Annotated in this window: 191 protein-coding genes, 1 tRNA gene, 4 pseudogenes and 1 CRISPR repeat array (1 of these 197 cut by a window edge); of the genes and pseudogenes, 117 read left to right on the forward strand and 79 right to left on the reverse strand. The window is 63.3% G+C overall.

Features of this window, described 5'->3' with window-relative positions:
• The 8 genes from NKT35_RS24265 to NKT35_RS24285 form a co-directional block, all read right to left on the reverse strand.
• A partial coding sequence (locus tag NKT35_RS24265; protein ID WP_505190891.1) for a ClbS/DfsB family four-helix bundle protein occupies nt 1–553 on the reverse strand: 553 nt, incomplete at its 3' end.
• Between the two features lie 35 nt (nt 554–588).
• Entirely contained in the window at nt 589–897 is a 309-nt protein-coding gene (locus tag NKT35_RS24135) for a DMT family transporter (RefSeq protein WP_371926416.1), read from the reverse strand.
• Nucleotides 842–1432: a DMT family transporter gene (locus NKT35_RS24140; protein ID WP_371926417.1), complete on the reverse strand. Its 591-nt coding sequence runs from the start codon at nt 1430–1432 to the stop codon at nt 842–844. The genes NKT35_RS24135 and NKT35_RS24140 overlap by 56 nt, the downstream gene beginning before the upstream one ends.
• Nucleotides 1433–1480: 48 nt before the next feature.
• On the reverse strand, nt 1481–1855 hold the full coding sequence (locus tag NKT35_RS00015; protein WP_254297767.1) for a hypothetical protein: 375 nt from the start codon (nt 1853–1855) through the stop codon (nt 1481–1483).
• A 226-nt stretch (nt 1856–2081) separates the two neighbouring features.
• Nucleotides 2082–2210: a hypothetical protein gene (locus NKT35_RS24270; protein WP_505190892.1), complete on the reverse strand. Its 129-nt coding sequence runs from the start codon at nt 2208–2210 to the stop codon at nt 2082–2084.
• A gap of 77 nt (nt 2211–2287) precedes the next feature.
• Complete coding sequence (locus NKT35_RS24275) at nt 2288–2419, reverse strand: SRPBCC family protein (RefSeq protein WP_505190893.1); 132 nt, start codon at nt 2417–2419, stop codon at nt 2288–2290.
• Between the two features lie 144 nt (nt 2420–2563).
• The gene (locus tag NKT35_RS24280; RefSeq protein WP_505190894.1) at nt 2564–2845 is read right to left on the reverse strand and encodes a hypothetical protein; all 282 of its coding nucleotides are present in this window, start codon (nt 2843–2845) and stop codon (nt 2564–2566) included.
• A complete protein-coding gene (locus tag NKT35_RS24285) occupies nt 2809–3039 on the reverse strand; it encodes a Rieske (2Fe-2S) protein (RefSeq protein ID WP_505190895.1) in 231 nt (76 codons plus the stop codon). Before NKT35_RS24285 ends, NKT35_RS24280 begins: the two co-directional genes overlap by 37 nt.
• Before the next feature lie 754 nt (nt 3040–3793).
• Here NKT35_RS24285 and NKT35_RS00025 point away from each other — a divergent pair.
• From NKT35_RS00025 to NKT35_RS00045, 5 genes and pseudogenes are all read left to right on the forward strand, one after another.
• Nucleotides 3794–5036, forward strand: a pseudogene (locus tag NKT35_RS00025) (acetate kinase).
• Complete coding sequence (locus NKT35_RS00030; RefSeq protein ID WP_254297768.1) at nt 4991–5584, forward strand: AAA family ATPase; 594 nt, start codon at nt 4991–4993, stop codon at nt 5582–5584. The pseudogene NKT35_RS00025 and the gene NKT35_RS00030 overlap by 46 nt, the downstream one beginning before the upstream one ends.
• Nucleotides 5585–5682: 98 nt before the next feature.
• Nucleotides 5683–5901 (forward strand): annotated as a pseudogene (locus tag NKT35_RS00035) (DRTGG domain-containing protein); the annotation flags it as partial.
• Between the two features lie 174 nt (nt 5902–6075).
• A pseudogene (gene pta / locus NKT35_RS00040) lies at nt 6076–7069 on the forward strand (phosphate acetyltransferase); the annotation flags it as partial.
• A 141-nt stretch (nt 7070–7210) separates the two neighbouring features.
• Nucleotides 7211–8026, forward strand: a complete 816-nt coding sequence (locus tag NKT35_RS00045; RefSeq protein WP_256493423.1) for an alpha/beta fold hydrolase — start codon at nt 7211–7213, stop codon at nt 8024–8026.
• 83 nt (nt 8027–8109) lie between these two features.
• On the opposite strand, the gene NKT35_RS00050 is transcribed toward NKT35_RS00045, so the two are convergent.
• Nucleotides 8110–8889 carry an HAD family hydrolase gene (locus tag NKT35_RS00050; protein WP_254297769.1) on the reverse strand — a complete coding sequence of 260 codons (780 nt, stop codon included), beginning with the start codon at nt 8887–8889 and terminating at the stop codon, nt 8110–8112.
• 123 nt (nt 8890–9012) lie between these two features.
• Between NKT35_RS00050 and NKT35_RS00055 the strand changes: the two genes are divergently transcribed.
• From NKT35_RS00055 to NKT35_RS00070, 4 genes are all read left to right on the forward strand, one after another.
• The gene (locus NKT35_RS00055; RefSeq protein WP_254297762.1) at nt 9013–9798 is read left to right on the forward strand and encodes a DeoR/GlpR family DNA-binding transcription regulator; all 786 of its coding nucleotides are present in this window, start codon (nt 9013–9015) and stop codon (nt 9796–9798) included.
• 128 nt (nt 9799–9926) lie between these two features.
• Nucleotides 9927–11435, forward strand: a complete 1509-nt coding sequence (locus NKT35_RS00060; protein ID WP_254297770.1) for a methyl-accepting chemotaxis protein — start codon at nt 9927–9929, stop codon at nt 11433–11435.
• Between the two features lie 282 nt (nt 11436–11717).
• Nucleotides 11718–12563, forward strand: coding sequence for a hypothetical protein (locus NKT35_RS00065; RefSeq protein ID WP_254297771.1), 846 nt, complete (start codon nt 11718–11720; stop codon nt 12561–12563).
• 97 nt (nt 12564–12660) lie between these two features.
• A complete protein-coding gene (locus tag NKT35_RS00070) occupies nt 12661–13650 on the forward strand; it encodes a hypothetical protein (protein WP_254297772.1) in 990 nt (329 codons plus the stop codon).
• 24 nt (nt 13651–13674) lie between these two features.
• Here NKT35_RS00070 and NKT35_RS00075 read toward each other — a convergent pair whose 3' ends face one another.
• Nucleotides 13675–15012: an XAC2610-related protein gene (locus NKT35_RS00075; RefSeq protein WP_254297773.1), complete on the reverse strand. Its 1338-nt coding sequence runs from the start codon at nt 15010–15012 to the stop codon at nt 13675–13677.
• 384 nt (nt 15013–15396) lie between these two features.
• On the opposite strand from NKT35_RS00075, the gene NKT35_RS00080 reads away from it, so the two are divergent.
• The 7 genes from NKT35_RS00080 to NKT35_RS00110 all read left to right on the forward strand — a co-directional run bounded on the left by NKT35_RS00080 (nt 15397) and on the right by NKT35_RS00110 (nt 26159).
• Nucleotides 15397–16035, forward strand: coding sequence for a DUF1826 domain-containing protein (locus tag NKT35_RS00080; protein ID WP_254297774.1), 639 nt, complete (start codon nt 15397–15399; stop codon nt 16033–16035).
• A gap of 28 nt (nt 16036–16063) precedes the next feature.
• Nucleotides 16064–17275, forward strand: a complete 1212-nt coding sequence (gene zigA / locus NKT35_RS00085; RefSeq protein ID WP_254297775.1) for a zinc metallochaperone GTPase ZigA — start codon at nt 16064–16066, stop codon at nt 17273–17275.
• A gap of 75 nt (nt 17276–17350) precedes the next feature.
• Nucleotides 17351–21286, forward strand: coding sequence for an ATP-dependent RNA helicase HrpA (gene hrpA, locus NKT35_RS00090; protein WP_254297776.1), 3936 nt, complete (start codon nt 17351–17353; stop codon nt 21284–21286).
• A 74-nt stretch (nt 21287–21360) separates the two neighbouring features.
• On the forward strand, nt 21361–22500 hold the full coding sequence (locus tag NKT35_RS00095; protein WP_254297777.1) for an HD-GYP domain-containing protein: 1140 nt from the start codon (nt 21361–21363) through the stop codon (nt 22498–22500).
• 111 nt (nt 22501–22611) lie between these two features.
• Complete coding sequence (locus tag NKT35_RS00100) at nt 22612–24075, forward strand: alkaline phosphatase (protein WP_254297778.1); 1464 nt, start codon at nt 22612–22614, stop codon at nt 24073–24075.
• 20 nt (nt 24076–24095) lie between these two features.
• Nucleotides 24096–25454, forward strand: a complete 1359-nt coding sequence (locus NKT35_RS00105; protein ID WP_254297779.1) for an alkaline phosphatase — start codon at nt 24096–24098, stop codon at nt 25452–25454.
• A gap of 60 nt (nt 25455–25514) precedes the next feature.
• A complete protein-coding gene (locus tag NKT35_RS00110; RefSeq protein WP_254297780.1) occupies nt 25515–26159 on the forward strand; it encodes a hypothetical protein in 645 nt (214 codons plus the stop codon).
• Here the strand turns inward: NKT35_RS00110 and NKT35_RS00115 are convergent.
• Nucleotides 26138–26929: an AraC family transcriptional regulator gene (locus NKT35_RS00115; RefSeq protein WP_254297781.1), complete on the reverse strand. Its 792-nt coding sequence runs from the start codon at nt 26927–26929 to the stop codon at nt 26138–26140. The genes NKT35_RS00110 and NKT35_RS00115 overlap by 22 nt on opposite strands.
• 97 nt (nt 26930–27026) lie before the next feature.
• On the opposite strand from NKT35_RS00115, the gene NKT35_RS00120 reads away from it, so the two are divergent.
• Together NKT35_RS00120 and NKT35_RS00125 are read left to right on the forward strand one after the other, a co-directional pair.
• Nucleotides 27027–28175 (forward strand): MFS transporter, encoded by a 1149-nt coding sequence (locus NKT35_RS00120; protein ID WP_254297782.1) that lies wholly within the window; start codon nt 27027–27029, stop codon nt 28173–28175.
• Nucleotides 28176–28375: 200 nt separating this feature from the next.
• On the forward strand, nt 28376–28594 hold the full coding sequence (locus NKT35_RS00125) for a hypothetical protein (RefSeq protein ID WP_254297783.1): 219 nt from the start codon (nt 28376–28378) through the stop codon (nt 28592–28594).
• Between the two features lie 53 nt (nt 28595–28647).
• Here the strand turns inward: NKT35_RS00125 and NKT35_RS00130 are convergent, their stop codons facing one another.
• The 12 genes from NKT35_RS00130 to NKT35_RS00185 all read right to left on the reverse strand — a co-directional run bounded on the left by NKT35_RS00130 (nt 28648) and on the right by NKT35_RS00185 (nt 45234).
• A complete protein-coding gene (locus NKT35_RS00130) occupies nt 28648–29412 on the reverse strand; it encodes a YdcF family protein (protein ID WP_254297784.1) in 765 nt (254 codons plus the stop codon).
• A 466-nt stretch (nt 29413–29878) separates the two neighbouring features.
• The gene (locus tag NKT35_RS00135) at nt 29879–31216 is read right to left on the reverse strand and encodes a GlnX family signal transduction membrane protein (protein ID WP_254297785.1); all 1338 of its coding nucleotides are present in this window, start codon (nt 31214–31216) and stop codon (nt 29879–29881) included.
• A gap of 256 nt (nt 31217–31472) precedes the next feature.
• Nucleotides 31473–32183, reverse strand: a complete 711-nt coding sequence (locus NKT35_RS00140) for an ABC transporter ATP-binding protein (RefSeq protein ID WP_254297786.1) — start codon at nt 32181–32183, stop codon at nt 31473–31475.
• Nucleotides 32180–32950 carry an ABC transporter ATP-binding protein gene (locus tag NKT35_RS00145; RefSeq protein WP_254297787.1) on the reverse strand — a complete coding sequence of 257 codons (771 nt, stop codon included), beginning with the start codon at nt 32948–32950 and terminating at the stop codon, nt 32180–32182. Before NKT35_RS00145 ends, NKT35_RS00140 begins: the two co-directional genes overlap by 4 nt.
• A 2-nt stretch (nt 32951–32952) precedes the next feature.
• Nucleotides 32953–34044 carry an ABC transporter permease subunit gene (locus NKT35_RS00150; protein WP_254297788.1) on the reverse strand — a complete coding sequence of 364 codons (1092 nt, stop codon included), beginning with the start codon at nt 34042–34044 and terminating at the stop codon, nt 32953–32955.
• 17 nt (nt 34045–34061) lie between these two features.
• Nucleotides 34062–34991, reverse strand: a complete 930-nt coding sequence (locus NKT35_RS00155; RefSeq protein WP_254297789.1) for a branched-chain amino acid ABC transporter permease — start codon at nt 34989–34991, stop codon at nt 34062–34064.
• Nucleotides 34992–35642: 651 nt separating this feature from the next.
• Nucleotides 35643–36989, reverse strand: coding sequence for an N-succinylarginine dihydrolase (astB, locus tag NKT35_RS00160; RefSeq protein ID WP_254297790.1), 1347 nt, complete (start codon nt 36987–36989; stop codon nt 35643–35645).
• A 320-nt stretch (nt 36990–37309) separates the two neighbouring features.
• Nucleotides 37310–38770, reverse strand: a complete 1461-nt coding sequence (astD, locus tag NKT35_RS00165; RefSeq protein ID WP_254297791.1) for a succinylglutamate-semialdehyde dehydrogenase — start codon at nt 38768–38770, stop codon at nt 37310–37312.
• A complete protein-coding gene (astA, locus tag NKT35_RS00170) occupies nt 38770–39813 on the reverse strand; it encodes an arginine N-succinyltransferase (RefSeq protein WP_254297792.1) in 1044 nt (347 codons plus the stop codon). Before astA ends, astD begins: the two co-directional genes overlap by 1 nt.
• Nucleotides 39814–39825: 12 nt before the next feature.
• Nucleotides 39826–40845, reverse strand: a complete 1020-nt coding sequence (aruF, locus tag NKT35_RS00175; RefSeq protein ID WP_254297793.1) for an arginine/ornithine succinyltransferase subunit alpha — start codon at nt 40843–40845, stop codon at nt 39826–39828.
• A 137-nt stretch (nt 40846–40982) separates the two neighbouring features.
• On the reverse strand, nt 40983–42197 hold the full coding sequence (locus NKT35_RS00180) for an aspartate aminotransferase family protein (protein WP_254297794.1): 1215 nt from the start codon (nt 42195–42197) through the stop codon (nt 40983–40985).
• Between the two features lie 394 nt (nt 42198–42591).
• Nucleotides 42592–45234 carry a family 20 glycosylhydrolase gene (locus NKT35_RS00185; RefSeq protein ID WP_254297795.1) on the reverse strand — a complete coding sequence of 881 codons (2643 nt, stop codon included), beginning with the start codon at nt 45232–45234 and terminating at the stop codon, nt 42592–42594.
• Nucleotides 45235–45759: 525 nt separating this feature from the next.
• Here NKT35_RS00185 and NKT35_RS00190 point away from each other — a divergent pair.
• Nucleotides 45760–45833, forward strand: a tRNA-Gly gene (locus NKT35_RS00190).
• A gap of 58 nt (nt 45834–45891) precedes the next feature.
• Entirely contained in the window at nt 45892–48045 is a 2154-nt protein-coding gene (locus tag NKT35_RS00195) for an AsmA family protein (protein WP_254297796.1), read from the forward strand.
• An 84-nt stretch (nt 48046–48129) separates the two neighbouring features.
• Here NKT35_RS00195 and NKT35_RS00200 read toward each other — a convergent pair whose 3' ends face one another.
• Nucleotides 48130–50100 carry a monovalent cation:proton antiporter family protein gene (locus NKT35_RS00200; RefSeq protein WP_254297797.1) on the reverse strand — a complete coding sequence of 657 codons (1971 nt, stop codon included), beginning with the start codon at nt 50098–50100 and terminating at the stop codon, nt 48130–48132.
• Between the two features lie 112 nt (nt 50101–50212).
• Between NKT35_RS00200 and NKT35_RS00205 the strand changes: the two genes are divergently transcribed.
• The 15 genes from NKT35_RS00205 to NKT35_RS00275 all read left to right on the forward strand — a co-directional run bounded on the left by NKT35_RS00205 (nt 50213) and on the right by NKT35_RS00275 (nt 64126).
• The gene (locus NKT35_RS00205) at nt 50213–51193 is read left to right on the forward strand and encodes a KpsF/GutQ family sugar-phosphate isomerase (RefSeq protein WP_254297798.1); all 981 of its coding nucleotides are present in this window, start codon (nt 50213–50215) and stop codon (nt 51191–51193) included.
• Between the two features lie 42 nt (nt 51194–51235).
• Nucleotides 51236–51760: a KdsC family phosphatase gene (locus NKT35_RS00210; protein ID WP_254297799.1), complete on the forward strand. Its 525-nt coding sequence runs from the start codon at nt 51236–51238 to the stop codon at nt 51758–51760.
• A complete protein-coding gene (gene lptC / locus NKT35_RS00215) occupies nt 51757–52326 on the forward strand; it encodes an LPS export ABC transporter periplasmic protein LptC (protein WP_254297800.1) in 570 nt (189 codons plus the stop codon). Before NKT35_RS00210 ends, lptC begins: the two co-directional genes overlap by 4 nt.
• Nucleotides 52316–52876 carry a lipopolysaccharide transport periplasmic protein LptA gene (lptA, locus tag NKT35_RS00220; protein ID WP_254297801.1) on the forward strand — a complete coding sequence of 187 codons (561 nt, stop codon included), beginning with the start codon at nt 52316–52318 and terminating at the stop codon, nt 52874–52876. The genes lptC and lptA overlap by 11 nt, the downstream gene beginning before the upstream one ends.
• A 2-nt stretch (nt 52877–52878) precedes the next feature.
• The gene (lptB, locus tag NKT35_RS00225; RefSeq protein ID WP_371926518.1) at nt 52879–53607 is read left to right on the forward strand and encodes an LPS export ABC transporter ATP-binding protein; all 729 of its coding nucleotides are present in this window, start codon (nt 52879–52881) and stop codon (nt 53605–53607) included.
• 3 nt (nt 53608–53610) lie between these two features.
• The gene (locus NKT35_RS00230; protein WP_254297803.1) at nt 53611–55005 is read left to right on the forward strand and encodes an RNA polymerase factor sigma-54; all 1395 of its coding nucleotides are present in this window, start codon (nt 53611–53613) and stop codon (nt 55003–55005) included.
• 69 nt (nt 55006–55074) lie between these two features.
• Nucleotides 55075–55407 carry a ribosome hibernation-promoting factor, HPF/YfiA family gene (hpf, locus tag NKT35_RS00235; protein WP_254297804.1) on the forward strand — a complete coding sequence of 111 codons (333 nt, stop codon included), beginning with the start codon at nt 55075–55077 and terminating at the stop codon, nt 55405–55407.
• Nucleotides 55408–55531: 124 nt separating this feature from the next.
• Entirely contained in the window at nt 55532–55993 is a 462-nt protein-coding gene (ptsN, locus tag NKT35_RS00240) for a PTS IIA-like nitrogen regulatory protein PtsN (RefSeq protein WP_254297805.1), read from the forward strand.
• Nucleotides 55986–56942, forward strand: a complete 957-nt coding sequence (gene hprK / locus NKT35_RS00245) for an HPr(Ser) kinase/phosphatase (protein WP_254297806.1) — start codon at nt 55986–55988, stop codon at nt 56940–56942. Before ptsN ends, hprK begins: the two co-directional genes overlap by 8 nt.
• Nucleotides 56923–57765 (forward strand): RNase adapter RapZ, encoded by an 843-nt coding sequence (rapZ, locus tag NKT35_RS00250; protein ID WP_254297807.1) that lies wholly within the window; start codon nt 56923–56925, stop codon nt 57763–57765. The genes hprK and rapZ overlap by 20 nt, the downstream gene beginning before the upstream one ends.
• 51 nt (nt 57766–57816) lie before the next feature.
• The gene (locus NKT35_RS00255; protein ID WP_254297808.1) at nt 57817–58428 is read left to right on the forward strand and encodes a flavin prenyltransferase UbiX; all 612 of its coding nucleotides are present in this window, start codon (nt 57817–57819) and stop codon (nt 58426–58428) included.
• A gap of 2 nt (nt 58429–58430) precedes the next feature.
• Nucleotides 58431–59897, forward strand: a complete 1467-nt coding sequence (locus tag NKT35_RS00260) for an NAD(P)H-hydrate dehydratase (RefSeq protein ID WP_254297809.1) — start codon at nt 58431–58433, stop codon at nt 59895–59897.
• 70 nt (nt 59898–59967) lie between these two features.
• Entirely contained in the window at nt 59968–60903 is a 936-nt protein-coding gene (locus NKT35_RS00265) for a DMT family transporter (RefSeq protein ID WP_254297810.1), read from the forward strand.
• A 122-nt stretch (nt 60904–61025) separates the two neighbouring features.
• On the forward strand, nt 61026–62537 hold the full coding sequence (locus tag NKT35_RS00270; protein ID WP_254297811.1) for a sensor histidine kinase: 1512 nt from the start codon (nt 61026–61028) through the stop codon (nt 62535–62537).
• Nucleotides 62534–64126, forward strand: coding sequence for a DUF3369 domain-containing protein (locus NKT35_RS00275; protein WP_254297812.1), 1593 nt, complete (start codon nt 62534–62536; stop codon nt 64124–64126). Before NKT35_RS00270 ends, NKT35_RS00275 begins: the two co-directional genes overlap by 4 nt.
• A gap of 77 nt (nt 64127–64203) precedes the next feature.
• On the opposite strand, the gene bcaP is transcribed toward NKT35_RS00275, so the two are convergent.
• The 5 genes from bcaP to treP all read right to left on the reverse strand — a co-directional run bounded on the left by bcaP (nt 64204) and on the right by treP (nt 70923).
• On the reverse strand, nt 64204–65592 hold the full coding sequence (gene bcaP, locus NKT35_RS00280) for a branched-chain amino acid transporter BcaP (RefSeq protein WP_305883453.1): 1389 nt from the start codon (nt 65590–65592) through the stop codon (nt 64204–64206).
• A 281-nt stretch (nt 65593–65873) separates the two neighbouring features.
• Nucleotides 65874–66329: a hypothetical protein gene (locus NKT35_RS00285; protein WP_254297814.1), complete on the reverse strand. Its 456-nt coding sequence runs from the start codon at nt 66327–66329 to the stop codon at nt 65874–65876.
• 117 nt (nt 66330–66446) lie between these two features.
• Complete coding sequence (locus tag NKT35_RS00290) at nt 66447–67718, reverse strand: carbohydrate porin (protein ID WP_254297815.1); 1272 nt, start codon at nt 67716–67718, stop codon at nt 66447–66449.
• 108 nt (nt 67719–67826) lie between these two features.
• Complete coding sequence (gene treC, locus NKT35_RS00295; RefSeq protein ID WP_254297816.1) at nt 67827–69476, reverse strand: alpha,alpha-phosphotrehalase; 1650 nt, start codon at nt 69474–69476, stop codon at nt 67827–67829.
• Nucleotides 69469–70923, reverse strand: a complete 1455-nt coding sequence (treP, locus tag NKT35_RS00300) for a PTS system trehalose-specific EIIBC component (RefSeq protein ID WP_254297817.1) — start codon at nt 70921–70923, stop codon at nt 69469–69471. Before treP ends, treC begins: the two co-directional genes overlap by 8 nt.
• A 596-nt stretch (nt 70924–71519) precedes the next feature.
• On the opposite strand from treP, the gene NKT35_RS00305 reads away from it, so the two are divergent.
• Nucleotides 71520–72077 (forward strand): hypothetical protein, encoded by a 558-nt coding sequence (locus NKT35_RS00305; RefSeq protein ID WP_254297818.1) that lies wholly within the window; start codon nt 71520–71522, stop codon nt 72075–72077.
• Nucleotides 72078–72221: 144 nt separating this feature from the next.
• Here the strand turns inward: NKT35_RS00305 and treR are convergent, their stop codons facing one another.
• Together treR and NKT35_RS00315 are read right to left on the reverse strand one after the other, a co-directional pair.
• Entirely contained in the window at nt 72222–72935 is a 714-nt protein-coding gene (gene treR, locus NKT35_RS00310) for a trehalose operon repressor (RefSeq protein ID WP_254297819.1), read from the reverse strand.
• Nucleotides 72936–73004: 69 nt separating this feature from the next.
• A complete protein-coding gene (locus NKT35_RS00315) occupies nt 73005–73901 on the reverse strand; it encodes a LysR family transcriptional regulator (RefSeq protein WP_254297820.1) in 897 nt (298 codons plus the stop codon).
• Between the two features lie 126 nt (nt 73902–74027).
• On the opposite strand from NKT35_RS00315, the gene aceB reads away from it, so the two are divergent.
• From aceB to NKT35_RS00330, 3 genes are all read left to right on the forward strand, one after another.
• The gene (aceB, locus tag NKT35_RS00320) at nt 74028–75623 is read left to right on the forward strand and encodes a malate synthase A (RefSeq protein WP_254297821.1); all 1596 of its coding nucleotides are present in this window, start codon (nt 74028–74030) and stop codon (nt 75621–75623) included.
• Between the two features lie 139 nt (nt 75624–75762).
• Nucleotides 75763–76440, forward strand: coding sequence for an SIMPL domain-containing protein (locus tag NKT35_RS00325; RefSeq protein WP_254297822.1), 678 nt, complete (start codon nt 75763–75765; stop codon nt 76438–76440).
• Between the two features lie 99 nt (nt 76441–76539).
• On the forward strand, nt 76540–77151 hold the full coding sequence (locus NKT35_RS00330) for a glutathione S-transferase (protein ID WP_254297823.1): 612 nt from the start codon (nt 76540–76542) through the stop codon (nt 77149–77151).
• A gap of 68 nt (nt 77152–77219) precedes the next feature.
• Here NKT35_RS00330 and NKT35_RS00335 read toward each other — a convergent pair whose 3' ends face one another.
• Nucleotides 77220–77780 carry a DUF1345 domain-containing protein gene (locus NKT35_RS00335; RefSeq protein WP_505190896.1) on the reverse strand — a complete coding sequence of 187 codons (561 nt, stop codon included), beginning with the start codon at nt 77778–77780 and terminating at the stop codon, nt 77220–77222.
• Nucleotides 77781–77805: 25 nt separating this feature from the next.
• On the opposite strand from NKT35_RS00335, the gene NKT35_RS24290 reads away from it, so the two are divergent.
• From NKT35_RS24290 to NKT35_RS00345, 3 genes are all read left to right on the forward strand, one after another.
• Nucleotides 77806–78018: a hypothetical protein gene (locus NKT35_RS24290; RefSeq protein ID WP_505190897.1), complete on the forward strand. Its 213-nt coding sequence runs from the start codon at nt 77806–77808 to the stop codon at nt 78016–78018.
• 71 nt (nt 78019–78089) lie between these two features.
• A complete protein-coding gene (locus NKT35_RS00340) occupies nt 78090–78860 on the forward strand; it encodes a 2OG-Fe dioxygenase family protein (RefSeq protein ID WP_254297825.1) in 771 nt (256 codons plus the stop codon).
• Between the two features lie 55 nt (nt 78861–78915).
• Nucleotides 78916–79653: a substrate-binding periplasmic protein gene (locus NKT35_RS00345; RefSeq protein WP_254297826.1), complete on the forward strand. Its 738-nt coding sequence runs from the start codon at nt 78916–78918 to the stop codon at nt 79651–79653.
• Here NKT35_RS00345 and NKT35_RS00350 read toward each other — a convergent pair.
• From NKT35_RS00350 to NKT35_RS00365, 4 genes are all read right to left on the reverse strand, one after another.
• Nucleotides 79650–80783 carry an MFS transporter gene (locus NKT35_RS00350; RefSeq protein WP_254297827.1) on the reverse strand — a complete coding sequence of 378 codons (1134 nt, stop codon included), beginning with the start codon at nt 80781–80783 and terminating at the stop codon, nt 79650–79652. The genes NKT35_RS00345 and NKT35_RS00350 overlap by 4 nt on opposite strands.
• A gap of 312 nt (nt 80784–81095) precedes the next feature.
• The gene (locus tag NKT35_RS00355) at nt 81096–81377 is read right to left on the reverse strand and encodes a hypothetical protein (RefSeq protein ID WP_254297828.1); all 282 of its coding nucleotides are present in this window, start codon (nt 81375–81377) and stop codon (nt 81096–81098) included.
• 125 nt (nt 81378–81502) lie between these two features.
• On the reverse strand, nt 81503–81718 hold the full coding sequence (locus NKT35_RS00360) for an HP1242/YdcH family protein (protein WP_254297829.1): 216 nt from the start codon (nt 81716–81718) through the stop codon (nt 81503–81505).
• Between the two features lie 90 nt (nt 81719–81808).
• Nucleotides 81809–82708, reverse strand: coding sequence for a prohibitin family protein (locus tag NKT35_RS00365; protein ID WP_254297830.1), 900 nt, complete (start codon nt 82706–82708; stop codon nt 81809–81811).
• Nucleotides 82709–82918: 210 nt separating this feature from the next.
• Here NKT35_RS00365 and hflK point away from each other — a divergent pair, with 210 nt between their 5' ends.
• The 9 genes from hflK (at nt 82919) to NKT35_RS00415 (ending at nt 94683) form a co-directional block, all read left to right on the forward strand.
• Nucleotides 82919–83959 carry an FtsH protease activity modulator HflK gene (hflK, locus tag NKT35_RS00370; RefSeq protein ID WP_254297831.1) on the forward strand — a complete coding sequence of 347 codons (1041 nt, stop codon included), beginning with the start codon at nt 82919–82921 and terminating at the stop codon, nt 83957–83959.
• A complete protein-coding gene (hflC, locus tag NKT35_RS00375; RefSeq protein WP_254297832.1) occupies nt 83956–84837 on the forward strand; it encodes a protease modulator HflC in 882 nt (293 codons plus the stop codon). Before hflK ends, hflC begins: the two co-directional genes overlap by 4 nt.
• Nucleotides 84834–86087 (forward strand): NRAMP family divalent metal transporter, encoded by a 1254-nt coding sequence (locus tag NKT35_RS00380; protein WP_254297833.1) that lies wholly within the window; start codon nt 84834–84836, stop codon nt 86085–86087. The genes hflC and NKT35_RS00380 overlap by 4 nt, the downstream gene beginning before the upstream one ends.
• Before the next feature lie 15 nt (nt 86088–86102).
• A complete protein-coding gene (locus tag NKT35_RS00385; protein WP_254297834.1) occupies nt 86103–87188 on the forward strand; it encodes a YjbE family putative metal transport protein in 1086 nt (361 codons plus the stop codon).
• Between the two features lie 341 nt (nt 87189–87529).
• Nucleotides 87530–89920, forward strand: coding sequence for a glycosyl hydrolase family 18 protein (locus NKT35_RS00395; RefSeq protein ID WP_305883454.1), 2391 nt, complete (start codon nt 87530–87532; stop codon nt 89918–89920).
• A 186-nt stretch (nt 89921–90106) separates the two neighbouring features.
• On the forward strand, nt 90107–90670 hold the full coding sequence (locus NKT35_RS00400) for an OsmC family protein (RefSeq protein ID WP_254297835.1): 564 nt from the start codon (nt 90107–90109) through the stop codon (nt 90668–90670).
• Nucleotides 90671–90672: 2 nt separating this feature from the next.
• Complete coding sequence (locus NKT35_RS00405; protein WP_254297836.1) at nt 90673–91875, forward strand: FIST N-terminal domain-containing protein; 1203 nt, start codon at nt 90673–90675, stop codon at nt 91873–91875.
• On the forward strand, nt 91859–93034 hold the full coding sequence (locus NKT35_RS00410; protein WP_254297837.1) for a GGDEF domain-containing protein: 1176 nt from the start codon (nt 91859–91861) through the stop codon (nt 93032–93034). The genes NKT35_RS00405 and NKT35_RS00410 overlap by 17 nt, the downstream gene beginning before the upstream one ends.
• The gene (locus NKT35_RS00415; RefSeq protein WP_254297838.1) at nt 93031–94683 is read left to right on the forward strand and encodes an FAD-binding oxidoreductase; all 1653 of its coding nucleotides are present in this window, start codon (nt 93031–93033) and stop codon (nt 94681–94683) included. The genes NKT35_RS00410 and NKT35_RS00415 overlap by 4 nt, the downstream gene beginning before the upstream one ends.
• 35 nt (nt 94684–94718) lie before the next feature.
• On the opposite strand, the gene NKT35_RS00420 is transcribed toward NKT35_RS00415, so the two are convergent.
• Nucleotides 94719–94886: a hypothetical protein gene (locus NKT35_RS00420; RefSeq protein WP_254297839.1), complete on the reverse strand. Its 168-nt coding sequence runs from the start codon at nt 94884–94886 to the stop codon at nt 94719–94721.
• 87 nt (nt 94887–94973) lie between these two features.
• Here NKT35_RS00420 and sgrR point away from each other — a divergent pair, with 87 nt between their 5' ends.
• The 5 genes from sgrR (at nt 94974) to NKT35_RS00445 (ending at nt 99409) form a co-directional block, all read left to right on the forward strand.
• Nucleotides 94974–96656 (forward strand): HTH-type transcriptional regulator SgrR, encoded by a 1683-nt coding sequence (sgrR, locus tag NKT35_RS00425; RefSeq protein WP_254297840.1) that lies wholly within the window; start codon nt 94974–94976, stop codon nt 96654–96656.
• 68 nt (nt 96657–96724) lie between these two features.
• Nucleotides 96725–97459 (forward strand): dienelactone hydrolase family protein, encoded by a 735-nt coding sequence (locus NKT35_RS00430; protein ID WP_254297841.1) that lies wholly within the window; start codon nt 96725–96727, stop codon nt 97457–97459.
• Nucleotides 97460–97513: 54 nt separating this feature from the next.
• Entirely contained in the window at nt 97514–98305 is a 792-nt protein-coding gene (locus tag NKT35_RS00435; protein WP_254297842.1) for an SAM-dependent methyltransferase, read from the forward strand.
• Between the two features lie 156 nt (nt 98306–98461).
• On the forward strand, nt 98462–98671 hold the full coding sequence (locus tag NKT35_RS00440) for a hypothetical protein (protein ID WP_254297843.1): 210 nt from the start codon (nt 98462–98464) through the stop codon (nt 98669–98671).
• 63 nt (nt 98672–98734) lie between these two features.
• Nucleotides 98735–99409: a transaldolase family protein gene (locus NKT35_RS00445; RefSeq protein WP_254297844.1), complete on the forward strand. Its 675-nt coding sequence runs from the start codon at nt 98735–98737 to the stop codon at nt 99407–99409.
• Between the two features lie 18 nt (nt 99410–99427).
• Here the strand turns inward: NKT35_RS00445 and NKT35_RS00450 are convergent, their stop codons facing one another.
• On the reverse strand, nt 99428–100540 hold the full coding sequence (locus NKT35_RS00450) for a response regulator (protein WP_254297845.1): 1113 nt from the start codon (nt 100538–100540) through the stop codon (nt 99428–99430).
• A 25-nt stretch (nt 100541–100565) separates the two neighbouring features.
• On the reverse strand, nt 100566–104705 hold the full coding sequence (locus NKT35_RS00455) for a response regulator (protein WP_254297846.1): 4140 nt from the start codon (nt 104703–104705) through the stop codon (nt 100566–100568).
• A gap of 148 nt (nt 104706–104853) precedes the next feature.
• On the opposite strand from NKT35_RS00455, the gene NKT35_RS00460 reads away from it, so the two are divergent.
• A complete protein-coding gene (locus tag NKT35_RS00460; RefSeq protein ID WP_254297847.1) occupies nt 104854–105222 on the forward strand; it encodes a nuclear transport factor 2 family protein in 369 nt (122 codons plus the stop codon).
• Nucleotides 105223–105842: 620 nt separating this feature from the next.
• Here NKT35_RS00460 and NKT35_RS00465 read toward each other — a convergent pair.
• The 10 genes from NKT35_RS00465 to rimP all read right to left on the reverse strand — a co-directional run bounded on the left by NKT35_RS00465 (nt 105843) and on the right by rimP (nt 116427).
• On the reverse strand, nt 105843–106064 hold the full coding sequence (locus NKT35_RS00465; protein WP_254297848.1) for a hypothetical protein: 222 nt from the start codon (nt 106062–106064) through the stop codon (nt 105843–105845).
• A gap of 182 nt (nt 106065–106246) precedes the next feature.
• Nucleotides 106247–106726: a hypothetical protein gene (locus tag NKT35_RS00470; protein WP_254297849.1), complete on the reverse strand. Its 480-nt coding sequence runs from the start codon at nt 106724–106726 to the stop codon at nt 106247–106249.
• A gap of 10 nt (nt 106727–106736) precedes the next feature.
• Entirely contained in the window at nt 106737–107207 is a 471-nt protein-coding gene (locus NKT35_RS00475; RefSeq protein WP_254297850.1) for a hypothetical protein, read from the reverse strand.
• 78 nt (nt 107208–107285) lie between these two features.
• Nucleotides 107286–109430, reverse strand: coding sequence for a polyribonucleotide nucleotidyltransferase (gene pnp, locus NKT35_RS00480; protein WP_254297851.1), 2145 nt, complete (start codon nt 109428–109430; stop codon nt 107286–107288).
• 196 nt (nt 109431–109626) lie between these two features.
• On the reverse strand, nt 109627–109896 hold the full coding sequence (gene rpsO / locus NKT35_RS00485; RefSeq protein ID WP_103902444.1) for a 30S ribosomal protein S15: 270 nt from the start codon (nt 109894–109896) through the stop codon (nt 109627–109629).
• A gap of 92 nt (nt 109897–109988) precedes the next feature.
• Nucleotides 109989–110909 (reverse strand): tRNA pseudouridine(55) synthase TruB, encoded by a 921-nt coding sequence (truB, locus tag NKT35_RS00490; protein WP_254297852.1) that lies wholly within the window; start codon nt 110907–110909, stop codon nt 109989–109991.
• On the reverse strand, nt 110906–111325 hold the full coding sequence (rbfA, locus tag NKT35_RS00495; protein WP_254297853.1) for a 30S ribosome-binding factor RbfA: 420 nt from the start codon (nt 111323–111325) through the stop codon (nt 110906–110908). Before rbfA ends, truB begins: the two co-directional genes overlap by 4 nt.
• Nucleotides 111326–111493: 168 nt before the next feature.
• Complete coding sequence (gene infB / locus NKT35_RS00500) at nt 111494–114433, reverse strand: translation initiation factor IF-2 (RefSeq protein WP_254297854.1); 2940 nt, start codon at nt 114431–114433, stop codon at nt 111494–111496.
• Between the two features lie 39 nt (nt 114434–114472).
• The gene (gene nusA / locus NKT35_RS00505; RefSeq protein ID WP_254297855.1) at nt 114473–115951 is read right to left on the reverse strand and encodes a transcription termination factor NusA; all 1479 of its coding nucleotides are present in this window, start codon (nt 115949–115951) and stop codon (nt 114473–114475) included.
• Nucleotides 115952–116001: 50 nt separating this feature from the next.
• Nucleotides 116002–116427, reverse strand: a complete 426-nt coding sequence (gene rimP, locus NKT35_RS00510) for a ribosome maturation factor RimP (RefSeq protein WP_254297856.1) — start codon at nt 116425–116427, stop codon at nt 116002–116004.
• A gap of 307 nt (nt 116428–116734) precedes the next feature.
• Here rimP and NKT35_RS00515 point away from each other — a divergent pair, with 307 nt between their 5' ends.
• From NKT35_RS00515 to NKT35_RS24080, 10 genes are all read left to right on the forward strand, one after another.
• Nucleotides 116735–118414, forward strand: a complete 1680-nt coding sequence (locus NKT35_RS00515; protein WP_254297857.1) for a long-chain-fatty-acid--CoA ligase — start codon at nt 116735–116737, stop codon at nt 118412–118414.
• A 111-nt stretch (nt 118415–118525) separates the two neighbouring features.
• Nucleotides 118526–119656 carry a PilT/PilU family type 4a pilus ATPase gene (locus tag NKT35_RS00520; RefSeq protein ID WP_254297858.1) on the forward strand — a complete coding sequence of 377 codons (1131 nt, stop codon included), beginning with the start codon at nt 118526–118528 and terminating at the stop codon, nt 119654–119656.
• Between the two features lie 8 nt (nt 119657–119664).
• A complete protein-coding gene (locus tag NKT35_RS00525; protein WP_254297859.1) occupies nt 119665–120015 on the forward strand; it encodes an arsenate reductase in 351 nt (116 codons plus the stop codon).
• Nucleotides 120012–121142, forward strand: a complete 1131-nt coding sequence (gene dapE / locus NKT35_RS00530) for a succinyl-diaminopimelate desuccinylase (protein WP_254297860.1) — start codon at nt 120012–120014, stop codon at nt 121140–121142. The genes NKT35_RS00525 and dapE overlap by 4 nt, the downstream gene beginning before the upstream one ends.
• A 266-nt stretch (nt 121143–121408) precedes the next feature.
• Complete coding sequence (locus tag NKT35_RS00535; RefSeq protein ID WP_254297861.1) at nt 121409–123295, forward strand: SPFH domain-containing protein; 1887 nt, start codon at nt 121409–121411, stop codon at nt 123293–123295.
• Between the two features lie 10 nt (nt 123296–123305).
• A complete protein-coding gene (locus tag NKT35_RS00540) occupies nt 123306–124298 on the forward strand; it encodes an SPFH domain-containing protein (RefSeq protein ID WP_254297862.1) in 993 nt (330 codons plus the stop codon).
• Nucleotides 124295–125335 carry an SPFH domain-containing protein gene (locus NKT35_RS00545; protein WP_254297863.1) on the forward strand — a complete coding sequence of 347 codons (1041 nt, stop codon included), beginning with the start codon at nt 124295–124297 and terminating at the stop codon, nt 125333–125335. The genes NKT35_RS00540 and NKT35_RS00545 overlap by 4 nt, the downstream gene beginning before the upstream one ends.
• Nucleotides 125332–127224 (forward strand): heavy metal translocating P-type ATPase, encoded by a 1893-nt coding sequence (locus NKT35_RS00550; protein WP_254297864.1) that lies wholly within the window; start codon nt 125332–125334, stop codon nt 127222–127224. The genes NKT35_RS00545 and NKT35_RS00550 overlap by 4 nt, the downstream gene beginning before the upstream one ends.
• 103 nt (nt 127225–127327) lie before the next feature.
• The gene (locus NKT35_RS00555; protein ID WP_254297865.1) at nt 127328–127957 is read left to right on the forward strand and encodes a MarC family protein; all 630 of its coding nucleotides are present in this window, start codon (nt 127328–127330) and stop codon (nt 127955–127957) included.
• Nucleotides 127958–128290: 333 nt separating this feature from the next.
• Complete coding sequence (locus NKT35_RS24080) at nt 128291–129619, forward strand: methyl-accepting chemotaxis protein (protein WP_305883455.1); 1329 nt, start codon at nt 128291–128293, stop codon at nt 129617–129619.
• A gap of 22 nt (nt 129620–129641) precedes the next feature.
• Here NKT35_RS24080 and NKT35_RS00570 read toward each other — a convergent pair whose 3' ends face one another.
• Nucleotides 129642–130289 carry a LysE family translocator gene (locus NKT35_RS00570; protein ID WP_254297866.1) on the reverse strand — a complete coding sequence of 216 codons (648 nt, stop codon included), beginning with the start codon at nt 130287–130289 and terminating at the stop codon, nt 129642–129644.
• Between the two features lie 408 nt (nt 130290–130697).
• Here NKT35_RS00570 and ccoG point away from each other — a divergent pair, with 408 nt between their 5' ends.
• The 3 genes from ccoG to NKT35_RS00585 all read left to right on the forward strand — a co-directional run bounded on the left by ccoG (nt 130698) and on the right by NKT35_RS00585 (nt 134675).
• Nucleotides 130698–132044, forward strand: coding sequence for a cytochrome c oxidase accessory protein CcoG (gene ccoG / locus NKT35_RS00575; RefSeq protein WP_254297867.1), 1347 nt, complete (start codon nt 130698–130700; stop codon nt 132042–132044).
• Between the two features lie 18 nt (nt 132045–132062).
• Entirely contained in the window at nt 132063–133439 is a 1377-nt protein-coding gene (locus NKT35_RS00580; protein ID WP_254297868.1) for an aminotransferase-like domain-containing protein, read from the forward strand.
• An 84-nt stretch (nt 133440–133523) separates the two neighbouring features.
• Nucleotides 133524–134675, forward strand: a complete 1152-nt coding sequence (locus NKT35_RS00585) for an agmatine deiminase family protein (protein WP_254297869.1) — start codon at nt 133524–133526, stop codon at nt 134673–134675.
• Between the two features lie 93 nt (nt 134676–134768).
• Here the strand turns inward: NKT35_RS00585 and NKT35_RS00590 are convergent, their stop codons facing one another.
• The 3 genes from NKT35_RS00590 to NKT35_RS00600 all read right to left on the reverse strand — a co-directional run bounded on the left by NKT35_RS00590 (nt 134769) and on the right by NKT35_RS00600 (nt 137703).
• On the reverse strand, nt 134769–135224 hold the full coding sequence (locus NKT35_RS00590; RefSeq protein WP_254297870.1) for a GNAT family N-acetyltransferase: 456 nt from the start codon (nt 135222–135224) through the stop codon (nt 134769–134771).
• 230 nt (nt 135225–135454) lie between these two features.
• Nucleotides 135455–135841, reverse strand: a complete 387-nt coding sequence (locus NKT35_RS00595) for a hypothetical protein (protein ID WP_254297871.1) — start codon at nt 135839–135841, stop codon at nt 135455–135457.
• A 521-nt stretch (nt 135842–136362) separates the two neighbouring features.
• Nucleotides 136363–137703 (reverse strand): glutamine synthetase family protein, encoded by a 1341-nt coding sequence (locus tag NKT35_RS00600; protein WP_254297872.1) that lies wholly within the window; start codon nt 137701–137703, stop codon nt 136363–136365.
• Between the two features lie 306 nt (nt 137704–138009).
• Between NKT35_RS00600 and NKT35_RS00605 the strand changes: the two genes are divergently transcribed.
• The 3 genes from NKT35_RS00605 to NKT35_RS00615 all read left to right on the forward strand — a co-directional run bounded on the left by NKT35_RS00605 (nt 138010) and on the right by NKT35_RS00615 (nt 144780).
• The gene (locus NKT35_RS00605; protein WP_254297873.1) at nt 138010–141306 is read left to right on the forward strand and encodes a DUF748 domain-containing protein; all 3297 of its coding nucleotides are present in this window, start codon (nt 138010–138012) and stop codon (nt 141304–141306) included.
• A 278-nt stretch (nt 141307–141584) separates the two neighbouring features.
• Nucleotides 141585–144443 carry an adenosylcobalamin-dependent ribonucleoside-diphosphate reductase gene (locus NKT35_RS00610; RefSeq protein ID WP_254297874.1) on the forward strand — a complete coding sequence of 953 codons (2859 nt, stop codon included), beginning with the start codon at nt 141585–141587 and terminating at the stop codon, nt 144441–144443.
• Nucleotides 144444–144633: 190 nt separating this feature from the next.
• Complete coding sequence (locus NKT35_RS00615) at nt 144634–144780, forward strand: hypothetical protein (protein WP_254297875.1); 147 nt, start codon at nt 144634–144636, stop codon at nt 144778–144780.
• Nucleotides 144781–144951: 171 nt separating this feature from the next.
• Here NKT35_RS00615 and NKT35_RS00620 read toward each other — a convergent pair.
• A pseudogene (locus NKT35_RS00620) lies at nt 144952–145350 on the reverse strand (IS481 family transposase); the annotation flags it as partial.
• Nucleotides 145351–146032: 682 nt separating this feature from the next.
• Between NKT35_RS00620 and NKT35_RS00625 the strand changes: the two are divergent.
• Nucleotides 146033–146428, forward strand: a complete 396-nt coding sequence (locus NKT35_RS00625; protein WP_254297876.1) for a hypothetical protein — start codon at nt 146033–146035, stop codon at nt 146426–146428.
• A gap of 539 nt (nt 146429–146967) precedes the next feature.
• Here the strand turns inward: NKT35_RS00625 and NKT35_RS00630 are convergent.
• Nucleotides 146968–147117 (reverse strand): hypothetical protein, encoded by a 150-nt coding sequence (locus NKT35_RS00630; RefSeq protein ID WP_254297877.1) that lies wholly within the window; start codon nt 147115–147117, stop codon nt 146968–146970.
• A gap of 488 nt (nt 147118–147605) precedes the next feature.
• On the opposite strand from NKT35_RS00630, the gene NKT35_RS00635 reads away from it, so the two are divergent.
• Nucleotides 147606–150038: a hypothetical protein gene (locus NKT35_RS00635; RefSeq protein WP_254297878.1), complete on the forward strand. Its 2433-nt coding sequence runs from the start codon at nt 147606–147608 to the stop codon at nt 150036–150038.
• A gap of 127 nt (nt 150039–150165) precedes the next feature.
• Here NKT35_RS00635 and NKT35_RS00640 read toward each other — a convergent pair whose 3' ends face one another.
• A complete protein-coding gene (locus NKT35_RS00640; protein WP_254297879.1) occupies nt 150166–151080 on the reverse strand; it encodes a LysR family transcriptional regulator in 915 nt (304 codons plus the stop codon).
• A gap of 96 nt (nt 151081–151176) precedes the next feature.
• On the opposite strand from NKT35_RS00640, the gene NKT35_RS00645 reads away from it, so the two are divergent.
• The 7 genes from NKT35_RS00645 to NKT35_RS00675 all read left to right on the forward strand — a co-directional run bounded on the left by NKT35_RS00645 (nt 151177) and on the right by NKT35_RS00675 (nt 161221).
• Nucleotides 151177–152175: an MBL fold metallo-hydrolase gene (locus NKT35_RS00645; protein WP_254297880.1), complete on the forward strand. Its 999-nt coding sequence runs from the start codon at nt 151177–151179 to the stop codon at nt 152173–152175.
• 228 nt (nt 152176–152403) lie between these two features.
• Nucleotides 152404–154749, forward strand: coding sequence for a hypothetical protein (locus NKT35_RS00650; protein WP_254297881.1), 2346 nt, complete (start codon nt 152404–152406; stop codon nt 154747–154749).
• Nucleotides 154750–154936: 187 nt separating this feature from the next.
• Nucleotides 154937–155839 carry a sensor domain-containing diguanylate cyclase gene (locus NKT35_RS00655; RefSeq protein WP_254297882.1) on the forward strand — a complete coding sequence of 301 codons (903 nt, stop codon included), beginning with the start codon at nt 154937–154939 and terminating at the stop codon, nt 155837–155839.
• Nucleotides 155840–155888: 49 nt separating this feature from the next.
• The gene (locus NKT35_RS00660; RefSeq protein WP_254297883.1) at nt 155889–156260 is read left to right on the forward strand and encodes a response regulator; all 372 of its coding nucleotides are present in this window, start codon (nt 155889–155891) and stop codon (nt 156258–156260) included.
• 54 nt (nt 156261–156314) lie between these two features.
• Nucleotides 156315–157217, forward strand: coding sequence for a transglycosylase SLT domain-containing protein (locus tag NKT35_RS00665; protein ID WP_254297884.1), 903 nt, complete (start codon nt 156315–156317; stop codon nt 157215–157217).
• A 56-nt stretch (nt 157218–157273) separates the two neighbouring features.
• Nucleotides 157274–158134 (forward strand): transglycosylase SLT domain-containing protein, encoded by an 861-nt coding sequence (locus NKT35_RS00670; RefSeq protein WP_254297885.1) that lies wholly within the window; start codon nt 157274–157276, stop codon nt 158132–158134.
• A gap of 3 nt (nt 158135–158137) precedes the next feature.
• Nucleotides 158138–161221, forward strand: coding sequence for an ATP-binding protein (locus NKT35_RS00675; protein WP_254297886.1), 3084 nt, complete (start codon nt 158138–158140; stop codon nt 161219–161221).
• Between the two features lie 27 nt (nt 161222–161248).
• On the opposite strand, the gene NKT35_RS00680 is transcribed toward NKT35_RS00675, so the two are convergent.
• Nucleotides 161249–163393: a putative bifunctional diguanylate cyclase/phosphodiesterase gene (locus NKT35_RS00680; RefSeq protein WP_254297887.1), complete on the reverse strand. Its 2145-nt coding sequence runs from the start codon at nt 163391–163393 to the stop codon at nt 161249–161251.
• A gap of 115 nt (nt 163394–163508) precedes the next feature.
• Between NKT35_RS00680 and NKT35_RS00685 the strand changes: the two genes are divergently transcribed.
• Genes NKT35_RS00685 through NKT35_RS00695 form a run of 3 tightly spaced genes read left to right on the forward strand, consistent with a single transcriptional unit; the run spans nt 163509 to nt 171267 of the window.
• Nucleotides 163509–167195: a response regulator gene (locus NKT35_RS00685; protein ID WP_254297888.1), complete on the forward strand. Its 3687-nt coding sequence runs from the start codon at nt 163509–163511 to the stop codon at nt 167193–167195.
• A complete protein-coding gene (locus NKT35_RS00690; RefSeq protein WP_254297889.1) occupies nt 167192–168892 on the forward strand; it encodes a chemotaxis protein CheB in 1701 nt (566 codons plus the stop codon). Before NKT35_RS00685 ends, NKT35_RS00690 begins: the two co-directional genes overlap by 4 nt.
• Nucleotides 168889–171267, forward strand: a complete 2379-nt coding sequence (locus NKT35_RS00695) for a response regulator (protein ID WP_254297890.1) — start codon at nt 168889–168891, stop codon at nt 171265–171267. Before NKT35_RS00690 ends, NKT35_RS00695 begins: the two co-directional genes overlap by 4 nt.
• A gap of 1 nt (nt 171268) precedes the next feature.
• On the opposite strand, the gene NKT35_RS00700 is transcribed toward NKT35_RS00695, so the two are convergent.
• Nucleotides 171269–171832 (reverse strand): murein L,D-transpeptidase catalytic domain-containing protein, encoded by a 564-nt coding sequence (locus tag NKT35_RS00700; protein WP_254297891.1) that lies wholly within the window; start codon nt 171830–171832, stop codon nt 171269–171271.
• Between the two features lie 133 nt (nt 171833–171965).
• Between NKT35_RS00700 and NKT35_RS00705 the strand changes: the two genes are divergently transcribed.
• Together NKT35_RS00705 and NKT35_RS00710 are read left to right on the forward strand one after the other, a co-directional pair.
• Nucleotides 171966–173087: an MBL fold metallo-hydrolase gene (locus NKT35_RS00705; protein ID WP_254297892.1), complete on the forward strand. Its 1122-nt coding sequence runs from the start codon at nt 171966–171968 to the stop codon at nt 173085–173087.
• A 175-nt stretch (nt 173088–173262) separates the two neighbouring features.
• Entirely contained in the window at nt 173263–174612 is a 1350-nt protein-coding gene (locus NKT35_RS00710; RefSeq protein WP_305883456.1) for a chitinase, read from the forward strand.
• A gap of 65 nt (nt 174613–174677) precedes the next feature.
• Here the strand turns inward: NKT35_RS00710 and NKT35_RS00715 are convergent, their stop codons facing one another.
• From NKT35_RS00715 to aptA, 3 genes are all read right to left on the reverse strand, one after another.
• Nucleotides 174678–175121, reverse strand: coding sequence for an SRPBCC family protein (locus NKT35_RS00715; protein ID WP_254297893.1), 444 nt, complete (start codon nt 175119–175121; stop codon nt 174678–174680).
• Between the two features lie 406 nt (nt 175122–175527).
• Nucleotides 175528–177021, reverse strand: coding sequence for a CoA-acylating methylmalonate-semialdehyde dehydrogenase (locus tag NKT35_RS00720; RefSeq protein ID WP_254297894.1), 1494 nt, complete (start codon nt 177019–177021; stop codon nt 175528–175530).
• Between the two features lie 33 nt (nt 177022–177054).
• Nucleotides 177055–178392 carry an omega-aminotransferase AptA gene (gene aptA / locus NKT35_RS00725; protein ID WP_254297895.1) on the reverse strand — a complete coding sequence of 446 codons (1338 nt, stop codon included), beginning with the start codon at nt 178390–178392 and terminating at the stop codon, nt 177055–177057.
• Between the two features lie 100 nt (nt 178393–178492).
• Here aptA and NKT35_RS00730 point away from each other — a divergent pair, with 100 nt between their 5' ends.
• Entirely contained in the window at nt 178493–179401 is a 909-nt protein-coding gene (locus tag NKT35_RS00730; protein WP_254297896.1) for a LysR family transcriptional regulator, read from the forward strand.
• Here NKT35_RS00730 and NKT35_RS00735 read toward each other — a convergent pair.
• From NKT35_RS00735 to NKT35_RS00745, 3 genes are all read right to left on the reverse strand, one after another.
• Nucleotides 179394–179714, reverse strand: a complete 321-nt coding sequence (locus NKT35_RS00735; protein ID WP_254297897.1) for a hypothetical protein — start codon at nt 179712–179714, stop codon at nt 179394–179396. The two genes, NKT35_RS00730 and NKT35_RS00735, sit on opposite strands and share 8 nt — an antisense overlap.
• Nucleotides 179715–179742: 28 nt before the next feature.
• Nucleotides 179743–180099 carry a DUF1304 domain-containing protein gene (locus NKT35_RS00740; RefSeq protein WP_254297898.1) on the reverse strand — a complete coding sequence of 119 codons (357 nt, stop codon included), beginning with the start codon at nt 180097–180099 and terminating at the stop codon, nt 179743–179745.
• A 105-nt stretch (nt 180100–180204) separates the two neighbouring features.
• Nucleotides 180205–181626: an MFS transporter gene (locus tag NKT35_RS00745; protein WP_254297899.1), complete on the reverse strand. Its 1422-nt coding sequence runs from the start codon at nt 181624–181626 to the stop codon at nt 180205–180207.
• A 123-nt stretch (nt 181627–181749) separates the two neighbouring features.
• Here NKT35_RS00745 and NKT35_RS00750 point away from each other — a divergent pair, with 123 nt between their 5' ends.
• The 7 genes from NKT35_RS00750 (at nt 181750) to NKT35_RS00780 (ending at nt 188436) form a co-directional block, all read left to right on the forward strand.
• Nucleotides 181750–182664 carry a LysR family transcriptional regulator gene (locus NKT35_RS00750; RefSeq protein WP_254297900.1) on the forward strand — a complete coding sequence of 305 codons (915 nt, stop codon included), beginning with the start codon at nt 181750–181752 and terminating at the stop codon, nt 182662–182664.
• Nucleotides 182665–182678: 14 nt separating this feature from the next.
• A complete protein-coding gene (locus NKT35_RS00755; RefSeq protein ID WP_305883457.1) occupies nt 182679–183197 on the forward strand; it encodes a methylated-DNA--[protein]-cysteine S-methyltransferase in 519 nt (172 codons plus the stop codon).
• 65 nt (nt 183198–183262) lie between these two features.
• Nucleotides 183263–184261: a DUF1176 domain-containing protein gene (locus NKT35_RS00760; protein WP_254297901.1), complete on the forward strand. Its 999-nt coding sequence runs from the start codon at nt 183263–183265 to the stop codon at nt 184259–184261.
• A gap of 277 nt (nt 184262–184538) precedes the next feature.
• Nucleotides 184539–186278, forward strand: coding sequence for an ABC-F family ATP-binding cassette domain-containing protein (locus NKT35_RS00765; protein ID WP_254297902.1), 1740 nt, complete (start codon nt 184539–184541; stop codon nt 186276–186278).
• A 229-nt stretch (nt 186279–186507) separates the two neighbouring features.
• On the forward strand, nt 186508–186780 hold the full coding sequence (locus NKT35_RS00770; RefSeq protein WP_254297903.1) for a hypothetical protein: 273 nt from the start codon (nt 186508–186510) through the stop codon (nt 186778–186780).
• Nucleotides 186773–187681: a sensor histidine kinase gene (locus NKT35_RS00775; protein WP_254297904.1), complete on the forward strand. Its 909-nt coding sequence runs from the start codon at nt 186773–186775 to the stop codon at nt 187679–187681. The genes NKT35_RS00770 and NKT35_RS00775 overlap by 8 nt, the downstream gene beginning before the upstream one ends.
• An 8-nt stretch (nt 187682–187689) precedes the next feature.
• Nucleotides 187690–188436, forward strand: coding sequence for a LytR/AlgR family response regulator transcription factor (locus NKT35_RS00780; RefSeq protein ID WP_254297905.1), 747 nt, complete (start codon nt 187690–187692; stop codon nt 188434–188436).
• Nucleotides 188437–188439: 3 nt separating this feature from the next.
• Here the strand turns inward: NKT35_RS00780 and NKT35_RS00785 are convergent, their stop codons facing one another.
• The 3 genes from NKT35_RS00785 to ggt all read right to left on the reverse strand — a co-directional run bounded on the left by NKT35_RS00785 (nt 188440) and on the right by ggt (nt 192890).
• Complete coding sequence (locus NKT35_RS00785) at nt 188440–190089, reverse strand: methyl-accepting chemotaxis protein (protein ID WP_254297906.1); 1650 nt, start codon at nt 190087–190089, stop codon at nt 188440–188442.
• 108 nt (nt 190090–190197) lie between these two features.
• On the reverse strand, nt 190198–191163 hold the full coding sequence (locus NKT35_RS00790; RefSeq protein ID WP_254297907.1) for a GNAT family N-acetyltransferase: 966 nt from the start codon (nt 191161–191163) through the stop codon (nt 190198–190200).
• Nucleotides 191164–191222: 59 nt separating this feature from the next.
• Entirely contained in the window at nt 191223–192890 is a 1668-nt protein-coding gene (gene ggt / locus NKT35_RS00795) for a gamma-glutamyltransferase (protein ID WP_254297908.1), read from the reverse strand.
• 212 nt (nt 192891–193102) lie between these two features.
• Here ggt and NKT35_RS00800 point away from each other — a divergent pair, with 212 nt between their 5' ends.
• Entirely contained in the window at nt 193103–194293 is a 1191-nt protein-coding gene (locus tag NKT35_RS00800) for an EAL domain-containing response regulator (protein ID WP_254297909.1), read from the forward strand.
• Between the two features lie 90 nt (nt 194294–194383).
• Here the strand turns inward: NKT35_RS00800 and NKT35_RS00805 are convergent, their stop codons facing one another.
• The 6 genes from NKT35_RS00805 to NKT35_RS00830 all read right to left on the reverse strand — a co-directional run bounded on the left by NKT35_RS00805 (nt 194384) and on the right by NKT35_RS00830 (nt 201499).
• Nucleotides 194384–195127 carry a copper homeostasis protein CutC gene (locus NKT35_RS00805; RefSeq protein WP_254297910.1) on the reverse strand — a complete coding sequence of 248 codons (744 nt, stop codon included), beginning with the start codon at nt 195125–195127 and terminating at the stop codon, nt 194384–194386.
• A 316-nt stretch (nt 195128–195443) separates the two neighbouring features.
• On the reverse strand, nt 195444–196586 hold the full coding sequence (locus NKT35_RS00810) for a hypothetical protein (protein WP_254297911.1): 1143 nt from the start codon (nt 196584–196586) through the stop codon (nt 195444–195446).
• Nucleotide 196587: 1 nt separating this feature from the next.
• Nucleotides 196588–197028, reverse strand: coding sequence for an InvB/SpaK family type III secretion system chaperone (locus NKT35_RS00815; RefSeq protein WP_254297912.1), 441 nt, complete (start codon nt 197026–197028; stop codon nt 196588–196590).
• A 226-nt stretch (nt 197029–197254) separates the two neighbouring features.
• Nucleotides 197255–198034, reverse strand: a complete 780-nt coding sequence (gene pflA / locus NKT35_RS00820) for a pyruvate formate-lyase-activating protein (RefSeq protein WP_254297913.1) — start codon at nt 198032–198034, stop codon at nt 197255–197257.
• 83 nt (nt 198035–198117) lie between these two features.
• Nucleotides 198118–200445, reverse strand: a complete 2328-nt coding sequence (gene pflB, locus NKT35_RS00825) for a formate C-acetyltransferase (protein WP_254297914.1) — start codon at nt 200443–200445, stop codon at nt 198118–198120.
• A 271-nt stretch (nt 200446–200716) separates the two neighbouring features.
• Nucleotides 200717–201499 carry a formate transporter FocA gene (locus NKT35_RS00830; protein ID WP_254297915.1) on the reverse strand — a complete coding sequence of 261 codons (783 nt, stop codon included), beginning with the start codon at nt 201497–201499 and terminating at the stop codon, nt 200717–200719.
• Between the two features lie 1095 nt (nt 201500–202594).
• Between NKT35_RS00830 and NKT35_RS00835 the strand changes: the two genes are divergently transcribed.
• The 3 genes from NKT35_RS00835 (at nt 202595) to NKT35_RS00845 (ending at nt 206302) form a co-directional block, all read left to right on the forward strand.
• A complete protein-coding gene (locus NKT35_RS00835) occupies nt 202595–203893 on the forward strand; it encodes an HAAAP family serine/threonine permease (protein ID WP_305883459.1) in 1299 nt (432 codons plus the stop codon).
• A 186-nt stretch (nt 203894–204079) separates the two neighbouring features.
• The gene (locus tag NKT35_RS00840) at nt 204080–205480 is read left to right on the forward strand and encodes an L-serine ammonia-lyase (RefSeq protein WP_254297916.1); all 1401 of its coding nucleotides are present in this window, start codon (nt 204080–204082) and stop codon (nt 205478–205480) included.
• A gap of 138 nt (nt 205481–205618) precedes the next feature.
• On the forward strand, nt 205619–206302 hold the full coding sequence (locus NKT35_RS00845; RefSeq protein ID WP_254297917.1) for an HAD family hydrolase: 684 nt from the start codon (nt 205619–205621) through the stop codon (nt 206300–206302).
• 2 nt (nt 206303–206304) lie between these two features.
• Here the strand turns inward: NKT35_RS00845 and NKT35_RS00850 are convergent, their stop codons facing one another.
• Both NKT35_RS00850 and NKT35_RS00855 read right to left on the reverse strand, forming a co-directional pair.
• Entirely contained in the window at nt 206305–206889 is a 585-nt protein-coding gene (locus NKT35_RS00850; protein ID WP_254297918.1) for a LysE family translocator, read from the reverse strand.
• Between the two features lie 12 nt (nt 206890–206901).
• Nucleotides 206902–207309: a DUF2000 domain-containing protein gene (locus tag NKT35_RS00855; protein WP_254297919.1), complete on the reverse strand. Its 408-nt coding sequence runs from the start codon at nt 207307–207309 to the stop codon at nt 206902–206904.
• 100 nt (nt 207310–207409) lie between these two features.
• Here NKT35_RS00855 and NKT35_RS00860 point away from each other — a divergent pair, with 100 nt between their 5' ends.
• Together NKT35_RS00860 and NKT35_RS00865 are read left to right on the forward strand one after the other, a co-directional pair.
• Nucleotides 207410–208297 carry a LysR family transcriptional regulator gene (locus tag NKT35_RS00860; RefSeq protein ID WP_254297920.1) on the forward strand — a complete coding sequence of 296 codons (888 nt, stop codon included), beginning with the start codon at nt 207410–207412 and terminating at the stop codon, nt 208295–208297.
• A 39-nt stretch (nt 208298–208336) separates the two neighbouring features.
• Nucleotides 208337–208675: a DnaJ family domain-containing protein gene (locus tag NKT35_RS00865; RefSeq protein ID WP_254297921.1), complete on the forward strand. Its 339-nt coding sequence runs from the start codon at nt 208337–208339 to the stop codon at nt 208673–208675.
• Nucleotides 208676–208760: 85 nt separating this feature from the next.
• Here the strand turns inward: NKT35_RS00865 and NKT35_RS24295 are convergent, their stop codons facing one another.
• Together NKT35_RS24295 and NKT35_RS24085 are read right to left on the reverse strand one after the other, a co-directional pair.
• Nucleotides 208761–208889: a hypothetical protein gene (locus NKT35_RS24295; protein ID WP_505190898.1), complete on the reverse strand. Its 129-nt coding sequence runs from the start codon at nt 208887–208889 to the stop codon at nt 208761–208763.
• Nucleotides 208889–210106, reverse strand: coding sequence for an MFS transporter (locus tag NKT35_RS24085; protein WP_305883460.1), 1218 nt, complete (start codon nt 210104–210106; stop codon nt 208889–208891). Before NKT35_RS24085 ends, NKT35_RS24295 begins: the two co-directional genes overlap by 1 nt.
• 225 nt (nt 210107–210331) lie before the next feature.
• Here NKT35_RS24085 and NKT35_RS00880 point away from each other — a divergent pair, with 225 nt between their 5' ends.
• On the forward strand, nt 210332–211213 hold the full coding sequence (locus NKT35_RS00880) for a LysR family transcriptional regulator (protein ID WP_254297922.1): 882 nt from the start codon (nt 210332–210334) through the stop codon (nt 211211–211213).
• A gap of 3 nt (nt 211214–211216) precedes the next feature.
• Nucleotides 211217–213502: a CRISPR direct-repeat array (repeat unit 29 nt; unit sequence CGGTTCATCCCCGCAGGCGCGGGGAACAC).
• 165 nt (nt 213503–213667) lie between these two features.
• On the opposite strand, the gene NKT35_RS00885 is transcribed toward NKT35_RS00880, so the two are convergent.
• Entirely contained in the window at nt 213668–215905 is a 2238-nt protein-coding gene (locus tag NKT35_RS00885; protein ID WP_254297923.1) for a glycoside hydrolase, read from the reverse strand.
• 210 nt (nt 215906–216115) lie between these two features.
• Here NKT35_RS00885 and earP point away from each other — a divergent pair, with 210 nt between their 5' ends.
• From earP to NKT35_RS00960, 15 genes are all read left to right on the forward strand, one after another.
• Nucleotides 216116–217270: an elongation factor P maturation arginine rhamnosyltransferase EarP gene (earP, locus tag NKT35_RS00890; protein WP_254297924.1), complete on the forward strand. Its 1155-nt coding sequence runs from the start codon at nt 216116–216118 to the stop codon at nt 217268–217270.
• A 71-nt stretch (nt 217271–217341) separates the two neighbouring features.
• The gene (efp, locus tag NKT35_RS00895; protein ID WP_254297925.1) at nt 217342–217905 is read left to right on the forward strand and encodes an elongation factor P; all 564 of its coding nucleotides are present in this window, start codon (nt 217342–217344) and stop codon (nt 217903–217905) included.
• A gap of 706 nt (nt 217906–218611) precedes the next feature.
• Nucleotides 218612–218800, forward strand: a complete 189-nt coding sequence (locus NKT35_RS24145; RefSeq protein WP_371926486.1) for a GNAT family N-acetyltransferase — start codon at nt 218612–218614, stop codon at nt 218798–218800.
• 178 nt (nt 218801–218978) lie between these two features.
• On the forward strand, nt 218979–219311 hold the full coding sequence (locus NKT35_RS00905; RefSeq protein ID WP_254297927.1) for a hypothetical protein: 333 nt from the start codon (nt 218979–218981) through the stop codon (nt 219309–219311).
• A 20-nt stretch (nt 219312–219331) separates the two neighbouring features.
• Nucleotides 219332–219694 carry an SFCGS family glycine-rich protein gene (locus NKT35_RS00910; protein ID WP_254297928.1) on the forward strand — a complete coding sequence of 121 codons (363 nt, stop codon included), beginning with the start codon at nt 219332–219334 and terminating at the stop codon, nt 219692–219694.
• A 1-nt stretch (nt 219695) separates the two neighbouring features.
• Entirely contained in the window at nt 219696–220028 is a 333-nt protein-coding gene (locus NKT35_RS00915; RefSeq protein WP_254297929.1) for a DUF4312 family protein, read from the forward strand.
• Nucleotides 220019–220792, forward strand: coding sequence for a DUF4311 domain-containing protein (locus tag NKT35_RS00920; protein WP_254297930.1), 774 nt, complete (start codon nt 220019–220021; stop codon nt 220790–220792). The genes NKT35_RS00915 and NKT35_RS00920 overlap by 10 nt, the downstream gene beginning before the upstream one ends.
• 17 nt (nt 220793–220809) lie before the next feature.
• Nucleotides 220810–221472 (forward strand): DUF4310 family protein, encoded by a 663-nt coding sequence (locus tag NKT35_RS00925; RefSeq protein ID WP_254297931.1) that lies wholly within the window; start codon nt 220810–220812, stop codon nt 221470–221472.
• A gap of 10 nt (nt 221473–221482) precedes the next feature.
• The gene (locus NKT35_RS00930; protein ID WP_254297932.1) at nt 221483–222616 is read left to right on the forward strand and encodes an amidohydrolase/deacetylase family metallohydrolase; all 1134 of its coding nucleotides are present in this window, start codon (nt 221483–221485) and stop codon (nt 222614–222616) included.
• The gene (locus NKT35_RS00935) at nt 222600–223712 is read left to right on the forward strand and encodes a DgaE family pyridoxal phosphate-dependent ammonia lyase (RefSeq protein WP_254297933.1); all 1113 of its coding nucleotides are present in this window, start codon (nt 222600–222602) and stop codon (nt 223710–223712) included. The genes NKT35_RS00930 and NKT35_RS00935 overlap by 17 nt, the downstream gene beginning before the upstream one ends.
• A gap of 2 nt (nt 223713–223714) precedes the next feature.
• Nucleotides 223715–224455, forward strand: coding sequence for a 2-dehydro-3-deoxy-phosphogluconate aldolase (dagF, locus tag NKT35_RS00940; RefSeq protein ID WP_254297934.1), 741 nt, complete (start codon nt 223715–223717; stop codon nt 224453–224455).
• A gap of 29 nt (nt 224456–224484) precedes the next feature.
• Nucleotides 224485–226413, forward strand: coding sequence for a BglG family transcription antiterminator (locus NKT35_RS00945; RefSeq protein WP_254297935.1), 1929 nt, complete (start codon nt 224485–224487; stop codon nt 226411–226413).
• Between the two features lie 49 nt (nt 226414–226462).
• Nucleotides 226463–227794, forward strand: coding sequence for a replication-associated recombination protein A (locus NKT35_RS00950; protein WP_254297936.1), 1332 nt, complete (start codon nt 226463–226465; stop codon nt 227792–227794).
• A gap of 2 nt (nt 227795–227796) precedes the next feature.
• Nucleotides 227797–229080, forward strand: coding sequence for a serine--tRNA ligase (gene serS, locus NKT35_RS00955; RefSeq protein ID WP_254297937.1), 1284 nt, complete (start codon nt 227797–227799; stop codon nt 229078–229080).
• A 347-nt stretch (nt 229081–229427) separates the two neighbouring features.
• On the forward strand, nt 229428–230177 hold the full coding sequence (locus NKT35_RS00960) for a CsgG/HfaB family protein (RefSeq protein WP_254297938.1): 750 nt from the start codon (nt 229428–229430) through the stop codon (nt 230175–230177).
• Nucleotides 230178–230198: 21 nt separating this feature from the next.
• Here NKT35_RS00960 and NKT35_RS00965 read toward each other — a convergent pair whose 3' ends face one another.
• A protein-coding gene (locus NKT35_RS00965) for an EAL domain-containing protein (protein WP_254297939.1) crosses the window boundary here: on the reverse strand, nt 230199–230686 show its 3' portion. The gene runs 2029 nt beyond the window's last position; 488 of the gene's 2517 nt are visible here — the last part of the coding sequence; the start codon falls outside the window, past its right edge — the gene reads right to left on this strand; it ends in the stop codon at nt 230199–230201.

The raw sequence follows: 230686 nt of genomic DNA on the forward strand, positions 1-230686 counted from the left end.
CCCGGATCGAAATCATCGCTTTCTCCTCTTCTTTGACCTGCAGCCTACGCCGGACGCGACGCAGCCAGCCCACTATGCGTCCGCGCGCATTGCGATACGGCGATGCGCTATTGAACTGTATCATTCTGCCGCGGGTCCACTTCCCATACCAGCATGCGCCATACAATTCGGCATCGGACAAACCCTCCACCAAGCGCGCCAAGGCCTGAAAGCCGTCATCCAAACGCGTCGACAACTCTTTCGCGCTCAGGCCGCGATAATCACGATAAAACTTTCCCGCCAATAAACCAAGCTGGTTCCAAGCATAGCCGGTCTCCGGAAAATCTATCGCCAGTCCCGCGGACTCTCGCTCATGCCATTTGAGCACCAACGCGTTCCAGCCTATCAAATAGGCCAATAAATCCGCCACGCTCATCAGCGTGCCTTTGGCATGCCCCTCCAGCGATGGCTCAAATAATCGCTCCTCTGGCACACGCTCGAGCGCTTTGCGCAAGGAAGCATAAGAACTACGCATCGCACCCAGCAATTCATCCTTGCTTTGCGGCACAGCCATAGCGCCCTCGCCAACATTATACCAACGACATCATCCTAGCGTCTTCCAGCCAGCATGCCACTGATCATGATCAAGCCCATGGCCAACAGCGAATCCATCGTCAATATATCGCCCCACACCAAAGCGCCCAACAAGCAAGAGACACAAACGGTCAAATACGATAGATTGGCCGCGGTCAGCTTGCGCCCCACCTTGTAAGCGCGGGTCATCGCCAGTTGAGCCAGCGTAGCAGTGACACCCACGCCCAATAGCAGCGAAACGTTTTCCAGCGTGACCGGGTGCCAGCGCTCAAAACACATCAACAGCAAGCCGCCCACGCTGGAAATCAGCGCGAAATAAAACACAACCCGCCATTCCGCCTCGCCTTGCCTGCCCAGCTCGCGCACATGCAGATAAGACCAACCGGCCAGAAAACCCGACGCCAGCCCCATCAGACCGGCAAACCAACACCTCGCCCGACAAAGTCGGCCGCAGCAGCAATACCACGCCGACAAAGCCCAGCGCCAAACCCATCATGGCGCGCGCGGGCAGCTTCTCCCGCAACAAAACCACGGACAGCAAGGCCAGGAACATCGGCGAGGTGTAAGTCAGCGTGGACGCCGTCGCCAAAGGCAGATGGGCGATGGCGTAAAAAGACATCAACAGCGAGGCATAACCTATCACCCCGCGCTGCAGATGGTAGCGCAGCAAGGGCGTGGCGAAACGCTCGCGCCGCCACAAGGCCGCGCAGCCCAAGGCCAGCACGCCGATCAGCGTGCGCCAGAACACCAGTTCCGTGGACGAGAAATACTCCGCGCCCAGCTTGACGAACAAACCCATCAGCGCGAAAAACAGCGCCGCCACCACCATCCAGCCCGAACCCAGGCGAAAATTCGCCAACCTGCTGCTGCTACCGCCAATTGATCTTCCTCTGCTAACTGCTGAAAACTATTTCTTGCCAACCGCCACGCTGAGGCAGATCGCCTCCATCTGCCGCCTATAGGTGCGAAACTCCGACGCATTGGCCGTGCAGCGCGCCTCCAGCAGCCGGCTCTTGTCCACCAGCTGCATCACATGCAGATTATGGCGCACGATCCACAAGCGATTGGAAACGAAGCGGCCGTCCCGATACTCGGTGACCAGCCTGCCCGTCTTTTGATTGAGCCTGACGAAGTTTGCCGCCTCCCTGTCGCCGTCTTCCGAACGGAGTTGCGCGGCAAGCTTGGCCAGGGTTTCCTTTCTCGCCAGCTTGCGCAGACCGATCTGCACCTCGATGGCGGCGCGCTCGCGCTGATCCGCCTTGGGCGGAATCACCCGCAACATCCGCGCCGTTCATAGTGGCCGGCCGCACCTTCCAGCCAGGCGGCACCGTGAAATGGATTTTGCTGACTGGATCGTTATAACTGGCCGCCCAAGCCGACGCGGCCGCCAGGGCGAGCGCCAATACAGTGATAAAACGGAAAATTGCCGACATCTGGGGACACGAAGAGTGGAAAATAAAAAAGGCGCGTATTCCGCGCCTTTTCATTATGGCATTCAAATGCCTGTCTCAGCCAGCCAATGCCGAGCCCATCATCCACCGATAGTACTCGTGGAAGTGCAGCATGCCTTCCTCGGTCGGCGACTGGTACGGCCCCACCTCGCTGACGCCCGCCATCCACAAGCCTTGCGCCCTCATGCATGCGATAGCAGATTTCGTCGTCTTCCTTGGCGGTTTCAAAGTAAGCCGCTTGCTCGGCCTCGATGAATTCCGGCTCAACCACACGCGTCTTCCGGATAGTAAAACTCGGTGATCACCGTGCACTTTTCCGGACCGCGCGGAATCACCACGCTCACCACCAGCACATGCGGATACCACTCCACCATGATGTTGGGGTAGTAGGTCAACCAGATGCGCCGAACTCCGGCTGCTGTTCGGCATAGCGGCGCAGCACTTCCTCGTGCCACTTGCCGTATACCTTGGACCGGCGCGCGCCAGGCGGTTTTTCACGCCCACCGTTTGCACGTGGTATTGCTCGCCCCACTCCCACTTCAGATCCGCACAATCGACGAAATTGCCGAGGCCGGGGTGGAAGGGGTCGACTGATAGTCTTCCGAATACACTTCAATAAAGGTCTTCCAGTTGAAGTCGTATTCAGTGGACTGCGTCGAATGAAAGGCATAGCCATCGAAGGTCATGTGCTTGGCGACGCCCAGCTTGGCCAGATCGGCGGCGATATCGCGGCGCGCGTCGAACAACAAGCCGTTCCAGCGGGTCAGCGCGGTCTGATTCAGATTCAGGCATGGCGTTTCCGGGAAGTGCGGCGCGCCCACCAGCTGCCTGCGGCGTCGTAGTCCAGCCGTGCAAGTTGCAGACGATATGATTGCCGTTGCCGCGCCTTTATAAATGATGCCTGTCGATGGCGGCAGACGTTGGAGATCAGCTTGATCTCGCCATCGACGTTTTTAAGCATTTTGCCATGGCCCAGCCAATCCAGCGTGTGATAGTCGCCCGGATTGGGCGTCATCAACTCATGGCCATAGTACTGGGCGCGTCTGCGAACAGCAGCTCCTGCTCCTTGGCGTAGAACGCGGGATCGAAATAGGTATAAACGGGTAGCTGGGCTGCAGATGCTTGAAGCAGTTGAGCAGAAGCCAGATCAACATTATTCCCACACCTCCGTGTAGAAGATATAAGACCAGCCGAATCTCGCTCGGGACGAGTTTGCGGGACTATCAAAAACAATCAATCAAACAAGGCGAAAGCCTCGCTTCACAAGGCCGAATTATGCCTTCGCCCCTCCCCGGGGCAAGCGTTAATTCTTTATGACAATCCCTCGTCAAGCCCGTTTACCGCAAGTTATCGCCTCTCACCCCGATTCCAACAAGCATTCGACACGATAGTTAATCAAAATCAAATACTGCCACTTTTAGTGCGGCGCAACATTAGAAGCCGTTAATTTATAGTGATATACTAGCTCGATATCGTTGCCACACCGACTGTCAGATTTCCGCCCTCGCCCTGCCGCCGCAGGGGGAGCGTCCAGCTCGCCACGCTGCAAAGCCCTGATATGGCAAGACTGCGCTTTATTTCTTCCCCCATGCGGCGCGGCGTAAGGTAAGGCTAGCCAAAAGGCTGCGCATGCCTACCACACGGTAAGGACGCAGGCGCCGAGCCACCGGGCAGAGACGCGCGCGCTGACAGCAAACCGGTGATAACAGCATCGCACTGGATTTTTTCATCGATTTAGTCCGTTTTTTTCAAATTACATGTTCAAAGCTATGAATTCCAGCATCCTCGTCATCAATTGCGCAGCTCCTCCCTGAAATTCGCGCTGATCGACAGCGCCAGCCACGAAGCGGTCATGACCGGCCTGGCTGAGAAACTGGGCCTGGCCGACGCCTGCATCACCTTCAAACACGACGGCGGCAAGCAAACCGCCCTGCTTCCGTCCGGACCACGCCGCGCCATGCACGCCATCATCGAGAAACTGCAGCAAGTGTCGCTGCTGGACAGCGTGAAAGCCATCGCCACCGCGTGGTCATGGCGCGAACACTTCAAGCAATCGGCGCTGCTGGACGAAAACGCCATCAACGAAATCGAACGCTGCATCAAGCTGGCGCCGCTGCACAATCCGGCCCACATTCTGGGCATCCGCACCGCGATCAAGGAATTCCCGAGCCTGCCGCAAGTGGCCGTGTTCGACACTTCCTTCCATCAGACCATGCCGGAAAAGGCTTATCTGTACGCCGTGCCGATGAAGCTGTACCGCGAAAACAGCCTGCGCCGCTACGGCATGCACGCACCAGCTACCGCTTCGTGGCCGAAGAAGCCGCCAAGATGCTGGGCAAGCCGGCCGATGAGACCAGCCTGGTGATCGCCCACCTGGGCAACGGCGCGTCCATCTCCGCCATCCGCAACGGCAAGTGCGCCGACACCTCGATGGCCTGACCCCGCTGGAAGGCCTGGTCATGGGCACCCGCTCCGGCGACATCGACCCCAGCGTATTCGCTACCTGGCCACCGAGCGCGGCATGGACGTGCAGGCCACCACCAATATGCTGAACAAGGAATCGGGCCTGCTGGGCCTGTCCGAGCTGTCCAATGACTGCCGCGAGCTGGAAGAAGCCGCAGCCAAGGCCATGAAGGCGCCAAGCGCGCGCTGGAAGTGTTCGCCTACCGCCTGGCCAAGTACGTCGCCTCGATGAGCGTGGGCGCGGGCCGTCTGGACGCCGTGGTATTCACCGGCGGCATCGGCGAGAACTCGTCCTTCCTGCGCGCCGAAGTGATCAACCAGCTGGGCTTCCTGGGCCTGAAGCTGGACACCGCCGCCAACGAAGCCTGCATCCGCGGCAACGCCGGCCGCATCACCTCCGCAGACTCCGTGCCGGCGCTGGTGATCAACACCAATGAAGAGCTGATGATCGCCATGGACACCGCGAACTGGCCGGTCTGGCCAAGTAAGGAAGGCGCGCGATCATGCAGACATTCTTTCTCGCCCCCACCGGCTTCAACGCCGGACTGACCTCGGTCACCCTGGGCGCCATCCGTTCGCTGGAGCAGGCTGGCCTGCGCGTGGGCTTCGTCAAGCCCATCGCCCAGGACACCAAGGACGGCGAAGCCGAGCGCTCCACCCACTTCGCCCACGCCATCTGCCGCCTGAACCCGCCGCAGCCTATCAGCATGGAGCGCGTCGAGCACCTGCTGTCGCAAGGCCAGGTGGACCAGTTGATGGAAGAGGTCGTCAGCCTGTTCCAGCAAGCCTCGCAAAATGTGGACGTGGTGATCGTGGAAGGCCTGGTGCCGGACCAGAAACAGGTGTTCTCCACCTTCCTCAACACCAAGATCGCCCGCAACCTGCAGGCGCAGACCATCCTGGTCAGCTCTGTGAAGGATCTGGGCGCGGCTGAAATCGGCCGAACAACTGGAAATGAACATCCAGGCCTTCGGCGCGCAAACCGTGTCGGCTACATCCTCAACCACGTGCTGCCTAGCGCCGATCGCGCCGAACTGGCGCGCCGAGGTGCAGCAATCCGGCAATCTGAAAAAGGCCGGCCTGCGCTCTTGGCGTGATTCCGTATCAGCCGGAGCTGCTGGCCCCGCGCACGGAAGACGTGGCTCGCTACCTGAACGCCAATGTGGTGCATGCCGGCCAACAAGCCAGCCGCCGCGTGCGCAATATGGTGGTGGCCGCCCGCACCGCGCCGAACATCGTCAACCTGCTGAAGCCGGGCGCGCTGATCATCACCCCGGGCGAACGCGAAGACGTGGTGATGGCCACCTCGATGGCCGCCATGAACGGCGTGCCGCTGGCCGGCCTGCTGCTGACCTGCGACTCCCAGCCGGACCCGCGCATCCAGCAGCTGTGCCAGCAAGCCTTCACCGGCGGCCTGCCGGTGCTGGCCACCTCGCTGAACTCGATGGAAACCGCCAGCGCGCTGAACGCAATGAGCCATCAGGTGCCGTCCGACGACTTGGAGCGCATGGGCAAGGTGATCGAGCACGTCGCCGAGTTCCTGGACGTGTCCACGCTGAAGCAAAGCGTGGGCGAGCCGCGCGAACTGCGCCTGCCGCCGCCGGCCTTCCGCTTCCAGCTGATGGAAAAGGCCCGCAAGGCCAACAAGCGCATCGTGCTGCCGGAAGGCAATGAGCCGCGCACCATCCAGGCCGCCGCATCTGCCAGAAAAAAGGCATCGCCCGCTGCGTGCTGCTGGGCAACCGCGCCGAAATCCTGCAAGTGGCCGAGACCCAGGGCGTGACGCTGCCGGAGTCGGTGGAAATCCTGGATCCGAACGAAATCCGCGGCCAGTACGTGGCGCCTATGGTCGAGCTGCGCAAGGGCAAGGGCCTGAACGAGCCGATGGCCCTGGCGCAACTGGAAGACACCGTGGTGCTGGGCACCATGATGCTGGCGATGAACGAAGTGGACGGCCTGGTTTCCGGCGCCGTGCACACCACCGCCAACACTATCCGTCCGGCGCTGCAGCTGATCAAGACCGCCCCGGCTCCAGCATCGTGTCCTCGGTGTTCTTCATGCTGATGCCGGAACAGGTCTACGTGTACGGCGACTGCGCCGTAAACCCGGACCCGACCGCTGAACAGCTGGCCGACATCGCCATCCAGTCCGCCGATTCGGCCGTCGCCTTCGGCATCACCCCGCGCGTGGCGATGATCTCCTACTCCACCGGTTCTTCCGGCAGCGGCAGCGACGTGGAAAAAGTGCGCGAAGCCACCCGCATCGCCCAGGAGAAGCGCCCGGATCTGCTGATCGACGGCCCGATGCAGTACGACGCCGCCTCGGTGGAATCCGTCGGCCGCCAAAAGGCCCCGGACAGCCAGGTAGCCGGCCGCGCCACCGTATTCGTGTTCCCGGACCTGAACACCGGCAACACCACCTACAAGGCGGTGCAGCGCTCCGCCAACGTGGTGTCGGTGGGCCCGATGCTGCAAGGCCTGCGCAAGCCGGTCAACGACCTGTCGCGCGGCGCGCTGGTGGACGACATCGTCTACACCATCGCCCTGACCGCGCTGCAAGCGGAACAGACTCCGGCTCGCTAAGACCAATGCTGGAACGCATCGAAACGGCTCCCCTGCGGAGCCGTTTTTTTTGCAAGTTCCTACTATGAATCGACAAACCAACAAGCCTTCTTCGCTGCCGCTACGCGCAGCATGGCCAAAATCTTCAATCGAGGTTTGAAAATGGAAAACCGCTCAACCCTCCACACAGAATCAGGCGTGCGTCTGCGCCGCGTTTCCAATCGCCCAGGCCGACACAACTGGCTGTTGCTGCCAGGAGGCCCTGGATTAGGCTCTGAGAGCTTGGCTTCGCTGGCCTCTTGCCTGGACGTTGACGGCGCGGTCTGGCTGGTGGACCTGCCCGGAGACGGCAACAACACCGGCCAGCCGGAAGATTATCAGCGCTGGCCAGGCGTCATCAGAGAAGCGGCCCGCGCCCTTCCCCACTGCGTATTCGTGGGCCATTCCACCGGCGGGATGTATTTGCTGTCGACGCCTGAGCTTGAGCCCCTGCTGCAAGGCATGGTGCTGATCAGCTCCGCGCCCGATGCCCGCTGGCAAGCGCGCTTCGCCCGCACCAGCGAGCAGCATCCGCTTCCCGAGGTTGGCCAGGCTTTCGAGGCCTACTCGCAAAATCCTAGCGCCGAAACGCTTAAGCGGCTGACACTAGCCGCCGCGCCCTGGAACTTCTCTCCGGCGTCGCTCGCCAGCGGGCGCGCCATGCTGGAAACCTTGTCATACAATGTGGCAGCCATGAAGTGGTCCGGCCAACATTTCGATGCGGAATACCAAGCCCGCTGGTGGCCGTCCCAGCTGCCGGTGCTGATTCTTTCCGGAAGCGAGGACCGGATCGTCGATCAGTCGCTATGGCAAGACAGCGCCTACCAAGGCGCCAATGTGCGCCACGCGCTAATCGAGGGCGCAGAGCACTTCCCGTGGTTTGAAGCGCCAGGCCAAGTCGCGGCGGAGTTTACCCAGTTCGCGCAGCGATTGACTTAATCCCTCCACCCCCTCCAAAAAAAGAAACCCCGCCTTGCAAGCAAGAGCGGGGCAACCATTGGGCGCAAAGCGTCGAAATGCGCCTATGCCAACATCTCCAACAACCGCTTGGCCACGCCGCCCGCGGCGTGATGGCCGATAACCGTCGCGCTCGGCACCCGCTGAAGCAAGCCCGGATGGGCATTGGCCATGATGTGGGGCATGCCGGCCAGGCTCAGCATCTCGGCGTCGTTCAGGTTGTCGCCGAAGGCGGCGCAGTCCTCGGCCTTCACGCCCAGATGCTTGAGCAGCAGAGCCAGCGCGCTGCCCTTGTTGACGCCCGGCGCCATCACCTCCAGATAGCAGATGTGGGAATAGGTCATGGACACCTCGTCGCCGAAATCGCGCGCGATGTCCCGCTCCACCTCTTTGAGCTGCTCGGGCGTGCCGCAATAAATCACCTTGGACACGTCATCGGCGGCGAAACTGGCCAGATCATCTATCTCCGTCACCTGGCCGGTGTAATGGCTATATTCGCGCTTGCTGTGGTAAGCCATGATGCAGTCGTCGCGATACACGCCCAACTCCGTATCCCTCACCAGCTCAGGCCGCAGCAAACGGCTGATCAGATCCTGGGACAGACGCGATTGAAACAACAGGCTGCCGTCGGCCAGATGCACGCGCGCGCCGTTGGCGCTGATCACCGGCACCGCCGGCAAATCGTCCGGCCACAGTTTGCGCACCTGACGCTCGTGCCGACCGGTCGCCACCGCCATGGCGATGCCCTTGGCCGCCACTTGCCGCAAGGCGGCGTACGTTTCCGGCGCCAATTGCGAGTTTTCGTTCAACAGCGTGCCATCCAGATCGGAAACCATCAGTTTCATTGCGTCCACTCCTATTGCAGAACAAGCATCATTATGCACAACCATGCAAGAACATGCACGAAATCTTTGACCAACCAGGCATAATCGTGCAACATCCGCGCATTCCCGCTTAGAGCCCACATCATGCGCAAAGAACGCCAACCCGCCTCCGGCCTGCCCTCGGACCGCCATCAATACATCCGCCAGCAACTGCTGCAGCATGGCCGGGTGCTGGCCGGCGAATTGGCCGCTACCCTGGGCGTGTCAGAGGATTCGATCCGCCGCGATCTGCGCGAACTGGCCGCCAACGGCGTATGCCAACGGGTATACGGCGGCGCCATCGCGCTGCGCCCCATCGACACCAGCTTTGAGCAGCGCCGCCACGAACACCCTGTCCGCAAGGCCCGCCTGGCCGCCACCGCGGTGCGCCAGCTGCGGCCCGGCCAATTCGTGTTCCTTGACGGCGGCACCACCAATCTGGAAATCGCCCGCGCCCTGCCCGCCGACCTGCCGCTGACCGTGGCCACCAACGCCATTCCCATCGCTGCGGAGCTGTTCGGCAAGAAACAACTGGAAGTGCTGGTGCTGGGCGGCAGCCTCAACCACAAAAGCGGCGACACCGCCGGCACCATAGCCACCCGCATGCTGCAATCCATGCATCCCGACATTTGCTTCCTCGGCACTTGCTCGGTGGACCGCGAGCTGGGCGTCGGCACCGTCATGGCGGAAGAGGCGGCCTTCAAGCGCATGCTGGTGGAGCAGTGCGGCCAAACCATCCTGGCCGTCACCAATGAAAAGCTGGATACCGCCTCCCCTTTCGCTGTGGCGCCGCTGGGCGACATCGGCCTGTTGATCGCCGAGCCGGACGCCGATCCGGTCAGACTGTCGCATTTAAGCGCCGGCGGCGTGCCCGTCCTGCTCGCCGACTGAGTTTTTATTCCAATGGCAATATTGCCTAGAATCAAACAATTGTTTTAAAGTGCGCTTGGAGCGCGCTTACGATAAAACCTTACAAATCAGCGTGCTTTTCCATCTGGAACATCCTTGGAGGGGAAACCATGTCGATACAGGCCATCACAGAATGGTTCATACCGGACACCGTCCGACAGGCGCCGGAGCAAGCCATCCGCGCCCGAACCGTGGTGGGCGTCGGTCTTTTGGCCGGCCTGATGGCGCCGTTGTTCGCCGTCGAATACCTGATGCTGGGCCATTATCCGATGGCCGAAGGCATCGCCCTTGGCGGCCTGGGCCTGCTGTGCGGCCCTTTTCTATTGCGCCTGAGCGGCGCGGTGCGCCTCACCGCCGAATTCATCACCAGTTGCATGTACGCCATGGTGTGCTGGATGGTGTTCGTCAACGGCGGCATCCTGTCCACCAGCCTGATGTGGTTCGCGGCCATCCCGTTTACCGCCGTCTTCATCGGCACCCGCCGCTCCGGCATGTTCTGGCTGGCGATGTCTCTGGCCGCGGTCGGCGCGGTGATGTGGCTGTCCGGCATAGCCGCCATCCCGCCCACCCCGCTGCCGCGCGAGGAACTGCCCAAGCTGCAGGCCAAATCTCTGGCCGGCTTGTCCTTGGTGGTGCTGGTGCTGGCCCTGGCCTTCGACAAGGCCAAGGCCAAGAGCTTTGAAAAACTGGAAACCGCCCGCCAGGACGCCGAGCGCGCCAGCCAGGCGCTGGCGCAGATGATGGAGCAGATCAGCCTGTCCATCCGCGACGCCTCCGGCGCCAGCCGCCAGATCGCCGCCAGCACCGGCAGCATGGCCAAGACCATGGCCGAGCAGCAGGAACGCTCGGAAGACATGGTGGTGGTGGCGCAGCAGATGGCGGTGGTGACCAGCCAAAACGCCGAGCAGTCCACCACCGCCACCCAACTGGCGCAAACCGCCGGCGGCGCTGCGCAGGAAGGCGGCAAGGCGATGGACCAGGCGGTCGGCCAATTGGGCCGCGCCGGCGAAGTGATAGGCCACGCGGCCGGCAAGCTGGAAGAGCTGGGCCAGCGCAGCGCCGAGGTGAGCGGCATCGTGCAGCTGATCCGCGACATCGCCGACCAGACCAATCTCTTGGCGCTCAACGCCGCCATCGAGGCGGCGCGCGCCGGCGAAATGGGCCGCGGCTTCGCCGTGGTGGCGGACGAGGTGCGCAAGCTGGCCGAGCGCACCCAGAACGCCACCCAGGACATCGAAACCAAGATCAAGCTGATCGTCGACGGCACCAATCTGGCCATCGTGGCGATGCGCGACGGCAACCAGCAAATGCAGGCGGGACGCGACCACGCGCAAAACGCCCAAAGCAAGCTGTCCGGCATCATCCGCGAAACCAGCCAACTGGCCGGCCTGCTTGATCAGGTTTCGCAAGCGGAAAGCAATCAGAACCAGGGCTTCGCGCAATTCGCCGGGGACATCGTGGCGGTGGGCGAATCCACGCGCAGCCTGTCCGGCGAAACCCGCAACATCGCCGAGGCGATCCGCCAACTGGACGAACAGATGGACAAACTGCACCAAGCCGTAAGTCGTCAAGACGCCTTGTCATCTTCATCCGCGATTCCCCGGCCCGCATACCATTGAAACCGCACGCGGCTTGGCGGTGGACATCACGCCGCCAAGCCGCGCACGGCCATCACTCAGGCAACCGGCCGTGGTTGCGCTCGGCTTTATAACAAAGTCCAGTGTATTGACAGAATATGGCTCCCGCCCTAGCCTGCACTTCCATCCACATCCCGCCTCGCCACAATGCCTTCCTCGAAGCGCCAGCGCTCAGCCGCCGAAAGCGACCAGTTGCTGCCCCTCCCCCTTCAACACATCCAAGCGCTGTCCGGCGAAATACGCGGCCAACCCAATATTGCCTGCTTGCGCGCCTATCATCTGGCCGTCGGCTTGACCTTCGCATTGATCGGCCTGGGCATCTGGTCCCTACTCTTGCTCCCGGAAATGCAAGGCAAACCCGCCATCGGGATTTTTCTCTTGCTCCTCATCGGCGCGCTGCTTTTAGGATCTGCTTACGCCATCCTCAGGCGCTTGCGCCGTCCTCTGCACCATGAACTCAGCGTGAGCGACAGCGGATTGCATATCCGCACGCCTTGCTCGTGGATGCTTGCTGGCGCGCGCCAGGATACGTCTATCGCCTGGTCTGAAATCGTTCCATCTCCTGACGGCGGATGCGATGTGGAAACCCTGTTCTCCACCAGCAAATCCATCGCGCGGGATCTGGTTTTCTGGCGCCGGAACGCCCAGGGCGAAATCAAAATGCAACGCATCCCGTGGCAGAGATTCTCCCGCCTGACCTTTGCCAATGGCGAGGAGCTTAAACGCGCCTTGCTGTTGCGCCTGGCCTCGAAACCCGGTTTTCGCTTCGCGGCCGATGTCTTTGTCGCCGCGCGAGTCAATCCGGTCGATTGGCGTCCCATGCGCGCCCCCATGCGCATGCAATCGCTATCTTTGCTGGCATCGGGGGCCCTGCTGACTGCGGTTTGCCTGTCTATGGATACACATCAGCCCTTGCTGCAAAGATCGTGGCCCTTGCTTGCCGTTTTGCTGGCTTGCGCGCTTGGCAGCATGCTGCTTTGGTGCTGCTTGTTCCCCGACTTGCGCCAATCCATTCGCTTTCTCCCAGAGGGGGATAGCGCTCTGGCGAAGCCCTGCCAAGACGAAAAAACAGCCGACACCGCGCTCAAACATCCGCGCGAAAAACGCTAAAGCGCTTCCCATCATCGATCTGAAAAAACAAATCATGCCCAGCTCCAGCTCACAGCCCTCGCCAAACCCGTCAGTCCTATCGCCCAAAGAGCTGTTATTGCGCTACGCGCTTATCTCTTTGATTGTGACAGGCATATTCTTTTTCCAATTCAAAATGGATGCGCCCAATCACGGCTCCGGCGATGGCATCGGCCTTGGCGTCTTCATCCTGAATCTGATCCATCACGCAGCCATAGCCGCTCTCGCGCTGTTGGCATTGACCTGGATCGGCATCCCTAAAGGCAAGCGACTTGTTTTTATTCTCTTATCGCCGCTGCTAACGGCCCTCAGCCTCACGCTGCTTCCAATCATCGATGCGATTCAAGAACCCGCGCCATCCACCGACTGGCAACGCAGCGCTAAAGCTTTCAATGCTTTTGGCGCCCATTTTCCCGCAGGCAGCCTCGTGCGCACCAGCGGATATTGGTTCTGGAAAAAGGCAAGCGATGGCTCAAGCGAGCACCCAATCCAATGGGGTTCGCTTTCCATCCTGAAATTGGAACAAACGTTATACCCGGGCCTGGACAAGAAAAATCTCGAGGCCACCCTGGCAAAACCACAAGCCATCGCGGGCTGGGCATGCTCGACCAACGCGACATTCGAGCTGCCGCTGAAACAGCGCGATAACGAGCCTTACTATTGGCCCTTTACCGGTTGCAATCTGGATCTGCCTGCGCTGCAAACCATGCTGGGCGGGCATTGGAGCCTGCCCACCGAACTCTCCCGCAATGATGGCGACGACGAACCGTGGACGCTGTCGCAACGCGAGCCTGAAATCCGCTGTCAAAAGCCACAAATAGTCGATGGCTTCAAACTGAACTACATTCAGAGCGCGCGGCTGAATGGCCAGCGCCGCATGGTTTTCCTGCTGGCGCAAACCTGCGGCGACATAACCATCGGCCGCTATCGCTTCCCCGATGACAGCTATCTGCAGCAAAGGGAAATAAACGAATACTGGCTATCCGGCTCCGGCAAAAACTTGGCCACTGGAGAAAGCGTCAGCTGCGTGAAACTGAAATCTACGACAGAAGCCCTTTCCCCATGCTGACAGCCGCAGCGGCGATCCATCGCCTCACATTCTTTCGCGATGAATCTTGGTCCGCCATTTGCCTTTGACCAGCCGCCGCTCCGTCGTGACCATCACCGAGCCGCCATCGTCGTAGCTCAGAGACTCATCCCAAGAAGACACCAGGGTGAGGCGGCCCTGGAAATAACGATAGGTTTCGCTGCTATGGCTGCAACAGCCTCCCCGCGAAGCGGACAAGATGCGCTTGCGTTTAGCGTCTATCTGCAATTGCGGCAACTCTGACAGTTTGGCGTTGCGCTCAAACCGCCCCGTCCGCTTTTTGAAAACATAAACGTTATGCGTGTCGTTCGGCCCCGCGCCTCCCGCTTGCTCCAACACCAGCAGATCGAGCTCGCCATCAAAGTTGACATCGACCAGCTGAACGACATCCTCATCGGCGCTGCGCGACTCCATCGCGCTGATGTCGTAGAGCGTCTGGGCCACCTTGCCGCTGCGCCTGTCGCGCGCTTCGATAGCCAAGGGCAGGCGGTCCAAGCCGTTCTCGTCTCCTTCGCTCAACAAAACGCGGAAACGAAAGCGAGGATGGCGCGCCGCCTGTTCCACCCACTGGCCGCCCAAGGCGTCCGCTCGCAAAATCCAGCCTGACTTGGCCCGCCCCTCATGATCAAAAGCATCCACTTTCAGCCAGTCGCCGTCCACGGCCAGCACCGCGGCAAAACTGTCTTGCGGCAACGATTCGGTAAAACCTGAGGCGTCGGCGCTGTGATGCAAAGCCGTGGAGCCCGACAGATAAAGGATGTCGCGGTAGTCCCGCGACTGCAGCAAAGAAAAGTCGGAATGACGGCGCGTCACCTTTTCATGGCGAATCCACCGCCCAAAAGCCTCAGGATTGCAATTGTCGAGCATGCAAGCGATCTGCTCATCGCCAGTCGGCTTGCGGGTAGGTTGAATGCGCTCGCCCTGTTCGCTGTCATTGAGCTCGGGCCAGTCCAGGGACAATAAGTCTCCCTGCCGACTCACGCTAGGCTCGCCTCGGCCTGGGTCGCCGCTGCAGATAGGCCGATCGGATGCATAGTCATGCCAATCCGGAAAACCATAGGCCCGGCAAATTCTCTCTGCGGACTCTCTCCCGTCCCACCCAGGGGCCGCCAGAAAGAACACCGTATTCTGTTTCTCTCCCTTGGCCACCACCGCGTAACGGATTTTGGCCGATGGCGGCAGCGCCGGCATATCGACAAAGCGCCGTTTCAGCTCCGTTTCATCCGGAGTGCGCGGCGCGCTCCACGCGGCCGGCTCATTAAGGCGGTAGATGCCAGGCGCCAGCAAACCCTCGGCATGAGCCAGCCCCATCGCCAGAGCAAGTCCAAACAACAGCGCGCGCATACACTCTCCAATCGATATTTCAGCCACGCGCACTATACCGTTTGCCACGCGGCATTGCATAAAAGCCGCATATCGCATAGCCGGCCACGCCCCAGCTAGCGTGGGGAAAACAGTCCAGAAAACTGCGCGCTCAAACGATTTTCAGCCCCGCATGCGCGCGCCAGCGGCTGCAGGATGCATAAGAAGGCCGTGTGATATCGCCGCAAGCAGGCCTATCCCCTGCCGCGCCGTCAGCCTTTCCAAGGCTATAGCCAGGCGGGGAGCCCTTGCATCCTTGCGCGCCATCACCGGAAACGGTCTGGCGCTACCTATTTGTTATGTTATAACTTTACTTTGATTTTATGTAATGATATAACATTTCCAAAATCATTCTCACCTCCCCTCATGACAGCCACCCACGCAACGGCAACGCAGCACGCCTCCGACAACCTGGCCGTGCTCGCCGCCATCTTCGAAACCGAGGCCGAACTGTGTCTGTACCGCCGGCCGCCCGACGCCGACATCGCCGGCTACCTGAGCCGCGCCGGACTCGAAGGCCGGCTGGGCCTGGGCTGGCGGCGGGTGCTGACGCCAGGCGAAACCCACGACTTGCCACTGGCCGAGCTGCCGGGCCGCGCGGCGCTGCAAGCCGACATCGCCTGGCTTTGCGAACTGTACGCCACCCTGACCGGCTGTCCGCGCGTCGGCGCGCGGCTGGAAGTGCTGCGGCAGGCGATGTGCCCACGCTTCCACGCAGACCGGGTGGGGCTGCGCCTGCTGTGCTGCTACCAGGGCCCCGGCACCGAATGGCTGCCCGACGCCGCCGCCGATCGCTCGCAACTGGGCGCCGCTGCCCAGGGCCTGGCCGACGAGCAGTCGGGCCTGATTCTCGATGCCGCGGCCATCGGCCGCGCGCCGCCGTTCTCGGTGCTGCTGCTGAAAGGCTCGCAATGGCCGGGCGCGCGCGGCGGCGCCATCCATCGCTCCCCGCCGCCGGCGCCGGACCAGCCCCGCGTGCTGCTGGCGCTGGACGCCATCTGGTAACCCCTTCCCCCCTTCCCAAGGAGCAAACATGAACAAGCTGCCGGTAACGGTGCTGTCCGGCTTTCTAGGCGCCGGCAAGACCACGCTGCTGAACCACATCCTGGCCAACCGCGAAGGCAAGCGCGTGGCGGTGATCGTCAACGACATGTCCGAGGTCAATATCGACGCCCGGCTGGTGCGCGAAGGCGGCGCCCAGCTGTCGCGCGCCGAGGAAAAGCTGGTGGAGATGAGCAACGGCTGCATCTGCTGCACACTGCGCGAGGACCTGTTGCTGGAAATCCGCCGGCTGGCCGCGGAAGGCCGCTTCGACTACCTGCTGATCGAATCCACCGGCATCTCCGAGCCGCTGCCGGTGGCCGAAACCTTCACCTTCCGCGACGAGGAAGGCCGCAGCCTGGACGATCTGGCGCGGCTGGACACCATGGTGACCGTGGTGGACGCCTGCAATTTCCTGCGCGACTACGCCTCGCGCGACAGCCTGGGGGACCGGCAGGCCAGCCTGGGCAACGAGGACGAGCGCACGGTGGTGGATCTGCTGATCGAGCAGGTGGAATTCTGCGACGTCATCGTGCTGAACAAGACCGATCTGGCGAACGCCGAACAGCTGGCCGAGCTGCAGGCAATCCTGCGCTCGCTGAACCCGCGTGCCGACATCGTCTGCAGCGAATTCGGCCGCGTACCGCTGGATCGCGTGCTCGACACCGGCCGCTTCGACTTCGAAGCCGCCGCCGAAGCGCCGGGCTGGCTGGCGGAGCTGCGCGGCGAACACCAGCCGGAAACCGAAGCCTACGGCATCGACAGCTTCGTCTACCGCGCGCGGCGGCCGTTCCACCCGCAAAGGCTGTGGCAATGGATGGGCCGGGAATGGCCGGGCGTGGTGCGATCCAAGGGCTATTTCTGGCTGGCCAGCCGGCCGCAGTTCGCTGGTCTGTGGTCGCAGGCCGGCGCGGTGGCGCGCCATTCCTGCGCCGGCTTGTGGTGGGCGGCGCTGGACCGCGAGGAATGGCCGGCCGACGAGGATAGCCTGGCGCTGATCCGCTCGCGCTGGCAGGAGCCCTTCGGCGACCGCCAGCAGGAACTGGTGCTGATAGGCATGGCCATGGACCGGCAGGCGCTGGTCGCCGCCTTCGACGCCTGTCTGCTCAGCGACGCCGAGATGGCGCGCGGCATGGCTGCCTGGCAAACGCTGGACGACCCCTTCCCGCAGTGGGCGGTTGACGCGGAAGAAGCCGGCGTTTGAGCAGCCAAGCGGACGGCCTCATGCCGCCCGCTCTGTTATAATCGGCGGTTTACGCAATCCTCCGTTCTTTAGCCGATGACACCTGCCGCCCGCCTCGCCGAACTGAAATCCGCCCTGTCCTCCTGCCTGATCCGCGACCGCCACATCCTGCGCCGCAAACTGGCCGACGCCGCAGACCGGCTGAAGAAAAACCAGCCCGCCGACAAGCTCTTGGCCGACATCGCCAGCCAGGCGGAACGCTCGCGCAGCCGCGCCGACGCGCGCCGCGCCCATCTGCCCAAGCCCAGCTTCGACGACGCGCTGCCGGTCAACCAGAAGCTGGCCGACATCAAGGGCGCGATAGACAAGAACCAGGTGGTGATCATCTGCGGCGAGACCGGCTCCGGCAAAACCACCCAGCTGCCCAAGATCTGCCTGGAGCTGGGCCGCGGCGTGTTCGGCCTGATCGGCCATACCCAGCCGCGCCGGCTGGCCGCGCGCTCGGTGGCGACGCGGATCGCGCAGGAACTGGGCTCGACGCTTGGCGAACACGTCGGCTTCAAAGTGCGCTTCACCGACAAACTGTCGGAAAAATCGGTGATCAAGCTGATGACCGACGGCATCATGCTGGCGGAAACGCAAACCGACCGCTACCTGGAAGCCTACGACACCATCATCATCGACGAGGCGCACGAACGCAGCCTGAACATCGACTTCCTGCTCGGCTATCTGAAGCAGCTGCTGCCGCGCCGCCCGGACCTGAAGATCATCATCACTTCCGCCACCATCGACGCCGACCGCTTCTCCAAACACTTCGACGGCGCGCCGGTAATCGAGGTGTCCGGCCGCACCTACCCGGTGGAAGTGCGCTACCGGCCGCTGAAGCAGCGCGACGAGGACGAGCGCGAGATGGAGATGGAAGACGCCATCGTCGACGCCGCCGACGAATTGTCGCGCCAGGGCTCCGGCGACATGCTGGTCTTCCTGCCCGGCGAGCGCGAAATCCGCGAGACGGCTGAGAAACTGCGCAAGTCCGGCATCCGCGGCTACGAGATCCTGCCGCTGTTCGCGCGGCTGTCCAACGAGGACCAGCAGAAGATCTTCAAACCGTCGGGCGGCCGCCGCATCGTGCTGGCCACCAACGTGGCGGAAACATCCTTGACCGTACCGGGCATCAAATACGTGATCGACACCGGCCTCGCCCGCATCAACCGCTACAGCCCGCGCGCCAAGGTGGAGCAGCTGCAGGTGGAGAAGGTCTCGCAGGCGGCGGCCCGCCAGCGCGCCGGCCGTTGCGGCCGCGTCGAGTCCGGCATCTGCGTGCGCCTGTACGCCGAGGATGACTTCAACGCCCGCCCGGCCTTCACCGATCCGGAAATCGTCCGCTCCAACCTGGCGGCGGTGATCCTGCGCATGGCGGCGCTGCGGCTGGGCAAGGTGGATGAATTCCCCTTCCTGGAGGCGCCGTCCAGCCGCCTGATCGCCGACGGCTATCAGGTGCTGACCGAGCTGGGCGCGGTGAATGAGCAAGGCGAGCTGACGCCGGTGGGCAAGGAGCTGGCGCGCATTCCGGTGGACCCGAAGGTGGGCCGCCTGCTCTTGGCCGGCCGCGACTACCACTGCGCGCGCGAAGTGCTGATCATCGCCGCCGCGCTGTCCATTCAAGACCCTCGCGAGCGGCCGTTCGAGGCGCGCGATGCGGCAGAGAAAGCGCAGGCGCGCTTCAACGACGAGAAGTCGGACTTCCTGTCCTTCCTGCATCTGTGGGACTTCTTCGCCGACGCGCTCAAGCACAAGAAAACCAATCGCCAGCTGGTCAATACCTGCCACGAGCACTTCCTGTCTTACCTGCGCATGCGCGAATGGCGCGAATTGCATGGACAGCTGGCCGAAATCGCCAGCGAGCTGGGCCTGATCACCCGCGACGAGGCCCATGCCGACGCCGGGCAGCCGGACGCGCAAATGTCGGCCAAGAAGCGCCAGCAAATCGACGCCGTCGCTTACGAAAACCTGCACAAGGCGCTGATCACCGGCCTGATCGGCAATATCGGCATGAAAAACCAGGAAGGCGACGACTACCAGGGCGCGCGCGGCGTCAACTTCCTGGTATTCCCCGGCTCCGGCCTGAAAAAGGCCAAGCCGAAATGGCTGGTGGCATCCGAACTGGTGGAAACCACCCGCCTCTACGCGCGCTGCGTCGCCAAGATCGAGCCGGAATGGGTGGAGAAGCTGGCGCAGCATCTGGTGAAATACCACTATTTCGAACCGCACTGGGAAAAGAGCCGCGGCGAGGTGGTGGCCAGCGAGCGCGTCACGCTGTACGGCCTGACGCTGATCCCGCGCCGTCCGGTCAGCTACGGCCGCATCGCGCCGGAAGAAGCGCGCGAGCTGTTCATCCGCGGCGCGCTGGTGAATATGGAATACGTCAGCAACGCGCCTTTCTTCCAGCGCAACCAGCAGCTGATCCGCGAGGTGGAGCAACTGGAACACAAGGCTCGCCGCCAGGACGTGCTGGTAGACGAAGAAGCGCTGTTCGCCTTCTACAGCGAACGCATCCCGGCCGAGGTGGTGGACGCGGCCAGCTTCGAAGCCTGGCGCAAGGAGGCGGAAAAAACCGAGCCCAAGCTCTTGCACCTGACCCGCGAAGAGCTGATGCGCCACGCAGCCCAACACGTGACGGAAAACCAGTTCCCGGAATGGCTGGAGCTGGAAGACGGCAAGCTGAAGCTGCGCTATCGTTTCGAACCCAAGCACCCGCTGGACGGCGTCACCCTGGACGTGCCGCTGGCCATCCTGAACCGCCTGACGCCCGCTCCATTCGAATGGCTGGTTCCGGGCATGCTGCGCGACAAGCTGCAACAGCTGATCAAGGGCCTGCCCAAGCAAATTCGCCGCTGCTGCGTGCCGGTGCCGGACTTCATCACCCGCTTCCTGAGCACCAATCCCGACCTGCAGCAGCCGATCGCCGCGCAGCTGGCGCGCTTCATCCTGCGCGAGACCGGCGGCGTCAAGGTGGACATCGACGAATTCAACAAGCAGGAACTGCCGGAGCACATGCTGTTCAACTTCCGCGTCATCGACGACGGCAAGCAGGAAATCGGCATGGGCCGCGATTTGATCGCGCTGCAGAAGCAGTTTGGCCAGGCGGCGCAGTTGACCTTCCGCGACACCAGCGCCGAGTTCGAGCGCGACGACGTCAAGACCTGGGACTTCGGCGAATTGCCGGAGAGCATACAGTTCGCCCGCGGCCGCCAGCAGCTGACCGGCTACCCGGCGCTGACGCTGGAGGAGGACCGCGTCGCCATCCGCCTGTTCGATACCCAGGACGTGGCGGAAAAGCACCATCGCCAGGGCGTGGTGAAGCTGCTGCAGCTGCAGTTGAAGGAGCAGATGAAGCAGCTGGGCAAGGGCCTGCCCGGCATGACCCAGATCGCGCTGCAGCTGCGCGCGGTGGCCAATGCCGACGACCTGCTGGCCGACGCCATCGCCGCCATCTGCGACCGCGCCTTCATCGGCGAGGACGCGCTGCCGCGCAATGAAAAAGCCTTCAACGATCAGAAAAACCGCGCCCGCACCCGCTTGCCGGCCGTCATCCAGGCTGTTTCGCAGTATTTGCAACAGATCGCGGCGGAATACGTCCCGCTGTGCAACAAAATGCAGAAACATAAATTGGGATTTGAGCTAAAACAACAATTGGAAAGCTTGGTTTACCGGGGTTTCCTGGCCGCGACGCCTTGGTCCCATCTGCCGCAGATTCCGCGCTATATGAAGGCGATGAGCCTGCGGATGGACAAGCAGCCGGCCAATCCACAGCGAGATGGCCAAAGGGCGGCGGAAATCCGTGAACTGTGGCAGCAATGGCAGCAAAGAGTGGCGGAGCAGCAAGAGCAAGGCGAACCCGCCGAGGCGGTGCTAGCCTTCCGCTGGATGATAGAGGAATTGCGTGTCAGCCTGTTCGCGCAGGAATTGAAAACGCCTTATCCCGTATCTGTTAAAAGACTATTAAAAGTTTGGAGCGAGCTGCCAAGATAGTTTGAGAAATCTACAGCTTGCGATGACAATAGATTATCATTCTGTGAATTTTGACGTTGCAAGCGGCCATCTATATGACTGTGGATTCCTCCAAACGACCTTCCAAGGTCTATTCGGCGATGGTAGAACTCGGCAAGGAATTGCCGGTGGATGTCTACTCCAAAAGCGGCTTTCTGCTGCTGAAGCGCGGACATTACGTACTGACGCCGGAACTGAAGCAGAAGCTCATCAATATGGGCTTCTCCGGCAGCTTGTCCGACGCCAAGCCGATGGACAAGCCCAACCTCAACGACAGCAAGAAACACTCGCTGTTCGAGGATATCGCTTTTCTTCAGCAGCGCGTGCGCAGCATGCTGTACTACGCGCTGGCGACGCCGGGCATGGAAGACAAGGTGATGGAGATCGCCCAGACCTTGATCCGTTTGTCTGAGAAATATCCGGACGCGCTGATCGCCTCCATCTTCCTGGTCCCGTTTTCCGAATACAGCGTCGCGCACTCGCTGCACACCGCGGCGCTGCTGGCCATCATCACCCGCCACATCACGCTGCCGCCCAAGCACCGCGAAACGCTGATCAGCGCGGCGCTGACGATGAACATCTCGCAAGTGGAGCTGCAAAACACTTTGTTCGGCCAGGCGGACAAGCTCAACGACACGCAAAAGCAGGCCATCCTGGACCACCCCATCATGAGCTCGGCCATCTTGCGCGAGGCCGGCATCGAAGACCAGCTATGGCATACCCTGGTGCAGACGCACCATGAATCCTGGCAGGGCAACGGCTATCCCTTCGGCCTGCCGCGCGAGCAGATCCTGCCGCCGGCCCACTTGCTGCATCTGGCCGACATCACCTGCGCCAAGCTGCTGCCGCGCCGCTACCGTTCGGCGCTGCTGCCCGCCACCGCGCTGGGGCAGATTTTCCAGCGCAAGGACAGCGAGTTCGACCAATCCTTCACCACCATGCTGATCAAGGATCTGGGCATTTATCCTCCCGGCAGCTTCGTCAAGATCGCCAGCGAGGAGATTTGCGTGGTGATCTCCGCCGGGGCCAAGCCCAGCGAGCCCATCGTCGCCGCCATCCGCCGCGCCGACGGCCCCCCTTATGGCGAGCCCCTGATGCGCGACACCAGCAAACCGCATCAAAAAGTGGTGGCGCCTTGCCATGCCGGCGAAGCCAAGGTGCGGGTCTCCTTCCTCGCCCACTTGTGGAAATGCTGACAGAGCGGCCATGCCCGTCAAATTTCACGCAATTGAAATATAATGTTATTTTGGCAGAAACAGTCAAAAAATATTATTTGTGCGCATTTTTAACAAATATGAGCACAAATAATGCGCACCTTCAGTCTCACTTTAAGTCTCGCCTTGGCTTTTGGCGCGGCGGGCTGCAATAGCGACAGCACCGCCAGCGCCTCCCGTCCGCAAGACAACGCCACAAGCAAGCCGCCCGTTTCCGCGCCGGCCGCCAAGAATGTGATCTTCTTTCTTGGCGACGGCATGGGCACCACCACCACCACCGCAGCCCGCATCTATGCCGTTGGCGAAGACGGCCAACTGACCATGGACACCCTGCCGGAATCCGGCTTCGTCAAAACCTTCTCCAACGACGCGCAAGTCACGGACAGCGCGCCGTCGATGTCGGCCTATATGACCGGCGTGAAGATGAACAACGAAGTCATCTCCATGTCCACCGACACCCAGGCCAAGACACCCGCCGCCGACCTCACATCCAACTGCGGCGCAGGCAACGGCAAGCCGGTCTCCACCCTGCTGGAGCTGGCCAAGGCCAAGAACTGGGCCACCGGCGTGGTCACCACCACCCGCGTCACCCACGCCACCCCGGCCGCCACCTACTCCCACGTCTGCCACCGCGACGCCGAATCCGACATCGCCGCGCAACTGGTGCCGGGCGGCGCGCAATACAACGCCGCGCTGAAAGACGGCGTGGACGTGGTGTTCGGCGGCGGCCGCCAGTTCTTCCTGCCCAAGGCGGCCGGCGGCAAGCGCGCCGATGGACGCGACCTGGTAGCAGAACTGAAAGCCAAAGGCTACGGCTACGCCGCCGACAAGGCCTCGTTCAGCGCCATCGATCAGGCCAAGACCCAGCGCGCCGTGGGCCTGTTCACCTCCAGCCACATGAGCTACGACCTGGACCGCGACGCGGCCAAGGAACCCAGCCTGGCGGAAATGACCGGCAAAGCCATCTCCATGCTGGCCAAGCGGACCGACAAGCAGGGCTTCTTCCTGATGGTGGAGGGCGGCCGCATCGACCATGCGCTGCATGAGACCACCGCCAAGAAAGCGTTGCAGGACACCGTCGCCTTCGACCAGGCCATCAAGACCGCCATCGACGCCATGCAGCAGCAAGACCCGGGGCTGAAGAACACGCTGATCGTCGTCACCGCCGACCACGACCACACCCTGGTGCTGAACGGCTACGCCAAGCGCACCGGCAAGACCGCTCCGGGCAATCCCGGCGTACTGGGCCTGGCCAAGGATTACGTCAGCGGCAAAAACCTGACCGACGCCGACGGCATGCCCTACACCATCATCGGCTTCGGCAACGGCGAAAACCGCGTCAATGACAAGCGCAGCGCCGCCGCGGCCTTGACCGACGATGCGGTAGCCGCCAACGACTACCACCAGGAGGCTGCCATCCGCATGCCGGCCGGCGGCGAAACCCACGGCGGCACCGATGTGTTCATCGGCGCCATCGGCCAGGGCGCGGACAGCATCCACGGCTTCCTGGAAAACATCGAAGTGTTCGGCCTGGTCAAAAAAGCCGCCGGCCTGTAAGCGCTCTGGAGAACAACAATATGCAAACCGTGATGAAAACCCTGCTGGCCGCCGCCGTGCTGGCCGCCCTGCCCGCCGCGCCCGCCCAAGCCGCCGGCGAGGCCAAGAACGTGATCTTTTTTCTCGGCGACGGCATGGGCCCCGCCACCGTCACCGCATCGCGCATCTACCAGTACGGCGAGAGCGGCAAGCTTAATATGGAAAAGCTTGATCGCACTGCGCGGATCAAAACCTTCTCCAACGACGCCCAGACCACCGACAGCGCGCCGTCGATGTCGGCCTATATGACCGGCGTGAAGATGAACAACGAAGTCATCTCCATGTCCGCCGACACTCGCGCCATCGAGCCCAACAGCGACGGCACCGGCAACTGCGGCGCGGGCAACGGCGCGCCCGCCGCCACGCTGCTGGAGCTGGCCAAGGCCAAGGGCAAGGCCATAGGCGCGGTCACCACCACCCGCGTCACCCACGCCACCCCGGCCGCCACGTATTCGCACGTCTGCCACCGCGACGCCGAGTCCGACATCATCGCCCAGGCCGTTCCGGGCGGCGTCGGCTACAACGCCAAGCTGGGCGCGGGCCTGGACGTGCTGATGGGCGGCGGCGCCAAGTTCCTGCTGCCCAAGGCCAAGGGCGGCAAACGCAGCGACGGCCGCGACTTGCTGCAAGAGTTCGCCGCCAAGGGCTACCCGGTGCTGCAAACCGGCGCGCAGCTGGCCGCCTTCGACGCCAAATCGGCCGTCAAGCTGGTGGGCATCTTCGGCAATGATCATCTCGATTACGAGCTGGACCGCGTCAAAAACAAGACGGACCAACCCAGCCTGGCGCAAATGACCGCCGCGGCGATAGACGTGCTGTCCAAGAACGGCAACGGCTATGTGCTGATGGTGGAAGGCGGCCGCATCGACCACGCCCTGCACGGCACCAACGCCAAGCGCGCGCTGGTCGACACCATCGCCTTCGACGACGCCATCAAGACCGCGCTGGCCAAGGTGGATCTGAAAAACACGCTGATCGTCGTCACCGCCGACCACGACCACACCATGACCATCAACGGCTATTCCAAGCGCGGCAATCCCATCCACGACATTTCGCGCAGCTATGTGGACGGCCAGCCGGCCAAGGATGCCGACGGCGCGGTCTACACCACGCTGGCCTTCGGCAACGGCCCCAACCGCAAGCCCAGCCGGGTGTCGGTGAACTCGGCGGACGCCACCGCCGACGACTACCAGCAGGAAACCGGCCTCCGCCTGTCCAGCGAAACCCATGGCGGCGGCGATGTGATGCTGATGTCGGGCGGCGCCGGCAATCAGGGCTTCAAAGGCACCATGGACAACACCAAGGTGTTCGGCCTGGTGAAAAGCGCGCTCGGTTTGTAAGGCCTGGATGAACCCAACTGCGCGGCGCAAGCCGCGTGGTTTCTTTTGAATGGATGCGAAATGAAATATTGGATGGCGGCTCTGCTGCCGCTGTGGCTGAACCAAGCCTGGGCTGAGCTGCCCAGTCTGCAAGCCATCGTCCGCTATGAAACCGTCAGCCTCGGCGCGGACGGCACGGAGAAAACACTGCGCTACAGCGAAAAATGGCTGCGCCAAGGCAGCCATGTCTGGCGCGAACGGCTGAGCGTTCAGCAACACGGCGATCATGCCGACGACGACGGCCATCATCACTTGGACTTCGCTTCCGCGCCGCGCCATGTCTGGCTGGACGGCAATGGGCTGATGCGCGTGGAGTTTCTGAATCGCGAGCAGAAGCGCCGCATCGCCGTGGAAAAGCGGGAGTGGTCGGACATCGGCTTCGCCGCCTCCTGGCCGCAAGCCGCGCAATTGATCGATCTCTCGCAATTGAAGGGCTTCGCCGTGCGCCGCGAAAGCGCCGACATCACCCGCTACAGCAAGGCAGGCAAAACGCTGCGCTGGAGCGCGCGCTGGCGGATGCCGCTGTCGGTGGCCATCCGCTCAGCCGATGGCCGGCAAGTCGAAAAGATCAGCATCACGCCCTCAGTCCTGCCGGCGAATATGGCTTTGCCCTGGCGGCAAAGCGCTGGCTGGCAGAAGCAGGACTATCTCGACACGCTGGACTGAGCCCCCGCCGCGCGCCGGTATTGCGCCGGCGTCTGGCCGACATGGCGGCTGAAGAAGGCGATGAAGGCGCTGTCGCTGGAGAAATCCAGCGCTTGCGCCACCCGGCCAGGCTCCTCGCCGTCCGCCAATTGCTCCATCGCCTTCAGCAAACGCCATTGCTGGCGCCAAGCCTGGTACGACATGCCGGTGTCGCGCAGGAAAATCCGGCTGATCGTCCGCTCGCAAGCGCCCGTCCCGTCCGCCAGCTGGTTCAAACGCGGCGGAGCCTTGCCCTCTCCCAGCTCCGCCAGCCAATTCGCCAAGCGCCGGTCCCGAGGCATGGCCAATTGCCAACTCTCGCGCTTGGCGGCATTCAGCTCCTCGGCGAACACCTGAAGCAGCGCTTGCTGACGCGCGGCGGGAAAATCCCAAGGCCAGGCCGCCATGCGTTCGATCACCTCGCGCAGCAGCGGATTCACCTCCAGCACCTGCACGCTGGCTCCCATGCCGGCCAGCGGCGCCTCGAAGTAAAGCGAACGGTAAGCCACCTGGCCGCGCATCAGCGCGCGATGGCTGACGCCGCCGGGTATCCAGGCGGCGCGGCTGGGCGGCAACAGACAGCGCGCGCCCTCCAGCGCTATCGTCATGCAGCCGGAAGCCGCGAACAGCAGTTGATGCCGGCGATGCCGATGAAAGCCGGAATCATGCCGCCCCAACAGGGAGGCGATGCCTATCACCTCGCCAGGCAAGCCATCCGCGTCGAATGGCTGCGCCGCTTCTATCCAGGCCATTTGTCCGATTTTTGAATGATTGAGTCTTTCTTATTGTAACCAGACAAATCGGCGCGCTCTACACTGCCGTCTTTTCCCGCTATAGAAGTCACCCGCAATGAAACCCTCCCCCCCGCTTTGGCTGCTGATCGGCCTGATGATCTTCCCGCAATTGGTGGAGACGCTATATAGCCCCGCCCTGCCCGCCATCGCCGCCCGCTACGCGGTGAGCGAGGCGCAGGCGGCGCAGACGCTGTCCATCTATTTTTCCGCTTTCACCATCGGCGTGGCCTTATGGGGATGGCTGAGCGACCGCATCGGCCGTCGGCCCGCCATGCTGCTGGGGCTGGCCTGTTACGGATCCGGCGCCGCGCTGGCCTTGATCGCGCCGGACTTTCATTGGCTGCTGCTCGCTCGCGCCCTGGCCGCGTTCGGCGCGGCCGCGGGCTCCGTCGTGACGCAAACCATATTGCGCGACAGTTGCGACGCCTCCCGGCTCGCGCACGTCTTCGCGCTGATGGGCATGGCGCTGGCCATCAGTCCGGCGCTGGGTTTGCTCAGCGGCGGCGCGCTGCTTCTATCCGCCGGCCTGGATGGGGTGTTCATGGCCCTGGCCGGCCTGGCCCTGTTGCTGCTGGGACTGGCGTGGCGCTGGCTGCCCGAAACCCGCCCAGCCTCGCGCCAGGCCACTCCGCTGGGACCATTGGCGGCCCGCATGCTGCGGGATAGCCGCCTGTGGCGGGATGCCGCGCTGGTGGCCTTGTTCAATACCATGCTGTTCAGCTACTACAGCCTGGCGCCCTTCGTTTTCGACGCCATCGGCCTATCCAGCCAAGGCTATGGCCTATCCGGCATCGCCCTGGCCGCCGCCGCGCTGGCCGGCGCATGGGCCAATCGCCGCTTGCTGGCCAAGGGCCGGCAGCCTGCCGCGCTGATTCGCCAAGCCTGCGCGCTGGCCCTGCTTGGCTCCCTGGGCGTATGGGTCTGCGGCGGCTCGGCCTGGCTGCTCTTGCCCATGGCGGGCATCGTCATCGCCTACGGCATTGCCATTCCCAATGTGCTAAGCCTGGCTTTGCAGCGTTACCGGGAGGCGCTGGGCAGCGCCGGCGCCTTGTTCGGTCTAAGCTACTACCTGTTGCTGGCGCTGGGTCTTGCGCTAAGCGGTTTGAGCCAGAACCTGGCCTGTAGCTTGCTGTTCTGTTCGGCGCTGACATTGCCGCTCTGCACCGCTCCAGCCCCAAAACCGCTCAAGACGGAGGCTATATAAGCTAGATCCCACGCCAAGAAACACTCAAGAAAAACCGATATAAAACAATGCAATATCAAAGATGTGTAGAACTGTATCAAGCCTGACGATCATTAACTTCTATTTACTTGTGATATTGAGCATTCAATCACACAATGCGCCGTCTTCCGCTGCATGCCAGCGGGCTGATACCTAACCCCATCAAGAAAGAGAGCATTGCCATGAAAAAAATCCTGATCGCGCTGTGCGCCCTGGGCTTCGCTTCCACCGCCTTCGCCGCTGGCGACCGCCCGTGCAAGGAAGACATGCAGAAGCTGTGCGCCGGCAAGAAAGGCCGCGAAGAGATCAAAGCCTGCCTGATCGAAAACAAGGACAAGATTTCGCCCGCTTGCAAGGCCAAGATCGAAGAAAAGGCCGCCGAAAAGAAGGCGCAGCAATAAAAGAATAAGCCCGGCACACGCCGGGCTGGTCCTTTTAACTCACGGGCAGAGAGTCAAACTTTGTCCGTCGCGCGGTAAAACAGCAGGCCGACATACTCCCGCAGCAGGTCATAACAATCGCTCAGCGCCGCGCCGCTGGGCAGCCATTGATACCACCCCGGCCCCTCGTAACGGACAAGACTCATCGGCGCAGGCAGCACCTGCAGTCCAGTCCGTTCAAAAAAAGGAACCGCTCGCGCCAAATGCCAGCCATGGCTGAGCAGAGCGATGCGCCTGACGCCATCGCCCTTCAGGATATCCGCTGAAAACAGCGCGTTTTCCAAGGTGGTATTGGAGCGATCCTCCACCCAGCGGGCGCGCACGCCGAAGTCGCGCTGCAGCGCCCTCGCCATGACTTTGCCCTCGGCCTCGCCGCCCAAGGGCGCGCCCCCTGTCACCAACAAAGGCTTATGGCTGGCTTTGGCGAGATAAGCGCCATATCGCAAGCGCGCCAGCGTCATTCCATTCGGCTCCATATCGCCATATTCCGCCGCGGGACGCTTGCCGCCGCTCAACACCACGATGGCGTCAACGCCTGCCAGATCCCGCGCTTGAATCACAGGGTATGGCTCCAGCCCTTGCGCCAGCCACATCGCCATCTGCGGCGTGGACAGCAAATAACTCAAAACCAAGCCGCATGCGATGAGCGCGCGGCCAAGGCGACGCCAACGCTGAATGACCATCGCGCCGGCGACGATAGGCAATAGATTGATCAGCGGCGGCAACAGCAGCGCGCCCGCCACTCTATGCACTGCCACCATCACGCTCCAGTCAGCCATCCATGCACCCTTCCTTATTGCCAATGCGGATGGCCAGCATAGCGGAAAACCCAAAACAGCGTCTCGTCCGCGCAAACATGGCCCGCTTCCGGCGAATAGCGCCGAACTCATGAAAAGACAGGCATCGGTGCGCAGCTTGCCTGGGAGTTTGAATCTCCCAGCGACTCAAGATCCTGTTGGCCAGGGACATAAAGGGGACAATCGACCTCGCGATGGGAAGGCCAGAGCCATGTGGTCTATCAGGCCGGAAACCTCGCGCGGGCAGTCGAAACCGCCGCCAATAACGATACGGTTTGATGTGGATGGAGATGACGATGCCGGAAAGGGATGAATTGGCAGCCACTCGGCAAATACATGAACTATCGAAGGAACCGCCAGATGATCCACCGCAGGGCACGGCATGTCAGGCGCTTCCGCTCCCCTGACAGTTAGGCTGGACCCCGTCCGACAAACGGGGAATCCCCCCTCACTCGCGCAACTCGGTGAGCTTGGGCTGCAAACCCAGCCCCATGCCGACAAAGGCAGCGACAAGCACGGCGAGCAGCATTTTCCATAAGCGGGCCACATCCGCTTCGGCATTGCGGATCGCGCGCTCGAAAACCTGTTGCTTGTCGTTTTGCACCGTTTGAAGCGCGGCGATGGTTTTGGCGTAAGCGCCATCAGTCTGGCCCGGGCCGTTCCCCAGGCTCAGCGCCGCGGCCTGTGCCGTCCGTCCTTCGCGCGCCAGAGCAAAGACTTGCTCATTGAGCGCAAGATAGCGCCGCCACTCAAGCTGCACATCGGCCATTGGGCGCGAAATGGCTCTGTCGCGCATCATCGGCCCCAGCAATCCTTCGCCGCGGAATTGCGTGGATGAGGACTGGGCGTCCTGCTTGGCGTAAATCCTCGCCGCGGCATCGCGATACAGCGTCTCTTGCTCCGCCCTGTCGTCGCTTGAGGAGGCCAACAAATACGCGCTGACGTGACTGTTCGCAATCGAAGTCCACGCCAGGGCGCTGGACAGCGCGTACACCGAGCCGAATGCGTCTTCCTTGGCCGTCCTCATATCATTGCCGATGTCCGAGCAATCGAAAATGAAGCCCAGCCCCGACACCGCCAAAGCCGCCATGCCCATCAGCAACATGGGGCTGAGCATGCGGCGGAAGCGGCTTGCCATGAAAATCTGCGTTTCCATCATCAGCATCAGTTGCAGGACCACGGCCGCGATGAAAGCATATTTGGCATACCACGCATACATCAGATCTTCATGATAAGACTGTCTCAAATACTTGAGATTGGTCATTTCCACCGCTTGCGCTTGCGGCAAAATGTTTTCCCGCATCAGCTTGTCAGCCTGCATCAGCAAGCGTCGATCGCCATTTTGCGCCAGCGCCATGCCAACCAGGCGCTGGTATTCCGCCAACTCGGTGATGGTCTGCCGGATCGGCTCGCGCTCATCCTCCCCATAGGTGATGTTTTCGGCGACAAAGACCAGATGCTGGCTGACGCGGGCAATGGCCTGATGAAATGAGCCGACATTCGGCTGGCCCGCGGCATCCGGATGCAGGAAGGCATCGATGACCTGGGTATGGGCATCCGCCAATGTCGCGCGAATGTTTTGCGCGGCGACGATGGACGGCGCGGTGTCGCGCCCGATGATTTGCACCGCCTCGCGGCTGATGTTCCAGGCCGCGCCCCCGGACAAGCAGATCAGCAGGCCCAAGACCAACGCCAGGCGGCGCCGGAGCCGCAATTGAAAAGGCACCAGATGTCGCGTCGCGAACAGCACCGACTGCGCGATGGATACGACTCGCTGGGTGGGCAAACAATTCTCCTCGAAATTCGACAACGCAAGGCCAAGCGCATGGTTGAACAGACGCTCTCGCGCATTACCCTTCCATTAACGGCCCAGACGGCATTTGGTGGACCGCCAAGGCAAAATTGCCCAGCAGACCTCCGAGCCGGCAAGAACATCGACCTGGACCAATATTAAATAATATGACATTATCATTTAAACTGAGCAAGCAAAAACCCCCTGCCGATTCTCATCGACAGGGGGCTGGCTCGCTCGCCAAACCCGCTTATTCGCCCAGATAGGCGTTGCGCACGCGCGGGTCGTCCAGCAATTCCCTGGCGTTGCCGCTCATGGTGATTCGGCCGCTTTCCATCACGTAGCCGCGCTGCGACACCTCCAGCGCCAGCTTGGCGTTCTGCTCCACCAGCAGCATGGTCACGCCCTGCTTGGAAATCATCTGGATGATCTCGAAGATCTTCTCGACGATGATGGGCGCGAGGCCCATGGACGGCTCATCCAACAGCAGCAGCTTGGGCTTGGACAACATCGCCCGCCCCATCGCCACCATTTGCTGCTCGCCGCCGGACAGGGTGCCGGCCAGCTGCAGGCGGCGCTCCTTCAGGCGTGGGAACAACTCGTAAACGTGTTCGATCTCGCCCTGGATCGCGTCCTTGTCGTCGCGATAGTAAGCGCCCATCTGCAGGTTTTCCTCCACCGTCAGCTTGGCGAACACGCCGCGGCCTTCCGGCACCATGGCCAGGCCATGGCGGACAAAGTTGTAGGACGGAATCGACGCCACATCCTTGCCGTCATACGTAATGCTGCCGCCGGATTTCCTCACCATGCCCACCAGCGTTTTCAGCGTGGTGGTCTTGCCGGCGCCGTTGGCGCCGATCAGCGTCACCAGTTCGCCCTGCTCGATATGGAAATCGATCCCCTTGACCGCCTGAATGCCGCCATAGGCCACTTGCAGGTTTTTCACTTCCAGAATGCTCATGCGTGGGCCGCTCCCAGGTAGGCTTCGATCACTTTCGGATTGCGGCGCACTTCTTCCGGCACGCCTTCGGCGATCTTCTTGCCGTAATCCAGCACCGCGATGCGGTCGCACAGACCCATCATCAGCTTGACGTCGTGCTCGATCAGCAGCACCGTCACGCCGCCGGCGCGCACCTTGCTCATCAATGCCTTCAGCTCTTCGGTTTCTTTAGGGTTCATGCCGGCCGCCGGCTCGTCCAGCGCCAGCAGCTTGGGCTCGGTGGCCAATGCGCGGGCGATTTCCAGGCGGCGCTGATGGCCGTAGGACAGGTTGCGGGCGCGCTCATGCGCCACATCGGCGATGCCGACATACTCCAGCAGCTCCCAGGCCTTGGCCTCGATGGCGCGCTCTTCGTCCATCGTGCCCTTGTCGCGCAGCACCGCGCCCAGGGCGCCTGCCTTCGAGCGGATGTGGCGGCCCACCATCACGTTTTCCAGCGCCGTCATCTCGGCAAACAGGCGGATGTTCTGGAAAGTGCGGGCGATGCCGGCCGCCACCACGATGTGCGGCTTCTTCTGGAACAGATCATGGCCGTCAAACGCGAACTTGCCCTCATCCGGCACATACAGGCCGGTCAAGACGTTGAACAAGGTGGTCTTGCCCGCGCCGTTCGGCCCGATCAGACCGTATATTTCGCCCTGGTTTATGGTCAGGCTCACATCGCTCAGCGCATGCAGGCCGCCGAAGCGCTTATGGATGCCTTCGATTTTCAGCAATACTTCAGCCATGATTAACCTTTCTGCGCAGCCGCTTCTTCTTTGGCGTGCTGGAATTCAGCCTTGCGGCGCTTGGACGGCCACATCCCTTCCGGGCGGACCAGCATCATCACCACCATGGCCAGGCCGAACAGCAGCATGCGGGCGTTTTCCGGGTCGACCAGCATGCGGCCGAAGGCTTTCATCTGCAGCGGGCCGATCACGTCGCGCAGGATTTCCGGGGCGATGGTCAGCACCACCGCGCCCAGGATCACGCCGGGGATATGCCCCATGCCGCCCAGCACGATCATGGCCAGGATCATGATGGACTCGATCAGGCTGAACGACTCCGGCGATACAAAGCCCTGGAAGGAGGCGAACAGGCCGCCGGCCACGCCGCCGGACAGCGCGCCCAGCGCGAAGGCCAGCAACTTGATGTTGCGGATATTGATGCCCATGGCCGCGGCGGCGATGTCGTCCTCGCGCAAAGCCACCCAAGCGCGGCCGATGCGGGAGTGCTGCAAACGCCAGGCCATGATCACCACGCCTATGGTCAGCGCCAGGAACATGTAGTAGTACAGGTACACGCTGTGGAAGCTCAGGCCGAACAGCTCGATGCTGCGGCCCAGCGTAGCGCCGCCGATATGGATGGGATCGATCAGGTTGATGCCCTGCGGCCCGTTGGTGATGTTGATCGGCTGGTTCAGGTTGTTCATGAAGATGCGCACGATCTCGCCGAAACCCAGGGTCACGATGGCCAGATAGTCGCCCTTCAGCTTCAGCACCGGGGTGCCGAGCAGCACGCCCCCCAGCGAAGCCATCGCCGCGCCCAGCGGGATGGTGAAGAAGAACAGCCAGTGGATGTCGAAATGCGGCGAGCTCAGCAGCGCGTAGGCATAGGCGCCGATCGCGTAGAAAGCGATGAAGCCCAAGTCCAGCAAGCCGGCGAAGCCCACCACGATGTTCAGACCCAGCGCCAGCATCACATACAGCAAGGCGAAGTCGATGATGCGCACCCAGGAGTTGCCCAGCGCGCCGCCCACGATGAAGGGCAGCACCAGCAGCGCGATGGCGCTAAGGGCGAACAGACCCATCTTCTTATTGGTGTCCAGAGTATTCAGATTCATGTTTCCCCTCCTCCGGATCAGGCGCGATCGGCCATCTTTTCGCCCAGCAGGCCGGACGGACGGAAGATCAGCACGGCGATCAGCACCATGAAGGCGATGATGTCCTGGTAGTTGGAGCCCAGGAAGCCGCCGGTCAGCGAACCGATATAGCCAGCGCCCAGGCTTTCAATGATGCCGAGCAGAATGCCGCCCGCCACCGCGCCGCCCAGGTTGCCGATGCCGCCCAGCACCGCTGCGGTAAAGGCTTTCAGGCCGATCATGAAGCCCATGTAGTAGTGGGCCTGCTCGTAGTTGGTGGCCACCATCACGCCGGCCACCGCGCCGAGGGCGGAGCCGATGACGAAGGTGGTGGAGATGATGGTGTTGACATTGACGCCCATCAGGCCGGCCACGGCCGGATTCTGGCTGGTGGCGCGCATGGCGCGGCCCAACTTGGTCTTTTCCACCATCAGCAGCAAGCCGCCCATGATGGCCAGACAGAGCACGATGATCACGATCTGCAGCTTGGTGATGCTGGCGCCGAAGATGTTTACCACGTCATGATCCAGGATCTGCGGGAAGGGAATGTAATTGCGGCCCCAGATCAGGATGGCGACCTGTTGCAGCACGATGGAAACGCCGATGGCGGTGATCAGCGGCGCGAGACGCTGCTTGCCGCGCAAGGGCCGGTAGGCGATGCGCTCGATGGTGAAGCCGAGCAGCATGCAGGCGGGAATGGCCACCAACAGACCGATCAGCACCAGCGCCGGTCCCGGCAGATTGATGCCTGCGTTCATCAAAGTGGTAATGACGGTGATGGTGATCATGGCGCCGAACATGACCACTTCGCCGTGGGCGAAGTTGATCAGGCCCATGATGCCGTACACCATGGTGTAACCCAGCGCGATCAGCGCGTAGATGCTGCCCAGCACCAGGCCGTTCAGGATTTGCTGCAGAAAAATGTCCACGTTTGGAGATCTCCTCTGATTTGTCGACCGGCGGCTTGCGGGATGGATCCTCTTATGAATGCCGCCTGTTTTGTCCCCCTGCGGCGAGCCTTTATCTTGGCTTCTGTCCGACAGGCGAACCGATTATCACCATGTATCCAATCGACTGTCAATTGCGTCTAATCCAGAAAACGCCGCCTCTGAAAAACCAAGAAAAAACAAATCAACCATTTGTTTTTTAAAGAAAAAAGCACAGGAACGCCATAGGGAATTTTTCCATGGAAAGCGATTGCCAAAACTCTTTACCGTCAAAGTTCGGTTTTACATTTCAGTCATATTTGGCATGCGTTTTATTCAATTCCGAACATAGAAAACCTCATTCCTCGGCCATTTTCGAACAGACGTCCATGAGTATCGTTCAATTGCATACAATCTACGGTACACACATCCACCCTGCCGAGCAGTCAACTGAGGAAAAAATAAAAAAATGCTGCCGATTGTTGCGCTCGCCTTCCCCCATCCCAAGCAGGCTGCCAAACTCATGCAATATCCATGCCGGTTTTCAACATAGCCCGCATTTAGAATGAGCAGGCGCCAATTTGTTAACAGCCGCTAAAGCGCAGATAAAAAAAACCGCCCCAGGCCTGGGGCGGTTTTGCGCAGCTGCTTCGATCAAACCAGCTGGAAGGGATAGACGCTGCCCAGGCTCAAAATTTGGGTCAACTCGTCCAAGGCCGCGCGGCACTCGGACAAGAGCTGCGGATCGGCCAGATCCGCCGGCGCCAGCCTATCGCGATAATGTTTATCCACCCAGGCGTTCAGCTCAGCAAACAAACCGTCGCTCAGCAATACGCGGGAGTTGACCGCGCCCAGCTCCGCCTCATTCAACGCCACCCGCAAGCGCAGGCAAGCCGGACCGCCGCCATTCTGCATGCTTTGCTTCAGATCGAAGACCTTCACCTCATCTATCGGCCCGCCACCTGCGGCCAACTTCTGCAAGTAGCCCCATACCCGCTCGTTATGGCGGCACTCCTCAGGAACCACGATCAACATCTTGCCGCCCGGCTTGGACAACAGCTGGCTATTGAATAGATAAGTCTTGACCGCCTCCTCCACCGTCACCTCGGCGCGCGGCACCTCGATGGGCGCGAAGCGGCCGCCGCGAGCTTCCAGCTTGCGGGCCAGCTCGTCCAGCACCGCCGCCTGATTGAGAAAGGCTTGCTGGTGGTGGAACAGCACCTCGCCATTGCCGACCGAGATCACATCGTTGTGGAACACGCCGGCGTCTATGGTGCCCGGATCCTGCTGCGCGTAGACCACGCCGGCTTCGGACAGGCCGTGCAGCCTGGCTACGGCCTGGCTGGCCTCCAGCGTCTGCCGCGCCGGAAACTTGGCCGGCCGCGGATAACGCATGTCGAAAGCCGCCGCGCCGAAGACGAAGAACTCCACGCCCGGCTGGCCGTAACCGGCGCAAAAGCGGGTATGGTTGGCCGCGCCCTCGTCGCCGAAATGCATCTGCGCCGGCAAGGCCTCGTGCACGGCGAAGCGCGATTCGTCGGCGAACATCGCCCGCAGCACGCGGCGCGTGGTGGGGTGTTCGATCGAGCGATGGAATTTGTTGTTCAGATTGGCCGGCGTGAAATGCACGCGGCCATCGGCGGTGTCGGACGAGGGGCTGACCGTAGCCGCATTGGCCGTCCACATGCTGGATGCCGATGTAGCCGCCGCCAGGATGGTCGGCGCTTCCTTGGCCGCTCGGGCGATCACCTCGGCATCGCTGCCGCTGAAGCCCAGCTTGCGCAGACTGGCCACATCCGGCCGTTCTTGCGGCGCCAGCACGCCCTGCTTGAAGCCCAGATCATGCAGGGCCTTCATCTTTTGCAGGCCCTGCTTGGCCGCCAGCTTGGGATTCGATGCCGCGCTGACATTGTTGGTGGAGGCCACATTGCCGAAAGACAAGCCGCTGTAATTGTGGGTCGGGCCGACCAGACCGTCGAAATTCACTTCATAGGCGTTCATTTGGAGAATGCTCCCTTGCCTCGATCCATCTGAATGGCGGAGCGGCCAGCAGGCCGCTTTTCGCCATCTCACTCTTTTGCGTTGACTGCACGCCCCTCTCCCCGGCTCCTCCCCCGCGAGGAGTGAGAGGAGAAAATCACTCGCTGCCCACATGGACTGCGCGGAGTGCGCCGGCTTCGCTTTCAGCCTTTCGCCCTCCTCCTGATATAAAGAGAAGGGAAAACCGTTCGACCTCCGCGTTGCGGTGCGGATAAACCTGCGCGATGCTCGGCATTCAACCCCTCGCCCCTCCCGAGAGAGAGGCTGGGGAGGGGGCTTTCTTAAAACAAGATTCCAGGTGACAGCTGCGCGGGCAGCGCCAAGCTGTCGCACTCCAAGGATGCCACCGGATAAGCGCAGTAGTCCGCCGCGTAGTAAGCGCTGGGGCGGTGATTGCCGGAGGCGCCGATGCCGCCGAACGGCGCGGCGCTGGAGGCGCCGGTCAGGGGCTTGTTCCAGTTGACCACCCCGGCGCGGCTTTCCAGCCAGTAGCGGTCGTACAGGTCTCGGCTATCGGATAGCACGCCGCCGGCCAGGCCAAAGCGGGTATCGTTGGCGATGGCGATGGCTTCGTCGAAATCGGCGTAGCGGATCACCTGCAGCAAGGGGCCGAAGAACTCCTCGTCCGGACGGACCACGGCGGTGGTGTCGATGATGCCCGGCGTCAGCATGGCCGCGCCCTCTTCCAGCCGGCGCATCTCCAGCAGCGGCTTGCCGCCGGCAGCGATCAACGCGGCCTGCGCCTTGAGCAGCGCGTCGGCGGCGGCGTTGGAGATCACCGCGCCCAAGAACGGCGCCGGCTCGGCGTCGAACTTGCCGACGCGCAGCTTGCCGGCCACCTCCGCCAGGCGGGCGACGAAGGCATCGCCCCATTCTCCCTGCGGAACGAGCAAACGGCGCGCGCAGGTGCAGCGCTGGCCTGCCGAAACAAAGGCGGACTGAATGACATGGTGGACCGCGCCGTCCACGTCGGCCACCGGGCCTACGATCAGCGGATTGTTGCCGCCCATTTCCAGCGCCAGGATTTTGTCAGGGCGGCCGGAGAACTGCTTGTGCAGCAGCGCGCCGGTGGCGGAACTGCCGGTGAAGAACAGTCCGTCGATACCCTCATGGCCGGCCAGGGCCACGCCGGTGTCCTTGGCGCCTTGCGCCAGGCCGATCACGCCGGCCGGCAAGCCGGCTTCCGCCCACAGCTTGACGGTTTCCTCGGCGGTCCACGGCGTCAGCTCGGACGGTTTGAAGATCACCGCGTTGCCGGCCAACAGCGCCGGCACGATGTGGCCGTTGGGCAGGTGGCCGGGGAAGTTGTACGGGCCGAACACCGCCACCACGCCGTGAGGCTTGTGGCGCAGCACCGCCTGAGCGTCGCCCATCGCCGCGGCGCGCTCGCCGGTGCGCTCGGCCAGCGCCTTCAGCGAAATATCAATCTTGCCGACCATGGTCGTGACTTCCGTCGTCGCCTCCCACAACGGTTTGCCGGTTTCCTGAGCGATCACCTTGGCCAAGTCGGCCTTGCGCTCGGTCAGCAATTCGCCGAAACGGCGCACCACTTTGGCGCGTTCGTCCAGGCTCTTGCGCGCCCAGGCCGGAAAAGCCGCGCGGGCAGCCCGCACGGCGGCCTCCACTTGCTCGCCGCTGGCGGCTCGGCCGCTCCACAATGGCGCATTGTCGGCCGGGTTGGTCTTGGCCAGGCTCTCGCCTTCGCCAGCCAGCCACGTTCCATTGATGAACAAAGTCGTCATTACACAGCCTCCTTCGGCGTCAACGCCACGCAGCGAACATGGTCGCCGTCTTTGATTTCCAGCGCGCGAGCCAGCTCCGGTGTGAGCAGGAACTCGCCTTGCGGCGCGGCTGACTCGGCCAGCACGGCGCGGTAGCCGCGCAGGGAATCGTTGCAGACCAGATGCCATTCCTTGTCGCCCACCGGCAGCGGATCGACGATGCGGGCCGGCAGGCGCTGGCTTTCTTTCACAGCGCGGATATCGCCGGTATACGCTTGCACGGTCGGACCGGCGTCGAAGATGTCGACATAGCCCTCATAACGGAATCCTTCCGACTCCAGCATCGCCACCGCCGGACGGGTGGCTTCGTGAGTCAGGCCGATCACCGCTTGCGCCTCCGGTGCCAGGAAATCGACATACACCGGATGCTTGGGCATCAGCTCGGCGACGAAGGCCTTCTGGCCGATGCCGGTCAGGTAGTCGGCCTCGGCGAAATCGATGGAGAAGAAATGGCGGCCCAGCGCCTCCCAGAACGGCGAGCGGCCGGCCTCGTCGGACACGCCGCGCATCTCCGCCACCACCATCTTGCCGAACAACTGCGGGAATTGCGCCAGGAACAGGAAACGGCTCTTGGACAGCAGGCCGCCGTTGCGATTGACGCGGTAATCCGGGTGCAGGTACAGCGTGCACAGCTCGGAATAGCCAGTATGGTCGTTGGACAGGAACAGCGTCTCGTGGCGGCTGTAGACACCCAACTCTTCCGAAGCGTGGACGATGGTGCCGATGCGGTAGTTGTACCAGGGCTCCTTCAGGCCGACGGCGGCTTCCACCGCGCAGATGCCGGCCACCTTGCCGGTGTCGCCATCCTCCAGCACGAAGACATAGCCGTGGTCGGCGCGGTCCAGCTCTCCGGCGAACGACAACACCGAACGGGCGATGCGTTTCTGCAGCCGGTCTTCATTGATAGGCAGCGAGGTCAGGCCCACGCCGCCGCTGGCCGCGCTCTTGGCGAGCTCCATCAGGCCGGGCAAATCCTTGTGATCGACAGGTCGAATGAACATCATGGCCGTTTCTCCTTACGCCTGCTGCAAGCCGGCGACGCGGATCATCTCGCCGCTCGCCACGCCCAAGGCCTTGGCGGCATCGGGATTGATGAAGGCCACGCCGTCCACCACCGCCACCTTGGCGGCCACGGCGGCGAAACCGGCCAATTGCTGATTGCCCAGCAGCTGCAAGCTGGCCTGCCCCGGCAGGCTGGCCTGGATTTCCACCGGATAGACGCGGCTGTGCTCTATCGTTTTCAGCCGGTCCAGTTCGGCGGTCAGCACCGCGCCGCCGTCGAAAATATCCAGGTAGTTGTCCGCCTCGAAGCCCTCATTGCACAAGAGCTGGCAGACGCGCTCGAAGTGCGGATGGATCTGGCCTATGGCCTGCTGCGCCTCATCCGGCAACAGCGGCACATAGATCGGATAGCTGGGCATCAGCTCGGCGATGAAGGTTTTGCTGTGGCTGACGAAAGCCTGCTCCACCTGCAGAAAATCCAGATTGAAGAAGCGGCGGCCGATGGCGTTCCAGAACGGCGACTGGCCGGCGTCGTCATGCACGCCCTGCATCTCGGCGATGATGCGGCGGCCGAAGCGTTCGCGTTCGCCGGCGATGAACAGCAGGCGGGCGCGGGACATCAGCTCGGCGGCGATCGCCTCCAGGCCGCTTTCCACATAGAAGCCGCACAGCTGCACCGTGCCGGTCAGGTCATGGCAGATGTTCAGCACATGGATGCGGTTGTTCACCTTGAGCGCGCGCGAGGCGTGAACGGCGGTCTCGCTGCGATAGCTGTAGAACGGCTCGTCGAAACCGGCCGAGGCGCAGATGGAGGCAGTGCCGACCACGTTGCCGCCTTGCTCCAGCACGAACATATAGTAGTCGCGGCTGGATTCGCCGCTGGCTTCGTGTTCGAAAGCGCTGATCGATTGCTGAATGCGCTCGAACAGTTTTTCGCGATTGCTCGGCAAGCTGGTGACGCCGATGCCGCTGGCCTGGGCCAGCCTCTCGATCGCCGGCAGGTCCGAGGTGCGGACGGGACGCACGGTAAACATGGGACTTCCTCCCTGAGTTTGAAGACAGCCGCGCGGATTTTAGGCGCAGCCGTAACCGCGACCCAGCCGGAGCGGGGTCGTGGCGGTGCAATATCGGGGTCTAGCGGGCGCCGCCCGTCAGACCGGGCGGCAAAAGATCACTGCGCGGACAGCAGATCGGCGATGGCCGCGTCGAGGCGCTTCAGGCCTTCGTCGATGTCGGCGTCGCTGATCACCAGCGACGGCGCCAGGCGCAACACGCTCAAACCGGCTACCAGAATCATCAGTTGCTGCTTTTCCGCGGCCTTGAGGAATTCGCGCGCGCGGCCCTGGAAAGCGTCTTCCAGCACGCAGCCGATCAGCAAGCCCTTGCCGCGCACCAGCTTGAATACCTTGTGCTTGGCGTTGATCGCGTTCAAGCCGGCCACCAGGCGCTGATGACGCGCCTCCACGCCGGCCAGCAGCGCCGGATCGCTGATCAGCGACACCACTTTGTGCGCGACCGCGCAAGCCAGCGGATTGCCGCCATAGGTGGAACCGTGGGTGCCGATGCCGAAGCTCTTGGCCACTTTGTCGGTGGTCAGCATCGCGCCGATCGGGAAGCCGCCGCCTATGCCCTTGGCGGAAGTCAGAATGTCGGGGGTGATGCCGTATTGCTGATAAGCGTACAGCGCGCCGGTGCGGCCCATGCCGCTTTGCACTTCGTCGAAAATCAGCAGCGCGTTGTGCTGGTCGCACAGTTCGCGCGCGGCCTTGAGGAAGTCCGGGTCGGCCGGCAGCACACCGCTCTCACCCTGGATGGGCTCGATCACCACCGCGCAGGTCTGGTCGGAAATAGCCGCCTTCAGCGATTCGATATTATTGAACTCGAAGTGGGCGATGCCGCCCGGCACCGGGCCGAAGCCTTCGGTGTACTTGGGTTGGCCGCCCACGCTGACGGTGAACAGCGTGCGGCCGTGGAAGGAATTGACACAGGACAGGATCTGATTCTTGTCCGCGCCGAAATGATCGTGAGCATACTTGCGCGCCAGCTTGAACGCGGCCTCGTTGGCCTCGCCGCCGGAATTGCAGAAGAACACGCGCTCGGCGAAGGTCTTTTCCACCAACAGGCTGGCCAGCTTCAACGCCGGTTCGTTGGTGAAGACATTGGACACATGCCACAGCTTGCCGGCTTGCTCGGTCAGCGCCGCCACCAGCTCGGGATGACAGTGGCCCAGCGAGTTGACGGCGATGCCGCCTGCCAGATCCACAAATTCGCGGCCGTCCTGGTCCCATACGCGGGAGCCCAGACCTTTGACCGGAATGAAACCGGCGGGGCCGTAATTCGGCACCATGACTTGGTCGAAATCAGCGCGGCTTACAGTATTGCTCATTGATGGTTTCCTTCCTTGTTCTGTCGTGTGTTTTTTTTATGCTGTCGATCGATTCTAATGGAAGGCTGCCACACTTCACTTTCCGAGATGCGACATCGGATTACAGAAAGCGCGCGCTACGCTGTCCTACAAAATACAGTCTTCAGCAAAAACAGTCGCGCCAGCGCCAGTCAAAGACAGGGTTCCGCCGGCGCGACATGATGCAAAGCAGCATACCGCAAGCCTAGGCTTATTTACAAAACAATACTGATTCGAATCACTTCAGCTGCATACAGCGCCCTTCCGCAACTACCGCCGCCCATGGCGCGGATCCAAGCAAGCAGCGCATATCCAGCCAAAAAAAGAGCGACCGCCCAAGCCGTCGCCCTTAGTCCACGCCATTTTCCTCCAGCCATCAACGCTGCTGGCTTTGCCCCTCCACCCGGCTGAAACGCATGCCGTCTTGGCTCGCGCCGCGCCAATAACGCGCCTGCACGTTCTGCCCCGGCTGATAAACCTGCCAGCTCTGGCCGTCATTGGAGTATTGCAAGCGCGCGCCCGGCCATTCGCAGGTGACAGCCAAGCCGTTCGCGCCCTGCGCCACCGCCGGCAAAGGCACGCGATAGCCAACACCGGCGCGCTCAAGCTTTGGCGCCTCGCGCCAGCCGAGCACGGCGGCGAATTGCTGCCAGTCGGCATTGAGCGCAGCTTTGTCAACCAAGTGCGTCATGCCCAACTGGTAAGTTTCTCCCACCTTATAAGGACGCTCCCACGCGGCCTGGTGCCAGGCGCGCTCGGCCAAGGCCAACATGCGCGGATAAACGCGCTGCTCGAAAGTGGCGTCATTGCGGACGATCTCGCCCCAAGCCTGGCCTTGCATGCCGGCGAAGCGCGCCGGGGCGGCGCTGCTGGTCACGGCGAACGGCTGGCCTTGACGATCAGGCATGACTTCCGCGTTTTGCGGCAGATTATCCGGCGCGAAGCTGAACACCTTGTAACTGTCGGTATCGCGCGAAGCCCAGTAATAGCCGTGCTCGCGCGGGTTCAACTCATAGGGGAAGTCGAAATACAGATAGTCCGGCATCGCCAGCACCGTCTGGAAACCTTTGGCGGCAAAGCCATTGGCCGCCTGCGCCGCGCCCCAGAACACCGTGCCCCATTCGGTCACCATGGTATGCTGAGTGGCGAAATCAGATGAGGCGGAGGCGCCGCTCACCCCATCCTGCCAAGCAGCCATCGTGGCTATGCCCTGCTGGGCTACGATGCGGCTAGCCGTCTGCGCGAACCTCAAGGGCAGATCGTCGACGCTGCGCAAAGTCCCCTTGGCGATTTGCGCCTGGCACGCGGGCGAGCGGCCCCAAGGCTTGTCCTGCTCGCTCATCTTGACTTTGCCCTTGCCGGGATCGCTGCCGCTGACATCCTGAAAACCACCGCCTAACAGAATGTTCTTGGCCTCGTCGCCGCCGAAGTGCCAAGTCTGCAGCGGCTGCCCGGCCTCGCGATGCATCTGCGCCACTTCCGACACTAATTTAGCGACAAACCGCTCGCTGCCCGGCACGCAAGGATTGAGATAGGTGCGATGGTCGTAGAACTGCACCGACAAGGTGTTGGATTTATCCTGAGGGTCCAGCAGGCGATACTCCTCCGCGGCCTGCGGTTTGCCCTCGGCGGACAAGCGCCGGTACCTAGCCTCCATCGACACAACAGCGGCTCGCGCATGCGCGGGCATGTCGAACTCGGGAATGACCTCGATAAACCGCGCCTGGGCGTAACGCACCAGATTGATATATTCGTCGCGGCTCAGATAACCGCCGCCTGACTGATTATCCGGCCCCGAGCCCAGCTGCGGCAGCAAACAGCGTGTTTCGCTCAAATCATGGCAACGTCGCCCGCCGACTGCCGTCAGCTCCGGCAAGCCGGGAATCTGCAAGCGCCAGCCTTCGTCATCCGACAAATGCAGGTGCAGTTTGTTGAGCTTGTATGCCGACATCTGATCCAGCAGGCGATGCAATGTGGCAGGATGCTTGAAGTTGCGCGCAAGGTCCGCCATCAAACCGCGATAGCCGTAACGCGGCGCGTCCTCCACCGTCATCCATTGCACTTTGCCGCCCTGCTGAGGCAGCAGGCCAAACAAGGTCTGTACTCCATAAAACACCCCGGCGGCGTCATAACCTTCCACTACCACGCCGCGCTCCCCTATCCGCAGCCTGTAACCGCCGGCTACTGCCACATCCGCCGGCAAACTCGATCCGACGACCTTTCCTTCCAACCTCACGCCGCCTTCGCGCAAACCCAACTGCGCCGCCCGAGTAGACAAAGCTTGCCCTTGCTCCCACGACAACCCGGACAGATTAAAGCTCAGGCCGCGGACATTCAGCTGGCCGCCGCCCAGTTGCTGGCGCTTGACCGCCGGTATCACCCGGTTGGCGACTTGCGCGGCCGATAATTGCGGGCCGCGCTGCGTAAAGTTTAGGTAGCGTTGCTCCAAGGTCACGAGCGGGCGTTGCTCGCCCGCCGGATTCTTCCAGTTATCGCCAGCCAAAGGGAGCAAATAGCTGGCGTCATCGCTGCTGTTGTCGCTCAACAAGACAGGCGGCTGCCCATCCACCACGACATAAGGGCGCGGCAGCACGTCGCTTTCTTGCAGCAGCCAATACTCGTCAATCAACGGCAACTCCAGGCGCTGCCCTGCCGCCAGGCCTTGGAAAGCGGCAGTTGGCGTCAGTTGATACAGGTCGCCAGTGATGTGGCGAATAGCGAATTGCGGCGTATCCAGCTTCAAGATCCGCCGAATGCTGTGCAGATATAGACTCCAGCCGCTTCCTGCGGCAATAGCATTGCCGCCTTTATTCTGCAATATCAGGCGGCCTTTGAGACAAAGCGCCCAATCAGCTCCCAGGTCGGCGCAAGGCGCGCCCGCCGCCGCGCCGCGATTGCTGTCCACCGCCACACGCAGCGACAGGCTATTGCCCAACGAGCCAGCATCAGGCGCGCCAGCCCAAACCCATGCAGAACCTAACGCCAGCACCGCGGCGCTCAACTTCCCAAGCTTTCTCATACCAACCCTCCTCTTTGCGAGACGTTGTCATGGCCCATCCCGCGCAAGGCTAATTGGTATTAATATGGTATTCAATAGGTATTACCCTGCAACTCCAGCGTTTTATTGAGCCGGCTCAAGGAAACACGATAATAAACAACAAAATCTGTCCCATAAATGCTACGTTCGGTTCCAAAGCACAAAGGCCACAAAAAACAATTTCACAATAAATTCAACAACTTAACCATGGCGGCAATTTTGAATATTTTGTGAGAAACCTTCGCTCACACACCGGTAGCAAACCTCGCCGCTCAGAAAGGCAACAATACGCGGCTGGTCAAAATGCCTGGTGATTGCTTTTGCCCGCTAACATCCAGCGGACTGACTTCGCACAGTCAAATCTCATGAATCTTTTTACATCAACTACTTAGCCAGGAAAAAATCCGTAGCCACTGCAAAATCCGCTTCAGTGAATGGATTTGCTGCGCCGCAAAACCTTGCCAACCCTGCTGAAACCCGCTAAATTCGGGGGCTCTAGCGAAGCGCGCGGGTGTAGCTCAATGGTAGAGCAGAAGCTTCCCAAGCTTACGACGAGGGTTCGATTCCCTTCACCCGCTCCACTGACTTGCGCTATATCATCCCAACCCTGCATGCATGGCCTATCCTGAGCGATCTCCAATGAAATTGAACTCCGGCCGGCTGTGGTTAAGAATCGCGACTTACGGCTCCGCCGCCGTGGTCTTGCTGCTGGTATCGATCCAAGCCTTGATCTACTGGCAATTCGACGAAGCCGCCGTGCGCGGCGCTCTGACCCACGCCCTAAAAGAAAATGGCCGCAATGTGCGCATAGACGGCCGCATCACGCCTACCGTTTTCCCTTATCCCGGCATCGATGTAGAAAAAATCAGCGTCAGCGAAGCTGGCCAGCCTTCCGCCATCTTCGCGCGCGCGGAATTGATGCGCGTGTCGCTGGCATGGATTCCGCTATTGGCCGGCAATCGCGAAATCAAAGGGCTGGAGCTGTACGGCCCCAATCTGACGCTTTCCAGAGGCCTGGATGGGCAGCTGAACATCGCCGATCTGTTCCAACGCCGCAGCCAGGAAGGCTACAGCGTCAAACTGGACCGCCTGCGCCTGCGCGAAGGCACCCTGCTGCTATCCGACCAGCCCACCCATACCGACAAGCGCCTCTCCAGCATCAGCCTGGATGCGGAAGGCTTGCGCGGCACCGCCAGCCTCAGCGCCGGCGCGCTGCTGGAAGACGACAAGCGCCCGGTCCGCCTGGCCATCAACACTCCGCTGACCATCCTGGACGATCAGGTCAGCCTGCCGGAACTGGACGCCATCGCCATCAGCAATATCCAGGGGCTGGGCGAAACCAAGCTGGCCGTCAGCGGCCAGTACAAACTCAACTTCGCCTCGCTGCAGGCAACCGGCAGCAATGTCGCCTTCACCTTCACCAGCGAGCGCCCAAGCAGCGAAGTGAAGCTGACGCTGCCGCAAGTCAACGCCAGCCTGCGCGAGCTCTCCATGCCCGGCGGGACGCTCAGTGCCAAGCTCAGCTACGCCCGCAGCCAATATCAATTGCAAGCCGCGCTGGACAATCTCAAGCTGAGCGAAGGCGGCCTGTACGCGGACAAGCTGGACGGCGAGTTCAACTGGCAGGCCGGCAGCACCAAGGTCAACGTCAAACTCAACGCGCCCTTCTCGCTGGCCGGCATGAACCAGCTGCAAATGCAGCCTATCAACCTGACCAGCACCATCACCACTCCCGCGCTGCCCCGCGGACGGCTGATCGCCAGCATGGCGGGCTCGCTGGACGGCGATATCGACGAGCCGCGCCTGAACCTGCGCGTTTCCGGCAAGCTCGACGGCTCGGACGTCGCCGCCAGCCTGACCCAGTACGGCTTGATCAAGCCGCGCCATGAAGCGATGCTGACCATAGGCAAGCTGGACCTGAACCGCTATCTGCCGGAAACCCAGGGCGATCCGGTCGCCATCTTCCAGAACACCAACGAGATTCCGCTCGACTGGCTGGACTTCTTCGACCTGAACGGCAAGGTCGCCATCGGCGAACTGGAAATGGGCCGCTTCCGCATCAACCACATCAGCAGCAACGTCCGCATCAATCCGCGCGAGCTGGAGCTGGACCAGATGTCGGCGGACATCTACGACGGCCGCTTGCAAGGCGACGCCACGCTGAGCCGCCGCGACGTGCCGCGCCTGGAGGTCAAGCAGACCCTGCAGGGCATGAAGATCCGCCCGCTGCTGATAGACCTGTTCAACTTCAATCGCCTGGACGGCAAGGGCAACGGCAAGATCGCCATCAGCGCCGACGGCAAATCCTTCGCCGAGCTGCGCAACACGCTGAGCGGCGAGGCGGCGTTCAGCCTCAACAACGGCGCGCTGTCCGGGATTGACTTGGTGGCGGCGCTGAAGAACCTGCCTGCCGAGTTGAAGGAATGGAACAGCGCGGCGCAGAACGATCAGAAAACCACCTTCTCCACGCTGTCCACCAGCCTCAAGCTGGACAAGGGCATCGCCCGCAGCCAGGACCTGAAGCTGGCCTCGCAGCTGGTGAATGTGAACGGCGGCGGCAAGATCGACCTGAAGCAAAGCATCGTCGACTACACCATGGACGTGCAGGCCAACCCGCAAGAGTTCGCCCGCTTCAAAGGCGTCAATGTGCCGCTGAAGATCACGGGGCCGATCAACGCGCCGGTTTACGCGCTGGATTTCAATGCGATGGTGAAAGGCAAGAAAACCGAGGGCGAGAAACAGCAGGCGCTCAAGCAACAGCTGAAAAAGCAGATCACCACCATTCTGCCTTGATCGTTCCCGCCTCAATGACAAAGCCCCGAATCTCGGGGCTTTGTCGTTTGCATCCTGCGATGCCTGGGTCGTTGAGGGACAACATCAGTCGCCTTGCAGAATCCTCGACTCCGCCAAGGCCAGTTGCTCCGGCGTGCCCAGCAGCACCAGCACATCGTCGGGCGATATCTCGAAAGCGTCGTCAAAGTCTGTCCGCCTGGCGCGCTGGCGGCGGATCGCCTTGATTTCCACACCCAATTCGGCCAGCTTCAACGCGCCCAAGGGATGGCCGATCGCCGCCGCCCCGCCGCAAACCTGCACGCTGAGCAGGCGCGGCACCAGCGCCTCGTCCAGACTCTCCACCTCATCGCTGCTGCCGCGGAAAAAGCCGCGGAACAGGTCGTAGCGCTCCTCCCGCACCGCCCGGATGCGGCGCAACACGCGGCTGGGCGGCACGCCGGCCTCCATCAAGGCCTGCGAAGCCAGCATCAGGCTGCCCTCCATCACCTCGGCCACCACCTCGTCCGCGCCCGCGCCGCGCAGCACATCCATCTCGCTGTCGTCCACTGTGCGCACAATGACCGGCAGCTCAGGCCGCACCTCGCGCACCGCGTGCAGAATGCGCAGGGCGGCGTGGGTGTCGGCGAAAGTCACCACCACCACCTTGGCCCGCATCAGGCCGGCGGCGATCAGCACCTCTTTCTTGCCGGCATCGCCGAACACCACCTGATCGCCCGCCTCGCCGGCCTCGCGCACCCGCTCCGGGTCCATGTCCAGAGCGAACAGATTGATGTTTTCCGCCTCCAGCAGCCGCGCCAGCGCCTGGCCGCTGCGGCCATAGCCGCAAATCAGCACGTGCTCGCTCTTGCTCATGCTTGCCACCAGCATCTGGTGCAGGTCCAGCGATTGCAGCATCCAGTCCTGCTTGATCAGGCGGCGGGTGATGCGTTCGCCGTGCATGATCAGGAAAGGCGCGATCAGCATGGAGATCAGGATGGCGGCGATGGCGGCCTGCGCCATCGGCGCGGCCACCAGCTTGAGATTCATCGACAATGCCAGCAGCACGAAGCCGAATTCGCCGCCTTGCGCCAGCGCCAGCGCGGCGCGCATCGAATCATTGGCGCGATGGCCGAGCATGCGCCCCAAGCCCAGCACCACGCCCAGCTTCAAGGGCAGCAACAGCAACAGCATCAGCAACACTTCGCCGAAGCGGCTGAACAAGACCGACAGCTCCAGCCGCATGCCGACCGTTATAAAGAAGAAGCCCAGCAGAATGTCGCGGAAAGGCTTGATGTCCTCTTCCACCTGGTAGCGGTATTCGGTTTCCGAGATCAGCATGCCGGCCACGAAAGCGCCCAGGGCCAGGCTCAGGCCCGACAACTCGGTGAGCCAGGCCACGCCCAGCGTGACCAGCAGCACATTGATCATGAACAGCTCGCCGGAGCGCTGCCGCGCCACCAGGTGAAACCAGGGCCGCACCAGCCGCTGGCCGAAAAACAACAGCAAGGCCAGCACCACCATCACTTTGCCGCCGGCCTTGGCCAAGTCCAGCCATAAGGTTTCGCTGCCGCCGGCGAAAGCCGGCAACAGGATCAGCAAGGGGACGACGGCGATATCCTGGAACAGCAGCACGCCTATGGCCAGCTGGCCATGCGGCTGCGTCAGCTCCAGTCTTTCAGTCAGCAGTTTGCTGACGATGGCGGTGGACGACATCGCCAGCGCCCCGCCGATGGCAAAGCCGGTCAAGGCGCTGCCGCTGACAAAGCCGATGGCGAGCGCCACCAGCAGCATGGTGGCCGCCACCTGGGCGAATCCCATGCCGAACACCAGCTGCCGCATCGCTTTCAGCCTGGGCAAGGAAAACTCCAGGCCTATGGTGAACATCATGAAGACGATGCCGATCTCGCCCAGAAACGCGGTTTCCTCGCCTTGCGGAATCAGGCTCATCACCCCCGGCCCGGCCAGGAAGCCCACCACCAGGTAGCCCAGCATGGCCGGCACTTTCAGGCTGCGGCACAAGGTCACCACCAGGACGGCGGCCAGCAGAACGAGAACAATGGGGGCCATGGAATGCATCGGCGATCGGATCTCCCGCGACAGGTTTGGACAGGGAAAACTGCGACCGCCAAGCAAAAGTTGCACCAGCACCCGCGTCAATCGATTATAACCTTTGATATACTTTTGCCTTATGGAAAAAATTCACGCCTCCCGCCGCCTGGAATTGGCGCGCGAAGTTCTGTGCACGGAAGCCTCAGCCCTCTCCACGCTGGCGGAGAAATTGAATGGCGATTTTCTCGAAGCCGTGGACGCCATCCTGTCCTGCCGGGGCCGGGTGATCGTCACCGGCATGGGCAAATCCGGCCATGTCGGCCGCAAGATCGCCGCCACGCTGGCCAGCACCGGCACGCCGGCCTTTTTCGTCCATCCGGCCGAGGCCGCGCATGGCGACCTGGGCATGATCACCGGCGGCGACATCGTGATCGCGCTGTCCAATTCGGGCGAGTCCGGCGAGGTGGTCTCTCTGCTGCCGGCGCTCAAGCTGAAAGGCAGCAAGCTGATCGCCATTTCCGGCCGGGAAGACTCCTCGCTGGCGCAAGCGGCGGACATTCTGCTGCACACCCACGTGGAGCGCGAGGCCTGCCCGCTGAATCTGGCGCCCACCACCAGCACTACGGCGCAGATCGCGCTGGGCGACGCGCTGGCGGTCACGCTGATGGAAGTGCGCGGCTTCGGCAAGAGCGATTTCGCGCTGTCCCATCCCGGCGGCAGCCTGGGTCGCCGCCTGCTGGTGCATGTGCGCGATCTGATGCACAGCGGCGACGCCCTGCCGCGCGTCGCGCCCGGCACGCTGCTGAAGGACGCGCTGCTGGAAATGTCGCAGAAGCGGCTGGGCATGGTGACGGTTTGCGATGCGGACAATGCGCTGCTGGGCATCTATACCGACGGCGATTTGCGCCGCACGCTGGCCAATGCCGCCGATGTCTACAGTTTGAAAATCGATGAGGTGATGAGCCCGACTCCGCGCACCATCCATCAAGACAAGCTGGCCGCGGAAGCGGGCTTCGTGATGAAGGAAAAGCAGATCACCAGCCTGGTAGCCGTGGACGACGCAGGCAAACTCGCCGGCGTGATCCACATGCACGATCTGTTGCGCGAAGGCGTCTTTTGATTTCACCCTCCGTCTGAAGGCGGAGGGCTATTAGGAACAAGCATGCGAATGATTTCCGAGCAGGCCCGCAAGGTGAAGCTGCTGATCATGGATGTGGACGGCGTCATGACCGACGGCCGCATCTACTACAACGCCCAGGGCGAAGAGAGCAAATCGTTCTATGTGCAAGACGGCCTCGGCCTGCGCCTGCTGCAATCCACCGGCGTGCAACTGGCCATCATCTCCGGCCGCGCCGACCGTTGCGTCGAACATCGCGCCAAGGCGCTGAAGATCGACCACTACTATGGCGGCGTCCACGACAAGAAGGTGGCGCTGGCCGACGTATTGAAAAAGACCGGCCTGACCGCCGAGCAATGCGCCTTCATCGGCGACGATCTGATCGACCTGCCCATCCTGACCCGCGTCGGCCTGGCCGTCGCCGTGCCGGAAGCGCCGCCGCAGGTTCGTCAGCATTGCCATTACGTCACCGGCAATCCCGGCGGCCATGGCGCGGTGCGCGAGCTGACCGAAATGATCATGCAGGCGCAAGGCACCTTCGACGCCATCGTGAACGGATATCTGGAATGAACCGACTGCTGCGCTCACATCGCCTGTTTCCGGTGCTGCTGATCGGCCTCACCGCCATGCTGACGCTATGGCTGGACCAGATTTCGCGCTGGGACACCCACAAGCGCGATCTCGACCCCGACAAACCGGAATACGTGGCCGAACATATCACCGCCACCCGCTACGATCCGCAAGGCAAGCTGCAGGACCGGATGATCGCGGACCGAATGTGGCAATACCCCAGCAAGCCGGACGCTTTCTTCGAACACCCCGAGCTGTTCCAGTATCAGCAAGGCGTGATGCAATACCATGTCATCGGCGACAGCGGCCGCTACAACAACAAAACCCGGCAAGCGTACTTCGACAAGAAGGTCACGCTGATCAAGCCCGCCGACAGCAAACAGCCGGAAACCCGCTTGCAGAGCAGCGCCATGCTGGTGGACACCGCCAAGAATGTCGCCAGCTCCCAAGCGCCGTCGGTGGCCTACCAAGGAAAATCGGAGGCCCACTCCATCGGGTTCGTTTATCAACAGCAATTGGGCCTGCTCAATCTGCTCTCCAAGACCAAGATCATCTATGCCAAATAACACCCGCACTCTGCTGGCCAGCCTGCTGCTGGCCGCTTCCGCTTTGGCGCACGCCGAGCTGGCCGACCGCGACAAACCAGTGGAAATCACCAGCGACAACGGCTGCGTAATGGATCAGATCAAGGGCGTGTCCACCTGCTCCGGCAATGTGGTGGTGGTGCAAGGCACCTTGCGCCTGAACTCCGACAGATTAGTCGTCACCCAAGACAAGGCCGGCAATCAGACGCTGCACGCCACCGGCCGCATCGTGACTTTCCGTCAAAAGATGGATAACAACCAAGGCTGGGTGGAAGGCCAAACCAGCCAGCTGGATTACGACAGCGCCAAGAACCTGGCGGTGCTGACCGGCAATGCCCGCGTCAAGCGCAATGGCGACCTCTCCATCGGCACGATCATCCGCTACAACACGCTGGATCAAACCTATGAAGTGGTCGGCGGCGGCGCGGCGGCCGGCGCGCAAGGCCGCACCACCGTGATCATCCAGCCGAAGAAAACCGCCTCCCAGCCCGCCGCTGCCAGCAAGCCGGCGGCAGGGAGCGCCAAGCCATGACCATGAAGCCCAGCACCCTCTCCGTCGCCCACCTGAAAAAGCGCTTCAAGAAGCGCACCGTGGTCAAAGACGTCTCGCTGCAGATCTCCAGCGGCGAAGTCGTCGGCCTGCTCGGCCCCAACGGCGCCGGCAAAACCACCAGCTTCTACATGATCGTCGGCCTGATCGGCGCCGACGACGGCGAAATCCAGCTCGACGGCGAAAGCATCACCCACTACGCCATCCACCAGCGCGCGCAGATGGGCCTGGGCTATTTGCCGCAAGAAGCTTCCATCTTCCGCCGCATGACGGTGGAAGAGAACATCGCCGCCATCCTGGAGATTTCTGGCCGCAAGGGCAAACAGCTGGAAAAAGAGCTGGACCTGCTGCTGGACGACCTCAACATCGCCCACTTGCGCGACAGCAATGCCTTGTCGCTGTCCGGCGGCGAGCGCCGCCGCGTGGAGATCGCCCGCGTGCTGGCCACCCGTCCGCGCTTCATCCTGCTGGACGAGCCGTTCGCCGGCGTGGACCCGATCGCGGTGATCGACATCCAGAAGATCATCTCCTTCCTCAAGGGCCGCGGCATCGGCGTGCTGATCACCGACCACAACGTCCGCGAAACGCTGCGCATCTGCGACCGCGCCTACATCATCAGCGACGGCTCGGTGCTGGCTTCCGGCGAACCCGAAGAACTGGTCAATAACGAGAGAGTGCGCGAGGTCTACCTCGGCGAACACTTCCATCTGTAAGCAATGAAACAGGCCCTCCAGCTCAAAGTTTCCCAGCAGCTGACGCTGACGCCCCAACTGCAACAATCGATCAAATTGCTGCAGCTCTCCACGCTGGATCTGCAAGCGGAAGTCGAGCGTTTTCTGCTCGACAACCCCTTGCTGGAGCACAGCGACGAGCCGCGCGAAGCCGATAGCCCCTCCGACCGGGAAGACGCGCCGGCGGAAAGCGCGGCGGACGATGCGCGAGACGGCGATGGCGGCGAATTGCTGGAATGGGGCGGCGGCAGCCGCGCCGCCGGCGACGACGACTTCGACCCCATGCTGAACGTGCCGTGCCAGGTCACCCTGCGCGAGCATCTGCTGGCGCAGTTGGGCGAGGTGGCGCTCTCGGATCGCGATCGGGCCATCATGCGCCTGCTGATCGAAGAGTTGGACGATGACGGCTATCTGCCGGTGCAGCTGGAAGAGCTGGCCAGCAATATCCCGCTGGAGCTGGAGCTGGACAGCGACGAGCTGGCGGTGGGACTGCGCCTGCTGCAGCAGTTCGACCCCGCCGGCGTGGGCGCGCGCTCGCTGGCCGAGGCGCTGGAGCTGCAGCTGCTGCGCCGTCCCGGCCAAGAACCGGGACACGCCCTGGCGCTGACTATCGTCCGCGAGCATCTCGCGCTGCTGGGCAACCGCGACTACGCCCGCTTGAAAAAAACGCTGGGCTGCGGCGACGATCAGCTGCGCGAAGCGCAAACGCAGATCGCCAGCCTCAATCCCCGCCCGGCCGCCGGCTTCGTCGAGGGCGAGGTCCATTACGTGATTCCCGACATCAGCGTGCGCAAACGCCGCGGCCGCTGGGTGGCCGAACTCAACCGCGCCGCCATGCCCAAGCTGCGCGTCAACGGGCTGTATGAGCGCATGCTGGCCGACAACCGCGGCCAGAACGGCGAAATGTCGGGGCGGCTTCAGGAGGCGCGCTGGCTGGTGAAAAACATTCAACAGCGGTTTGACACCATCCTGAAAGTGGCGGAAGCTATTGTTGAACGTCAACAATTGTTCTTTGAACATGGCGAAGTGGCGATGCGCCCGCTGATCCTGCGCGACATCGCCGAAGAAATCGGCCTGCACGAATCCACCGTCTCGCGCTCGACCAGCCAGAAGTATCTGCTATGCGCGCGAGGTTTGTTCGAGCTCAAGTATTTCTTCGGCAGTTCGCTGGAAACTGAAAGCGGCGGAGAGTGCTCCGCCACGGCGATCAAGGCCCACATCCGCGGCATGGTGGAGTCGGAAAATCCGGCCAAGCCGCTGTCGGACAGCGCCATCGCCGATGCGCTGGACAAGCTGGGAATACAGGTTGCCAGACGCACCGTAGCCAAGTATCGTGAAGCCATGCAGATTCCTCCCGTGAATCTGCGCAAGACACTGTAAAGCGCCACAGCAGAATACCAAGCCGCCCGGCGACCCATCCGGGCGGATAACACCAGAAGGAGCTAGGGTATGAACCTCAAAGTTACTGGTCTGCATCTGGAAGTCACCCCGTCGCTGCGCGAATACATCGAAAGCAAACTGGAGCGCATTACCCGACACGTCGACAATGTGATCGATATCTCCGTCACCCTGTCGGTGGACAAGCTGGTTCAGAAGGCCGAGGTTAACGTACACCTGTCCGGCAAGGACATCCACATCGAGGCCACCGAAGCCGATCTGTACGCCGCCATCGACCTGTTGATGGACAAACTGGATCGCCAAGTGCTGAAGCACAAGGAGAAGCAGACCGAGCACCGCGCGGTGGGCTCGGGCGAGTCCTCCCAGGCGCAAGCCTCGCTGTAAGGCGGCTCAAATGGCAACGGGAACCAGGCGGTTCCCGTTTTTCTTTGCGCCTGCCGGTTTTCAGTACTATCAAGGCAACGTAGAATTCCAGCTTTCTCCCCAAGCCGCATGCATAACTAAAGATATGAACCTCATCGGCAAGATCCTGACCCCGGACCACGTGCTGCTGGATCTGGACGTCGCCAGCAAGAAGCGGGTGTTCGAGCAGGTGGGCCTGTTGGTGGAAAACACCCGCGGCATCGCCCGCAGCGAAATCTTCGACAGCCTGTTCAGCCGTGAAAAACTCGGCTCCACCGGGCTGGGCCAAGGCGTGGCCATTCCCCATGGCCGGGCCCGCGGCCTGAAGGAGGCCACCGGCGTATTCATCCGCCTGAAGGCCCCCATCCCCTTCGACGCGCCGGACGGCAAGCCCGTGCAATGCCTGTTCGTGCTGCTGGTGCCCGAGCACGCCACCGACCTGCATCTGCAAGTGCTGTCGGAACTGGCGCAGATGTTCTCCAGCCGCCAGATGCGCGAAAAGATGCTGACCATCACCATGCGCGACGAACTCTATCAGCTGCTCAGCGAGTGGACGCCCAATGCCTAGCATCACCGTACGCAGGCTGTATCAGGAAAACCAGCAAAAGCTCAACCTGACCTGGGTGGCCGGCACAGGCGGCGCCGACAATGTCATCGGCAACGATGAGCAGCGCCCCACCCTCGCCCTGGTGGGCCACCTCAACTTCATCCACCCCAACCGGGTGCAGGTGCTGGGCCTGGCCGAGGTGGACTATTTGAACAAGCTGGAGCAGTCCGCCGCCAAGACGGCGCTGGACCAGCTGTTCCACAAGAGCATGTCGGTGGTGATGGTGACCAACGGCCAGCCCGTGCCGCGGCTGCTGCGCGACTACTGCCACAGCCACAATGTGCCCTTGATGTGCAGCACGCTGGAAAGCCCCTATCTGATGGACGTGCTGCGCATTTACCTGGCGCGCGCCCTGGCGGTGTCCACCGTGCTGCACGGCGTATTCCTCGACGTGTTCGAGATCGGCGTGCTGATCATGGGCGATTCGGCGATGGGCAAGAGCGAACTGGCGCTGGAGCTGATCTCGCGCGGCCACGGCATGGTGGCGGACGACGCGGTGGAGCTGTACCGCATCGGCCCGGACACGCTGGAAGGCCGCTGCCCGCCGCTGCTGCGCGACTTCCTGGAAGTTCGTGGCCTCGGCATCCTCAATATCCGCACTATCTTCGGCGAAACCGCGGTGCGTCCCAAGAAGGTGCTGAAGCTGATCATCCACCTGGTCAAAGCCAACGATCAGGCGATGCAGGCGCTGGACCGGCTCAACATCCAGTCGGAAACCCAGGACATCATCGGCGTCACCGTGCGCAAGGTGGTGCTGCCCGTGGCCGCCGGCCGCAACCTGGCGGTGCTGGTGGAAGCCGCGGTGCGCAATTACATCCTGCAGCTGCGCGGCATAGACAGCACCCGGGAGTTCATCGAACGCCACACCAACTTCTTGAGAGACCAGGAAAATGCGCCTGATATTGATTAGCGGCCTGTCCGGCTCCGGCAAATCGGTGGCGCTGCGCGCGCTGGAGGATTCCGGCTTCTACTGCGTGGACAATCTCCCCGCCACCATGCTGCCCGAGGCGCTGGAGCTGTACGCCGACTTCGGCTACCAGGACATCGCCATCAGCGTGGACACCCGCTCAGGCCCCTCGCTGGGCGCCCTGCCCGACGTTGTGGCGCAACTGCGCGCGCAAAACATAGACGTGCGCCTGCTGTTTCTGGAGGCTCGCCCGGAAACGCTGGTCAAGCGCTTTTCCGAAACCCGGCGCCGCCATCCCCTGTCCGGCGCCGGCATCACGGTGGAGGAAGCGATCCAGGTCGAACAGGAAATGCTCAGCGATGTGCCGGAACTCGGCACCCGCATCGACACCAGCGAGCTGTCGGCCAACGCCCTGCGCAGCTGGGTGCGCGAACTGGTCGACGCCGACTCCGGCAAGCTGACGCTGATCTTCCAATCCTTCGGCTTCAAACATGGCGTGCCGCAAGACGCAGACTTCGTCTTCGACGTCCGCTGCCTGCCCAACCCGCACTACGACCAAGCCTTGCGCCCGTTCACCGGCCGCGATCAGCCCATCATCGACTTCTTCGCCAAGCACTCGGAAGTGGCGGAGATGATAGCCGACATCCAGGCCATGATCGCCAAGTGGCTGCCCTGCTACAACAAGGAAAACCGCAGCTATCTGACGGTGGCCATCGGCTGCACCGGCGGCCAGCACCGCTCGGTGTTCATCGCCGAAAACCTGGCCCGCGCCTTCGCCGGCAAGCAGGTGCTGGTGCGCCACCGCCAGCTGTATCGCGATCACTGATCGATCCGCGCCCCCGCCCAAGCCGGCGGGCGGCGCACGCAGGAGACAAGAATGCCACCCCGCCCTCAAACCGTCACCGTCGCGCTGACCGGCGCGTCCGGCTTGCCCTATGGCCTGCGCCTGATCGACACCCTGCTCGCCGCCGGCGTGCGGACCTGGGTGCTGTATTCGCAAGCCGCCCAGATTGTGGCCAAGCAGGAGATGGACCTGACCCTGCCCTCGCGTCCGGCCGAGATGAAAGCCTGGCTGCTGTCCCGCCACCCTGTCGATCCCGCGCTGCTCGAGGTCTATGGCCGCGAAGAATGGTTCGCGCCCGCCGCTTCCGGCTCCAACCCGCCCGACGCCATGGTGGTCTGCCCCTGCTCCATGGGCACCCTGGCCGCCATCCGCCACGGCATGAGCGACAATCTGATCGAACGCGCCGCCGACGTCTGCATCAAGGAAGGCCGCAAAGTGGTGCTGGTGCCGCGCGAGACGCCCTTGTCGGCCATCCACTTGGAAAACATGCTGGATCTGGCGCGAATGGGCGTCGTGATCCTGCCCCCGGCGCCGGGCTTCTATACTCATCCCAAAACCGTGGACGATATGGTGGACTTCGTGGTGTCGCGCGTGCTCGACCAGATCGGCGTCGAGCATGCCCTGACCCCACGCTGGGGAGAATAAACATGCAAGGCAAGCCGATACTCAGCCTGGAAGCGCTGCGGCGGCTGGAAGCCGACGCCGAGGCGGCGGGCCTGGGGCTGATGCGCCGCGCCGCGCTGGCGACCGCCGACTGGGTGTGCCGGCACACCCCGCCCGGCAGCCGGCTGCTGATCTGCGCCGGCCCCGGCAATAACGGCGGCGACGCCCTGTACGCCGCGCTGGAATTGCAGCAGCGCGATTATCTGATTGATGTTTACCAGCCCGCCCCGCCTGCCAGCGCCGCGTGCCAGGAGGCGCGGGAACAGGCTGAACTCTCCGGCCTGCCCATGCTGGCGAGCTTGCAGCCGGACTACGAGCCGCCCGCCTTGCTGATCGACGGCCTGTTCGGCGTCGGCCTGTCGCGCCCGCTGGACGAAGCTTGGCGGCAACGCATCGCCATGCTCAATCAGTTGGGCTGCCCAGCGCTGGCGCTGGACTGCCCCAGCGGCCTGGACCCCTACACCGGCCACCCGCAGGGCGCAGCCATCCGCGCCGAACACACCCTGACTTTTCTATGCCATAAACCCGGCTTGTTCTGCGGCCCTGGCGCCGACCTGGCCGGACGCGTGGAATTGGCCGATCTCGACTGCCCGCCGACGCTCTACCCCCAGGCGGAAGGCGCATTGAACGAGCCCTCCGCCGCCGCGCTCGCCCGCCCCAGAGACAGCCACAAAGGCAGCTACGGCACGGTCAGCATCATAGGCGGCGCGCCCGGCATGCTGGGCGCCATCCTGCTGGCGGGGCGCAGCGCCCTGCTCAACGGCGCCGGCAAAGTGTTTTTGTGCTCGCTGGACGATCGCCTGCCGGTCGACCCAGTCGCGCCGGAATTGATGATACGCCCGGTGGACGAGTCCGCAGACCTACCCGGCGCCGACGTATTCGCCATCGGGCCCGGCCTGGGACAACAGGAGCTGGCCGAAGGCCTGCTGCGACACACGCTTACGCTGCCGGGCCCGCTGGTGCTGGACGCCGACGCGCTCAATCTCATCGCCGCCGACCATACGCTGGCGGACATGCTGGCGGCCAGAGGCCATCCTGCCGTATTGACACCCCATCCCGCCGAAGCGGCCCGCCTGCTGAATATCGATACCGCGGAAATCCAAAGCAACCGCCCGCTCTACGCCCGCAAGCTGGCCGTGCGCTTCAACTGCGTGGTGGTGCTGAAGGGCGCGGGCAGCCTGATCGTCCGGCCGGACGGCTTTTATCTGGTCAACGCCAGCGGCGGACCCGCGCTGGCCGCCGCCGGCCAGGGCGATGTGCTGACCGGCCTGATCGCCGCCCTGCTGGCCCAAGGCATGCCAGCCTTCGAGAGCGCCGCCCTCGCCGTGCATGTGCATAGCCAGGCCGGCGATGATTACCGGCGCGAAAGCGGCGGCCCCATAGGACTGACCGCATCGGAAACCGCCCGCCGCGCCAGCCAGGCGCTGAACCGGCGGCTGAGCGGCGGCTGACGCCCGCTTTGCCGCCAGCGGCGCTTATGGTTAACATGTTCCGGGCAAGCCCATCACCCGGAGAGCCGAGTTGTCGCCGCAACACCATCAGAAAAAAGCCTATGCCTTCGGGCTGGGCGCCGTGCTGGCCTGGTCCACCGTCGCCAGCGCCTTCAAGCTCAGCCTGCAGTACCTCTCCCCCATGCAGCTGGTGCTGTACGCCAGCATCGCCTCGCTGCTCTCCCTGTTGTCCATTCTGGCTTGGCAGAAAAGACTGCCGGAATGGATCGCCGCATTCCGCCTTCACTGGAAAAGCTCGCTGCTGTTCGGCGCGCTCAATCCCTTCGCTTATTACCTGGTGCTGTTCCAGGCTTATTCTCTGCTGCCGGCGCAAGAAGCCCAGGCGATCAACTACACCTGGGCGCTGACCATGACGCTGCTGGCGGTGCCGCTGCTGGGGCAGAAACTGCGGCCGCGCGATGCCGCCGCCGCCCTGGTCTGCTATTTGGGCGTATTGGTGATAGGCACCCGCGGCCAGTTGCTGGAACTGCATTTTTCCAATCAGCTCGGCGTGCTGCTGGCCCTGGGCTCCACCCTGCTGTGGGCCGGCTACTGGATCTTCAACACCCGCGACGCGCGCGAGCCGGTGCTCGGCCTGGCGCTCAATTTCGCCTGCAGCCTGCCGCTGAGCCTGGCCTGGTGCGCCTGGCACGGCCAGCTCGCCCTGCCCGCCTGGCAAGGCCTGGCCGGCGCAGCCTATGTCGGCGCGCTGGAGATGGGATTCACCTTCGTTTTATGGCTGTCGGCGATGAAGCTCACCCGCAGCACCGCCAGCATCGCCAATCTGATTTTCCTATCGCCGATGGTTTCATTGCTGCTGATCCACCTGATCGTCGGCGAACCCATCTTGAGCTCCACCTTGGGCGGGCTGGCCTTGATTCTGGGAGGGCTGCTGCTGCAAAAGCTCCCGCTCAAAGCCCAGGCCGATACCAGGCTCGAGCCGCCCTCAGCGCGCGATCTTAACTGATCGTAAGAAAGCAGGAACGATCCCAGATAGCAATTCACGCTCGCGCCGCCTAGGATTCACTGTGAGGGTACGAATCAACAGGCACCATGAAAAGCATCAAGACAAGGTTAATGCTATGGCTGATGGCATGGATCACTACCATTCTGGGATCGACGGGGCTGTACTTCTATTTGCATGACTACAGCATAGACCAGAACGATTTCCAGACTCAGCGCTCGGCAGTTCAATCCAGGCTTTCGCTGTCCCTGCCGCACGGCATTTGGCAGCTGGACGATGAGAACGTCCGCCTGGCGCTGGACAGCGAATTGAGCTGGCCGTCGGTGATCGCCATCAACGTCAAGGGAGAAAGCGGCCTGAACCTGGGCCGCACGCGCGACGGCAACGGCAATCTGCGGGACATGCTGCCCAACGAACGCCCCAAGACCGACGACATACTGAACATCCCCATCATTTATCAGGGCAAAGAACACCTGGGCACCGCCACGGTCTATCTCTCGCACGACGCCTTGCGCGCCCGCGAAGACCAGCACCTGATCACCATCGTGGCCCAGATCGTGCTCTTGGACGGCTTGATCTTCTTCATCATGTCGTTCAACCTGCGCCGCTTCATCTTCCAGCCGCTGGCCAAGCTGCAGCAGGCGCTGAACACCGCCATCCGCGCGCCGGACGCCACCGGGGCGCAGATCACCCACCTGGCCGACGACGAGATCGGCGCCATCGTCAACGGTTTCAACCGAATCGTGGCCCGCACCGCCGCCGACCTGGTGAAGCGGACCGCCGCCGAGGCCATCGCGCGCGAAGAAAAGGAAAAGGCACAGCACGCCTACAGCCAATTGATGGCCACGCAGGAAACGCTGGTGGAGGCGGAAAAGATGGCCTCGCTGGGCAGCCTGGTGGCCGGCGTCGCCCACGAAATCAACACGCCGGTGGGCATCACGCTGACGGCGGCCTCGCATCTGGGCACCGCCACCTCGCACATCACCGGCAAGCTGGACAGCGGCAACATCAAGAAGAGCGATTTCCAGAGCTATCTGGAAACCGCCCAGGAATGCTGCGAGCTGATCTTGGCCAATTCCGAACGCGCCGCCAACCTGATCCACAGCTTCAAGCAGGTGGCGGTGGACCAGACCAGCGAGGCGCGCCGCAGCTTTCATCTGCATGACTACCTGAACGAAGTGATCACCAGCCTGAAGCCGCGCTTCAAGCACACCAAGGTGAGCATAGACATTCAATGCGAAGAGGATATCCTGTTGGACAGTTACCCCGGCGCGCTGGCGCAAGTGCTGACCAATCTGGTGGTCAATGCCTTGATTCATGGCTATGAGGGCGGCGAAATCGCCGGCGCCATCGTGATAGAAGCGCACCGCAACGACAACCAGCATGTTTCGCTCAATATATCCGACAACGGCAAAGGCATCGCGCCGGAGAACGTAGGCCGCATCTTCGAGCCCTTCTTCACCACCCGCCGCGGCAGCGGCGGCAGCGGCCTGGGCCTCAATATCGTCTACAACATCGTAAGGCAAAGGCTGGGCGGCAATATCGAAGTCCACAGCGAGCAAGGACAAGGCACCCGCTTCACCCTGGAAATGCCCTGCATCGCCCCCACCGTCCAACACAAGGAGAATGTGGCATGAGCACCGAGAGCTTGCCTCCCGAAGAGGACAACTGGCTGCTGGACGACAACGACGGCGACGAAACCCCGCGCCCATCCGAAACGCGCAAGCCATGGAAGGTGCTGATCGTCGACGACGAGAAAGACGTGCACACCGCCACCCGCATCGCCCTGCGCGGCATCAGCTACAAAGAGCGGCCGCTGGAGCTGCTGAGCGCGTACAGCGGCGGCGAAGCCTTCCAGATGCTGCAAAAGCACGCCGACATCGCGCTGATCATGCTGGACGTGGTGATGGAAAGTGAAGACGCCGGCCTGCGGCTGGTGCACCGCATCCGCGAGGAGCTGAACAACAGCGTGGTGCGCATCGTGCTGCGCACCGGCCAGCCCGGCCAGGCGCCGGAGCAGGAAGTCATCCTCAACTACGACATCAACGATTACAAAACCAAAACCGAACTGACCACGCAGAAGCTGTTCACCACCACCATCGCCTCCTTGCGCGCCTACGAAAACATGGTGTCGCTGGAGAAAAACCGCCAGGGCCTGGCCAAAATTCTGGAAAGCGCCTCCGACCTGTACCAACTGCACTCGCTGCGCGAATTCGCTTCCGGCGTGCTGCGCCAGATCAGCGCACTGCTGGACATCGGCACCGACGGCATTCTGTGCGTGCGCAATGAAAACCACAGCGGCCGGCCGGAGCTGGAAATCCTGGCGGTGTCCGGGTCCTATGAATACCTGGCCGAGGCCGGCGACCTGTCGTCCGAACCCAAGCTGGCGGAAGTGATCCATCGCGCCTTCAAGGAAAAGCGCAGCATCTTCCAGCATCCCTACGATGTGCTTTACATCGCCTCGCGCAATCGCCGCGAGTTCGCCGTGCACTTCATGCCGCAATGGCCGCTGGAAAGCGTGGAGCGCGATCTGCTGGACGTATTCTGCCAGCGCATCTCGGCCGCTTACGACAATCTCTACCTATACAACCAGCTGCGCAGCGCCCAGGAGGCCACCGTGGTGGCGCTGGCGGACCTGGCGGAATTCCGCGACACCGACACCGGCGACCATGTGCTGCGGGTGCAGAAGCTGACCGACGCCATCGCGGCGGAAATGATGGCCGAAAACCACTACCCGGAGCTGATGCACCGCGAGTTCATGGACATGGTGGGCATGGCCAGCATTCTGCACGATATCGGCAAAGTCGCCATTCCGGACCACATCCTGCTCAAACCCGGCAAGCTGGACCCGGAAGAGCGCGAGGTGATGGAGCAGCATGCCGCCATCGGCGCGCAAATCCTGCTCAAGTCGGCGCAGATGGTGGAAGGGACCAGCTATCTGTCCCTTGGGTCGGAAATCGCCGGCGGCCATCATGAGCATTTCGATGGCAATGGCTATCCGCACAAAATCAAGGGGCAGGACATCCCCCTCTCAGCCCGCATCGTCGCCGTGGTCGATGTCTTCGACGCCCTGCTCAACAAGCGCCCTTACAAGGAGCCGTGGAGCATGGAAGACACGATGAAATACATCAACGGACGGGCCGGCAGCCAGTTCGATCCCCATGTGGTGCAGGCCTTGTCCAAACTGGTGGAAGAAGACCGCCTGCCGGTGAAGTTCGGAGAGTGATCAAAAGCCCCTGCCCATGAACGAAAAAGCCCGCCGAATCCGGCGGGCTTTGTCTTGAGGCAAAAACGGAGGATCGCTTAAGCCGGCTTGTGCAGCAAGGAGTTGCGGCGCGAGTAGCCGAAGTACACCACCAGGCCGATCAACAGCCAGGCGGCGAAGCAAGTCCAGGTCAGCAAGGACAGCTGGGTCATCAGGAAGCCGCAGCACAGGATGGCCAGCGCCGGAATGGTCGGCACCGCCGGGCAGACGAATTTGCGCGGCAGGTTAGGCTCGCGCTTGCGCAGCACGATCACCGACAGCGAGATCAGGGTGAAGGCGGCCAGCGTGCCGATGTTCACCAGCTCGGCCAGCGTGTGCAACGGCACGAAGCCGGCCAGCAAGGCGATGACGCAGCCGATCAGCCAGGTGGCCTTGTACGGGGTGCCGTACTTGGGATTCACTTCCGAGAAGATCTTCGGCAGCAGGCCGTCGCGGCTCATGGCGAACAGGATGCGGGTCTGGCCGTAGGTCATCACCAGGATCACCGTCATCATGCCCAGAATGGCGCCCAGATCGACGAAACCGGCGAACCAGTCCAGCTTGGCCACCTGCAGCGCCAGCGACACCGGATGATCCACGCCGGCGAACTGCATGTAGGGCACGATGCCGGTCATGATGGCGGCCACGATCACATACAGCAGCGAACAGATGCCCAGAGACCAGATCACGCCGCGCGGAATATCCTTGGCCGGGTCCTTCACCTCTTCGGCCGCGCAGGTCACCGCGTCAAAACCGATGAAGCTGAAGAATACGATGGCCGCGCCATGGAACACGCCGGAGAAGCCGAAAGGCAGCGCCGGTTGCCAGTTGGCCGGCTTGACGTGCCACACGCCGATGGCGATGAACAGCAGCACCACGGCCACCTTGATCAGCACCACCACATTGTTGACGCGCTTGGATTCCTTGATGCCGAAGGCCAGCAGCGCGGTAATGACGATGGCGATGGTGAAGGCCGGCAGATTGAACAAGGTGGCCTTGCCCGGCACCGAGCCGGCGGCGGCGGTCAGCGCCTCAGGCAGCTTGACGCCAAAACCGGCCAGCAAGCTCTGGAAATAGCCCGACCAGCCCACCGACACGGCGGACGAGGCCAACAGGTACTCCAGCAGCAAGTCCCAGCCTATGATCCAGGCGATCAGTTCGCCCAAGGTGGCGTAAGCGTAGGTGTAGGTGGAGCCGGAAACCGGCAACATGGAGGCGAACTCGGCATAGCACATCGCCGCGAAGCCACAGGCGAAGGCGCTGATGACGAAGGAGAGCACCAGGCCGGGGCCGGCGATGGTGGCGCCGGTGCCGGTCAGCACGAAAATGCCGGTGCCGATGATGGCGCCGATGCCCAGCATGGTAAGGTCGAACGCGGAGAGCTCCTTCCGAAGCCCGCGCGAAGTCTGAGCGGTTTCCAGCATGCCCTGGACGCTCTTCTTGCGCATCAAACTCATTTCTTACTGTCCCGTATATCGCCCACACCCGGTCGCGGCCGCCCACAAAGAGGCAAGCCGAAACGACAAGACGCCCGCTGTCCAGGCGGGCGCCTCATACTCGGATTAGGCTGTGTAAAGTGATCTGATTTGTCCCTCAGCCGCCGTCCCGTCTTGTCAATTTGCGGGCCATGTCAGCGAAGGCTTTCGATACTACCTCAGGAGACCGTCGCCACAATGCGGGAAAACAGCAATGTCACAAATAACAGCATTCAGCATTCATTAAATTTTTATTACTGCGGCAGCGACATCCTGTCCAGCAAACGCCTCGCCGCCGCCTCCTGCCGCGCCCGGGAACGATCGCCATCCAGCCGCTCGCGGCCGCGCCACACTACGCCGCCCTCCTGATCGCGCACGGTCAGCTCCAGCATCGGCCAGGTTTCCAGGCGATACGGCGGACCGCGCCAGCCGTCTTCATCGCGCCAACCATATGGCTGAGAGACCCATTGCTGATCCTGGCTTTCCGTGAAGCACAGCCGCCACGCGCCGTGGGGATTTTCCTCCAAACCGCGCAAGGCCAAGCGCGTCGCCACCCAGTCGCGCCAGCCGCCGGCCGCATCGCCCGACGGCAAACACTCCAGCCGCACGCCGTCGGCCTGCGTCGGCGCAGATGCGGCGCCGCCATCGGCCCAGGCCAAGCTTGCGCACATGCATGCGGCGGCCCAGCCGCCCATTCGATACCGCCTCATCGCCGCCCTCCCTCATCGAGAATCCCTATCCAGCACAGACCGCCGCCCAAACGCAAAGTGCCGCGACATATGTCGCAGCACCGTAAACCCGCCTGCGCAAAACCGCTCAAGCCGCGCTTACCACCAAGCTTCGATCTGCGCGCCGAAAGTCGTGGCCTGGGTGCGGCCATTGGCGGCAAAACTGGTCAGATTGGCCTGCGCCGCCGCATTGTTCCAATTGTAATGGCTGACATACAGCCGCAGCTCCGGCCGGGTCCAGAAATCGGTGTTCGGCGCGAAGGCCACCGCCAGCGTCGCCTTGTTCAGCCGCTGCAGCGGCTGGCTGTCGGCATCGCGGCTGGTCAGGCCGATTTCGGTCAGCAGCTTGACGTTGGCCGCCACGCCGTAGGACAGCCGTCCGCCCACGGTGGCGTCGCGGTATTTGGCAGCATTGTCCGGCGCTGTCGTCTGCCAGCCCAGCAGCGCCTGGCCGCCGAAGCGCCCGCGCTGCCAGTCCAGCACGTCGGCGATGCGGCTCTGCCGCGCGCCGGCCTGCGCCGCCCCACTATTGTCCAGATTGTAGAACTGGCCGGACAGCGAGGCGTGGCCGCTGGAGGTTTGCAGGAACAAGGAGTTGTTGACGCCCTGCGCCAGGAAGTCCTTCTGATTATGCAGCAGGCCCAGCGCCGCGCCCGGCTTGCCGATGGCGAAGTCGCCGCTGATGGCCGCGCCGGTCAAGGTCAGCTTGCCGCCGGGGTTGGTGTCGATGCCGGTCAGCTGGAAGTTGGCGCGGCGCGCGTTATTGGGCGTGGCATTGTCATTGGCGTAGCTGCCGGACGAAGACACCGACAGATTCAGCTTGGCCTTGCCGACGGCGATGCCGTCCACGCCGGCGCCGTAGTTGTCGCCGTCCTGCATCAGCCAGTTGTCCACGATATGGATGTCCTGGATGCGGTGGTAGCGCTGGCCGGCCCACAAGGTCAGATTGGGCGCGAACTCCAGCCCGCTGATGTAGCCGTAGACCTGGGAAGCGCTGGTCTTGCCGTTGTAGATGGTGGGCATCACGTAAGCGCCCCAGCTGACGCCATTGCCCAGCGTCCACTTCTTGCCGATGCCGAACTCTATATAAGTATCGCCCTCGTTGCCGAGGCGGAAATGCTGCAGATCGCCGCCCAGCTGGTATTGGCCCTTGGGCTGATTGTCGCCGGAGCTGCCGTAGAAGCCGCTGCGCAGATAGCCGTCAAACTGGAAGCCCATCTCGTCCAGCGCCTGCTTCACCGCGCCGCTCAGTTGCTCGGCGCTGATCTGCGGCGCTGGTGCGGCGGCCGGCGCATCGTCGGCCCAGGCCGGCAGGCAGGTCCCCAGCAGCGGCAGCAGCACGCACAGCCAGTTGATGGTTTTCGTCCTCATTCTCATCTCCTTGTCCCAATGGATGATGGCGCCCGTTTTCTTCGGGCAAAGCTCCGCCCTGCCGGCTTGCCAGCCGGCATGAGGGGAGGTGTTAGGGGGATGGCGCGCTTAGATCGCGGCTGGCGGCGTCGCCCGGTACAGCAGCGAATGCCAGGGCCTTAGCTGGCCGTCCATCTGCGGCGGATAGTTGGACAACAGCAGCTCCAATACCCAGCCAGCCGGCACCAGCTCAGCCGGGCGCGGACAAAGGAGCTCGTCGCCGCCGAAGTGGTTGATTGCCAGCAGCATCTCGTCGCCGCAGCGGCGGGTGTAGACCCACAGGCTGGGATGGTCCGGCGTCAAGCAGCGGTAGTCGCCATCCGCGAACACCCGATACTGCTTGCGCAGCTGGATCAAGCGCCGGTAGTGGTGCAGCGTGGACTGTTTGTCGCCGATGGCGGCTGCCACATTGATTTCGGCCGCATCCGCCGCCACGGCCAGCCACGGCTCGGCTGCGCTGAAACCGGTATGCGGGCCGTCATCCCACTGCATCGGCGTGCGGGCGTTGTCGCGCGAGCGCTGGCGTATCACCGCCATCGCCTCGGCATCGCTGAAATCCTCCGCCAACAGCTGGCGATAGGCATTGAGGCTTTCCACGTCGCGCAGTTGGCCGATGTCGACGAAGCCCGGATCGGCCATGCCGATTTCCTCGCCCTGGTAGATATAGGGCGTGCCCTGCAGACCGTGCAGCGCGGTGGCCAGCATCTTGGCGGACTCGGTCCGGTAGCGGCCATCATCGCCAAAGCGCGACAGCGCGCGCGGCTGGTCGTGGTTGCACCAGAACAGCGCGTTCCAGCCGCCGCCGGCGTGCATTCCAATTTGCCAGTCGGACAGGATGCGCTTGAGCGCGATGAAGTCCACCCTCCCCGGCCGCCATTTCTGCCCATCCGGGTAATCCACCTTCAGATGGTGGAAGTTGAAGGTCATGCTCAGCTCGCCCCGCTCCGGCCGGCTGTAGGCGATGCAATGCTCCAGCGAGGTGGACGACATCTCGCCCACGGTCAGCAAGTCATGGCCGGCGAACACCTCGCGGTGCATCTGCTGCAGGTATTCATGCACGCGCGGGCCGTCGGTGTAAAAGTGGCGGCCGTCGCTGTCGTCCTCGGAAAACGCCGGGTCCTTGGAGATCAGGTTGATCACGTCCAGCCGGAAGCCGGCCACGCCCTTGTCGCGCCAGAAACGCATCATCTCGAACACGGCCTGGCGGAGCGCCGGGTTTTCCCAGTTGAGGTCAGCCTGGGTCTTATCGAATAGATGCAGGTAATACTGGCCGCTGGCTTCATCCCTCTCCCAGGCGTTGCCGCCGAATTTGGACTGCCAGTTGTTGGGCGCGTCGCGCCAGATGTAGAAATCGCGGTACGGGTTGCCCCTGCCCTGCAAGGCCTGCTGGAACCAGGCGTGTTCGGTGGAAGTGTGGTTGACCACGATGTCCAGCATCACGCCGATGCCGCGCCGCTTGGCCTCGGCCAGCAGCAACTCGAAATCCGCCATGCTGCCGTAGGCTGGATCGATGCTGTAGTAGTCGCTGACGTCGTAGCCGTTGTCGTGCTGCGGCGAGCGGTAGAACGGCGTCAGCCACAGATAGTCCACCCCCAACCAGGCCAGGTAGTCCAGCCGGTCCACCACGCCCAATAGATCGCCGGTGGCTTGCTTGCGATGGCTGCTGAAGCTCTTGGGGTAGATCTGGTACACCACCGCCTGTTTCATGTCCTTAGCCATTCTGCGCAGCCTCTTCCTGAGGAGCCGCGGCCAGCTGGCGGCGCGCCAGCAGCCAGGTCAGGCCGAAAGGCAGGATCAAGGCCACCAGCATGCCCGCCAGGAACAGAGGAATGTACTGCGGAATGATGGAGATGAAGGCCGGCAGGCCGCCGACGCCGATGGCGGAAGCCTTGACGTGGCCCAGGCTGATCAGCACCGCCGCGCAGGCGGAGCCGGCCAGCGCCGCGTAAAACGGCAGCTTGTAGCGCAGATTGACGCCGAACATCGCCGGCTCGGTGATGCCGAAGAAGGCCGATATCGCCGAGGTGGACGCCATATTCTTGTCGTTGACGCTCCTGGCCAGCCAGAACATCGCCAGCGCGGCGCTGCCCTGGGCGATATTGGACAGCGCGATCATCGGCCAGATGAAGGTGCCGCCCTGGCTGGCAATCAGCTGCAAGTCCACCGCGATGAACATGTGGTGCATGCCGGTCAGCACCAGCGGCGCGTACAGCGCGCCGAACAACGCCGCGCCCAGCCACGGCGCCAGATTGAACACATAAACCAGCGCGTCGGTGACGGCGATGCCCAGGTGGCGGGCCAAGGGGCCGATCACCGCCAAGGCCAGAAAACCGCTCACCGCGATGGTGACGATGGGCACCACCAGCAGCTGCACCGCGTTAGGCACCCGCGGCCGCAACCACAGCTCGACGCGGCACATCACCCAGGCAGCAGCCAGGATGGGCAGGATCTGGCCCTGGTAGCCCACCTTCTCGATATGCAGGCCAAACAGGTCGAAGTAAGGCACCGACGCGCCGTCCAGCCCGGCGGCCGCCTTGCCGTAGTTCCAGGCGTTGAGCAAGTCCGGATGCACCAGCAGCAGGCCCAGCACGATGCCCAGAATCTCGCTGCCGCCGAAGCGCTTGGCGGCCGACCAGCCCACCAGCGCCGGCAAAAACACGAAAGAGGTGTTGGCCATCATATTGATCAGCCCCCACAAGCCCGACAGGCCCGGATAGGCGTCCAACAGGCTCTTGTCCGCGATGAACATGCCCTTGGCGCCCAAGAGATTGTTGGCGCCCATAAGCAGGCCGGCGATGACGATGGCCGGCAAGATGGGCATGAACACGTCCGAAAACACCTTGACCAGCTGCTGCAGCCGGTTCTGCTTGGCGTCGCCGCTGGCCTTGACGTCGGCGATGGTGGCGCGCGCCACGCCGCCCTGCTTCACCATTTCGGCGTAGACGCGGTCCACGTCGCCGGCGCCGATGACGATCTGAAACACCCCGGCATTGCTGAAATGGCCCTTCACCAACTCCACCTGGCGCAGCGCGTCCCCGCTCACCTTGGATTCGTCGAGCAATGAAATGCGCAGCCGGGTAAGGCAGTGCGCCGCCTGGCGGATATTGGCCGCGCCGCCGATGTTTTGCAGTATCTGCGCGGCGATCGCTTGATAGTCGTGACTCATCGTCCCTCCCTGTCCCTTTGTCGCGGCGGCGGGTCAACGCCCATTCACGATGCCCGAAATCCGCCTGTTCGTGGTGATTGTCTGCATGGCAATCAAGGGCAAATTAACTCGTACATACGAGATGGTCAACACTCGTCTGTACGAGTTTGCGAAAAGTCAAACCGACTGCCGCCATTTCGCAACAGCGGCAAAACAAAGGCCCGGGCGGATGACTCCGCACCGGGCCTGTCTCATTCAATCCATTCTACGATTAGCGGTGGACCGCCCTGCGGGGCATCCACCCTACAAATACCGTCTCCCGTAGGGCGGAATCCCGGCTTTGCCGGGAGTTCCGCCGGGTTGCGACCATCAATATCCGGAGCACATAGCGCCCCCCCATTCCCAGCTGGCAGGGGAATATTTTCCCTTCAGCGCATCCGGCAAGTACACAGCCACTGGCAAATGGTGTATTTCGTCCAGCTTTAAGCCAAAACAATAAGCGACATATACGCTATCACAATGATTTAAATATGAAAATCTTTACAGCATATTTCTTGCGGGCCAAAATATGATGGCCGCCCGACATTTCGGGTTGCTAAGTAATAATTAGGACTCCCATGTCGAATCTCACCATTTTCCTCCGCCAAGTCCGCAGCCGCTCGCGGGAGCATCTGCAAGCAATGGGACTACTTGCCAGCGCCAGACTTGCAGGGCAAATGGTTGCCGTGCTGCGGCAAGAACTAGATTCAATGGTCCGTGTGATTTACTTGCTCACGCAAAACTCAGAGCGCCGGGAACTACTAATCGGCGCGTCAGTACGCGGCGAGAAATGGTCGCAAGAAGCTTCGCGCGCGAAGGTCACGGATAGGGAAATGGTTGAGCTTGCTCAGTCACTTCAAGGTTGGACACAGGCCGTGTACAAATTCGGGTGTGCATTCATCCATCTGTCCGGCCTTCACGACTATAACGACCGAGATCCGTTGTCACAACTACCTACCGAAGAACGCAGGGACATCTTGGAGCACTGCAGGTATTACCATGGTGGTCCTGCTGCCGAACGCTTTGAAGACCTCGTTCCGTATCTGCCTAGCATCCTCGAGAAGATCGCGAAAAACCTTGAGTGCTACCTTGAGTCTTTGGAAAATGGCGAGATGCTGGATACGAACGATGTTTAACATTCCGCTCCAGCCGGCCATCAGCCAGTTACGCTATCTGCCTTCGGCTGAGCCATCCAATATATGCGCACACCTGCCCGATGAGCCCAGCTCCCGGGGCTTGCGCCATGATGACTCCGAGCACGCAAGTACTACTGAAAAATACTACCGCCTAGCAATATCCGTAAAATAAAACTTGTCCAAACGATGGCGCGACTCGGTGTATTCGAACAGCCTGCCGTCGTAGAGGTGGGTCAGGTTTTTGACCACGATGACGTGATCCATGCCGTTCAGGTCCAGGTAGCGGCGGTCGTCGTCGTTGCAGGGCTGGGCCTCGATGATGCGCTGGGCGTAGCTGATGGTCAGCCCCAGCTCCTGTTCGATGTAGCGGTAGATGGAACCGGCGGCGATGTCTTCCGTCAGGCCGGGGATCAGTTCGGCGACGAAGTGGTTGACGTCCAGAATCACGTTTTCGCCGTCGATATTGCGCACCCGCTTGATCCGGACGATCTCCTCTCCTTCCGCCAGGCCGGTGGCCTGAGCCAGCGGTGCGTCCACCGGCGCATTCGCCAGCTCCGCCACGCGGGAAACCACTTGGCGGCCCATGCGCTCGTTCATTTCCTGGAAGCTGACGATGCCGCTGAGGTGAAATTCGATATTGCCCGGCTTGAGCACGAACATGCCCTTGCCGTGGATTTTCTGCACGTAGCCGCGTTCCTGCAGCATGTCCACCGCCTTGCGCACGGTTCCGCGGCTGGCCTGATAGCTTTGCATCAACTCGGATTCGGACGGGATGCGCTCGCCCTGGGCGTAACGCTGGTTGTCGATATCGGCGGCGATATCGGAATAGATCTGATGGTATTTGTTCACTTTATTCATCTTCGGATCGCGCGGCCCCTCGCGCGGCAAGGCCTTACCTTAACAAGACCGCGGCGACGCGGCAAACCGCTAGTCCCAATAGCCGGCCTGGGCATAGGTTTTCTTGAGATGCTCGATGAAGTGCCGGACCCGCGCCGGCAGCAGACGGCGCTGCGGCACCACGGCGTAAACCGGATAGTCCGGCGAGGCGAAATCATCCAGCACCGTCGCCAAGCGTCCATCCGACAAGTCGTTCTTCACCTCCCACAAAGAACGCCAAGCCAGGCCCAGCCCCTGCAAAGCCCAATCATGCAGCACCGCGCCGTCATTGCACTCCAGCCCGCCGGACACTTTCAAGTTCACCAGCCGGCCATCCGCCATGAAACTCCAGCCGCGGCTCTGGCTCTCGCCCAGCGACAGGCAGTTGTGGCGCTGTAAATCCTCAAGCGAGCGCGGCACGCCATGGCTGGCCAGATAGGCCGGCGCGGCCACCACCACGCGGCGGTTCTCCGCCAGGCGGATGGCCACCAGGCTGGAATCGGCCAGATCGGAAATGCGGATGGCGCAATCGATGCGGTCGCGCTGCAAGTCCACCAGCCGGTCCGACAGGTCCAAGGTCACCTTCACCTCGGGATGCAGGCGCTGGAAGGCGGCCACATGCGGCGCCACATGGCGGCGGCCGAAGCCAGCCGGCGCAGACAAGCGCAAATGGCCGCGCGCCTTGCCGCTGCCGGAGGCCACCGCCGCCTCGGCCTCTGACAATTCGGCCAGGATGCGCTGGCAATCTTCATAGAAAGCCTCGCCCTCCTGCGTCGGCGCCACGCTGCGGGTGGTGCGCACCAACAGGCGCACGCCCAGCCGCTCCTCCAAGGCGTCCAGACGCCGCCCCACCATGGCCGGCACCACGCCCAGCTGCCGCGCGGCTGCCGACAAACTGCCCAGGCCCAGCACGGCGACAAAGGTTTCCAGCTGCTTCAACTCGCTCATTAGCTACCTAAAAGTAAAAAATGTTATGCCATTCTCGTCATTTCTTTTTACTTTCCAGCAGAATAGACTGTCAATCATTGCAATGCAGCAAAACCGTCTATTCCCCTCTCAAACAGGAGCAAGCGCATGGCAGTCAAGCTACCGCAGGGCGTGGAAGTTCTCGCCGACATCACCCCGGCCTACGCCGAGATCCTCACCCCCGAAGCGCTGGAGTTCATCGCCAAGCTGCACCGCCGCTTCGAGGCCACGCGCCGCGAACGCATCGCCGCCCGCGCGACGCGCCAAGCCGAGCTGGACGCCGGCAAGCTGCCGGACTTCCTGCCGCAAACCGCCGCCGTGCGCGCCGGCGACTGGAAGATCGCCGCGCTGCCACAAGACCTGCTGGACCGCCGCGTGGAGATCACCGGCCCGGTTGAGCGCAAGATGATGATCAATGCGCTGAACTCCGGCGCCAAAAGCTTCATGGCGGATTTCGAGGACTCCAACTGTCCAAGCTGGGACAACCAGATTGCCGGCCAGATCAACGTCCGCGACGCCTATCGCAAAACCATTTCCTTCCAGAGCCCGGAAGGCAAGCAGTACCGGCTGAACGACAGCATCGCCACCCTGCTGCTGCGGCCGCGCGGCTGGCATTTGATGGAAAAGCACGTCAAGGTGGACGGCGAGATCGTATCCGGCAGCCTGTTCGACTTCGGCCTGTCCTTCTTCCATAACATCCATTACCTGCGCGAAAACGGCAGCGCCACCTATTACTACCTGCCGAAGATGGAAAGCCATCTGGAAGCGCGGCTGTGGAACGACGTGTTCGTGTTCGCCCAGAACGAACTCAGCGTCCCGCAAGGCACGATCAAGGCTACCGTGCTGATCGAAACTATTCTCGCCGCCTTCGAAATGGACGAAATCCTCTACGAGCTGCGCGAGCACTCCGCCGGCCTCAACGCCGGCCGCTGGGACTACATCTTCAGCTGCATCAAGAAATTCAAGCAGAACCGCGACTTCTGCCTGGCCAACCGCGCGCTGATCACCATGACCGTGCCCTTCATGCGCGCCTACGCCTTGCTGCTGCTGAAGACCTGCCACCACCGCCAGGCTCCGGCCATAGGCGGCATGGCGGCGCTGATTCCGATCAAGAACGACGCGGCCGCCAATGAAAAAGCGCTGGCCGGCGTGAAGGCGGACAAGGACCGCGACGCCACCGACGGCTACGACGGCGGCTGGGTGGCCCACCCGGGCCTGGTGCCTATCGCCGACGCCGCCTTCAGCGCCGTGCTGGACGACGCGCCCAACCAGATCGCCAAGCAACGCCCGGACGTGCAGGTTGCCGCCGCCGATTTGCTGAACTTCCAGCCGGAAGCGCCGATCACCGAGGCCGGCTTGTCGATGAACATCAATGTCGGCATCCAATACCTGGGGGCCTGGATTTCCGGCAACGGCTGCGTGCCCATCCATAACCTGATGGAAGACGCCGCCACCGCCGAGATCTCGCGCTCGCAGATCTGGCAATGGATACGCTCGCCCAAGGGCGTGCTGGACGACGGCCGCAAAGTGACGGTGGAACTGTTCCGCTCGCTGCAGGAGCGCGAGATCGCCAAGCTGAAGGCAGAATACGGCAGCCGCTGGACCCAGCAATACGAGGACGCGGCTAAGATGTTCGACCTCCTGACCACGTCGGACGATTTCGTCGAATTCCTGACGCTGCCCGGCTACGAATACATCGCCTGAACGGCATGCGATCTGTCCAAACGGCCCACTCGGGCCGTTTTTGTTTTCCATTCGTCATCCATTGCCGCTACAGTCTTGGGGAACCCAGACCGCATTCCCCCTATCCAAGCTGGATTGCTCGCATGCCCAAGGAGGCAAGATGAAACCGCAAGTCCTCTGCTCCATCCTCGCTCTCGCCGCGCCGCTGGCCTTCGCCGACGGCATCCAGCTCAATTTGTCCGCCAATGCGCAGCGCGAAGTGGCCAACGACCAGATCAGCGCCTCGCTGTATGTGCAACAAAGCAACAGCCAGGCCGCCGTCCTGGCCGACAAATTGAACAAGATCACCGCCAACGGCCTGGCCATCGGCCGCAACTACGGCAAAGTCCAGCTGTCCACCGGCAGCTACAACACCTGGCCCAGCTATGACAAAAACGGCAAGATCTCCGGCTGGCAAGGCCGCGCCGAGATCAACCTGAAAAGCCGCGACTTCGCCCAGGCCGCCGAGTTGATCGCCAAATTGCAACAGACCATGCTGCTGGAAGGCGTGCAATTCGGCGTGTCCGACGAAGCCCGCCGCGCCGCCGAGCAAAGCATGATTCCCGAAGCCATCGCCAACCTGAAACAGCAGGCGGAAGTGGCCGCCAAGGCGCTGGACAAAAGCGTGGTGGACATCCGCCAGCTGGACATCGGCCAACAAAACCACAGTTTCCGCCCCCCGGTCATGATGATGAAAGCGGCCGCCGCGCCGGCCGCGGAATCGGTCAGCCAGCCGGATCTGCAACCCGGCCAAAGCCAGCTGCAGTTGCAGGTCAGCGGCAAAGTGGAGCTCAAGTAGGGCTTTCAGCGCCGGGCGGCTTGCGCTAAAGTAAGCACTGCTGATCCGAGGGACCGATCAGCGCCCGCCCTCCGACCGACCATTCCATCGCTCCAAAACATGAAACTGATCGCGTCTTTGACCAGCCCCTACGCCCGCAAGGTGCGCATCGTGCTGGCGGAAAAGAAAATCGACTGCCCGCTGGAGGAAGATGTGCCCTGGAACGCGGACACCCGCGTCGCCGAGTACAATCCCCTGGGCAAAGTGCCGGTGCTGGAGCTGGATGACGGCTCCACCCTGTACGACTCCCGCGTCATCGTCGAGTATCTGGAGAACAGCTCGCCGGTCTCGCGCCTGTTGCCGCAAGACAACCGCCAGCTGATCGGCGCCCGCCGCTGGGAAGCGCTGGCGGACGGCATCATCGACGCCATGGTGGCCATCGTGCTGGAGCGCCGCCGGCCGCCGGAGAAACAGATGGAGGAAGTGGTGGAGCGCCAGCGCGGCAAAATACTGCGCGGCCTGTCCACGCTGTCTGAAGACCTGGGCGAAAAGCCTTGGTGCACCAGCCACGGCTACAGCCTGGCCGACATCGCCGTCGGCTGCTGCCTGGGCTATCTGGATTTCCGCGCGCCGGAGATCGACTGGCGGTCCGCGCATCCTAATCTGGACGCTCTGCTGCAGAGACTGTACGCGCGCCCCTCCTTCCAGGACACCGAACCGCCCACAGCCTGATCGCGACGACGCCCAACAAAAAAACGCCACCGCTCATCCGGTGGCGTTTTCGTTTGCGCGCTCCCGCCTTAGATTAATCCCGCGGCGATATTGATCATCAAGGCCAATACCGTGGCATTGAAGAAAAACGCCAGCACGCAATGCGCGGTGCCGACTTTGCGCTGCCGGCCGCTGGTGAAGCTGACGTCCGCAGTCTGGCCCGAGGTGCCGATGATGAAGGCGAAGTACAGGAAGTCGCCGTAATCCGGCTCGACGCCGCCCGGAAAATCCAGGCCGCCGCTGCGCCCATGCGCCAATTCGGCGTAATACTCGCGCGCGTAATGCAGCGCGAACATCACATGGGTGAATGCCCAGGACGACAGCAGCGTGGCCACCGCCAGCAGAATATGCGCCCCCTTGAGCCAGCCGTGCATATCCTTCACCACCGCCAGCTCCATCACGATGGCGCTCAAGCTGGCCGCCGCCGCCGCGCACACCAGCAACAGCACCAGCCACTGCCCCTCGTCCTCCAGCTTGGCCCATTGCCGCAGCGGCCGGGGCCGCGGACCGAACATCATCCAGCCTATCAGCGCCAGATACAGCCAGGCGCCGGCATTCCAGCCCACGATGTAACGCGTGACAACATGCATGGGCGCCCAGTAGGGCAGCAATAAAATGGCCGCGGCGCCAAACAAGGCGGACAAGACCAATCTAGGCCGGGCCCAGAGCATTCTGATCAAAGCAAACCGTCGGGCGATGGCGAAAACCGTCATCGGCATCCTCTCTTTGTCATGTCAAAAAAATGGCGGAAAACACTTCAGCATCCATCTTGCCGGATTGATCCGGCCGCGCCAAGGCCACCGTCCGGCCCCGAAAACCCCTGTCTGATAAAACTGTTTTTAAATCTGCCGCCATGCGTCACAATGATTTGAAAATAACAACAGGGAGAAGACATCAAGATGGATTCCGCAATCAGCGACCGCCCCTACGCCAGCCCGGACTACGAAGCCCAGCTGGAGCCGATTTGCCAGCGACTGGCCAGACAAGACTTCTGCCTGCTGCCCGCCGCGCAAACGCGGCGTCTGCTGCTGCAGCAAAACCCCAAGGCGCTGGACGACTGGCCAGACTTCCAAAACAGCTGGAACCAGCTGCATCTGGACCAATACATGGCGGATGGCGGGCATTACCGCAAACGCCTGCACGCCACGCTCAGCGCCTTTCCCTCCTCCCGACATGTCCGCGCCGAGGCGCATCAGCCGCACGTGCAAAGCCGGCATTACAATCCGCTCAATGGCGGCCAGCCGCGGCACTTCGAACCGGTGAGAAACGAGGTGCTGCACGGCTCCACCATGCAAGCGCTGCTGAGCCTGAGCTGCGCCGTCTTCGGAAAAATGACGCCCTACACCCACTGGCATATCGAAGCGCACCAGTTCCGCATCGAGGCCAAAAACCGGCAGTCGGGCAAACCTACGCCGGAAGGCGTGCATCGCGACGGCGTCCATTTCTTGATGATGATGATGGTGCGGCGAAACAATCTGGTGAATGGCGCCACCCAGCTATTTGATTTGGAGCGTCAGCCGCTGGCCGAGTTCACGCTGAACGATCCGCTGGACATCGCGCTGATCAATGATGAGCGAGTGCTGCATGGCGTCACGCCCATCGCTCAGCTCGACCCCTCGCGGGACGGGATCCGCGACGTGCTACTGCTGAGCTTCCGTCGCCGAGGGTAAACAGCCTCGCGCCAGCCAAGCTGCAATCAACACAATTAAGCGGGACATCGCAACCATGCTTACACGTTTCTATATCGCCTGCGCGTGCTGGATATTGCCCGCCGCCGCGGCGGACGAGCTGCGCGCCTACACCGAAGAAGTGCCGCCGCTGAATTATTCGGAAAACGGCAAAGTAAAGGGCTTCGCCACCGATGTGCTGAGAATGGCGGCGAAGGATGCAGGCATACGCTTGAGAGTCGAATCCCTGCCCTGGCTGCGAGCCCTCGCCATCGTCAAAGACACGCCCAACACCTTGCTGTACACGACGGTGCGCACGCCTGAGCGCGAAAGCCAGTTCCAATGGGTCGGACCCATCAGCCCGCGGAAGATCTATCTATACCGTCTGCGGGATAACACTGAAGTCGAAGTGGCCGGACTCCTGGACCTGGCCCGCTACCGCATAGGCGCGATGTCGGGCTCGGCCGCGGCCAATCAGCTGGCCGACCTGGGTTTCCAGGCCGGGGGCAATCTGGATCTCAGCCGCGATGACGCCACCAATCTGAAAAAACTGCTGCTGCACCGGGTGGAGCTGGTCGCCATGCTGGATTGGGCCATGTCCTGGCAACTGCGCCAGTTGCACCAACCCGAACAAACCGTCGTCCCAGCCCTTCTGCTGGACGGCAAAAAACAGTATTGGTACGCGCTCAACCGGGCCACCCCGCCGGAACTGGCCAAACGATTGCAGGCATCGCTGGACAAGATCCAGGCCGACGGCCGGCTGCAATCGCTGCGGCTGAACTACCGCAACGACTAGGCCCGGCGCGCCGACCATGCCCATGCCAGCGCGCCGCAAACCAGCCCCAAACCGGCCAAGGCGATAGTCCAGGCGTATCCATCATCCAGAATCACCGCCATCAAAGCGCCCACGCCGCCTATGGTCTGCAGCAGGAAACCGCACAGGGCCATGGCATGGGCGCCCTCGCCTTTGCCATCTTCCACCGCCAACGCCATGCTATTGGGAAACAGCACCGCCTGGCAGAAAGTCAGCGCGCAATACAGCGCGATGAAACCGGCCAAGGCCAGCGCATCGGCGCTCCACAGCCCCGCCAGCAGCGCCGCGGCGGCAAACACCCCCAAGGCGCCCGCTTGCAGCAAGCGGGCCGCGCCCAGCCGCATCACGCTGCGGTTGACCAGCATCGCCCCGCTGAAATACGCCGCGCCCAGCAACAAGCCTATCGCGCCATAGACGGCCGGCGACAGCCGGTAATGCAATTGGAACAGGAAAGGGCTGGCCTGCTGCAACACCACGATGGCGGCAAAGCCCGCCCCGCCGCAACAAGACGCCAGCACAAAGCCGGGACGCCTCAGCAAGCGCCGGTAGCTGGCCAGCATGCCGCCGGCGGATGCTTGCCCAGCCTGCAGCGGCAAGCCGCGAGACAGCAACCCTATCCCGACCCCGCATGCGGCCAGCAACAGGAAGCCATGGCGCCAATCGTCGTACTGGGCGATCAAGCCGCCGATGAACTGGCCGCCGCCCATCGCGGTGATGAAGGCAATGGACAACAGCGACAGACGCTTGACCAACTCGTCGCCGCTCCAGAAATCCCGCGCCAGAATGCGCCCGACAATGGCGCAGCCCCCCGCCGCGATGCCCTGCGCGGCTCTCAAAAACAGCAGCGACGCGCCGGAGGACGCAAAAGCCAATAACAGGCTGCAGGCCACGAATAAAGACAGCGCGCAGTTCAAGGCCGCCCTGCGGCCCCGGCGCTGCGCCACATCTCCCCACATCGGCACCGCCAGCGCCGCGCCGATGACGAACACCGCGATGGAAGCCTCCACCACCGCCTTGCTCAAAACCAGCTCCGCCATCACCCGGGGCAGCGACGGCAAATACACGGTGGTGGCCATCTGTGTGACAAACACCAGCAAACAAGCCAGCAACATCACTCTGGCTAACAATCCACCCGAAACGCATGCCTCATTTCCAGACAAAACCTTGCTATCCGACATTCAAGCCATTCCAATTCACGATTGAGAAACCAGGACAGGCCGTTCAGCCCTCCGCCTGGCCCGCTCCGACAGCGGGCATCCAGGATGCGCGACAGAAACGCGGCAAGCGCGTTGGGCCAGCGCGAAACCGGTTGACGAAGCAAACCGTAATCAGCGCCGCAGGGAAACGGCAGAGCGCAATGAAAACCGGCACGCTTGGCGTGCCGGCGAATTCTCCCTCAAGCTCTCACAGCCTGGCAATGACAATCAGCTTGCCCCAAGCGCTTGCAGCACGGCGTCTGCCGTCTCGGCGGACGCCATCGCCTGGCGCAGACGGTTGAAAGCCTCCGCGGCCTTGTCCGGATGCTTGGCGAACGGAACCAGGCCATCATACTCCCACCCCGCCGCCGCCAAAGCCTGCTTGCGAAAAGTCATGCCGTCATTGCCGCCGCCGCCCATATTGACCAAGGCCTGCTCAATCAGCGTATGCGGCAGCGGCTTGCGGCTCAGCGTGACAAAGTGCTTGCTGTGGATTTCATCAAACTGCATATCTGTGATCCTATCGTTACGTTGCCCTGAATTAGTTTTAGTTGGAACTGAAACAAACTTCAGCGCAAAACGACAAAGCCGGACCATTCGTCCGGCTTCCTTTATGGATCACGCGCTTGCCGCAATCAGGAGGTGTGGGCCTTGAGCAAGCCGTAAAGCTGGTCTTTCAGCTTCAGCTTTTCCTTTTTCAGATTCTCGATCTCCGCCGCGGACGCGCTGATGATGCGCGCCTCCATATTCTTGATCTGCTGATCCAGCTCATTATGCAGATCGAACAGCTTGGCGAAATGCTGGTCTTCGGTTTTCAAGCGGGAAATCAGATCGCGGTATTCGGGAAACATGGACAGCCTCCTGGGTGGGTTTTGGCCGGCCTGGCCGGCTACCATTTCATGCTATCCGCAAATCCGAGCCGATCTGTTGATCTGGCTCAGTCATTTCGACGCGGCCGGCCCTGGTATATTGAGCAGCAAGCCATTGCCCTCGCCGCCCACCACATTGGGCATCTGGCCATTCCATTTGTCGATGTAGGCGCGTTGCAGCTTCAGCCTTTCCCAAGCCAGCAGCCTGTCATCCAGCGACGAAGCCAGCGCGCGGTTGGCGGCCGCTTCGCCCTCGGCGATCGCCACTTTCTTGCGCGCTTCCGCTTGCGCCGCCCGCACCTCGTTTTCGGTGCGGATGGAATCCTGGATCGCTTTGGTCTTGGCGTTGACCGCGTTGGCCAGCTCCGGCGGCGGCCTGAGCGCGCCCACCAGGCCGAACTGCTGGATGGAGACGCCGATCGGCTGGGTGCGGCGGTTCAGCTCGGCCGCTACCCGGCTCAGGAACTCTTCTTTCTTGACGCCGTTGACGTCATCGAAGCTGTACTCGGAGCCTATGGCCACCACGATGTTGCGCGCGGTGTCGCGCAGATAGCCGTGCGTCCAGTTGGAAATGTCGTCGGCGCGGAAACGGGTGTAAAACTCAGGCACCTTGCGCGCGTCCAGCAGATAGGACACAGCCACGTCTATCGTCACCGGCACCGCGTCCTTGGTGTTGAAGCTCAGTTCCTCATTGGACGGACTGCCCTCGCTGGGCGAACGCGTCCACACCTCGCGCTGCACGAAAGTGGGATACACCACCACCACGCTCTGGATAGGATTGAAGAACACAAAACCGGTCACCACGTTTTCCTTGCTGATGCCGCGGTCGATCAACCGGTTGATCTTGATGCCGGTGTAGCCCGGATTGATCACGGTCCAGCTGAGCAAGGTCTTATCCATCAAATTGAACAGCACGATCAAGGCGAGTAGCGCCGCCCCGATCTTGATCAAACCACGCGAAGGCATTGGCATGGCATTATCCTTTATTCAAGCGCCGGCAAGAGCTCGGCTCCTAGTCAGAATATGCCATTGAAATTAACAACCGCAAGATGAGGCATCGCATTTTGCAATTGTTGCGGTCCAAACCGGTTCCTGATGCACTAAATTGTCGATAGATGTCATCCGCGTGGCATCTGCCGCGTTAACCATACACAACAAGTGGTCAAATCCTGCAGAGCCGACATGTCCAGCCAAGCACCGCAATCCGATCCGCGCGCCGACAGCGCGCCGCCGTCTTTTATCTCCATGCGCCAGCGCCTCGATTACTCCCTGCAACTGCTCGGCATGCCGGGCAAGGGTTTGCGTCTGTTGGGCGGCTTGCTGCTGCTGGGCTGGCTGGCTTCAGGCATCTACCGGGTGGAGCCGGACGAGCAAGGCGTGGTGCTGCGCTTTGGCCGCTGGGTGGACACCACCTCGGCCGGCCTGCACTACCACTATCCCTGGCCAGTGGAATCCGTTCAACTGCCCAAGGTCACCCAGATCAAGCAGCTGAAACTAGCCAACCTGTATGAAAGCGGCCCGGCCGACGCCGCCGACCCGCGCGAAAAACAAATGCTCACCGGCGACGAAAACATCGTCGAAGCGGATTGCGCGGTGTTCTGGCGCATCAAGGACGCCGGCCAGTTCCTGTTCCGCACCAATAAGCCGGAAGAGGCGCTGCGCATCACCGCCGAAGGCGCCTTGCGCGAAGTGATCTCGCACACGCCCATCCAGGCCTCCATGTCCAACCGCCGCCAGCAAGTGGCGGAAGAAACCCGCAGCCTGATCCAGCAGCGGCTGGACGCGCAGCAGGCCGGCATTCTGATCACCCAGGTGCAGCTGCAAAGAGTGGACCCGCCCGCCGCGGTGATCGACGCCTTCAACGATGTGCAACGCGCCCGCGCCGACCAGGAGCGCGCCCGCAACGAAGCCCAGGCCTATAGCAACGACATCCTGCCCAAGGCGCGCGGCGAGGCTGAACGCATCCGCCAGGAAGCCGAAGCCTACCGCAGCCAGGTGGTGAATCTGGCCCAGGGCGAGGCCAAGCGCTTCGACTCGGTCTACCAGACCTATGCCCAAGCCAAGGACGTGACCGCCTGGCGGCTGTATCTGGAAAGCATGGACGACATGCTGAAAAAAGCCAGCAAGGTAGTGATAGACGGCACCGGCAAGAACGGCGCCGGCGTGCTGCCGCTATTGCAATTGCAGGACAAGCCGAAGAGCGGCGGCAAGGAGAACCGATGATGGATAAGCAATGGCGCGGAATCGGCTGGGCGGCGGGCATCGCCGCAATCTGGCTGGCGCTTTCGGCGCAATACACGCTGAACGAGGGGCAAAAGGCGCTGGTGGTCCGGCTGGGCGCGCCGGTGGATGTGGACGGCGAGCCGGGGCTCAAGTTCAAGCTGCCGCTGATCGACAGCGTGCAGTACTACGACACCCGTCTGCAGATGCTGGCGCCGCCGCCGGAGCAAGTGATTCTGGGCGATGAAAAGCGGCTGGAGGTGGAAACCTACACCCGCTACTGCATCACCGACACGCTGCGCTTCTATCAGGCGCTGCGCACCGAGGAGCAGGCCCGCGCGCAACTGGCGCAGTTGGTCAGCACCTCGCTGCGGCGTGAACTGGGCAAAGTCCCCCTGAGCGACTTGCTGTCGGCGCGCCGCGCCGCCATCGTCGCGCACATCCAGCAGGAAGTGGCCGAGCGCGCCCGCCCCATGGGCTTGCAGGTGACCGAGGTGCAACTGCATCGCGCCGACCTGCCGCTGGAAACCAGCCAGGCCATTTACGACCGGATGAAGTCCGCCCGCCAGCAGGAAGCCAAGGAGTTGCGCGCCCAGGGCGCGGAATGGGCGCAGCAGATCCAGGCCAAGGCCGACCGCGACCGCACCGTGATCCTGTCCGAGGCGCAGCGGCAAAGCGCCATCACCCACGGCGAAGCCGATGCCGAAGCCGGCCGCATCCTGGCCCAGGCTTTCAGCAAGGACCCCAAGTTCTACAAGTTCTACCGCTCGCTGCAAACCTACCGCCAGTCGCTGGCGGACTCCGCGCCCACCGTGGTGCTGTCGCCCGACTCGGCCTTGCTGCGGGACTTGCGAAACGGCCCGGCCGGGGGCAAACCATGAGTGGGGCTGACATGTCGCTGCAGCCCTCCACCCTGCGCCGGCTGCGCCACCTGCTGGCGGCCATCGGCCCCGGCCTGGTGGTGATGCTGGCCGATACCGAAACCGGCAGCGTGATCGCCGCCGCGCAAAGCGGCGCGCACTGGGGCTATCGCATGCTGCCCTTGCTGCTGGTGCTGATACCCTTGCTCTATATGGCGCAGGAGCTGACCATACGGCTGGCGCTGGGCACCGGGCAGAGCTATGGCGAGCTGGTGGTGCGCCGCTGGGGGCGGCGCGCGGGACAATTTTCCGCCGCCCTGCTGCTGCTCAGCTGCTTGGGCGCGCTGGCGACCCAGCTGAGCGGCCTGGCCGGCGTCGGGCAGATGTTCGGCGTCCCGACGGCGCACACCGTGCTGCTGTTGTGCGCGCTGATTTTCATCATGGTCTGCACCGGCAGCTACCGTTCGGTGGAGCGCACCGCCATCGCGCTGGGCGTATTCGAGCTGGCCTTTCTGGCCGAAGCCTGGCTGGCCCACCCCAGTGGCAGCCAGATCGTCGCCCAACTCAAGCAGCTGCCGCTGTCCAACCACGATTTCCTGCTGCTGGCCGCCGCCAATATCGGCACCTGCATCATGCCGTGGACCATCTGCTACCAGCAGTCGGCGATGCTGGACAAAGGCTTGACGCTGGCCGATCTGAAGCCAGCACGGCTGGATACCCTGCTGGGCGCCACGCTGTGCCAGGTCATCACCGCCGGCATCTTGATCGCCGCCGCGGTCGCCTTCGGCAACGGCGCGGGCGGCGCCAGCCTGGACACCATTCCAGAGATCGCCGGCGGCTTCACCCGCCTGCTAGGCCCCACCGGCGGCAAGCTGCTGTTCGCGCTGGCCCTGTCCGGCGGCGCGCTGGTGGCCACCATCGTGGTCTGCCTGTGCGGCGCGTGGACGCTGGGCGAAATGAGCGGCCAGCGCGAATCGCTGGAAAAACACCCGCTGCAGGCACCCTGGTTCTACGGCAGCTTCGCCTTGATGCTGGCCGGCGCCGGCGCGCTGGTTTCGTCCGGCGTCAATCTGGTCAAGCTGTCCATCGCCACCTCGGTCGCCAACGCCCTGCTGCTGCCCATCATGCTGGCGGGCCTGTACTGGCTGGCCTGCAAGGAGCTGCCGCCCGAGCTACGTCCCAGCCGGCGCTATCAGATGCTGCTGGCGCCGTCGCTGCTGCTGGTCGGCGGCTTCAGCCTCTACGCCGGCATCGTCGGCAGCCTGAACTGAACTCACGGAACCCAGATGGAACCCGACAGCCTCGCCCATGCCTTCGGCCTGACTTTCCAGGTCTCCTTTCTCGACCTCATCCTCAGCGGCGACAACGCGCTGGTGATCGCCCTGGCCTGCCGCGCTCTGCCCGAACAACTGCGCCGCCAGGCCATCTTGTGGGGAACCGGCTTCGCCATCCTGCTCAGGCTGTTGCTGACCGCCTTCACCGGCGTGCTGATGATGGTGCCGCTGCTCAAGCTGACAGGCGCGGTCATTTTGCTGTTCATCGCCTTCCGGCTGCTGCTGGACGATGCGGGTGGCGAAGACGGCGGCGCGCTGGCCGAGAAAGCCAGCCACAGCGACCAGCTGTGGAATGCCGTCACCCTGATCGTCGGCGCAGACTTGGCGCTGAGCCTGGACAATGTGGTAGCGCTGGCCGCCGCGGCGCAGGGCAGCGTGCTGTTCCTGCTGCTCGGCCTGCTATTGAGCGTGCCGCTGCTGATGTACGGCAGCTTGCTGCTGTCACGCTTGATGAACAGCTACCCGCTGCTGATCCCGGCCGGCGCAGCGGCGCTGGGCTGGCTGGCCGGCAGCCTGGCGGTCGGCGACGCCTTGTGGGCCGACTGGCTGGCGGCCAATGCCCCGGCGCTGCAAGTGGTCGTGCCCTTATTGACCATGGCCTTTGTCCTGCTGGAGAGCCGGGTGATCCGCGAACAACGCCGCGCCTTGCCGGCCATGCCGCCGCTGGACTGGTTCGCGCCGCTCACCCGCCGCCTGGCGGGCTGGGGAGAAGCGCGGATACAGACCGCAAGCGCCCCGGTCGACTCGTCCCCCGCTCCCATCGAAATCGCAGCCTCATCCGCCGCGCCATCCTCGGTGGATCTGCCACCATCGCTGCCCGAAGAAGCGATCGAGCCTGCGGCGGCCATCGCGCCGCAGCCGCAACAAGACAGCGATGAGGAAGACCGCTCCGGCCGCAACCGGCTCAGCCCGCCCTTGAAGCTGCTGGTAACGGCGGCGGCCATTTTCGGCGCCATCGTGCTGCTGTGGCTGATCTGGCATTTAACCAGCCAGGGCTTTTTGCCTGCGCCGGCCCACCACGCCAAATCCGTTCATTAATCTGCGCTCGCGCCTTTCACTGGTATTTATCTGGTAGCAAAATCCGGCAATAGGATCCCCTCCCATTCCGGCGCCCCGCGCGGATCGCTCCTCCAGCCTCCGCGCCGGCGCCGTCCCCGCCGATTCATGCCTCTCCCTCACACAATCCAATACTGACGCGCCATCCAGCTTTCATGGTTGCGCGTCGCGCCATCAATGCGCCCACTCTGCGCTATCAAGCCCCTCCTGGCAAAAAGAACAGGAGCATTTTTATTTCCTACAACTACAGTCCAAATATTAATACCACTTAAATACAAGTTGTCGCGTTCTTTTGGCTGCACCCACAACAACAGGAGAACAGAGTGAGCAAAACCCTGATGCTATTGAAAGGCGGACTCGCCATCGGCGCGCTGGGCGGCGGCGCCTTGCTGGCCGGACATGCCCTGACGGACAACGGCGGGGCGTCCATCCCGCTGATCCGCGCCAGCCTGGTCAAGCCAGCCGACAGCAGCTGCACTGATCCGGCCTGGAGCGCGACCACCGTCTATAACGGCGGCCAGCGCGTCAGCTACCAGAACCAGACCTGGCAAGCCAAGTGGTGGACCCAGGGCAATACCCCGGCCGCCGGCGACGCCAGTCCCTGGCAGCTGATAGGCCAGTGCGGCGGCGGCAATCCCAACCCGCCGCCGGATCCCCCGCTGGTGCAGGTGCCGGCGCCCACCGGCAACGCGCTGTGTCGGCCAGAAGCGCTGGCGCAAACCCCCAGCGTCGACGTGCCCTACTGCGCCATCTACAAACAAGGCGGCGCGGAACAGCTGGCCAACGGCAGCCGCCGCCGCATCATCGGCTACTTCACCAGCTGGCGCACCGGCAAGGATGGCAGCCCGGCCTATCTGGTGAACAACATCCCCTGGGGCAAAATCACCCACATCAACTATGCCTTCGGCCATGTCGACGGCAACAACCAGCTGTCGGTCAACGACACGGCCGCCGGCAATCCGGCCACCGACATGACCTGGCCGGGCGTGGCCGGAGCCGAGATGGACCCCAGCCTGCCCTACAAGGGCCACTTCAACCTGCTGACCCAGTACAAGCGCAAGTTCCCGGGCGTGAAGACCTTGATCTCGGTGGGCGGCTGGGCCGAAACCGGCGGCTACTTCGACGCCAGCGGCAAACGCGTGGCCAGCGGCGGCTTCTACAGCATGACCGTCAACGCCGACGGCAGCGTCAACCAGACCGGCATCAACACTTTTGCCGACTCGGCCGTCGCTTTCCTGCGCAAATACGGCTTCGACGGCCTGGACATCGACTTCGAATATCCGACCTCGATGAGCAACGCCGGCAATCCGCTGGACTGGACCTTCTCCAACGCCCGCCTCGGCTCGCTGACCAAGGGCTATGTGGCGCTGCTGCAGACGCTGCGCGACCGGCTGGACCGCGCCGCCGCCCAGGACGGCCACTACTACCAGATCACCGCCGCGGTGCCGGCTTCCGGCTACCTGCTGCGCGGCATGGAAACCTTCCAGGGCCTGAAGTATCTGGATTTCGTCAACGTGATGTCGTATGACCTGCACGGTTCGTGGAACCAGTTCGTCGGTCCCAACGCCGCGCTGTTCGACGACGGCAAGGACGCCGAACTGGCCTTCTGGAACGTCTACAGCACGCCGCAGTACGGCAATATCGGCTACCTCAACACCGACTGGGCCTACCATTACTACCGCGGCGGCCTGCCGGCCTCGCGCGTCAATATGGGCGTGCCCTACTACACCCGCGGCTGGAAGAACGTCACCGGCGGCAGCAACGGCCTGTGGGGCACGGCAGTGGGCAGCAACTGCCCGACCGGTCTGCAGACTTGCGGCGACGGCGCGGTGGGCATAGACAATATCTGGCACGATCTGGACGACAACGGCAAGGAGATCCCGGGCGGCTCCAACCCGATGTGGCATGCCAAGAACCTGGAGAAAGGCATCGCCGGCAGTTATCTGGCCGCCTACGGCCTGGACACCAGCCAAGCCATCAACCAGCTCAGCGGGACCTACCAGCGCAACTACAACAGCACGCTGGCCGCGCCGTGGCTGTGGAACGCCAGCAAGAACGTGTTCCTGTCCACCGAGGACGAGCAGTCCATCGCGCAGAAAGCGGCCTGGGTCGACGCCAACAATGTGGGCGGCGTGATGTTCTGGGAGCTGGCCGGCGACTACGACTGGAACGCGCAGCGCAATAACGGCCAGGGCGAGTACTACATCGGCAACACCCTGACCAATCTGCTGTACAGCACCTTCAGCCAGCCGGCCAAGGTCAGCGCCAAGCGCGCCGACATCGCGCCGGCGCCGACCGCGGCCATCGATGTGGGCCTCAGCCTGGGCAGCTTCGCGCTGGGCGATCAGAACTATCCGATCAACCCCAAGCTGACCATCGTCAACCGCTCGTCCAATACCACGCTGCCCGGCGGCACCGAGTTCCAGTTCGACGTGCCGACCTCGGCGCCGGCCAATATCGCCGACCAGTCCGGCTTCGGGCTCAAGGTGATCAGCGTCGGCCATAGCGGCAGCAATGTCGGCGGCCTGAAGGGCGACTTCAACCGCGTGTCGGTGAAACTGCCCAGCTGGCAAAGCCTGGCGCCGGGCCAAAGCGTGACCTTGGACGTGGTGTACTACCTGCCGATTTCCGGGCCCAGCCACTACACGGTGGGCCTGAACGGCAAAACCTACGCCATTCGCGACGAAGCGCCCTACCTGCCGTATCTGCAGTAGTCCTCAAGCGCCCGCGGAGGCGGGCGCCGATTTTCCTCTCCTTGCATCCCTCGTTTAGGCCGAGCCCGTCTCGGCCTTCTTTTTTAGTCCTTAGGCACAGTAAATTTGCAATGAATATGCCGTAGATATAAAGTATTATGCATTTCAAGACATTAAACCAATAATTACAAGTAATCAGGAGCCCATGTGGAAACGCTAAACGGCGTGGATCTCGCCGCCATCCAGCAATACCAAACCTCGGTCAAAAACGACGCCGCCCAGGGCCGCGCCACTTTCATCGCCCGCTCCTCGTGGCTGGGCGGCACCCGCTCCGCCATCCAGGTAGGCGAAATGCGGCTGGCGGGCGCCAACGCCGCCTCCGCCAGCCGCAGCTTCGAACTGCGCTGCGATGAACCGCCGCAACTGGGCGGAGAGGACAGCGCCCCCAATCCGGTGGAATTGCTGGCGGCGGGACTGTGCGGCTGCCTGACCGCCGGCATCGCCACCAATGCCGCCCTCTTCCATACCGCGCTGGAGAAACTGGACGTGGAGGTGCGCTGCGACTGGGACATGCGCGGCGTGCTGGGCCTGGACAAGAGCATCCCTAACCACGCTCTGGGCATCCATTACCAAGTCACGCTGAAGGGCAAACCAGGCGTCAGCGAAGCGCAGCTTGAGCAATGCAAGGCCGCGCTGGACCGCAAGTCGGCCATCCTGCACACCTTGCTGAACGAAATTCCGGCGACGACCTCCATCCGGATCGAGCCCTGAGCATGCGCGCCGCAACCGCTTATTCCGATCTGGCCGATAGCCAGGCCGCCGCACAGGCAGCGGCTGAGCAAGCGCTTGCCGCATTGAACAGCCCGCCGTCGCTGGCGCTGGGCTTCGCCACCGTCCGCCATGACCTGGCCAAACTGCGCGACGGCCTGCGGCGCGTCCTGGGCGTTCAAACCCGCCTGCTGATAGGCGGCGCCGTCGGCGCGCTGGACAACCGCCATTGCGGCTATGACGGCCATCAATTCGCCCTGGCCTTGATCGCCGAAGGCGCCGAGCCTATTTCGGTTCTGGCCGAACCCGGCATGGACCGGGACGAACAGGAAACCGGCCTGCGGCTGGGCCGCCGTCTGCAAACCGAAAAACGCGCGCCTTCGCTGCTGCTATACGACGCCAAAAGCCAGCGCGACGGCCGCGGGCGGCTCAATATGGCCACCCCGCTGCTGGCGGGCCTGCGGCAAGCCATGGGCGAGTTGCCGCCCTTGGTCGGCGCGGGCCTGATAGGCGATATGGCCGGCGGCATGATGCCGCAATTGCTGGATGACGATCTGCTGAGCCAGCAAGCCATCGCCGTCGATTTCGGCGCCGGCGCGCGGCTGGACGCCGTCATCATGCATGGCTGCCAGCCGGCGACCGGCTATTACCGCATCACCCGCGCCGACGGCAACCTGGTCTACGAACTGGATCATCGCCCGATTCTGGACGTGCTGGCCGAATGGCTGGGGCCGGACGTCCCGCCCGAGCAGTACGCCTTTTTCGTCACGCTGGGCATGAATCGCGGCGACAAATGGGGGCCATTCCGGGAAGAGGACTATGTCAACCGTTTATGCCTGAAGGTGGATCGCAAGCGGCAGGCGCTGATGATGTTCGAACCGGACTTGATCGAAGGCGAGGAAGTGCAGCTGATGGTGCGCAGCCTGGATCTGGACTACATCGCGCCGCGGATTGAGGCCTTGTTCTCCGCCCAGGCGGGCCGCCGCCCGGTGCTGGCGCTCTATATCAATTGCGCCGGCCGCGCCGCCGCGTACGCCGGCCTGGAGCAGGAGGATGCCCATGCCGTCCAGCAGGCCGTGGCGGGCCGCGCGCCTTTATTAGGCTTTTACTCCGGCGTGGAAATCGGCCCGATTCAAGGCCGCCCCACGCCTCTGGATTGGACAGGCGTATTCTGCCTGCTCAGCGTGCCCCATGACGACACCGGTTGAAATATTGGACAATCTGCGCCGGCAGATCGATTACTTCCGGCAACGGCTGCATGAGCTGAGCGCGCGCCTGCTGCGGGCCGACCGCCAGCTCTCCACTCTGCGGCATGAGCTGGAGCGCAAGCGACGCGGCTTCCGCCTGCTTGCGGAGCTGAGCGCCGCCCTGCACAGCGACGATGCCGATCAAGCCTTCCGCCTGGTGGCCCGGCGTCTGAGCGCCGTCCTGGCCATGCAGCGCACCGTGCTGCTACAAGCCGCCGAGGATGGCGCGTACCGGCCCACCTTGCTGGACGGCTATGCCGATGAGGAGGCCGCCGCGCTGTCCGCTCTCACGCTGCCCCTCGCCCCCGCCATGCTTCATCCTGGCCAGCCGGCCCTGCAGCGCGAACTGCCTGGCGAACCTGCTCTCGCCGCGATAGGCGAAGCGCTGCGGCTGCCTTACTTCGTCAGCGCCGCCATTCACGCGGAAGGCGGCCACGCCGCCATCCTCGTCACCGGCCGCACCCGCATCCTGCCGCCCTTCCTGCCGCCGCTGGAAGACAACGACGCCGAAACCGTGCAGGCCATCGCCGGCCTGCTCGGCGCTTTGCATATCCGGCAACGATTGCAAGAGACCTCGCACCAGGCCAACCACGACCCGCTGACCGGCCTGCCCAATTTGCGCTTGGCCAAGGACAGGCTGCGGCAGGTCTTGCTGCAGGCTCAGCGCAGCGGCAGCCTGACCGCGCTGCTGTTCATCGACCTGGATGGCTTCAAGCAGGTCAACGACACGCTGGGCCACGACGCCGGCGACGCCCTGCTCTGCATCCTGGCCGACAGGCTGAACAATACGGTGAGGATGGGCGACACCGTGGCCCGCCTGGGCGGCGACGAATTCATCGCCCTGCTGCCGGCCATTCAGGACTGCGGCCAGGCCGAGCAGATCGCCGAGCGCATGCTGCGCAGCGTATCGGAGCCGGTGCAGCTGTGGGGACGGACCATCAGCCTGGGCGCCAGCATAGGCATCGCCTTCAATCCCGGCCAAGGCGACAGCGCCGAAACGCTGATCGCCGCCGCCGACGCCGCCATGTACCAAGTCAAACGCCAGCGCAAGCGCGGCTACCGCCTTGCCGGCGCCGGCTCAAACCACGCACTTCTTTGCAAGGAACATCACCTATCATGAGCAGCAGCCATACGCTAGCGGAAGCATTGCGCGAATATCTGCGCCTCGCGCTCTCCAGCGCCAATCAACCCATTCTGATCACCGCCCAGGACAGCCGCGAATACGACGCGTCCAGGCAGATCTTCAACCGCAAGTTCGACTTCCGTCCCGCCGTCATCGCCAAGGCCGGCAACGCCGAACAAGTCAGCGCCATCGTGCGCTTCGCCCGCGCCGCGCCGATGGCGGCCAGGCTGCGCGTGCGCAGCGGCGGCCATGACCACGCCGGCGAATGTTCCGGCACCGATGTGATCCTGATCGACTGCTCGCCGATGAAAGAAGTGGAAAAACTGCGCGAGCTGCCGGCAGGCGAGGCGGAAATCCGCATCGGCGCCGGCGTGCGCTTTCGGGAACTCAAACCCAAGCTGGATGACTGGAAGCTGGGCATCCCGCATGGCACTTGCCGCACCGTCGGCGTCACCGGCTACACCCTGGGCGGCGGCTGGGGACCCTGGACCCGCCGCTACGGCATGGGCTGCGAACGGTTGATCGGCGCCACCCTCGTGCTGGGCGACGGCGAAATCGTCCAGCTGCGCGACACCGACGCGCCGGACAGCCGCAACGGCCTATTGCTGTGGGCGCTGCGCGGCGGCGGCGGCATGAGCTACGGCATCGTCACCGAGCTGCGCTATCGCGCCTTTGCCGTGCCAGGAGAGGCTTACAGCTTCCATACCGCGCTGCGGCGCGACAGCACGCTGGAAACGCTGCGGCTGTGGGAAGAGATGATAGCCGATGACCGGCATCCGGAAATGATAGGCAGCAGCCTGCGCGTTTCCGCCCGCCATCTGCGGGAGGGCGAGGCGGCGGACGTCCACGCCACCCTGCCCTGCGTCTTTCTCGGCTTCATCGAAGGCAGCCGCGAGCAAGCCATCGATCTGGTGCGCCACTACTTTGGCGACGACGCCGCCGACCACATCGTGTTCGACGAAGATCAGGACAGCGACGGCGAAGGCTGGCAGTTCGACCACTGGGACGGCCGCCTGCCGCCGCAAGCGCTGCGTTTGCAAGGCCTGGAGCAGGTTGCGAGCGACAACGGCATCGAACTGGAAAAAGAAGGGCCGGCGCCGCACAAGATCACCTCGCGCCTGGTCGCCGCCCGCGGCTGGAACGACGAGGGCCGCGCCGCGCTGGTGCGCTCATTGCAATCGCCCTTCGCCGCGCCCCGCCGGCAGGACAGCCAGGACGACGATAATTGCGACGTCCACACCTATATCACCCTCTTGGCCATCGCCGGCCCCTTCTATGCCGATTACCGCCGGCCAGACCCGATAGGCTCGGCCTTCCCCTACGGCGACCGCCCCTACATCATCCAGTACCAGGCCTGGTGGGATCAGTATCTGGACAGCGACGGCCGCGTCGAGCCGCAATTCGCCGACCGGCTCCAGCGCTATGCCTTGCGCAACCGCTACCACAGCAATCTGGCCGAAGACTGGATCGACGCCTGCCGCGGCTATCCCTTGCCCGGCACGGACGGCGCCTTCATCAGCTTCAAGGATGAGGCGGTGCCCACCGCTGAATACTTCGGCAAGCACTATCATCAGCTGAGGCAGATCAAGCGCGAGCACAGCCGCGACAAAGACCTGTTGTTCCAAACCGCCAAAACCATCATCTGACCCTCCCGCGCCGCGCCTCCCTCAGCGCGCGGCGCTCACTCCCCCTCTTGCTGCCTGCCGCCGCCATCCTTTGGCGAAGGCGCCGCTTGCCACTGCATCACCTCTTCGATTTGCGCCCACGCCTGCTGCGGCGTCACGCCCCATACCGCCGGCAAGCTCTCCAGATAACGGTGGAAATATTCAAGACTGGAATTGGTTTTCATGCTGGACTCCTACTGATGGAGCCGCTATTGTCTTGGCAATATTCAGGAAGAAAAATTGATCAATTCATTATTAATACTTCCCCTTTTATGAGCGCCAACCGCCTGCTGCAACACTATCGCCGCCTCTATCAATCGCAATCCGGCCAGGACGGAGTGATTTCATTGCTGCAATTGGCGGAGCAACTCCATTGCACGCCGCGCCATATGCGCAATCTGCTGGGCCGCATGCAGGCGCAAGGCTGGCTGGATTGGCAATCGCAGCCGGGCCGCGGCAAACGCTCCCGCCTGCGCTTGCTCAAAACGGCCGATGAACTGGAAAGAAATCAGGCGGCGCAATGGCTGGAGCAAGGCCGCGTGGAACAAGCGGTGGCGATGCTGGGCGACGACCCGTCGCAACTGGCCCAAGTGCTGCTGCCGCGCATGGGCCGCCAATGGCGGCAGGACAAGCAGGTGCTGAACGTGCCCTACTACCGCCCCTTGCCCGACCTGCTGCCGGGCGCGCCGCTGCGGCGCTCGGAAAAGCACCTGATCGGCCAGATCTTCAATGGCCTCACCCGCCTAAATGAGGAAAAAGGGGAAATCGAAGCCGATCTGGCGCATCACTGGGAACAACGATCCGATCTGGAATGGCACTTCCACCTGCGCCCCGCCGTCCGCTGGCATGATGGCCGGCTGCTCGGCGTCGCCGACATCGCCGCTACCTTTGAACGGCTGCGCGCGCAGCCGCTGTTCGCTCATCTGGGCGGGATTCGCCAGCTCGCGCCGCATAGCCTGGCCCTCCATCTCAGCGAAGCCGATCCTTGGCTGCCCTGGCTGCTGGCCGATCCCGCCGCGAGCATACTGCCCGCCGATCAGGCTCAACGAGAAGGCTTTGCCGCCCGCCCCATCGGCACCGGCCCTTACCGCGTGGCCGCCAACGACGCGCGCCGGCTGTCGCTGGAAGCCTTCGACGACTATTTCGGCTACCGGGCGCTGCTGGACCAGGTGGACATCTGGATCATGCCGGACTGGCAAGCCGACGGCGCGGCACCGCGCAACCCTTGCGGCCTGACGGTGAAGATCAACCCCGAGCCTGTCGACGAGATCACCGAAATGGCGGCCGAAACCGGCGTCTACTTCCTGTTATGCGACGCCCGCTCAGCCCCCCTGGCCCAAGACACCACCCGAAGCTGGCTGGCGGAAATCCTGTCGCCGCTCCAGCTCATGCTGCGCGCCTCGGCCGAAAGCCGGCAATACTGGATAGCCGCCAGCGGCATTCTGCCGCGCTGGCATCATGTCATCCCCCGCGCCTCGCCATCCCGGGCGCCGCTGACGCGGCTGACCCTGGCCTACTACGACCAGCACCCCGAGTTCCAGACCATCGCCGACGCCATCGCGCTTTGCCTCAACGAACATGGCATCCAGCTGCAGCGCAAGGTGCTCAGCTATCTCGAATGGGAGAGCGGCGCGATCGAAGCCGACCTATGGCTGGGCACCATCAACTTCCACCACGCCATCGACTACGCCGTCCCCGCCTGGCTGTTCGGCACGCCGGTGCTGCGCCGCTGCCTGGAATCCGCCCTGCCCCTGGCCCAATGGCAATCCGACTGGCGGCATGGCCGGGAAAACGCCGCCAGCCTGTCCGCCGCCACCGTCAGGCAGCACTGGCTGCTGCCGCTGTTCCACAACTGGCAACGTCTGCAAGGGCCAGGACGCATCGCCGATTTCCGCCTCAACAGCATGGGCTGGTTCGATTTCAAATCCGCCTGGCTGCGGCCGGACGACAACTGAACGCGCAATCCCGTCTTGCCTCCGGGACAGGACGGGCCGACAATTTGGCAAACCCTGGATTGGCCGCCATGCACACCACCATTCTCTCCCGCCGCGCCGCCATGGACTCAGCCTGGATCTGCCTGCCCGCAGGCTGGCTAGGTCAAGCCATCTGGCAAGGCCGGCTGTCGGATCTGCCAAGCCTGGCGCTGGCCGCCGCTCAGCCGCTATTGCTGTTTCTGCACGGCTCCTCCGGCCTGAATGAACAAACCCGGCAATATCAGGACTGGCTGGCGGAAAGCCTCGGCCTGGCGTCGATCGCGCCGGACAGTTTCGCCCAAGCCGAGCGGCCGGTTTACCGCAGCCCCGCCGCGGTTGGCGAATACGAGGCCGTGCACGATCTGCGCCAGCAAGAAATCGCCGCGGCGCTGGCCTGTTTGAAAACGCTGGCCTGGGTGGATGACGAAAAAATCATCCTCGCCGGCAGCAGCGAAGGCGGCGTGGCGGCCGCGCGCTGGCCGGGGCGGGAGTTCGCCGCCCGCATCGTTTACAGCTGGCCTTGCGAAGACAATTACTTTGTCGAAACGGCGAACAACGGTTTCGGCGCCGATTGCCGCTTGTTGAACATCCTGTCCGACCACGACCCCTTCTTCGCGGCGGACAGCGCATTCAACCAGGGACGAAACGTGGATGGCGACAGCCGCAAAGCGCTGGCGGGCATGCGGCATGCCCGGCTGGCGCGACTGCCCGACGCGCCGCACACCCTCTACAATCTGCCGGCGGCGCGGCGCTTGGCCGCCGACTTCCTCCAGCCGCTGCTCTGAACCCAAGCCAAGCCCAAGCCATCGGAATGGAAGGCGCTGCAAGAGCGCCTGGGCTTGCCCCAGGACGAACTTCAACGGTGGCGATGGGAGGCTGCGGATGCGCGGCTGCAAGCTCGCTATCTGGACGTGTACAAGCAAGCCATGCTGGCCATGCCCAGACAAGGCCCGGGCAGCCCCGCGTTCACCCAGGCCAGGATAGATCAGGTTTTGCGCCGCCTGCGCCCGCAGCGGGTGTTGGAGGTCGCCTGCGGCAACGGCGAAACCGCCTTGCTGCTGGCCAAGCGCACCGATGCGCAAATCATCGCCACCGATCTGCATGCGCCCTTTATCGACAAACTCCGCCGCGCCGCGAAGCGCCAAGGTTTAAACCACCTGGAAACCCGTTGCATAGGCATGGACGCGCTGGACTATCCGCCCGCCAGTTTCGACCTGATCTGGGCGGAGGGCTGCGCCCACCTGATAGGCGTGGAACGCGCCCTGGGCCTCTGGCGGCCCTTGTTGAGCGCAGATGGCTTGCTTTTCCTCAGCGAGCCGGTCTGGCTGACTGGCGCCCCTTCCGCCGCCGCGCGCACGTTCTGGCACGGCAACCACCCCGGCATGCTCGGCCGGGATGAACGTGAATCCGGCTTCATGCAGGCAGGCTGGCGGATGCTGGAACGATCGCTATTGCCTGCAGCGGCTTGGCGCCGCTACTACGCGCAATTGGAGCGCGTGGCCGCCGAACTGGCCGCGCGATACGGCGCCCATCATCCCGCGCTGGCGGATATTGCCGGCGAAGCCGCGCTGTATCGAGCGCATGGCCAGGAGTATGGACTGGCATGCTGGCTGCTTGCCGCTGCTCGATGAGCGTTCCTCAAACAACCCCCTCCAGCGCTCCCGGCAGGACATGCCCCAGCCGCGTCCCCATTCATGCCATTTGAATTGCTATTTGCCTAAATCCGGCATCCCGCTCAAAATATGCCTGTCGACATATTCCCTAAAGCCGCGCCCACGGAGAACATCATGCCCCCCGTTGAACATGCGTCCAAATCCAAGGCGCCATGGCATCTCGCGCTCGCCTCCGCGCCCGAGCTCTTGTTCTGGATCGCGCTGCTGGGCCTGGGCGGCGCGGCCGCCGGCTGGGTTTTCATCGGCGCGGGCTCGCTGCTCCTGCTCGCCCTGCCTCTTGTTGTCTTTTGGTACAGCCATAACAGCAGGTCGGCCAAGCGTTAGCCGCGGTACAATGCCGACAGCCTCGGCACTCCCGCCGCAACCCGCCGTTTTGGAATCCTCATCATGCAAATCTGGCTGGACACCATCGATCTCAATCTGATTCGCCACGCCCGCTCGCTTGGCATCTTGGCCGGCGTCACCACCAACCCGTCCATTTTGAGTTCGGCCGAGCGGCCGATAGAGGCCATCGCGGAGTCCATACTCGATACGCAGCAGGGGCCGCTGGCGATGCAAGTCACCCGCGCCGACCTGGACGGCATATTGGCGCAAGCCAGAAACCTCGCCAGCCGGAGCTCGCGCATCGTCGTCAAGATTCCGGCCATCGGCGATGGCTTCCGGGCCATGGCGATTTTGGAAAAAGAAGGCATCCCCACGCTGGCCACCACCATCTTCGAGGCCAGGCAGATCGTGCTGGCAGGGCTGATAGGCGCGCACTACGCCGCGCCTTATCTCAACCGCATCGAACAATCAGGCGGCGACATCGCCAAGCTGCTGGAGCAGTCGCAGCAGGCCCTGCAGCGCGCCGGCAGCCGAACCGAGATACTGGGCGCGGCGATCAAGACCCAGGAACAATTCATGCAATGCGCCTCGCGCGGCATCCATGCCGTCACCCTGCCGCCGGGGCTCTATCAGCAGCTGTTCGCCTCCACCCCGGAGATAGACGGCTGTTTGCAGCGCTTCGCGCAAGCCTGGGAAAGCAATCGCCAGGCCTGCGGCAGCGAGTGGTTTCAGGTCTGAGCCGGCGGGCCGGACGGCCTAAGGCGCCTCCTGCTCTTGCTTGAGCTCATGCAGATACGCCGACAAATCCAGGCCATCCTGGTAGAGCTCGGCGATCTGCCCCGCCGTCCCGCGCATCAGCTCGGCGATCTGCGTTTCCTGATGCGCGCTCAGGCCTATGTGCAAAAACAGTTTCTCCACCTTCGCGATCATCTCCTCCATGATCGCCTCGGTCTGCCTATTGTTTTCCTCATAGCGGCGCTGGACCAACTCCAACACGGCGACCGCCCGCTCCACCACCTGCCGGCGCGCTTGAGAGGCTGTCAGCAGGCTTTCCGTGCCCAAAGAAGCCAGCCGGGATACGCAGCCGTCCAGCATCAGCGCCAGATTGTCGCGCAAGCGCCCCACTCGATCGCTGTCCTGCCGGGGCAGGTTTTTCACCAACAAGGTGATTCCGCTGTCGTTTAACGCGCATTGCCCGCCCAGCTGCACGATTTTGTCTCCGCCCGCCAAATGGCCCAGCACATCGATCTCCACCTGGCTGATCGGTTCGCTCGTGCTGCGATATTGCGCGCCCTCCCCCTGCCGGATCATGATGCAGCCTTCCAGGCCGTACTCGACGCAGCCCTCCAGCAACAGCTCCGCCAATTGGGCGCTCCCCTTGCAATCAAAACTGCGCCGCAGCACCTGCATCACCACGCCCAGCTCGCCGTTGGCCACCATCGCGCCCATCGCCGTCTGCATCGCCGACTGCATATCGGACTCGTGCTGCCGCCGTTGACTGGCCTGGCTCAGGGCATGCGCCACCTTGGCCTGGATATCGGCCGGCCGGGCGGGCTTGCCGATGAAATCGCTGCCGCCGCAGTCATAGGCCTCCAGTTGGTCCTTCAAGGAGATTTCCGATGAGAGAAACACCACCGGAACATGCTCTCCGCCCGGCAGCTCCCGCAACTGGCGGCAGGCATCAAAACCAGACAATCCTGGCATCAGGATATCCATCAGCACCAGTTCGGCGGGCTCGCGGGCGAATTCGGCCAGCGCCTGTTCGCCGCTGTCCGCCTCCCGCACCACGTACTGCCCCTGCAGCGAGGCCGCCGGCAACACCCGCGCAGTCGGGTCGTCATCGACGATCAGAATACGAGCAAGCTCCATAACTTTCCCCTTCTGGAAAAGGTTGCTAGGCATCCGGCGCCTGGTCGATCAAGGGCGTGGCGAACAGGCTGCGAACCAGATGCTGCAAATCCTGAAACTCTTTTTTCACTCGACAAAATTGGTCACGATCCAATACGCCGTCATTTCTCGCATGATTCAATGCCTCAGTGAGCACCGCTGTCAATGGCGCCGCGCCCAAAGACCCGGCAACCCCTTTCATTCTATGCAAGGCCTTGACAAGCTCGTCCGCCCGCTCCAATAGACAAGCCTGCTGCAAGTGTTCGATATCGTCCGCATGATGGGCGGCGAAGCTCTTGAATAAGGATTCGATCACCAGGGCGTCGCCATCGGTCAGCTCCAGCAGTCTAGCCCAATCCACCTCCCGCGCCTGCGCCAGCCTCCCCAGCATGGGATGGGCTTGCCAGCCCGCCGCTTCGACTCTCGCGACGCCGCCCGCCAGATCCTCCGCGGCCAACTGGCCATGCTTGCCGATCACCGCCAGCAAGGAGGCGATATCGATGGGTTTGGCGACGAAGTCGCTCATCCCGGCCTGCAGGCAGCGCTTTCTGTCCTCGGCGAACACGCTGGCCGTCAGCGCGATGATGGGAATCTGCAAACTATAAGGCGGGCTGCGCAAAAGACGCGTGGCATCCAGCCCATCCAGCACCGGCATTTGCACGTCCATCAGGATCAAGTCGTACTTTTCCGTCTGGCATTTGCGCAACGCCTCCTCCCCGCTCTGCGCGGCATCCACAACCATGCCGTGAGACTTCAACAACTGCGCCAACAGGTCCAGATTCAGCTCGATATCGTCCACCGCCAGAATCCGCAGGGCTGGCAATTTGGCCGTGGGCGCCACGACGCTCGCGGCTGGCGGTTCGGCCTGGGCCGCCTGCGTCAAAATCGGGGGCATGGGCAATTCAAACCAGAAGCAACTGCCCAAGCCATAATCGCTATTGACGCCGATCCGTCCCCCCATCGCCTCCACGAGCGCCCGGCACAAGGCCAAGCCCAATCCGGTGCCGCCATATTTGCGGGTGATGGAGTCATCGGCCTGCACAAAGGGCTGAAACAAGTCCGCGATCTGCGCTTCGCTCAAGCCTATGCCGCTATCCTGAACTTCAAAGCGCAACAGCCTCTCTCCAGAATCGGCGACGCGCTCCCCGGCGCACAGGCAAATCGCGCCCGCATGCGTGAACTTGGCGGCATTGCTGGCCAGATTGCTCAAAATCTGGGTCAGCCTCACCTTGTCCGCCTCAATAACCTCCGGCAGGCCCGGCGCCAGCAAAACGCGCACGCTGACAGGCTTGCCGCCGATTTTGTCCTGGGTCAGCTTGGCGGCAAAATCCATCAGGCCGGCCAGATCGACCGCCACCCGCTCCAGCGCCAGCTTGCCGGACTCGAATTTGGAATAGTCCAGGATGTCGTTGATCAACTCGAGCAGATGCTTGGCTGCCGCGTCAATGGTTTGGGCATAATCCCGCGCCTCGGATGCGGCCAGTTCCTCCATCAACAGCTGGGAAAAGCCTATCACCGCATTGAGCGGCGTGCGGATTTCATGGCTCATCATCGCCAGAAACTGGCTCTTCGCCCGCATCGCCGCCTCCGCCTGCTCCTTGGCCTGGGTCAGCGCCTGGGTGCGGGCGTCCACCAGCATTTCCAGATTGGAACGATATAAAGCCAACTCCTGATTCGCCCGGTTGATCTCGGTGGTGTCTTCAATAAAGAAAAGATAGCTGGATACCTGGCCGGAAGCCTCTTGCAAAGGCGATGCCTGAATCTGCCACTCCCGCCACTCCTGACGGCTTCGCCTTACCCGCATGGGCGTCGTCCAGCTCTCGCTCTCAGGCCGGTCCCCGGCGCGCAAGCGCATCGCCTCGTCAAAAATGGACAGCTTGGCATTTTCCAGCACGGTCTCCTCCGGCCAGCCACCCTGCTTCCGGAAAGCGGCATTGCAAAAGATGATGTTGCCGCGCAAATCGGTAATCACCACCCCGACCGTGCTTTGCTCCAGCGCCATGGACAACTGGCGGGTCAAGTGCTTCTGGCGCTCGATTTCGCTCTGATCGCGCGCGAAAACCACGACATGCTCGCGCCCTTCGCAATCGCATTTGGCCAAAGCGATTTCCACCGGCACCGGCGTCCCGCTCTTGTTGACGAAGAATATTTTCCGCCCGGCCCCCATCGGCCTCCCGGCTGACGCGCTGGCGAGGAATTGCGCGCGCCAGACGCCATGCTCCGCCCGGAAACCGTCTGGCACCAGGCTTTCAACCCTCATCGCCAACAACTCCGCCCTGGCATAGCCGAATATTTCGGCAGCCTCTTCCCTGGCGTCGACGATGCGCCCCGACGCATCCACCAGCAACATGCCGTCTGGGGCGATATCCAGCAGATGGCGCGCCTTGATGCGCAGCATGCCGGCCTCTGCTCCTGCTGCGCCATCCTGCAGGCACCCAGCAATTTGGCTGTCCAGGCGCAGCGCGCCTTGCGCGTCCCGCTCTGCGACCGTCTCCACGCCGCACCAACGCCACGCGCCGGAAAGGGTTTGGTTCCCCAAGAACAATTTCCGGCCGTCAAGCGAGGGCAGGTCCTCCCGCAGCAAGCATGAGCCGGCCTCCGGCCAAACCGCCATCATGCGCTTGCCGCAATGCTCGCCATCGTCTCTATCATCCAGCGCGGCCAATATCGCCTCCGCCTCGGCATCCACTATCGCCTTGCCCTCAGCGCCGCCCTGGGCCATCCGCCCCGCGCTTTGCGTTACGTCCGCCACCCAGGACGCATCAAGCAAGCGTCCAGCGTCGCAGCAGGCCGTTTCCGCCAGCAAGTCCGCCAGCCGACCGGCCAAGCGCAGCAAAAAGCCGTCCCAAGCCCGGCAATGCCCGGCAGGCCGTCCCCGCGGGGCAGGCGCCGCCACACCGCCGCTCGTTTGAAACCATTGCCGCCACGCTCGTCCCCCGCTCTCTTGGCTCGCCCTGGCGTCGGCCTCGCCGCGCAACAGGCATAAGCAAGCCTCCTCCGCGCGGATGCTCAGCACGCCGGCGATAGCGTCATCCTGTCGATCCGGTTCGGCGCCAAACAAAGCATCCGTCACGGATACCTTCGCCATCTGGGCCTCGCTCCAGCGCTCCACTCCGCTCAAGGCGTTTCTGTTCAACACATGCCCGCCGGCGGCCAAACGCCGCTCTCTCTGGCGCAAAAACACGGCATCGGCATCGAATACCCGCAGCAGCCAGGGTGCCAGAAAGCGCCAGGCCTGCGCCAAGCCCCCCGCCTTCTCCACCCACTGCCTGACCTCCCGCCAATCCCGCTCCAGCCCTTGCAAGGCCGCCTGCCATTGCGCCTCATCCCTGTCCGCCAGCGCCGACATATGGCTGTCCGCCAGTTCGCGCGCGCGCATCAACTGGCGCAACCTGGGCTGGCAAGGCTCAAGCGATGATGCCAGCACGCAGCCCCAGGCCCGGTCATTCAGGAATAAAGGCAAGGTCAGGCACGCGCGCGCATCGGCAGCGCAAGGGAAGGGAAAATCGTCCGGCTCCGCGCCGCGCAAAAAGCCGCAGGAGACGTCGGCCTCGCTCGCGCCCGGCATGGCCAACAAGGGAATGGGAGACGACATCCGGTCCGCCACCAGACGCCAGGGAAGATGCCGCGCCAGATCGATGGCGGCCGCCCCTCGCCAAGCCCCCAAATAGCTGTCGCGTAGAGAGAGCGCCCGCAACTCGGCCTCGACCCACACGCCGTCTTCGGCGTCGAGCCGGCAGTAAATGAACCGCTGAAATGGCAAGATCGCCGCCAATCGCGACAACAAGGCTTCGGCCTCCAGCCCATTTTCATTCGGATAAGCCAGCTGCTCCAGCCCTTCGGGATAAGATTGCCGCGCGGGCAACCACTCCACGAGCGTAATCCCTTCTTGCCGCCAGATCGCCACATCGGCGGGGCCATTGCCATCCCAATACCCATCCGGCAAAAACACCGCGCCCTGCGGTCTTTTGGAATCGATGCGGCCGGAGACAAAGGAAAAATCAAAAGGCTTGCCCAGCCAGCTGTCCGGCGCTTCGCCGAGCGTCTCATGAAGATTGGCGGAAACATGGGTCACCCTGCCCGAGCTATCCAGCAGCGCGCATACGCCATAGGCTTGCATCTGAGCCGTTGGAACCGGTTCTCTCACATTTCCCTCGGGCTTGGGTGGATCGGCATCGACATGCATCCATTATAGGAAACCACAAGGGTGTTACACCGATGCCATGATGCCGGGACAATCCGCCGGCCTCGATATATAGTCGGAATAATATGAACCCATCGCAAGGCGCGCCTTCATGTCCGATATCCTGACGGTATTGCTTGAACAAGAAACCATGGTCTGGCAGGCGTTGCGGGATGGCGACGCGCAAGCAGATCAACGCTGCCTGGCTGACGAATTCCTGGGCGTATACGCCAGCGGCTTCAGCGACAAGGCCGGCCACGCCGCGCAATTGGCCAATGGCCCCACCGTGGCATTTTTCCAGTTAAGCCAAGCCCGCGCCATCCATCTGGGGCCGGACTGCTGGCTGCTCAGCTACCTGGCCGAATGGCGGCGCCCCGGGCAAAGCGCTGCCCAGCGCACGCTGATCAGCTCGATCTGGAAGCAAGAGGAAACATGGCGGAACCTTTTCAGCCAGGACACGGATATGGCGACAAATGCCTGAACGGCGCATCCGCTCCCGCTCCAGATCAAGACTGGATTTTTATCCAAATTTAATGCGCCGGTTGCGAATTTGGATACGGAATTGATGGCCGCAACCTTACAGTGACAGCGTCGGCATTCGACATTCACAAGGGGTTTTCCATGTACGCTATCGACCAGCAATCTGGGCTGCCTCCCGAACCGGAGCCTGGAAGTCGTCATTCCCTGCTGCACTTCCTCACGCACGAGCGCCGCTGCTGGCGCCGACTGGCCTACTGGCTAAAGCAGTTCAACTGCGAATCCGCTCCCCCCCCTCGCTGCTACGCCTGGCGAGCCGCCCCCGAAGACAAAGAAGACCAAGCGGACCGATCCTGCGAATCGCATGGCTGAAACAGCCTGCGGCGGCGAGGAGAATCAGGCTTCGCTCCTCGCCCGAAGACTTCCACCCTCTGCTCCATGAAGGCGTATTGCCATCGCTTCCAACCTGCCGCATCGCCGCCGCGCGCCCGGCGCATGAAACAGCCCGATGGGCGCGATCACAAATACAGCAGACCCGCTTGCCGCGCAAACAAACCGGGCATGGCGCCTGCACACTTGCCATGGCAGGCACGCAGGCTTGATCGACACGCCTAGGCGCGCCGATTACATGCCGTCCCTGAGCGGCCCCGGCGGCAGATACGCCTGGAGCCGCTGCAGAGCCAAAGTGCCCGCCACCAGAAACAGCAAAGCCGCCAGACTCCACTTCAGCCACTTGAAGCGCCAAGTGATCAACCACGCGATCAGGCAAGCAATACTGGCGAGATAGGGCAAGAATTGCGCAAACAGCGAGATGACTCCGTAGTACTGCGGCAGTTTCGGATTCATATAGCCTATGCCTATCCAAAACAGGACAAAACCGTAAAAGCCCCAACCGAATGCGACGCAAAACAGCGTAAGCAAAATACGCAGCGCCAGCCCTCGCCCCTCGACACAAGCCTTTTCCGCACCTTCCGACGACATTCACACCTCACCTTCAACACAAGCCATCCGCGCGGGCGGGCGGGCCTTCAAACAACATCAGACCGCTCATCCCCATCGTTTAAAATCGCGCTGCCCGCCAGGCAGGCCCCGCCAAGGAATAGGCAAATCATCGATGTCGCAATCAGAAAGAGATTCACCTCGCCGCAACGGCCGCACACGCTGGACAAGGTTTCCGGCCGCCAATGCGCCAAAGGCGCAAAGCTCAAGCCGCGCGCGACCAGCAGCGCGCCCGCCAAACCTAACACCGCGCGTTCGCCGGTCAGCCGCGCCATCCATCCCGCCCGGGAAAAGGCATAAGCCGCGATCAAGGACAAACAGGCCGCGATGATTACGCAAGTGACGGCGGGATACCAATGGCCCATCTCCGCCATCGCCACCAACTCGGCAGGCGCGCCAAAGTAGGCATACCAGGCGGGGCCACCCGCAATAATCGCCAAGTGCAAAACTGCGCCGATTGCTGCGACGACGCCGGCAAGCTCCACCCAGCGCTGAACTGGTTTTGTCATCACCCGCCTCTCATTTCCATCCATGCGGCGTACGGTGTCCCAGCGGCCGAGCTTGTCCGTGGACATGAGCCATCCCGAGCAAATAGCCCAGTCCCGCGACTAGCCAGACCACAGCGGCGGCGATCTCGAAAACGCTGATCAACTCCGGACGCCAAACAAACAGGGGCACCACCAGCACGGCCCTAAGCGAAGCGGCCGCGCCGATGGCGCCCAGCCCCAACCGAAGCAAGGGCAGCCGCGGCAAACGTCCCAGCGCGGAATAGGCATAGGCCGCGCACAAGGCCATCGCTCCCGCGATCAAGACCGCGCCGACCGGCGCCAGCCAAGTGCCCTGTTCCGCCGAGCGCACCATCTCGAGAGGCGCGCCAAAAAAGCGATACCACCGCGGCCCGGCCGGCAAGGCCGCCAAATGAATGGACGCGCCGATCAAGGCGATGCCCGCCGCCAGATGCAGCCAAGCTCTCGCCAGCTTGCCTCCCATTGCCCATGCTCCGCCCAAAAAAATACCCCCATCATAACGATGGGGGCATCTGCGTGACAACTGCGGGCGAAGGCTGGCTTATTGCGCCTTCAGGCCGAAGGAGTCAGCGGTTTCCTTGGCGGTCTTCGCTTCTTCTTCCAGCAGGGCCTTGATGGACAGGCGGATGCGGCCGCGGTCGTCCATTTCGATGGCCTTGACCTTGACGATCTGGCCTTCCTTCAGGTAGTCGGACACATTCTTGATGCGCTCGTTGGCGATCTGCGAGATGTGAACCAGACCATCCTTGCCCGGCAGGATGGAAACGATGGCGCCGACATTGTTGTCGAGGATCTTGACCACGGTGCCTTCGTACACCTTGCCCACTTCCACTTCAACGGTGATCTCTTCGATGCGCTTCTTGGCCGCTTCCGCGCCCTCGTTGCTCACCGAAGCGATGGTGATGGTGCCGTCTTCTTCGATGTTGATCTCGCAGCCGGTGTCCTTGGTGATGGAGCGGATGGTTTCGCCGCCCTTGCCGATCACGTCGCGGATCTTTTCCGGATTGATCTTCATCACGTACAGGCGCGGCGCGTGGGCGGACAGCTCTTGCGGACCATCCACGGCTTCCTTCATCAGGCCCAGGATGTGCAGACGGCCTTCCTTGGCCTGTTCCAGCGCAACCTGCATGATCTCCTTGGTGATGCCCTGGATCTTGATGTCCATCTGCAGGGCGGTGATGCCGCCGGCGGTGCCGGCCACCTTGAAGTCCATGTCGCCCAGGTGATCTTCATCGCCCAGGATGTCGGTCAGCACGGCGAAACGGTTGCCTTCCAGGATCAGACCCATGGCGATACCGGCCACGTGGGCCTTCAGCGGCACGCCGGCCGACAGCAGCGACAGGCAGCCGCCGCACACCGAAGCCATCGACGAAGAGCCGTTGGATTCAGTGATTTCGGACACCACGCGCATGGAGTAGCCGAATTCGGTTTCCGGCGGCAGCACCGCTACCAGCGCGCGCTTGGCCAGGCGGCCGTGGCCGATTTCGCGGCGCTTCGGCGGGCCCATGCGGCCGGCTTCGCCGGTGGAGTACGGCGGGAAGTTGTAATGCAGCATGAAGCGCTCGGTGTACTCGCCGGCCAGCGCGTCGATGATCTGCTCGTCTTGCTTGGTGCCCAGCGTGGTCACCACCATGGCTTGGGTCTCGCCGCGGGTGAACAGCGCGGAACCGTGGGTGCGCGGCAGCACATTGCTGCGGATGCTGATCGGGCGCACGGTGCGGGTGTCGCGGCCGTCGATGCGCGCTTCGCCTGCCAGGATCTGGCCGCGGACGATTTCCGCTTCCAGGCCCTTGAAGATGCCCTTGATCTCGTTGGCCTTCAGGGTGTCGGTGTCTTCGTTGATCAGGCCGGCCTTGACCGCGTCCCAAGCTTCATTGATGGCGACGGTGCGGGCTTGCTTCTGGCGCAGGCGGAAGGCTTCGGCCAGCTTCTCGCCGGCGATGCCGCGGATCTGCGCGATCAGCTCTTCGTTGGCGACCGGAGCGGCCCAGTCGAACATCACCGGGTTCACTTCGTCGGCCAGTTCGTTGATGGCCTGGATGGCGGCTTGCATCTGCTCGTGGCCGAACACCACGGCGCCCAGCATCACGGCTTCCGGCAGTTCCTTGGCTTCCGACTCCACCATCAGCACGGCGCGCTGGGTGCCGGCTACCACCAAGTCCATCTGCGAAGTTTGCAGTTCGGTCTTGGTCGGGTTCAGGATGTATTCGCCGTTGGCGTAGCCGACGCGGGCGGCGCCGATCGGGCCGGCGAACGGCAGGCCGGAAATGGCCAGAGCGGCGGAAGCGCCGATCATCGCCGGGATGTCGGAATCCACTTCAGGATTCAGCGACAGCACAGTGGCGACGATTTGCACGTCATGGTAGAAGCCTTCCGGGAACAGCGGGCGGATCGGACGGTCGATCAGGCGGCTGGTCAGCACTTCCTTCTCGGACTGCTTGCCTTCGCGCTTGAAGAAGCCGCCCGGGATCTTGCCGGCGGCGTAGGTGCGCTCCAGGTAGTCCACGGTCAGCGGGAAGAAGTCCTGGCCGGGCTTGACGGACTTGCCGCCCACCACGCTGACCATGACAACGGTGTCGTCAACCGACACAACTACGGAACCGGACGCCTGGCGGGCGATTTCACCGGTTTCCAGGGTAACGGTCTGACGGCCGAACTGGAACGATTTGGTGATTTTGTTGAACACGAGGGTTTCCCTATCTTTGGTTCAATAATAGAAATGCGCGAGCCGGAAAAAACAACGGGAACCCCTAAAAATTCTGACCGCTAGGTAGATCGGAATTTGTAGAGGCTCCCCCCGTTGTTACGACAATTTTAACTCGCACTGCTTTCGGTGTGAAAAAGTCGCAGCAAGCTGCGACTTTTTCAGAACCGGGTACCGATTACTTGCGCAGGCCCAGACGGGTGATCAGCGCGCGGTAAGCGTCAGCGTCGGTGCGCTTCAGGTAGTCCAGCAGACGGCGGCGACGGCTAACCAGCTTCAGCAGACCACGACGGCTGTGGTGGTCCTTGGTGTTGGCCTTGAAGTGCGGGGTCAGGTCGTTGATGCGTGCGGTCAGCAGGGCAACTTGAACTTCGGACGAACCAGTGTCGCCTTCAGCGCGTTGGAAGCCTTTAACGATTTCAGCTTTTTGAGCGGCGGTCATTGCCATTTGGATTACTCCGTTTCAATAGGGGTTTGAAAACCCGACAAGTGCGGCGAGCCGGACAACCCAACCCATTCCACACTCCGGTAGTTCGCGAATCAGGCCGGAGCCTGGTTCGCCAGGAGCCGGATCGGATGCAGGCGACCATCGCCGCGCGCCTCGCCCAGCCCCACGAATTTCCGGGACGATTGCTCGTAAACCCGGAAGCGCTGCATTTTCTCACACTTTTGTTCAAAACGCACGGGTTGGCCATGCAGAAACTTGCCGATCTCGCCTTCCGGCAGCTCCAGCTGCGGGAAATGCATCACCAGCACGTCGGCCGGCATCAGCAAGGCCTCCCGCGCCGGCATATCCAGCTGCTCCAGAGCCGCCAGGGCATGCGATTGCTCCAGGCTGAAACCGCCGGTGGCGGTGCGGCGCAATGCGGTCAGATGCGCGCCGCAACCCAGCGCTTCGCCGATGTCGCAACCCAAGGTACGGATATACGTGCCCTTGGTGCACAGCACCTCGATCTCGGCCGACACGCCGTCGAAAGACAGCAGCTCCAACTTGCGGATGGTGACCTGGCGCGCTTCGCGCGGCACTTCGATGCCGGCGCGGGCGTATTCGTACAGCGGCTTGCCCTGATGCTTCAGCGCGGAATACATCGGCGGCACCTGGCTGATTTCGCCGCGGAAGCGTTCCAGCATGGTTTCCAGCTGTTCGCGGCTGAAGCTGACCGGCCGCTCGGACACGACTTCGCCTTCCACGTCGCCGGTGGTGGTCACCACGCCGAATTTCACCGTGGCGCGGTAGCCCTTGTCGGCATCCAATAGATAAGACGAAAACTTGGTGGCCTCGCCCAGGCACACCGGCAGCAGGCCGGTGGCCAGCGGATCCAGCACGCCGGTATGGCCGGCCTTGGCGGCGTTCAGCAGCCAGCGCGCCTTTTGCAGCGCGTTGTTGCTGGAGATGTCGTAAGGCTTGTCGATCAGCAGCACGCCATCGATATGGCGGCGATTGCTGCGCGGCTTGCTCATTCAGCCTTGCCCTCGTCCTCGCCGGCCGGAGCGTCGGACGCGGTGCCGAATTTCTCGGCGTCTTCGCGCGCCACCTGGTTGATCAGGCTGGTCAGGTGCACGCCGCGCTCCACCGAGTCGTCATAGACGAAATGCAGCTGCGGCATGCTGAACATCTTGATGGCGCGGCCCAGTTCGTTGCGCAGGTAGCCGGCGGAGCTGTCCAGCGCCTCCTGGGTAGCTTCTCGGGTGCTGTCGACCATCACCGTGTAGTACACCTTGGCGTGCGAGTAGTCGCGGGTCACTTCCACCGCGGTGATGGTGATCCAGCCGGCGCGCGGATCCTTCAGGCCCTTGCGGGTCAGCTCCGCCAGCTCGCGCTGGATCTGCTCGGCTACGCGGTCCGAGCGGGAAAAACCTTTTTTGGCTTTGGCCATATCACTTCCAATTCTGTTGCAAACGCGGCCGATCCGGCCGCTAAGCCACGGGGCCCGCCCAAGCGCACGCGGCGGGCATGCGCTTGGACGGGCGTCGTGGCGGATACGAAAAAGGGCGAGCGCCCGCCGACCTTCCGGCCGACGCGACACCCGCCCCTGGCGTCCCGCTTACAGGGAACGCGCGACTTCCACGATCTCGAACGCTTCCAGCTGGTCGCCTTCCTGGATGTCGTTGAAGTTCTTCAGCATCAGGCCGCATTCGTAGCCCTGCTTCACTTCCTTCACGTCGTCCTTGAAGCGCTTCAGCGAGTCCAGTTCGCCGGTGTGGATCACCACGTGGTTGCGGATCAGACGGATCGAAGCAGAGCGCTTGATCATGCCGTCGGTCACCATACAACCCGCGATATTGCCCACCTTGGAAACCGTGATCACCTGACGGATCTCGACAGTACCCAGGATCTGCTCCTTCTTCTCCGGCGCCAGCATGCCGGACAGCGCGGCCTTCACCTCGTCCACAGCATCGTAAATGATGTTGTAGTAACGAATGTCGACGCCTTCGTTTTCCGCCAGCTTGCGGGCTGCCGCGTCGGCTCGGGTGTTGAAGCCGATCACGATGGCCTTGGAAGCGATCGCCAGGTTGACGTCGGATTCGCTGATGCCGCCCACGCCGGAGTGCAGGATACCCACGCGAACTTCTTCGGTGGACAGCTTCTGCAAGCTGCCGGCCAGCGCTTCGTACGAACCTTGCACGTCGGCCTTGATGATGATGGACAGGGTTTGCACCTCGCCTTCGGCCATCTGGGCGAACATGTTCTCCAGCTTGGCGGCCTGTTGCTTGGCCAGACGCACGTCGCGGAACTTGCCGGCGCGGAACAGGGCGATTTCACGCGCCTTCTTCTCGTCGGCCAGCGCCATCGCGTCTTCGCCGGCTTGCGGCACGTCGGACAGACCCAGGATTTCCACCGGGATGGCAGGACCGGCCGACTCGATGGCCTTGCCGTTCTCGTCCATCATGGCGCGGACGCGGCCGAATGCCGTGCCTGCCAATACCACGTCGCCCTTCTTCAGCGTGCCGGATTGAACCAGCAGCGTGGCGACCGGACCGCGGCCCTTGTCGAGGCGGGCCTCGACGATGATGCCCTTGGCCAGGCTGTCCACCGGCGCCTTCAGCTCCAGCACTTCGGCTTGCAGCAGGATGGCTTCCAGCAGCGCGTCGATGTTCAGGCCCATCTTGGCCGACACTTCGACGAACTGGGTATCGCCGCCCCAATCTTCCGGCACCACTTCATGCGCCACCAGTTCCTGGCGGATGCGCTCGACGTTGGCGCCCTGCTTGTCGATCTTGTTCACCGCCACCACCATCGGCACCTTGGCGGCCTTGGCGTGGTGGATCGCTTCGATCGTCTGCGGCATCACGCCGTCGTCGGCAGCCACCACCAGCACCACGATGTCGGTGGCCTTGGCGCCGCGGGCACGCATCGCGGTAAACGCTTCGTGACCCGGGGTATCCAGGAAGGTGATCATGCCGCGCGGGGTTTCCACGTGGTAGGCGCCGATGTGCTGGGTAATGCCGCCGGCTTCGCCCGCGGCGACCTTGGCGCGGCGGATGTAGTCCAGCAGCGAGGTCTTGCCGTGGTCGACGTGGCCCATCACGGTCACCACCGGGGAGCGCGGCTTCTCGACGACTTCCACCGTCTCGCCGCCGGTCACTTCCAGGTAGGCTTCCGGATCGTCCGCCTGAGCGGCCTTCGGCGTGTGGCCCATTTCTTCCACGACGATCATCGCGGTTTCCTGGTCCAGCACCTGGTTGATGGTGACCATCATGCCCATCTTCATCAGCGTCTTGATCACTTCCACGGCCTTGACGGCCATGCGGTGGGCCAATTCGGCCACGGTGATCGTTTCCGGCACCAGAACCTCATGCACGATGGGTTCGGTCGGCGCCTGGAAGGCATGCTGATTATTGCTTTGCTTGTTACGACCCTTGCCGCCGCGGGACTTCCAATCGCCACCGGCGTCGCCGCCGCGGGTCTTCAGACCGCCACGGCCCTTCTTGTTGTCGTCCCAGCGATCGCCGCCCTTCTTGTTGCCGCCGCCCTTCTTGGCGTCCGGACGGCCGGCGACGGTCGCCGGAATGGCCGGTGCGCCGGGCGTAGCGGACGGAGCAGGACGCGGGCCGCGATTATCGCCAGCCGGACGCGGACCGCGGTCGCCGGCGCCTGCCGGACGCGGACCACGGTTGTCGCCAGCCGGACGCGGGCCGCGATCGCCGGCGCCTGCCGGACGCGGACCACGGTTGTCGCCTGCCGGGCGCGGGCCGCGATCGCCGGCGCCTGCCGGGCGCGGACCACGGTTGTCGCCTGCCGGACGCGGGCCGCGATCACCAGTCGGCGCGCCGCGACGATCATCGCGACGATCGTCGCGGCGTTCTTCGCGCTTCGGTTCGGCTACTGGAGCCGGGGCCGGGGCGGGAGCAGGAGCGGGTTGCGAAGCGGCCAGCTTGGCGGCCTGGCGACGCTCTTCGCGCTCGATCTTTTCGCGCATCAGCGCTTCTTGACGGGCGCGGAAGGCGGCCTGGCGCTTTTCTTCCGCTTCGCGGGCGGCGATTTCTTCCGGCGACAGGATGGAGGCCACGGTGCGCGGCGCCGGCGCGGCGGCCGGCTTCGGCTCGGACTTGGCCTCTACCTTGGGTTCCGGCTTCGGCTCGGGCTTCGGTTCCGGCTTAGGCTCAGGCTTGGCCTCTACCTTCACTTCCGGCTTGGCCTCAACCTTAGGCGCGGCGACCGGCTCAGCCGGTTTGGCTGCTTCGGCGCGCGGCGCTTCTTCCGGGCGGGCCACCACGCGCTTCTTGCGGGTTTCCACGGTCACGGTGCCGCCGTCAGCCTTCTTCACCTCGGAAGTGGACTTGCGGGTCACGGTGATGCCTGCGTCTTCGCGGGCACCGCCATGCGAGCGCTTCAGATAGTCCAGAAGCTGGGACTTGTCTTGCGCCGACAGGGTGTCTTCCGGCGAGCGCTTGCTCACGCCGGCCGCCTTCAGCTGTTCCAGCAGGCGTTCCGGCGAGAGATTCATCTCGCTGGCAAATTGTTTTACATTCGTCAAAACCATGCGTCTTCCCAAATTCCGTAAATACTTCCCGAGAAAGCCTTACTGGTTGAACCAGTGTTCGCGCGCCTTCATGATGATGGCGCGTGCAGCTTCCGCTTCCATGCCGGTCATGTCCACCAGATCGTCAACGGCCAAGTCGGCCAGATCGTCGCGGGTGTTCACACCGCCAGCGGCCAGCTTGCGAACCAGCTCGGCATCCAGACCTTCCATGTCCTTCAAGTCGTCGGATACGTTCTCGACTTGCTCTTCGGACGCGATGGCCTGAGTCAGGAGCGCATCACGGGCGCGGCTACGCAGCTCGCCCACCAGCTCCTCGCTGAAGCCTTCGATTTCCAGCATTTCTTCCAGCGGCACATAGGCCACTTCTTCCAGCGCGGCGAAGCCTTCGCTCACCAGTTTGGCGGCGGTCTCTTCATCCACGCTCAAAGCGTTGACAAACAGTTGACGCAGCGCGGCGTCTTCGGCCTGGTGCTTCTCTTCCGCTTCGGTCACGGTCATGATGTTGAGGTACCAGCCGGTCAGCTCGGCGGCGAGCTTGACGTTCTGGCCGCTGCGACCGATGGCCAGCGCCAGCTGCTCTTCCTCGACGATCACGTCCATGCTGTGATTGTCTTCATCCACCATGATGCGACTGACTTCAGCCGGCGACAGGGCGTTGATGACGAACTGCGCCGGCTCCGGCGCCCACAGCACGATGTCCACGCGCTCGCCCGCCAGCTCCTGCGTGACGGCCTGAACGCGGGAACCGCGCATGCCGATGCAGGTGCCTTGCGGATCGATGCGGGCGTCGTTGGCCTTGACCGCGATCTTGGCGCGCATGCCGGCGTCGCGCACGGCGGCGCGGATCTCCAGCATGCCTTCGTCGATTTCCGGCACTTCAAGCTCGAACAGCTTGATCAGGAAGTCCGGCGAGGTGCGCGACAGAATCAGCTGCGGACCGCGGCCCTGGCGGTCGATGCGCAGCAGGAAGGCCTTCACGCGGTCGCCCACGCGCAGGTTTTCCTTCGGAATCATCTGATCGCGCGGCAGCACGGCTTCCAGCTTGCCGCACTCCACGATCGCGTTGCCGCGTTCGATGCGCTTGATGGTGCCGATCACCAGGTGCTCGCGGCGCTGCAGGAATTCATTCAGCAATTGCTCGCGCTCGGCGTCGCGGATGCGCTGCAGGATCACCTGCTTGGCGGTCTGCGCGCCGATGCGGCCGAACTCGACGGCTTCCATCTGTTCTTCGACGTAAGCGCCGGCCTCGATGCGCGGATCTTGCTCGCGCGCGTCGATCAGGCCGATTTCCTTGCTGTCGCACTCGACAAGCTCATCCGCCACCACCAACCAGCGGCGAAAGGTTTGATACTGACCGGTGTGGCGATCGATCTCGACGCGCACATCCATCTCGTCATCGGTAAACTTCTTTTTGGTTGCCGAAGCAAGCGCCATCTCAAGGGCGGAGAACACCACATCCTTGCTGACATTCTTTTCGCTCGCCAGGGCATCCACCAGCAACAAAATCTCGCGACTCATGCATTCCTCTCCGAATTTTGTCCTTTAACGCGGCCTAGTGCCAACCGACCTCAGAACTCAGGCTCCAGCCTGGCCTTGTCGATATTGGCAAACGGAATCGCCACGATGCGGCCATCCACATCCAGCTTCACGGAGCCCTCTTCGACCCCGGCGAGACGACCGGCAAACTTCTTCTGCTGCTCGATCGGCATCCGCGTCTTGATCTTGGCGAGCTGACCGGTAAAGCGGACAAAATCGGCTTCTTTCTTGAGAGGACGATCCAGGCCCGGCGAAGACACTTCCAGCCGCTCGTAATCCACGTTCTCGACCATGAACAGTCGAGTCAAGTGATTACTCACCAGCACGCAGTCCTCCACCGTGATCCCACCGGGCTTGTCGATAAATACGCGAAAACCGCCACCCGGGGTCATTTCAAAGTCGACCAACTCGTAGCCGAAACCCGACAGGGTGTTTTCCAGCAGCAAACGAACATCCATTGCTTTTTCCACAAATAAAAAATGGGCGAAACGCCCATCCCTAACCGCTGCGATTGTAACCTATTTCCGCAAAAAAGGAAACCCGCGCCCGCGGCGGATTTCCGGGCGGAGGAACGCCTATGCCGGACAATTTTTGCGAGACGATTTCAGTTACGGTACATTACCGCGAATCAAACCTTGGTTTGACCGCAGCGGCCATGCAAAAGACCGCCAGAAAAACGACTAAAAATAGCGAAATCCAACCCACGCCGCCCGGCGACGCAGGGCGGACGCTCGCTAAACCCGCACGACGGAGAAACCCGGATTTATGGATAAGGTGTGGCTTAAAAACTACCAGGCTGGGGTTGCCCACGAAATCGACATCAATCAGTTCCAGTCGGTCACCGAAGTTTTCGACCGCAGCGTCCAGAAGTTCAGCAACCGTCCCGCGATGGCCTGCATGGACAAGGTGCTGAGCTATGCGGAACTGGATGCGCTGAGCGGACAATTCGCCTCTTTCCTGCAGCATAAGCTTGGCCTGAAAAAGGGCGACCGCGTGGCGCTGATGATGCCCAATCTGCTGCAATACCCCATCGCGGTGTTCGGCACGCTGCGCGCCGGCGGCGTGGTGGTCAACGTCAACCCGCTGTACACGCCGCGCGAGCTGGAACACCAGCTGAAAGACGCCGGCGCGGAAACCATCGTCATCCTGGAAAATTTCGCCGGCGTGCTGGAACAAGTGCTGCCGCGCACCCAGGTGAAGAATGTCGTGATCGCCTCCATCGGCGACCTGCTGGGCTTCGCCAAGGGCATGCTGGTCAACTTCGTGGTGCGCAAAGTCAAGAAGATGGTGCCGCCGTGGCATATCCCCGGCCATATCCGCTTCAATGACGCGCTGGCCGCCGGCCGCGCCAAGCCTTATCAAAAGGTGCCGCTCGGCCATGCGGACATCGCCTTCCTGCAATACACCGGCGGCACCACCGGCGTGGCCAAGGGCGCGGAGCTGCTGCACAAGAACATCGTCGCCAATATGCTGCAGGCCAGCGCCTGGGTGAATACCCTGGTGCGCGAAGGCCAGGAGGTGATCGTCACCGCGCTGCCGCTGTATCACATCTTCTCGCTGACCGCCAACCTGATGGTGTTCACCGAGCTGGGCGCGCTGAACGTGCTGATCACCAATCCGCGCGACATCCCCGGCTTCGTCAAGGAGCTGCGCAAGTATCCGATCACCTGCATCACCGGCGTCAACACGCTGTTCAACGCGCTGGTCAACAACCCCGACTTCGCCAAGCTGGATTTCTCCACCTGGCGGCTGACCCTGGGCGGCGGCATGGCGGTGCAAAAAGCCGTGGCGGAAAAATGGAAGGCCGTCACCGGCGTGACGCTGGCCGAGGCCTACGGCCTGACCGAAACCAGCCCGGCCGCCTGCATCAACCCCATGGATCTGAAGGAATACAACGGCACCATCGGCTTGCCGATCTCCTCCACCGAGATCGAGATCCGCGACGCCGAAGGCAAGGCCGTGGCGCAGGGCGAGGCCGGCGAGCTGTGCATCCGCGGCCCGCAGGTGATGCGCGGCTACTGGCAACGCCCGGAGGAAACCGCCAAGGTGCTGGGCGCCGACGGCTTCCTGGCCACCGGCGACATGGCGGTGATCACCCCGGAAGGCTTCGTCAAGCTGGTGGACCGCAAGAAGGACATGATCCTGGTGTCCGGCTTCAACGTCTACCCCAATGAAATCGAAGACGTGATCGCCAGCCACCCCGGCGTGCTGGAAGTGGCCTGCATAGGCGTGCCTGACGAGAAATCCGGCGAGGTGGTCAAGGTCTTCATCGTCAAGAAAGACAGCGCGCTGACCGACAAAGACGTCATCCGCCATTGCCGCGAAAACCTCACCGGCTACAAGGTGCCCAAGCTGGTGGAGTTCCGCAGCGAGCTGCCCAAGACCAATGTCGGCAAAATCCTGCGCCGCGCGCTGCGCGACCAGGAAACCAGCAAACAGGCCTGAATCCAGCCTTAAGCCATGACGCCGCCCCGCCAGGGCGGCGTTTTCGTTTCCGCTCCGCCGCACCCGGCCGCGTCCTACACTGATAGACGAACACCATGCGCGGAGCGAACCATGCTGATGCTGCCCTTTTTCAAGCTGATGGCCGAGAAAAAAGCCAGCGACTTGTTCATGACCAGCTTCTCTCCGCCCATGCTCAAGCTGGACGGCGAGCTCACCCCGATCAACGACAAGCCCCTGACCGCCGACATGGTCAAACGGCTGGCTTACAGCCTGATGAGCGAGGAGGAAGCCGCCGCATTCGAGCGCGAACGCGAAATGAACCTCGGCCAGCCGGTGCCCGGCCTGGGCAGCTTCCGCGTCAATATCTTCTGGCAACGCGGCTCGGTGGGCATGGTGGTGCGCTACATCGTCCCCAGCATCCCCTCGCTGGAAGACCTGCAGCTGCCGACCAAGCTGGCCGATCTGATCGCGCTCAAGCGCGGGCTGATCCTGGTGGTGGGCTCCACCGGCTCCGGCAAAAGCTCCACCGTGGCGGCCATGCTGCAAACCCGCAACCAGACGATGAAAGGCCACATCCTGACGGTGGAAGATCCGATCGAATTCCTCTACCGCCACGACAAGTCCATCGTCAACCAGCGCGAAGTGGGCTTCGACACGCTGTCCTACGCCCGCGCGCTGAAAAACGCCATGCGCGAAGCGCCGGACGTGCTGATGATAGGCGAGATCCGCGATCCGGAAACCCTTACCCACGCCATCAACTACGCCCAGTCCGGCCATTTGTGCATTTCCACGCTGCACAGCAACAACAGCTACCACATGCTGAATCGGGTCATCAATTTCTTCCCGCCGGAAAACCGCAACTCGCTGCTGATGGACTTGTCTTCCTCTTTGCGCGCCGTCATTTCGCAACGCCTGGTGCCTACACTGGACAGCGGCCGCGCGCCGGCCATCGAGCTGATGATCAATACCCCACACATAGCGGAGTTGATTCGAACCGGAGAGATAGACAAAATCAAGGAAGCCATCGACAACAGCATGAGCGATGGCGCGCAAACCTTCGAACAGGCGCTGTTCCAATTGTACAAATCGGGACGGATCAGCCTGGACGAGGCGCTGAAAAACGCCGATTCGCCCACCAATCTGTACTGGCTGGTGAATCAGGCCAAAAGCGGCGGCGCGGAAAAACCCAAACCTGGCCCGGCCAACGCGGCCAGCTTCGACAGCATCAAACTGGATCTGTAACCCACCCGATGATTACTCTGTACGGCATCCCCAACTGCAGCACCGTCAAAAAAGCCCGCCAATGGCTGGCCGACAACGGTATCGACTACCACTTCCACGACTTCAAGAAACAAGGCATAGACGCCGAACGCCTGGCCGCCTGGACCGAGCAAGTGCCGCTGGCCAAGCTGGTGAACCGCCAGGGCACCACCTGGCGCGCGCTGCCTGACGAGAGCAAGGCCGCCGCCGACGCACCCTCAGGCGCCATCGCGCTGATGCAAGAGAAGCCCTCGGTGATCAAGCGCCCGGTGTTGGATCTGGACGGCAAGGTCGGCGTCGGCTTCTCAGAGGCCGACTGGGCGGAGCGTTTCGGCCTATGAGCGCGACGCTGGATCTGACCCGCGAGCTGATCCGCCGCGACTCCGTCACCCCGCGCGACCAGGGCTGCCAGGAGCTGATGATAGAGCGGCTGCAAGCCATAGGTTTCAAAGTGGAGAAGCTGCGCCATGGCGACGTGGACAACTTCTGGGCCCGCAGAGGCGACGCCGGCCCGGTGTTCTGCTTCGCCGGCCACACCGACGTGGTGCCCACCGGCCCCATCGAAAAATGGGACAGCCCGCCGTTCGAGCCGACGGTGCGGGGCGGCCTGCTGTATGGCCGCGGCGCCGCCGACATGAAGGCATCCCTGGCCGCCTTCGTCACCGCCTGCGAGCGCTTCGTCGGCGAGCACCCGGACCACAAGGGCTCGCTGGCGCTGCTGATCACCTCGGACGAGGAAGGGGTGGCGGTCGATGGCACCGTCAAGGTGGTGGACGCGCTGGAGGCGCGCGGCGAAAGCATAGACTACTGCATCGTCGGCGAACCCACCTCGGAACAAAGGCTGGGCGACACCATCAAGAACGGCCGCCGCGGTTCGCTGTCCGGCCGGCTGATCATCCACGGCATCCAGGGCCACATCGCCTACCCGCAGCTGGCGAAAAACCCCATCCACCTGATGGCGCCGGCGCTGGCGGAACTGGCGGCCACCCGCTGGGACGAGGGCAATGCCTTCTTCCCGCCCACCAGCTGGCAGGTGTCCAATATCCAGGCCGGCACCGGCGCCACCAACGTCATCCCCGGCCACTGCGAACTGCTGTTCAACTTCCGCTTCTCGCCGGAAAGCACGGCGGAAAGCCTGAAGGAGCGGGTGTATCAGATCCTGGACCATCACGGCCTCAGCTATGAGCTGCACTGGCAATTGTCCGGCCAGCCCTTCATCACGCCGCCCGGCGCGCTGACGGAAGCCTTGAGCGCGGCCATCGCCGCCGTGGCGGACGCCAAGGCCGAGCTCTCCACCACCGGCGGCACCTCGGACGGCCGCTTCATCAAACGCATCGCGCGCGAGCTGGTGGAGTTCGGCCCGATCAACGCCACCATACACAAGCTGAACGAATGCGTGGCGGTAGAGGACATCGAGCCCTTGTCCGAGATCTACTTCCGCACCTTGCAGGGCCTGCTGCGAAGCTAAGCCCCTCCCGCCCTGCATCGCCTTCAAGAAGGCGAGCGGGTGGTCCGGCAACCCTCCGACGCCGCGTCAGCGGCGTTTCTCTTTTCACATACCGCAACAAAGCCGGCCAGCGCGATGGCATGATCCGGAATATAAATAAAGGGACAAGAGCCGCTCCAAACCGAAAAACAATCTCCCAGACCGCCCTCTGCCATGCGCCGCCACCGCCTATCGCCTTCGGCGACTCGAATTTGCGCCACCCGCGACCGCCTGCGGGGGCCATCGCCATGACCGCGCCGCGCGCGGACGCCCCGCTCGCCCTCCGCGAAAAGCAGCTGGCCGCATGGGCGATGGGCGCGCTGGCGGCCGCCGCCGCGACCGGGCTTGCCGCCTTGGCCTACGGCGATCTGGCCGGCGAAATCTGGCAGACGCTCTGCGCCGCCATGGCTTTGCTGGCGGCGACCTTGCTATCCAGCCTCGCGCAAGCGCAAAAACGCCGCAAGCAGGCCGGCGAGCCGGCGCCCCGCTGGCTCGCCCATAGCGGGTTCGCCGCTATCCCTCAGCTGGGATCAGCCTTGTGGCGGCCCAAAACCGACAAAGCCTCCCCCTGGCTTAGACTGACAGGGCTGCGCGTCCGGCGCGCCATCGGCCGCAAGCTGGGCTGGGACCTCGCCTGGCTGGGCGTGGGCAGCCTCGCAGCGGCGCCGCTCGCCCTGCTGGCCTTGCCCGCCGCCCAACTCCCCGCGCAAGATAAGACCGCCGCCGCCCTGGCCGCGGCCGGCGGCTTCGCCGTCGCCTTCGCCTGCCTATTGCTGGAGAGGCTGCTGGCATCCAAGCCCGGCGACGCCGCGACGCAATCGCAGCGGGAGATGCTGCTTGCCCTGCTCCCCGCCGCCTTGCTGCCCGCGCTGCTGGCCCTGGCCACGCTGGACGGCACGGCATGGCCGGCGCGGCTGCGATTTCTCGCCCCCGCCTGGCTGGCCTTGCTAAGCCTGGAACAACTGCTGCGCGTCATCCGGGCAGGCTTTCTGCCTTATCGCCGCCGGCTGAATCGCCCTCCCCTCGCAGGCTGCCTGCTGGTTTCCGGCTTGCGCCGCCGCTTCGCGGCCGACAAAGCCTACCGTCTGCCGGAGCGCCCAGGGCTGCGGCTCAGGCAAAGCTGGGCGCTGGCTTTCGTCTGGCGCGCCGCGCCGGCCGCGGCGGGCTGCCTGTTATTGGCGGGCTGGCTGCTCAGCAGCTTGAAAATAGTGGCCTTCGATCAGCGCGGCGTCTACGAGCGCTTCGGCCAGCCCGCCGCCGTCTGGCAGCCAGGCCTGCACATCGGACTGCCCTGGCCGCTCGGCGACACGCGGCTGATTGAGAACGGCGCGATTCATCAAGTTTCCGCCGGCGGCACGGCGCGGAACGCCAGCGCCCAGGACAACGGCGACCGCTTATGGGACGGCGAGCATCCGGCCGAAACCATGCAACTGATCGCCAGCGGCAAGGGCAATCAGCAGACCACGCAATTGATGAGTCTGGATGTGCGCCTGGTCTACCGCCAGGGCCTGAGCGACCGGGATGCGCTGGCCAGTTATCGACAGGCTTCCCCGGACGAATTGCTGCGCGATGTCGCCAGCCAGACCTTGCTCGGCTATTTCGCAGGCCGCCAGTTGGACGAGCTGCTGGGCAACAGCCAGGCCGCCGCGGCCGCCGCGCTGCGACAGTCCATCCAGCGGCGGCTGGACCTGGCCGGCAGCGGACTGGAGCTGCTGGCCGTCGTGGTGCAGACCCTGCACCCGCCGGCCGGCGCCGCCCGCGCCTTCCACGCCGTGCAAGCCGCCCAGATCCAGGCCCAGGCGCGCGTCGCCCAAGAGCAGGGCCAGGCCATCCGCAGCCTCAGCGGCGCCCGCCAGGCGCAAACCGAGGCGCGGGCCGGCGCCCAAGCCGCCGCGGCTGAGAAACAGGCCGAGGCCAACGCCGCCGCCATCGCCTTCCAGGCTGATCGCGCCGCCAGCCAAGCCGGCGGCGCGGCTTTTCTGTACGAACGCTATCTGCACAATCTGAGCCATGGCCTGGCCTCGTCCCGCGCCATCATCATCGACCATCGGCTGGATGCCGCCGGCCTACCCGCCATCGATCTGCGCCGCAATGCCGGCGCGGCCGATGCGGCGGCCGGCCTGCCGCATCGCTGAGGAAACCATCTTGGGCCACACGCACTCGCATTCGCACCCTCACCCGCCGCCAAGCGGCCAGGACAGCCCGCGCAGCCGCAGGCCCCGCCTCGCCGCGGCCATCGCGGTGGCGGCGCTGGCGCTGGCGGCCGCCTGCATGCTGCAAGTCCGTTCGGGCGAAGCCATGGTCATCACCCGCTTCGGGGCGCCGGAGCGCGTGCTGCTGCAGCCTGGGCTAGCCTGGCGCTGGCCGCAGCCTTTCGAAAGCGCTGTGCCGGTCGATCTGCGTTTGCGCACCACCTCCAGCGGCCTGCAGGATGTCGGCACCCGCGACGGCCTGCGCGTCATCATGCAAGCCTATGTGGCCTGGCAAGTGCCGCCGGACGCCGTCCACATCACCCGCTTCATGCGCGCGGTGCGCAACCAGCCCGACGAGGCCGCGCGCCAGATCCGCAGCTTCATCGGCTCCACGCTGGAAACCGGCAGCAGCGCCTATGCGCTGGGCGACCTGGTCAACACCGACCCGGCGCGATTGAAACTGCCCCAATTCGAGCAAGCGCTGCGCGGGCAGCTGTCACAATCGCTGCTGGCCAGCTACGGCGTTCAAGTCGTCGATGTCGGCGTCGAGCGGCTGACGCTGCCCGCCGCGGCGCTGGACGCCACCGTGGCGCGGATGCGGGCCGAACGCGACACGCTGGCGGCGGAAAGAACCGCGGCGGGCAACGAGCAGGCCGCCGCCATCCGCGCCGAAGCCGCCCGAGACGCCCGCATTCTGCGCGCCAACGCCGTGGCGGAAGCCGCCAAGATCGAGGCCGACGCGCAGACCGAAGCCGCCAGGATTTACGGCAGCGCCTACCAAAGCGCGCCGGAACTGTATAAAACCCTGCGCGCGCTGGATACGCTGAACCACATCGTCAACGGCGACACCCGCTTGATTCTCCGCACCGACGCCGCCCCCTTCCGCTCCCTGGTGGAGGGCCCGCCCGGCCAGGGCGCGCCGGCGCGCAAGGCGGGCAGAAAATGAGCGACACCGGCAGGCGCGCCCCTCCCTCGGCCCTGGAACAAACCCTGCGGCCGGCCTACTGGCTGCTGCTGGCCATCGCCGCGTTGAGCGGACTGGCCTGGCTGTTCGGCAATGTCCGCCTGATCCCGGCCGACAGCCAGGCGGTGGTGCTGCGCTTCGGTGCCATCGACCGCGCGCAGCGGGCCGGCCTGCTGCTGGCCTGGCCCAGTCCGCTGGAAGAGGTGCGGCTATTGCCCGCCGAAGAGCGGCTGCAACAAAGGCCGATCAAGCGCCTCGCCCGCGCGCCGGAAGCCGATCTATTGGACCAGGCCGGCATCCCGCTGGCGCAGATGAACGACGCCCAGGCCGGCTCCGGCTATCTGTTGACCGGCGATCTGGGCGTGACCCAATTGCGCGCCGCCGTCTACTACCGGATCACAGACCCCGCCGCCTACGTCCAGCAAGGCGATCTGGCGCTACCCATGCTGGACAAGGCGGTCGAGGCCGCCGCGATGCGGCTGTGCGCCAGCCGCGGCCTGGAAACCATCATGGCCACGCGCGAGACGGGCGCCGGCGCCGCCATCGCGCGCGAACGGCTGCGCGCCGAACTGGCGCAGGAGAGCAATGCCCGCCTGAACGCCTGGAAGAACCGCGGCGCGGGCATAGGCGTGCAAGTCTCGCGCATAGACTTGCAATCCACGCTGCCGCGCGCGGCGCAGGCCGCCTTCGACGCGGTCCTAAGCGCCGACCAGGCCGCGCAGCGCCAGCTCGCCCAGGCGCGCACCGAGGCCGCCCTGTCGAAACAGCAGGCCCAAGCCGCGGTCGCCGAAGCGATCAACGGCGCGCGGGCCCGCGCCGACGAACGCATCGCCCAGGCGCGCGCGGAAACCAGCGAAATCCAGGCGCTGGCAGGGCGCGCCGGCGGGACGGCAGGCGCCGAGGTGCTGCGCCAACTGTATCAGCAGCGCCTGCCCGCCATCCTGGCCAAGGCCGGCAAGGTCACCACCGTCGATCCCGCCGCCGCCAGCCATCTGATTCTGCCGGGAGAGTCGCCATGAACGGTTGCGCCCACGCCTCGCCCGCCCTGCTGGAGCCCGCCGAACGCGCGCGGCAAAGCCGCCGCTTGCTGCTGGCCATGACCGCCATCGGCCTGCTGTTGCTCTCCGCGTTCTGGCAAGGCTTCGTCGCCAATGGCGCCGCGCTCGCCCAGGCGCTGGCCGCCGCCGCGTCGCTGCTGCTGGCCAGCCCGATGCTGCGCGCCGCCTGGCAAAGCCTGCGAGCGCCGGATCTGCACGGCCTGACCGACCTGTTGGCCGCGCTGGCCATCGTCGGCGCCTGGGCCGCCGGAGACTGGGTCAGCGCCGCGCTGCTGCCCATCCTCATCGTGCTGGGCCACGCGCTGGAAGAGCGCAGTCTGCTTGGCTCGCGCGAGGCCATCGCGGCGCTGGCCGAGCTGAGCCGCCATCGCAGCCGCCGGCTGCTGCCGCAGGGCGGCCATGAGGATGTGGACAATGATTTGCTGACGACGGGCGACCAGATCGACATCCGTCCCGGCGACCGCATTCCCGCCGATGGCCGAGTGACAGAGGGCCACTCCAGCCTGGACGCATCCGCCGTGACCGGCGAAGCCGCGCCCGGCGACGTTTCGCCGGGCAGCCGGGTCTACGCCGGCTCCATCAATCTGCAAGGCCGCTTGCGAATGACCGTCGAGCGCGCCGCCGCCGATTCGGCCCTGGGCCGCATCATCGCCCTGATGCGCGAGGCGGAAAGCGCCAAGCCGCGCATCACCCGCTTTGTCGAACGCCATGCCTCGGCCTACCTGGCCATGGTGCTGGCCATCGCGGCGATCAGCTGGTTCGCCGGCCGCGATCCTCAGGCCGCGCTGGCGGTGCTGGTGGCCGCCTGCCCCTGCGCCCTGGTGATCGCCGCGCCCTCGGTCGCCGTCGCCGGCGTGGCCGCCGCCGCCCGGCACCAGATACTGATCCGCGGCTCCGCGTTTCTGGAAGAGCTGGGCGAAGTGGATTCGCTGGTGATAGACAAGACCGGCACGCTGACCCGGGGCCAGCTGTCCGTCGTGCATATCGACACTCAGGCGCAGGCTGGCGACACGCCCTCTGCCGCCCTGCTGGCCGCCAGCCTGGCCGCCGGCAGCAGCCATCCGGTCAGCCGCGCCTTGGCCGCGCTGATGGGAGCGTCGCCTCCAGAATCCTTGACTGATCAGCAGGAAACGCAAGGCATGGGTCTGTCGGCCAAGCATGCCGTAGGCAGGCTGGCCTTGGGCAAGCCAGACTGGCTGCGCCGAAATGGCTGGATCGGCGATGCTCCGCCGGCCCGCGGCGCCATCCTGGCCGGCCTGGCCTGCGATGGCCGGTTGCTGGCCTGGTTCCATCTGGCCGACACGCCGCGGCCTGAGGCGGCCGACACCTTGCGCCAATTGCGCGCGCTGGGGCTGGAGCGGCAATGGCTGCTGACCGGCGACCAGGCCGCCGCCGCCGAGCCGCTGGCCGCCGAATTGGGCATAGCGCAAGTCGTCAGCCAGGCGCTGCCCGACGACAAGCTGGCCCACGTCAAAGCGGAAATCGCCGCCGGCCGCCATCCGCTGGTGGTCGGCGACGGCATCAATGATTCCTTGGCGCTAAAAGCCGGCGCGGTGGGCGTGGCGCTGGGCGAACGCGGCGCCGACATCGCCGTCGCCGCCGCCGACGTGGTGATCACCGGCGACGATCTGCGCCGGCTCGCCACCGCCGTTCGGCTGAGCCGCCGCTGCGGCGCGATTCTGCGCGCCAATGTCGCCATCGGCCTGGGCTGGACGCTGGCGCTGACGCTGCTGGCGGCGGCGGGCGGCCTGGGCGCGAGCGGCGCCGTCATCGCCGCCATTTTGCACAACGGCAGCACGCTGGCAGTGATGATCAACTCTGGCCGCATTCTGCGTTTCCATGAGGAGTAAACAAGGAACGCGGCTATGCTGTATAAGCGATGACGCATGCGCGCAGCTTGATGTCCCTGCCTTGAACGCGGCCTTTCCTTCCACCCGCTACCATAGTCCGACCATGGAAATCGAAATCGCAAAAATCTTCATCGCCCTGCTGGTGCTGGTCAATCCGCTCGGCGCCATCCCCATCTTCATCAGCCTCACGCCCAATTCCAGCCAGGAGGAAAGGCAGAAAGTCGCCAAGACCACCGCCATCGCGGTCGCCGTGGTGATGTGTTTGTTCGCCATCGTCGGCCAGACGCTGCTGCGCTTTCTCGGCATCAGCATAGGCTCCTTCCAGGTGGGCGGCGGCATCCTGCTGATGCTGATCGCCATCGCGCTGATGAACGCCAAGCCAGGCCCGACCAAGACCACCAAGCAAGAGCGGGAAGAAGCCGGCCTGAAAACCAATATCGCGGTGGTGCCGATGGCCATCCCGCTGATGACCGGCCCCGGCACCATCTCCACCGTGATCATCTACGCCACCACCGCCCACACCTGGGTGCAGGTGGTGTATCTGCTGATCAGCAGCCTGCTGGTGGCGCTGACCTGCTTCGGCGCGCTGACGCTGGCCACGCCGCTAACGCGGCTGCTGGGCCAGACCGGCATCAACATCGTCAACCGCGTCATGGGCATGCTGTTGGCCGCGGTATCGGTGGAAATCATCGTAGACGGCCTGTATCGGCTATTCCCGCAACTCACCCGCTGAACGCTTGCCAGAAACAAGCCTGCGGCCCGCGCATGGCCTCTCCTATCAGACCCCGCCAGCCGGGGTCTGAGCGCATGCGCTAGGCCGTTCGTTTCCCCACGCTCCCGCAAGAAACGAGCATTTCCGCCCATCCGCCACCGCCGCCGCGCGCTTTCGCCCGGCGCTTGAAAAACCACTTGCCGGGAAAGGAATTTGCGCTGGCATCGCGCCGGCTTACGTGCCATATAAAAACAAGACGCCGCCAATAGTCCGTGGCGAATCATGCAGTTGGCAACTAGTTCGTCCGGCAATCCTGCGCCATAAAGATTAAGTAGTTCCACCTAAGAGGCTGCCATGTTCAACAAGCATCTCAAGCAGAAGCTGAGCCAGCTGGAAAACGAAGCGCTGGAATCCCGCAGCGTACTGGACGCGCTTGATCGATCCATGGCCGTCATCGCCTTCTCTCCGGACGGCGTCATCCTTTCGGCCAACCGCAATTTCGAGTTGACCACGGGCTATGCCCAAACCGAACTCATCGGCAAGCATCATCGGATATTCTGCCCCAAGGAATACGCCGCCAGTCCCGAATATCAGGCTTTCTGGCAAAAGCTGCGCGCCGGGGAGTTCGTCCGCGATCGCTTCCGCCGCGTCGCCAAAGATGGCAGGACCATCTGGCTGGAAGCCAGTTACAACCCGATCCGCGATGCCTCCGGCCGGGTAAGCAAAATCATCAAATTCGCGCAGGATGTCAGCGAATCCGTCCAGGCTTCCGTGGAGGCCGCCAGTGCGATGCGCGCCATCGGCCAGTCCATGGCCATCATCGAGTTCGCCAATGACGGCGCGGTTTTGACCGCCAACAGCAATTTTCTGCAAACCATGGGTTACCGGCTGGAGGAAATCAAGGGACAGCACCACAGAATGTTCTGTCCGCCCGAATTCACCCATAGCCCCGCTTATGTGGAGTTTTGGCGCAAACTCAACCAGGGCATCTTCACCACCGGCATTTTCGAGCGGCGCCACAAGAACGGCAAAGCGATTTGGCCGGAGGCGAGCTATTCGCCCATTCAGGACGATGAGGGCAAGGTGGTGAAAGTGATCAAGTTCGCGCTAGACATCACCGACCAGGAAGAAGGACACCAACGGGATTTGGAGCTGGTGCGCGAAGCGCATCAGCTGTCGGCCGCGTCTGACCGGGCCTCCAGCGACAGCCAGCAAATCATCCGCGACACCATCCAGGCCATGTCCGTCATCGCCCATAGCGCGAGCCAGTCCGCCACCATCATCGAAGACCTGGATCAGAAAGCCAGCCGCATCACCTCCATCATCAACACCATCCATGAGATCGCCGATCAGACCAATCTGCTGGCCTTGAACGCCGCCATAGAAGCCGCGCGGGCCGGAGAGCTGGGCCGCGGCTTCGCCGTGGTGGCCGACGAGGTGCGCAAACTGGCGGAGCGCACCAACGCCTCCACCAAGGAAGTCACCGAAATGGTCGAGGACATCAAGAACGGCACCGGCACGGCCACCGGCAGCATCCAGGAGATGCTGGTCAAGGCGCAAAGCGGCGAGGAGCATGCCGACAAAGTCAGCCGCTCAATCGAAGAAATCCGCTCCGGCACCACGCAGCTCGCCGCGGTGATCAACAACTTTTCCGTGATGAAGAACGGCGGCGCCCACTCTTAGCCGCCGCCCTGCCGCGTCAAGCTCAAGCGAGGTTGCCGCGCCCAAACAGCATGCGCAGCCCGGCCCAGCCAAACGCTCCCGCCAGCACCGCCTGGAAAGGGCGGCGCAGTTTAAGGTAGCCATGGCGCGCGGCGGCCGTGGAAAACACCAGCGCATAGCCGCAGAACACCGCCACCGCGGCCGCGCCGCAAGCCCATACCGCATGGAAGGCCTGCTCGCCGCCCCCATCGCGCGGCAAGGCCAGGGTGACGATGGACAGCCACACCAGGATGGCTTTCGGGTTGGTCACATGCATGGCGGCGCCTTTGAGCAGCCAGCGCCAGGCGCCGTCCTTGCCTGGCTCGGCCGCGGCGGGCGGCGACCATTCGCGCCTTGCCGCCTGCCGGGCCGATTGAACCTCCAGGTAAAGCAGATACGCGCCGCCGGCCAGCTTCATCGCCGTCATCAGCCACAGAGCCTCGCGGATCACGCCGGCCAAGCCGCAGGCCGCCAGCAGCCCCCAGAATTGCGAACCCAGCACCACGCCGGCCGCCATCGCCAAAGCCCGCAGACGGCCATGGCTCATCGCCGCGCCCATGATGGCCAGATTGCTGGGGCCGGGGCTGGCCGCGCCCACCACATATAAAGAAACCGCCGCGATGATGCCGCTATCCCACGCCCATAAACTCATCGTCTTCGCCTCGCCAAGAAATGCAAACAACATGCCACATGAAGGCATGCGCCGACAACTATCTCAAGGCCTTCACCCCGCCAAAACAACAAGCGCGGATCCGGCCGGCATTCAAGCCATACCGGCCGTGATGGGCTTAAACCATGCGCACAGTTTTGAATGTCGATCTCGCCGCTTGAAAATGCGCCCGCGCCAGATGGCCAAGACTCCGCGCCCCCGCAAAGCCCAGTCCGCTCTGATTTGACGCGGATCAAACCTTGTTCGCCCTGTTTCTGTCCGATCTAGAACGCAAAGCCTTGCTGTAAGCATACAGACGCATCTGTATACATATTTTCACCGCATTCTGTTCATTGTTTGTACTGATGGAGGGCAGTACAAATAGCCCATTTTCATAGCGCGGTGGCAGCCATGTCCAAGCCAGAAATCAAGCCTGTTCCGATCAAGATCCATCCCCGCCTCACCAGCGGCCGCTTCAATAATCTGCGTGTCGGCATGGTGGCGCTGACGCAGCTGGTGTTCTTCGGCATGCCCTGGCTGCAATGGAACGGCCGCCAGGCCGTGCACTTCAACCTGGCCGAGCACCATTTCCTGATCTTCGGCATCAGCCTGTGGCCGCAGGACTTCATCTACCTGGCCGCGCTGCTGGTGGTGTCCGCGCTAGGTCTGTTCCTGTGGACCACGCTGGCCGGCCGGCTGTGGTGCGGCTACAGCTGCCCGCAGACGGTGTATACCCAGATCATGATCTGGATCGAACGGCTGGTGCTGGGCGATCATCTGGCGCGCCGCAAGCTGGACGCCGCGCCGATGAGCGCCGGCAAGCTCGCCAAGAAAGGGCTGGCCCAACTGCTGATGGGGGGCTTCTCCTTGTGGACCGGCCTGACCTTCGTCGGCTACTTCACGCCCATCCGCGAACTGGCGGTGCTGCAAATGGGGCCCTGGGACTTGTTCTGGACGCTGTTCTACGCCGGCTTCACCTGGTTGCTGGCCGGTGTGCTGCGCGAGAAGGTCTGCCTGCACATGTGCCCTTACGCCCGCTTCCAGGGCGCGATGTTCGACGACCACACCCTGATCATTTCCTATGACACTCAACGCGGCGAGCCGCGCGGCAAGCTGCAGGCCAAGAGCGAAAATCCGGTCAAGGGCTGCGTCGACTGCGGCATCTGCGTACAGGTCTGCCCCACCGGCATCGACATCCGCAACGGCCTCCAGTATGAGTGCATAGGCTGCGCCGCCTGCATCGACGCCTGCGACCAAGTGATGGACAAGCTGCATGCGCCGCGCGGCCTGATCCGCTACACCAGCGCCGAAGCGCTGCAGGGCAAGCCCGCGCCGGCCAAGTCGCTGCACCGGCCGCGCATCGCGGTGTATTCCTGTCTGCTCGCCGGCATCATCGTGGCATCCACCACGGCGCTGGTGCTGAAAAAGCCATTCAAGGTGGATGTGCTGCGCGACCGCGCCAGCCTGGTGGAACAGACTGACGACGGCCTGCTGCAGAACCGCTACAACCTCAGGCTGATCAACACCACCGAGCAGCCGCAGCGTTATACCGTGACGGTGGAAGGGCTGCCCGGCATCCGCATGGAAAGCCCCGGCCAGGTATTCGACGTCAAGCCATCGCGCACCGAAACGGTGGCGGTGCGGGTGCAGGCCGATCCCGAGCACGCCAGCCGCGGCGCCCACCCCATCCACTTCGTGATACGCTCGCTGAATGACGATGTCACCATCAAGGAAAAATCCAGCTTCATCGGCGAATGAGGCGGCAGGAAGGCATTCATGAACAAAACCGGCCAACTGAGCCAACGCTTCCGCAACGCGATCGAACAAGGGCATCTGCGCGCGGGCGACCGCATGCCCTCGCTGCGCAAGGTGTGCCAGGACCACAAGATCAGCATCACCACCGCGCAACGCGCCTATGCAGAACTGGAAAAGCTGGGGCTGATCGAGGCTTTGCCGCGCTCCGGCTTCCGGGTGCTGGCGCGCTCGCAGCCGCTGATAGGCGATGCGCCCTTGGGCGGCGACGGCAGCGCCATCCGCATCGAGCACCTGACCAGCGCCTTGCCCATGCCCTGGGGCTGTCCCTATATGAACCCGGCGCTGATCAACACCACGCCGCTGAACCGCGCCCTCACCCGCGCCCTGCGCGACTACCGCTACGCCCTGTGCGGCGACACCAGCATGGGCTTCGAGGGACTGCGCCGGGAGCTGAGCCTGCGCTATCTGGCGCAAGGCGTGGAATTGGACGGCGACGAGCTGATCGTCACCTGCGGCGGCATGGAGGCCTTGAACCTGGCCATCCGCGCCGTGACCAAGCTGTCCGGCAGCGCATCGGTCCTGGCGCTGACTCCGGCCTTCCCGGCTCTGTTCGATCAACTTGAGCAATTGGGCATCGCCGTCCACACCCTGACGGTGTCGCCCGGCCAAGCGCTGGACTTTTCCCGGCTTGAGCAAATGATTCTGCAGCATCAGCCGGCCGCCGTCCTGGCGATGGCCAATTTCCAGCATCCCACCGGCCTGGTGTGGAGCGATGCCGACAAGCAGGCGCTGGTGGCGCTGGCCGACAAGCACCGGCTGCCCATCATCGAGGACGACACCTACCGCGAGCTGCACTTCGGCGAAGGCGCGCCCTTGCCGCTCAAGGCCTTCGACCAGAAAGGCGGCGTGCTGCACTGCTCATCGTTCAGCAAATCGCTGGCGCCGGGCTACCGCGTGGGCTGGATCGCCGCCGGGCGCTTCCGCGACAGCATCGTCGGCCTGAAGCTGTGCAGCTCGCTGTCCACCCCGCTGCCGAGCCAGATGGCCTTGTCGCGGCTCTTGGCCGGCGGCCAGCATGAGGACATGCTCAGCCTGCTGCGCAGCCGCCTTCAGTCCAATTTGCTGGCGCTGCAGCAGCAACTGTCCACCCGCTTGCCGACAGGCACGCGGCTGGTTACGCCGCAGGGCGGCTATTTCCTGTGGCTGGAGCTGCCGGAGGGCATGGACTGCCGCAGCCGCCTGCCGCAGGCTATGCAGCAGGGCATCCATTACGCGCCCGGATCGCTGTTCTTCCGCGACGCCCAAGCCAGGCTCAACGCCATGCGGCTCAATATCAGCTACTTCGACCCGCTGCAACACCACAACGGCGTGGCGATGCTGGCCGAGCTGCTGTCCTGAAGCCGCTTTAAACGCAAGGCGCGGCGGCGTCGGCTATCTCTAAAGCATGGGCGGCCTCGAATCGCGGCGGCCCTGGAGCCGAAGATGAACCGACGCCGCTTTCTGCAACACGCCGCCCTGCTCTCAGGCAGCGCCCTGCTGGGCGGCTGCCTGTCCGATGGCCACGCCGGCCAGGCCGAGGCGCCATCCAAACAGCCGATAGCGCGCGGACCGGGCAGCAAATTGCAGGCCGGCGGCTGGCGCATGCCGGATGAAGCCGCGCCGCATGCCGCCACCTGGATGGCCTTCGGCGCGCAAGCCGGCATCTGGGGCAAACGGCTGCTGGAACCGGCGCGGCGCAATCTGGCGGATATCGCCCGCGCCATCGCGCAATTCGAGCCGGTGCGGATGTTGGTCCCAAGCGATGATCTGGCGCTGGCGCGCCGGCTGTGCGGCGACGGCATGCAGTTGATCGCCCAGCCGCTGGACGATATCTGGATGCGCGACAGCGGGCCGGTATTCGTGCATGACGCCCAAGGCCAGCTTGCCGGGGCCGGCTTCAATTTCAACGGCTGGGGAAAAAAGCAGGAGTACGGCTGGGACCGCGCCGCAGCCACCGCGGTTTGCGAGCGCGCGGGCGTCTCGCTGCTGAAGAGCAGGCTGGTGCTGGAAGGCGGCGCGCTGGAGGTGGATGGCGACGGCGCCGCCATCATCACGGAAAGCTGCGTGCTCAATCCCAATCGCAATCCCGGGGTAAGCAAAGCCGCCTGCGAGGCGGAGCTGCAGCGCCTGCTCGGCGTGGCCAAGGTGATCTGGCTGCCCGGCATCGCCGGCCGCGACATCACCGACGGCCATACCGATTTCTACGCGCGCTTCATCCGCCCCGGCGTGGTGATCGCCAGCGTGGACAGCGACCCGTCCTCGTTTGACTACGCGGTGCAGCAGCGCCATCTGGCCATTCTGCGCCAGGCTACAGACGCCAAAGGCCGCCGGCTGCAGGTGGTCACCTTGCGCGGGCCGGACCAGGTCAGGCCCGACTACGACAGCAAGTCCTTCGCCGCCGGCTATGTCAATTTCTACGTCTGCAACGGCGCGGTGATCGCGCCGCAGTTCGGCGACGACGATGCCGACGGCAATTGCCGCGATATCCTGCGCGAACAGTTCCCGGAACGCGAAATCGTGCAGCTGAACATAGACGCGATCGCCGGCGGCGGCGGCGGCGGCATCCACTGCGTCACCCAGCAGCAGCCGGCGTGAATGCGCGCTCCATCATCATTGCACGGCCTCAATAACAGCCGACATTTCACATCCGCCCCGTTTTCGCGGCACTCCAAGGTGTGAATCAAATAGTCAGTCAACACCCGGATGCTGCAACACGGTGACGGAAACGGGAAAACTCTCGTTGCCAGGCATGACGCCATGCTCGACCCCGATAATATCGAAACCCGCCTTGCGATAAAGGGCGACTGCGGCATCATTGCCATTCAGCACCTCCGCTGTCATGGGCGCCCTCGCCTCGCCGAGCGCCGCATGGATGAGCGCAGTGCCAACGCCCCTGCCATAGGTAGCGGGATCGACGTAAAGCCAAGCAAGTTCGTCAGCGGTGAAAGCGACAAATCCAGAAACAACCCCGCCCACCTCCGCGACCCTTAGCGTGTAATCGTGGAAGCCCTCGTTATCTGCCGTTTCTTCAAGCGTCAGGTACGCCGCGTCTAACTTGGCCGCCGCGAGCTCATCGCGTCGCGCCGCATCATGGATCTGGCAAACCCGATCCCAGTCTTCGGGTCCGTAGGGACGAATGTTCATATGTATCCAGGCTAGCAATTATCCACCCGCATATCGGGCGAAAACCCTGATTGTGGCGCAGAAAAAATATGCCATCAATATACAAATATCAGAATAACTACGATACCGATCGAATCTTTTCTGGCGGGGGCTGAAAGTTGGGCGAAACGAATCATAGCCAAACAGTGGCCACATGGAGGGTTGCTGGCGTGTCTAGCTGCGTTTTCTTGATGTCGCTGTTTTGCCGCGTACTAAAACCATACCGCACCAGCTTGAATAAGAGTGCCGACAACAATGAGCCAGAAACCTGTGGCGGGCTTGAAGAACGCTTTGTCTCGAAGCCATGTCCGAACAGGAGTATCAGGGTTATCGATGATCTCTCTTGTGATGTAAGAAGGTGGTCCATATGGATACCTCTCATCGTCCCCGTACTCGTCGAGAATTTTTGTGAAAAGCCCGGCAACCTCAAGTTGAACGACCCCTGTTAGAGTAGCCGACAGTCCTGCCGTTGCTAATAGTTTTCCAGCGTTAGACCACTTAAAGGCTATGCAGTACAGCGCAAGCACCGCAACAGCAGTGGTGATGAACAGTAATACTAGGAACGCAACGCGCTCATTGCACTTGAAGTAATTTGCCATGCCCCCCCCTACTCCGTGCCCGCCGTCACTGGATTTAACTGGTTTGCAAAGCCTACTTAGTAATTAGCCACCCGAAATACCAGGTAAAAACAATCACATCCTGATGCGCAAAAATATTCCGAAGAATTATTCATTAAATTATCAAAATACTACCAGATCCCTTTATATGAAAACCTAAAACTGGACAAAACACACCACTTACCTGCAGCAGCGGAAAAGTTACGCCTACTGGAGCGGGCTCGCGCCCGCATTCCAGTAGAACATTACAGTTTTCGCACATAGCAAGTGTATGCAAACTGGATCCACCGTTTCCTTCAGTTTCGTGGCAAGCGACACAAAACGACTATGGGCAAGATAAATGTGGAGATAGGCATGTCTTTTCCGGTGTCGGCACGCTAGGTTTCCGCCTCCACGCAAAATCAAGCCAAGGCGGCTTTGCCGTTTTGGCATCGAGAGGTCGGCGCAAGCGCCAACGCCTTCCGGCCTATAAGGCGGGAAGGCGTTGGCGCAAGGTCGGCAGGCTAGACGTGCAACAGCAGAAACCGCCGCTCCCAGGGGCTGATCACGTCGAAGTACTCGCGGTACTCCGCTTCCTTGATCGCCGCATAGGTTTCAATGAAATGCTCGCCGAAGATTTCCGCCAGCGGCTCGCAACGCAGCAGCATGTCGATGGCGTCGTCCAGGTGGCGCGGCAGCTGGTGCGGCTGCTCGTAGGCGCTGCCGGACAGGGGGGCGGAAGGCTGCACCTGTTCGCTCATGCCGATGAAGCCGCAAGCCAGGCTGGCCGCCATCGCCAGATAAGGATTGACGTCCACGCCGGCCAGACGGTTTTCCACCCGCCGCGCCTGCGGGCCGGAGTGCGGCACCCTCAGGCCGCAGGTGCGGTTGTCGTAGCCCCAGCTCAGATTGATAGGCGCCGAGGTGTAGCGGCTCAAGCGCCGGTAGGAGTTCACATACGGCGCGAAGAAGGGCATCGCCGCCGGCAGGTATTTCTGCAGCCCGCCGATGAAGTGCAGAAATTGCGGCGAGGGGTTGCCGTCGTCCAGGCTGAAGATATTGCGGCCGCTGGCGATGTCCACCACGCTCTGGTGCATATGCATGGCGCTGCCCGGCTGGCCCTGCATGGGCTTGGCCATGAAGGTGGCGTACATATTGTTGCGGATCGCCACCTCGCGCACGGTGCGCTTGAACAGAAACACCTGGTCGGCCAGCTCCAGCGGATCGCCGTGGTCCAGGTTGATCTCCATCTGCGCCGTGCCCATCTCGTGGATCAGCGTGTCCAGCGCCAGGCCCTGCGCCTCGCACCAGTCGTACATCACGTCGAAGATGTCGTCGTACTCGTTCACCGCGTCGATGGAAAAGCTTTGCATCCCCGCCTCGGTGCGGCGGGTGCGGCCGACGGGCGGGCGCAGCGGCAGGTCTTCGTCCGGCTGGATTTCCACCAGGTAGAACTCCATCTCCGGCGCGATGACCGCATTCCAGCCATTGTCCTGATACAGTTTGAGGATGCGCTTGAGCACATTGCGCGGCGACAGATCCACCGGCAGCCCTTCGAAGGTGCAACAGTCGTGGATGATCTGGGCGGTGGGTTCCTTGTTCCACGGCACCGGCCGGATGGTGCTGGCGTCCGGCAGCAGCTTCATGTCCGGATCGGCCACCGAGGTGAAATCGCGCTCGGGGTAGTCGCCGGTCACCGTCATGGTGAGCACGGCCTCCGGCAGCCGCAGCCCTTCGGCGGGGTTGTATTTGTGGCGCGGCACGATCTTGCCGCGGGCCAGGCCGGTCATGTCCGGGATCAGGCACTCCACTTCGGTGATATGGTGCTCGTCGAGCCATTGATTGATGGTACTGGCACTGTCCATAAAGCCTCTGGTCGCATTATTGGTTGCCCGGCAACAGCGCCGGGCGGCACAAGACAAGCGGCGGCGGGAACCGAAACCGGCGCGCCGCCGTCAAAGACAACCGGAAACACCGGCCGCTTCAGCGGCGAGATCATCTCCCTTTCGAGATAAAGATTTGGCAAATTCGCGCAGCGCGCGCCAAACCATCCTAGTCATGCCTGCTGCCGGCAGGCAATGGCCGGCGCGTCCGAAACCGTCAAACTGCCCGCCAGTAGGACAAAGCATGCAACAAGACGGCACCCGCAAAGTGTATTAGAATTAAGCGATATGAATACCTCCTCTCCAGCCGAAACCCAACCCGTCTCCCCCGCTCCGCGACCAAGCCGCCGCTGGCTGCGCTGGATTCTGATTCCGCTCGTCCTGCTGCTGGCCAGTTGGGCCGCGCTGGGCCTGATCGCGCCCAAACTGCTCCAGCAAGCCGCCGCCGATTGGGCGCGCAAGCATGGCCGGCAGCTCAGCATCGCCGAGGTGAAAATCCTGCCGTGGAGCATGGAACTCACGCTCAATGACGTCGCCTTGCGCGAGGGCGATGGCCGGCCGCTGTTCCAGGCCCGCCGCCTGTATCTGAACGCCGATCTGTACGCCTTGCTGCTGGGCCGCTGGCAAGCCAGCGAGTTCTCGCTGGACAGCCCGCAGATGTGGCTGGCGCGCGACGCCAAGGGCCAATGGAATTGGGAAAAGCTGGCGGCCGACCTGTCCGGCCCGCCCAAGCTGGAAAGCGGCTCCACGCCGGAAAAGCTGCCCCGGCTGAAACTGGCCGCGCTCAATCTGCGCAATGGCCAGATCCGCGTCATCGACCGCGCCGACGGCCTGCGCGAGCGCTTCCATCTGGCGCCGATCAATCTCAGCCTGGCCGATCTGTCCACGCTGGAGGAAAACGGCCGCTACGCCCTGCACGCCGAGCTGGAAGGCGGCGGCCGCTTCGACTGGCGCGGCAGCATGCGCCTGCAGCCCATGCAATCGATGGGCGAGGCGAAGATCAGCGATCTGCCGCTGGCCTCGGTCTGGGACTATGTCCATCCGCATTTCGCCGTCAATCGCCCCGAGGGCGAGATCAGCGTCCAGGCGCGCTATCAGTTTGAAATGAACGGCGCCGCGCCTGACCTGACCATCTCCTCCTTGAACGCGGAGCTGGACAAGCTCAAGCTGCGCTCGCCCGATGGCGGCAGCGAGCTGGAGCTGCCGCAGCTGAAGGTGGAAGACGGCGCGCTGGATCTGTCCCGCTCGCTGCTGACGGTGGGCCGCATCGAGTTCAACAACGGCAAGCTCAGCGCCCGGCGCGACGCGCAAGGGCGGCTGGACTGGCTGCGCGCCCTGCCCGCGCCCCAGGCCGCGCCCCCCGCGCCGGCCAAACCCTCTCCCTGGATCGTCAAGCTGGACAGCATCCGCTTCAACGGCTGGCATGCGGATTGGCGGGACGACAGCTTCATCCGCCCGCTGCGGGTAGAGGCCAATCTGCCGCATCTGCAACTGAAGCTGAACCAAACGCCGGAACAAGGCGCGCAGCTGCGCGACATCGGCCTGACGCTCAACGACATCGCCGTCTCCAGCGGCGGCGCTCAGCCCTGGGCCAAGCTGGCTCGCGCCGAGCTCGCGCCCAGCCTGCTAGACCTGAAGCTGCGCGAATTCAAGCCCGGCGAGCTGATCCTGGGAGGACTGGACCTCTCCCTGGTCCGCCAGCGCAATGGCCAGCTGGAGTTGGCGCAACTGTTGGCGCAGCGCCCGGGAGCCGCGCCCAAAGCCTCGGCAAAACCCGCTGCGCCCGCCTGGAACTGGGGCTATCCCGCCACGCAATTGCTGAACGGCGGCCTGCATTGGCGCGACCAGTCGATGTCCAAGCCCCTGGCCTTGGATGTCAGCGGACTGGACGCCAAGCTGGAGCCTTCCGCTTCCGGCAAGATGGCGCTGAACCTCTCCGCCCGCGCCGGCGCCGGACAACTGGCGGCCAAACTGGATATCGACCCGGCCGCGCCCGCCGCGCAAGGCGGCATCCAGCTCAAAACGCTGCCCGTCGCGCCGCTGGCGCCCTATGCCCTGAGCGGCACGCCCTTGAAACTGACCGGCGGCGCGCTGAGCGCCGACCTGAAGCTCAACGCCGCCTCCGCCAAGCAATGGCAGCTGGCCGGCCAAGTGCAAGTGGCGAAGATGAGCCTGCAAGAGCCGGGCGAGCCGCTGCCCTTGCTGGGCTGGAATGCGCTCAGCCTGAGCCAGCTGCAGGTGCAGGGCATGCCGCTGAAGGTTTCCATCAACGATGTGAAGCTGGAGCAGCCGCGCGCGCGGCTCATCCTGGACCCGCAGCGCCATCTGAACTGGCAGCAGATCTTCGCTGGCAACAGCGCGCCCGCGAAACCGGCCAGCGGCAAACCGGCCGCGCTGCCGCAAGTGGACGTGCACAGCATCCACGTGCAAAACGGCGCGGTGGAGTTCGCCGACCACGGCATGACCCCGGACTTCGCCACCCGCATGCATCATCTGCGCGGCAGCATCCAGAACCTGTCCACCCGCGGCGGCAACCGCGGCCGCATCACGCTGGACGGCGCGGTGGACCAGTACGGAGAAGTGAAGGTCCGCGGCGCGCTGTCGCCGCTGTCGCCTACCGACAGCACCGACATCCACCTGGACTTCCATAATCTGGCGTTGAACAACCTCAACCCGTACTCGATGAACTTCGCCGGCTGGCAGGTCAAGGACGGCAAGTTGTCGCTGGAGCTGCGCTATCTGCTGGACCATAGGCAGCTGAAAGGCGAAAACCGCATCGTGATCGATTCCATCCAGCTGGGCGACGAGCTGAAGGGCGACAAGGGGCCGCATTTGCCGCTGCGCCTGGCCATCGCCTTGCTGGAAGACAGCAATGGCCGCATCGACCTGGACCTGCCGGTAGCCGGCAGCCTGGACGACCCGCAGTTCAGCTATGGCCAGGTGATCTGGAAAGCCATCGTCAACGTGGTCACCAAGGTCGCCACCGCGCCATTCCGCGCCTTGGGCGCGCTGCTCGGCGGCGAGGGCTTCGACGATATACGGTTTGTCGCCGGCGAGGCCCATGTCAGCCCGCCCGAGCGCGAAAAACTGGACAAGGTGGCCGCCCTGATGGCCAAGCGGCCCAAGATGCAGATCGCCATCGCCGGCGGCTACGCGCCGGATGCGGACAGCAAGCAGCTGGCGCGCGCGCGCGTCGACTCGGCGGTGCTGGCCGCCGCCGGCCATCCGCCGCTGGACGACGAGCCGCTGCCTACGCTGGACCTGAAAGACCCGCAGACGCAATCGGCGATCAAGACCGTCTACGGCCGCCTGATCGGCCGGATCAAACTGCTGGGCCATGTGCTGAAGCCAGGCGGCCCGTCCGGCGAGGCGCTGGCCAAGCAGCTGCGCGACGAGATGCTGGCCGACCAGCAGGTAAGCCAGGCTGACCTTCAGAAGCTGGCCCAGCAGCGCGCGGCCAACGCCCGCAAGACCATGCTGCGCCATCAGCCGACGCTGGCCGAGCGCGTTACGCTGGACGCGCCGCAGAAAACCTCGGCCAACCGCGACGGCGTCGAGCTGGCTGTCAAAATCACCGCCAAGTAGCGCCCCATCTCCATCGTCCTTGTGACGATTTCGCGACACGGCGGGCAAGCCACATGGTTTGCCCGCCAGCCGCGGCCCAAGCCGCATCCGCCCCGTCCATTCGGCAAATCCGCGCGCCGCGCCTCCCCGCTACGGGTTATAATCCCGCCCACACCCAACACAATACCTTGCGTTTAGAGCACACACGTCGTAACAACATATAGTGTGTACGTCGTTTTTTCATGCTCACGCATTCATGCCGTCGTCGTTGAACACCGTTTCAGAAGGATGAGCGCTCCATGCAGCAGGAAAACATCGCCGCCATGGCGGAACAAGACATCTCGCGCGAGGTGTTGCTGGAAAAATACGCCAAGAACGGCGAGCAAAGCGTCAGCGAAGTGCGCCGCCGCGTGGCCCGCGCGCTGGCCGAGCTGGAAAAAGACCCGGCCCGTTTCGAGCCGCTGTTTTTCGAGGCGCTGGACCATGGCTTCATCCCCGGCGGCCGCATCAATTCCGCCGCCGGCACCGAGCTGTCCGCCACGCTGATCAACTGCTTTGTGCAGCCGGTGGGCGACTCGGTTTCCGAGACCGAACACGGCAAGGCCGGCATCTACCAGGCGCTGCTGCAGGCGGCCGAAACCATGCGCCGCGGCGGCGGCGTCGGCTACAACTTCTCGCGCATCCGCCCCAAGGGCGCGCATGTGAAAGGCACCAACAGCCGGGCCTCCGGCCCGGTGTCGTATATGCGGGTGTTCGACCGCAGCTGCGAAACGGTGGAGTCGGCCGGCGCTCGCCGCGGCGCGCAGATGGGCGTGCTGGACATCAGCCACCCGGACGTGGAGGACTTCATCCACGCCAAGGACCAGGGCGATCTGCGCAACTTCAATATCTCGGTCGGCGTCTCCGACGACTTCATGCGCGCAGTGGAAGCCGACGGCGACTGGCAACTCACCCACGCGGTGGCGCCTAACTCGGACGCCTTCCCCGGCAGCTTCCAGCGTGAAGACGGCCTGTGGGTGTACCGCGCCGTGCGCGCCCGCGAGCTGTGGCGGCAGATCATGGCCTCCACTTACGACCACGCCGAACCGGGCGTGCTGTTCATGACCCGCATCAATCAGGACAACAACCTGTCCTACTGCGAAGTCATCGAATCCACCAACCCCTGCGGCGAACAACCGCTGCCGGACTACGGCTGCTGCGACCTGGGCTCGATCAACCTCACACGCCACGTGCGCGCGCCGTTTGGCGACAAGGCCAGCTTCGACTTCAAGTCTTTCGAGAAGGTGGTGCGGATGTCCATCCGCATGCTGGACAATGTGCTGGACCTGACCGTGTGGCCGCTGCAAGAGCAAGCGCGCGAAGCCCAGAACAAACGCCGCGTCGGCCTGGGTTTCACCGGTCTGGGCGACGCGCTGATCATGCTGAAAATACGCTACGACAGCGAGGAAGGCCGCCGCTTCGCCGCCCGCATCGCCGAAAGCATGCGCGACGCCGCCTATGACGCCTCGGTGGACTTGGCCATCGAAAAAGGCGCTTTCCCGCTGTTCGACGCCGATAAATACTTGGCCGCGCCGCACTGCGCCAGCCGCCTGCCGGAGAAAATCCAGGCGCGCATCCGCAAGCACGGCATCCGCAACTCCCACCTGTTGTCCATCGCCCCCACCGGCACCATCTCGCTGGCCTTCGCCGACAACGCGTCCAACGGCATCGAGCCTCCGTTCTCGTGGTTCTACACCCGCAAAAAGCGGATGGCCGACAACAGCCAGCAGGAATACCTGGTGGAAGACCACGCCTACCGCGTGTGGCGCATGCAGGGCGGCGACACCTCCAGGCTGCCGGACTACTTTGTCTCGGCGCTGGAAATGAGCGCTCTCGACCATATGCGCATGGTGGCGGCCGTCGCGCCTTTTGTGGACACCGCCATCTCCAAAACCGTCAACGTGCCGGCCGATTATCCCTTCGCCGACTTCGAGAGCCTGTACCTGGAAGCCTGGCGCAATGGCTTGAAAGGCATCACCACCTACCGGCCCAATAATGTGCTCGGCTCGGTATTGTCGGTGGAGCCCTCCCCCAGCGCCGCGGCCGCCGCGCCGGAAGACCTGTCCGGCGCCGCCAGCGATCCTGACCGCCGAGTCACATTGAACACCGCGCCCACCCCGGCGCTGTCCAGCCTGAAATGGCCCAACCGCCCCAAGCTGAAGGAAGGCAATCCGTCCTGGACCTTCATGGTGGAAGGCGATGCCGGCGATTTCGCCGTGGTGGTCGGCCATATGGAAAACGGCCGCGCCCAGCCTTTCGAATGCTGGGTCAACGCCACCGATGAGCAACGCGGCCTGTCCGCCATCGCCAAAACCTTGTCGATGGACATGCGCTGCCGCGACCGCGCCTGGCTGGCGGCCAAGCTGGACGCGCTGTCGCGCGCCAACGGCGACAAGCGCTACCGCTTCACGCTGGGCGACAAGACCATACACGCCACCTCGGCCGCCGCCGCGCTGGGCCAGGTGGTGCGCCACCGCGTCGAGCAACTGGGCGCGCTGCAGCTGGATGCCGGCGAAGCCACGCCGGTAATGGATGCGCTGTTCGCCCGCAAAGAGCCGAAATCCGGCAGCGACGGCACCATGAGCTGGTCGGTGGACGTGGTCAACCCGCAAACCGGCGACGACTTCGTGCTGTTCGTCAAAGAGCTGGTGCTGCCCAACGGCAAGCGCCGCCCCTACTCGGTGTGGCTGGCCGGCGCCTACCCGCGCGAGCTGGACGGGCTGTGCAAAATGCTGAGTCTGGACATGCGGGTGATAGACCCGGCCTGGATAGGCTTGAAGCTGCGCAAGCTGTTGAACTACGCCGAGCCGCAAGGCGACTTCTTCGCCCGCATCCCCGGCCTGGAAAAATCGCAAAGCTGGCCATCCACCGTGGCTTATCTCGCCCGCCTGATCATCCACCGCTACGCCATGCTGGGCGTGCTGACCGAGGAAGGCGTGCCGGTGGAGGACATGGGCGTGATGGCGCCGGAGCAAAGCGATCTGTTCGCCCAGGAGGCCCCGGTCGCGCTCAAACCGCTGGCCGGCAAGGCCTGCCCGGAGTGCGGCAACCACGCGCTGATCAAGAAGGACGGCTGCGAGTTCTGCACCGCCTGCGGCCACGTGGGGACGTGCGGCTGAGCCAATAATTTACAATCCAAGTACATTATGTGTGAGTGACAGCATAAGCTGCGACTTTGCCACCATAAGCTGCGACTTTTGCCACCATAAGCTGCGACTAAACATAGTTTCGCTTCCGCTGTAACTTTATAACAATGCCCTACGATTTTTTGATCGTGGGGCATTTTCTTGTTGGCGATGGATTTCCCGCATGAAAAAACTCGGCAACCGGGCCTGCCTGCAATTCTGTGTAAACCAGCTGTTCTCCGCTCATCTGTCGAAAGACAGCGTTCGTAGACAAGCTGCTGATGCCTGGTTTTCGGCCAAAGCAGCTAGTCATGCCTTTGTGCTAGCATGACTGCTATCGGCCATTACCGGACGGTCAATGTTCCGCACTGAAAGCTGACCTTTACCATATACGTGATAAGTATATTGTTGGTGCTATGCGGGCTCACCACAGGCATTTTATCCAAAGGCCATAACCAGTAGTGGGGTGTTAGTGTACATCCCTACCTAGCGGTTCCATTTAGTCATAAGCCTTGAAAGGCTTGCTGGTTTTGCTGGGCGCGGCGGGTTCCAGGTCACACAGGCTTCCCACGCTATGACGGCGCAGGCAACGGTCCAACCCGGATCGCGACACGGCAGGATTCAGAAACTCGCGAATCACCACCAGCAAGTCATCCAGCCTCAGCTTGAGGACTTTGCGCAGCTCAACGGCAATGCGCTCTTGGACCGGCGTCAGCGTGGTTTGCAGCCGATGAGCCGTGTGGGAGCGATCCTCGACGCTGTCCCGGTTCTTCCATTTGCGAATGGTGTCGATGGTGACGTTGTAGCGAGCGGCCAGCTCGGCCTGAGTGCCGGTGGCTTGCTGAATCTCTTTGCGAATGGCCGGCGTAGTGCGGGCTTGCTTACGCAGTTTGACGATCATGTTGTCTGGACCATGAGCGGTTCCAGAAGCCTACCCAAACCCTCGCGAGCCAGAGTAAGTTTCCAGAGGCGTTTACTCAGATGAGTATCCGGGGTGCGGAAATAGACATATATTATTTTGGACAAAAATATGAATTTTCAGCACCGCCTCGGCAATAAATATCAAAATTCAGTACTTACCATTGCATAAATCCTGTATTTATCGAGAGTTTAGATTACTTTATGAGTTTAAAATAAAACCAATCATCAGCAAGTACATATCTAAAGGCGTCACCAACAAAATCAATATCTTGCACTCGATCTTTGCTGCCTTTCCTGAGAGGGAGATATCATGACTGATAGCAGCTGATAAATTTTCAACACTAATGCCATTGACATTTCAATGAATTACAACTACTATCCCCTTGCAAAATCGGAGATTGATTTTCTTCACGATAGGAATTGGTCTATTTTCTGATCTTGCAAATCAATGCAACAAATGATGGCATAATTTGCTATCAAGCTTTCTCTGTGAACAGCCATTTGATGTTAAATATCATTTGCGATACATTTTGCATACGGCATTTCCAATTGCCGTCCATGCAAAATAAACCATGCTTTGCATGGCCGTGTGCTGAATTATTTATTTCCATAAATTTTGATTATATCGAGCAGCGCGAATCAGCTGCATTAAGGAGCATAGAATGCATGTTTTGAATCTTGAAGATCTTCATGTGATTACCGGTGGCAATGCAGTTGAATGCACGATGGAAGAATATGAAAGAGATAACGATGGCTCTAGCGGATTTGGTAGCTATGGCAATTCTGGTGACCTTAGTAATTCTAGTGCAGATGGTACTGTCGGCGCCAGTTATGGTGCTGGATCGAACGTTAACACTGGCGTCAGCCAGGGTGCTGCCGAATGCGCGCTCGGCGTAGCCGGAAACACGATTGCTACAGGAATTTCCGGGGCCGGTCTGGGCATGAAGGTCGGGGCGCTTGTTGACGGTGTTGGAGCGCTACCTGGCGCCGCTCTAGGCGGACTTGTTGGAGCGATCGGCGGGGCAATGAATGGCGCTGCTAATCATTGCCGGATGTAATTGATATATAGTACGAGAGGGGAACACCCCTCTCGACTTTATTTACAAATGCTTGCCGGGCCTGTTTACGGGACAACTAACATGAATGTTCTTCTTACTTTTATCCACGCGCTGATGCCTGATATAAAATGGTGCATCAGATTTATCGGGAAAACCTTTTTTTTACTACCAGCCATCCTTATGTCTGGCTCTAGTTTTTTTAATGGCATCGAAACTGGAGAGTTGTGGAGAAGTGCACTATCCATTTTTGCATTTTTTATCTTCATTATGATTTTACTTGTTTCCGTCAGAAGATTATCGCTCGGAAAAAAAACGGGCGCTTAATTCATCACCCACCAATGACCACCGCGCATAGCCATTTATTGATTCTTATAACAATAAAATCAAAACCACACCAAGAGCTTTTATCATAGAAATCTTAAATCCAATCCGCACCCTCTAAAATCAAACAGCATGACTTGGTAGCTAATTTCGCCCCCAACTAATTGCTTTGCTGATGCGCCTTTTGAAGAAACTTTCCCTCATCGTCCAGCAGCGACTCACGACACCTCCGCCGCCAGTTTCATCAGCCCGCGCAACCGGCGTTGCGCAGGATTGTTGTCGCGCGCCGCATGCCAGAACAGCGCAAGGCTGATGAGAGCGACGCCTGCTATAGGCATTAAAAAATTTACTCGGCGCAGCTGTGACATGGACCTCAGGACCACTCCAGCGGCCTAACCGCAACCGGCAAAGCGGTCGATGTCTATCTGAATCCGAGCGATAAATTCCGTTTTAAACTCCGCCTCACTCCTCCAACACCACCAACACCACCAACACCTCCAACAGGCTTTCGCCAACACCACGGAGAACAGCTACGGGGTCGTTGTCGCCTACCTTTATTCCCCAGCATCGACGATGCCTAGGCCTGGATTCCGGCCAACCACAACGAACGCCTTGGGAACTGAACGCCAAACCTGCCTCACCCAGTGCGGGGGGTTTTAATTCGGCCCGATATTGCCCTAAGCTGTAATTCGCCATATCCACGCCCATTCATGCCAAACCGCATCTAGCCTAGCCATAGGTCAAGCATCGAATACGGGCAAAGACGTGCCATGAAAGCCGCCCGGAGGAGTTGGACTACCCTTTGCGCGCCGTCGCCCTCAAGAGCAGCGGAAAGTCGCGGTCAGAAGGAGCCATCATGCGGAACCTTGCCCTGAACATCCTGATCAGCCTGTTCATCGCCTTATTGCTGGCCGCTTGCGGCGGGGGCGGGGGCGGGGGCGCGGCCATCAGTGCCAGCGGCAATGGATCTGGCAGTAGTTCTGGCAGTAGTTCTGGCAGCCGTTCTGGAAGCAGTTCTGGAAGCAGTTCTGGAAGCAGTTCTGGAAGCAATTCTGGAAGCAATTCTGGAAGCAGCTCCGGAAGCAGCTCTTCCGGGGGGCAGACCAATCAGGCCGCCGCTCAGCTGACCGCTGTCTACACGCCCAGCAGCGGATTGGTCACTTTGTCCTGGAACGACACTTTTCCCGCTGGCACCAGCTACGAAATACAAACCGCAGACTCCAACAACAACTTCAGCACCATTGCCACGGTCACGGGAAGCAATAGCGCCGCCACGCTCAATCAGCAAAAAATCGCCCTGCCGCCCAGCCGCCTCAAGGTCTCCACGCCGACGCTCAGCTGGCAAGGCTCCGCCTCCGCCAGCACCATTTACCGGATTGTTGCCGTATATGGCGGCGTCAGCCTGCCGCTGCTAAGTCCGCAATCGCAAACCAGCCTGCAGGTCTCGATTCCCAGCACGCCCTTGTCGATTTCCATCAATCAGCTGGAGCCGATAGATGGAACCATCACGCTCGCCATCGCCGGCAGCTCCACCTATCCAACCGTGGATTGGTATGTCGAGCAAACCAAGCTCGGCACCAAGACATCCGGCGTCGGCAATGCCATTGACTGGGTCACCGACAGCTTCGCCAGCGGCAGTTACGGCATTACCGCCTGGGTGCAAACCAGCACCGATGTTTACATCCAAGTGACCCGCAGCCTGCAAGTGCTGCACAACAACTTGGGATTCGGCACCAATGTCATCGGCACAACCGGCAGCATTTATGTAGACGTGACAGCTTACTCGCCCGCCAGCGTCACCCAAATTGCAACCTGGCTAGATGGCGCCCCCTACAACACGCTTACCGCTCCCAACAATGGCCAGCTTTATCGTTTCACCATCAACGCGCTGGCGGTAGGCTCCGGCTCCCACTCCATGCTGATTGTGATCACCGACTCCTTGGGACGCAGCAAAAGCGCGACGATCGCCATTCCCATCGTCAATGCGCCTACGCTCAGCGTGACCACCCCTATCAATGGCGGCAGCGGCGCCAATACACTGTCTATTGCCGGCACCGTATCCAGCGATAGGGTCACGACGTACTCAGTCAAGGCGCTAGTGGATCAGGGCTATTCGACCGCGCTGACTGTTGCGCAAAACAGCTTCAGCGGCAGCATCAGCCTGGCAGGCATAAGGGCAGGCATTCATACGCTCAGCGTGATCGCCTCCGGCGCAGATGGCCCAACGACCACAGTCAGTCTCAATATATTCGTGGTATCGACCACCTTGCGCCAACCCGTCATGCAGTTGCCGGCCGGTGGGCAATTGCTGGCAGTCGAAGGCAGCCAGGTGCTCTACTCCAAGCAAGACGGTTCCGCCGGCCTTCACGACCTATCCAACAGCAGCGATGTCGCGCTGGCCGGCTCCAGCAGCAGCCTGTCCGGTTGGCAGTTAGCCAACGGCCGGGCTTACAGCCGCGGCAAGCTGTCAGACTGCACGCCGGCATTGTCTTGTGTGTATACCTGGAAGGCGGATGGCTCCATAGTCAATCTAACGCAGAGCAATCCGGCCATCGGGCTTACCACTCAAACTCACCCCGTCGCGCATGGCGATTACGCGCTATGGGCTAACTACCCCAGCAGCTACACGCTCTACAACGCCGCCACCCAAACCTATACTCAGATTCCCCTGCCATCCGGCGTCACTGCTGGCAATGCCGATAATGACTTCGCTTTAGTCGGCGGCGTCATAAAGTTCGTCTACTCGGGACAAACAGGCAGCATAGGCCTCTCCCCGCGCTACGATGTTTTTCTTTGGTCGTCCGACACCGCCAGTTCCACCCAGCTGAGCAGCAGCAACAGCAATTACGCTCCGGGAACCGACGGCGTCAGGGTGGCCTGGAATCAAAACAGCGGAGGGAACGGCAACATTGCAACCTTGCTTGCCCAGAACATTGCAGGCGGGCCGCCTACGACGCTGTCCTCCACGATGACCACCTTTGTTCTGCAAGACGGCGTATTAGCCTGGCTTGAAAACAGCACGCCTAACACTTATCTCAAGGCGTCCACCGCGACTCCAGGCAGCACGCTGCTGATAGCCAGCAGCTCCACATCCTTGTCGGTGTACGGCGCGGGAGATGGCGCCGTCATTTACCTGCAAGGCTATGCCGCAACCGGCCAGGTCTACCGCTGGGATAGCGTCAGCCAGACCTCCACCTTGATGATAGATGCGCCGCCCGACCAACTGCTGGTCAATGGCAATCAGGTTTATTACCGGGTGAGCCAGGCGGTTTACAACTTTGCCAACTGATGGCCATCGCTCAGGGCAAACGACACGCCCCGGCATCACCGTCGCTTCGGCAGACCGGGCCGCTCAAAAACCGCGCCGCCCTGAATCAGCCAGTCGCGCAGCACACCCGCAGGCAGGCGGTTTCCCATCAAGCCGCCGCCCGCTCCACCAGCCCGCGCAGCCAGCGTTGCGCGGGATCGTTGTCGCGCGTCGCATGCCAGAACAACGCCAGCTGGATGCGAGGCGCCGCCAGCGGCACCGGACAAGCGCGCAGGCCCAGCGTGTCGCGCCAGTGCTCAGCCAGGACGCCCGGCACCGTCGCCAGCGCGGGCAAGCGGCCCAATAGCGAAGGCAAGGCGCCGAAAGCCTGGGTGGAATAGCGCACGCGCCGCCTCAGGCCCTGCTCCGCCAGCAGACCGTCGATGGCGCTCTGGAACGCCCCGCGGTAGCTGACCAGCAAATGCGGATGAGCGATATAGGCATCCAGACTCAAGGCCCCGTCCAGCCGCAAGCTCTCGGGATGATGCGCGCACTGAAAGTCCATCTCGATCAAGGTCCGGCTGCGCAGCCAACTCGGCTCGGCCGGCAAGGTGGCGATTCCCACATCCATCTCCAGCCCTTCCAGCATATCGACCGCGGCGAATGGGTCCGTCGGTTTCGCCACGATGTCTACGCCGGGAGCCTCCGCCATCAGCATGCGGAGCAGCCGCGGCATCAGCCAGATTTCCACCCAGTCCGGCATCGCCAACGTGAACACCCGCTCCGCCTTGACCGGATCGAAAGCCGCAGGCTGAAACAAGGCCGACTGCATCCCCTCCAGCAGCGGCAACAGCTCACGCTCCAATTGCAAGGCGCGCGCGCTCGGCTCCATGCCGCGCGGCGTGCGCACCAGCAAAGCATCGTCAAACAACACTCGCAGCCTGGCCAGCGCGCCGCTGACGGCCGGCTGGCCGATAAACAGGCATTCGGCCGCGCGCGAGACGCTGCGCTCGCGCATCAACACCAAAAACGTCACCAGCAAATTCAAGTCGATGTACCGAAAATCGTTTTCGCTGATAGCCATTATCTTTTTAATCGATTTGAATGATATTGGCGGCTATTGGAACATGATCAGGCCACGCGAGCAAACCGCCCGCGACACCGCCTCAAAGGAACCGATATGCACCTGACCCGCCAACTGAAAGCCATCGCCGCCGCCCTTGCCATCGGCGCGTCCGCCCTGCTCCCCGCCGTGCCCAGCCTGGCCGCAGCGCCGCAGATCCATGCCCAGGCGCCTGGCTACTATCGGATGATGATCGGCGATTTCGAAATCACCGCGCTGTCCGACGGCACGGTCAAGATTCCCTTGGACAAGCTGCTGCACGGCGAATCGCCGGAACAGATCCGGCAGCTGCTGGAACGAGGCTTTCAGACGCCGAGCAAGGCCGAAACCTCGATCAACGCCTTTCTGATCAATACCGGCTCAAAATTGCTGCTGGTGGACAGCGGCTCCGGCGAGCTGTTCGGCCCGGGATCGGGCAAGCTGCCCGCCAATATCCGCGCCGCCGGCTATAAGCTGGAAGACATAGACGCGGTGCTGCTGACCCATGTGCACCTGGACCACTCCGGCGGACTCACCGTGGCCGGCAAGGCGGTCTTCCCCAACGCCGACGTATATCTGAATCAAAAGGAAGAGGATTTCTGGCTGAACCCGGCCAACCGGGCCAAAGTGGCGCCGGCGCAACCATCCGGCTTCGACCAGCGCAAGGGCTTCGCTCAGGCCCAGGCATCGCTGGCGCCGTACCTGGCGGCCGGACGGGTGAAAACCTTCGCCGCCGGCGCCGAAATCTTCCCTGGCATCCGCGCCATCGCCGCGCCGGGCCACACGCCCGGCCATACTTTCTACGAGGCGCAGAGCCAGGGCCAGCGCATCCAGTTCTGGGGCGATGCCGTCCATGCCCAGCAAGTGCAGTTCGCCCGGCCTAATGTGGCGATAGATTTCGACGTGGACTCCGCCTCCGCCGTCAAACGCCGCTGGCAGGCTTTCGCCGACGCCGCGCAGAACGGCTACTGGGTCGCCGCCGCCCACATTTCCTTCCCTGGCATCGGCCATGTCGGTCGCGACGCCAAAGCCTACGCCTGGATTCCGGCCAACTATAGCGAGCACCTTGGGAACTGAACGCCAAACTTGCCCTGCCCAGCGCGGGGCGTTTTCATTTGACTTGATATTGTCCTAAGCTGTAATTCGTCCTGCCCGCGCTCACTCATGCCAAACCGCATCCCGCCATAGGTCAAGCATCGAATACGGGCAAAGACGCGCCATGAAAGCCGCCGAGAGGAGTTGGTTTACCCTTTGCGCGCCATCGCCCTCAAGAGCAGCGGAAAGTCGCGGTCAGAAGGAGCCATCATGCGGAACCTTGCCCGAAACATCCTGATCAGCCTGTTCATCGCCTTATGTCTGGCCGCCTGCGGCGGCGGGGGCGGAGGCGCGGCGATCAGCTCCAGCGGATCAAGCAGCAGCTCTGGGAGCAATTCTGGGAGCCAGACGAATCTGGCGGCCGCGCAACTGACCGCCGCCTACGACCCGGCCAGCGGCATGGTTACGCTATCCTGGAACGACACCTACCCCGCCGGCGCCTATTACAATGTGCAAGTCGCCGATTCCAGCGGCGCGTTCAGCACCATCGCCACCCTGGCCGGCACCAATAGCGCCACCGCGCAATTCGCTCGACAATCCCTCGCGCCCAGAGCGTTGGCCAGCAGTCCAACCATGCTCAGCTGGCAAGGCGTCATCACCGCCAATGCCACGTATCGAGTAGTAGCGGTCTATGCAGGCGTCTCCACGCCGCTGCAAAGCCCGCAATCGCAAACCAGCCTGCAAGTCTCGGTGCCCAGCTCGACGCCGACCATTACTTTCAATCAGGTCTCGCCGCTTTCCGAATCGGTCGCCATGTCCATTTCCGGCTCCACAAGCTATCCTTCAGTCGATTGGTATATAGATCAGAGCAAGCTCGGCACAGAAACCAGCGGCGCGGGCAATCCGATAGAATGGGATACCACCGGCGTCGCCAATGGCAGCCATGTCATCACCGCCTGGATACAAAACAATACCGACTCCTACCTTAAAATCAGCTCGACCCAGCAGGTCAGCAACAGCTCGCTGGGCGTCAGCGCCAGCGTCAGCGGCACCTCCGGCCCCATCCAGGTCACCATCAATGCCACGTCACCCAATGGCATCGCCACGGTTTCCGCCTATTTCGACGGCAATGCCTTAGGCACGCTGTCTGCGCCCAACTCCTGCCCCTGCGTCAATACTTCGCCCACTCAATACGGTTTCACCGTATCCGGGGCCTCAGGCGCCCACTCCATGTTGATCGTCGTCGCGGACGTCAAAGGTCTTTCCAAGAGCAAGACCATCGCCATTCCGATCAGCAATCTGCCCACGCTGACCGTGAGCGCGCCCACCATAGACGGCGCTACCTTTTACGGCGCCCTGCCTATCTCCGGCTCCGCCAGCACTGACAAACCCAAGCCCTTGACGCTCACTGCGATGCTGGGCACCAACACCTTGCTCAACACCACAGCGAATGGCAGCTTCTCCACCAGCCTGGATCTGAGCGCAGTAGCGCCGGGAGGCTATACGCTGGAGATTGTCGCAACCGACAGCGACGGACTGACCTCGGTCGTTCAACACAGCGTGGTAGTCGCCTCCAGCGCCGCCAATGCCCGCCAGGCAGTGCTGCAGCTAGCCAGCGGCACTCAGTTGCTCGCCGTCGAAGGCAGCCAAGTGGTGTACACCAAGTCGGATGGCTCCATCTATCTGCGAAACGTCGTCAACAACACCGAGGTCAAACTGGATCAAGCATCCTCCGTCATTTCGGGATGGCAACTCGCCAATGGCCGCGTCTTCGGCTCCGGCAAGGGTCCGGATTGCGGCTTGCCGGCAGCCTGCGATTACGTATGGAGCGCGACAGGCGCCTACATCAATCTGACCCTGTCCAATAACGTCACCGCGCCGCAAATCCTTCCCATCGCCCATGGCGATTACGTGATGTGGGCCGACTCGCCATCGGGCTACACGCTCTATAACGCGGCCACCCATGTCAGCACCCAAATAGCGGCGCCCGGCAGCATCAGCACCCAGAGTTACCAGAACTACGACTTCGCCCTGGTCGGCGGCGTGGTCAAAGCGTTCATCTGGGGACAGACCGGCGGCTCAGGCGCATCCCGCTTGTATGATATTTTCGAGTGGTCTTCCGATACCACGCTTTCCACCCTGCTCAGCAACGGCACCGCTTGCAACGCCAGCCCGGCGACGGATGGCACCCGGGTAGCCTGGAGCCTGTCCGCCGCAGGCTGCGCCAGCCCTTACTCGCTGCAGGCCCAGAATCTGTCAGGCGGAGGAGCGACTACGCTGTCCTCTCAGGCAAGCAGTTTCATGATTCAAGGCGGCTTGCTGGCCTGGGTGGAATCCAGCGCGTCCAATCAATACATCAAGGCCTCGACATCCAATATCTCTCCCACTTTGACCGTAGCCACCTATAGCAACGCCCAGGCGCAACTGTATGGCGTCGGAGATGGTTCGGTGTTTTATGGGATGGGTGGGCTAGGCAACGCCGGCATGATCTACAGCTGGAACAGCACGAACCAGCAGTCCACGCTGCAGATTGAAACCATCCCGGATCAGATATTCGTGAACGGAAGCGCGGTGTATTACCGGGTGGGACAATCCGTTTACAGCATCGCCAACTGACGCCTGCAGCAATGGCAAGGCGCGCCGCCAGCGGCGGCTTTCCGCTGGCGGCCATGCGCGGCGCGGACAAGTTCAAGCGCAAACGCCAGCGCGTCCTATAGTGAATTCAGACTGTCCGCGGCCGGCGCGCGCAAGCGCCTTGCCGCGTGCGCAGCACTCTGCCGCCAACCGGAACGCGCCTATCGCCATGCAGGATTTCGATCGCTTTTTGCTGACTGTCGTCTACGACATTCCCAACCTGATTTTCGTGGTCGACCCCGAAAGCGGGCGCATCGTTTACGCCAACCCCTCCATGCATGAACGGCTGGGAGACGACTGCGTCGGCCGCGCCTTCGGCGACCAATTTCCCGGCGCGGGCGGCAGCCACTGCTTCATCGGCTACAAGCAGCACGCTGTCGAACAGGAGCAGGGGCCTCCGCAGCAAACCGAGTATTACGACGACGAGTCGGAAAACTGGTATCACGTGCAGCAGCGGCAAATCCGCTGGATAGACGGCACGGCCAAAATCGTCTGCGTGCTCAGCGAGATCAACGCGCTCAAACGCCTGCAAAAAGACCTGACCGAGGCGCACGCCACCCTGGCGTTCAAGAACCGCGAGCTGGAAATCTCGGCCAAGACCGACCGGCTGACCAGCCTGTACAACCGCTACCATCTGGACCAGGCGCTGCAGACCGAATACCAGCGCTTCCGCCGCTATGGCAAACCCTTCGCCATGCTGCTGGCCGATTGCGACCATTTCAAAGAAGTGAACGACACCTTCGGCCACCAGACCGGCGACATCGTCCTGATCGAGCTCGCCCGCCTGCTGCAGGCCAATTTGCGCGCCACCGATACGCTGGGCCGCTGGGGGGGCGAAGAGTTTCTGGCCATTCTGCCGGAGACCGGCCTGGCCAATGCCGCGCAGCTGGCCGACAAGCTGCGCGACAAGATCGCCAGCCATGACTTTCCCGTCGTGGGGCGGAAAACCGCCAGCTTCGGCGTGGCGGAAGCCCGCCCCGGAGAAGACATCAAGGAGCTGATCGCCCGGGTGGACCAGGCCCTGTACCTCGCCAAGAACCAAGGACGCAACCGAGTGGAAGTCAACTCGTGAAGCCAGAGCCGCGAAACGGCCCCAAACCGTTTTCGACCGAGGAGCCCGCATGCGAAGCAAGCGATTTCTTGTGGTAGACGACTCTCCCGCCGTGATCAAACGGCTATCGCTGATCCTGGAGGCGCTGGGACACGAGGTGATAGGCTCGGCCTGCAATGGCCTGGACGCCATCGCCAAAGCCGGCCAGCTGCAGCCTGACGCCATCACCATGGACATCCAGATGCCGGAGCTGGACGGGCTGGAAGCCACCCGGCGCATCTTGCAAGACCATCCGGACAAACCCGTCATCATCATCACCGCCCATGGCCAGGAAAGCACCGTCGTGGACGCCATCGGCGCCGGCGCCAAATACTTCATCTGCAAGCCGATAGAAAAAGACAAGGTGGACGAAGTGCTGCGCAAGGTGTTCCGAGATGAATAGGGCGCGGCCCGCCGCGGCCTGACGCGCCAGCGCCGCTTAGGAAAGACCACGGCCATGACTCCACGCCTAGCCGCCGCCCGCAGCCTAGCGGCATGGTTTGCCATGCTGCCGCTCTGTCTGAGCGGCCACGCCGATGCCCGCTCCCTGGCCGACATCCTGAAAACCCGCCAGCTGCGCGTCTGCATTGCGCCCATACACAGCGCCATCGCCATCGCCACGCCCAAAGACTGCCGCGAGCAATGCACCTTCTCCGGCCTGGTCTGGGAGGAAGTGCAAGCCTTCGCCCGCAATCTGGGCGATGTCAAAATCAAGGCGCTGCGCATAGGCTGGGACGAGCAGTTCTTCGACAAAAACGGCAAAACCGACCGCGACGGCAGCTATACCCCGCAGTTGCTGGCCAGCGGCGCTTGCGACCTCTACCCCAGCCGGCTGACCAAGACCGCGTGGCGGCTGAAGAAAATGGACTTCGTCACCTTGTTTCCCAGCCGCATGATGGTCATCGCCGGCCATGACTGGCACGACAGGCTGAAAAGCAGCGCCCAGTTGGCCGGGCTCAGCGCGGCGGCGGAGCGGGACACCTCCTATCACACCTGGCTGCTGGAGCAGAATCGCACCGTTTACGCGGCCAATCCGGTCCGCATCGAGCTAATGCCGACCGACGACGGCCTGGCCGCCGTGGACAACGGCAAGGTGGATTTCACCATGCTGGATTCGGACATCGCCATCTGGAGCGCCCATCATCAGCTGAAGCATGCCTTCGTCGCCTTCCCGGTGGGCCCCAAGGATGAGATCGGCTGGGCCTTCCGCAAAGAGGATAAAGACCTGCAAGAAGCGGTGAGCCGTTTTTTCGATGATCAACGAAGCCATCCAGACTCCGAATTCAACCGGATCTGGAAACGCTATCACGGCCGCACCCTGACCGAATTCATTTCGCTGGTGGCGGCGGTAAACGGATGAGCGGGAGGCATGCCATGAAAGCCCATGCGCGCGGACGCGCAATTTTGCAGGCCGTCTTGACGATCGCGCTCTCGGGCGTGTTGGCGCCGGCGTCGGCGCGCTCCTTGAAAGAGGTGCTGCAATCCCGGCAGCTGCGCGTCTGCATCGTGCCGGTCAATTCCGCGTCCGTCATCGTCAAGCCCAAAGACTGCCGCGAACAGTGCGAATTCTCCGGTCCGGTATACGAGGAAGTGCAAGCCTTCGTCCGCAATCTGGGGCCAGGCATCCGCCTCAAAAGCATCCGGATAGAATGGGACGAGCAGTTTTACGACAAGACCGGCCGCACCGATATAGAAGGCAGCTACACGCCGCAGTTGCTGGCCAGCGGCGCTTGCGACATCTACCCCAGCCGCATCACCAAAAACGCCTGGCGGCTGAAGAAAATGGACTTCGTCACCCTGTTTCCCAACCGGATGATGGTCGTCGCCAATGTGTCGCGCAAGGCGCAATTGAAATCGCCGGCCGACCTCGCCGGCCTGAGCGCGGCGGTGGACCGCAACACCTCGTACCACTCCTGGCTACTTGAGCAAAACCACGGCCCGTACGCCGCCAAGCCCGTCAAGATCACGGTCTTGAAAACAGAAGACAGCTTGAGGGCGGTGGACGGCGGCAAGGTCGACTTCACCATCCTGGACTCGGACATCGCCATCTGGGATACCCGCTACCTGCTCAAGCATACCTATGTGGCGTTTCCGATCGGCGCCATGGACGAGATAGGCTGGGCCTTCCGCAAGGACGACAAGGACCTTCAAGCGGCCGCCGCCCGCTTTTTCGCCCAGCAAAAGCAAGACGAGCGCTCGGAGCTGAATCAGATCTGGGTCCGCCACCACGGGCTCAGCCTGAACCGCTTCATCACGCTGGTGAACTCCACGCAATAGGCGATGATCCTCTTCCACGCGCTGCGCGCCCGGCTGCGCCACTCCATCCGCGACAGGCTGATCGCGATGACCTCCATCATCGTGATGGGCATGGCCTGCGCGCTGACGCTGGTCATCGCGCTGGGCGCCGCGGCCATGCTCAGGCAGGCGGCGGAGCGGCAGCTCAGCCAGAGCCTGGATCAAAGCGCCGCGCTGTTGAGCAATTTTCTGTCTGCGCGGGAATCCAATCTCAATTTGTGGGCGGCCAATCCGCTGGTCGAAGCCATGTTCAGCGACCCGGCGCTGGCCGAAGTGTTCGCCCCCAGCCTGGACAGCTACTTCGCCAAGGCCAAAGCCCGCGAGCCCTGGATCGCCCGCATCCTCCTGCTGCAAAACGATGCCGTCATTTACGACGACAGCGGCAAAATCCCCCCCGGCGCGCTGCGTCTGGCCGAGCTGTCCCGCTTGCCCGACAACAACGTCGCCGCGATCGCCCCCCGGCAATTCCAGCTGGACATGGAGCAGCCCGCCTTGCTGCTCAAACGGCCGCTATTGAAAGAAGGCGCGGCGCTGCCGGGCGCCTATATCGTATTGGCGCTGGACATGGCCCAGATCCAGCAAAGCCTGCTCGCCCGCATCCGCATCGGCGACAATGGCTTTGTCGCGCTGGCCGCCGGCTCTCCGTCCGCCGGCTTGCTGCTGCCATCCCGCCTCGCCATCAGCGCGGCGTCGCTGGCGGACTTCCGCGATGCCTCGCGCCGCTGGCGCGCGCAGGCGGACATTCCCGACCATTACCGCTCCCTGGCGCTGCGCAAGCAGGCGCTGGCCGGCACGCCGCTGGCCTTGATCGGCGCCGCTTCGCAGCAGGATATCCGCGAACCGATAGGCCAGCTCCTGTTCTATTGCGCCGCCTTCGGCCTGCTGGCCCTGGCCGCCGGCGTGCTGTGCGCCATCTTTTTCGCCAAGCGGCTGACCCACCCGGTGCAGGATCTGGCGCGGGCGGCGGTGGCGCTGAAAGATGGCAATCTGACCGACCCCATCGCTTGCGCCAGCGAGGACGAGATCGGCCAGCTGGCGGTCAGCCTGGAGACCACCCGGCACGCGCTGGCGGAACTGGTGGCGGATCTAGAGTCCCGGGTCAGCCAGCGGACTCGGGACTTGTCGCTCAAGAGCGAGGAAGTCGCCCGCCTGCTGGACAACTCCGGACAGGGGTTTCTGTCCATGGACCCGGCGCTGCGGGTCAACCCCGGCTTCAGCAAAGAATGCCTGCGCATCTTCGGCCAGGACATCCGCGGCCTCGCGCTGCCGGACCTGCTGGCACCGGATCAGATCCGACAACGCGATTTTTTAGCCAAGACCCTGGGCCTGGCCATCTCCAGCGAGGACGACCCGCTGCGGCGCGAGGCCTACCTCGACCTGCTGCCCGCCGAATATCGGCTGGGCGGGCACTACTACCGCGCCGAATACAAGCCGCTGGCCGAGGGCGGCATGATGCTGATCCTCACCGACGTGACCGCCCAGAAGAAACTGCAGGACAAGCTGGCCGACGAGCGCTTGCGGCTGAGTTTCATCGTCCACGCGCTGGAATTCCGCGACGACCTGCTGGAGGCGCTGCGCGACTACGACGACTTCCGCCGCCGCAAACTGCCCAGCCTGCTCAGTTTCGAGCCCGACCCGCTCGCCCTGCTGGCCGACTTGCTGCGCGAACTGCATACCTTCAAGGGCTTGTTCGCCCAAGCCAGCCTGCCCTCCCTGCCCAACGCCTTGCATGAGCTGGAAACGCGCATCGCCCGCCTGCGCGACAAAGACGCACTGGAAATCAACGATATCAAGCGCGAGCTGGGCTTGAGCGATCTTGGCAGAGACCTGGAGGCCGATCTGGCCATCCTGCGGGAAAAGCTCGGCCCCGCCTACCTGAGCTCGGAGCGCGCCGTGCATATTCCCGTCTCCGTTCTGGACGCGCTGGAAGGCGAGGCGAAAAAGCTCTATGGCGACGATTCCAGGATGGCGGCGCTGATCCGCCGCTTGCGCTATGAGCCCTTCCGGCAATTGATCGCGCCGCATTTCAAGGCCGCCATGCTGCTGGCCCAGCGGCAGAACAAGCCGCTCGCGCCCATTGCCTGCGTCGGCGACGAGGCGCTGGTCGATCCCGCCCGCTACGGCCCATTCTGCAAATCGCTGGTCCATGTGTTCCGCAACGCGGTGGATCACGGCATCGAGGATGCCGACACCCGCTTGCTGGCAGACAAAAGCGAAGTCGCCGCCATCCATTGCGAATTGACCCGCCTGCCCGGCGTGCTGCGGCTGACCATCGCCGACGACGGCCGCGGCCTGGACGCGGCGCAGCTGCGGGCCAGCGCCGCTCGCAAAAAGCTTCTGCCCGCGGAAGCGGCCGCCGCGCTGGACGACGCAGCCGCGTATCGATTGATCCTGCTGGATGGCTTCACCACCCGCCAGACAGCGGACGCGGTTTCCGGGCAGGGCGTGGGCCTGGCCGCGACGCATAAGGAGCTGCTCCGCCTGGGAGGCGAGCTGCGCATCGAATCCACCCCCGGCCAGGGCGCCGCCTTCGTCTTCACCCTGCCTTACTCTCCGCCTGAGCCCCTGGCCGAGCCCCCCGCGCCCAAGGCCGACGCCGCCTTGCTCACGCCGCTGGCGCAAGTCACCCAGGCCTTCTGCCGCGACCATCTCAAGCTGGAATTGGATCTGGAAGAGCGGGACGCCTCGCTGCAGACCGCCGAACTGCTGGACTTCACCGCCGTCGTGCCCCTGGGCAGCGGCATAAACGCCTTATTGGGCCTGTCCATGGAGCGGCCCTTGCTGCTGGACATGGCGCGGCGTTTCGAGCCCGATTGCCAGGAGGCCGACATCGCGCAGCTAGCCGACAGCGTCGGCGCGGAAATCGCCAATACCGTGGTCGGCAAAACCACGGTCTATCTCACCCACCTCTCCCGCCATGTGGCGATGGGCACGCCCGAGATCCTCATGCCGGACATGCGCGGCGAATGGCTGCGCCGGCACGCTTGCGTCGGCATTGCCGGCCGCGCGGACGCGGGCCGCTTCATCGTGCTGTGCGCGCACCCCCGCCCGGTTCCGGCAGCGGAATGAACGGGACAAGCGTAGGCAAGAAAAGAATCAGAAGTATTCCACGCCGGCCAAAGGCACGCCGTTGAGGCGCTGGCGGATGAACTCCCCGGCTTCCGCGGCCGGCACCGGGCGGCTGAGCAGATAGCCTTGCACCACATCGACATGGATGCTGGCCAGGAAAGTCAGCTGCTGCTCGGTCTCCACCCCCTCGGCCACCACGCGCAGGCCCATGCGGTGGGCAAGATAGGCGATGGTGTCGCATAAGGCGTTGTCGCGCTCGTCGCTGGAGATATTGCGGATGAAAGACTGGTCTATCTTCAGCGTGTCCACCGGGAAACGGGTGAGATAAGCCAAGGAGGAATGGCCAGTGCCGAAGTCGTCGATCGCGCAGTGGATGCCCATGTCGCGGAATTGGCGCAGCATCTGGATGGACTGCGGCGGCGACAGCATGGTGAAGGATTCGGTGATTTCCAGCTCAAGCGCCTCCGGCGCCACCCCGGTCTTGGCCAAGGTGTCGGCGATGAACTGGGTCAAGTCCACATCGGTGAACTGCGCCACGCTGAGGTTCACCGACATCCGGATATCGCCCAAACCCTGCTGCTGCCAACTTTTCAGCTGCCGGCAAGCCTCCTGCAGCACCCAGCGGCCCAGCGGCAGGATCAGGCCGGACTGCTCCGCCACCGGGATGAAGCTGGCCGGCGAAATCATGCCGCGCTCGGGGTGCGGCCAGCGCGCCAGCGCCTCCACCCCCACCACCCGGCCGGTGTTCAGCTCCACCTGCGGCTGGTAGTAAAGCACCAGTTGGCTATGGTCTATGGCTTGGCGCAAGGCCTTTTCCAGCTCGATCCGCTCCCGCATCCGCTCCACCAGGCCGGTCTCGAAAGCGTAATAGCGATGCACCACTTGCTGCTTGGCATGGTAAAGCGCCATATCGGCGTTGCGCAGCAATTCGCTGCCGCTCTTCCCATGCTGCGGGCACAAGCTCACCCCCACGCTGGCCGAGATATGCAAGGTCATCTCGTCGATATTGTAGGGCGCGGCCACCACTTCCAGCATGCGCTCGGCCATGGCTTCGGCATGGGCGGTGTCAGCCACGTCATTGAGCAGCAGCACGAACTCCACGCCGCCATGCCGCGCCACCATACCGTTGCCGTTCACCAGCCGCTGCAGCCGGGCCGCCAGCTCCCGCAGCAGCAAGTCGCCCACCCGATTGCCATAGACATCGTTGATGAATTTGAAATCCTCCAGCTCCAGCAGCAACACGGCGAAGGCATGGTTGCCCACCTTTTGGCAAACCTGCGACAGCGTGTCCAGCTTTTCCATCAAGCCGCTCTGGTTGACCAGCCCGGTCAGGGAATCGAAATACGCCAGCCGGTTGATGCGCTCCTGCGCCGCCACCCGCGAAGAGATGTCGATATAGCTGACTCGCAGCAAATGGCTGGTTTCGCTCGGCAAGCGGCTCAAGCGCACCTCGCAGGGCACCCGGCGGCCATCGGGCCGGATGATCACGCGCTCAAACAGCTGCACCTCGCCCTGCATCGCCCTATCGGCATGCATGCGCACGCTCTCGGTGGTGGGCAGGCCGTCCGGCTGTTGCTCGTCGTACAGGGAAATGGGGGAAAGACCCGTCAATTCGGCTATCGTGCGCCCGGTCAACAGCTCGGCTTGTTGATTGGCGTCGACGAAAACGCCGCGATCGCGGTCGAACACCATGATGGCTTCCGGCGCTTGCTCGATCAGGGCGCGGAAACGCTGCTCGCTGACGCGCAGGGATTCGGTCTTCTCCTCCACCAGCTTGCTCAGCCGCTTCTTCAGCCGCGCCAGATCCAGATGGGTATTGACGCGCGCCAGCAGTTCGCTGCGTTCGAAAGGCTTGCCGATGAAATCCACCGCGCCGGCGGCAAAGCCCTCCACCTTGGTGTCGGTATCGGCGATGGAGCTGAGAAACAGAATGGGGATATCGCGGGTGCGCGGGTTCATTTTCAGCTCGCGGCATACCGCCAGCCCATCCATGTCCGGCAGGCTGAAGTCCAGCAAAATCAAATCTGGCGACTTTTGAGAGACGAGCGACAGCGCCTCGGCGCCGCTCTGCGCCGAGCTGACTTGATAGCCCTCGGTTGACAGCAAGGCCAGCAGCATCATCAGCGTGGTCAGGGTGTCATCCACCACCAATATGTCGCCCGGCATCGGCATGCACTCGCCCCCATCGGCATTGCGGCTATCTCCAGTCTAGCCGGTTTTAATCGCTTCGCGAAAACACTGATTGTCTACACTGCAACATAAATCGAGACAGGATCGGGGCGGGTCTATGAAACTGACTGTGGGCAAGAACATGGCCTTGCTGGTGGCCACCGCGCTGCTGGGTCTCTCCATGCTGACGGCGCTGGAACAGTATCTGTTGGAGAAGGTTTACGACGGCGCCAATTACGCCAATATCAATGCCGTTCCCAGCCTCAAGGCGCTCGGCGATCTGCGCCGCGCCTTCCAGGAAGTCAGCATCCAGACCAGCCGGCTGGTTTACGCCGGCGACAAGAGCGAGCAGAACAAGGTAGAAACCAAGCTGGAGCGCGCCCGCGCCGACGTCAGCCAAGCGATACGCGCCTATGAAGTCGACGGCTGCGCCGGCGTCAGCTGCTTTGCCGATGAGACCGACCGCGCCGACCTGGAAAGGGAAAAACCGGTTTGGGCTCAATACCAGTCCAAGCTGGATCTGATGCTGGCCGTCATAGAAGACAAGGAGTCCAACCAAGCCAAGAGCCGGGACCTGGTGCTGGCCATGGATCCCATCTCGGATCAACTGCAAAAGCTGATCGACGAGCACGTCGATTACAATATGGTGATCGCCCGAAAGTTCTCCGACGAGGCGGCGCTCACCAAGCGCGGCGCCATCCAGCTGACGCTGATCATCAGCGCGGCCATGCTGCTGGCCATCGGCCTGCTGGGCTGGCTGACCAGCCGCTCCATACTCAGCCGGCTGGGCGGCGAGCCGACCGAGGCCGCCGACATCGCCTCCCGTCTGGCCGAAGGCGACCTCGACGTCAACATCCAACTGCGCGCCGGCGACGACAGCAGCCTGATGGCCCGCTTGCAGGAGTTGGTCGGCGCGCTGGACACGCTGGCCAGCCGCGCCTACGCCATAGGCCAGGGCGACCTGAGCCAGGAAGTGCGGCTGGCGTCGAACAAGGACAAGCTCGGCATCGCCATCAACGACATGATCAGAATGCTGCGCGGCGCCCGCGTCGAAGACGAGCGCCGCAATTGGCTGAAAGACGGTTACGGCCAGATTTCGGCGGCGCTGACCGGCGACCTCACCACCGAACAGCTGGCCGACGCCGCCATCGGCATGATAGGCCGCTACCTGGAAGCCGGCCGCGGCGTGTTCTATCTGTATCAAGACGCCGACAAATCGCTGCAGTTGATAGGCAGCTATATGTACACCGAACGCCAGCACATCGGCGCCCGCTTTTCGCTGGGCGAGGGCGCGGTGGGCCAGGTGGCGCGCGAGCGCAAACCCATCATTCTCGAAATCGGCAGCGGCGGCGGAGAGGAAGCCGCCCCCATCGTCACCGGCACCGCGCTGACCCTGCCGCGCTACACCTATACCTATCCCTTGCTGCACGAAAAGGAAATGGTGGGCGTGATCGAGCTGTCCAGCATGCAGCGCTTCGACGAGCGCAAACTGGAATTCCTGGCCAGCGTCAGCGGCATGCTGGCCTCCTTCCTGTTCGTGGCCGAGCAGCGCGTGCACATCCGCAAGCTGCTGTCGGCCAGCGAGGCGGCGGAAAAGGAAATGCGCCAGCAAAGCGAGCAGCTGCGCGAAAGCAATGCCCGCATGGAAGAGCAGCAGCAGCAATTGCAGCAACAATCGGAAGAACTGCAGCAAAGCAATGCCCAAATGGAAGAAGTGCAGCAGCAGCTGCGCCAGCAAACCGAGGAGCTGCAGCAGACCAACGCGCAGATGGAAGAATCGCAGCAGCAGCTGGAACAGCAGAACCAGGAATTGCAGGAGTCCCGCAAGCAGCAGGAAAACAAGGCGCAGGAACTGGAGCAGGCCAGCAAATACAAGTCGGAATTCCTGGCCAATATGTCGCACGAGCTGCGCACGCCGCTCAACTCCATCATTCTGCTGTCCAAGATGATGGTCAACGACGACCAGGGCAAGGTAGACGGCGAAGCGCTGAAATGGGCGCAGGTGATCCACCGTTCCGGCGAGGACCTGCTGCGGCTGATCAACGACGTGCTCGACCTGTCCAAAGTGGAGGCCGGCCGCATGGACGTGCACCTGGCCACCTTGAACAGCGCCGAACTCTGCACCGAGCTGCAAGGCATGTTCGAACATCTGGCAAGCGACAAGGGGCTGGACTTCATCATCGATGACCAGTTGCGCGCCGACTTTGTGACCGACCCGGACAAACTGTCGCAAATTTTGCGCAATCTGCTCACCAACGCCATCAAATTCACCCGCCAGGGCAGCGTCACGCTCTGCCTGGCGCGCCACGAAGACACGCCGCTGCCTATCAGCCTAACGGTGAAGGACACCGGCATCGGCATTCCCGAAGAAAAGCGCGGCATGATCTTCGAAGCCTTCCAGCAAGCCGACGGCTCCACCTCGCGCGAATTCGGCGGCACCGGCCTCGGCCTCACCATCAGCCAGCGCTTCGCCGAAATGCTGGGCGGGCTGATCGAACTGCGCAGCGCGCCCGGCCAGGGCAGCGAATTCATACTCTGGCTGCCCGACGCCCACGCCGCCGCCAACGGCGTCGAGCCGGCCAAGCATCACGCGCTGCCCGCCGCGCCGGCCGACGACCGCAACCAGCTGCATGCCGGCGACCGCATCATTCTGCTGATAGACGACGATCCGGTGTTCAGCCGCATGCTGCTGACGATGAACCGCCGGCTCGGCTATAAAACGCTGCTGGCGGCCAGCGGCGGCGAAGGCCTGGCCCTGGCCGGCCGCCACCGGCTGAGCGGCATTCTGCTAGACCTGAGCCTGCCCGATATGGACGGCACCCAGGTGCTGCACGAGATCAAGACCCGCCCCGAACTGGCGGGCATCCCGGTGTATATCGTTTCGGCGCGCGACCGCGACGAGGCCTTGCTGCATCAGGGTGCCATCGGCTTCCTGACCAAACCGGCCAGCGACCAGCGGCTGGCGGCGGCCGAAGCCGAGCTGATACGCGCGGTTGGCGGCAGCAGCGACGGCATCCTGGTGGTGGAGCGCGGCGGCATCCGCCACGAGGAGGTTTCCGAGCTGGTCGGCGCCGCCGGCGGCGCGGTGCAAGCCGCGCCTGCCGACGCCGACTGGCCCGCATGGCTGCAACAGCACCCCGCGCGGCTGGCCATCATCGATCTGGGCGAATCGCCCGCCGCCGACAGCCTGGCCACCGCCGCCGCGCTGCGCGCCGCCGCACCCGCCATCGCCCTGGTGTTCTTCGCCACGCAAACGCCCAGCGATGAAGACGAGGCGGCCTTGCGCGCCTACACCGACTGCGTGATCGTCAAAACGCCGCAGGCCGGCCAACGGCTGCTGGAAAATGTGGAGCGCTTCCTGCAAGACGTGCCCAGGCAGCAGGCGACGCAGCAGAACCCGCCGCCCGCCGCCGGCAGCAAGCTGCTGGAGGGCAAGCGCATCCTGGTGGTGGACGACGATCCGCGCAATCTGTTCGTGATCACGGCGGCCCTGGAGCGGCATGGGGCCGCCATCAGCAATGCGGTGAACGGCAAGCGGGCGCTGGAATACCTCGCCCGCGAGCGTCCCGACCTGGTGCTGATGGACATCATGATGCCGGAAATGGATGGCTATCAGACCATCGCCGAAATCCGCGCCCATCCCGACTGGGCCAGCCTGCCGGTGGTGGCCATCACTGCCAAGGCGCTGCCGACCGAGCGCGAGAAAATCCTCAACGCCGGCGCCGACGACTATCTGTCCAAGCCGGTGGATTACGACCTGCTGGTGGCCAAAGCCTCGCAATGGAGCGGAGGCCGCGGCCGATGAATGTTTCGGTGCAAAAGAAGGACGACATCCGCCGCGCCGTGATCCTGGGCGCCATGGACAAGCAGGAAGACCATGACGCCTTGCTGGCGCTGCTGGAGCAGACGCCGGAACAGGCGCTGGAGCTGTGTTTCTACGACGCCGACGCTTTGCCCGCCGACCTCCTGGCCGCGCTTTCCGCCAGGCTGGACCGCGGCGGCCGCCTGAAGATCCTGGCCTATCGTGCATTGCTGGCCCACACCCTGTCCCGGCTCGGCCTGCCGGCCCGGCAGGTCAGCCAGCAAGCCGCGCCGGCCGAGCCCCGCGCGCCGCTCCAGGCCATCGCGCTGGCCGGTTCGGCGCAAAGCCTGGAAAGCATACTGCGCATTGTGGAAAGCCTGCCGCTGGCCGACATCGCGGTCTTCGTCGCCCAGCATGTGCAGGAAAACCAGATCAATCTGCTGGATCAGCTGCTGCAGACTCGCACCGATTACCGGGTGGAAATGCCGCAGCATATGACGCGAATCGAAGCCGGCCGCCTGTATGTGGCGCCGCCAGGCCACCACATGAAGGCGGCGCACGGCTATGTCTACCTGACGCGCGACCGGCAAATCCAGTTCGCCCGCCCCTCCATCGACGCCCTGTTCCAATCCTTGGCCGGAGAATACGGCCCCAGCCTGCTGGCGGCGCTGCTATGCGGCTTCGGCAGCGACGGCGTGGACGGCTGCGCCGCCATCCGCGCCGCCGGCGGCTGCGTCATCGTGCAGGACGGCAGCGAATGCGCTCCGGCGCGGGTGATGCCGGACGCGGCCCGCGACGCCGGCCATTACTCGCTGGCGCTGAAACTGCCCGCCATCTGCAGCTTCGCCGCCGCCATGGCCGCAGGACCGGCCGCCAAGCCCGAGGGCGACTTGCTGGAGCTGTTTTTGTCCGCCCTGGCCAGCCACTACGGCTGGGACTTCCGGCATTATCAGCGCGACAGCCTGCAGCGCCGCGTCGTCAATCTGATGGGGCAATTCAATCTGCGCGTGTTCGCCGACTTCCAGCGCGCGGTGCTGACCGACACCTCCCAGTTCGAGAGGCTGGCCGCGGAACTGCCGGTTGGCGTGACCAGCTTTTTCCGCCACCCCCCTCAACTCAAGCTATTGCGCGAAGAGGTGCTGCCCTATCTGTCCAGCTTTCCGCTGATCAAGCTGTGGTCGGCCGGCTGCTCCAGCGGCGAGGAACCCTACTCCCTGGCCATCATGCTGGAAGAGCTGGCGCTGCTGGATCGCAGCCATGTATTCGCCACCGACCTCAACCCCTACCTGCTGGAACTGGGCGCCAGCAGCCTGTTCCCGCGCGACGCGCTGGCGCTCAATCGGCAAAACTATCTGGCCAGCGGCGGCGAGAGGCTGTTCGACGCCTATCTGACCGACAATGGCCGCTTTTTGCGGCTGGCCGACGCGCTGCGGCAGCGCATTCTGTTCTACCGCCACTCGCTGACCGACGAAGGCGTGTTCAATGAATTTCAGCTGATCGTCTGCCGCAATGTGCTGATCTATTTCGACGCCGAGCTGCAGCGCCAGGTGCTGCGCCGCTTCGCCCGCTCGCTGCACGCCGACGGCTTCCTGGTGCTGGGCCCGCAGGACGGCCTGCACCGGCAGGCGCTGGACTCGGGCTTCGAGCCCTATCGCCGCGGCAGCAGCGTCTATCGACTGGCCAGGAGCGCCGCGGCATGAGCGAGCTTTTTTCCATCTTGGTGGTGGACGACAACATCAATAACCGCGTCACGCTGCGCGCGCTGCTGTCGCGGCTGCCGGACTGCGAGGTCATCGAGGCCGCCTCCGGCGAGGACGCGCTGATGTCGACGCTGGAAAACGATATCCACCTGATTCTGCTGGATGTGCAGATGCCCGGCATGGACGGTTTTGAAACCGCCGGCCATCTGCAGATGACGGAGCGGACCCGCAACATTCCCATCGTCTTCGTCACCGCCATTTTCAAGGCCGAAGAATTTTTCAGCCGCGGCTATGGCCTGGGCGCGGTGGACTATCTGACCAAACCGCTGGACGACAGCCTCTTGCTCAACCGCGTGCGGCTGTACCAGAAGCTGCACCAGCGCGAACAGGCGCTGCGGCTGCGCGGCCAGGAATTGGAAAGCGCCAATAAACAGCTGAGCGCCCAAACCGAGCATCTGCTGGCCGCGCGCGACGCCGCCGAAGCGGCCAACCGCGCCAAGAGCGAGTTCCTGGCGGTGATGAGCCATGAAATCCGCACGCCGCTCAACGGCGTGATCGGCATGACCGACCTGCTGCTGAAAACCCGGCTGGACGAGCAGCAGCGTCATTACGTCAATGTGGTGCGCCGTTCCGGCGAGAACCTGCTGGCCATCATCAGCGACATCCTGGACTTTTCCAAGATCGAAGCCGGCAAGTTCGAACTCGACAAGCACCCCTTCTGCCTGAACACGCTGATCGAGGAAGTCGTGGAGAGGCTGTCCCCGGTGGCTTTCGGCAAGGGGCTGGAAATCCTGTGCGCCCTGCCGGCAAGGCTGATCGAGGTCGTCGGCGACGGCAAGCGCCTGGGGCAAGTCATCACCAATCTGATAGGCAATGCGGTCAAGTTCACCGAGCGCGGGCAGGTGTTGATCCGCCTGCGCCTGGAAAACGAGTCGGAGGCGGAGCTCGCCTTCCACGTCAGCGTCCGCGATACCGGGATCGGCATCACGCCGGAGCAGCAGGCGCGCCTGTTTCGGCCCTTTAGCCAGGCCGACAGCTCCACTACCCGGCGCTTTGGCGGCACCGGACTGGGCCTGGCCATCTCGCAGCGGCTGCTGGGCATGATGAACGGCCGGATAGAGCTGCACAGCGAGGCCGACAAGGGCTCGGAATTCCACTTCACGCTGAGCCTGCCCCGCGCGCCTCGCCAGTCCCCGCCGCCCGCGGCCGCCGACCTCAGCCATATCCGCGCGCTGGTCGTGGACGACAACCCCACCAATCTGGAAATCCTGCAGCACCAGCTGGCCTCCTGGCATTGCCAGGTGCGCGCGGCGAATGACGCGGCCCAGGCGCTGAAATTGCTGGACGAGCAAAGCGGCGACCCATTCAATCTGATCCTCACCGACATGATGATGCCGGACACCGATGGGCTGATGCTGCTTCAGCAAGTCCATGAACGCCTGGGAGAGCGCGCGCCGCCGGCCATACTGCTCAGCTCCGCCGCCGATGACTTCCTGCAGGTCAACCGCGCCATGCAGCTGGCCAAGCAAGTGCTGTCCAAGCCGGTGCGCCGCTCAGAATTGCTCAATGCGCTGCTCAGGCTGGAGGCGGAAGGGCCGGCGGCATCCGAGGAAGCTACGCCCCGATGCGTCCGGCTGCGCGGCCACGTGCTGCTGGTTGAGGACAATATGGTCAATCAGGAGCTGGCCGGCGCCATGCTGACCAATCTGGGCTGCACCTTCACGCTGGCGCGCAATGGCGAGCTGGCGCTGGCGGCGCTGGCGGAAAGCCCTTACGACCTGGCGCTGATGGATTGCGAAATGCCGGTGCTGGACGGCTGGCAGACCACGGCCGCCATCCGGGCCGGCGAAAACGGCCAAACCAGCCGCCTGACCATCGTCGCGCTGACGGCCAACGCCGGCGTGGGCGAAAGGGAGCGCTGCCTGGATGCCGGCATGGACGACTATTTGAGCAAACCGTTCAACCAGCAGCAGTTAGCCGAAGCGCTGTCGCGCTGGTTGCCGCTGGATCTGGAATGCATCCATCAAGAGGAAGCGGAAACGCTCTGGCTGGACCCGGCCACCCACAACGCCATTCATGCCATCCGCTCCGACCTGCTTGAAAAGATGCTGGCCGCCTGGCTGCAGGAGAGCCCGGCCATGCTGGCCGGCATCCGCCAGGCTATCGCCGCCGACGACGGCCCGGCCTTGTTCCGGCAGGCCCACGCGCTAAAGAACAGCTCGGCCAGCATAGGCGCGCTGCCGCTGTCCTCGCTATGCCAGACCTTGGAAAAACTGGGCAAGAACGCCGACATCGCCGACGCCGCCAAATTGCAGGACCAATTGGACCACGCCTTCTACCACACCATGGAAGCGTTGAAGCAGCTGAGTCCCTGACTCAGGCGCGCTTGGCGATGCAATGCAAGTAGGAGCCGCCATGCAGCATATTGATCAGTCCGCGCGCGAACTGCGGGTCCACCGCCAAGCTGCCGTCCGAGCGGCCCAGGATGCCGTTGTCGTTCAAAAAGGTCCGCGAAGCGAATGCCGCGCCATGCATCACCAGATTGCGCGCGCGCATATTCGCGTTGCCGGGCTGCAAGCCATCCAGCCGCAATGACACGCCCTCCGGCCCGTCGAACATCTCCGCCGCCCGGCATACCCCCAGGCAGGAGGCATTGGACGCAGGATCGTTGGAAAAGTCCGAGGCCATGGCCAGGTTGGCGTTCCGCTCCCGTCCCGCGCCATGCGCCACCAGGAAGCGCTGCACGCCGCACTCCAGGGTATCGAAGACGAATAAGCGCTCCTCGCTGGACGGCAGGCTGAAATCGACCACCGCCCAGTAAAGCAGACTGGCGCGGGGGTGCAGGGCTCTTTGCACCGCGACCATGTCCCGCACCGAGAAAGCCGGCAAGCCGGCCTGTTCCGCCAAGCTCAGCAAGACTTCTTCCACATCCTGGTCCATGCGCCCTCCTCGCATCCGGTTTCGCCCAAACACGACATCCAAACAGTATAGGCAATGCGCGCTCGTCCATTCCGGCTCGACACTCCGGCCGGCGCTGGCTACATTGGCAGCTAAAGCGGCCGAGGAGGCGAAGATGAAGGCATTGGGCAAGAAATCGAAGGGCATCCGCTTGGAGCGGATGCAAAACTCGCCGCGCTGGAACGGCAGCGGCTTCGCCAACACCCAGCCCACCGGCCCCGGCCGCCGCGATCCCGGCGCGGCCATGCCCTCGCTGCGCGACTTCCTGTGCGGCGGCGAGCGGCGCGTTCCCGCCGGCCCCCTCCCCACGCATGACCCGCGCCACGACTGGCGCAAACCGCCGGAGTCCGGCCTGCGCGCCACCTGGCTGGGCCACTCCAGCGTATTGATCGAGATCGACGGCCTGCGGCTGCTGACCGATCCGGTCTGGGGCAGCCGCGCCTCGCCCACCCGCCTGGCCGGCCCCAAGCGCTTCCAGCCGTCTCCGGTCAAGCTGAAGGAGCTGCCGCCGCTGGATGCGATCCTGGTCTCGCACGACCATTACGACCATCTGGACTACCCCACCATCCGCGTTCTGGCCCAGACCGGCGCGCCCTTCGTCACCTCGCTGGGCGTCGGCGCGCATCTGGAAGCCTTCGGCGTGCCGCCCGAGCGCATCATCGAACTGGACTGGTGGGAGAGCTACCGGCATCCCGGCTCGGAACTCACCGTCACCGCCACGCCCTCGCAGCATTTCTCCGGCCGCGGCCTGAAAGACCGCAACGCCACGCTGTGGTCCTCGCTATCCATCCGCACGCCCAGGCATTCGGTGTTCTTCAGCGGCGATACCGGCCTGACCCGCCAATTCGAGGAGATACGCGAGCGGATGGGCCCATTCGATCTGGTGATGCTGGAAATAGGCGCTTACCACCCGGCCTGGGGCGACATCCACCTGGGGCCGGCCAATGCGCTGGAAGCGCTGGACATGCTGGGCGGCGGCGCGTTTCTACCGGTGCACTGGGGCACGTTCAACCTGGCGATGCACGCCTGGGACGAGCCGGCGGAAACGCTGCTGGCGCTGTCCGAACGGCGCGATGTCCGGCTGCTGATGCCGCGCCAAGGCCAGCCGCAGGAGCCCGCGCGCGCAGACAAGACCGAAACCTGGTGGCGCGCCGTCGATACCCTGAACCAGCCGGCCCCGCTGGAACCCGAGGCGTTGGAAACCCAAGCCAAAACCCTGCCCTGGCCGCTGGATTGACATGCCGCGCCCTCGCCCCCAAACGCGCCTCGCACCGAGGCGCGTTTGTCATTACCGTCATTGAGTTTTCACTCCAAGCGAGTATATTAAGCAAGGCTGAAAAATATCAGCAGTTTTATAAACAAAATAAAACATATCGCCGCCGCGGCGGCGTATTGCTTAAGGTATCGATCAGATGAAACCCTTCATCGCCCTCTCCGCGCTGGCTGCCGCATTGACCGGCCTCGCCAGCCCCATCGCCCATGCCGGCGTGTTCGCCCCCTATGTGGATGTCACGCTGTGGCCGACGCCGCAGATCGACAAGATAGGCGTCAACCAGGGCATCCAGCAGTTCACCCTGGCCTTCGTCACCGCCCAGAACGGTTGCAACCCGTCTTGGGGCGGCGTGATGCCGATTCCCGGCAACGCCGCCGACACCCAGATGGCGGCCATCGCCTCCGGCATAGCCAATTTCCGCGCCAAAGGCGGCGAGGTGATGGTGTCCTTCGGCGGCGCCAACGGCCTGCCGCTGCAGCAGGCCTGCTCCACTCCCGCCGCGCTGCAGGCGGCTTACCAAAAGGTGCTGGACGCCTACCAGCTCAACCGCATCGACTTCGACATCGAAGGCACCGCCCAGACCGACGCCGCGGCCAATCAGCGCAACTTCGCCGCCGTGGCGGCGCTGCAGAAAAGCTACCAGGCCAAGGGCAAGACGCTGCATGTATCGCTGACCCTGCCGGTGATGCCCTACGGCCTGACCCAGGACGGGCTCAATGTGCTGAACGCGGCGCTGAAAAGCGGAACCACGCTCGACACCGTCAATGTGATGGCGATGGACTACGGCCAGCGCAACAGCGATATGGGCGCGGCGGCCAAGCAGGCGGCCCAGGCTCTGTACGGCCAGCTGGATGCGGCTTACAAGGCCCGCGGCCAGACGCTCTCCGCCGCCCAGCTGTGGACCAAGATAGGCGTCACGCCCATGGTCGGCCTCAACGACACTCGGCCGGAAACCTTCACCCTGGCCAATGCCGCCAGCCTGTCCGCCTTCGCCTCCGGCAACGGCCTGGGCACGCTGTCCATGTGGTCCATCAGCCGCGATCAGGCCTGCCCCGGCAATGCCGCCACCGTCGGCCCCGCTTGCTCCGGCATCAGCCAAACCGCCTACGCCTTCAGCAATGCCTTCAAGACCGCCGCCAAAAACCATTGGGGCAGCGGCGTGACCCAAGATCCGAGCTACGGCGGCGGTAGTTCCGGCAATGGCGGCCCGGTCAATGGCCAAGCCTGGTCGGCCAGCCAGATCTACCTGTCCGGCAACCTGGTCAGCTACGCCGGCGCGACATGGAAAGCGCAATGGTGGACCCAGGGCGACACGCCGGGCCAGGCCGCGGTCTGGCAGCAGCAAGGCGGCGCGCAGCAGAACTGGTCCGCCGGCACCGTCTACAACGGCGGCGCCTGCGCGCTGTACCAGGGCAAGAAGTACTGCGCCAAATGGTGGAGCCAGGGCAATGTGCCCAGCGCCGGCGACCCTTGGGCGCCAGCCAACTAAGGGAATGCCTGACTAAACGCCAAGGCCGGGTTGCCCCGGCCTTTTGCTTTTCAACAGCCCTTGGATCACGCGCCGGCATCGGCCTCCACCAGCCTGGCCAGCTGGTTCAGCGATTGCTGCCAGCCTAGATAACAGTTTTCCGGCGGAATCGCGTCGGGAATGCCTTCCTGAGTAATCGACACATCCACGCCGCAGTCCAGCGCCTGCAAGACAATGGTAGTCATCATCTCGCCCGGCAAGCCGGCGTCTTCAAAACGGTCGCTGTAGCGAATGCGCGCAGCCGTTTCCAGCTCCAGGTATCGCCCGCCAAAAGCATGGACCTGCCCGCTGGCGAAAGCGAGAAACTCCATTTTATAGCCGCCGCCGACGCGGGCATCATGCTCCAGCACCCGGCAGACGAAACCTTCGGGCGGCAGCCATTTGGCCAGCGCCAGCGGATCGAGAAAGGCGCGGTAGACGCGCTCCGGCTGCGCGCGCAGCACGCGGTGCAGGCGTATCGTATTCGGCATGGCGGCTCCTAAATCATGACATTGGGAATTGCAGCATAGCGCATGCTCGGCAAACCGCCCCCTCTCCCCCGGCCCCTCTCCCACAAGGGGAGAGGGGGGAATGTCGACAGGGTTGCCCACCGATCCCGAACCGACTCATCGCCAAAACCATATCCCCGCAAACGCTAGGCCATGGCGCGGATTACGCCAACCGCCAGCCCCGTAGCGCGGCTTGGCCGAAGGTCATACCCGCTAGCGATGCCGGTGCGATTAAACGGGCCGCGGTATGGCCATGGCCACCCGTGCTACGGGGTTGAAACAAGGCTTGCGCCCAGCCCAGGTCGGTTTGCGCCATGTTTTTGCCGCAGGGAAGCCCCTCTCCCCTGGCGGGAGAGGGGTTGGGGAGAGGGGAAAAGCCTAGGCCATGCTACAAGCTGGGGAAGGCGAACTGCGAGGCCTCGTGGCTGGCGCGCTGCGGCCAGCGCTGGGTTATCGCCTTGCGCCGGGTGTAGAAACGCACGCCGTCCGGGCCGTAGGCGTGCAAGTCGCCGAACAAGGACCGCTTCCAGCCGCCGAAGCTGTGGTAGGCCACCGGCACCGGCAGCGGCACGTTGATGCCCACCATGCCCACTTCCACCGTGTCGGCGAACAGACGCGCCGCCTCGCCATCGCGAGTGAAGATGCAGGTGCCGTTGCCGTATTCGTGGGCGTTGATCAGCGCGATGGCCTCTTCCAGGCTGTTCACGCGCACCACGCACAACACCGGGCCGAAGATTTCTTCCTGGTAGATGCGCATCTGCGGCGTCACCCGGTCGAACAGGCAGCCGCCGAGGAAGAAGCCGCCCTCATGGCCCGGCACCTGGATGCCGCGGCCATCGACCACCAGCGCCGCGCCGGCCGCCACGCCGTCGGCGATGTAGCCGCTCACCTTGTCCAGATGGGCGCGCGTCACCAGCGGGCCCATGTCCAGGCCCGGCGAGGTGCCCGGCCCCACTTTCAAGGCTTGGATCTGCGGCGTGAGCTTGGCGATCAGCGCGTCGGCGGCTTGGTCGCCGACGCAGACAGCAACCGATATCGCCATGCAGCGTTCGCCGCAGGAGCCGTAGGCCGCGCCCATCAGGGCGCTGACGGTGTTGTCGAGATCGGCGTCCGGCAGCACCACCGCGTGGTTCTTGGCGCCGCCCAGGGCCTGCACCCGTTTGCCGCGGCGGCTGCCCTCGGCGTAGATGTATTCGGCGATCGGCGTGGAGCCGACGAAGCTGACGGCCTTGACCTCCGGCGCGGCCAACAGCGCGTCCACCGCTTCCTTGTCGCCATGCACCACATTGAGCACGCCCTTGGGCAAGCCGGCCTCGTGCAGCAGGCGGGCGATCAGCAGCGTGGAGCAGGGATCGCGCTCCGACGGCTTCAGCACAAAGGTATTGCCGCAGGCGATGGCCAGCGGATACATCCACAGCGGCACCATGGCCGGGAAGTTGAACGGGGTGATGCCGGCCACCACGCCCAGCGGCTGGAAATCGCTCCAGGCGTCGATATTGGGGCCGGCGTTGCGGCTGTACTCGCCCTTCAGCAGCTCCGGCGCGGCGCAGGCGTATTCGACGTTCTCGATGCCGCGCTTCAGCTCGCCGGCGGCGTCTTCCAGGGTCTTGCCGTGCTCGCGGCTGATCAGCGGCACGATCTCGGTCTCATGCTGCTCCAGCAGCTGCTTGAAGCGGAACAGCACCTGCGCCCGCTTGGCTGGCGGCGTGTCGCGCCAGGCCGGAAACGCCGCCTGGGCGGCCGCCACCGCCTGCGCCACGGTGGTGGCGTCGGCCAGTTGCACCTCGGCGATGGCTACGCCAGTGGAGGGGTTGAATACCAGCGCGCGGCGGCTGCCGCCGTCGCAGGCTTCGCCGTGGATCAGGTGTTGCACAATCGTCATTTCAGCTTCTCTTTATCTCAATGGGAAATCGCTTCAGGCCAGCTTGGCCAGCGTCTCGCCGACGGCGTCGAACAGGCTGTCCAGCTCCTGCGGCGTGGTGGTGAACGGCGGGCCGAACTGCAGCGCGTCGCCGCCGTAGCGGACGTAGAAGCCCTTGCGCCACAGCGCCATCGCCGCCTCGTACGGCCGCACGATGGCGTCGCCGCCGCGCGGCGCGATCTGCACCGCGCCGGCCAGGCCGCAATTGCGGATGTCGACAACATGCGGCAAGCCTTTCAGGCCGTGGATGCCGCGCTCGAAATGCGGCGCCAGCTCGGCGGCCCTGGCCACCAGGTTCTCGTTCTCCAGCACGTCCAGCGCCGCCAATGCCGCCGCGCAGGCCACCGGATGGGCGGAATAGGTGTAGCCGTGGGCGAACTCCACCGCGTACTCCGGCGTGCTTTGCGCCATAAAGGCCTCGTAGATTTCGCTGCTGGCGATGACCGCGCCCATAGGCAGCGCGCCGTTGGTCAGCTGCTTGGCCACGTTCATGATGTCCGGCGTCACGCCGAAGTAATCCGCGCCGAACATGGCGCCGGTACGGCCGAAGCCGGTGATCACCTCGTCGAAGATCAGCAGGATGCCGTGCTGGCTGCAAATCTCCCGCAGCCGTTGCAGATAGCCCTTCGGTGGCACGATGACGCCGGCCGAGCCTGCCATCGGCTCCACGATCACCGCGGCGATATTGGAGGCGTCGTGCAGCTCGATCAGCCGCAGCAGATCGTCCGCCAACTCCGCGCCCTGCTCCGGCAGGCCGCGGCTGAAAGCGTTGGCCGGCAGCAGCGTGTGCGGCAGGTGGTCGACGTCCATCAAGGGGCCGAACAGCTTGCGGTTGCCGTTGATGCCGCCCAGGCTGGTGCCGGCGACGTTGACGCCGTGGTAGCCGCGCGCCCGGCCGATCAGCTTGGTCTTGGACGCCTGCCCCTTCAGCCGCCAGTAGGCACGCGCCATCTTCACCGCGGTGTCGGCGCATTCGGAACCGGAGTTGGTAAAGAACACGTGGTTCAGCTCGCCCGGCGCCATCGCCGCCAGCCGCTCGGCCAGCCAGAACGACAGGGGGTGGCCAAACTGGAAGCCGGGCGAGTAATCCAGCGTCGACAGCTGGCGGTAGGCCGCCTCGGCGATCTCCTTGCGGCTGTGGCCGGCGCCGCAACACCACAGGCCGGACAGGCTGTCGAAGATGCGGCGGCCGTCGGCGTCGATCAGATAATTGCCTTCGCCGGCGACGATCAGCCGCGGATCGCGCTGGAAATTGCGGTTGGCGCTGAACGGCATCCAGTGCGCGCGCAGGTTTAAATGGTCGAATTCGGAACGGGTGGTGAGCGGGTTCATGTCGGGCGCCTGTGTGCGGAGATATGGACACAGCATGCCGCGGACATTGCGTGAGTTAAATGCTATCTTTCTTATGTTCAGATAAATAAGAACTCAACTTATGAAACCCGCGCTGGGACAAGTCAGCGATTTCGATATCCGGCTGCTGCGGCTGTTCCGCGCGGTGGCCGAGTGCGGCGGCTTTTCCGCCGCCGAGGGCGTGCTGGGCATCAGCCGCTCCGCCATCAGCCTGCAGATGGGCGATCTGGAAAAGCGCCTCGGCATCCGGCTGTGCCAGCGCGGCCGCGCCGGCTTCGCGCTGACAGACGAAGGCCGCGAGGTGCTGCGCGCCAGCCACACGCTGCTGGCGGCGCTGGAAGATTTCCGCGGCGAGGTGAACCTGCTGCACCGCCAGCTGCGCGGCGAGTTGAACATCGGCATCGTCAACAATCTGGTCACGCTGCCCAGGATGCGCGTCACCGGCGCGCTCAAAGCGTTGAGCGAGCAAGGCCCGGAAGTGAAGATCTCCATCGGCATGATGACGCCCAGCGACATCGAAACCGGCCTGCTGGACGGCCAGCTGCACGCCGGCGTGGTGCCGCTGATCCAGCCTTTGTCCGGGCTGGATTACCTGCCGCTATACGACGAGCGCTCGCAGCTGTATTGCAGCCGCGAGCATCCGCTGTTCAGCCGCCCGGACCACGCCCTGAGCGAAGTGGACCTCGCCGCCGCCAACGCCGTTGCGCCCGGCTACCGGCTGCCGCCGCAAGCTCAGGCCTTGCAGCAGCGGCTTAGCCCCGCCGCCACCGCCTCCGACCGCGAAGGCATCGCCTTTCTGATTCTCAGCGGCCGCTACATCGGCTACCTGCCGGACCACTTCGCCGCCGCCTGGGTAGCCCAGGGCCAGATGCGGCCGCTGCTGCCGGATGTCTGCTTCTACGACGCGCCGCTGGCGATGGCGGTGCGCAAGGGGCGGCGCGCCAATCTGGTGCTGGAAAGATTTTTGCAGGAGCTGGAGCGGACTAACTGAGCCAGCCTCGCGCAGAGAGGGTGTCGTTGATCCGCTCCACCAAGAGCGCGAGATCGCCTTTATCGAACTCCACGCCAGATAGCGCATGGCATTCGCCACCTCGGCTTTCCACCACCAGCCACCACCCCAATGGAAACAGGCCAAACAGGCGGCGCCCCCTGATCATGCGCACCGACGCGATCTCTTCCAGCCGCACGCGCCACAAGTAGACATCGTTTCGCCGCGCCGATAAGCCCTGGGCATTGAACACAATCAGCACAGGCTGGATCTTGCGATCCAGCACCCTGCCCCGGAGGCTTATTTCGGGAATCATACGCGCCCTCCGCAGCCAGCTGAGCCGCTCAACCCAGCCACAGCAAAACCATGCCCAACGCCGCCGGCAGCCCCTGCACAAACAAGATGCGCCGGTTGACCGTCAGCGCGCCGAACACGCCTGCCACGAGCACGCAGCCCAGGAAGAACAGCTTGATCTGGAAACCGGCCGCGCCCAGCCACAGCCCCCATAGCAGGCCGGCGGCGAGGAAACCGTTGTACAGCCCCTGGTTGGCGGCCAGGGCCTTGGTGTCGCGCGCCCGCTGCGACGTCAGCCGGAAAGTCTTCATGCCCAGCGGCTTGTCCCACAGAAACATTTCCAGCACCAGAAAATAGACGTGCAGCAACGCCACCAGCGCGACGACTCCGTTCGCGATCCCATGCATTTTGCCCCCTTGCCGCGCTTGGCCGCGGCGCCGATTCACCCATGCCCCGCGGCACGGACCTACTGCCAAAACATGCTAGGCGGAAGCGGCAGCGGCGGCAAGCGGCTAACGCGCGTCCCGCCTGGCCTCCCGCCCCACGGCGGCGCTCAGCGCGGGCAAGATGCTGCCCAGCGCGATCAGCACGGCCAAGGCGATCAAACCGGCCGAGACGGCGAAGGCCGCATGCATGCCGCGGGCGATGGCTTCCGGCGCGGCCGTCGCCAGCTTGTCCGTTCCGGCCGCGGCGGCGAACACCGTGCCCATCGCCCCGGCTCCGGTCAACAGGCCGAGATTGCGCGCCAGATTGAGCAGGCCGGACACCAGGCCGCGCCCGTTAGCGCCGCTGCTCGCCATCACCTGGGTATTGTTGGCCGCCTGGAACTGGGCATAGCCCGCCGTCAGCATCAGCAGCGCCGCGAGATAACCCGGCACGCCCCAGCCGGCCGGCGTCAGGCTCAAGGCGACGGCGCCGCCCAGCATGGCAAGCAAGCCGGCCAAGGCCATGCCCCGCGCGCCAAAGCGGTCCACCGCCATGCCCGCCGGCAGACCGGACAGGGCAGACAGCGCCGGTCCGGCCGACATCACCAGCCCCACTTCGGCCATATTCAGCCCAAGGCCGCGCGCCAGGTAAAACGGGCCGACCACCAGCGTAGCCATCATCACCGCCGCCACCAGGCCGCTCATCGCCATGCCGCCGCTCAGGCCCGGATCGCGCAGCATGTCCAGCCGCAATAGCGGCGATGCGGCCCGCCGTTGCCGCCAGACGAAGGCCGCGCCCCCGGCCAGCGCCGCCGCCAGCCAGGCGGCGTTCTGCGCGCCGAAATGGCCGCGGCCCGTGGTCATGGCCAGCGCGTAGCTCGCCGTGGCCAGCGCCAGCAAGGCGGTGCCGGCCTGATCGAAACCGGCCTTGCCGCGCGGCCTAGAACCTTCATCTTCCGGCAGGCTATGGCAGGCAAGCGCCCAGGCCGCCGCGGCCAAGGCGGCCAGCAAGAAGAAAATGCTGCGCCAACCCCAGGCCGCGATCATCGCGCCGCCCAGCGAGGGGCCGAGCGCGGTGCCCACCGCCGACATGGTGCCCAGCCAGCCCATGGCGCGGCCAATGCGCTCCTGGGGCAGGATGTCGGCGACGAAGGCCATGCTCAGCGCCATCATCACGGCCGCGCCCAGCCCTTGCGCGGCGCGCGTGGCGACCAGCAGCGGAAACGCGGCCAGGCCGGCGGCCAGCGAGGCCGCCGCGAACAGCAGCAGGCCGCCCAGCAACAAGCGCCGCCGGCCCATCAGATCGCCCAGCCGCCCCGCGCCGACGATCAAGGCGGTGCTGGCCAGCAGATAGGCCAACACCACCCATTGCACCTGCTGGAAGGACACGCTGAATCGCAAGGACAGCGCAGGCAGCGCCACATTGGCGATGCTGGTTCCAAGCGAGGCCAGCAGCATCGCCAGCGACAGGGCGGCCATGCCGCCGCGCGGCGTGGTTCGTTGTTTCATCTTGCTCTCCCGTTTGCCTTATCTGCCTCACAGCGTAAGCCGCGCGCCATGCAGGCGGAAGACGCATCAATTGCACTTTATAAGTGCATGCCACGCCATATCAGGATGTGGTACGGTGAGGCCATGACGACGCCAGACCTGAACCTGCTGATCGTGCTGGACGCGCTGCTCGCCGAAGGCAGCGTGGCGCGCGCCGCCCGCCGGCTGCGGCTCAGCCCGTCGGCGATGAGCCGCGCCCTCGCGCGCCTGCGCCAAACCACCGGCGACCCGCTGCTGGTGCGCGCCGGCCGCGGCCTGACGCCCACGCCGCGCGCGCAGGCGCTGCGCGAGCAAGTGGGTCCGCTGCTGCGCGCGGCGCTGGCCGCGCTCGGCCCGCCTCCCGCGCTGGATCTGGCCGCGCTGCAACGCACCTTCACCCTGCGCGCCACCGATGGCTTCGCCGAGAACTTCGGTCCGCGGTTGATCGCCCGGCTGCATGCGGAAGCCCCCGGCGCGCGGCTGCGCTTTGTGCTGAAGCTGGACAAGGACAGCGAACCGCTGCGCAAGGGCGAAGTGGACCTGGAGACCGGCGTCATCGGCCACACCGCCGGGCCGGAACTGCGGGCGCGCGCGCTGTTCCGCGACCGCTTCGTCGGCGTGGTGCGGCCATCGCATCCGCTGGCCGAAGGAGAAGTCACGGCGGAAAGCTTCGCCGCCGGCCGCCACATCCTGGTGGCGCGGCGCGAACAGGGAGAAAGCCGCGTAGACCGGGCGCTGACGCTGCTCGGGCTGCAGCGCGACATCGCCGTCACCGTCAGCGGTTTTTCCGCCGCCCTGGCGCTGGCCCGCGCCGACGAGCTGATCGCCGTCGTGCCCTCGCGCCATACCGGCTATCTGCTGGACGGGCTCGTCAGCTTCCCCTTGCCGCTGGATGTGCCGGAGATCACCGTCTCCATGCTGTGGCACCCGCGCATGGACGCGGACCCGGCCCACCAATGGCTCAGAAACACCCTGAAACAGGTTTGCGACGAGGCCTGCCCAGCCCGCCCCGCCCGCTGAACCGGAAAAAACCTATGCCCCATGCTCCCCGCTCCACTGTCCATGGCCTGATCGATACCCGCTTCGGCCCCGTCGCCGCCTGGCTGAACCGCGACGGCGCGCTGACGCGGCTGATCTTCAACCCCTCGCCCAAGCAATTGGCCGAACACGCCTGCCCGCGCGACGACGCGGCGCTGGCAGAGGCGGCGTGCCAGCTGGCCGAATATGAAGCCGGCCAGCGCCGCGATTTCGACCTGCCCCTGGCCGCAGACGGCACGCCCTTCCAGCAGCAGGTATGGGCGGCGTTGCGGCGCATTCCTTACGGCAGCACGATGAGCTACGGCGAACTGGCGCGCGCCTTGGCGCACCCCGACGGCGCGCGCGCCATCGGCCGCGCCAACGCCACCAACCCGATCGCGCTGATCGTGCCCTGCCATAGGGTGCTGGGCGCGGACGGCAGCCTCACCGGCTATGCGGGCGGCTTGCCGCTGAAGGCGGCGCTGCTGCGCTTCGAACTGGAGCGCAGCGAGCCGCCGGGCCTGTTCGGCGGCTAATGCTGGAGCGCTTCGCCGCAAAGACCTATACTCGCCATGCCTACAGCATCCTTCAAAGGACGATCATGACGCGTTTCGCGCTGGTGCCCCTGCTGCTAGCCCTGTCGCCGGCCGCCATGGCCAAGGTTTACGAATTCCAGGACTGGGCAATCGCCTGCGACAATACCCGCCATTGCGAAGCCAACGGCACCCAGAGCCAGGACAGCGACAACCCCGTCAGCCTGCTGCTGAGCCGCGACGCCGGCCCAGGCGCGGCGCTGACCGGGCTCTTGCAAGTGGCAGACCCGGACGACGGCAAAGTAGGCAAGCTGACCCTGAAAGCCGGCAAGCTGAACTGGCGCGGCCTGGCCCCGGAACAGGCGCTTTCCGCGGCGCAAATGAAGCAATTGCTGCCGGAGATGCTCAATGCCGACAGCGCCGTGCTCAACGACGGCCGCCACCAATGGACCCTGTCGCTGGCCGGCCTGAAAGCGGCGCTGCTGAAAATGGACGACGCCCAAGGCCGCGTCGGCACGGCCGGCGCGTTGGTGAAAAAAGGCGGCAAACCCGACGCCGCGGCGCTCCCCGCCCTGCCCGCGCCCCTGCTGCGCCCCGCCGAAACGCCGCCTGCGCAAGCCGCAGACAAAACGCTGCTGCCCGCCCTATTGCGCGAGGCGCGCAAAACGGCCGCCGATTGCTGGAGCGATCTGCCGGACTCGGAAAACCCCGACAGCGGCCTGTACCGGCTGGGCGGCGCTCAAGTGCTGCTGTTGCGAGAGTGCTCGCGCGGCGCCTATCAAGGCGGATTCCAGGCCTGGCTCGCCAATGACAAGCCGCCCTACCGCCCGCGTCCGCTCAAGCTGAAAGATGAGGACGGCCAGCCGGCCGAGCTGATGAACGCCAGTTTCGACAAGGGCGTGCTGTCCAGCTACGGCAAGCTGCGCGGCATAGGGGATTGCGGCGACAGCTACAGCTGGGCCTGGACCGGCCGCGAACTCAAGCTGATGTCGGCCGACAAGGCGCCGCAATGCCGCGGCATTGCCGGCGGCGTGCCGCTGCGCACTTGGGCAACTCGGCAGAAATGAATTATTGGCATAAACTGTCTGGATAGAATTAGAATCACCCAATTCCAACCCCTTGATCAAGAAAGGAGGTAAATATAGTTGATGATGCGCGCCTGGAAATTCTGGCTCGCGTGTTAAGCGCATTTGAAAGCTCTTGCCTGCCATCCATCGCGTTGCGATAAGCGGGTTCGAGCCAAGCCACTCTTTATTTCCCCAGAGTCTTTCTCGACTCATCCCCGTTGTCGCCAGCGCGCCTGTTGACAGGGACGCCTACGTCCCGAGCAAGCGAGAGCCAAGCATGACAACCCTGATTTCCGCGCAATCCCTGCGCCTGAACGCCGACCACGGCGCATTGTTCCAAGACCTGTCCTTTACCGTCGGCCAAGGCGAACGCATCGGCCTGCTCGGCCATAACGGCTGCGGCAAAAGCACTTTATTGAAACTGCTGTCCGGCCAGATCGAGCCCGATGGCGGCGAAACGCAATACGCGGCGGCCTGCCGGCTGCAATTCGTCGAACAACACCTGCCCGAACGGCTGCGCGCCTTGAGCGCCCGCCAGGCGCTGCTGGAAGCGCTGGAGCATGACGCCAGCCAGGCCTGGCGCGCGGACAGCCTGCTCGCCGAGCTGGAGCTCGCCAGCCAAGCCAACACGCGGGTGTCCGACCTGAGCGGCGGCCAGCACACCCGGCTGTTGCTGGGGCGCGCCGCATTGCGCCAGCCCAATCTGCTGCTATTGGACGAGCCCAGCAACCACCTCGACCTGCCCTCCTTGCTTTGGCTGGAGGATTTTCTCTCCCGCTGGCGCGGCGGCTTCATCCTGGTATCGCACGACGCCCGGCTGCTGGACCGCGTCACCCAATGCAGCTGGATACTGCGCGACGCCAGGCTGTACCGCTTCGCTCTGCCTTGCAGCCAAGCGCGCGCGGCGCTGGCGGAGGCGGACCTGGCCGCCCAAGCCCGCCGCGACGGCGAGCAGAAAGAAATAGACCGGCTGACCGCCAGCAGCAAGCGCCTCGCCATCTGGGGACGCGAGCACGACAACGAAAAACTGGTGCGCAAAGCCAAGTCTATGGAAAAACGCATCGACAAGCTGCAGGACGAACAAACCTTCGTCAGCCACGGCAGCCCATGGCGGCTGGCCTTGCGCGGCCAGGCGCTGTCCGCGGACAGCCTGATGGCGCTGGAAGCGCTGCCGGTCTTAGCCGCGCCCGGCCTGCCGCCGCTATTCCATGCCCAAGGGCTGTGGCTGCGCCCCGGCGACAAAATCGCGCTATTGGGCGCCAACGGCGCGGGCAAGTCGTCCTTGCTGCGGCAGTGCTGGCGCGACATCCAATCCGGGGAGGCGAATCCCGGCTGGCGCTGGCATCCCGCCGCCAGCATCGCCTATTACGACCAGAACCTGCGCCAGCTGGATGGCCAGTCCAGTTTGCTGGACGCGCTCTACCCATTGGCGCCGCTGCCGGAAACCGCGCGCAAACAGGCCTTGATCGCGGCGGGCTTCGCCTATGCCCGCCATGGCCAGCGGGTGGACACGCTCAGCGGCGGCGAGCGGGCGCGGCTGCTGTTCCTCGGCCTGTCGCTGGCCAGCCACCACTTGCTGTGGCTGGACGAGCCGACCAACCATCTGGACCTGGACGGCAAAAAGGAGCTGGCCGACGCGCTGGCGGCCTTCCCCGGCGGCGCGCTGCTGGTGTCGCACGACCGCGAGCTCATCGAAGCCGCCTGCAACCGCTTCTGGGTGTTGAAAGACGGCAGGCTGCAAGACTGGCCCGACGCCGCCAGCGCCTACGCCAGCCTGTTCGAGCCCGCCGCACGGCCTGCCTCGGCCTCCGCGCCGCTAGCCAGCGCGCCCGCCGACAGTCTCGCCGACAGTCTCGCCGCAGCCTCCGCCCAAGCGGACGAGCAATGGCGGCGCTGGTGCGAGCTGGAAGCGCTGCTGGAGGCCGATCTGAGCCGCAAGCCCAAGCATCAGAAGCCGCAAGCGCAGCAGGCCTGGCGCAGCGAGATGCGGATGCTGGAACGCGCCTTGGGGCTGTAAGCGCGCCTTTGCCGGGCGCGGCCGGGATTGATTCTGGCCGCGCCCGCGGCGCATGGCGCGAGCGCTTCTCCGGCTGAATCGCGGATCTGGCGCTTGGCGCCGGCCGCCGCCGCATTTCATCCACGCCAAACGCATTTCATCCCATGCATTGCGCATCTCGTCGCATGCCCATGTCGACCTCCCCCGCTCTCCCCTACAGTCACATCACACACCAACCAGGAGCACAGACATGAATACCTTCGACATCGCCGCTTTGTTGGACGCTCTGATCCAGCTCTGCCATCATATGCCTACGTACTGGACACAATGGATGAACGCGCTCGGCGGCGTTAACTGGGGCCATCTTGTTTCATCGGCGCTATTGACCATCCTCGCCGTCAATGCGGTCATCGTGCCCGTCACGCTGATCTGGCTGTCGCTGGACTTTTCCCTGCCCAAGCGACTGAGCCGCCGCCCCCATTTCAAACTGCCCGCGCCGCGCAAAGAGGTCAAACTTGGATAATCAAAACAATGCCAAACCATGGCGGGACGATTTCAGCATGATTCTGGATACGATAGAAAAGGGGTGGTGGGGCTTCGTCGATATGGTGGCGCGGCTGGGCTGGGGCCGTTTGATGCTGACCATTCTGCTCTCGCTGATGCTGGGCGGCATTCTCAATATCGAACACCTGATGCTGGTGCTGAGCCTGGTCGCCATCCTGGTGAAAGTTTTGGCGCTGGGCAAGCATCAGGCGGAGCAAGAGGCCGACCGCGCCATCGCCCGCAGCGAAAAAGCGGAGCAGCAGGCCGAGCTGGAAGCCCTGAAGCGGCAGCTGGCGGAAACGCGGATGAGCGCGCTGCAAGCGCAGATCGAGCCCCACTTTCTGTTCAACACCCTGTCTTCGGTGTGCCAGCTGACCGAAACCGCGCCGGCCAAGGCCGTGGTGATGCAAAAGGCGCTGATCCGCTACCTGCGCGCCTCGCTGCCGGAATGGCGCGACTCGCCCGGCGAAACCAGCCTGGGCCAGCAGCTGGAGTTGTCGCGCGCTTATCTGGAAATCATGCAATTGCGGATGGAAGAGCGGCTGCAAGTGCGCCTGCTGGTGCCGGCCTCGCTGCAAAATGCCCGCTTCCCGGTGATGATGCTGCAAACCTTGGTGGAAAACGCCATCAAGCACGGCCTGGAGCCTAAGGCCGAAGGCGGCGCCATCGAAGTGGACGCCAAGGTGCTGGACGGCAAGCTGCGCGTCGCGGTGCGCGACGACGGGGTGGGCTTCCCCGAGCAACCCGGCCAAGGCATGGGCCTGGCCAATATCCGCGAACGGCTGGCCATGCTATACGGCGCCGAGGCCGAGCTGAGCCTGGAAGCGCCGGAAACCGGCGGCACGCTCGCTGTCATCGCCCTGCCCTTCACCCTGATTTGAGGAACGCCATGAACACGCTCACTGCCCTGATCGCCGACGACGAACGGCTGATGCGAGAACAGCTGCGCATGGCGCTGGAACGGGTCTGGCCGGAAATCGACGTCGTCGCCGAGGCGCAGGACGGCGGCCAGGCGGTGGAGCTGGCGCGCGAGCATCGCCCGGACCTGGTGTTCCTGGACATCACCATGCCGGTGAAAACCGGCATCGCGGCGGCGATGGAGCTGGGCGGCGAGTTTCCGGTGGTTTTCGTCACCGCTTACGACCAATACGCCATCCGCGCCTTCGAAGAGGGCGCCATCGACTACCTGCTCAAGCCGGTGGAGGACGACAGGCTGGCCCGCACCCGCCAGCGCTGGCAGCAGAAACAACAGCCCACGCCGCAAGATTGGCAAGGCGCCCTGCTCAAGCTGAGCAAGCAGTTGGAAAAGCCGGAATACCTGCGCTGGATACGCGCCTCGGTGGGCAATCATCTGCGGCTGATCAACGCCGACGAGGTGCTGTTTTTCCAGTCGGACGAGAAATACACGCTGGTGCAGACGCCCGCCTGCGAGGCGCTGATCCGCACGCCGCTGAAAGACCTGCTGCCGCAGCTGGACCCGGACCAGTTCTGGCAGGTGCACCGCGCCACCCTGGTGCGGGTGTCGGCGATTGAAGAGGTGCGCCGCGGCGAACGCGGCCTGATGCTGAAGCTGCGCGGCTACGGCCCGCTATTGGAAGTGAGCCGCAGCTACGCCCATCTGTTTCAACGCATGTAGCCGCTACTCCAGCCGGAAGGCCAAGGTAGTCTGCTGCAGCTTCTCCGCCACCATGGCCAGCTCGCGCGTGGCCTGCGAGAACACGTCTACGGCGATGCCGTTTTCCTTGGACATATTGGCGATGGCCTCCACCCGCCCCGCCAGCTCGGTGCTGGCCTGGCGCTGCTCGCCCACCGCCAGCGCGATCTCGCTGATCGCCGACATCACCCCGGCCGCCCGCTCTTCCACCGTGCCTATGGTGCCGGAGGCGCTCTCCGCCGCCGTCACCACATCGGCCACGATCTGGCGACTACTGCGCATGCCGTCCACCGCCAGCCGCGCGCCGTCCTGGATCTTGCCTATCATATTGGTGATTTCCTGGGCCGAGGTGGTGGTGCGTTCGGCCAGCTTGCGCACCTCATCCGCCACCACGGCGAAGCCGCGGCCCTGCTCGCCCGCCCGCGCCGCCTCGATGGCGGCGTTGAGCGCCAATAGATTGGTCTGATCGGCCACGTCCTTGATCACGGTGGCGATGCTGCCGATTTGCTGCGCCTGATCGGACAAGGACTCCAGGCTGTCGGCGGAGTGGGACACGCTGTCATTGACCTTGCGCACCCGCACGGTGGATTCCTGCACCTCCTTGTTGCCGGCCTTGGCCTGCTGGCCGGCATCCACCGCCTGCTGATTGGCCTCGGCGGCGTTGCTGGCGCACAGGTCTATGCTGACGGTCAGTTCCTCTATCGACGCCGCCGCGCTGGAGGTGGCGTTGACCTGCTGGCCTATGCTGGCGCTGACTTGCTCGGTAGAGGCGGCCAGTTCCTCGGAGGTGGCCGCCACCGTGCCGGCGGAGCGGATGATTTCGCCCACCGCGCTGCGCAAACGCTGCTGGGTATCGGCCAAGGAGTGCATCATCTTGGCGATTTCATCCTTGCCGCGCGGCTCTATCCGCCCGGTCAGATCGCCGCCGCCGATCTTGTCCATCGCCGCGCCGGCCTCGGCCAGGCTGGCGATGATGCCGTTCTGCACCATCAGCCCCAGCACGATCAGAATGACCAGGCCGACTACCAACACCGAAATCGCCATCGTCCGCACGGCGTGATATTGCGCCTGCGCATCCTCCAGCGCCTTGTCAGCCAGCTTGATATTGATGTCCGACAGCTCGGTCAGGATGGCATCCACTTCCTGAAACTTCGGCCGACACTCGGTCCGCATCAAGTCCAGCGCCTTTTTATTGTTCTCGCCGTTGCCCGTGTCCGTGTAGCTGAGCTCGCGCACCTTCTTGCAAGGCGCCTCCATCGCCGGCCAGGCGGCATCGAAACGCTTGAGCGCCTCCAACTCCGGCGGCGTCAAATCGGTCTTGCGATATTGATCCAGCCGGCTAGTCATTTCCGCGATGTATTTGTTGCGATCGGCCAGCACCTTGTCCATCACCGACTTTTCGGTTTCAGCGATATAGCGATAATCGCCGCGGCTGATATACAGCGCGAACTTTCTGGCCTGGCCAAGCAGATACACGGGCTTGAGCATATTGTCGTGCATGTCCGCGGTGAGCTGATACATGCTGCTGGTGCCTGTGATGCCGTTCACGCCTATGATCAAGGCGGCGGCGATGCCAAGCAGGATCAAGCCGAAAATCTTGGCGCGAATGCTGAATTGGGCGAGGAATTGGTACACGCGAGGCTCCCGACTGCTAGGTACTCATACCTAGCGTTGTAGCCGAGAGCCCCGGCAAGGGACAAGCAGAATATCCAAATTGATACAATCTTAAATCAGATAAATGATTTACTCCCGCGCCCAGCCATAGATCGCGGCGTCGCGCGCCGCATTGCCCAGCTGCGGCCGGCGCTTGGCCTTGCGCAATACCCCCTCGCGGCTCAGCCCCAGCCGCTCCAGCACCCGCTGCGACGACAGGTTGTCGATGTCCGTCGTCGCGCAAATCCTTTCGATTTCCGGTCGGCCGCGCAGCCATTCCAGCAACAGCGCGGAGGCTTCGGTGGCGATGCCACGCCCCCAGGCTTCCGGAGCCAGCAAATAGCCGAAATCCGCCTGATGGCCGGCGATGCGGCAGCCCAGGCTGCCATAAGCCAGGCCGCTGGCCGCGTCTTCTATCATCCAGTGGCAGTCGCCCTCGCGCCAGCGCTCGGCATTGCCGCGGAAGAAGGCGCGCGTCTCGGCTATCGACTGCGGCATGGGCCACTCCATGTAGCGCATCACCCGCTCGTCCCGCGCCCAAGGGTAGAACGTCTCGGCGTCGGACAGCGCAGAGGCCCGCAAACGCAAGCGCTCGCCTTGCAGCAGCCGCGGCGCCGCGTCCAGCTCCGCCTTGCCGTCCAGCCGCTTGCTGTAGAAAATGCGGCTGTGGCCGGGTGGGTAATCGCTCAGTTCGGCAAAGCGCTGGTAGCCCAGCTTTTCATAAAATTCCGGCGCCTGGAAGCTATGGGTGTCCACCCAGGCGCCGATGCAGCCGCGCGCCCTGGCCTCGGCTTCCGCCTCCTCCATCAGCCTTTTCCCCAGCCCCTGTCCCAGGGCCTCGGATGGCGCGGCCAAAAGCTGGGTGTACAGCCAGCCGAAACAGGTATGGCCCCACAGGCCGCCTTCGATCTCTCCCGCCTCGTTCATCACGCTGATGACCAAGGGAAGATAATCCCTTCCCCCCATCTGGCTTTCGTTATACGCCCGCAGCGGCGCGCCTATCGCCGCGCGGACGGCATCGTCCGCCACATCGCTCAACACGGTTTGGTACTGCATAGCGCAACCTCTTTATTTAGTCTTATGGGTCCAACATCGAGCCTTAGCCGCGGCGGGCCTTACTCGTCCACCACAATGCCCACGCCGCGGCCGCGCGGATCGGAGGCGGTTTCCGCCTTGTCGCCGTCCACCCACACCGCCTGGATGTCGCCCATGCGCCAGCCCTGGTCTTTCAGCTCATAACCCATGGCGCGCAGCGCGTCGGCCGTCTTGCCCTTCAGCGGCGCGTAGTCGTCGTAGAAAATCGTGTCCTTGGGCAGCAGCTGGTGGTGCACCCGCCGCGCCGCCACCGCATCCTTCAGCGATAGCTTGTAGTCGTACAGATTGTTCAGCACCTGGAAGATGGAGGTGAAGATGCGCGAGCCGCCCGGCGTGCCGATGGCCAGCGTGGCCTTGCCGTCGCGCGTGACGATGGTCGGCGACATCGACGATAGCATGCGCTTGCCCGGCGCGATGGCGTTGGCGTCCTTGCCCACCACGCCGAAAGCGTTGGCCACGCCGGGCTTGGCGCTGAAATCGTCCATTTCGTCGTTGAGCAGGAAGCCCGCGCCCTTCACCACCACGCCGCTGCCGAAGTCGAAGTTCAGCGTGTAGGTGTTGGCCACCGCGTTGCCCCATTTATCGACGATGGAGAAATGGGTGGTTTGATGGTTCTCCAGCCCCGGTTTGATGTCCGGCGTCGGCGAGATCGCCGTCGGATTGATCTCCGCCGCGCGGCGCTTGAGATAGGCCGGATCGGTCAGCTCGGCCGCCGGCACCTTGGCGAAGTCCGGGTCGCCCAGGTAATCGGCGCGGTCGGCGAACACCCGTTTCTCGATCTCGGCCAGCAGGTGGATATAGCGGGCGGAATTGAGCGCCACGCCGGTGAAGTCGGCCGCGCGCGCCTCTTTGATGCCTAACAGCTGCGCCAGCGCGATGCCGCCGGAGCTGGGCGGCGGCGCGGTGTAGATGGCGTTGCCGCGCCAGTCTATGCGGATCGGCTCGCGCCATTGCGCGCGGTAGCCTTTCAGGTCTTCCGCGCTGATCAGGCCGTTGTCGCGCCTCATCTCCTCCACCAGCAGCTTAGCGGTCTTGCCCTCGTAGAAATCATGCGCGCCGTATTGGGCGATGCGCTGCAACGTGGCGGCCAGCTCCGGCTGGAGGAAGTTCGCGCCGGATTTCAGCCCGCCGAAGTAATGGGCGAAATTGGTCTTGCCGGCGAACAACTGGATGGCCTCGCCGCGGTACTGGAACTGCTTGGGCGCCACCTCGAAGCCTTGCTTGGCGTAAACGATGGCCGGTTGCAGCAAATCCTTCCACGGCATTTTGCCGAAGCGCTTGTGCGCCTCCCACATGCCCATCACGGTGCCGGGCACGCCGGCGGCGCGCGCGCCCACCAGGCTGAGGTTGGGCGTCACATTGCCGTCCTTGTCCAGATACATGTCCCGGCTGGCGGCTTGCGGCGCGGTTTCGCGGTAATCGAGAAAATAAGGCTTGCCTTCGAAAAAGACGGTCATGAAACCGCCGCCGCCGATATTGCCGGCTTCGGGATAGGTGACCGCCAGCGTGAAAGCGGTGGCGATCGCCGCGTCCACCGCATTGCCGCCGGAGGCGAGAATATGCGCCGCCACCTCCGCGCCGTATTGATCGGGCGCAGCCACCGCGCCCGGCGCGGCCCAGGCGGCAGGCATCGTCAAAACCAGGCTCCACGCGCCCAGCATGCTTACACCCTTGCGGCAAATCCTCATCGCTTCCCTTTCCACTCCGGATGGATCACCTCATGCTTATGCCATTGTTGGCGGCGAAACGCCAAGCTAATTTTCATTCGATTGCGTCTGTTCCGCGTCAATGCAAGATGAAAATAATCGGACAGCCGAGCAAGACTGCTTATAAAGGAGTATGCGGACACCATCGGCAAGGCGCAGGCCGAAACCCGGCGTCGACCTGTCGCGGAGAGCTCATGCCCCATCACATTCTGATTGTCGAAGACAGCCCGGTGCAGCGGCAGATGTTGGCCGAGCTGTGCCGCACCCTCCCCAATGCCGAAGTCTACGAAGCGTCGGATGGCCGCTGGGCGGTGCAGATGATGCAGAAATTGCCGCAGATCGACCTGGTGATCACCGACATCAATATGCCGGGCATGGACGGCATCGCGCTGGCCCAGACGCTGTCCGGCATGGTGCGGCTGCCGGCGCTGATGTTTCTCAGCGGCGACGTGCCGGAGTTGCTGGAAGGCTGCCTGCTGGCGGCTGAAAAGCTGGGTTTTTCCCGCGTGGACAGCATGGCCAAGCCGCTGGACCCGCCGATTTTCTTCGCCAAGGTGCAAAAACTGTTTCAGTCGCGGCGCTATCGCAGCGGCCCCGATGTCTCCATCCCGCTGAGCGAAATCATGACCGGCCTGGCGCACAACCAGTTCTGCGCCTATTACCAGCCCATTTTCTCGCAGCACCGCCGCGAAGCCACCCAGCTGGAGGCGCTGGCGCGCTGGCGGCATCCGCGCCACGGCCTGCTGGGGCCGCAATACTTCATCGACCGGCTGGAGCATGAGGACGCCATCGCCCTGCTGTCGCGCCGGATGGCGCAAACCACGCTGGATTTTCTGGACCGCAACAGCTGGGCCCGCTCGCTGAGAATGTCGCTCAATCTGTCGCGCGGCCTGCTGCACGACAACGAGTTCCTCGACTGGCTGCTGCAGGAGGTGGAAAAGCGCGGCATACCGCCCGCCCGCCTGGTGCTGGAAATCACCGAAACCCTGGCTTTCAACAATCTGGGACATACGCTGGCGTCCTTGCTGCGGCTGCGGATGCGCGGCTTCGAGCTGTCGCTGGACGACTACGGCACCGGCCATACCACGCTGGAACACATCCGCAATCTGCCGCTGACCGAGCTCAAGCTGGACCGCAGCCTGATCAACAACATCCATCGGGATCGCCGCAATCGCAGCATTCTGGACGGCACCGTGGCGATGGGATCCGAACTGGGCTTGCGCATGGTGGCGGAAGGCATAGAAAGCCGCCTGGACCTGGAATTCCTGCAACAGCACTACCCCATGCTGGAGCTGCAAGGCTTCTACCTGTGCCGCCCCATGCCGGCTGCCCAGCTGCGCCGCTATCTGCGCTGGGGCGACGCCAGCGACCCGGTCTCCGCCTGAACGCCTGCCCGCCTCGCCAAGCATGGCGGTTCAGCGGCAGGCCAGGCTATCGAAGAGCGGCGAGGCAGTCGCCGCCGTCCCCGGCCTCCGTTAAAGCGTCTGCAGCGCTTGAAGCAGGGCCCGGACCTCTTCGGACGAGGTTTCCTTCCAAGCGTACTCGTCCCCTCCCGGCAGCCCCATCGCCACGCCCGGCTTGCGGTAGCGCATGCGGCTCGCCACCGGCGAACGCGCCGAGGCGTGAAACTCCCGGCAAGCGGTGCGGCCAGCTAGTTCGGCGATATTGCCGGCGCGCACGCCCGCGCCCGGCATCACGATCAGCCGCTCGCCCGCCTGGCGGCGCAAGCGCGCGAGCAAATCCGCGCCCTCCAAGGCCGTCGCCGCCTGGCCGGAGCTGAGCAGGCGCTGGCAACCGCTGGCGATCACATCCTCCAAAGCCCGCTCCGGATCGCGGGCGAGGTCGAAAGCGCGGTGGAAGGTCACGCTCATCGAGCCGGCCAAGCCCACAAGTTCGCGCGTGCCGGGGCCGTCGATATCGCCATCCTCGGTCAACATGCCCAGCACCACGCCGTCCACGCCCAGCTTGCGGCACAGCTCGATGTCGCGCGCCATGGTTTCGAACTCCAGCGCGGAATACAGAAAATCGCCGCCGCGCGGACGGATCAGCGCATTCACCTCGATGCCCAGACTGTCGCGCGCCAGCGCCAACGCGCCATACGACGGCGTGGTGCCGCCCTCCAGCAGGTTGTCGCATAGTTCTACGCGCTGCGCGCCGCCTTTTTGCGCCGCCAGACAAGACGCCAGCGAAGAGGCGCAGATTTCCAATTGATAGTGCATATATTCCTCGCCCGATTTCTGGTCAAGTCATAAACCCTGGCAGAATATCAGCAATATGCACGCCATAGCGCCGTCGCTTCCATCTTTTACAAGAAAGCTACAAACTTCATGACGCCGCCACCCCTCCCATTGGCTGGAAGATGAGAATACCGGGTAGATAATCTCACCCTCACCCAACAAGCAAGCCTGCTAAATTATATCAACCAAACCATAGCCATGGCCGCATTCAACACCCTGTCAATCTCAAAACCTCAAGCGCAAGAATGGGTGAGCCATCAAATAACGCGCCAATCAATTCCAAACCGCACAATCAAGCCTAATTAACATTTATACCGCCAGACCCCGTTTCATCGGCCTTTTTCATTCCCTGCACCGCATCGATGATCACGCCTCGACGGCTATGCTGCGTAAACATTCCCCTATTGAAGTCCTGCAAATCCTTCACCGCCGTATCGGCGTCAACTCGTTTCAACACCTCAACCACCGTGCCGTCATCCATCTTCTTCAACTCACTCCCGACATACACGCCCGCCCCTAAGCCATTCAACCCAGAGCCTTTATAAATCTGGCCATCGAACTCAAACAGGCTTTTTGTTCCCACGCCATGATTTTGATCGGAAATGACCACCGCGCTCGCGCCCTTTATCAATTGCGGCTTAAAACCAAAATGATGCTGCGTGTGCTTTGAGTACACCACCGTCGACTGCTTGGTTGACGAAATATCATGCGCGATGTTTTTTCCCCTATGCCCTGGACCCGGCACCGGGTCAAACAAAACCACCTCCACATGCGGGTTTTTCACGCCTTCATTTTTAAGGCGCTCAACAGCTTGCGTCGCCACCTGCGATGCGGCCACGCCATTTCGGCTATGCCCTTTAATCAAAACAATCGGCTCATCCCCGGCTCTTTTGGCGCGATTGACCTCCATGCTCACCAAGGCGTTGGCCGAACTGATGTTTTTGCTGATCGAGTTAGCGCCTCTATCCAATATGCCTTTCATGGCCTGCGGCCCTGCTATCAAAAATTCAGTTTTCCGGTATCCGCCTTTCCCAGCCTGCCCAAGCCCATCACCAGGCGCTGCCGCCACTTGCTTGGATTTTTGAAACGCCTTCTGCTTGCGGTTACGCAAGAAGCCCATATTAAGTACATTTCTGAAAAACTTGCCGGCCTTGGCTTGCGATTTCCACTGAACATGGCCCGAGCCTGGCATGATCAGTTTGATGACTCTTTTATCGCCCCCGCCCTGCCTAATCACCTGACAACGATCATTCTGCTTCCGATTCAACTCGCTTGAAGCGCCAGGCGATTGACTTTCCTGCTCCACCGAACGGGGAGCCGCGCTGCCTCTGCTGGCGACACCCAGCACCTCTCCACGCGCCCGCACCTGACCTTCCGGGTTGGCGCGACCTTTGCTGATGATGGAATTGGAAACAAGCGAACCCAAGCCGCGCATATGCATATCATTCTCCTTGCAGTTCCAATGCCTGGCACATGGCAAGCAATCGTTCCCTGAAATCGGATAGGAGATCAGACAAGCCGGACGCGCGGCTCAAACAAGCCAAATTCACCAAGCCCTTCAGCTCAAACCCCTCATCGCCACGCCCCAAGGTCAATAATCCACCCTCCACATCCGCGACAGGCTCCAGCAAAACCGACAATGCCTGGCTGGCCATCTTGAACAGGCCGGCCTCGCTCACATCGGGCAAGGCGCTCCAAATCCACAGGCGGTCATGCTGTTGCGACAACATCACGTCAGGCGCTCCCTGCAGTTCCACCGCCAGAGTGGTTTGCGACTCCAGCCTGCCTAAATCCTCGCGGGAGAATCCCATCCGCACGACGGCTTCGCACAATAAATCCGGCAAATCGCTGCCGGAATAAGCAGAAAAAGAAAGCGGGTTCATCAATCGAACTCCATCAAAATGATCAACCCCGCCATGGTTGCAGATACGCGCGCATTACACTTTCAAAAAACGCCCATACTTGCCCAGACATTTACTTGCGACGCCTGAAATTGGCCCTCGGGATGGAAAGCATGGCCCTTGGGCGACCATCACGCCGCACGCGCAAAAAAACCGCCGGCGCGAAACGCGGCGGCGGTCAGGCAGAATGAGGGGATGGAATTAAAGCTCAGGTGACTTTCATGCCGCGGCTGGCGAACAGCGCGCGCGTATGCGCCACTTGCTCGGAGGTGGGGATAGGCGTGTCGTTCAGCTGGTATTCCATGCCCAGCTGCGCCCATTTGTCCTTGCCCAGCTGATGGAAAGGCAGCACCTCCACCCGTTCCACCACCTCGCCCAGCGTGGCGACGAAATCGGCCAGCCGTTCGATGTCGGCGTCGCCGTCGGTCAAGCCCGGCACCAGCACATAGCGTATCCACATCTTCTTTTTCAGACGCTTCAGGCGCTTGGCGAAATCCAGCGTCGGCTGCAAGGGCTGGCCGGTGAGAGCCTGATACTTGTCGGGATCGGAATGCTTGATGTCCAGCATCACCAAGTCGACGTCGTCGAACCACTCGTCCGTCACGCGCTCATGCAGGAAACCCTGGGTATCCAGCGCGGTGTGCAGGCCGTAGCGTTCTTTGATTTCGTGGAACAACTCGCCGACGAACTCGTGCTGCATCAGCGGCTCGCCGCCGGAAATGGTGACGCCGCCGGCAAACTTGAGGAAGCGGGCGTATGGCGCCACTTCGGACAGCGCCTGCTCGACGCTGACCTGACGGCCGTTGTGCAGCTTCCAGGTATCGGGGTTGTGGCAGTACAGGCAGCGGAATTGACAGCCCGAGGTGAAAAACACGAAACGCATGCCGGGGCCGTCCACGCCGGCGCCGCTTTCGGTGGAATGCAAATAGCCTATGGTGTCGGTGCTGACAGCTTGGGCGGTGTAGTCTGCGGCGATGGGTGGGGTCATTGCCGTATCTCCGGTATATCCATGAAAAAGGCGGGGCGTTCCTGGTGGAAGCCCCGCCCATTGCTGCTTGAGGCTAACTCAGCTTACATCTTGCCGTGGAAGGTGCGGTTGATCACGTCCATCTGCTGCTCGCGGGTCAGCTTGATGAAGTTCACGGCGTAGCCCGACACGCGGATGGTCAGCTGCGGGTACAGTTCCGGGTGCTCCATCGCGTCCAGCAGGGTTTCGCGCTTGAACACGTTGACGTTGACGTGGAAGCCGCCGCCCGGGATGTCGCGCTCGCCTTCGCAATCGAACGGCGTGCAGTTGGCGCTGCTGAACTTGGTCGGGTTGGCCGAGCAGAAGCCGTCCAGGCAGTTGGCCAGGTTCAGGATGCGCTCGTCGGCAGTATGGCCCAGCGCGTCCGGCGTAGCCGAAGCGGTCCAGCTGATGCCGTCCAGCGCCGAGTCGTACGGCAGCTTGGCCACCGAGGCGCCCGCCGCCACAAAGCCCTTCACATCGCGGCCGTTCATCGGGTTGGCGCCCGGGGAGAACGGTTCGCCGGCGCGGCGGCCGTCCGGGGTGTTGCCGGTCTTCTTGCCGTACACCACATTGGAGGTGATGGTCAACACCGACTGGGTCGGCTTGGAGTCGCGGTAGAAGTACGGCTGGGCCTTGATCTTGTCCATGAAGGACTTGGTCAGCCACACGGCGATGTCGTCCACGCGGTCGTCGTTGTTGCCGTAAGCCGGGTATTCGCCTTCGATCTTGTAATCGACAGCCAGGCCGTCCTCATTGCGGATGATGTGCACCTTGGCGAACTTGACGGCGGACAGCGAGTCGGCGGCCACGGACAGGCCGGCGATGCCGCAAGCCATGGTGCGGATGATGTCGCGGTCGTGCAGCGCCATCTCGATGCGCTCGTAGGCGTACTTGTCGTGCATGTAGTGGATGCAGTTCAGCGCCTTGACGTAGGTGGCGGCCAGCCAGTCCATCATCTTCTCGAACTTGGGCATCAGCTCTTCATAGGTCAGCACGTCGCCGGTGATCGGCTCGAAGCCCTTGGCCACCAGCGCGCCGGATTTCTCGTCGCGGCCGCCGTTGATGGCGTACAGCATGGCCTTGGCCAGGTTGGCGCGGGCGCCGAAGAACTGCATCTGCTTGCCGATCTTCATCGCCGACACGCAGCAGGCGATGCCGTAGTCGTCGCCCCAGTAAGGCAGCATCAGATCGTCGTTTTCGTACTGGATGGCGCTGGTATCGATGGACACCTTGGCGCAGAAGTTCTTGAAGCCTTGCGGGAATTTCACCGACCACAGCACGGTCAGGTTCGGTTCCGGCGCCGGGCCCAGGTTGTACAGGGTGTTCAGGAAGCGGAAGCTGTTCTTGGTCACCAGGGTGCGGCCGTCTTGGCCCATGCCGCCGATGGATTCGGTCACCCAGGTCGGGTCGCCGGAGAACAGTTGATCGTATTCCGGGGTGCGCAGGAAGCGGACGATGCGCAGCTTGATCACCAGATCGTCGATCATTTCCTGAGCTTGTTCTTCAGTCAGTTCGCCGGCGGCGATGTCGCGCTCGATGTAGACGTCCAGAAAGGTGGACACGCGGCCGAAGGACATGGCGGCGCCGTTTTGCTCCTTCACGGCGGCCAGGTAGGCGAAGTACACCCATTGCACCGCTTCGCGGGCATTGGCGGCCGGGCGGCTGATGTCGTAGCCGTACTTGGCGGCCATCTGCTTCAGTTCGTCCAGGGCGCGGAATTGTTCGGACAGCTCTTCGCGCTGACGCATCACGTCGTCGGTGAAGGTGGCGTTGTCCAGTTCGTGGAACACTTGCTGGCGCTCGGCGCGCAGGAAGTCGGTGCCGTACAGGGCCACGCGGCGGTAGTCGCCGATGATGCGGCCGCGGCCGTAGGCGTCAGGCAGGCCGGTGATCACGCCGGACTTGCGGCAAGCCATGATTTCCGGGGTGTAAACATCGAACACGCCCTGGTTATGGCTCTTGCGATACTTTTCCCACACTTCCTTGATCATCGGGTCCAGCTTGAAGCCGAAGGCTTCCAGACCGTTTTCGACCATGCGCAGGCCGCCGTTCGGCATGATGGCGCGCTTCAGCGGGGCGTCGGTTTGCAGGCCGACGATCACTTCATTGGACTGGTCGATGTAGCCGGCGTCGTGCGCGGTGATGGAGGAGCCGCGGTCGGCGGAGACATCCAGCACGCCCTTGGCGCGCTCTTCCTTCAGCAGCACGCCCAGGGTATCCCACAGTTTCTTGGTGCGATCGGTCGCGCCGGCCAAGAAGCTGTCGTCGCCTTCGTACGGCTGATAGTTCAGCTGAATGAAGTTGCGGACATCGACCTTGCTCTGCCATTCGCCGGCGGCGAAATCGCGCCACGGGTTGGCTTGAGTAGCATTTTGAGTGATGGCGTCCATCTGGGGCCTCCTTCTTGGCTAGATCCAGTAAGTGTTAGATATTGAACACATCGTACATTCGGATTCGAAAATTTCGCTTGATCTTAATCAAGTCAGCCCCTGCTTATAGCGCGATTTCGATGCCGCGCCGCAACATGCCGAATGCGTCCCACACCCTTGTAATATCAGTATTTTACAGCAAAATCGGCGCGATACCCGATGTACCGCGCCAACTACATTCGAAACCGAACATTCACAAGCCGTTCACCGGCCCGTCGTCCGCCTCATGTTCTCAGACCGCGTTCAAGGTATGGCGTTCCAAGCAGAACACCACCAGGCCCACGCCGACCGCGCCGCCGACAATATTGCCCAAGGTGGCCGGCAGCATATTGTGCAGGATGTCGCCCCACTCCAGCCCCGCCATGTTTTGCAGCTTGGCCAGCGCGAAGAAGGCCATATTGGCGATGCTGTGCTCAAAACCGGAGAAGAAGAACACGAACACCAGCAGCATGATCACCAGGATGCGCGCAGCCTCGTTGGCCAGGCGCATCGGCACCCACACCGCCAGGCAGATGATCCAGTTGCACAGCACGCCCTTCCAGAAAATCTCCATGGAAGAAGCGTGCACCTTGTGCTCCACCACGCTGAACAGCAAGTGGTTGGCCGGCAGCACGCCCATGCCGCCCGCTCCGGCCAGCACCGCCACGAACAACAATACGCCGATCAGGTTGCCTATATATACCATCGCCCAGCTGCGCAGCAGATTGCAGGTGCGGCAGCGGCCGCTAAGCCGGCCAACGGTGAAGTACATCACATTGCTGGTGAACAGCTCCACCTTGCAGACGATGATGCTGACCAGCGCCACGCCGAAGAAACCGGCCGTGGCGATGTAATAGCCGGAATCGCCGGCCGCGAAGAACACCTGGCCCAACTTCAGGCTGACGGCGAGGACAACCGCGATCAAGGCGCCGGCCATGGCGGCGCTGAGCAGATAACGGCCCGGCTCGGCCAGTAAAACATCCTGCTTGCTGGCTGCCTCGTCGGCCACATAGGCGAGAGTGGAGGGGTGGCTCATGATGTCGTCTCTTGATAAAGGATAAAGGGGAGTCGAAGCCGCGGCGCGAGAGAGCGCATCCGCATTCGCAAATATTGCAATTTGCGAAAATTTTATGTTCGATTCCGTAAAAAAGTGTTTGACGGCCATCAATCCTAGATAGGCTTTCCATACGGAATATTTCGCCCCCACCCCTGCCTCCGCCCATGGCCACCCCTTGCAAATCCTATATATATCAATGCGATATCTAACCCTATCGCCCTAACGCCAGCCTTCAGCCCCACTCTCTGCAGCCGCCCTCCGCCTCCCAATCCGCATCTCTCTCAATCCGCAACTCAAACTCGGACACTAAGTAATGATTTGAAAATTTAAATTTTCATCTCCTTTCGTTTATTTTCACTTTTGAATATTTATGCAATATGATATTGGGTGAATTCTCTAAACGCGCGTTTCAATCATTCAATACGAACATTTCAACCTAGCCATGCTTCAAAGACGCATCGGCCATTCCGCCGCAGAACGCCAAAAATTCATAAAATCCATATGATTCAATTGCTTGCAAAAATTCCAATTCGAACCCAAAGCGCCGCGCGCCCGCTGCCGGCAAGTCCCAAAATAGCGCTCCCGACGCAGTAAAGAATCAAAACCGAAGCGCTACAAGCAATCTTTCAAACCGAGCAATGGCTCAAATAATAAATTTATGCCAATTCAAAATGGCAAAAACTGCAAATTTCATCAACTTGAAATTACGTTTCTTAGAATCAAATTCTGAGCAATTTAATTTCAATTAAAATGGATTAAGCCACCATTAGAACAAAAATATTGCTCCCGCCTCATCTAAAAAAATCGAAATAGCGCTATCCGACAGGTTCATTTGTTCATTTGGCGACAATTTTAACTTGATTAGAATCAACTGATGTTCTTAAATGTGTACCTTTCCAATTACAAAAGCCCTTACGATGTGCAGCAACGAAGCAGGACAAGGTCTCGCCAAAGCCAACAAGAGACACCTGCTGACCACCGCACATTTCGATGCTCCACCCCATGCGCCACCAACGCCGGCGCAGGAACATCGACCCGGTATTTGCGTATATCCGTTTTGAAAAGGCACGAATCATGTCACAAACCATTGCCTCCACCGCTCCCCGCTCCGGCTCGTCCGGATGGACCAAGCACGACACCACCTGGATGCTCGGCCTGTATGGCACCGCCATCGGCGCCGGCGTTCTGTTCCTCCCGATCAACGCCGGCATCGGCGGCCTGTGGCCGCTGATGCTAATGGCCATCCTGGCCCTGCCGCTGACCTTCTTCGCCCACCGCGGCCTGACCCGCTTCGTGCTGTCCGGCAGCAAAGAAGGCGCGGACATCACCGAAGTGGTGGAAGAACACTTCGGCATCGGCGCCGGCAAGATCATCACCCTGCTGTACTTCTTCGCCATCTACCCGATTCTGTTGATGTACAGCGTGGCCATCACCAATACGGTGCTGTCCTTCCTGAATAACCAGCTGCATATCGACGTGGGCACCGGCACCGCCACCCGCGCCGTCTTCTCGCTGGCGCTGATCCTGGGCCTGATGTCCATCGTGCGCCTGGGCGGCCAGATGATCGTCAAGGCGATGAGCATCCTGGTTTACCCCTTCGTGGTGGTGCTGATGATGCTGGCCCTGTACCTGATCCCGCAATGGAGCGACACCGCCATCCGCCACGCCGGCAGCCTGGGCGACGCCGTATCCAGCGGCGCCTTCTACAAGACGCTGTGGCTGGCCATCCCGGTGATGGTGTTCTCGTTCAACCACTCGCCTATCATCTCGTCCTTCTCCGTCGACCAGCGCAAGCTGCACGGCGATGAAGCCGAGCAATCTTCCAGCCGCGTGCTGATCCGCGCCCACACCATGATGGTGCTGACCGTGATGTTCTTCGTGTTCAGCTGCGTGTTCAGCCTGAGCCCGGCCGACCTGGCCGCCGCCAAGGCCCAGAACATCTCCATCCTGTCCTACCTGGCCAACCACTTCCAGAACCCGGTGATGGAATGGGTTGCCCCGATCATCGCCATGGTAGCCATCAGCAAGTCCTTCCTGGGCCACTACCTGGGCGCCAAAGAAGGCTTCAACGGCCTGGTGATCAAGCAACTGCGCCAGAGCGGCAAGACCATCGAATCTTCCAAGCTGGACCGCTACACCGCCATCTTCATGATCGTGACCTGCTGGATCATCGCCACCATCAACCCGTCCATCCTGGGCATGATTGAAACCCTGGGCGGCCCTGTCATCGCGATGCTGCTGTTCCTGATGCCGATGTACGCCATCCAGAAAGTGCCGGCGATGAAGAAGTACTCCGGCGCCGCCAGCAACATCTTCGTGGTACTGATCGGCCTGATCGCCATCTCCGCCATCTTCTACGATCTGATCGCCTGATCGTAAGCAAACAGGCCCCCGCCTCTGGGGGCTGGGAAATTGGGGTTCGATCATCAGGCAGCGGATTTCCGCCCTGACAGACAGAGGCCCGGCTTGGCCGGGTCCTCTGGGACCTCTCCCGATCTCCCGCTCGCAGCCGCCCGGCCTGTCCTCCTTCCAGAATTTCTGCATTAAAGAGGTAGCATCATGTTCAGCATGAGCGACATCTACAAAATCGGCGTAGGCCCCTCCAGCTCCCACACCGTCGGCCCGATGAAGGCCGGACACCAGTTCCTTGGCGCGCTCAAGGAGACCGGAAAATTCAATCAAGTCACCCGCGTCCACGTGGACTGCTACGGCTCGCTGGCGCTGACAGGCAAAGGCCACTGCACCGATCAGGCCATCATCCTGGGCCTGGCCGGCAATCTGCCCGACACCGTCGACCCGGACACCACCTCCGGCCTGATGGCCGATGTGGAGCAAACCAGCCAGCTGACGCTGGGCCGCACCCATCAGCGCGTGGCCTTCGGCATGGACTTCCACACCGCCAACCTGCCGCTGCACGAAAACGGCATGCAGATCCACGCCTACATCGGCGACGACAAGGTTCTGACCAAGACTTACTACTCCATCGGCGGCGGCTTCATCGTCGACGAAGAGCACTTCAACCAGTCCAGCTGCAGCGATACGCCGGTGCCCTATCACTTCGTCACCGCCCAACAACTGATGGACATGTGCGAGGAAACCGGCCTGTCCATCGCCTCGCTGGTGATGGAAAACGAAAAAGCCTTCCACGAAACCGGCGAGGTGCAAGCGCATTTCCGCCGCGTGTGGGAAGTGATGAAGAGCAGCATCGAGCGCGGCATGCGCACTGAAGGCAACCTGCCCGGCCCGATGCGCATCCCCCGCCGCGCGCCGGCACTGCACCGCATGCTGACCAGCTCGCTGACCGTGGCCAAAGACCCGATGAGCGTGATGGACTGGGTCAATATGTACGCGATGGCGATGTCGGAAGAAAACGCCGCCGGCGGTCGCGTCGTCACCGCGCCGACCAACGGCGCCTGCGGCATCGTGCCGGCGGTGCTGGCCTACTACAACCACTTCATCCAGCCGCTGGACGACGACAGCTGCCTACGCTTCTTCCTGTCCTCCGGCGCCATCGGCTGCCTGTTCAAGCTGAACGCGTCCATCTCCGGCGCTGAAGTCGGCTGCCAGGGCGAAGTGGGCGTGGCCTGTTCCATGGCCGCCGCCGGACTGACCGAGCTGATGGGCGGCAGCCCGTCGCAAGTGTGCATGGCGGCTGAAATCGCCATGGAGCACAATCTGGGCCTGACTTGCGACCCGGTGGGCGGCCAGGTGCAAATCCCCTGCATCGAGCGCAACGCCATCGCCGCGGTCAAGGCGATCAACGCCGCCCGCATGGCCATGCACCGCGTCAGCAGCCCCAAGGTGTCGCTGGACAAGGTCATCGCCGCCATGTACGAAACCGGCAAGGACATGGACGCCAAGTACCGCGAAACCTCCTGCGGCGGCCTGGCCCTGCAGATCAAGGTGGAAAGCAAAGTCGTGCCGACCCAGGCCATCCGCTGGGTGGACGACGCGGCCTGATAGCCGTTTGCCCGCCTCAAACGACAACGCCACCCTTCGCGGTGGCGTTTTTGCATTGAAGTCTGGTTTGGACGCGCATTGCGCCGGCATACGCCTGGCTCTACCATGTGCAGGCATCTTTTACTCGCACCCAGCCACATGAACCCAAGCCAATTCACCCTGCTGTTCGATCTGGACGGCACCCTCACCCGCACCGACCACCTGCATTACCAGGCCTTCGCCAGCCTGATGGCCGACAACGGCCGCGAACTGACGCCTGAAATCTACAAACGCGACGTGCTGGGCGGCAGCAACGAAAGCATCATGAAAGCGCTGTTTCCGGACATGCCCGAGCGCCACGCCGAGTTCGCGGAACTGAAGGAGCAGCGCTTCCGCGCCTCCGTCACCCAGCTGACGCCCACGCACGGCCTGGGAAAGCTGTTCGACTGGGCGCGCGAGCAGCGCATTCCGGTGGCGGTGGTGACCAATGCGCCGCGCGCCAACGCCGACCTGATGCTGTCCGCGCTGGAGCTGATGGGAAAGATAGACACGCTGGTCATCGGCGACGAGCTGCCGCAAGGCAAGCCGCACCCCCTGCCCTATCTGACCGCGCTGCGGCAATTAGGCGGCCGCGCCGATCGCGCCTGCGCTTTTGAAGACTCGCCTTCCGGCATTCGCGCCGCCCGCGCCGCCGGTCTGCACACCTTCGGCCTGATAGGCGAACTGAGCGCCGCCGACCTGCTGCAAGCCGGCGCCTCCGCCGCCATCGAACACTTCGACGCGCCCGAACTCTGGCGCTGGCTGGCCGAAGCTCAAGCCTCCGGCTCAGCCTGCCCTGCCTGAGTTCATACCAGCGCGGAATACAGGCCGCAGGCGATCAGGCAACAACCGCATGCCCGATTAAGCCAGCCCTCGCCGCCCCGCGGCAGGGCGCGGCCCACCGTCAACACCGCCGCCACGCACAATAGAAACACCGCGCCCACGGTCAGCAGGAACAAAGGCCCCAGCACCAGCAACTGGCCGACCGTATCGCGGCCCGGCTGCATGAACTGCGGAAAATAGACGATCAAGAAGGCGATGATCTTGGGGTTGGGCAAGGTCGCCATCAAGCCGCGGCGGAAGGCCCCGCCCGGTCCGCCGCTTGTAGTCGTCCCGCCGCTCCGCGCCCGCAGCAAACCCACCCCCAGATACAGCAGATACGCCGTACCCAGCCACTTCAGACCATGCAAAGCCATCGGCGATGCTTGCGCCAGCGCGCCCACGCCGCTCAAGGCGATGGCCAGCAGAATCGCGTCGGCCAGCACCACGCCGCCGGTCGCGGCCATGCCGGCGCGCCAGCCTCTGTCCAGCGCGCACGCCGCGATCACCAGCATAGACGGCCCCGGCAACAAGGTGATCAAGGCCGTGGCGACAATAAAGCTCCCAATCATCTCGCCCCCTCCTCAGCGCAGCAGGCCCAGGCTGCCGGTCAATTGCCGCACCCGCTTGGCCGAACCGCATAAAGCCAGGCCCTGATATTGCAAATCCCGCTGCGGCGTATCGCGCAAGACGGCGGCGTACTCCTGATAGCTGCGAGTGCTGCGCGTGGCGTAGATCAACTCCACCACCGTCAAACCGGCTTGCCTCGCCTGTTCTCGCAAGGCTCGCAATTGCGCCGCGTCTCCCTTCAACACCGGAATCGGCACCGTGGTGATGCCCAGCCGCGCGCCGCCGTCCGCGTCCGCCAGGTCCGCACCCACCAGTTCCGGATGGCGGCGGCCCAAGGTCATTGATAAAACCGCGGCGGTATTGGCGATGACGCCGACAGGCAAGTCGGGATCGACGATGATGGCGCAACGAAGCTCATCCATGGCGTTCTCCAGGCAATGACAAAGTCTTGCCACTGTGCGCCGAGATAGTGCAAGCTACAATTCAGAGCAATTGAAAATAACTAATCGAAAAAATCGAACAATGATAGAAGAACTGCGCGCCTTGGCGGTGTTCGCCAAAACCGTGGAAACCGGCTCCTTCCGCGCCGCCGCCAGAGCCTTGCAGCTATCGCCTTCGGTGGTCAGCCACCATGTTTCGCAGCTGGAAAGCCGATTGGGCACCGCGCTGCTTTATCGCAGCACCCGCAGGCTGTCGCTGACGGCGGACGGAGAAATGCTGCACCAGCATGCCCAGGCCATGCTGCAAGCGGCGGAAAGCGGCCTCAACGCCCTGGCCGGCCGCGGGGCCGAAGCCTCCGGGCGGCTCAGCCTCACCCTGCCCGCCTTTTTCTCCCGCTCTCCGCTCACCGCCCGGCTGGCCGAGTTTTCCCTCCGGCACCCCAAGGTGGAGTTGGCGCTGGACTATAGCGACGAAAAGCGCGACCTGGTTCGCGACGGCATAGACCTGGCCATCCGCATCGGCGAGCTGCCGGACAGCGCGCTCAAATCGCGCCGCCTTTTCGACATGCCGCGCCTGCTGGTGGCGGCCCCCGCCTTGCTGGCGCAGCGCCCCGCTCCCCGCCATCCGCAGGAATTGGCCGACTGGCCCTGGCTGGGCATCCGCATGCGGCCCGACCGCAAAACCTTGATCGACGAAGCCGGAGAGGCGCACAGCTTTCCCATCCAGCCCGCCATCCGCGCCAATAGCCTGGACGCGGTCTGCCAACTGGCCGCCGCCGGCTGCGGCCTGGCCACGCCGCCGGCCTTTCTAGCGCAAGACGACATCGCCGCCGGCAGATTGATGGAATGCACGCCTGCGTGGCGGGTGGAGGCGCTAGGGGTATACGCGGTATGGCCGGCCAACGCCGCCCGCGCCAGCCTGACGCTGCGGCTGGTCCATCACCTGGCCGACGCAGGCGGATATTCATGACAATGATATAATCAGCCCATCCCACTCCGGAGGCTCATCATGCAAAGTCCGCGCGACTTGGATCAAGTCATCGCCGCCAGCATCCGCAACAGCGAACAAAGCGGCGAATTGCGGCAAATCCCTGGCTGGGGGAAACCGCTGGAGCTGGATGAGAGTTATGCCGCCACGCCGGCCGAACTGAGAATGCCCTACAAGATTTTGAAGGACGCCGGCTGCGTGCCCGCCGAGGTGGAAATGATGAAAACGCTCGCCGTCCTGCGCGCCGAACTGGCCGAACTGGAAGCGGAAAGCCCGGCCTGGCAGGCCAAGCAACGGCAAGTTCAGCAACTGGCGCTGAATATCTCTCTGCAGATGGAACGCTTGCGCAGCGGCGGCTGAGCCTCTCCTCCACTGCGGAAGCCCGCCCGCCTTGGGACAAACCACCATCATTGCCGGGAGGCGCGCAACAGCAACAACACGCCGTTCATTCCCGCGCAGGGAGGGCTCCACCGCCTGCATCCTGCGTCGCGCCCATATTGGCCGCCGATTGCGCCAAGCCGGCCTGCTGCGGCGTGGACGCCGAACTCAAGGCCAAGGGCCCAGTCGACGGCATCAGGCTTCTTGGCTTCGAGCGCCCTCCGCCACGCCGCCATGCGGCAAAACCTCGGTCTGCGCCAGCACCGCCCTGCTGCTCGCCATCGCCAGCGCGCCCACCAGTAAACCGAACAAAGCCAGCACGCTCGCCATATCCAGCCTCGTCAGCAAGATGCCCACGCCCACCACCGGCACGATCAGGCCCAGATAAGCCGCCACAAAAAAGCATGAGCTCACTTCGGCCAGCCGCTCCGCCGGCGACAGCATCGCCACCAATCCCAACCCGCCCCGCAGCGCCATCCCGGCGCCCATCCCGCCCACTGCCGCCCCGGCCAGGAACAAGGGCATGGACGCCAGGCGGAACGCCAGCCACACGCAGGCCAGCGCCAAGGGCAACAGCAGCACGCCGGCCGGCACCACCTTGCGCGGCGGCATGCGCACCACCAGCAACTGGCCCAGCGCCGCGCAGCAAAAAGCCGAGAACACCATGCCGCCGCTCAGCAAAAAGCCGCCTCTATGCAAGCCGACAGCCAGGAAACGCCCGGCCAAGGCCGCGAACAAGCCCAGAAAACTGAAACCGCACAGCACCGCCATCGCCGCCGCCATGAAGGCCTGGCGGATCTCGGCGGGAATGCCCAGCCGCTGCAGCCTCAAAGCCGGTCGCGGGCCCTCATGCTTCACCGTTTCAGGCAGCCAGGGCAGCAATAAGCCGGGCAGCAGCATGCCCAACAGCAGCTGATAGCTGGCATGCAGCGGCTGCGCCGCATACTGCGACACCGCGCCGGACAACAGCGCGCCCAGGCCCAGCCCGCTCATATTGCACAAGCTGGTGATCAAGGCGGCCAAGGCGCGGTTGCGCAGCAGCTCCGCCAGATAGGCGGTCACCGCGCCGACCATCAAACCCACCGCCATGCCGGACAAAATCCGGCCGACGAACAGGCCCGGCAAGGAGGGCCAATACAGAAACGCCAGCAAGCTCGCCCCGGTGAGGCCCACGCTCAGCACCAGCACCGGCCGCCTGCCCAATAGATCGGACAGCTTGCCGAACACCAGCAGCTTGAACAGGATGGCCAGCGCATAAGACGCGAACACCAGCGTCACCCACAAGGGCGACAAACCCAGCCGCTGCGCATAAAGAGGATACAAGGGCGTGGGCAGCGTGCCGGCCATCATCACCGCCAACAGCAGATAAGCGCCGAGCCATGCGGCGCGCCGGGATGAAGCACTGATCGCCATAGCCGTCTACCCGCGCCTTTCGCTCAAGCGGCCCGCCGCCTGGCCCGGTTGCCCAAAATGGCCCAAAACCACCCTCTCATCCCGTCGATTGCAATGCTTTGACAAAACCATCCCCTCATCGCCATTAGAGGGGCGATAGTAGAGAGCGCCAGCCGGCCAGCGTGAGCGAATAATATTCATAGGCAATATATGAAAAAAGTATACTGCCGCATGGATTTGAAAAATATGCGCTATTTCGTGGAAGTGGCCCGGCACGGCGGCTTCCTGCAAGCCTCTCGCCGCATCCATGTCAGCCAGCCGGCCCTGAGCAAAGCCATCCAGCAACTGGAGACAGAACTGGGCGCCAGGCTGCTGGTCCGCAGCCGTCCCGGCGTGCCGGCGCGGCTGACGCCATCCGGCGAGCTGGCGCTCCAGCACGCCAAAGCGCTGCTGGAGCGCAGCGCGCTGATGCAGGCCGAGGTGAGCCTGCTCAACCACCAAGCCGCAGGCGTTTTGCGGCTCGGCCTGCCGCCGCTGGGCGGCATAAGCCAGGTGGCGGCCGCGCTCACGGAATTTCAACAACGCTATCCGCAAGTGGAGCTGCAATTGCTGGAAAATGGCGGAGCGGAACTGGAACAGGCCGTGCGCCAGGGCGAGGCTGAGCTCGCAGTCAGCCTGCAACCGGACAGCGACGACCTGGACTGGCATCCGATCTGCGCGGAACCCTTGCTCGTCGCGCTGCCGGCGGGCCACCCGCTCGCCGGTCATCGCAGCCTGCTGCTATCGGACCTGGCGCAACAGCCATGGGTGCGGCTGCACGGCGCCTCCCTTCTCAACCGCCGCATCGAGCAATGCTGCCCGGACCTGGACCTGCGCCGCCAGCAAGTCGCGCAAAGCGCCAATCTGGCCTTCTGCCTGTCCCTGATAGCCGCTGGCGCCGGACTGATGGTATTGCCCAAGCCATTAGCTCAGCACCATATCCCGCTCGGCGTGGCTACCGTGCCGCTGGATTGCCCGCAGCTGCGCTGGCAACTGGCGGCGATCTGGCGCAAAGACGCCGCGCTTTCCGCGCCGGCCCGACAGTGGCTGGCCTTGCTGGCCAGCAGGACGGAACCCGCTGAGGCGTAGCATCGGCGCATCCCCACGGGCGTGGGGAACACTCGACCAGCGTCGGCCAAACTCAGCCGATGGGCGGTTCATCCCCGCGGAAGCGGGGAACACTCGGCGCGAGATTCACGATTAAGCCCCCTTGCCGGTTCATCCCCGCAGGCGCGGGGAACACGCCAAGCTGGGCGCGCTGGTTGGGACCATGGTCGGTTCATCCCCGCAGGCGCGGGGAACACGCTGACGAGGTGTCCAGCTTCACCAACTCCAGCGGTTCATCCCCGCAGGCGCGGGGAACACGCGCGGCCGAACTTCGTTAGAAACAGGAACGACGGTTCATCCCCGCAGGCGCGGGGAACACTGCAATCTAGCCAGCGGCGCCGTTTACCCCTGCGGTTCATCCCCGCAGGCGCGGGGAACACGGCTGCTTGCGTATCGCTGGGCTTGCCCAGGACGGTTCATCCCCGCAGGCGCGGGGAACACGCTGTACTCGGAGGAAACGAAATGACCGCCTGCGGTTCATCCCCGCAGGCGCGGGGAACACATCCATTGTGTTGCTCCAATAGTTTGGCCTCTCGGTTCATCCCCGCAGGCGCGGGGAACACTAGGCCATCTCGATGTTGCGGTTCTCGGATGTCGGTTCATCCCCGCAGGCGCGGGGAACACGCCGCCACACTCAATCCGCTTAAACAGAAAGACGGTTCATCCCCGCAGGCGCGGGGAACACGGTCTAGGGCATTGGGAGGCATGATTGGGCGTCGGTTCATCCCCGCAGGCGCGGGGAACACTTCATCAAGACTTGGCCTGCGCATGAACCGCCCGGTTCATCCCCGCAGGCGCGGGGAACACATAGAGTGCCGAACGGGCATCGGACACTACATCGGTTCATCCCCGCAGGCGCGGGGAACACTCACGCAAACGTCAATGGCATAAATACTAACCCGGTTCATCCCCGCAGGCGCGGGGAACACGTGAGTGAGATGGTGAAAAGGTGGAAATATTGCGGTTCATCCCCGCAGGCGCGGGGAACACCAGTTCGTCGGCGTGAAGTTCGACACCGCGATCGGTTCATCCCCGCAGGCGCGGGGAACACGCACGGACTATCTGCAAGAAGCCATTGAGAAGCGGTTCATCCCCGCAGGCGCGGGGAACACGATAGGTAATTGCTCAATGCCTGTTTGCTTATCGGTTCATCCCCGCAGGCGCGGGGAACACGCCGCCGTTGTGGGCGTAGATAAGATAATCGTCGGTTCATCCCCGCAGGCGCGGGGAACACGCACGGACTATCTGCAAGAAGCCATTGAGAAGCGGTTCATCCCCGCAGGCGCGGGGAACACGATAGGTAATTGCTCAATGCCTGTTTGCTTATCGGTTCATCCCCGCAGGCGCGGGGAACACGCCGGAGGGGAATGTGTCGGCCTCACAATTTTCGGTTCATCCCCACGGGCGTGGGGAACACTCAGCACAGCGCCAGCATCAACCCTTGAAACGCGGTTCATCCCCACGGGCGTGGGGAACACGTCCTCATCGGCCACCATTCTGTGACCGGCAATGGTTCATCCCCACGGGCGTGGGGAACACAGGCGTTGAACGTAGAAGTAGACAATAAAAAACGGTTCATCCCCACGGGCGTGGGGAACACTTCAGCTCGTCGGCGTCGCGCGTTTGCAGCGCCGGTTCATCCCCACGGGCGTGGGGAACACTGGTCTGTGAGTTTTGCGCCACGCTTAATATCCGGTTCATCCCCACGGGCGTGGGGAACACTTGTCCCACGGCACGAACTTTCCGTTCATGGCCGGTTCATCCCCACGGGCGTGGGGAACACGGCTGGTGACGACATGGACTATGCCGTGGACACGGTTCATCCCCACGGGCGTGGGGAACACGCTTCCCCAACCCTCAAACACGGCGAAGGTAGCGGTTCATCCCCACGGGCGTGGGGAACACACGCAACCAGCCAAATGCGGGAAATCACGAGGCGGTTCATCCCCACGGGCGTGGGGAACACCAGAGTTGCCGGAATACCGGCGTTTGAGACGGCGGTTCATCCCCACGGGCGTGGGGAACACTTCGCCAACGCCGGAGCGCTCAGATACATCAGCGGTTCATCCCCACGGGCGTGGGGAACACCATCGATCAGAACTCCCCAGGAGGCACTATCGCGGTTCATCCCCACGGGCGTGGGGAACACGCCGATGCCAGCGATTGGGCGGAGTTCATCCGCGGTTCATCCCCACGGGCGTGGGGAACACACGCCGACCGATTGGAAATCAAATTTAACCGGCGGTTCATCCCCACGGGCGTGGGGAACACACCAAATTCAAGCTGCTGATTTTTAAAGATAAAAACCCGCATCACAAATCTACCGAATATTACACCCTCAAACCGCGCCGGCATCCTTGCAGCGCAGGGAAGCCGGTTCCGCCATGAAAAGTCTCCTCTTCACGGCCAAAACGACGTTGGCATTATCATGGCAACTCATGCCCCGGCGCAATCCGCCGCCCTCAGCAAACGGCCAGGCTGGCCGGCCAGCTCCAGCCACAGGCTTTGCGGCGGCAGGATGCGCTCGCCGTAAGGGGCCGGCTCCGCGCCGAAGTTGGCGGTCAGACGGCTGCCGTCCTCAAAGCGGGTTTGCTGCAAGGTCCGTTCGGCGTTCAGCCAGACAAATCCGGTCAAGACTTTGGTCGCCAGTTGCTCGTGCGCAGGGCGGAAGGCGCGATCTGCGCATTGCAGTCGCGGCAGCCTGGCTTTGAGGCTGGCGGCCGATAGGTGGAACAGCGGCGGCACGTTGTACAGCCACTGCGCCAGCAGATTGTCGGCGTAGGCGTTGCTGAATTTCAGGTTGTCGTACAGCCAGTGGTTGGTGGTGACGATGGAGCCATGGAACACCGTCTGATACAGCGGCAGCCGGTAAGGCGCGGCGTAGAACAGGCTGCGATAGGGCTCCTTCAACGGCACGGACTTGAAGAAGGTTTCCGGCTGGTCGGCCGGATACCAGCGCCCCAGAAAATACGGCGATTTCTGGTTTTTCTGCAGATCCGGGTCGCCCCAGCCCAGCACCGGCACCTGCATGCCGTGGGCGAAGGCGATGCCCAGGCTGGTGGTCGCGTTGCCGTTTTCCGACCCCACCGGCAATTTCAAGACATCCCGCGTCCATTGCATCGACGCCTCAAAGCCCTGCGCCATTCGCGCCTGGCTGGTTTGCCGGCCCGGCGTGTAATCGTCGAAGGTCATCCCGGTGGCGTAGGCATCCAGAAACCAGCTATTGAAGCCGGTCGCCGTTTGCAGCGCCTGGACGCGGGCTTGCAGCGTGGCGCGGACGCAATCCGGGTTGGTGTAATAGCCGGATTGTTGGAAGCCGGTTTTTTTCTTGCCGTTGCGCAGGGTGATGCCGCACTGGCGATAGACCTCTTCACCCTGCTGCGCCGTCACCCAGTCGCGCCGCTCGCCGGGTTTCAGCGCCGTTTGATAGGAATCGTAGGCGCCCATCAAATAGCCGGCGCGCGCGCCCGCCGCCACCGCCTGCGGCTGCCACAACCCGCCCTCCCAGCTATCCACGCCCAGCCACAGCCGCTTGAGTCCGGCCTGCTCCAGCGCGGCTATGGTTTTGGTCGACAGGCCGCCGCCCCAGTTATCCGGCGCGGCCAGGGCAGGACCGAACAGCTTAAGCGCGTCTTCCCGCAAACCATGATAGGAGGCCGCGAGGTTTCGCCACTGCGGCTGGCCGCCTTGCCAACTGCTTCGCGCTTCGGCGGTCATCGCCTGGTTCAGCGCCTCGATCAGTTTGCGGCGCTGGTAGCGATCCGGCTGCGCAGCGGCGGCGCGCAGCACGGATTGGGATTCCGCATCGAAACGGCCGCGCAGCTTGACCGCCAGCGGATCGCCGCCGCGCAAGGCGCGCAGCAGGCTCGGCCAATCGCGCACGTCGGATTCCGCCAACAGGTCGTTGCCCCATAGATAAACATGGCTGGCGCCCAGCAATTTGGCGGTATCCGGCTGCTTGGCGATTTTGTCGGCCAGCGTCTGATAGCGCCCTTCCGCCTGCAGCCACTGCTTGTAGCGCTGCGCGCCTGACAGCGGATTGCCGTCGCCCAGATGCAAGAGCAGCGTCATCGGCTGGTCCAGGTTCAGCGGCGTGAATTCGTGGCTCAGCATCAGGGCCAAGCCCTGCTCCTCGGCCGTGAAAGCCAGGCGGTTATTGAAAGGATTGAGCAATAGCCAGTGCAGGCTGCTTGCGCCGTAGTTCATGCCCCACAGGGGCAGGCTGAGGTTTTGCGAGGTGTCGTAGCCTTTGCCGGCGTCTTCCGGCAAAAACTCTCTCCAGGGCGAGGGGCCGGCCGGGATATAACTGCCCTCGGCCAGCGGCAGCATCAGGCCCTTGCCCATCGCCGCCGCCGGCTGGCGCAGCAGCGTCCATTCGCCCGGCGCTTTGGCGCGCGCGCTCAGCAACAGGTCATGGCCTTGCAGGCTGGCGGTCCAGCTGAGTTGGCCCTCGCCCCACTGCCAGCTGGCACTCGGTCCCGCCTGCTTCAGCGCAGACACCGCGTGCGCATCGCCCGCCGCCGTCAGCTGCCGGGCCGGGCCATCGCCGGCGCGGACGCTGAGCGCCAGCGTCGCCGGGTCCAGTTCCACCCGCCAATCCTGATTTTCCAGGCTCAAGCCCGCCCAGACCGACGAAGGCAAGGCCAGCGCCAGACAGAGCGTCAAAGTTTTCATTTTTTTCAACATCGTTCATTTCCCATCAACCACGGCCCGGTTCGCGCCAATATGCTTTCCTGCGCCTGCCGCAAGCAAATTCATACAGACTCGATAGGGCGAGACAAGTTTTCACCACGATGGAAACAGAATCGATTCCCAGCCGAAAAAGGCGGGATATGACACGACTCATGGTAAGCTGCCGCCGTTTGCAACTTGATGTTTTTCTTCATGCCTGATCAGAGTTGGGATATTTTCTGCGCCGTCATCGACAACTACGGCGACATCGGCGTCGCCTGGCGGCTGGCCAAGCGGCTGTCGCGCGACTGCGGCCGCGAGACGCGGCTGTGGGTGGACGATCTGCAGAGCTTCAGCCGCATCGCGCCTGGCTTGGACCCGGCCGCGCCGCGGCAAACGCTGGATGGCGTAGACATCCGCCACTGGCCGCAAGACCACTTTCCCGCCGACATCATTCCGCATGATGTGGTGGTGGAGGCCTTCGCCTGCCGTTTGCCAGACAGCTTTGAAGAAGCGATGGCGGCCAAGCCGGCGAAACCCGTCTGGATCAATCTGGAATACCTGTCCGCCGAAGGCTGGACCCATGGCTGCCACAAGCTGCCCTCGCCGCATCCGCGCCTGCCGCTGACCAAGCATTTCTTCTTTCCGGGCTTTGACGCCGCCAGCGGCGGCCTGATCTGCGAAGACGGGCTGATCGCCGCCCGCCAGGCCTGGCAGCAGGACGACGCCGCCGTCCAGGCCTACTGGCGCCGCCGCGGCGTGCCGGCCGTGGGCGAAAACGAGTGGAAGGTCAGCCTGTTCGCTTACGACAATCCGGCGGCGGCCAAGCTGCTGCAAGTGTGGGCCGACGGCCCGCAGCCGGTGCGCTGCCTGGTGCCGGAAGGCAAGGCGCTGCCCGCCATCGCCGCCTTGTTCGGCCACGAGCTGAAAGCCGGCGACCACGCGCTGCTGGGCCGCCTGACGGTGGACGTGCTGCCGATGAGCGATCAGGACGACTACGACCGCCTGCTGTGGAGCTGCGATTTCAACTGCGTGCGCGGCGAAGACAGCCTGGCGCGCGCGCAATGGGCGGCTCGGCCCTTGCTGTGGCATATCTACCCTCAAGACGACGAGGCGCACATCGCCAAGCTGGAGGCCTATCTGGCCGCCTATGGCCAGGGTTTGTCGGCGGAAACCGCAGCCGCCGTGCGCGAGCTCAACCTGGCCTGGAACCGCGACGGCGACATGGCCGCAGCCTGGCGCAATGCCGCGCCGCGCTTGCCGGAATGGCGCCGGCATGCGGCAAACTGGCAACAGCAATTGCTGCAAGGGGGCGATCTGGCGCAAAGACTGCTGCATTTTGTCGCCGAAGTTGCCGAAATCAGATAAAATGCGGCGTTTCTGTCGGAAAGCCCTTTCGGTTTTCCGCTGTTAATTCAAGAGTTTGGGACTCATACGCAATGAAAACCGCACAAGAACTGCGCGCTGGTAACGTATTCATGGTCGGCAACGACCCGATGGTTGTTCAGAAAGCTGAATTCAGCAAGTCCGGCCGCAACGCTTCCGTTGTGAAGATGAAGATGAAGAACCTGCTGACCGGCACCGGCACCGAAACCGTATACCGCGCCGACGACAAGTTCGACGTAGTGGTGCTGGACCGCAAGGACTGCACCTACTCCTACTTCGCCGACCCGATGTACGTGTTCATGGACTCCGACTTCAACCAATACGAAGTGGAAGCCGACAACCTGGGCGACACCATCAACTTCATCGTTGACGGCATGGAAGACGTTTGCCAGGTTACCTTCTACGACGGCAAGGCCATCTCCGTAGAACTGCCGACCACCGTGATCCGCGAAGTGGAATACACCGAGCCGGCCGTGCGCGGCGACACCTCGGGCAAGGTTCTGAAGCCGGCTCGCCTGGTAGGCACCACCTTCGAAGTTCAGGTTCCGGCCTTCGTTGTCACCGGCGAAAAGATCGAAATCGACACCCGCACCAACGAATTCAAGAAGCGCGCCTAAGCTCTTCCTGACCGTTGTGCCCGCAAAAGCGCCCGAAACCGGGCGCTTTTGTTTTGGCCTCGCCCCCTCTCCCCAACCCCTCTCCCGCGAGGGGAGAGGGGCTGTAAGGCGGATGCCCCGCATGCGGGGCGATCCGCCGCCAACGCCGCCGACTCCCACCGCTCCTCCCTCACCCATCATCACCGATCCCTATCACTCATCACGCCCTACCTACTATCCACTACTCGCCCTTTGCGTTGGCCTCGCCCCTCTTCCTCCCTCTCCCGCAAGGGGGCGGGTATCCTGAGCACTGGGCAATTCGCCTTCAAACGACGAAAGCAAGCGGCATGCCGCCTATCCAACCGTGTGCCTTAAGACTTCCAGCCTCCCACGAAAATGCAAATTGAATAAATATTGCCAATGGCGATAATCTCTCCCATGACCACTCAGAAAGCCCACACATGCATGTCGCGCTCGAAACATCCAGGCAGACCGAAGCCATGGAGCTCATCGCCGAGCTGGACGCCTATCAAGACACGCTCTATCCCGCCGAAGCGCGCTATGCGCTCAACCTTGACGCCCTGGCTCAAGATCATGTGCTGTTCGCCGTAGCGCGGACCGAACATGGCCACGCCGTAGGCTGCGGCGCAATGGTCCTCAACTGCGGTTACGGCGAAGTCAAACGCATGTACGTCCGCCCTGAGGCGCGCGGCACATCCTCGACAAGCTGGAAACCACCGCCCGCGCTCGCGGCTGTCCCGTCGCCATGCTCGAAACCGGTCCCTATCAAGCAGAAGCTCTGGCTTTCTACGCCCGGCAAGGCTATGCCGTTTGCGGTCCTTTCGGCGACTACCCGGCCCACCCCTTGAGCGTATTCATGCGCAAATGTCTCACTGAGGCAGGCGCACCGTCTTGATCCATGGGCAGGCGGCGCTTTACTCATGCGCCCCGCACGACCAGCGCCGCCTCCCCTCCACCCCGCAATTCCGCAGCGCGGATTTCCGCTCCCAACTGGAAAAAAACCAGCTACAAGCGGCCGGCTCCCTTGCTTACAGTAGTCCTCGACCCTACTGCCAACTCAACGGAAACCCGCCATGTCCCACTCCGTACTGTCCCCCGAACACGCCCAGCAACAAATAGACGCGCTGAGCGGCCAAGTGCTGGCTCGCGTCCCAGCGCTGCTGGACGCCGCCGGCAAATGCCTGAGCGACAGCCAGCAGCTGAAGCTGGAGTCCCATGTGCGCGCCATGGCGCGCCGCTCGCTGACCGGCGAGGGCCTGCCGGATTTCGACCGCTCGCTGTTCGACGAGATTTCGCCCGTCGCGATGCGCTTGTCCCAGGACGTGGTCGCGCTGTTCGGCAACCTGCCGTCCGACGAGGCGCTGCTGCTGTCCATCCATTTCGAAATGGCCCAGAACCAGGCCTGATCCGCCGCAAGGAGAATGCAATGCGCCAAATTACCGTAGTGATTGGAGACCGCCTGGGCAAGGGCCAGAAAGTGGCGGCCGGCGTGGAGCAGGCCAGCGGCCGCGCGGTGGTGATTCCCGGCATGGCCGCCGACATGAAGCTCGGCGACGTGATGAAGGCGGAAAACGCCCAGCTGGGCATCTCCTTCTGCGGCAGCGGCGGCGCCGGCGCCATCACCGCCCAGACCAAGCACGGCTACAAGGCCCGTTACGGCATGCGCTCGATCGAGGAAGGCGTCACCGCCATCGAGGAGGGCTACAACGTGCTCGGCTTCGGCTTCATGGACAAGGAGGAACTGGGCCAGCGCCTGGTGGCCGCCTATTTAAAGAAGCACGGCGGCTGATATGAAACAAACCTTCCTCGCCACCGTGCAGGTGTCCGGCCAGGGCGACAGCAAGGCGCAGGCCTTCGCCGACGCGCTGTCCAAGGTGCAGCGCGCCGTGCTGGGACAGAGCGACAAGGTGCTGCTGCGCATCGAGCCGCATGAGGTCCAAGTGATCCATGCCGAACAGGCGACGACGACCGAGCGCTTCCTCTTCCTGTTCCTGCCGCGCGAACGCACCCGCTACTCGGTGGCGCTGGAAGTCACGGCGCAGGTCTCCGCCATCGATGCCGACAGCGTGGCCTTCGCCCCCGTTCCACCCCGCTCCTTCACGAGGACGCGCCCATGTTCCTGACCATACTCCTCAAATCGCTGGCGATAGGCGGCCTGGTCGGCACCGCCGTCGGCGCCGGCGCCGCCCGCATGTTCCACGCGCCCACCACCCAGGGCATGGGCGCCTTCCGCACGCTGGGCGAGCTTAACTCCTGCGAGGGCGATCCGGCCTCGCACTTCTCCTTCGGCCTGGGCTTTTTCTTCAACGCCTGGGCATCCTCCGTAGCCGCCGGCGCCTTCACCCAAGACATAGACCACCGCATCATCCCGCACTGGGGCGCGGCGGCGCTGCTGTCGCGCAACCGCAACCTGGCCGAAACGCTGCACAACCCCAAGAAGATGGCCCTGGTCTGCGGCCTGATCGGCATGCTGGTGGTGGCTTTCCTCAATACCACCGCTTCCGCCGTGCCGGCAGCGCTGCAGATCACCGCGGTCAAGGTGCTGGTGCCGGCGGCCAATCTGCTGGTCAACATCATCATGCCGGTGATCTTCTGGCTGGCCGCCATCGAGGCCGGCAAGCGCTCCGGCTTCTGGGGCACCATCTTCGGCGGCCTGGCCCAGTTGATCATGGGCAACGCCGTGCCCGGCCTGGTACTGGGCATCCTGATCGGCAAGGGCGTGGATGACGGCGGCTGGAACCGCATCACCAAGGTGATGATGGGCGCCATCGTCGCCCTGTTCCTGATGAGCGCTTTCTTCCGCGGCTTCGACTTGAAGATGCTGGAGTCCTTCCGCCTGGCTGCGCCCGACTGGCTGCATGCCTTCCACCACGCCGTGCGCGGCTGATAGACAGGAGACTGAGCATGGACGACGTGCAAATCGACGAGCTGAAGCGCAACTTCTGGTACGCGGACTGGAGTTTCCCGCTGCTGGTGGCGCTGCTGTCCTCCGGCGTGTTCGCCGGCACCCATATGTACTACGTGTACGGCATCGGCGCCTTCAACGAGGTGGCCTTCGTCTCTATGCTGCGCTCCGGCATAGACACCGGCGTCTACGGCGCGGTGGCCGCCTTCGGCGCCAGCTTCCTGTTCGCCCGGGTGATAGAGGGCTCGCTGGTGGGCATCCTGGACATAGGCGGCGCCATCATGACCGGCGTCGGCCTGGGCATCCCCGCCATGTTCCTCGGCGCCGGCGTGCTATGGCCGGTGGAGAACTTCTTCGGCGCGCTGCTCACCGGCTTCGCCGCCGGCCTGGCCATAGGCGCGGCCATCATCCTGGCGCGCAAGTTCACCATCAACCAGGGCAACTCCACTTTCGGCGCGGACGTGATGATGGGAGCGGGCAATTCGTCCGGCCGCTTCCTCGGCCCGCTGATCATCCTGTCCGCCATCGCCGCCTCCATTCCCATCGGCATCGGCTCGCTGCTGGGCGCGCTGGCCTTCTACTTATGGGGCAAGCCCATCACCGGCGGCGCCATCCTGGGCGCGATGCTGTTCGGCGCGCTGTTCCCGGTCGCCCTGGCCTGACGGAGACGCCATGTACGATCTGATCATTCGCCAAGCCCGCCTGCCCGATGGCGAGCTGGCCGACATCGCCGCGGCCGGCGGCCGCATCGCCGCCATCGGCCGGGTGGACGGCCCCGCCCGACGCGCGCTGGAGCTGGCCGGCCGCCATTATCTCAGCGCCGGCTGGATAGACGGCCATGTGCATTGCTTCCCGGAGTCGCCCATCTACCGCGACGCGCCGGACGCGGTGGGCATAGCCGGCGGCGTCACCACCGTGGTGGACGCCGGCAGCGCCGGCGTCGACGACATCGCCCGCTTCCGCCGCCATGCCGATGCCGCCCGCACCGAGGTGCGCGCGCTGCTCAATATCTCGCGCATCGGCCTGGCCACCCAGCATGAGCTGGCGGATCTGGCCGATGTGGACCTGCCGCTGGCCCTGGCCGCCATCCGCCAGCATCAGGGCTTTGTCGTCGGACTGAAGGCCCGCCTCAGCGGTAGCGTGGTCGGCCAGAACGGCCTGGCCCCGCTGGTCTTGGCCAAGGACATGCAACGCCAGGCCGGCGGCCTGCCGCTGATGGTGCACGTGGGCAATACGCCGCCGGAGCTGGACGACATCGCCGACTTGCTGGAGTCGGGCGACATCCTGACCCACTGCTTCAACGGCAAGCCCAACCGCATCCTGGACGGCCAGGCGCGGCTGCGCCGCGGCATCGTCGCCGCCATCGAGCGCGGCGTCTTGCTGGACGTGGGCCACGGCAGCGCCAGCTTCAGCTTCGAGGTGGCGCGCGCCGCGCTGGCGCAGGGCATTTATCCGCACACCATCAGCTCCGACATCTACTGCCGCAACCGCGTGTCCGGCCCGGTATACGGCCTGGGCCACGTGATGTCCAAGTTCCTGGCGCTGGGCATGCCGCTGCCGCGGCTGATCGATTGCGTGACCGCCCGCGCCGCCGACGCGCTGCGCCTGCCCGGCAAGGGCCGGCTGGCCATCGGCGCCGACGCCGATTTCACCATTTTCGACCTCGCCGCTTGCGACGCCGTCCTCGCCGACAGCGAAGGCGGCAGCCTGCCGGCCTCGCAAACGCTGCGCCCGCTGGCCGCCATCGTCGCCGGCAAGGTGTGGCCCACAGCAGAAGGGAAAAGCCATCATGTCTTCCATCCATGACAAATACCGCCTGAAGCCGGTGATCAACGCCTCCGGCCGCATGACCCTCCTCGGCGTCTCCACGCCGGCGCCGGAAGTGATGGACGCCGCGCGCCAAGGCATGGCGCATTACTTTGAAATGCAGAATCTGGTGGACAAGACCGGCGACCATCTGGCCGGCTTGCTGGGCGCGGAAGCCGCCACCGTGGTGTCCTGCGCCTCGGCCGGCATCGCGCTGTCGGTGGCCGCCGTCATCGTCCGCGACGACCCGGACCTGCTGGTCAATCTGCACGCCAAGCCGGTGGGCGGCCCGGACGAAATTGTGCTGGCCAAGGGCCACAACGTGAATTACGGCGCGCCGGTGGCCACCATGGTGGCGCTGGGCGGCGGCAAGGTGGTCGAGGCCGGCTGGGCCAATGAGTGCACGCCGGCCCAGCTGGACGCCGCCGTCACGGCCCGCACCGCCGCCATTCTCTACATCCAGTCCCACCACGCCGTGCAGAAAAGCATGCCGACAGTGGAAGAAGCGGTGGCCGTGGCGCGCGCTCGCGGCGTGCCGCTGATCGTGGACGCCGCCGCCGAGGAAGACCTCCGCCTCTACTACCGCCTGGGCGCGGACCTGGTGATCTACAGCGGCGCCAAGGCGATGGAAGGCCCGTCCAGCGGCCTGGTGCTGGGCCGCCGCCAGTGCGTCGAGTGGGTCAAGCTGCAAGGCAAGGGCATAGGCCGAGCGATGAAGATAGGCAAGGAAGGCATCCTGGGCCTGACCGCCGCCGTCGAACATTATCTGTCCACGCCCAAGGCCGGCGGCGCCGAGATGGCGCGCCGGCTGGAACCGCTGCTGGCGCGGCTCAACCGCCTGCCCGGCATCCGCGCCCAGATAGCCTGGGACAGCGCCGGCCGCGACATCGCCCGCGCCGAGGTCGCCTTCGATCCGTCCGCCGCCGGCCTGGATGCCGCCGCCGCCGCGAAACGCCTCAAGGCGGGCAATCCCGCCGTGTATTGCCGCGAATACCACGCCAACGAAGGCCGGCTGGAATTCGACATCCGCAGCGTGGACGAGCAGCAGCTCGCCACGCTGGGCCATTGCATCGAAACCCTGTTGAAGGAAAACTGAATATGCGACTGACTCCCAACTTTCTCCAAGACCGCGTCTGCCTGAACGTGCTGGCCGGCAGCAAACGCAACGCGCTGGAAATCTACGACGCCGCCGCCGGCCATGTGCTGGTGGGCCTGCTGTCCAAGAACTACCCGGACGTGGCCAGCGCGGTGGCCGACATGCGCGACTGCGCCGCCGCCATAGACAACGCCGTCTCGGTCGGCCTGGGCGCCGGCGATCCGCGGCAGTCCGCCATGGTCAGCGCCATCGCCGGCCAGCTGCAGCCTCAGCACGTGAACCAGGTATTCACCGGCGTGGCCGCCAGCCGCGCGCTGCTGGGCCAGGACCAGACCGTGGTCAACGGCCTGGTGTCGCCCTGCGGGCTGGTGGGCATGGTCAAGATCTCCACCGGACCGCTGAGCGCGCGCGCGCCGGCCGGCGTGGTGCCGGTGGAAACCGCCATCGCCATGCTGAAAGACATGGGCGCCGACTCGATCAAGTATTTCTCGATGGACGGCCTCAAATACCGCGACGAATATCGCGCGGTGGCGGAAGCCTGCGCCCGCCACGACTTCTGGCTGGAACCAACCGGCGGCATAGACCTCCATAACTATGAGGACATTCTGCGCATCGCGCTGGATGCCGGCGTGCCGCGCGTCATTCCGCACGTTTACAGCTCCATCATCGATCCCGCCAGCGGCTGCACCCGTCCCGCCGACGTGCGCAGACTGTTGGAAATGAGCCAGGCCGCGCTGGCCTGATTCCGCCCCCCGCCAGTCCCGAGGTAGCCATGGTTAGATTCCCGCATCCCCGTCTCTCCCAGCTGTTCTCAGCCTTGCAGGCGGAAACGCTGCCGCAGGAAGAACTGGCGCGGCGGCTCGCGGTGTCCACCCGCACCGTGCGCAGCGACATCGGCACGCTGAACGAGCTGCTGAACGAGCACGGCGCGCAGTTCGTGCTGGAGCGGGGAGAGGGCTATCGGCTGGCGATAGACGACGCCGAGCGTTTCGAACAACTCAGCCAGGCCGAAGCGCCGTCGCGGAGGCGGCCGCGCACCGGCGCCGAACGAGTGCGCGGCCTGCTGTGGCGCTTCCTCACCGCCGATTATTCGCTGAAGCTTCAGGACATCGCCGATGAATGGTTCGTCAACCGCTCGGTTTTACAAAGCGATATGGCCGCGGTGCGCGACTGGCTGACGCGCTACCAGCTGGCCATCGAAACCCGCCCGCACCATGGCATGAAGCTGCTGGGCCGCGAGTCCGCCATTCGCGTCTGCCTGACCGAGCTGCTGTGCCTGCTGGCGCGCGACGCGCCGGAACACCCGCTGCTGGCGATGGCAGAACTCGACGACGACCTGGCCGCGGCCAAGGCCGTGTTGGCCGATGCGCTGCAGAGCAGCCCGCTGCGCCTGACCGACGAAGGCATGGATTTTCTCAGCCGCTACGGCACCATCGCCTGCATGCGCCTGCGCCAAGGCTACCCGCTGGACGATTTCGACTGCGACGAGCCGGGACCAGACGCGCGCCACCTGGCGCGCCGGCTCGCCGCACTGCTGCGCCAACGCGGCGGCGCAGCGCTGGCGAAATCAGAAGAAGCCTTTCTCGCCATCCATATTGCGGCGCGCAGCACTTGCCCGCCGCAAGCGGGCGCCATCAACGCCGACGATGCCGAGGCACTGGTGCGCTACCTGCTGGACTACATCAAGACACACTACAATTACGATCTGCGCCATGACCCGCGGTTGGCCGAAGACCTGGTCACCCACGTCAAAACCATGATCACCCGCGTGCGCTACCAAATCAATTTGCCCAATCCGGTGCTGGCAGACATCAAGGAGCACTACGCCATGGCCTACGACATCACGCTGGCGGCGGTGTCGAGCTGGGCGCGCCATTCGCCGTACCGGATCAACGAGGATGAAATCGGCTACCTGGTGCTGCACATCGGCGTCGGGCTGGAGCGGCATTACCAGATAGGCTTCATTTATCGACCGCAGGCGCTGCTGGTCTGCGACAGCGGCACCTCCACGCTGCGCATGCTGGAGGCGATGCTGCACCGCCGCTTCCCGCAGATAGGCATCGCCGGCGCGCTCAGCCGCCAGGAATACGAAGCGCTGCCGGCGGTCAACGCCGATTTCGTGATTTCCACCGCGCGGCTGGAGGAAAAGAACCGCCCGGTGTTGACGGCATCGCCCTTCCCGTCCGACTACCAGCTGGAGCAGCTGGCGCGCATGGTGCAGCCGGACCGCAGCCGCTGCGCCATGCTGGAGCGCTATTTTCAGCCCGCCCACTTTATGAGACTGGACCAGCCCATAGGCCAGGACGAACTGTTTCACCGCCTATGCGGCCAGTTGCAGCGCGAAGGCTATGTCGGGCCTGACTACTGTCCTTCCGTGATCGAACGAGAAGCCATACTCGGCACCATGCTGGGCGACGGCATCGCCCTGCCCCACTCGCTGGGCCTGCTGGCCGGCAAGACCGCCGTCTACACCGTGCTCGCGCCGCAAGGCGTAGACTGGGGCGATGGCAATACCGCCCGCGTGATCTTCCTGCTGGCCATCAGCAAGGACGATTACGAAGAGGCGATGGTGATCTACGACCTGTTCGTGTCGCTGATGCGCGAGCGCGCCTCGGCCAGACTGCTGGCCTGCCGAGACTTTTCCAGCTTCAAGCAGGTGGCCATGGACTGTCTGGCCCGCCGCCAGGGAACGTCCGGCTGACGACAGCTGGTATACTGTTCGCCCGAATCACCGCCACATCCGCGCAACCATGTCCGATCTTTTTTCCGTCGAACCGCAAAAACCGCTGGCCGAAGCGCTGCGTCCGCACGCGCTCGATCAGGTGATCGGCCAGCAGCATCTGATCGGTCCCGGCAAACCGCTGAGCCTGGCGGTGGCGGCCGGCAAACCGCATTCCATGATTCTGTGGGGGCCGCCCGGCGTGGGCAAAACTACGCTGGCGCGCATCCTGGCGGCCAGCTTCGACGCCGAATTCATCCCCATCTCCGCGGTGTTCGCCGGCGTAAAAGATATCCGAGAGGCGGTGGAGAAGGCTCACGCCGTGCTGCAGCGCTCCGGCAAGCGCACCATTCTGTTCGTCGATGAAGTCCACCGCTTCAACAAGAGCCAGCAGGACGCCTTCCTGCCTTTTGTCGAATCCGGCCTGATCACCTTCATCGGCGCCACCACGGAAAACCCCTCGTTCGAAGTCAATTCCGCGCTGCTGTCGCGCGCCCAGGTTTATGTGTTGAACAGCCTGAGCGAGGACGAGCTGAAGCGATTGTTCGAGCGCGCGCGGGCGGAAGGCGCGCTGGACGGACTAAGTTTCGACGCCGCGGCCGTCTCCACGCTGACCGGCTACGCCGACGGCGACGCGCGGCGCTTCCTGAACCTGCTGGAGCAGACCCGCACCGCGGCGCAAGCGCGCGGCCAGGCCGAGGTCGACGCTGCGTTTCTGGAAGAAGTGCTGACGCTGAACGCCCGGCGCTTCGACAAGGGCGGCGACGCCTTTTACGACCAGATCTCCGCGCTGCACAAATCGGTGCGCGGCTCCAACCCGGACGCGGCGCTGTATTGGCTCAGCCGCATGCTGGACGGCGGCGCCGACCCGCGCTACCTGGCGCGGCGCATCGTACGCATGGCCTGGGAGGACATCGGCCTGGCCGATCCGCGCGCCATGCAGATCGCCAATGACGCCGCGGCCACCTATGAACGGCTGGGCAGCCCGGAAGGCGAACTTGCGCTGGGACAAGCGGTGATTTATTTGGCGGTGGCGGCCAAGAGCAATGCCGGATACATGGCGTATAATGAGGCCCGCACCTTCGTGAAACAGGACAAATCCCGTCCGGTGCCGGTACACTTGAGAAACGCGCCGACCCGCCTGATGAAGGAACTGGGCTACGGCCACGCTTACCGCTACGCGCACGATGAGCCCCATGGCTACGCCGCCGGAGAAACCTATCTGCCGGAAGGCCTGGAAGACATCGAATGGTATCGCCCTGTGCCGCGCGGACTGGAAAGCAAGATTCAGGACAAACTGGCTTTTTTGCGTCAGCTGGATGCAGACGCCCAGCAAAATCCCGATAGTGAAAAACAGGAATAATCATGCTCGACATCAACTTACTTCGCAATGACATCGAAGCCGTCGCCGCCCGCCTGGCGGACCGCGGCTACACCCTGGACACCGCCGCTTTCAATCAGCTGGAATCCGAGCGCAAATCGCTGCAGTCCCGCATGCAGGAACTGCAAGCCAAGCGCAACTCCTCTTCCAAGCAGATCGGCATCGCCAAGAGCAAGGGTGAAGATGTCTCCGCCATTCTGGCCGAAGTAGCCACCCTGGGTGACGAGCTGAAGGCCGCCGAGCAGGCGTTTGAAGACGTGCAGCGCAAGCTGGACGCCTGGCTGCTGGTCATCCCCAACCTGCCGCACGAATCGGTGCCGGCCGGCAAGGACGAAAACGACAATGTGGAAGTGCGCCGCATGGGCGTGCCGCGCCAGTTCGACTTCGAGGCGAAAGACCACGTGGACGTGGGCACCCCGCTGGGCCTGGACGCTGAAACCGGTGCCAAGCTGTCCGGCGCGCGCTTCACCGTGCTGAAGGGCGACATCGCCCGCCTGCACCGCGCCATCGCCCAGTTCATGCTGAACACCCATACCGGCAGCCACGGCTACGAAGAGCACTACACCCCGTACATCGTCAACGACAGCGCGCTGCTGGGCACCGGCCAGCTGCCGAAATTCGCCGAGGACATGTTCAAGGTGACCCGCGGCGGCGATGAAGAAGCCGCGCCGCAATACCTGATCTCCACCTCGGAAGTGACGCTGACCAATACCGTCGCCGACACCATTCTGCAAGAGAGCGAACTGCCGAAGAAGATGACCGCGCACTCGCCGTGCTTCCGCTCCGAAGCCGGCAGCTACGGCCGCGACACCCGCGGCATGATCCGCCAGCACCAGTTCGACAAGGTGGAAATGGTGCGCGTGGAGAAGCCGGAAAACTCCTACGCCGCGCTGGAAGAAATGGTGGGCCACGCCGAGAACATCCTGAAGGCGCTGGAGCTGCCCTACCGCGTGATCACGCTGTGCACCGGCGACATGGGTTTCGGCGCAGCCAAGACCTACGATCTGGAAGTGTGGCTGCCGGCGCAGAACACCTACCGCGAGATCTCCAGCTGCTCCAACTGCGAGGCCTTCCAGGCTCGCCGCATGAAGGCGCGCTACAAGGACGAAAGCGGCAAGAACCAGCTGGTGCACACGCTGAACGGCTCCGGCCTGGCGGTGGGCCGCACCCTGGTGGCGGTGCTGGAAAACTACCAGAACGCCGACGGCAGCGTGACCATTCCGACCGTGCTGCGCCCCTTCATGGGCAAGGACAGGATAGGCGGCTGAGCTTAGCGCCATCGAAAATGAAACCGGCCTCATGGGCCGGTTTTTTTACGCCTGCCCCGCACCCACCCGCCCCGGCCCTCTCAAACGGAATGAAATACGCTTTAATTTTGATCAATAAATCCATATTGTCATTATTAAGACACTTTCCATATTACTATGCTTTTGAGATAATGTAATAATATTGTTTATTTTTGCTTAGAACATATGCATGAAAATCATATGTCGCCTCAATAGAGGCAATTTTTTTGCTACCGACTCGAACTGAGAAATCCACAATGGCTCGCTCCCGCTTACTGAATCTATCCCCTTTGCTAATCCTCACGTCCGCCCTCGGAGGCTGCGCACAAATGGACATGGGCAATCTCGGTGCTAAAACCGTGGCCACCGGATCCGCCGCAGGCTCGAATGCCGTAGGCGCCAACTCCGCTCTGGAGCATTGCCCCCGCCCGCTAGGCACATTGGGATTGATGGAAGACACCACCTCCCCGTGGTATCTGATGCTGACCAACGAATACAAGCTACCCTCTACCGTGCCGATGCTGAAACTGCTGATTCAGCAATCCAACTGTTTTGTCGTGGTTGAGCGCGGCAGGGGCATGAATGCCATGATGGGTGAGCGTGCTTTGCGTGAGAGCGGTGAGCTGCGCAAAAACTCCAATTTCGGCAAAGGCAAGATGGCGGCCGCAGACTATGCGCTAGTCCCCACCATCACCTTCTCCAATCAAGACGCCGGCAGCCTGGGCGGCAACCTTGCCGGTCTGCTGCCAGGCGCGCTCGGCTCCGTTGCCGGCGCCGTGGCTGGCAGCATTCACAGCAAAGAGGCTAGCACTTTGCTGACCCTGGTGGATAACCGCTCCAGTGTGCAAATCGCCGCAGCGGAAGGCAGCGCCAAAAATATGGACTTCGGCGCGGTCGGCTCCTTGTTCGGCAGCCGCAACAATGGATCCATAAGCGGCTACTCCAATACTCCGGAAGGCAAAGTCATCGTCGCGGCCTTCACCGATGCTTACAACAACATGGTAAAAGCGGTGAAGAACTATAAGATGCAAACCGTCAAAGGCGGCTTGGGCACCGGCGGCCAATTGAAGGTGCAATAAGGACATGCCAGCTGTTGAACATTAAAGGGGTGACAGCGGCATTTTCCTACGCGGCTGCACCAGCAGACACTCAAACGTCTCGCGCGGCAGCGGCTTGCTGAACAAATAGCCTTGGGCGCAATAACAGCCTTGTTCCAGCAGGAACAGGCGTTGCGCCTCCTCCTCCACCCCTTCGGCCACCACGTCCAAGCCCAGGCTATGGGCGATGGAAACGATGGCGCGCGTGATGGCCGCATCGTCGCTGTCATGATGCAGATCGGCGATGAAGGAGCGGTCTATCTTCAGGCCGCGCACCGGCAAGCGCTTGAGATAAGACAGCGAGGAATAGCCGGTGCCGAAGTCGTCGATGGACAGGTACAGCCCCAGTTCCTGCAGCCGGCGCAGCATCTCTATCATCGCGCCGCCCTCTTCCATCACCACGCTTTCGGTGATTTCCAGCTCCAGGCATTCGCTGCCCAGGCCATAATCGGCCAGCGCCTGGCGCAATTGCTCGACGAAATCGCCATGCT

It is taken from the genome of Chromobacterium sp. IIBBL 290-4 (assembly GCF_024207115.1).
GTDB lineage: Bacteria > Pseudomonadota > Gammaproteobacteria > Burkholderiales > Chromobacteriaceae > Chromobacterium.

Coding starts and splice junctions, on each gene's coding strand:
- NKT35_RS00015 (WP_254297767.1), bottom strand. CDS start 1,855: ATGTTGCGGGTGATTCCGCCCAAGGCGGATCAGCGCGAGCGCGCCGCC.
- NKT35_RS24270 (WP_505190892.1), bottom strand. CDS start 2,210: ATGAGGGCGCAAGGCTTGTGGATGGCGGGCGTCAGCGAGGTGGGGCCG.
- NKT35_RS24285 (WP_505190895.1), bottom strand. CDS start 3,039: ATGACGCCCAATCCGGGCGACTATCACACGCTGGATTGGCTGGGCCAT.
- NKT35_RS00030 (WP_254297768.1), top strand. CDS start 4,991: ATGCAGACATTCTTTCTCGCCCCCACCGGCTTCAACGCCGGACTGACC.
- NKT35_RS00045 (WP_256493423.1), top strand. CDS start 7,211: ATGGAAAACCGCTCAACCCTCCACACAGAATCAGGCGTGCGTCTGCGC.
- NKT35_RS00050 (WP_254297769.1), bottom strand. CDS start 8,889: ATGAAACTGATGGTTTCCGATCTGGATGGCACGCTGTTGAACGAAAAC.
- NKT35_RS00055 (WP_254297762.1), top strand. CDS start 9,013: ATGCGCAAAGAACGCCAACCCGCCTCCGGCCTGCCCTCGGACCGCCAT.
- NKT35_RS00060 (WP_254297770.1), top strand. CDS start 9,927: ATGTCGATACAGGCCATCACAGAATGGTTCATACCGGACACCGTCCGA.
- NKT35_RS00075 (WP_254297773.1), bottom strand. CDS start 15,012: ATGCGCGCGCTGTTGTTTGGACTTGCTCTGGCGATGGGGCTGGCTCAT.
- NKT35_RS00080 (WP_254297774.1), top strand. CDS start 15,397: ATGACAGCCACCCACGCAACGGCAACGCAGCACGCCTCCGACAACCTG.
- zigA (WP_254297775.1), top strand. CDS start 16,064: ATGAACAAGCTGCCGGTAACGGTGCTGTCCGGCTTTCTAGGCGCCGGC.
- hrpA (WP_254297776.1), top strand. CDS start 17,351: ATGACACCTGCCGCCCGCCTCGCCGAACTGAAATCCGCCCTGTCCTCC.
- NKT35_RS00095 (WP_254297777.1), top strand. CDS start 21,361: ATGACTGTGGATTCCTCCAAACGACCTTCCAAGGTCTATTCGGCGATG.
- NKT35_RS00100 (WP_254297778.1), top strand. CDS start 22,612: ATGCGCACCTTCAGTCTCACTTTAAGTCTCGCCTTGGCTTTTGGCGCG.
- NKT35_RS00105 (WP_254297779.1), top strand. CDS start 24,096: ATGCAAACCGTGATGAAAACCCTGCTGGCCGCCGCCGTGCTGGCCGCC.
- NKT35_RS00110 (WP_254297780.1), top strand. CDS start 25,515: ATGAAATATTGGATGGCGGCTCTGCTGCCGCTGTGGCTGAACCAAGCC.
- NKT35_RS00115 (WP_254297781.1), bottom strand. CDS start 26,929: ATGGCCTGGATAGAAGCGGCGCAGCCATTCGACGCGGATGGCTTGCCT.
- NKT35_RS00120 (WP_254297782.1), top strand. CDS start 27,027: ATGAAACCCTCCCCCCCGCTTTGGCTGCTGATCGGCCTGATGATCTTC.
- NKT35_RS00125 (WP_254297783.1), top strand. CDS start 28,376: ATGAAAAAAATCCTGATCGCGCTGTGCGCCCTGGGCTTCGCTTCCACC.
- NKT35_RS00130 (WP_254297784.1), bottom strand. CDS start 29,412: ATGGCTGACTGGAGCGTGATGGTGGCAGTGCATAGAGTGGCGGGCGCG.
- NKT35_RS00140 (WP_254297786.1), bottom strand. CDS start 32,183: ATGAGCATTCTGGAAGTGAAAAACCTGCAAGTGGCCTATGGCGGCATT.
- NKT35_RS00145 (WP_254297787.1), bottom strand. CDS start 32,950: ATGGCTGAAGTATTGCTGAAAATCGAAGGCATCCATAAGCGCTTCGGC.
- NKT35_RS00150 (WP_254297788.1), bottom strand. CDS start 34,044: ATGAATCTGAATACTCTGGACACCAATAAGAAGATGGGTCTGTTCGCC.
- astB (WP_254297790.1), bottom strand. CDS start 36,989: ATGAACGCCTATGAAGTGAATTTCGACGGTCTGGTCGGCCCGACCCAC.
- astD (WP_254297791.1), bottom strand. CDS start 38,770: ATGACGACTTTGTTCATCAATGGAACGTGGCTGGCTGGCGAAGGCGAG.
- astA (WP_254297792.1), bottom strand. CDS start 39,813: ATGATGTTCATTCGACCTGTCGATCACAAGGATTTGCCCGGCCTGATG.
- aruF (WP_254297793.1), bottom strand. CDS start 40,845: ATGTTTACCGTGCGTCCCGTCCGCACCTCGGACCTGCCGGCGATCGAG.
- NKT35_RS00180 (WP_254297794.1), bottom strand. CDS start 42,197: ATGAGCAATACTGTAAGCCGCGCTGATTTCGACCAAGTCATGGTGCCG.
- NKT35_RS00185 (WP_254297795.1), bottom strand. CDS start 45,234: ATGAGAAAGCTTGGGAAGTTGAGCGCCGCGGTGCTGGCGTTAGGTTCT.
- NKT35_RS00195 (WP_254297796.1), top strand. CDS start 45,892: ATGAAATTGAACTCCGGCCGGCTGTGGTTAAGAATCGCGACTTACGGC.
- NKT35_RS00200 (WP_254297797.1), bottom strand. CDS start 50,100: ATGCATTCCATGGCCCCCATTGTTCTCGTTCTGCTGGCCGCCGTCCTG.
- NKT35_RS00205 (WP_254297798.1), top strand. CDS start 50,213: ATGGAAAAAATTCACGCCTCCCGCCGCCTGGAATTGGCGCGCGAAGTT.
- NKT35_RS00210 (WP_254297799.1), top strand. CDS start 51,236: ATGCGAATGATTTCCGAGCAGGCCCGCAAGGTGAAGCTGCTGATCATG.
- lptC (WP_254297800.1), top strand. CDS start 51,757: ATGAACCGACTGCTGCGCTCACATCGCCTGTTTCCGGTGCTGCTGATC.
- lptA (WP_254297801.1), top strand. CDS start 52,316: ATGCCAAATAACACCCGCACTCTGCTGGCCAGCCTGCTGCTGGCCGCT.
- lptB (WP_371926518.1), top strand. CDS start 52,879: ATGAAGCCCAGCACCCTCTCCGTCGCCCACCTGAAAAAGCGCTTCAAG.
- NKT35_RS00230 (WP_254297803.1), top strand. CDS start 53,611: ATGAAACAGGCCCTCCAGCTCAAAGTTTCCCAGCAGCTGACGCTGACG.
- hpf (WP_254297804.1), top strand. CDS start 55,075: ATGAACCTCAAAGTTACTGGTCTGCATCTGGAAGTCACCCCGTCGCTG.
- ptsN (WP_254297805.1), top strand. CDS start 55,532: ATGAACCTCATCGGCAAGATCCTGACCCCGGACCACGTGCTGCTGGAT.
- hprK (WP_254297806.1), top strand. CDS start 55,986: ATGCCTAGCATCACCGTACGCAGGCTGTATCAGGAAAACCAGCAAAAG.
- rapZ (WP_254297807.1), top strand. CDS start 56,923: ATGCGCCTGATATTGATTAGCGGCCTGTCCGGCTCCGGCAAATCGGTG.
- NKT35_RS00255 (WP_254297808.1), top strand. CDS start 57,817: ATGCCACCCCGCCCTCAAACCGTCACCGTCGCGCTGACCGGCGCGTCC.
- NKT35_RS00260 (WP_254297809.1), top strand. CDS start 58,431: ATGCAAGGCAAGCCGATACTCAGCCTGGAAGCGCTGCGGCGGCTGGAA.
- NKT35_RS00270 (WP_254297811.1), top strand. CDS start 61,026: ATGGCATGGATCACTACCATTCTGGGATCGACGGGGCTGTACTTCTAT.
- NKT35_RS00275 (WP_254297812.1), top strand. CDS start 62,534: ATGAGCACCGAGAGCTTGCCTCCCGAAGAGGACAACTGGCTGCTGGAC.
- bcaP (WP_305883453.1), bottom strand. CDS start 65,592: ATGCGCAAGAAGAGCGTCCAGGGCATGCTGGAAACCGCTCAGACTTCG.
- NKT35_RS00285 (WP_254297814.1), bottom strand. CDS start 66,329: ATGAGGCGGTATCGAATGGGCGGCTGGGCCGCCGCATGCATGTGCGCA.
- NKT35_RS00290 (WP_254297815.1), bottom strand. CDS start 67,718: ATGAGGACGAAAACCATCAACTGGCTGTGCGTGCTGCTGCCGCTGCTG.
- treC (WP_254297816.1), bottom strand. CDS start 69,476: ATGGCTAAGGACATGAAACAGGCGGTGGTGTACCAGATCTACCCCAAG.
- treP (WP_254297817.1), bottom strand. CDS start 70,923: ATGAGTCACGACTATCAAGCGATCGCCGCGCAGATACTGCAAAACATC.
- NKT35_RS00305 (WP_254297818.1), top strand. CDS start 71,520: ATGTCGAATCTCACCATTTTCCTCCGCCAAGTCCGCAGCCGCTCGCGG.
- treR (WP_254297819.1), bottom strand. CDS start 72,935: ATGAATAAAGTGAACAAATACCATCAGATCTATTCCGATATCGCCGCC.
- NKT35_RS00315 (WP_254297820.1), bottom strand. CDS start 73,901: ATGAGCGAGTTGAAGCAGCTGGAAACCTTTGTCGCCGTGCTGGGCCTG.
- aceB (WP_254297821.1), top strand. CDS start 74,028: ATGGCAGTCAAGCTACCGCAGGGCGTGGAAGTTCTCGCCGACATCACC.
- NKT35_RS00325 (WP_254297822.1), top strand. CDS start 75,763: ATGAAACCGCAAGTCCTCTGCTCCATCCTCGCTCTCGCCGCGCCGCTG.
- NKT35_RS00330 (WP_254297823.1), top strand. CDS start 76,540: ATGAAACTGATCGCGTCTTTGACCAGCCCCTACGCCCGCAAGGTGCGC.
- NKT35_RS00335 (WP_505190896.1), bottom strand. CDS start 77,780: ATGCATGTTGTCACGCGTTACATCGTGGGCTGGAATGCCGGCGCCTGG.
- NKT35_RS24290 (WP_505190897.1), top strand. CDS start 77,806: ATGGCCGCGGCGCCAAACAAGGCGGACAAGACCAATCTAGGCCGGGCC.
- NKT35_RS00340 (WP_254297825.1), top strand. CDS start 78,090: ATGGATTCCGCAATCAGCGACCGCCCCTACGCCAGCCCGGACTACGAA.
- NKT35_RS00345 (WP_254297826.1), top strand. CDS start 78,916: ATGCTTACACGTTTCTATATCGCCTGCGCGTGCTGGATATTGCCCGCC.
- NKT35_RS00350 (WP_254297827.1), bottom strand. CDS start 80,783: ATGTTGCTGGCTTGTTTGCTGGTGTTTGTCACACAGATGGCCACCACC.
- NKT35_RS00355 (WP_254297828.1), bottom strand. CDS start 81,377: ATGCAGTTTGATGAAATCCACAGCAAGCACTTTGTCACGCTGAGCCGC.
- NKT35_RS00360 (WP_254297829.1), bottom strand. CDS start 81,718: ATGTTTCCCGAATACCGCGATCTGATTTCCCGCTTGAAAACCGAAGAC.
- NKT35_RS00365 (WP_254297830.1), bottom strand. CDS start 82,708: ATGCCAATGCCTTCGCGTGGTTTGATCAAGATCGGGGCGGCGCTACTC.
- hflK (WP_254297831.1), top strand. CDS start 82,919: ATGTCCAGCCAAGCACCGCAATCCGATCCGCGCGCCGACAGCGCGCCG.
- hflC (WP_254297832.1), top strand. CDS start 83,956: ATGATGGATAAGCAATGGCGCGGAATCGGCTGGGCGGCGGGCATCGCC.
- NKT35_RS00380 (WP_254297833.1), top strand. CDS start 84,834: ATGAGTGGGGCTGACATGTCGCTGCAGCCCTCCACCCTGCGCCGGCTG.
- NKT35_RS00385 (WP_254297834.1), top strand. CDS start 86,103: ATGGAACCCGACAGCCTCGCCCATGCCTTCGGCCTGACTTTCCAGGTC.
- NKT35_RS00405 (WP_254297836.1), top strand. CDS start 90,673: ATGCGCGCCGCAACCGCTTATTCCGATCTGGCCGATAGCCAGGCCGCC.
- NKT35_RS00410 (WP_254297837.1), top strand. CDS start 91,859: ATGACGACACCGGTTGAAATATTGGACAATCTGCGCCGGCAGATCGAT.
- NKT35_RS00415 (WP_254297838.1), top strand. CDS start 93,031: ATGAGCAGCAGCCATACGCTAGCGGAAGCATTGCGCGAATATCTGCGC.
- NKT35_RS00420 (WP_254297839.1), bottom strand. CDS start 94,886: ATGAAAACCAATTCCAGTCTTGAATATTTCCACCGTTATCTGGAGAGC.
- sgrR (WP_254297840.1), top strand. CDS start 94,974: ATGAGCGCCAACCGCCTGCTGCAACACTATCGCCGCCTCTATCAATCG.
- NKT35_RS00430 (WP_254297841.1), top strand. CDS start 96,725: ATGCACACCACCATTCTCTCCCGCCGCGCCGCCATGGACTCAGCCTGG.
- NKT35_RS00440 (WP_254297843.1), top strand. CDS start 98,462: ATGCCCCCCGTTGAACATGCGTCCAAATCCAAGGCGCCATGGCATCTC.
- NKT35_RS00445 (WP_254297844.1), top strand. CDS start 98,735: ATGCAAATCTGGCTGGACACCATCGATCTCAATCTGATTCGCCACGCC.
- NKT35_RS00450 (WP_254297845.1), bottom strand. CDS start 100,540: ATGGAGCTTGCTCGTATTCTGATCGTCGATGACGACCCGACTGCGCGG.
- NKT35_RS00460 (WP_254297847.1), top strand. CDS start 104,854: ATGTCCGATATCCTGACGGTATTGCTTGAACAAGAAACCATGGTCTGG.
- NKT35_RS00465 (WP_254297848.1), bottom strand. CDS start 106,064: ATGAATCCGAAACTGCCGCAGTACTACGGAGTCATCTCGCTGTTTGCG.
- NKT35_RS00470 (WP_254297849.1), bottom strand. CDS start 106,726: ATGACAAAACCAGTTCAGCGCTGGGTGGAGCTTGCCGGCGTCGTCGCA.
- NKT35_RS00475 (WP_254297850.1), bottom strand. CDS start 107,207: ATGGGAGGCAAGCTGGCGAGAGCTTGGCTGCATCTGGCGGCGGGCATC.
- rpsO (WP_103902444.1), bottom strand. CDS start 109,896: ATGGCAATGACCGCCGCTCAAAAAGCTGAAATCGTTAAAGGCTTCCAA.
- truB (WP_254297852.1), bottom strand. CDS start 110,909: ATGAGCAAGCCGCGCAGCAATCGCCGCCATATCGATGGCGTGCTGCTG.
- rbfA (WP_254297853.1), bottom strand. CDS start 111,325: ATGGCCAAAGCCAAAAAAGGTTTTTCCCGCTCGGACCGCGTAGCCGAG.
- infB (WP_254297854.1), bottom strand. CDS start 114,433: ATGGTTTTGACGAATGTAAAACAATTTGCCAGCGAGATGAATCTCTCG.
- nusA (WP_254297855.1), bottom strand. CDS start 115,951: ATGAGTCGCGAGATTTTGTTGCTGGTGGATGCCCTGGCGAGCGAAAAG.
- rimP (WP_254297856.1), bottom strand. CDS start 116,427: ATGGATGTTCGTTTGCTGCTGGAAAACACCCTGTCGGGTTTCGGCTAC.
- NKT35_RS00515 (WP_254297857.1), top strand. CDS start 116,735: ATGGATAAGGTGTGGCTTAAAAACTACCAGGCTGGGGTTGCCCACGAA.
- NKT35_RS00520 (WP_254297858.1), top strand. CDS start 118,526: ATGCTGATGCTGCCCTTTTTCAAGCTGATGGCCGAGAAAAAAGCCAGC.
- NKT35_RS00525 (WP_254297859.1), top strand. CDS start 119,665: ATGATTACTCTGTACGGCATCCCCAACTGCAGCACCGTCAAAAAAGCC.
- dapE (WP_254297860.1), top strand. CDS start 120,012: ATGAGCGCGACGCTGGATCTGACCCGCGAGCTGATCCGCCGCGACTCC.
- NKT35_RS00535 (WP_254297861.1), top strand. CDS start 121,409: ATGACCGCGCCGCGCGCGGACGCCCCGCTCGCCCTCCGCGAAAAGCAG.
- NKT35_RS00545 (WP_254297863.1), top strand. CDS start 124,295: ATGAGCGACACCGGCAGGCGCGCCCCTCCCTCGGCCCTGGAACAAACC.
- NKT35_RS00550 (WP_254297864.1), top strand. CDS start 125,332: ATGAACGGTTGCGCCCACGCCTCGCCCGCCCTGCTGGAGCCCGCCGAA.
- NKT35_RS00555 (WP_254297865.1), top strand. CDS start 127,328: ATGGAAATCGAAATCGCAAAAATCTTCATCGCCCTGCTGGTGCTGGTC.
- NKT35_RS24080 (WP_305883455.1), top strand. CDS start 128,291: ATGTTCAACAAGCATCTCAAGCAGAAGCTGAGCCAGCTGGAAAACGAA.
- NKT35_RS00570 (WP_254297866.1), bottom strand. CDS start 130,289: ATGAGTTTATGGGCGTGGGATAGCGGCATCATCGCGGCGGTTTCTTTA.
- ccoG (WP_254297867.1), top strand. CDS start 130,698: ATGTCCAAGCCAGAAATCAAGCCTGTTCCGATCAAGATCCATCCCCGC.
- NKT35_RS00580 (WP_254297868.1), top strand. CDS start 132,063: ATGAACAAAACCGGCCAACTGAGCCAACGCTTCCGCAACGCGATCGAA.
- NKT35_RS00585 (WP_254297869.1), top strand. CDS start 133,524: ATGAACCGACGCCGCTTTCTGCAACACGCCGCCCTGCTCTCAGGCAGC.
- NKT35_RS00590 (WP_254297870.1), bottom strand. CDS start 135,224: ATGAACATTCGTCCCTACGGACCCGAAGACTGGGATCGGGTTTGCCAG.
- NKT35_RS00595 (WP_254297871.1), bottom strand. CDS start 135,841: ATGGCAAATTACTTCAAGTGCAATGAGCGCGTTGCGTTCCTAGTATTA.
- NKT35_RS00600 (WP_254297872.1), bottom strand. CDS start 137,703: ATGGACAGTGCCAGTACCATCAATCAATGGCTCGACGAGCACCATATC.
- NKT35_RS00605 (WP_254297873.1), top strand. CDS start 138,010: ATGAATACCTCCTCTCCAGCCGAAACCCAACCCGTCTCCCCCGCTCCG.
- NKT35_RS00610 (WP_254297874.1), top strand. CDS start 141,585: ATGCAGCAGGAAAACATCGCCGCCATGGCGGAACAAGACATCTCGCGC.
- NKT35_RS00615 (WP_254297875.1), top strand. CDS start 144,634: ATGAAAAAACTCGGCAACCGGGCCTGCCTGCAATTCTGTGTAAACCAG.
- NKT35_RS00625 (WP_254297876.1), top strand. CDS start 146,033: ATGCATGTTTTGAATCTTGAAGATCTTCATGTGATTACCGGTGGCAAT.
- NKT35_RS00630 (WP_254297877.1), bottom strand. CDS start 147,117: ATGTCACAGCTGCGCCGAGTAAATTTTTTAATGCCTATAGCAGGCGTC.
- NKT35_RS00635 (WP_254297878.1), top strand. CDS start 147,606: ATGCGGAACCTTGCCCTGAACATCCTGATCAGCCTGTTCATCGCCTTA.
- NKT35_RS00640 (WP_254297879.1), bottom strand. CDS start 151,080: ATGGCTATCAGCGAAAACGATTTTCGGTACATCGACTTGAATTTGCTG.
- NKT35_RS00645 (WP_254297880.1), top strand. CDS start 151,177: ATGCACCTGACCCGCCAACTGAAAGCCATCGCCGCCGCCCTTGCCATC.
- NKT35_RS00650 (WP_254297881.1), top strand. CDS start 152,404: ATGCGGAACCTTGCCCGAAACATCCTGATCAGCCTGTTCATCGCCTTA.
- NKT35_RS00655 (WP_254297882.1), top strand. CDS start 154,937: ATGCAGGATTTCGATCGCTTTTTGCTGACTGTCGTCTACGACATTCCC.
- NKT35_RS00660 (WP_254297883.1), top strand. CDS start 155,889: ATGCGAAGCAAGCGATTTCTTGTGGTAGACGACTCTCCCGCCGTGATC.
- NKT35_RS00665 (WP_254297884.1), top strand. CDS start 156,315: ATGACTCCACGCCTAGCCGCCGCCCGCAGCCTAGCGGCATGGTTTGCC.
- NKT35_RS00675 (WP_254297886.1), top strand. CDS start 158,138: ATGATCCTCTTCCACGCGCTGCGCGCCCGGCTGCGCCACTCCATCCGC.
- NKT35_RS00680 (WP_254297887.1), bottom strand. CDS start 163,393: ATGCCGATGCCGGGCGACATATTGGTGGTGGATGACACCCTGACCACG.
- NKT35_RS00685 (WP_254297888.1), top strand. CDS start 163,509: ATGAAACTGACTGTGGGCAAGAACATGGCCTTGCTGGTGGCCACCGCG.
- NKT35_RS00690 (WP_254297889.1), top strand. CDS start 167,192: ATGAATGTTTCGGTGCAAAAGAAGGACGACATCCGCCGCGCCGTGATC.
- NKT35_RS00695 (WP_254297890.1), top strand. CDS start 168,889: ATGAGCGAGCTTTTTTCCATCTTGGTGGTGGACGACAACATCAATAAC.
- NKT35_RS00700 (WP_254297891.1), bottom strand. CDS start 171,832: ATGGACCAGGATGTGGAAGAAGTCTTGCTGAGCTTGGCGGAACAGGCC.
- NKT35_RS00705 (WP_254297892.1), top strand. CDS start 171,966: ATGAAGGCATTGGGCAAGAAATCGAAGGGCATCCGCTTGGAGCGGATG.
- NKT35_RS00710 (WP_305883456.1), top strand. CDS start 173,263: ATGAAACCCTTCATCGCCCTCTCCGCGCTGGCTGCCGCATTGACCGGC.
- NKT35_RS00715 (WP_254297893.1), bottom strand. CDS start 175,121: ATGCCGAATACGATACGCCTGCACCGCGTGCTGCGCGCGCAGCCGGAG.
- NKT35_RS00720 (WP_254297894.1), bottom strand. CDS start 177,021: ATGACGATTGTGCAACACCTGATCCACGGCGAAGCCTGCGACGGCGGC.
- aptA (WP_254297895.1), bottom strand. CDS start 178,392: ATGAACCCGCTCACCACCCGTTCCGAATTCGACCATTTAAACCTGCGC.
- NKT35_RS00730 (WP_254297896.1), top strand. CDS start 178,493: ATGAAACCCGCGCTGGGACAAGTCAGCGATTTCGATATCCGGCTGCTG.
- NKT35_RS00735 (WP_254297897.1), bottom strand. CDS start 179,714: ATGATTCCCGAAATAAGCCTCCGGGGCAGGGTGCTGGATCGCAAGATC.
- NKT35_RS00740 (WP_254297898.1), bottom strand. CDS start 180,099: ATGCATGGGATCGCGAACGGAGTCGTCGCGCTGGTGGCGTTGCTGCAC.
- NKT35_RS00745 (WP_254297899.1), bottom strand. CDS start 181,626: ATGAAACAACGAACCACGCCGCGCGGCGGCATGGCCGCCCTGTCGCTG.
- NKT35_RS00750 (WP_254297900.1), top strand. CDS start 181,750: ATGACGACGCCAGACCTGAACCTGCTGATCGTGCTGGACGCGCTGCTC.
- NKT35_RS00755 (WP_305883457.1), top strand. CDS start 182,679: ATGCCCCATGCTCCCCGCTCCACTGTCCATGGCCTGATCGATACCCGC.
- NKT35_RS00760 (WP_254297901.1), top strand. CDS start 183,263: ATGACGCGTTTCGCGCTGGTGCCCCTGCTGCTAGCCCTGTCGCCGGCC.
- NKT35_RS00765 (WP_254297902.1), top strand. CDS start 184,539: ATGACAACCCTGATTTCCGCGCAATCCCTGCGCCTGAACGCCGACCAC.
- NKT35_RS00770 (WP_254297903.1), top strand. CDS start 186,508: ATGAATACCTTCGACATCGCCGCTTTGTTGGACGCTCTGATCCAGCTC.
- NKT35_RS00780 (WP_254297905.1), top strand. CDS start 187,690: ATGAACACGCTCACTGCCCTGATCGCCGACGACGAACGGCTGATGCGA.
- NKT35_RS00790 (WP_254297907.1), bottom strand. CDS start 191,163: ATGCAGTACCAAACCGTGTTGAGCGATGTGGCGGACGATGCCGTCCGC.
- ggt (WP_254297908.1), bottom strand. CDS start 192,890: ATGAGGATTTGCCGCAAGGGTGTAAGCATGCTGGGCGCGTGGAGCCTG.
- NKT35_RS00800 (WP_254297909.1), top strand. CDS start 193,103: ATGCCCCATCACATTCTGATTGTCGAAGACAGCCCGGTGCAGCGGCAG.
- NKT35_RS00805 (WP_254297910.1), bottom strand. CDS start 195,127: ATGCACTATCAATTGGAAATCTGCGCCTCTTCGCTGGCGTCTTGTCTG.
- NKT35_RS00810 (WP_254297911.1), bottom strand. CDS start 196,586: ATGCATATGCGCGGCTTGGGTTCGCTTGTTTCCAATTCCATCATCAGC.
- NKT35_RS00815 (WP_254297912.1), bottom strand. CDS start 197,028: ATGAACCCGCTTTCTTTTTCTGCTTATTCCGGCAGCGATTTGCCGGAT.
- pflA (WP_254297913.1), bottom strand. CDS start 198,034: ATGACCCCACCCATCGCCGCAGACTACACCGCCCAAGCTGTCAGCACC.
- pflB (WP_254297914.1), bottom strand. CDS start 200,445: ATGGACGCCATCACTCAAAATGCTACTCAAGCCAACCCGTGGCGCGAT.
- NKT35_RS00830 (WP_254297915.1), bottom strand. CDS start 201,499: ATGAGCCACCCCTCCACTCTCGCCTATGTGGCCGACGAGGCAGCCAGC.
- NKT35_RS00835 (WP_305883459.1), top strand. CDS start 202,595: ATGTCACAAACCATTGCCTCCACCGCTCCCCGCTCCGGCTCGTCCGGA.
- NKT35_RS00840 (WP_254297916.1), top strand. CDS start 204,080: ATGTTCAGCATGAGCGACATCTACAAAATCGGCGTAGGCCCCTCCAGC.
- NKT35_RS00845 (WP_254297917.1), top strand. CDS start 205,619: ATGAACCCAAGCCAATTCACCCTGCTGTTCGATCTGGACGGCACCCTC.
- NKT35_RS00850 (WP_254297918.1), bottom strand. CDS start 206,889: ATGATTGGGAGCTTTATTGTCGCCACGGCCTTGATCACCTTGTTGCCG.
- NKT35_RS00855 (WP_254297919.1), bottom strand. CDS start 207,309: ATGGATGAGCTTCGTTGCGCCATCATCGTCGATCCCGACTTGCCTGTC.
- NKT35_RS00860 (WP_254297920.1), top strand. CDS start 207,410: ATGATAGAAGAACTGCGCGCCTTGGCGGTGTTCGCCAAAACCGTGGAA.
- NKT35_RS00865 (WP_254297921.1), top strand. CDS start 208,337: ATGCAAAGTCCGCGCGACTTGGATCAAGTCATCGCCGCCAGCATCCGC.
- NKT35_RS24295 (WP_505190898.1), bottom strand. CDS start 208,889: ATGCCGTCGACTGGGCCCTTGGCCTTGAGTTCGGCGTCCACGCCGCAG.
- NKT35_RS24085 (WP_305883460.1), bottom strand. CDS start 210,106: ATGGCGATCAGTGCTTCATCCCGGCGCGCCGCATGGCTCGGCGCTTAT.
- NKT35_RS00880 (WP_254297922.1), top strand. CDS start 210,332: ATGCGCTATTTCGTGGAAGTGGCCCGGCACGGCGGCTTCCTGCAAGCC.
- NKT35_RS00885 (WP_254297923.1), bottom strand. CDS start 215,905: ATGAAAACTTTGACGCTCTGTCTGGCGCTGGCCTTGCCTTCGTCGGTC.
- earP (WP_254297924.1), top strand. CDS start 216,116: ATGCCTGATCAGAGTTGGGATATTTTCTGCGCCGTCATCGACAACTAC.
- efp (WP_254297925.1), top strand. CDS start 217,342: ATGAAAACCGCACAAGAACTGCGCGCTGGTAACGTATTCATGGTCGGC.
- NKT35_RS00905 (WP_254297927.1), top strand. CDS start 218,979: ATGTCCCACTCCGTACTGTCCCCCGAACACGCCCAGCAACAAATAGAC.
- NKT35_RS00910 (WP_254297928.1), top strand. CDS start 219,332: ATGCGCCAAATTACCGTAGTGATTGGAGACCGCCTGGGCAAGGGCCAG.
- NKT35_RS00915 (WP_254297929.1), top strand. CDS start 219,696: ATGAAACAAACCTTCCTCGCCACCGTGCAGGTGTCCGGCCAGGGCGAC.
- NKT35_RS00920 (WP_254297930.1), top strand. CDS start 220,019: ATGTTCCTGACCATACTCCTCAAATCGCTGGCGATAGGCGGCCTGGTC.
- NKT35_RS00925 (WP_254297931.1), top strand. CDS start 220,810: ATGGACGACGTGCAAATCGACGAGCTGAAGCGCAACTTCTGGTACGCG.
- NKT35_RS00930 (WP_254297932.1), top strand. CDS start 221,483: ATGTACGATCTGATCATTCGCCAAGCCCGCCTGCCCGATGGCGAGCTG.
- NKT35_RS00935 (WP_254297933.1), top strand. CDS start 222,600: ATGTCTTCCATCCATGACAAATACCGCCTGAAGCCGGTGATCAACGCC.
- dagF (WP_254297934.1), top strand. CDS start 223,715: ATGCGACTGACTCCCAACTTTCTCCAAGACCGCGTCTGCCTGAACGTG.
- NKT35_RS00945 (WP_254297935.1), top strand. CDS start 224,485: ATGGTTAGATTCCCGCATCCCCGTCTCTCCCAGCTGTTCTCAGCCTTG.
- NKT35_RS00950 (WP_254297936.1), top strand. CDS start 226,463: ATGTCCGATCTTTTTTCCGTCGAACCGCAAAAACCGCTGGCCGAAGCG.
- serS (WP_254297937.1), top strand. CDS start 227,797: ATGCTCGACATCAACTTACTTCGCAATGACATCGAAGCCGTCGCCGCC.
- NKT35_RS00960 (WP_254297938.1), top strand. CDS start 229,428: ATGGACATGGGCAATCTCGGTGCTAAAACCGTGGCCACCGGATCCGCC.